This window comes from Antarctobacter sp. (genome assembly GCF_965277915.1).
Classification (GTDB): domain Bacteria; phylum Pseudomonadota; class Alphaproteobacteria; order Rhodobacterales; family Rhodobacteraceae; genus Antarctobacter.
In genome coordinates this window covers 3,485,262-3,705,922 of the sequence record NZ_OZ255849.1, presented here as the reverse complement: position 1 = coordinate 3,705,922, position 220,661 = coordinate 3,485,262, and the positions used below count along the sequence as shown (strand labels likewise).

General features: G+C 64.9%; 230 protein-coding genes, 1 tRNA gene and 1 pseudogene (2 of these 232 cut by a window edge). 128 read left to right on the top strand and 104 right to left on the bottom strand.

Annotated features, from left to right (window positions below; all coding sequences use genetic code 11):
- Together ACQY5B_RS19030 and ACQY5B_RS19025 are read right to left on the bottom strand one after the other, a co-directional pair.
- Nucleotides 1-357, bottom strand: partial view of an amino acid ABC transporter permease gene (locus ACQY5B_RS19030; RefSeq protein ID WP_420327928.1) — the start only. It extends 456 nt beyond the left edge of the window; only the first 357 of its 813 coding nucleotides appear in the window; it begins with the start codon at nt 355-357; its stop codon lies beyond the left edge, outside the window.
- A 96-nt stretch (nt 358-453) separates the two neighbouring features.
- The gene (locus ACQY5B_RS19025; RefSeq protein ID WP_420327929.1) at nt 454-1,269 is read right to left on the bottom strand and encodes an ABC transporter substrate-binding protein; all 816 of its coding nucleotides are present in this window, start codon (nt 1,267-1,269) and stop codon (nt 454-456) included.
- A gap of 193 nt (nt 1,270-1,462) precedes the next feature.
- Here ACQY5B_RS19025 and ACQY5B_RS19020 point away from each other — a divergent pair, with 193 nt between their 5' ends.
- Complete coding sequence (locus ACQY5B_RS19020) at nt 1,463-2,281, top strand: metallophosphoesterase (RefSeq protein ID WP_420327930.1); 819 nt, start codon at nt 1,463-1,465, stop codon at nt 2,279-2,281.
- Nucleotides 2,282-2,323: 42 nt separating this feature from the next.
- Here ACQY5B_RS19020 and ACQY5B_RS19015 read toward each other — a convergent pair whose 3' ends face one another.
- The gene (locus ACQY5B_RS19015) at nt 2,324-3,286 is read right to left on the bottom strand and encodes an aldo/keto reductase (protein WP_420327931.1); all 963 of its coding nucleotides are present in this window, start codon (nt 3,284-3,286) and stop codon (nt 2,324-2,326) included.
- A 149-nt stretch (nt 3,287-3,435) separates the two neighbouring features.
- On the opposite strand from ACQY5B_RS19015, the gene ACQY5B_RS19010 reads away from it, so the two are divergent.
- The gene (locus ACQY5B_RS19010; protein WP_420327932.1) at nt 3,436-4,506 is read left to right on the top strand and encodes a hypothetical protein; all 1,071 of its coding nucleotides are present in this window, start codon (nt 3,436-3,438) and stop codon (nt 4,504-4,506) included.
- Between the two features lie 231 nt (nt 4,507-4,737).
- Here ACQY5B_RS19010 and ACQY5B_RS19005 read toward each other — a convergent pair whose 3' ends face one another.
- Both ACQY5B_RS19005 and ACQY5B_RS19000 read right to left on the bottom strand, forming a co-directional pair.
- A complete protein-coding gene (locus tag ACQY5B_RS19005; RefSeq protein ID WP_420327933.1) occupies nt 4,738-5,157 on the bottom strand; it encodes a DUF411 domain-containing protein in 420 nt (139 codons plus the stop codon).
- A gap of 130 nt (nt 5,158-5,287) precedes the next feature.
- Complete coding sequence (locus tag ACQY5B_RS19000; RefSeq protein ID WP_420327934.1) at nt 5,288-7,714, bottom strand: FAD-dependent oxidoreductase; 2,427 nt, start codon at nt 7,712-7,714, stop codon at nt 5,288-5,290.
- Between the two features lie 122 nt (nt 7,715-7,836).
- On the opposite strand from ACQY5B_RS19000, the gene ACQY5B_RS18995 reads away from it, so the two are divergent.
- Nucleotides 7,837-9,420, top strand: coding sequence for a trimethylamine methyltransferase family protein (locus ACQY5B_RS18995; RefSeq protein WP_424976497.1), 1,584 nt, complete (start codon nt 7,837-7,839; stop codon nt 9,418-9,420).
- 15 nt (nt 9,421-9,435) lie between these two features.
- Here ACQY5B_RS18995 and ACQY5B_RS18990 read toward each other — a convergent pair whose 3' ends face one another.
- The 6 genes from ACQY5B_RS18990 to urtA form a co-directional block, all read right to left on the bottom strand.
- Nucleotides 9,436-10,884, bottom strand: a complete 1,449-nt coding sequence (locus ACQY5B_RS18990) for a methyl-accepting chemotaxis protein (protein ID WP_420327936.1) — start codon at nt 10,882-10,884, stop codon at nt 9,436-9,438.
- Between the two features lie 170 nt (nt 10,885-11,054).
- On the bottom strand, nt 11,055-11,753 hold the full coding sequence (urtE, locus tag ACQY5B_RS18985) for an urea ABC transporter ATP-binding subunit UrtE (RefSeq protein WP_420327937.1): 699 nt from the start codon (nt 11,751-11,753) through the stop codon (nt 11,055-11,057).
- Between the two features lie 89 nt (nt 11,754-11,842).
- Nucleotides 11,843-12,586 carry an urea ABC transporter ATP-binding protein UrtD gene (urtD, locus tag ACQY5B_RS18980; RefSeq protein WP_305972561.1) on the bottom strand — a complete coding sequence of 248 codons (744 nt, stop codon included), beginning with the start codon at nt 12,584-12,586 and terminating at the stop codon, nt 11,843-11,845.
- The gene (urtC, locus tag ACQY5B_RS18975) at nt 12,583-13,746 is read right to left on the bottom strand and encodes an urea ABC transporter permease subunit UrtC (protein ID WP_420327938.1); all 1,164 of its coding nucleotides are present in this window, start codon (nt 13,744-13,746) and stop codon (nt 12,583-12,585) included. The genes urtD and urtC overlap by 4 nt, the downstream gene beginning before the upstream one ends.
- 207 nt (nt 13,747-13,953) lie before the next feature.
- The gene (urtB, locus tag ACQY5B_RS18970) at nt 13,954-15,897 is read right to left on the bottom strand and encodes an urea ABC transporter permease subunit UrtB (RefSeq protein WP_420327939.1); all 1,944 of its coding nucleotides are present in this window, start codon (nt 15,895-15,897) and stop codon (nt 13,954-13,956) included.
- A 107-nt stretch (nt 15,898-16,004) separates the two neighbouring features.
- Nucleotides 16,005-17,285, bottom strand: a complete 1,281-nt coding sequence (urtA, locus tag ACQY5B_RS18965) for an urea ABC transporter substrate-binding protein (RefSeq protein WP_305972279.1) — start codon at nt 17,283-17,285, stop codon at nt 16,005-16,007.
- 380 nt (nt 17,286-17,665) lie between these two features.
- Between urtA and ACQY5B_RS18960 the strand changes: the two genes are divergently transcribed.
- The 12 genes and pseudogenes from ACQY5B_RS18960 (at nt 17,666) to ureG (ending at nt 25,096) form a co-directional block, all read left to right on the top strand.
- Nucleotides 17,666-18,508, top strand: coding sequence for an urease accessory protein UreD (locus ACQY5B_RS18960; protein WP_420327940.1), 843 nt, complete (start codon nt 17,666-17,668; stop codon nt 18,506-18,508).
- Between the two features lie 4 nt (nt 18,509-18,512).
- A complete protein-coding gene (locus ACQY5B_RS18955) occupies nt 18,513-18,815 on the top strand; it encodes an urease subunit gamma (protein ID WP_420327941.1) in 303 nt (100 codons plus the stop codon).
- A 41-nt stretch (nt 18,816-18,856) separates the two neighbouring features.
- Nucleotides 18,857-19,021: a hypothetical protein gene (locus tag ACQY5B_RS18950; protein WP_420327942.1), complete on the top strand. Its 165-nt coding sequence runs from the start codon at nt 18,857-18,859 to the stop codon at nt 19,019-19,021.
- Entirely contained in the window at nt 19,018-19,326 is a 309-nt protein-coding gene (locus ACQY5B_RS18945) for an urease subunit beta (protein WP_305972282.1), read from the top strand. Before ACQY5B_RS18950 ends, ACQY5B_RS18945 begins: the two co-directional genes overlap by 4 nt.
- 59 nt (nt 19,327-19,385) lie before the next feature.
- Nucleotides 19,386-20,206, top strand: a pseudogene (locus ACQY5B_RS18940) (cyclase family protein).
- Nucleotides 20,207-20,211: 5 nt separating this feature from the next.
- Nucleotides 20,212-20,517 carry an antifreeze protein gene (locus tag ACQY5B_RS18935; RefSeq protein ID WP_305972284.1) on the top strand — a complete coding sequence of 102 codons (306 nt, stop codon included), beginning with the start codon at nt 20,212-20,214 and terminating at the stop codon, nt 20,515-20,517.
- The gene (locus tag ACQY5B_RS18930; protein WP_088669529.1) at nt 20,517-20,912 is read left to right on the top strand and encodes a carboxymuconolactone decarboxylase family protein; all 396 of its coding nucleotides are present in this window, start codon (nt 20,517-20,519) and stop codon (nt 20,910-20,912) included. The genes ACQY5B_RS18935 and ACQY5B_RS18930 overlap by 1 nt, the downstream gene beginning before the upstream one ends.
- 51 nt (nt 20,913-20,963) lie before the next feature.
- Nucleotides 20,964-22,676: an urease subunit alpha gene (gene ureC / locus ACQY5B_RS18925; RefSeq protein WP_420327944.1), complete on the top strand. Its 1,713-nt coding sequence runs from the start codon at nt 20,964-20,966 to the stop codon at nt 22,674-22,676.
- A 120-nt stretch (nt 22,677-22,796) separates the two neighbouring features.
- Nucleotides 22,797-23,384 carry a hypothetical protein gene (locus ACQY5B_RS18920; RefSeq protein ID WP_420327945.1) on the top strand — a complete coding sequence of 196 codons (588 nt, stop codon included), beginning with the start codon at nt 22,797-22,799 and terminating at the stop codon, nt 23,382-23,384.
- Entirely contained in the window at nt 23,381-23,857 is a 477-nt protein-coding gene (locus tag ACQY5B_RS18915) for an urease accessory protein UreE (protein ID WP_305972288.1), read from the top strand. Before ACQY5B_RS18920 ends, ACQY5B_RS18915 begins: the two co-directional genes overlap by 4 nt.
- The gene (locus ACQY5B_RS18910) at nt 23,847-24,488 is read left to right on the top strand and encodes an urease accessory protein UreF (RefSeq protein WP_420327946.1); all 642 of its coding nucleotides are present in this window, start codon (nt 23,847-23,849) and stop codon (nt 24,486-24,488) included. The genes ACQY5B_RS18915 and ACQY5B_RS18910 overlap by 11 nt, the downstream gene beginning before the upstream one ends.
- A complete protein-coding gene (ureG, locus tag ACQY5B_RS18905; RefSeq protein WP_305972290.1) occupies nt 24,485-25,096 on the top strand; it encodes an urease accessory protein UreG in 612 nt (203 codons plus the stop codon). Before ACQY5B_RS18910 ends, ureG begins: the two co-directional genes overlap by 4 nt.
- 313 nt (nt 25,097-25,409) lie before the next feature.
- On the opposite strand, the gene ACQY5B_RS18900 is transcribed toward ureG, so the two are convergent.
- Nucleotides 25,410-25,844, bottom strand: a complete 435-nt coding sequence (locus ACQY5B_RS18900; RefSeq protein ID WP_305972291.1) for an RbsD/FucU family protein — start codon at nt 25,842-25,844, stop codon at nt 25,410-25,412.
- Between the two features lie 187 nt (nt 25,845-26,031).
- Between ACQY5B_RS18900 and ACQY5B_RS18895 the strand changes: the two genes are divergently transcribed.
- A complete protein-coding gene (locus ACQY5B_RS18895; protein ID WP_420327947.1) occupies nt 26,032-26,418 on the top strand; it encodes an acyl-CoA thioesterase in 387 nt (128 codons plus the stop codon).
- 19 nt (nt 26,419-26,437) lie between these two features.
- Here the strand turns inward: ACQY5B_RS18895 and ACQY5B_RS18890 are convergent, their stop codons facing one another.
- The 3 genes from ACQY5B_RS18890 to ACQY5B_RS18880 all read right to left on the bottom strand — a co-directional run bounded on the left by ACQY5B_RS18890 (nt 26,438) and on the right by ACQY5B_RS18880 (nt 27,822).
- A complete protein-coding gene (locus ACQY5B_RS18890; RefSeq protein ID WP_043135970.1) occupies nt 26,438-26,644 on the bottom strand; it encodes a cold-shock protein in 207 nt (68 codons plus the stop codon).
- A 239-nt stretch (nt 26,645-26,883) separates the two neighbouring features.
- Nucleotides 26,884-27,354 carry a hypothetical protein gene (locus ACQY5B_RS18885; RefSeq protein ID WP_305972293.1) on the bottom strand — a complete coding sequence of 157 codons (471 nt, stop codon included), beginning with the start codon at nt 27,352-27,354 and terminating at the stop codon, nt 26,884-26,886.
- Between the two features lie 75 nt (nt 27,355-27,429).
- Nucleotides 27,430-27,822 carry a DUF1036 domain-containing protein gene (locus ACQY5B_RS18880; protein ID WP_420327948.1) on the bottom strand — a complete coding sequence of 131 codons (393 nt, stop codon included), beginning with the start codon at nt 27,820-27,822 and terminating at the stop codon, nt 27,430-27,432.
- 172 nt (nt 27,823-27,994) lie between these two features.
- Between ACQY5B_RS18880 and ACQY5B_RS18875 the strand changes: the two genes are divergently transcribed.
- Both ACQY5B_RS18875 and ACQY5B_RS18870 read left to right on the top strand, forming a co-directional pair.
- Nucleotides 27,995-28,468: a DUF2938 family protein gene (locus ACQY5B_RS18875; protein WP_420327949.1), complete on the top strand. Its 474-nt coding sequence runs from the start codon at nt 27,995-27,997 to the stop codon at nt 28,466-28,468.
- A gap of 138 nt (nt 28,469-28,606) precedes the next feature.
- Entirely contained in the window at nt 28,607-29,032 is a 426-nt protein-coding gene (locus ACQY5B_RS18870) for a DUF4168 domain-containing protein (RefSeq protein WP_305972296.1), read from the top strand.
- A 547-nt stretch (nt 29,033-29,579) separates the two neighbouring features.
- On the opposite strand, the gene ettA is transcribed toward ACQY5B_RS18870, so the two are convergent.
- Complete coding sequence (ettA, locus tag ACQY5B_RS18865) at nt 29,580-31,235, bottom strand: energy-dependent translational throttle protein EttA (protein ID WP_305972297.1); 1,656 nt, start codon at nt 31,233-31,235, stop codon at nt 29,580-29,582.
- Nucleotides 31,236-31,748: 513 nt separating this feature from the next.
- Here ettA and ACQY5B_RS18860 point away from each other — a divergent pair.
- Both ACQY5B_RS18860 and dacB read left to right on the top strand, forming a co-directional pair.
- Complete coding sequence (locus tag ACQY5B_RS18860; protein ID WP_420328610.1) at nt 31,749-32,342, top strand: nicotinate-nucleotide adenylyltransferase; 594 nt, start codon at nt 31,749-31,751, stop codon at nt 32,340-32,342.
- A gap of 58 nt (nt 32,343-32,400) precedes the next feature.
- A complete protein-coding gene (dacB, locus tag ACQY5B_RS18855) occupies nt 32,401-33,915 on the top strand; it encodes a D-alanyl-D-alanine carboxypeptidase/D-alanyl-D-alanine endopeptidase (protein WP_420327950.1) in 1,515 nt (504 codons plus the stop codon).
- 262 nt (nt 33,916-34,177) lie between these two features.
- Here dacB and ACQY5B_RS18850 read toward each other — a convergent pair whose 3' ends face one another.
- Both ACQY5B_RS18850 and ACQY5B_RS18845 read right to left on the bottom strand, forming a co-directional pair.
- Nucleotides 34,178-34,606 carry a L,D-transpeptidase gene (locus ACQY5B_RS18850; protein ID WP_305972299.1) on the bottom strand — a complete coding sequence of 143 codons (429 nt, stop codon included), beginning with the start codon at nt 34,604-34,606 and terminating at the stop codon, nt 34,178-34,180.
- Nucleotides 34,607-34,788: 182 nt separating this feature from the next.
- Nucleotides 34,789-35,211 (bottom strand): tellurite resistance TerB family protein, encoded by a 423-nt coding sequence (locus ACQY5B_RS18845; protein WP_305972300.1) that lies wholly within the window; start codon nt 35,209-35,211, stop codon nt 34,789-34,791.
- Between the two features lie 102 nt (nt 35,212-35,313).
- On the opposite strand from ACQY5B_RS18845, the gene ACQY5B_RS18840 reads away from it, so the two are divergent.
- A complete protein-coding gene (locus ACQY5B_RS18840; RefSeq protein WP_420327951.1) occupies nt 35,314-36,891 on the top strand; it encodes a lysine--tRNA ligase in 1,578 nt (525 codons plus the stop codon).
- Between the two features lie 75 nt (nt 36,892-36,966).
- Complete coding sequence (locus ACQY5B_RS18835) at nt 36,967-37,383, top strand: DUF4864 domain-containing protein (protein ID WP_420327952.1); 417 nt, start codon at nt 36,967-36,969, stop codon at nt 37,381-37,383.
- A gap of 12 nt (nt 37,384-37,395) precedes the next feature.
- Here ACQY5B_RS18835 and ACQY5B_RS18830 read toward each other — a convergent pair whose 3' ends face one another.
- Nucleotides 37,396-38,070 carry a hypothetical protein gene (locus tag ACQY5B_RS18830; protein ID WP_420327953.1) on the bottom strand — a complete coding sequence of 225 codons (675 nt, stop codon included), beginning with the start codon at nt 38,068-38,070 and terminating at the stop codon, nt 37,396-37,398.
- A gap of 150 nt (nt 38,071-38,220) precedes the next feature.
- Between ACQY5B_RS18830 and parA the strand changes: the two genes are divergently transcribed.
- Complete coding sequence (gene parA, locus ACQY5B_RS18825; protein WP_420327954.1) at nt 38,221-38,862, top strand: ParA family partition ATPase; 642 nt, start codon at nt 38,221-38,223, stop codon at nt 38,860-38,862.
- A 25-nt stretch (nt 38,863-38,887) separates the two neighbouring features.
- Entirely contained in the window at nt 38,888-39,730 is an 843-nt protein-coding gene (locus tag ACQY5B_RS18820; protein ID WP_420327955.1) for a DUF6206 family protein, read from the top strand.
- Nucleotides 39,731-39,931: 201 nt separating this feature from the next.
- Here the strand turns inward: ACQY5B_RS18820 and fsa are convergent, their stop codons facing one another.
- Complete coding sequence (gene fsa / locus ACQY5B_RS18815; protein ID WP_088669545.1) at nt 39,932-40,585, bottom strand: fructose-6-phosphate aldolase; 654 nt, start codon at nt 40,583-40,585, stop codon at nt 39,932-39,934.
- A gap of 55 nt (nt 40,586-40,640) precedes the next feature.
- Between fsa and ACQY5B_RS18810 the strand changes: the two genes are divergently transcribed.
- The 6 genes from ACQY5B_RS18810 (at nt 40,641) to uvrC (ending at nt 48,047) form a co-directional block, all read left to right on the top strand.
- Nucleotides 40,641-42,842 (top strand): primosomal protein N', encoded by a 2,202-nt coding sequence (locus ACQY5B_RS18810; RefSeq protein WP_420327956.1) that lies wholly within the window; start codon nt 40,641-40,643, stop codon nt 42,840-42,842.
- A 283-nt stretch (nt 42,843-43,125) separates the two neighbouring features.
- Entirely contained in the window at nt 43,126-43,923 is a 798-nt protein-coding gene (locus tag ACQY5B_RS18805; protein WP_420327957.1) for a S49 family peptidase, read from the top strand.
- A complete protein-coding gene (locus ACQY5B_RS18800) occupies nt 43,920-44,114 on the top strand; it encodes a hypothetical protein (RefSeq protein ID WP_420327958.1) in 195 nt (64 codons plus the stop codon). Before ACQY5B_RS18805 ends, ACQY5B_RS18800 begins: the two co-directional genes overlap by 4 nt.
- A gap of 1 nt (nt 44,115) precedes the next feature.
- The gene (locus ACQY5B_RS18795; RefSeq protein WP_420328611.1) at nt 44,116-45,063 is read left to right on the top strand and encodes a calcium/sodium antiporter; all 948 of its coding nucleotides are present in this window, start codon (nt 44,116-44,118) and stop codon (nt 45,061-45,063) included.
- An 11-nt stretch (nt 45,064-45,074) separates the two neighbouring features.
- Nucleotides 45,075-45,866, top strand: a complete 792-nt coding sequence (locus ACQY5B_RS18790; protein ID WP_305971252.1) for an SDR family oxidoreductase — start codon at nt 45,075-45,077, stop codon at nt 45,864-45,866.
- Nucleotides 45,867-46,166: 300 nt separating this feature from the next.
- Nucleotides 46,167-48,047: an excinuclease ABC subunit UvrC gene (uvrC, locus tag ACQY5B_RS18785; protein ID WP_420327959.1), complete on the top strand. Its 1,881-nt coding sequence runs from the start codon at nt 46,167-46,169 to the stop codon at nt 48,045-48,047.
- A 198-nt stretch (nt 48,048-48,245) separates the two neighbouring features.
- Here the strand turns inward: uvrC and ACQY5B_RS18780 are convergent, their stop codons facing one another.
- The 14 genes from ACQY5B_RS18780 to ACQY5B_RS18715 form a co-directional block, all read right to left on the bottom strand.
- Nucleotides 48,246-48,677, bottom strand: a complete 432-nt coding sequence (locus ACQY5B_RS18780; RefSeq protein ID WP_305971254.1) for an acyl-CoA thioesterase — start codon at nt 48,675-48,677, stop codon at nt 48,246-48,248.
- Nucleotides 48,674-49,432: a TIGR02186 family protein gene (locus ACQY5B_RS18775; protein ID WP_305971304.1), complete on the bottom strand. Its 759-nt coding sequence runs from the start codon at nt 49,430-49,432 to the stop codon at nt 48,674-48,676. The genes ACQY5B_RS18780 and ACQY5B_RS18775 overlap by 4 nt, the downstream gene beginning before the upstream one ends.
- A complete protein-coding gene (locus tag ACQY5B_RS18770) occupies nt 49,429-50,343 on the bottom strand; it encodes a sulfite exporter TauE/SafE family protein (protein WP_420327960.1) in 915 nt (304 codons plus the stop codon). The genes ACQY5B_RS18775 and ACQY5B_RS18770 overlap by 4 nt, the downstream gene beginning before the upstream one ends.
- 70 nt (nt 50,344-50,413) lie before the next feature.
- Nucleotides 50,414-51,457: an ABC transporter permease gene (locus ACQY5B_RS18765; RefSeq protein ID WP_305971256.1), complete on the bottom strand. Its 1,044-nt coding sequence runs from the start codon at nt 51,455-51,457 to the stop codon at nt 50,414-50,416.
- The gene (locus ACQY5B_RS18760) at nt 51,426-52,139 is read right to left on the bottom strand and encodes a LysE family translocator (RefSeq protein ID WP_420327961.1); all 714 of its coding nucleotides are present in this window, start codon (nt 52,137-52,139) and stop codon (nt 51,426-51,428) included. Before ACQY5B_RS18760 ends, ACQY5B_RS18765 begins: the two co-directional genes overlap by 32 nt.
- A complete protein-coding gene (locus ACQY5B_RS18755) occupies nt 52,139-53,233 on the bottom strand; it encodes an ABC transporter permease (RefSeq protein WP_305971258.1) in 1,095 nt (364 codons plus the stop codon). Before ACQY5B_RS18755 ends, ACQY5B_RS18760 begins: the two co-directional genes overlap by 1 nt.
- Nucleotides 53,234-53,271: 38 nt before the next feature.
- Entirely contained in the window at nt 53,272-54,888 is a 1,617-nt protein-coding gene (locus ACQY5B_RS18750; protein ID WP_420327962.1) for an ABC transporter ATP-binding protein, read from the bottom strand.
- A 96-nt stretch (nt 54,889-54,984) separates the two neighbouring features.
- Nucleotides 54,985-55,989: a BMP family lipoprotein gene (locus tag ACQY5B_RS18745; protein ID WP_305971260.1), complete on the bottom strand. Its 1,005-nt coding sequence runs from the start codon at nt 55,987-55,989 to the stop codon at nt 54,985-54,987.
- 125 nt (nt 55,990-56,114) lie between these two features.
- A complete protein-coding gene (locus ACQY5B_RS18740; protein ID WP_305971261.1) occupies nt 56,115-56,528 on the bottom strand; it encodes a GNAT family N-acetyltransferase in 414 nt (137 codons plus the stop codon).
- The gene (gene tsaB, locus ACQY5B_RS18735) at nt 56,525-57,166 is read right to left on the bottom strand and encodes a tRNA (adenosine(37)-N6)-threonylcarbamoyltransferase complex dimerization subunit type 1 TsaB (protein WP_420327963.1); all 642 of its coding nucleotides are present in this window, start codon (nt 57,164-57,166) and stop codon (nt 56,525-56,527) included. Before tsaB ends, ACQY5B_RS18740 begins: the two co-directional genes overlap by 4 nt.
- Before the next feature lie 117 nt (nt 57,167-57,283).
- Nucleotides 57,284-57,847 carry a NifU family protein gene (locus ACQY5B_RS18730; protein ID WP_305971263.1) on the bottom strand — a complete coding sequence of 188 codons (564 nt, stop codon included), beginning with the start codon at nt 57,845-57,847 and terminating at the stop codon, nt 57,284-57,286.
- Nucleotides 57,848-57,941: 94 nt separating this feature from the next.
- The gene (locus ACQY5B_RS18725) at nt 57,942-58,397 is read right to left on the bottom strand and encodes a universal stress protein (RefSeq protein WP_069209279.1); all 456 of its coding nucleotides are present in this window, start codon (nt 58,395-58,397) and stop codon (nt 57,942-57,944) included.
- A 55-nt stretch (nt 58,398-58,452) separates the two neighbouring features.
- A complete protein-coding gene (locus ACQY5B_RS18720) occupies nt 58,453-59,112 on the bottom strand; it encodes a hypothetical protein (protein WP_420327964.1) in 660 nt (219 codons plus the stop codon).
- Nucleotides 59,113-59,130: 18 nt separating this feature from the next.
- Nucleotides 59,131-59,991: a branched-chain amino acid aminotransferase gene (locus ACQY5B_RS18715; RefSeq protein WP_420327966.1), complete on the bottom strand. Its 861-nt coding sequence runs from the start codon at nt 59,989-59,991 to the stop codon at nt 59,131-59,133.
- Between the two features lie 296 nt (nt 59,992-60,287).
- Here ACQY5B_RS18715 and fdhF point away from each other — a divergent pair, with 296 nt between their 5' ends.
- From fdhF to ACQY5B_RS18695, 4 genes are all read left to right on the top strand, one after another.
- Nucleotides 60,288-63,071, top strand: a complete 2,784-nt coding sequence (gene fdhF / locus ACQY5B_RS18710; RefSeq protein ID WP_305971266.1) for a formate dehydrogenase subunit alpha — start codon at nt 60,288-60,290, stop codon at nt 63,069-63,071.
- A 35-nt stretch (nt 63,072-63,106) separates the two neighbouring features.
- Nucleotides 63,107-64,063, top strand: a complete 957-nt coding sequence (locus ACQY5B_RS18705) for an HNH endonuclease (RefSeq protein ID WP_420327968.1) — start codon at nt 63,107-63,109, stop codon at nt 64,061-64,063.
- 101 nt (nt 64,064-64,164) lie between these two features.
- A complete protein-coding gene (locus tag ACQY5B_RS18700) occupies nt 64,165-65,367 on the top strand; it encodes a hydantoinase/carbamoylase family amidase (protein WP_420327970.1) in 1,203 nt (400 codons plus the stop codon).
- 67 nt (nt 65,368-65,434) lie between these two features.
- On the top strand, nt 65,435-65,623 hold the full coding sequence (locus ACQY5B_RS18695) for a hypothetical protein (protein ID WP_305971269.1): 189 nt from the start codon (nt 65,435-65,437) through the stop codon (nt 65,621-65,623).
- 45 nt (nt 65,624-65,668) lie between these two features.
- Here the strand turns inward: ACQY5B_RS18695 and ACQY5B_RS18690 are convergent, their stop codons facing one another.
- Together ACQY5B_RS18690 and ACQY5B_RS18685 are read right to left on the bottom strand one after the other, a co-directional pair.
- Nucleotides 65,669-66,364, bottom strand: a complete 696-nt coding sequence (locus ACQY5B_RS18690; RefSeq protein WP_069209274.1) for a response regulator transcription factor — start codon at nt 66,362-66,364, stop codon at nt 65,669-65,671.
- Nucleotides 66,365-66,373: 9 nt separating this feature from the next.
- Complete coding sequence (locus ACQY5B_RS18685) at nt 66,374-68,281, bottom strand: hybrid sensor histidine kinase/response regulator (RefSeq protein WP_420327972.1); 1,908 nt, start codon at nt 68,279-68,281, stop codon at nt 66,374-66,376.
- A gap of 226 nt (nt 68,282-68,507) precedes the next feature.
- Between ACQY5B_RS18685 and ACQY5B_RS18680 the strand changes: the two genes are divergently transcribed.
- The 10 genes from ACQY5B_RS18680 (at nt 68,508) to ACQY5B_RS18635 (ending at nt 77,473) form a co-directional block, all read left to right on the top strand.
- A complete protein-coding gene (locus tag ACQY5B_RS18680; RefSeq protein ID WP_424976472.1) occupies nt 68,508-70,481 on the top strand; it encodes an AMP-binding protein in 1,974 nt (657 codons plus the stop codon).
- Between the two features lie 190 nt (nt 70,482-70,671).
- Entirely contained in the window at nt 70,672-71,427 is a 756-nt protein-coding gene (locus ACQY5B_RS18675) for an ABC transporter ATP-binding protein (RefSeq protein ID WP_420328612.1), read from the top strand.
- 88 nt (nt 71,428-71,515) lie between these two features.
- On the top strand, nt 71,516-72,469 hold the full coding sequence (locus tag ACQY5B_RS18670) for a branched-chain amino acid ABC transporter permease (protein ID WP_043136078.1): 954 nt from the start codon (nt 71,516-71,518) through the stop codon (nt 72,467-72,469).
- A gap of 82 nt (nt 72,470-72,551) precedes the next feature.
- On the top strand, nt 72,552-72,800 hold the full coding sequence (locus tag ACQY5B_RS18665; protein WP_420327976.1) for a hypothetical protein: 249 nt from the start codon (nt 72,552-72,554) through the stop codon (nt 72,798-72,800).
- Between the two features lies 1 nt (nt 72,801).
- Nucleotides 72,802-73,077: a hypothetical protein gene (locus ACQY5B_RS18660; protein WP_420327978.1), complete on the top strand. Its 276-nt coding sequence runs from the start codon at nt 72,802-72,804 to the stop codon at nt 73,075-73,077.
- Nucleotides 73,078-73,080: 3 nt separating this feature from the next.
- Nucleotides 73,081-73,566, top strand: a complete 486-nt coding sequence (locus ACQY5B_RS18655) for a hypothetical protein (protein ID WP_420327980.1) — start codon at nt 73,081-73,083, stop codon at nt 73,564-73,566.
- 28 nt (nt 73,567-73,594) lie between these two features.
- A complete protein-coding gene (locus tag ACQY5B_RS18650; protein ID WP_305971275.1) occupies nt 73,595-74,671 on the top strand; it encodes a branched-chain amino acid ABC transporter permease in 1,077 nt (358 codons plus the stop codon).
- An 89-nt stretch (nt 74,672-74,760) separates the two neighbouring features.
- Complete coding sequence (locus ACQY5B_RS18645; RefSeq protein WP_420327982.1) at nt 74,761-76,056, top strand: ABC transporter substrate-binding protein; 1,296 nt, start codon at nt 74,761-74,763, stop codon at nt 76,054-76,056.
- A 113-nt stretch (nt 76,057-76,169) separates the two neighbouring features.
- Nucleotides 76,170-76,994, top strand: coding sequence for an ABC transporter ATP-binding protein (locus tag ACQY5B_RS18640; RefSeq protein WP_043136089.1), 825 nt, complete (start codon nt 76,170-76,172; stop codon nt 76,992-76,994).
- A 62-nt stretch (nt 76,995-77,056) separates the two neighbouring features.
- A complete protein-coding gene (locus ACQY5B_RS18635; protein ID WP_420327984.1) occupies nt 77,057-77,473 on the top strand; it encodes a cupin domain-containing protein in 417 nt (138 codons plus the stop codon).
- A 48-nt stretch (nt 77,474-77,521) separates the two neighbouring features.
- Here the strand turns inward: ACQY5B_RS18635 and ACQY5B_RS18630 are convergent, their stop codons facing one another.
- Nucleotides 77,522-78,391 carry a hypothetical protein gene (locus ACQY5B_RS18630; RefSeq protein WP_420327986.1) on the bottom strand — a complete coding sequence of 290 codons (870 nt, stop codon included), beginning with the start codon at nt 78,389-78,391 and terminating at the stop codon, nt 77,522-77,524.
- Between the two features lie 197 nt (nt 78,392-78,588).
- Between ACQY5B_RS18630 and ACQY5B_RS18625 the strand changes: the two genes are divergently transcribed.
- Nucleotides 78,589-79,761: a phenylacetate--CoA ligase family protein gene (locus ACQY5B_RS18625; protein WP_420327987.1), complete on the top strand. Its 1,173-nt coding sequence runs from the start codon at nt 78,589-78,591 to the stop codon at nt 79,759-79,761.
- Between the two features lie 214 nt (nt 79,762-79,975).
- Complete coding sequence (locus ACQY5B_RS18620) at nt 79,976-81,664, top strand: peptidoglycan-binding protein (protein ID WP_420327989.1); 1,689 nt, start codon at nt 79,976-79,978, stop codon at nt 81,662-81,664.
- Nucleotides 81,665-81,773: 109 nt separating this feature from the next.
- On the opposite strand, the gene ykgO is transcribed toward ACQY5B_RS18620, so the two are convergent.
- Nucleotides 81,774-81,899 carry a type B 50S ribosomal protein L36 gene (ykgO, locus tag ACQY5B_RS18615; protein ID WP_305971281.1) on the bottom strand — a complete coding sequence of 42 codons (126 nt, stop codon included), beginning with the start codon at nt 81,897-81,899 and terminating at the stop codon, nt 81,774-81,776.
- Nucleotides 81,900-81,998: 99 nt separating this feature from the next.
- Nucleotides 81,999-82,073 (bottom strand) — tRNA-Val (locus ACQY5B_RS18610).
- 151 nt (nt 82,074-82,224) lie between these two features.
- On the opposite strand from ACQY5B_RS18610, the gene ACQY5B_RS18605 reads away from it, so the two are divergent.
- Nucleotides 82,225-83,088, top strand: a complete 864-nt coding sequence (locus tag ACQY5B_RS18605) for an N-formylglutamate amidohydrolase (protein ID WP_420327990.1) — start codon at nt 82,225-82,227, stop codon at nt 83,086-83,088.
- Nucleotides 83,089-83,098: 10 nt separating this feature from the next.
- Here the strand turns inward: ACQY5B_RS18605 and lpxK are convergent, their stop codons facing one another.
- The 5 genes from lpxK to ACQY5B_RS18580 form a co-directional block, all read right to left on the bottom strand.
- The gene (gene lpxK, locus ACQY5B_RS18600) at nt 83,099-84,094 is read right to left on the bottom strand and encodes a tetraacyldisaccharide 4'-kinase (protein ID WP_420327992.1); all 996 of its coding nucleotides are present in this window, start codon (nt 84,092-84,094) and stop codon (nt 83,099-83,101) included.
- Nucleotides 84,094-85,299, bottom strand: a complete 1,206-nt coding sequence (locus ACQY5B_RS18595; protein ID WP_420327994.1) for a 3-deoxy-D-manno-octulosonic acid transferase — start codon at nt 85,297-85,299, stop codon at nt 84,094-84,096. The genes lpxK and ACQY5B_RS18595 overlap by 1 nt, the downstream gene beginning before the upstream one ends.
- Nucleotides 85,300-85,303: 4 nt before the next feature.
- On the bottom strand, nt 85,304-85,543 hold the full coding sequence (locus tag ACQY5B_RS18590) for a DUF4170 domain-containing protein (RefSeq protein WP_043136110.1): 240 nt from the start codon (nt 85,541-85,543) through the stop codon (nt 85,304-85,306).
- A 149-nt stretch (nt 85,544-85,692) separates the two neighbouring features.
- A complete protein-coding gene (locus ACQY5B_RS18585) occupies nt 85,693-86,466 on the bottom strand; it encodes a 3'(2'),5'-bisphosphate nucleotidase CysQ (protein WP_420327996.1) in 774 nt (257 codons plus the stop codon).
- Complete coding sequence (locus ACQY5B_RS18580; RefSeq protein ID WP_420327997.1) at nt 86,453-87,796, bottom strand: TldD/PmbA family protein; 1,344 nt, start codon at nt 87,794-87,796, stop codon at nt 86,453-86,455. The genes ACQY5B_RS18585 and ACQY5B_RS18580 overlap by 14 nt, the downstream gene beginning before the upstream one ends.
- A 125-nt stretch (nt 87,797-87,921) precedes the next feature.
- Between ACQY5B_RS18580 and ACQY5B_RS18575 the strand changes: the two genes are divergently transcribed.
- Nucleotides 87,922-88,386: a hypothetical protein gene (locus ACQY5B_RS18575; protein ID WP_420327999.1), complete on the top strand. Its 465-nt coding sequence runs from the start codon at nt 87,922-87,924 to the stop codon at nt 88,384-88,386.
- Between the two features lie 15 nt (nt 88,387-88,401).
- On the opposite strand, the gene ACQY5B_RS18570 is transcribed toward ACQY5B_RS18575, so the two are convergent.
- The gene (locus ACQY5B_RS18570) at nt 88,402-89,151 is read right to left on the bottom strand and encodes a phosphodiester glycosidase family protein (protein WP_420328001.1); all 750 of its coding nucleotides are present in this window, start codon (nt 89,149-89,151) and stop codon (nt 88,402-88,404) included.
- 4 nt (nt 89,152-89,155) lie between these two features.
- Nucleotides 89,156-89,551, bottom strand: coding sequence for a 30S ribosome-binding factor RbfA (rbfA, locus tag ACQY5B_RS18565; RefSeq protein WP_305971289.1), 396 nt, complete (start codon nt 89,549-89,551; stop codon nt 89,156-89,158).
- 113 nt (nt 89,552-89,664) lie between these two features.
- On the opposite strand from rbfA, the gene dapB reads away from it, so the two are divergent.
- Entirely contained in the window at nt 89,665-90,474 is an 810-nt protein-coding gene (gene dapB, locus ACQY5B_RS18560) for a 4-hydroxy-tetrahydrodipicolinate reductase (RefSeq protein ID WP_420328003.1), read from the top strand.
- Nucleotides 90,475-90,553: 79 nt separating this feature from the next.
- Here the strand turns inward: dapB and ACQY5B_RS18555 are convergent, their stop codons facing one another.
- The gene (locus ACQY5B_RS18555; protein WP_305971291.1) at nt 90,554-90,751 is read right to left on the bottom strand and encodes a DUF1674 domain-containing protein; all 198 of its coding nucleotides are present in this window, start codon (nt 90,749-90,751) and stop codon (nt 90,554-90,556) included.
- Between the two features lie 87 nt (nt 90,752-90,838).
- On the opposite strand from ACQY5B_RS18555, the gene ACQY5B_RS18550 reads away from it, so the two are divergent.
- The 7 genes from ACQY5B_RS18550 (at nt 90,839) to ACQY5B_RS18520 (ending at nt 99,573) form a co-directional block, all read left to right on the top strand.
- Complete coding sequence (locus tag ACQY5B_RS18550; RefSeq protein ID WP_420328005.1) at nt 90,839-92,086, top strand: RsmB/NOP family class I SAM-dependent RNA methyltransferase; 1,248 nt, start codon at nt 90,839-90,841, stop codon at nt 92,084-92,086.
- A gap of 91 nt (nt 92,087-92,177) precedes the next feature.
- Nucleotides 92,178-93,926, top strand: coding sequence for a heparinase II/III family protein (locus tag ACQY5B_RS18545; RefSeq protein WP_420328007.1), 1,749 nt, complete (start codon nt 92,178-92,180; stop codon nt 93,924-93,926).
- Between the two features lie 45 nt (nt 93,927-93,971).
- Entirely contained in the window at nt 93,972-95,561 is a 1,590-nt protein-coding gene (gene purH, locus ACQY5B_RS18540) for a bifunctional phosphoribosylaminoimidazolecarboxamide formyltransferase/IMP cyclohydrolase (RefSeq protein ID WP_420328009.1), read from the top strand.
- Between the two features lie 182 nt (nt 95,562-95,743).
- Complete coding sequence (lspA, locus tag ACQY5B_RS18535) at nt 95,744-96,214, top strand: signal peptidase II (RefSeq protein ID WP_420328613.1); 471 nt, start codon at nt 95,744-95,746, stop codon at nt 96,212-96,214.
- Nucleotides 96,215-96,268: 54 nt separating this feature from the next.
- A complete protein-coding gene (locus tag ACQY5B_RS18530; protein ID WP_420328011.1) occupies nt 96,269-96,790 on the top strand; it encodes a DUF3035 domain-containing protein in 522 nt (173 codons plus the stop codon).
- Between the two features lie 102 nt (nt 96,791-96,892).
- Nucleotides 96,893-98,257, top strand: coding sequence for a M16 family metallopeptidase (locus ACQY5B_RS18525; RefSeq protein ID WP_420328013.1), 1,365 nt, complete (start codon nt 96,893-96,895; stop codon nt 98,255-98,257).
- Entirely contained in the window at nt 98,254-99,573 is a 1,320-nt protein-coding gene (locus ACQY5B_RS18520) for a M16 family metallopeptidase (RefSeq protein ID WP_420328015.1), read from the top strand. The genes ACQY5B_RS18525 and ACQY5B_RS18520 overlap by 4 nt, the downstream gene beginning before the upstream one ends.
- Nucleotides 99,574-99,660: 87 nt before the next feature.
- Here the strand turns inward: ACQY5B_RS18520 and dapA are convergent, their stop codons facing one another.
- The gene (dapA, locus tag ACQY5B_RS18515) at nt 99,661-100,536 is read right to left on the bottom strand and encodes a 4-hydroxy-tetrahydrodipicolinate synthase (RefSeq protein ID WP_305971297.1); all 876 of its coding nucleotides are present in this window, start codon (nt 100,534-100,536) and stop codon (nt 99,661-99,663) included.
- A 145-nt stretch (nt 100,537-100,681) separates the two neighbouring features.
- Between dapA and ACQY5B_RS18510 the strand changes: the two genes are divergently transcribed.
- Nucleotides 100,682-102,634 carry a lytic transglycosylase domain-containing protein gene (locus tag ACQY5B_RS18510; protein ID WP_420328017.1) on the top strand — a complete coding sequence of 651 codons (1,953 nt, stop codon included), beginning with the start codon at nt 100,682-100,684 and terminating at the stop codon, nt 102,632-102,634.
- A 106-nt stretch (nt 102,635-102,740) separates the two neighbouring features.
- Here the strand turns inward: ACQY5B_RS18510 and ACQY5B_RS18505 are convergent, their stop codons facing one another.
- On the bottom strand, nt 102,741-103,610 hold the full coding sequence (locus ACQY5B_RS18505; protein WP_305971299.1) for a DMT family transporter: 870 nt from the start codon (nt 103,608-103,610) through the stop codon (nt 102,741-102,743).
- Nucleotides 103,611-103,662: 52 nt separating this feature from the next.
- A complete protein-coding gene (gene mnmC2, locus ACQY5B_RS18500; protein ID WP_420328019.1) occupies nt 103,663-104,337 on the bottom strand; it encodes a tRNA (5-methylaminomethyl-2-thiouridine)(34)-methyltransferase MnmC2 in 675 nt (224 codons plus the stop codon).
- 48 nt (nt 104,338-104,385) lie between these two features.
- Here mnmC2 and ACQY5B_RS18495 point away from each other — a divergent pair, with 48 nt between their 5' ends.
- Entirely contained in the window at nt 104,386-105,426 is a 1,041-nt protein-coding gene (locus ACQY5B_RS18495) for an NAD(P)/FAD-dependent oxidoreductase (RefSeq protein ID WP_420328021.1), read from the top strand.
- Nucleotides 105,427-105,532: 106 nt separating this feature from the next.
- On the opposite strand, the gene ACQY5B_RS18490 is transcribed toward ACQY5B_RS18495, so the two are convergent.
- The 6 genes from ACQY5B_RS18490 to ubiA all read right to left on the bottom strand — a co-directional run bounded on the left by ACQY5B_RS18490 (nt 105,533) and on the right by ubiA (nt 110,969).
- On the bottom strand, nt 105,533-106,018 hold the full coding sequence (locus ACQY5B_RS18490; RefSeq protein WP_420328023.1) for a hypothetical protein: 486 nt from the start codon (nt 106,016-106,018) through the stop codon (nt 105,533-105,535).
- A 90-nt stretch (nt 106,019-106,108) separates the two neighbouring features.
- The gene (locus tag ACQY5B_RS18485; protein WP_305968715.1) at nt 106,109-106,552 is read right to left on the bottom strand and encodes a MaoC family dehydratase; all 444 of its coding nucleotides are present in this window, start codon (nt 106,550-106,552) and stop codon (nt 106,109-106,111) included.
- Nucleotides 106,553-106,656: 104 nt separating this feature from the next.
- Nucleotides 106,657-107,529, bottom strand: coding sequence for a TIGR01459 family HAD-type hydrolase (locus ACQY5B_RS18480; protein WP_420328025.1), 873 nt, complete (start codon nt 107,527-107,529; stop codon nt 106,657-106,659).
- Nucleotides 107,530-107,615: 86 nt separating this feature from the next.
- On the bottom strand, nt 107,616-107,945 hold the full coding sequence (locus tag ACQY5B_RS18475; protein WP_305968717.1) for a hypothetical protein: 330 nt from the start codon (nt 107,943-107,945) through the stop codon (nt 107,616-107,618).
- On the bottom strand, nt 107,938-109,944 hold the full coding sequence (locus tag ACQY5B_RS18470) for an OmpA family protein (protein WP_420328026.1): 2,007 nt from the start codon (nt 109,942-109,944) through the stop codon (nt 107,938-107,940). The genes ACQY5B_RS18475 and ACQY5B_RS18470 overlap by 8 nt, the downstream gene beginning before the upstream one ends.
- A gap of 59 nt (nt 109,945-110,003) precedes the next feature.
- Nucleotides 110,004-110,969: a 4-hydroxybenzoate octaprenyltransferase gene (gene ubiA, locus ACQY5B_RS18465; RefSeq protein WP_420328028.1), complete on the bottom strand. Its 966-nt coding sequence runs from the start codon at nt 110,967-110,969 to the stop codon at nt 110,004-110,006.
- An 18-nt stretch (nt 110,970-110,987) separates the two neighbouring features.
- Between ubiA and ACQY5B_RS18460 the strand changes: the two genes are divergently transcribed.
- From ACQY5B_RS18460 to ACQY5B_RS18445, 4 genes are all read left to right on the top strand, one after another.
- Nucleotides 110,988-111,707 (top strand): 16S rRNA (uracil(1498)-N(3))-methyltransferase, encoded by a 720-nt coding sequence (locus ACQY5B_RS18460; RefSeq protein WP_420328614.1) that lies wholly within the window; start codon nt 110,988-110,990, stop codon nt 111,705-111,707.
- Nucleotides 111,704-112,555, top strand: a complete 852-nt coding sequence (locus ACQY5B_RS18455; protein ID WP_420328029.1) for a GNAT family N-acetyltransferase — start codon at nt 111,704-111,706, stop codon at nt 112,553-112,555. The genes ACQY5B_RS18460 and ACQY5B_RS18455 overlap by 4 nt, the downstream gene beginning before the upstream one ends.
- Complete coding sequence (locus ACQY5B_RS18450; RefSeq protein WP_420328031.1) at nt 112,552-113,076, top strand: hypothetical protein; 525 nt, start codon at nt 112,552-112,554, stop codon at nt 113,074-113,076. The genes ACQY5B_RS18455 and ACQY5B_RS18450 overlap by 4 nt, the downstream gene beginning before the upstream one ends.
- A 63-nt stretch (nt 113,077-113,139) precedes the next feature.
- Nucleotides 113,140-114,510, top strand: coding sequence for a glutamate--cysteine ligase (locus tag ACQY5B_RS18445; protein WP_420328033.1), 1,371 nt, complete (start codon nt 113,140-113,142; stop codon nt 114,508-114,510).
- Nucleotides 114,511-114,572: 62 nt separating this feature from the next.
- Here the strand turns inward: ACQY5B_RS18445 and ACQY5B_RS18440 are convergent, their stop codons facing one another.
- The 3 genes from ACQY5B_RS18440 to ACQY5B_RS18430 all read right to left on the bottom strand — a co-directional run bounded on the left by ACQY5B_RS18440 (nt 114,573) and on the right by ACQY5B_RS18430 (nt 117,171).
- On the bottom strand, nt 114,573-116,150 hold the full coding sequence (locus ACQY5B_RS18440; RefSeq protein ID WP_420328035.1) for a gamma-glutamyltransferase family protein: 1,578 nt from the start codon (nt 116,148-116,150) through the stop codon (nt 114,573-114,575).
- Between the two features lie 219 nt (nt 116,151-116,369).
- Entirely contained in the window at nt 116,370-116,819 is a 450-nt protein-coding gene (locus ACQY5B_RS18435; protein ID WP_420328037.1) for an ATP-binding protein, read from the bottom strand.
- A 22-nt stretch (nt 116,820-116,841) separates the two neighbouring features.
- On the bottom strand, nt 116,842-117,171 hold the full coding sequence (locus ACQY5B_RS18430; protein ID WP_305968725.1) for an STAS domain-containing protein: 330 nt from the start codon (nt 117,169-117,171) through the stop codon (nt 116,842-116,844).
- An 88-nt stretch (nt 117,172-117,259) separates the two neighbouring features.
- Between ACQY5B_RS18430 and ACQY5B_RS18425 the strand changes: the two genes are divergently transcribed.
- From ACQY5B_RS18425 to ACQY5B_RS18395, 7 genes are all read left to right on the top strand, one after another.
- Entirely contained in the window at nt 117,260-118,432 is a 1,173-nt protein-coding gene (locus ACQY5B_RS18425; protein WP_420328039.1) for an acetyl-CoA C-acyltransferase, read from the top strand.
- Between the two features lie 162 nt (nt 118,433-118,594).
- On the top strand, nt 118,595-119,164 hold the full coding sequence (locus tag ACQY5B_RS18420; RefSeq protein WP_305968727.1) for a helix-turn-helix domain-containing protein: 570 nt from the start codon (nt 118,595-118,597) through the stop codon (nt 119,162-119,164).
- A 106-nt stretch (nt 119,165-119,270) separates the two neighbouring features.
- Complete coding sequence (locus tag ACQY5B_RS18415) at nt 119,271-119,639, top strand: GFA family protein (RefSeq protein WP_305968728.1); 369 nt, start codon at nt 119,271-119,273, stop codon at nt 119,637-119,639.
- Between the two features lie 11 nt (nt 119,640-119,650).
- Nucleotides 119,651-122,092 carry a GcvT family protein gene (locus tag ACQY5B_RS18410; protein ID WP_420328040.1) on the top strand — a complete coding sequence of 814 codons (2,442 nt, stop codon included), beginning with the start codon at nt 119,651-119,653 and terminating at the stop codon, nt 122,090-122,092.
- On the top strand, nt 122,089-123,009 hold the full coding sequence (locus ACQY5B_RS18405; protein ID WP_420328041.1) for a homocysteine S-methyltransferase family protein: 921 nt from the start codon (nt 122,089-122,091) through the stop codon (nt 123,007-123,009). Before ACQY5B_RS18410 ends, ACQY5B_RS18405 begins: the two co-directional genes overlap by 4 nt.
- A gap of 89 nt (nt 123,010-123,098) precedes the next feature.
- Nucleotides 123,099-125,543 (top strand): GcvT family protein, encoded by a 2,445-nt coding sequence (locus tag ACQY5B_RS18400; protein WP_420328042.1) that lies wholly within the window; start codon nt 123,099-123,101, stop codon nt 125,541-125,543.
- A 44-nt stretch (nt 125,544-125,587) separates the two neighbouring features.
- The gene (locus tag ACQY5B_RS18395; protein ID WP_420328044.1) at nt 125,588-126,235 is read left to right on the top strand and encodes an RluA family pseudouridine synthase; all 648 of its coding nucleotides are present in this window, start codon (nt 125,588-125,590) and stop codon (nt 126,233-126,235) included.
- 79 nt (nt 126,236-126,314) lie between these two features.
- Here ACQY5B_RS18395 and ACQY5B_RS18390 read toward each other — a convergent pair whose 3' ends face one another.
- Nucleotides 126,315-127,754, bottom strand: coding sequence for an aldehyde dehydrogenase family protein (locus tag ACQY5B_RS18390; protein ID WP_420328046.1), 1,440 nt, complete (start codon nt 127,752-127,754; stop codon nt 126,315-126,317).
- A gap of 193 nt (nt 127,755-127,947) precedes the next feature.
- On the opposite strand from ACQY5B_RS18390, the gene ACQY5B_RS18385 reads away from it, so the two are divergent.
- From ACQY5B_RS18385 to ACQY5B_RS18360, 6 genes are all read left to right on the top strand, one after another.
- A complete protein-coding gene (locus tag ACQY5B_RS18385) occupies nt 127,948-128,601 on the top strand; it encodes a peroxiredoxin (RefSeq protein WP_420328047.1) in 654 nt (217 codons plus the stop codon).
- A gap of 120 nt (nt 128,602-128,721) precedes the next feature.
- Nucleotides 128,722-129,759 (top strand): succinylglutamate desuccinylase/aspartoacylase family protein, encoded by a 1,038-nt coding sequence (locus ACQY5B_RS18380; protein ID WP_305968735.1) that lies wholly within the window; start codon nt 128,722-128,724, stop codon nt 129,757-129,759.
- Nucleotides 129,760-129,863: 104 nt separating this feature from the next.
- On the top strand, nt 129,864-130,652 hold the full coding sequence (locus ACQY5B_RS18375) for an exodeoxyribonuclease III (RefSeq protein ID WP_420328049.1): 789 nt from the start codon (nt 129,864-129,866) through the stop codon (nt 130,650-130,652).
- Between the two features lie 157 nt (nt 130,653-130,809).
- Nucleotides 130,810-131,721 carry a thioredoxin gene (gene trxA, locus ACQY5B_RS18370; protein ID WP_305968737.1) on the top strand — a complete coding sequence of 304 codons (912 nt, stop codon included), beginning with the start codon at nt 130,810-130,812 and terminating at the stop codon, nt 131,719-131,721.
- Between the two features lie 27 nt (nt 131,722-131,748).
- Complete coding sequence (locus ACQY5B_RS18365) at nt 131,749-132,390, top strand: LON peptidase substrate-binding domain-containing protein (RefSeq protein ID WP_420328051.1); 642 nt, start codon at nt 131,749-131,751, stop codon at nt 132,388-132,390.
- The gene (locus ACQY5B_RS18360) at nt 132,387-132,563 is read left to right on the top strand and encodes a Trm112 family protein (RefSeq protein WP_305968739.1); all 177 of its coding nucleotides are present in this window, start codon (nt 132,387-132,389) and stop codon (nt 132,561-132,563) included. The genes ACQY5B_RS18365 and ACQY5B_RS18360 overlap by 4 nt, the downstream gene beginning before the upstream one ends.
- Nucleotides 132,564-132,569: 6 nt before the next feature.
- On the opposite strand, the gene ACQY5B_RS18355 is transcribed toward ACQY5B_RS18360, so the two are convergent.
- From ACQY5B_RS18355 to ACQY5B_RS18345, 3 genes are all read right to left on the bottom strand, one after another.
- Complete coding sequence (locus ACQY5B_RS18355) at nt 132,570-133,406, bottom strand: trypsin-like serine peptidase (RefSeq protein WP_420328053.1); 837 nt, start codon at nt 133,404-133,406, stop codon at nt 132,570-132,572.
- 80 nt (nt 133,407-133,486) lie between these two features.
- Nucleotides 133,487-135,574 carry a trypsin-like peptidase domain-containing protein gene (locus tag ACQY5B_RS18350; protein WP_420328055.1) on the bottom strand — a complete coding sequence of 696 codons (2,088 nt, stop codon included), beginning with the start codon at nt 135,572-135,574 and terminating at the stop codon, nt 133,487-133,489.
- Between the two features lie 89 nt (nt 135,575-135,663).
- Nucleotides 135,664-136,629 (bottom strand): threonine ammonia-lyase, encoded by a 966-nt coding sequence (locus tag ACQY5B_RS18345; protein WP_420328057.1) that lies wholly within the window; start codon nt 136,627-136,629, stop codon nt 135,664-135,666.
- A gap of 94 nt (nt 136,630-136,723) precedes the next feature.
- Here ACQY5B_RS18345 and ACQY5B_RS18340 point away from each other — a divergent pair, with 94 nt between their 5' ends.
- From ACQY5B_RS18340 to ACQY5B_RS18315, 6 genes are all read left to right on the top strand, one after another.
- Nucleotides 136,724-137,242, top strand: coding sequence for a DUF1643 domain-containing protein (locus ACQY5B_RS18340; protein ID WP_420328059.1), 519 nt, complete (start codon nt 136,724-136,726; stop codon nt 137,240-137,242).
- Nucleotides 137,232-137,519, top strand: coding sequence for a DUF5665 domain-containing protein (locus ACQY5B_RS18335; protein WP_305968744.1), 288 nt, complete (start codon nt 137,232-137,234; stop codon nt 137,517-137,519). Before ACQY5B_RS18340 ends, ACQY5B_RS18335 begins: the two co-directional genes overlap by 11 nt.
- 96 nt (nt 137,520-137,615) lie before the next feature.
- Nucleotides 137,616-138,239: a hypothetical protein gene (locus ACQY5B_RS18330; protein ID WP_420328060.1), complete on the top strand. Its 624-nt coding sequence runs from the start codon at nt 137,616-137,618 to the stop codon at nt 138,237-138,239.
- 129 nt (nt 138,240-138,368) lie between these two features.
- Nucleotides 138,369-138,638, top strand: coding sequence for a 30S ribosomal protein S15 (gene rpsO / locus ACQY5B_RS18325; RefSeq protein ID WP_305968746.1), 270 nt, complete (start codon nt 138,369-138,371; stop codon nt 138,636-138,638).
- Between the two features lie 145 nt (nt 138,639-138,783).
- Entirely contained in the window at nt 138,784-139,986 is a 1,203-nt protein-coding gene (locus tag ACQY5B_RS18320; RefSeq protein WP_420328062.1) for a GTP-binding protein, read from the top strand.
- Nucleotides 139,986-140,228 carry a DUF6525 family protein gene (locus ACQY5B_RS18315; protein ID WP_420328064.1) on the top strand — a complete coding sequence of 81 codons (243 nt, stop codon included), beginning with the start codon at nt 139,986-139,988 and terminating at the stop codon, nt 140,226-140,228. The genes ACQY5B_RS18320 and ACQY5B_RS18315 overlap by 1 nt, the downstream gene beginning before the upstream one ends.
- A gap of 1 nt (nt 140,229) precedes the next feature.
- Here the strand turns inward: ACQY5B_RS18315 and ACQY5B_RS18310 are convergent, their stop codons facing one another.
- A complete protein-coding gene (locus tag ACQY5B_RS18310; RefSeq protein WP_420328065.1) occupies nt 140,230-141,495 on the bottom strand; it encodes a cation:proton antiporter in 1,266 nt (421 codons plus the stop codon).
- A gap of 299 nt (nt 141,496-141,794) precedes the next feature.
- Here ACQY5B_RS18310 and pnp point away from each other — a divergent pair, with 299 nt between their 5' ends.
- From pnp to ACQY5B_RS18295, 3 genes are all read left to right on the top strand, one after another.
- Nucleotides 141,795-143,933, top strand: a complete 2,139-nt coding sequence (gene pnp / locus ACQY5B_RS18305) for a polyribonucleotide nucleotidyltransferase (RefSeq protein WP_305968750.1) — start codon at nt 141,795-141,797, stop codon at nt 143,931-143,933.
- 101 nt (nt 143,934-144,034) lie between these two features.
- On the top strand, nt 144,035-144,844 hold the full coding sequence (locus ACQY5B_RS18300) for a DUF2711 family protein (protein ID WP_420328066.1): 810 nt from the start codon (nt 144,035-144,037) through the stop codon (nt 144,842-144,844).
- 7 nt (nt 144,845-144,851) lie between these two features.
- A complete protein-coding gene (locus ACQY5B_RS18295) occupies nt 144,852-145,205 on the top strand; it encodes a YigZ family protein (RefSeq protein WP_420328068.1) in 354 nt (117 codons plus the stop codon).
- 21 nt (nt 145,206-145,226) lie between these two features.
- On the opposite strand, the gene ACQY5B_RS18290 is transcribed toward ACQY5B_RS18295, so the two are convergent.
- Nucleotides 145,227-145,655, bottom strand: a complete 429-nt coding sequence (locus ACQY5B_RS18290) for an organic hydroperoxide resistance protein (RefSeq protein ID WP_305968753.1) — start codon at nt 145,653-145,655, stop codon at nt 145,227-145,229.
- Nucleotides 145,656-145,759: 104 nt separating this feature from the next.
- Between ACQY5B_RS18290 and ACQY5B_RS18285 the strand changes: the two genes are divergently transcribed.
- Nucleotides 145,760-146,227 carry a MarR family winged helix-turn-helix transcriptional regulator gene (locus ACQY5B_RS18285; RefSeq protein WP_420328070.1) on the top strand — a complete coding sequence of 156 codons (468 nt, stop codon included), beginning with the start codon at nt 145,760-145,762 and terminating at the stop codon, nt 146,225-146,227.
- A 382-nt stretch (nt 146,228-146,609) separates the two neighbouring features.
- On the opposite strand, the gene ACQY5B_RS18280 is transcribed toward ACQY5B_RS18285, so the two are convergent.
- Nucleotides 146,610-147,296, bottom strand: coding sequence for a response regulator transcription factor (locus ACQY5B_RS18280; RefSeq protein WP_305968755.1), 687 nt, complete (start codon nt 147,294-147,296; stop codon nt 146,610-146,612).
- Nucleotides 147,297-147,442: 146 nt separating this feature from the next.
- On the opposite strand from ACQY5B_RS18280, the gene ribA reads away from it, so the two are divergent.
- From ribA to ACQY5B_RS18225, 11 genes are all read left to right on the top strand, one after another.
- Nucleotides 147,443-148,525 (top strand): GTP cyclohydrolase II, encoded by a 1,083-nt coding sequence (gene ribA / locus ACQY5B_RS18275; RefSeq protein ID WP_420328072.1) that lies wholly within the window; start codon nt 147,443-147,445, stop codon nt 148,523-148,525.
- Between the two features lie 156 nt (nt 148,526-148,681).
- Entirely contained in the window at nt 148,682-149,683 is a 1,002-nt protein-coding gene (locus ACQY5B_RS18270; RefSeq protein ID WP_420328074.1) for an LLM class flavin-dependent oxidoreductase, read from the top strand.
- A gap of 3 nt (nt 149,684-149,686) precedes the next feature.
- On the top strand, nt 149,687-150,145 hold the full coding sequence (locus tag ACQY5B_RS18265; protein WP_420328076.1) for a DUF2267 domain-containing protein: 459 nt from the start codon (nt 149,687-149,689) through the stop codon (nt 150,143-150,145).
- Nucleotides 150,142-150,624 carry a L,D-transpeptidase family protein gene (locus ACQY5B_RS18260; protein WP_428400303.1) on the top strand — a complete coding sequence of 161 codons (483 nt, stop codon included), beginning with the start codon at nt 150,142-150,144 and terminating at the stop codon, nt 150,622-150,624. Before ACQY5B_RS18265 ends, ACQY5B_RS18260 begins: the two co-directional genes overlap by 4 nt.
- Nucleotides 150,625-150,925: 301 nt before the next feature.
- A complete protein-coding gene (locus ACQY5B_RS18255) occupies nt 150,926-152,029 on the top strand; it encodes an ABC transporter ATP-binding protein (protein WP_305968760.1) in 1,104 nt (367 codons plus the stop codon).
- Between the two features lie 115 nt (nt 152,030-152,144).
- On the top strand, nt 152,145-153,260 hold the full coding sequence (locus tag ACQY5B_RS18250; protein WP_305968761.1) for an extracellular solute-binding protein: 1,116 nt from the start codon (nt 152,145-152,147) through the stop codon (nt 153,258-153,260).
- 102 nt (nt 153,261-153,362) lie between these two features.
- Nucleotides 153,363-153,968, top strand: a complete 606-nt coding sequence (locus ACQY5B_RS18245) for a DUF1330 domain-containing protein (protein ID WP_420328080.1) — start codon at nt 153,363-153,365, stop codon at nt 153,966-153,968.
- A complete protein-coding gene (locus ACQY5B_RS18240; protein WP_420328082.1) occupies nt 153,965-155,737 on the top strand; it encodes an ABC transporter permease in 1,773 nt (590 codons plus the stop codon). Before ACQY5B_RS18245 ends, ACQY5B_RS18240 begins: the two co-directional genes overlap by 4 nt.
- 3 nt (nt 155,738-155,740) lie before the next feature.
- A complete protein-coding gene (locus ACQY5B_RS18235; protein ID WP_420328083.1) occupies nt 155,741-156,925 on the top strand; it encodes an ABC transporter permease in 1,185 nt (394 codons plus the stop codon).
- Between the two features lie 112 nt (nt 156,926-157,037).
- Nucleotides 157,038-158,276 (top strand): PAS domain-containing protein, encoded by a 1,239-nt coding sequence (locus ACQY5B_RS18230; protein WP_420328085.1) that lies wholly within the window; start codon nt 157,038-157,040, stop codon nt 158,274-158,276.
- 91 nt (nt 158,277-158,367) lie between these two features.
- Nucleotides 158,368-159,615 (top strand): PAS domain-containing protein, encoded by a 1,248-nt coding sequence (locus ACQY5B_RS18225; RefSeq protein ID WP_420328087.1) that lies wholly within the window; start codon nt 158,368-158,370, stop codon nt 159,613-159,615.
- A gap of 35 nt (nt 159,616-159,650) precedes the next feature.
- Here ACQY5B_RS18225 and dxs read toward each other — a convergent pair whose 3' ends face one another.
- The 6 genes from dxs to ACQY5B_RS18195 all read right to left on the bottom strand — a co-directional run bounded on the left by dxs (nt 159,651) and on the right by ACQY5B_RS18195 (nt 164,928).
- The gene (dxs, locus tag ACQY5B_RS18220; protein ID WP_420328088.1) at nt 159,651-161,576 is read right to left on the bottom strand and encodes a 1-deoxy-D-xylulose-5-phosphate synthase; all 1,926 of its coding nucleotides are present in this window, start codon (nt 161,574-161,576) and stop codon (nt 159,651-159,653) included.
- A 16-nt stretch (nt 161,577-161,592) separates the two neighbouring features.
- Complete coding sequence (locus tag ACQY5B_RS18215) at nt 161,593-162,465, bottom strand: polyprenyl synthetase family protein (protein WP_420328090.1); 873 nt, start codon at nt 162,463-162,465, stop codon at nt 161,593-161,595.
- Nucleotides 162,465-162,707: an exodeoxyribonuclease VII small subunit gene (locus ACQY5B_RS18210; protein ID WP_420328091.1), complete on the bottom strand. Its 243-nt coding sequence runs from the start codon at nt 162,705-162,707 to the stop codon at nt 162,465-162,467. Before ACQY5B_RS18210 ends, ACQY5B_RS18215 begins: the two co-directional genes overlap by 1 nt.
- Nucleotides 162,704-163,627 carry a histone deacetylase family protein gene (locus ACQY5B_RS18205; protein WP_420328092.1) on the bottom strand — a complete coding sequence of 308 codons (924 nt, stop codon included), beginning with the start codon at nt 163,625-163,627 and terminating at the stop codon, nt 162,704-162,706. The genes ACQY5B_RS18210 and ACQY5B_RS18205 overlap by 4 nt, the downstream gene beginning before the upstream one ends.
- 99 nt (nt 163,628-163,726) lie before the next feature.
- The gene (locus tag ACQY5B_RS18200; protein ID WP_305968769.1) at nt 163,727-164,428 is read right to left on the bottom strand and encodes a response regulator; all 702 of its coding nucleotides are present in this window, start codon (nt 164,426-164,428) and stop codon (nt 163,727-163,729) included.
- Nucleotides 164,425-164,928 (bottom strand): MarR family winged helix-turn-helix transcriptional regulator, encoded by a 504-nt coding sequence (locus ACQY5B_RS18195; RefSeq protein ID WP_305968919.1) that lies wholly within the window; start codon nt 164,926-164,928, stop codon nt 164,425-164,427. Before ACQY5B_RS18195 ends, ACQY5B_RS18200 begins: the two co-directional genes overlap by 4 nt.
- 168 nt (nt 164,929-165,096) lie before the next feature.
- On the opposite strand from ACQY5B_RS18195, the gene ACQY5B_RS18190 reads away from it, so the two are divergent.
- Nucleotides 165,097-165,969: a branched-chain amino acid aminotransferase gene (locus ACQY5B_RS18190; RefSeq protein WP_305968770.1), complete on the top strand. Its 873-nt coding sequence runs from the start codon at nt 165,097-165,099 to the stop codon at nt 165,967-165,969.
- 49 nt (nt 165,970-166,018) lie between these two features.
- Here the strand turns inward: ACQY5B_RS18190 and ACQY5B_RS18185 are convergent, their stop codons facing one another.
- Both ACQY5B_RS18185 and ACQY5B_RS18180 read right to left on the bottom strand, forming a co-directional pair.
- Nucleotides 166,019-166,642 (bottom strand): exopolysaccharide biosynthesis protein, encoded by a 624-nt coding sequence (locus ACQY5B_RS18185; protein WP_420328093.1) that lies wholly within the window; start codon nt 166,640-166,642, stop codon nt 166,019-166,021.
- Nucleotides 166,639-167,505: an SDR family oxidoreductase gene (locus ACQY5B_RS18180; protein ID WP_420328095.1), complete on the bottom strand. Its 867-nt coding sequence runs from the start codon at nt 167,503-167,505 to the stop codon at nt 166,639-166,641. The genes ACQY5B_RS18185 and ACQY5B_RS18180 overlap by 4 nt, the downstream gene beginning before the upstream one ends.
- Nucleotides 167,506-167,690: 185 nt before the next feature.
- Between ACQY5B_RS18180 and ACQY5B_RS18175 the strand changes: the two genes are divergently transcribed.
- Together ACQY5B_RS18175 and ACQY5B_RS18170 are read left to right on the top strand one after the other, a co-directional pair.
- Nucleotides 167,691-168,170, top strand: coding sequence for a transglycosylase SLT domain-containing protein (locus ACQY5B_RS18175; RefSeq protein ID WP_420328097.1), 480 nt, complete (start codon nt 167,691-167,693; stop codon nt 168,168-168,170).
- Nucleotides 168,171-168,216: 46 nt separating this feature from the next.
- Nucleotides 168,217-168,843, top strand: a complete 627-nt coding sequence (locus ACQY5B_RS18170; RefSeq protein ID WP_420328099.1) for a class I SAM-dependent DNA methyltransferase — start codon at nt 168,217-168,219, stop codon at nt 168,841-168,843.
- Nucleotides 168,844-168,860: 17 nt separating this feature from the next.
- Here the strand turns inward: ACQY5B_RS18170 and ACQY5B_RS18165 are convergent, their stop codons facing one another.
- The 3 genes from ACQY5B_RS18165 to ACQY5B_RS18155 form a co-directional block, all read right to left on the bottom strand.
- Entirely contained in the window at nt 168,861-169,616 is a 756-nt protein-coding gene (locus tag ACQY5B_RS18165; RefSeq protein ID WP_305968775.1) for a class II aldolase and adducin N-terminal domain-containing protein, read from the bottom strand.
- A gap of 35 nt (nt 169,617-169,651) precedes the next feature.
- Nucleotides 169,652-170,134, bottom strand: coding sequence for a hypothetical protein (locus tag ACQY5B_RS18160; protein ID WP_420328101.1), 483 nt, complete (start codon nt 170,132-170,134; stop codon nt 169,652-169,654).
- Between the two features lie 64 nt (nt 170,135-170,198).
- Nucleotides 170,199-170,618 carry a VOC family protein gene (locus tag ACQY5B_RS18155; RefSeq protein WP_420328102.1) on the bottom strand — a complete coding sequence of 140 codons (420 nt, stop codon included), beginning with the start codon at nt 170,616-170,618 and terminating at the stop codon, nt 170,199-170,201.
- 79 nt (nt 170,619-170,697) lie between these two features.
- Here ACQY5B_RS18155 and ACQY5B_RS18150 point away from each other — a divergent pair, with 79 nt between their 5' ends.
- Entirely contained in the window at nt 170,698-172,182 is a 1,485-nt protein-coding gene (locus tag ACQY5B_RS18150; protein ID WP_420328104.1) for an AMP nucleosidase, read from the top strand.
- A gap of 134 nt (nt 172,183-172,316) precedes the next feature.
- The gene (locus tag ACQY5B_RS18145) at nt 172,317-172,604 is read left to right on the top strand and encodes an HU family DNA-binding protein (RefSeq protein WP_305968779.1); all 288 of its coding nucleotides are present in this window, start codon (nt 172,317-172,319) and stop codon (nt 172,602-172,604) included.
- 112 nt (nt 172,605-172,716) lie between these two features.
- On the opposite strand, the gene ACQY5B_RS18140 is transcribed toward ACQY5B_RS18145, so the two are convergent.
- The 3 genes from ACQY5B_RS18140 to ACQY5B_RS18130 form a co-directional block, all read right to left on the bottom strand.
- Nucleotides 172,717-173,310 carry an ImmA/IrrE family metallo-endopeptidase gene (locus tag ACQY5B_RS18140; protein WP_420328105.1) on the bottom strand — a complete coding sequence of 198 codons (594 nt, stop codon included), beginning with the start codon at nt 173,308-173,310 and terminating at the stop codon, nt 172,717-172,719.
- 123 nt (nt 173,311-173,433) lie between these two features.
- Nucleotides 173,434-174,129, bottom strand: coding sequence for a GNAT family N-acetyltransferase (locus ACQY5B_RS18135; RefSeq protein ID WP_420328106.1), 696 nt, complete (start codon nt 174,127-174,129; stop codon nt 173,434-173,436).
- On the bottom strand, nt 174,130-175,521 hold the full coding sequence (locus tag ACQY5B_RS18130) for an aminotransferase family protein (protein WP_420328108.1): 1,392 nt from the start codon (nt 175,519-175,521) through the stop codon (nt 174,130-174,132). It abuts the gene before it with no gap.
- A 369-nt stretch (nt 175,522-175,890) separates the two neighbouring features.
- Here ACQY5B_RS18130 and ACQY5B_RS18125 point away from each other — a divergent pair, with 369 nt between their 5' ends.
- The 3 genes from ACQY5B_RS18125 to ACQY5B_RS18115 all read left to right on the top strand — a co-directional run bounded on the left by ACQY5B_RS18125 (nt 175,891) and on the right by ACQY5B_RS18115 (nt 179,077).
- The gene (locus tag ACQY5B_RS18125; protein ID WP_305968783.1) at nt 175,891-176,892 is read left to right on the top strand and encodes a taurine ABC transporter substrate-binding protein; all 1,002 of its coding nucleotides are present in this window, start codon (nt 175,891-175,893) and stop codon (nt 176,890-176,892) included.
- A 116-nt stretch (nt 176,893-177,008) separates the two neighbouring features.
- Nucleotides 177,009-177,815, top strand: coding sequence for an ATP-binding cassette domain-containing protein (locus ACQY5B_RS18120; RefSeq protein ID WP_305968784.1), 807 nt, complete (start codon nt 177,009-177,011; stop codon nt 177,813-177,815).
- A complete protein-coding gene (locus ACQY5B_RS18115; RefSeq protein ID WP_420328110.1) occupies nt 177,812-179,077 on the top strand; it encodes an ABC transporter permease in 1,266 nt (421 codons plus the stop codon). Before ACQY5B_RS18120 ends, ACQY5B_RS18115 begins: the two co-directional genes overlap by 4 nt.
- 66 nt (nt 179,078-179,143) lie before the next feature.
- Here the strand turns inward: ACQY5B_RS18115 and ACQY5B_RS18110 are convergent, their stop codons facing one another.
- Nucleotides 179,144-180,085, bottom strand: coding sequence for a zinc-ribbon domain-containing protein (locus tag ACQY5B_RS18110; RefSeq protein ID WP_420328112.1), 942 nt, complete (start codon nt 180,083-180,085; stop codon nt 179,144-179,146).
- 171 nt (nt 180,086-180,256) lie between these two features.
- Here ACQY5B_RS18110 and ACQY5B_RS18105 point away from each other — a divergent pair, with 171 nt between their 5' ends.
- The 5 genes from ACQY5B_RS18105 (at nt 180,257) to ACQY5B_RS18085 (ending at nt 183,968) form a co-directional block, all read left to right on the top strand.
- Nucleotides 180,257-180,934, top strand: a complete 678-nt coding sequence (locus ACQY5B_RS18105; RefSeq protein ID WP_420328616.1) for a cell division ATP-binding protein FtsE — start codon at nt 180,257-180,259, stop codon at nt 180,932-180,934.
- On the top strand, nt 180,931-181,833 hold the full coding sequence (locus ACQY5B_RS18100; RefSeq protein ID WP_420328113.1) for a cell division protein FtsX: 903 nt from the start codon (nt 180,931-180,933) through the stop codon (nt 181,831-181,833). The genes ACQY5B_RS18105 and ACQY5B_RS18100 overlap by 4 nt, the downstream gene beginning before the upstream one ends.
- Entirely contained in the window at nt 181,833-182,564 is a 732-nt protein-coding gene (locus ACQY5B_RS18095; RefSeq protein WP_305968789.1) for a lysophospholipid acyltransferase family protein, read from the top strand. The genes ACQY5B_RS18100 and ACQY5B_RS18095 overlap by 1 nt, the downstream gene beginning before the upstream one ends.
- Entirely contained in the window at nt 182,542-183,147 is a 606-nt protein-coding gene (locus ACQY5B_RS18090; RefSeq protein ID WP_420328114.1) for a pyridoxamine 5'-phosphate oxidase family protein, read from the top strand. Before ACQY5B_RS18095 ends, ACQY5B_RS18090 begins: the two co-directional genes overlap by 23 nt.
- 110 nt (nt 183,148-183,257) lie before the next feature.
- Nucleotides 183,258-183,968, top strand: a complete 711-nt coding sequence (locus ACQY5B_RS18085; protein WP_420328116.1) for an intradiol ring-cleavage dioxygenase — start codon at nt 183,258-183,260, stop codon at nt 183,966-183,968.
- Between the two features lie 40 nt (nt 183,969-184,008).
- Here ACQY5B_RS18085 and ACQY5B_RS18080 read toward each other — a convergent pair whose 3' ends face one another.
- From ACQY5B_RS18080 to mdh, 18 genes are all read right to left on the bottom strand, one after another.
- On the bottom strand, nt 184,009-184,350 hold the full coding sequence (locus ACQY5B_RS18080; protein ID WP_420328118.1) for a hypothetical protein: 342 nt from the start codon (nt 184,348-184,350) through the stop codon (nt 184,009-184,011).
- Nucleotides 184,340-184,585, bottom strand: a complete 246-nt coding sequence (locus ACQY5B_RS18075) for a hypothetical protein (RefSeq protein WP_420328120.1) — start codon at nt 184,583-184,585, stop codon at nt 184,340-184,342. Before ACQY5B_RS18075 ends, ACQY5B_RS18080 begins: the two co-directional genes overlap by 11 nt.
- An 11-nt stretch (nt 184,586-184,596) precedes the next feature.
- Entirely contained in the window at nt 184,597-184,812 is a 216-nt protein-coding gene (locus tag ACQY5B_RS18070; protein ID WP_420328121.1) for a RebB family R body protein, read from the bottom strand.
- 2 nt (nt 184,813-184,814) lie between these two features.
- Complete coding sequence (locus ACQY5B_RS18065; RefSeq protein ID WP_305968795.1) at nt 184,815-185,111, bottom strand: RebB family R body protein; 297 nt, start codon at nt 185,109-185,111, stop codon at nt 184,815-184,817.
- A 14-nt stretch (nt 185,112-185,125) separates the two neighbouring features.
- Nucleotides 185,126-185,302 carry a hypothetical protein gene (locus tag ACQY5B_RS18060; protein ID WP_420328123.1) on the bottom strand — a complete coding sequence of 59 codons (177 nt, stop codon included), beginning with the start codon at nt 185,300-185,302 and terminating at the stop codon, nt 185,126-185,128.
- A gap of 166 nt (nt 185,303-185,468) precedes the next feature.
- Nucleotides 185,469-186,863 (bottom strand): dihydrolipoyl dehydrogenase, encoded by a 1,395-nt coding sequence (lpdA, locus tag ACQY5B_RS18055; RefSeq protein WP_420328124.1) that lies wholly within the window; start codon nt 186,861-186,863, stop codon nt 185,469-185,471.
- Between the two features lie 115 nt (nt 186,864-186,978).
- Nucleotides 186,979-187,389 carry an MAPEG family protein gene (locus ACQY5B_RS18050; protein WP_420328125.1) on the bottom strand — a complete coding sequence of 137 codons (411 nt, stop codon included), beginning with the start codon at nt 187,387-187,389 and terminating at the stop codon, nt 186,979-186,981.
- A gap of 55 nt (nt 187,390-187,444) precedes the next feature.
- Nucleotides 187,445-188,407, bottom strand: coding sequence for a glycosyltransferase family 2 protein (locus tag ACQY5B_RS18045; RefSeq protein ID WP_420328127.1), 963 nt, complete (start codon nt 188,405-188,407; stop codon nt 187,445-187,447).
- Nucleotides 188,404-188,925 (bottom strand): hypothetical protein, encoded by a 522-nt coding sequence (locus ACQY5B_RS18040; protein WP_420328128.1) that lies wholly within the window; start codon nt 188,923-188,925, stop codon nt 188,404-188,406. Before ACQY5B_RS18040 ends, ACQY5B_RS18045 begins: the two co-directional genes overlap by 4 nt.
- A gap of 64 nt (nt 188,926-188,989) precedes the next feature.
- Complete coding sequence (gene odhB / locus ACQY5B_RS18035) at nt 188,990-190,522, bottom strand: 2-oxoglutarate dehydrogenase complex dihydrolipoyllysine-residue succinyltransferase (protein ID WP_305968801.1); 1,533 nt, start codon at nt 190,520-190,522, stop codon at nt 188,990-188,992.
- A 4-nt stretch (nt 190,523-190,526) separates the two neighbouring features.
- Nucleotides 190,527-193,499, bottom strand: coding sequence for a 2-oxoglutarate dehydrogenase E1 component (locus ACQY5B_RS18030; RefSeq protein WP_420328130.1), 2,973 nt, complete (start codon nt 193,497-193,499; stop codon nt 190,527-190,529).
- Nucleotides 193,496-193,699, bottom strand: a complete 204-nt coding sequence (locus tag ACQY5B_RS18025) for a hypothetical protein (RefSeq protein WP_420328132.1) — start codon at nt 193,697-193,699, stop codon at nt 193,496-193,498. Before ACQY5B_RS18025 ends, ACQY5B_RS18030 begins: the two co-directional genes overlap by 4 nt.
- Nucleotides 193,696-194,340: a hypothetical protein gene (locus tag ACQY5B_RS18020; RefSeq protein WP_420328134.1), complete on the bottom strand. Its 645-nt coding sequence runs from the start codon at nt 194,338-194,340 to the stop codon at nt 193,696-193,698. The genes ACQY5B_RS18025 and ACQY5B_RS18020 overlap by 4 nt, the downstream gene beginning before the upstream one ends.
- Before the next feature lie 117 nt (nt 194,341-194,457).
- A complete protein-coding gene (gene sucD, locus ACQY5B_RS18015; protein WP_420328136.1) occupies nt 194,458-195,339 on the bottom strand; it encodes a succinate--CoA ligase subunit alpha in 882 nt (293 codons plus the stop codon).
- Nucleotides 195,340-195,428: 89 nt separating this feature from the next.
- Nucleotides 195,429-196,571: a hypothetical protein gene (locus ACQY5B_RS18010; RefSeq protein ID WP_420328137.1), complete on the bottom strand. Its 1,143-nt coding sequence runs from the start codon at nt 196,569-196,571 to the stop codon at nt 195,429-195,431.
- 44 nt (nt 196,572-196,615) lie between these two features.
- Nucleotides 196,616-197,488, bottom strand: a complete 873-nt coding sequence (locus ACQY5B_RS18005) for a hypothetical protein (RefSeq protein WP_420328138.1) — start codon at nt 197,486-197,488, stop codon at nt 196,616-196,618.
- 121 nt (nt 197,489-197,609) lie between these two features.
- Nucleotides 197,610-198,803, bottom strand: a complete 1,194-nt coding sequence (gene sucC, locus ACQY5B_RS18000) for an ADP-forming succinate--CoA ligase subunit beta (RefSeq protein WP_305968808.1) — start codon at nt 198,801-198,803, stop codon at nt 197,610-197,612.
- Nucleotides 198,804-199,125: 322 nt separating this feature from the next.
- Complete coding sequence (gene mdh / locus ACQY5B_RS17995) at nt 199,126-200,088, bottom strand: malate dehydrogenase (protein ID WP_305968809.1); 963 nt, start codon at nt 200,086-200,088, stop codon at nt 199,126-199,128.
- Between the two features lie 159 nt (nt 200,089-200,247).
- Between mdh and ACQY5B_RS17990 the strand changes: the two genes are divergently transcribed.
- The gene (locus tag ACQY5B_RS17990; RefSeq protein WP_420328139.1) at nt 200,248-201,003 is read left to right on the top strand and encodes a sulfite exporter TauE/SafE family protein; all 756 of its coding nucleotides are present in this window, start codon (nt 200,248-200,250) and stop codon (nt 201,001-201,003) included.
- 47 nt (nt 201,004-201,050) lie between these two features.
- Here the strand turns inward: ACQY5B_RS17990 and ACQY5B_RS17985 are convergent, their stop codons facing one another.
- Nucleotides 201,051-201,344 (bottom strand): hypothetical protein, encoded by a 294-nt coding sequence (locus ACQY5B_RS17985; RefSeq protein ID WP_305968920.1) that lies wholly within the window; start codon nt 201,342-201,344, stop codon nt 201,051-201,053.
- A 345-nt stretch (nt 201,345-201,689) separates the two neighbouring features.
- Between ACQY5B_RS17985 and ACQY5B_RS17980 the strand changes: the two genes are divergently transcribed.
- The 13 genes from ACQY5B_RS17980 (at nt 201,690) to ACQY5B_RS17920 (ending at nt 210,470) form a co-directional block, all read left to right on the top strand.
- A complete protein-coding gene (locus ACQY5B_RS17980; protein ID WP_420328140.1) occupies nt 201,690-202,538 on the top strand; it encodes an HpcH/HpaI aldolase/citrate lyase family protein in 849 nt (282 codons plus the stop codon).
- 36 nt (nt 202,539-202,574) lie between these two features.
- A complete protein-coding gene (locus ACQY5B_RS17975) occupies nt 202,575-203,120 on the top strand; it encodes an NnrU family protein (protein WP_420328141.1) in 546 nt (181 codons plus the stop codon).
- A gap of 4 nt (nt 203,121-203,124) precedes the next feature.
- A complete protein-coding gene (locus ACQY5B_RS17970; RefSeq protein WP_043136354.1) occupies nt 203,125-203,328 on the top strand; it encodes a DUF1737 domain-containing protein in 204 nt (67 codons plus the stop codon).
- A gap of 3 nt (nt 203,329-203,331) precedes the next feature.
- Entirely contained in the window at nt 203,332-204,360 is a 1,029-nt protein-coding gene (locus ACQY5B_RS17965; protein ID WP_420328142.1) for a MaoC family dehydratase, read from the top strand.
- 161 nt (nt 204,361-204,521) lie between these two features.
- On the top strand, nt 204,522-204,725 hold the full coding sequence (locus ACQY5B_RS17960; protein ID WP_305968814.1) for a hypothetical protein: 204 nt from the start codon (nt 204,522-204,524) through the stop codon (nt 204,723-204,725).
- Nucleotides 204,726-205,154: 429 nt separating this feature from the next.
- A complete protein-coding gene (sdhC, locus tag ACQY5B_RS17955) occupies nt 205,155-205,538 on the top strand; it encodes a succinate dehydrogenase, cytochrome b556 subunit (RefSeq protein ID WP_305968815.1) in 384 nt (127 codons plus the stop codon).
- A 13-nt stretch (nt 205,539-205,551) separates the two neighbouring features.
- Nucleotides 205,552-205,923, top strand: a complete 372-nt coding sequence (sdhD, locus tag ACQY5B_RS17950; RefSeq protein ID WP_420328144.1) for a succinate dehydrogenase, hydrophobic membrane anchor protein — start codon at nt 205,552-205,554, stop codon at nt 205,921-205,923.
- Nucleotides 205,924-206,002: 79 nt separating this feature from the next.
- Nucleotides 206,003-207,805 carry a succinate dehydrogenase flavoprotein subunit gene (gene sdhA / locus ACQY5B_RS17945; protein ID WP_420328146.1) on the top strand — a complete coding sequence of 601 codons (1,803 nt, stop codon included), beginning with the start codon at nt 206,003-206,005 and terminating at the stop codon, nt 207,803-207,805.
- Nucleotides 207,805-208,110: a hypothetical protein gene (locus ACQY5B_RS17940; RefSeq protein ID WP_420328147.1), complete on the top strand. Its 306-nt coding sequence runs from the start codon at nt 207,805-207,807 to the stop codon at nt 208,108-208,110. The genes sdhA and ACQY5B_RS17940 overlap by 1 nt, the downstream gene beginning before the upstream one ends.
- On the top strand, nt 208,098-208,436 hold the full coding sequence (locus tag ACQY5B_RS17935) for a hypothetical protein (RefSeq protein ID WP_420328148.1): 339 nt from the start codon (nt 208,098-208,100) through the stop codon (nt 208,434-208,436). Before ACQY5B_RS17940 ends, ACQY5B_RS17935 begins: the two co-directional genes overlap by 13 nt.
- Complete coding sequence (locus tag ACQY5B_RS17930) at nt 208,433-209,275, top strand: hypothetical protein (protein WP_420328149.1); 843 nt, start codon at nt 208,433-208,435, stop codon at nt 209,273-209,275. Before ACQY5B_RS17935 ends, ACQY5B_RS17930 begins: the two co-directional genes overlap by 4 nt.
- Before the next feature lie 101 nt (nt 209,276-209,376).
- Complete coding sequence (locus ACQY5B_RS17925) at nt 209,377-210,156, top strand: succinate dehydrogenase iron-sulfur subunit (RefSeq protein WP_305968821.1); 780 nt, start codon at nt 209,377-209,379, stop codon at nt 210,154-210,156.
- Nucleotides 210,157-210,338: 182 nt separating this feature from the next.
- The gene (locus tag ACQY5B_RS17920; RefSeq protein WP_420328150.1) at nt 210,339-210,470 is read left to right on the top strand and encodes a hypothetical protein; all 132 of its coding nucleotides are present in this window, start codon (nt 210,339-210,341) and stop codon (nt 210,468-210,470) included.
- Between the two features lie 94 nt (nt 210,471-210,564).
- Here the strand turns inward: ACQY5B_RS17920 and ACQY5B_RS17915 are convergent, their stop codons facing one another.
- Nucleotides 210,565-211,728, bottom strand: a complete 1,164-nt coding sequence (locus ACQY5B_RS17915; protein ID WP_420328151.1) for a type III PLP-dependent enzyme — start codon at nt 211,726-211,728, stop codon at nt 210,565-210,567.
- A 287-nt stretch (nt 211,729-212,015) separates the two neighbouring features.
- On the opposite strand from ACQY5B_RS17915, the gene ACQY5B_RS17910 reads away from it, so the two are divergent.
- Complete coding sequence (locus ACQY5B_RS17910) at nt 212,016-212,225, top strand: hypothetical protein (protein WP_305968824.1); 210 nt, start codon at nt 212,016-212,018, stop codon at nt 212,223-212,225.
- Nucleotides 212,226-212,316: 91 nt separating this feature from the next.
- On the top strand, nt 212,317-213,165 hold the full coding sequence (locus tag ACQY5B_RS17905) for an urea carboxylase-associated family protein (protein WP_420328153.1): 849 nt from the start codon (nt 212,317-212,319) through the stop codon (nt 213,163-213,165).
- Nucleotides 213,166-213,278: 113 nt separating this feature from the next.
- Here the strand turns inward: ACQY5B_RS17905 and deoD are convergent, their stop codons facing one another.
- The 3 genes from deoD to ACQY5B_RS17890 form a co-directional block, all read right to left on the bottom strand.
- Nucleotides 213,279-213,983 carry a purine-nucleoside phosphorylase gene (deoD, locus tag ACQY5B_RS17900; protein ID WP_420328155.1) on the bottom strand — a complete coding sequence of 235 codons (705 nt, stop codon included), beginning with the start codon at nt 213,981-213,983 and terminating at the stop codon, nt 213,279-213,281.
- A 1-nt stretch (nt 213,984) separates the two neighbouring features.
- Complete coding sequence (locus ACQY5B_RS17895; RefSeq protein ID WP_420328156.1) at nt 213,985-214,293, bottom strand: H-NS histone family protein; 309 nt, start codon at nt 214,291-214,293, stop codon at nt 213,985-213,987.
- 258 nt (nt 214,294-214,551) lie between these two features.
- Entirely contained in the window at nt 214,552-216,525 is a 1,974-nt protein-coding gene (locus ACQY5B_RS17890) for a methylmalonyl-CoA mutase family protein (RefSeq protein ID WP_420328158.1), read from the bottom strand.
- A gap of 296 nt (nt 216,526-216,821) precedes the next feature.
- Here ACQY5B_RS17890 and ACQY5B_RS17885 point away from each other — a divergent pair, with 296 nt between their 5' ends.
- The 3 genes from ACQY5B_RS17885 to ACQY5B_RS17875 form a co-directional block, all read left to right on the top strand.
- A complete protein-coding gene (locus tag ACQY5B_RS17885; protein ID WP_420328159.1) occupies nt 216,822-218,165 on the top strand; it encodes a 1-acyl-sn-glycerol-3-phosphate acyltransferase in 1,344 nt (447 codons plus the stop codon).
- 231 nt (nt 218,166-218,396) lie between these two features.
- Nucleotides 218,397-219,683: a crotonyl-CoA carboxylase/reductase gene (gene ccrA / locus ACQY5B_RS17880; protein ID WP_305968829.1), complete on the top strand. Its 1,287-nt coding sequence runs from the start codon at nt 218,397-218,399 to the stop codon at nt 219,681-219,683.
- Between the two features lie 354 nt (nt 219,684-220,037).
- Nucleotides 220,038-220,661, top strand: partial view of a helix-turn-helix transcriptional regulator gene (locus ACQY5B_RS17875; RefSeq protein ID WP_305968830.1) — the 5' portion only. The gene runs 114 nt beyond the window's last position; only the first 624 of its 738 coding nucleotides appear in the window; the start codon lies at nt 220,038-220,040; its stop codon lies off the right edge, out of view.

Genomic DNA, 220,661 nt, shown 5'->3' with positions numbered 1-220,661 from the left:
GACCAGGATCACCGGCAACCCGCGAAAGATGTCCGTGTAAAGGATTGCCGCCAGTTTCACCGGGTAGAGCGCGGGCGTACGCAGGTCACGCGCAATGGCCACCGCCAGACCGAGTGCCGCGATCAAAGGGGCGCACCAGGCAAAGATTGCGATGTCCAGCAGGAAGGCCTCGAGCAGGCCCGGAAAGGTCTTGGCAAAGACCTCACCGTTGAAAAAGCTGCGCTGGACGCGGTCCCAGCCGGGCGCGAGCGGCACCAGGAGGACGATGGCCAGGACAACCGCCAGGGTCGAACCGGCGGCGATCAGGTTTGCGCGTCTGCGCTGGCGGGTCTCGAAGATCTGTCTGCGGGTGGGCATCAATTGTCCGTCAGGCAAAGGGGAGCGGGGCAGAGGGCTCTGCCCCGCTCCCCCAAGGTACTTGGAAAGCCAAACACGCCGGGGGGCGTTCGGCGATTACTCGATGACCGGAACGCCGGTGGCGTCCTGCAGCCACTCCGCCTCGATCTCGGCCAGCTTGCCGCTGTCCTTCAGCGCGGCCAGGGCCTCGTTGACGCAGGTCTTGAGCGGGCTGCCTTCTTCCATCAACAGGCCGAACTGGTCCGGGTTGTCGCTGCGTTCCGGCGGGAACTGGCCGAGGATCGTGCCGTTTTCCACCACCACGGCAGAGAGATAAAGCGCGGTCGGCAGGTCAAAGAGCGCGGCGTCGATCTGGCCAGCCTGCATGGCGGCGGTGACGTCGACGTTGTCGTCGTAAAGCATCGGCTGCTTGTCCGGGCCGATCAGATCCATCAGCATCGGTACGGCGGTGGTGTTGGCATCAGCCCCCCAAAGCAAGGTTTTCAGGCTTGCCACGGTCGGTTGCGCCCCGCCATCGACCACGGATTGCGTGGTCAGGACCGCCATCGCGGAACTGTAGTAGGGATCAGAGAAATCGACGACCTTCTCGCGTTCATCGGTGATCGAGAACTGTTGCAGGTTGACGTCGAAATTCTTGGCGCCGGGCTGGATCGACTGGTCAAAGGACGTGCGCACCCAGGTGACCTGGTCGGCGGCAAATCCCATTTCTTCGGCCAGCGCATAGGCCACCGCCGCCTCGAAACCCTTGCCGCTTTCGGGGGCGTCATCCAACACCCAGGGGTAATAGGCGGGATTGCCGGTCGCGATGGTCAGCACGCCGTCTGTCAGGGTCTTGCCGGCGGCACAGTCGTCCTGGGCCAGCGCGGCACCCGCAAGGCCGCAGGCCAGCGCGGTGAATGTCATGAGTTTCATCGGAAATCCCCCTGTCGGTTTTGGCTGGTGGCAGAGTTGCCGCCCCCGCGCCGCTTGTCAATTTGCCGGTGTCATTGGCCTGTGTGCGGATGACATGCAAGCGGTAGATGCCTGCTGTCCGCTGACGCTGCGCCTGTCGTGATCCTGTGATCCGCCTGTCATAGGGTCGTGCCGAATCGTGCGGGGGCGTGTCATGAAATTCATCCATATGTCGGATATTCACCTGGGCGTGCCGGGCATGCTGATCGAAGGGATCGATCCGCACGAACGTCTGGCGCGCGCCTTTGGTCATATCGCCGAGCATCATTCGGATGCGGTGCGGCTGGTGATCACCGGAGACCTGACGCATTGGGCCGATCCCGAGGCCTATGCGGCGCTGAAACAGGCGCTGCGGGTGCTGCCGATCCCGGTGCGCCTGATGGTGGGGAACCACGACGACAGGGCAGTCTTCCTGGACCAGTTCCCCGATCATCCGCGCGACGAGGCTGGCTTTATCAACCATGCCGAGGACCTGCGCGAAGGGCGTTTCATCTATTGCGACACCGTCCAGCGGCAGAGCCATGCCGGCCATTTCTGCAAGGCGCGGCAGGACTGGCTTGCGGCGCGGCTGGAAGGATGCGACCGCGCGTTCCTGTTCTTTCACCACAACCCGCTGCATCTGGGCGATCCGTCCTCGGACATGCTGTCGCTGAACGATCGCGACCAGGCCGGGTTACGGACCTTGCTGAAAGCCCACCGCGACAAGATCGTGCACATTTTCTTTGGACATGTGCATGAGCCCCTGTCCGGCACCCTAGCGGGCATTCCCTTTTCCGGCGTTGCCTCGACCGTGCACCAGGTGATCCCGAACCTGTCGCCCTCGAAACTCTCTGGCATGGGGCCGTTGGAGCCTTCCTATCGCGTCGTGCTCATGCGAGGCGAGGACGTGGTCGTGCACCAGATCCCCTTTGCCTGGGACGGCGAGGTGATCTGGCACGGCAACGACTGGGAAGACTGGGCCAAGGAGGCCTGATCCAGGGCGCCGGGCAAATCCGCCCGACGGTTCTCGGCGGTCTCAGCCCGGCTTGTAGTCGCGGTTCGCTTCGGGGTCCTCGTCCGAGAAAGGCAGTTTCGACAGATCGTCCCAAAGTGCTTCTGGCAGTTTCATCGCGGCCCAGTCGATCGTCTGCTGCACGCGTTCGGGCTTTGACACGCCAACCACGGTGGAGGTGATGCGCGGATCGCGCAGCGAGAACTGTAGCGCCGCCGGCCCGGTGGGTACGCCGTGGCGGGCACAGACCTCCTCGATGGCGCGGACCGGGGCCAGGGCCGCCTCGTCGGCCATTTGGTATGTGATACGCGGCATGGCGGCACTGCCTTTGGCCAGGACGCCGCTGGCAAAGGGCGCGGCGTTCAGCACGGCGATGTCGTTGGCATAGGCATAGTCGAACATCGCATCCGCCGAGCGGTTCAGCAGCGTAAACCGGTTGTGCGAGATCAGCGCGTCGAAAGGGTAGGCCCGCAAGATCGGGTCCATCAAGTCAAGCCGGCCCGCCGCAAGGCCGACGGCCTCTGCCAGCCCCTCTTCCTTGAGCTTGAACAATTCGTCCAAAGCACCGCCCTCATCGGTGATCTCGCCCAGATCGCGGGCATGTTCCGGGTCATGCAGGTGCAAAAGCGGGATGCTGTCCAGGTTCAGGGCCGCCAAGCTTTCCTCCAGCGACTGGCGCACGCGGGCGGCGTCGAAGCGGCCGGTTTCCATGTCGCGGTCCAACTTGGTCGATAGGACAAAGCCCTCGGGCAGGCCGCCGCGCTCCTTGATGACCGTGCCGATGCGTTCCTCTGACCGACCGAACCCGTAATTGCGCGACGTGTCGAGGAAATTTACCGGCCCGTCAAAGAAGGCTTCGACCGTTGCGCGGGCGCGCTCTTCGCTCACGGAATAGCCGTAGGTGTCGGGCATGTCGCCAAGGGCGGAGGCACCGAAGCAAAGCTCTGTGACTTCGAGATCGGTCTTGCCGAGGGCGTAGCGGGCCATAGGGGCCTCCTGAGTGTCCGGGGTTTTGGCGATTTGTGACCGGATCGGGCCCGTGTGGCAAGGGGGGCGTTCGGGTGTGCACGCGTGGGCAGGTAAGGGGGAATGCGGAAGCAAGGGGGGGCAGAGGCGGTTATACCATTCGTCAGCAAATGTACGGTTTGGCGCCCACGTGCGGCTTGTGGCCAAATCTCTCGTTCATTCTGTTCCTATTTGACTCTGGTCTCCTGCCCGAAACTGGTGCATTCGTTTTTTCGGTTCATGTCGAGGGAGTCAAAGGATTGGCACGCTGTTTGAAGCAAGTCGCCGGAAACATTTTCTTAATTGCACTGATTGTGATGATCTCGGGAATAGCGCAAGCTGCTGAAATCAAGAGAATAGACGACCGGGTGTGCACGATTCTTTTCAAGGGGGAGATTGTGTACGGGGATGCTCAAAGGCTATGGAACCTTGCCCCGGATCATACCGACATACTTTGCCTGGACTCACAAGGCGGGAGCTTTTCCGAGGCAATCAGTATTGCTGAGCGTCTTGACGGCGGATGGATCGGAACCCGACTTGAAGAGGGCGCAGAATGCTTGTCCGCCTGTGCCTTGATCTTCGTGGCAGCCAGTCAATTTGAAGAAATCCATGTTCCCATTCGGTCGAAGCACCAGAAGGCGCGTTTGGGATTTCATGCGCCCTATGCGTTGCCGCCCAGAGGACAATACACTGAGCAGTCTATTGCAGAAGCTTTCAGGGTAGGCACCGAGGCCGTCGCCCTGATGATGCGGCTGGGCACTGTAGAGGGGCGCTTTGGCTACCAAGGTGTTTTCCCGAATGACATGCTGATCCAAATTCTAGAGAAAGGTCCTGGCGAGTTCTATGAAATCGACAGGCCTGAGCGCGCAAAGGCATTGGGCATCAAAGTCTTTGGATTTCAGGCCCCGGAATGGACGCAAGCCCAAGTTTGCACCGCTTGCGACCATTGGTTCGAAATGTCGCGGTATCCGAATGCCTGCGAGCGAGTCCAGACCCGTGTTCTTTCGGGTGGCGTCATAGAGTACCGGGTACAGGGTTACGAGGCCGAAGCTATGGCCCAATGCGTGGTGCGTGTTGACGCAAACAAGGGTTTGGCGGCGATAAGAACATACGGGCTTTGGCCGGGTGACTATGTCCAAAATTCGCCGTTCCAAAAACTTGATGATTGGTATGCGTATGCAAAAACCGGTAGTGGCAATTGAAATTGAATCTATACGATGCGCGCATGCTCACTGCTGAGCCAGCCAGTGCCGGGCATGCAGTTCTTTCATGTCTTACATGGTCCACTTTAGGCGATTGTGTTTTTTCGCAAGCTCGATGGGGTTCTGCCCATATTCTGCGGTGTGCGTGACACGCCACAAGACGAAACCGAGACTGCCAGTAATGTTTGGAGGCACATGCATCGCCGAGGTGACGTATCTCGCCGGAAGGGATCAAGCCCCCTCGTAGTGGGTGAAGACCTCTGTCGTGCCGTCGCGGCGGATGAGGTGGACGTCGTAGGCCTCGCGCTGTGACTCTGGGCCCATCCCGGGGGAGCCGTAGGGCATGCCGGGGACGGCAAGTCCGCGCGCGTCGGGGCGTTGGGCCAGCAGGCGGCGGATGTCGGCGGCGGGGACGTGGCCCTCGATCAGGTAGCCGTCGATGCGCGCCGTGTGGCAAGAGGTCATCGCGGGCGGGATGCCATTGTCCATCTTGTAGCGGATCAGGGCGGCGTTGTGCGTGTCCTCTGTCGTGACGGAAAACCCCTCCTGGCGCAGGATCTTGACCCAAGCGCTGCAACAACCGCAGTTGCGGTCCTTTAGCACATGAATTTCCGGTGCGGCGGCGCGCAGCGCGGCGGGAAGGGGGATCATGGCCAAAGCCCCCAAGAGGAGGCCCCGGCGGTGAACAGTATTGGTCATGGCGCGCATTCCCTGTGTGGTTCCATCCGGTTCTGGCGGTCGAGATAGAGGTTCCGGTTGGGGGAAGGTCAAGACCGGCGGCCTATCCTTGTGGCAACGTCATCGCCGGATCGTAGGGGCTGGGCGTGATGACCTCTGCGGTGAAACGCTCTCCCAGCAGGTCAAGCTCCATCTTTGTGCCGTGCGTGGCCAGGTCGGGATCGACGAAGCCGAGCGCGAGGTTCAGCCCGGTGCGAAAACCGTAGGCGCCCGAGGTCACGGTGCCGACAACCTTGTCGCCCATCATCATCGAGGCACCGGGCGCGGCGCGGCGGTCGGTGGCGGTGTGGCTGAGGGTGACAAGGCATTTGCGCGGGCCGTCGGCCTGCCGTTTCAGCAGGGCCTCCTTGCCGATGAACTTCTTGTCTAGTTTCACGAAGCGGTCCAGCCCGGTCTCGAACGGGGTGAATTCGGTCAGCAGGTCGGCCTTCCAGTGCAGGAAGCCCTTTTCCAGCCGCATGGAGTCGACCGCCTGGCTGCCAAAAAGGCGTAGGCCGTGCTTGTCGCCAGCCTCACGCAGGGCGGTGTAGGCGGCAAAGAGCGAGGCGTTGGGGACGTGGATTTCATAGGCGAGTTCGCCGGAAAAGCTGACGGACAGAACGGTCGCCGGGGCATAGCCGATGAAACATTCGCGGGCGGAGAGCCAGGGGAAACCGGCGGCCGACCAGTCGCCGCGAGAGGTGGCGGCGAGCACGTCGCGCGCCTTTGGCCCGGCGAGGACGAGGATGGTCTGATCGTTGGTCAGGCTGCGGATCTGCACGTCCTCATCGGCGCGCTTGTGTGCCATGAGCCAGTCCATGTCGTGGAATTCGGATGCGGCGGCAGAGCCGTACCAGACGCGGGCAGGCCCCCGGTCAGAGGCGGGCAGGTTGGCGAATGTCGCCTCTGCCTTGATCATGCCGTGGGTGTTCAGCAAGTAGCCAAGGCCGACGCGGCCGTCCTTGTTCGCCACCCGGCCACAGCAGAGCCGGTCAAGGAAGGCGTGGCGGTCGGTGCCGGTGATTTCCAGCCGGTTAAAGCCGTTGACCTCACACAGACCGACAGCGGTGTGGACGGTACTCACCTCGGCGGCCACGGCGTCATGCGCCTCGTCAAAGCGGAAGCTGGGGGTGATGTGGATGCCGGGGGCAAAGACCTCTGCCCGTTCCCAGCCGTTGACGGGGCCGAAATGCGCGCCTTCGGCCTGTAGGATCGGGGTCAGCGGTGTGGTCTTGGCCATTCGGCCTGCGGGGCGGTATTCGTTGGGGAAGTGGAAGCGGAATTCGTTCTGGTAGTCCTGGATCGCGTAGCGGGCACAGAGTTCGACATTGGTGTGGCCGGTAAAGCGGCGCGGGTCGATGACCCATGTGTCGTAACAAGCCTCGCCATGCACGATCTGCTGCGCCAGCAGCCAGCCGTGGCCGCCGCCCTCCCCCAGACCGGCGCGCAGCCCGATGATGCAATAGGCGTTGCGCTTGCCCGGGATCGGGCCGACCAGCGGCGCGCCGTCGATGGTATAGGTGATGGGGCCGTTGACGACCGTGGTGATGCCAACCTCTGTCAGGGCTGGCATACGGGCAAAGGCCCCTTCAAGCACGTCCATCACGCGGTCCAGATCATCGGGGCAGAGCGCGTTGACAAAGTTCGGGTCGATCCCGTCCAAGCCCCATGTCTTGCAGTCCTGTTCGTAGAAACCGACCAGCAGCCCGTTCTTTTCCTGCCGCGAATAGTAGTCCGAGATCGGGCAGCGCAGCAGTGGCATCCGGTGGCCCGCTTCCTTGATGGCGGCGATTTCCTCGGTCACGAAGTACTGGTGTTCCATTGACATGACCGGGTGGTGCACGCCCATCATGGCGCCGACCTCGTTCACGCGGTAGCCGCAGGCGTTGATGACCACCTCTGCGTGGATCTCGCCCTTTGGGGTGGTGACGACCCAGGTGTCATCGGGCAGTTGGCGCAGGGCGGTGACGGGGGTGTTGCGGTGCACCTCTGCCCCTTCCTTGCGCGCCCGGCGTGCGAGCGCCTGGCAGAGCTGGGCCGGGTCGATGTCACCGTCCAGCGGATCCCAGAGGCCGCCGATCAGGTTGTCGGTGGAAATCAGCGGGTGGCGGCGGGCGCATTCGGCGGCGTCGATTACTTCGAACTCGACCCCCATGCCCCGCGCCATGCTGGCGAAATGGCGGTAGCCGTCCATATGCGCCTCCGTGTTGGCAAGGCGGATGCCACCGTCGGCATGGTGGTAGGTGATCGGATAGTCGGGGTCCTCGGCCAGTTCCTTGTACAGCGCGATGGAATGGCTTTTGAGGCCGACCATGGTTTGCGTCATGCCAAAGTTCGTCACCTGCGCGGCGGAGTGCCATGTGGTGCCGGAGGTCAGCTCATCCCGCTCCAGCAGCATGACATCGGTCCAGCCCTCTTGGGTCAGGTGGTAGAGCGTCGAACATCCGGCAATGCCGCCGCCAATAACGACGGCGCGAGTGGTGGTCTTCATGTGCGGGCCTCCTGCTGTTGCGGCCAATCGGGGGCAAACTCCTGCTCTTGGGCAAGGCGGCTTTCGTGACTTAAGCGTCTCGAAAAAGGAGTTTTGGAAAGCCTTCAGGTGCACGCGGCGGCTTGTCATGGGACGCGGCGCAGCCCGTAGTGACCGGCATGGATGTCGACAAGGATCAGCGCGGTCCGCGCCAGGTGCGAGAGGGGAGGCGGCCCGGCGGTCGCCTTGCACGCCATGCGGCACGGGCCAAGGGACCTGCCAGTCCCGCACCGCCGGGCCAGGTGGGCGGGCAATACGCGCCGCTGGCAGAGGCCGACATGGCGGCGATCTACGATGCTGCCAAGCGGCTGCTGGCCGATCTGGGCATGGGCGAGGTGCCCGACCGGCTGCGCGCCGATCTGTTGACCGCCGGGGCAGAGGTGCGCGGCGCACGGGTGCTGTTTCCGACTGCTCTGGTCGATGAGGCGGTGGACCGGGCGACAAAGCGCTTTGTCCTTCATGGCCGCGATCCCGCCCGCGATATCGAGGTGGGCGGCGACCGGGTGTATTTTGGCACCGGCGGCGCGGCGGTGCAGGTCGTGGACCTGAACAGCGGTCTTTACAGGGCGGCCACCCTGCAGGACCTGCGAGACTTCACCCGTCTGCAGGACGCGTTGGAAAACATCAGCTGGTTCACCCGTTGCTGTATCGCCACCGATGTGCCCTCTGCGCGTGACCTCGACCTGAATACCGCCTTCGCGCTGTTGACCGGGACGACAAAGCCGGTGGCCAGCGCCTTTACCCTGGCCGAAAACGTGGCGCCCGTCGTGGCGATGATGGACATGGCGCTGGGAGGCGAAGGCGCCTTTTCCGCCCGCCCTTTCCTCAAGGCGCATATCAGTCCGGTGATCTCTCCGATGCGGTACGGGGCCGACGCGGTCGAGGTGGTCTATGCCTGCATCGCGGCCAACATGCCGCTGTCCTGCATCACCGCGGCACAGGCCGGTGCGACGGCGCCGGCAACGCTGGCCGGCTTCCTTGCGCAGTCATTGGCCGAGACTCTGGCCAGCCTGGTCATGGTCCATGCCATCCGCCCGGGGCATCCGATGGTCTTTTCCAACTGGCCGTTCGTCGTCGATCTGCGCACGGGGGCCTTTTCGGGCGGCGGCGGAGAGGTCGCCCTGCTGAACGCGGCCTCGGCGCAATTGTCGAACTGGCTGAATCTGCCGTCGGGCGTGGCCTGTTCGATGACGGATGCCAAGGCTGTGGATGCGCAGTACGGCATGGAAAAAGGGATGACGGCGCTGGCGGCAGGGCTTGCCGGGGGCAACCTTGTCTACGAGAGCGCGGGCATGACCGCCGCTTTGCTGGGTGCCAGCTTTGAAGGTTTCGTGCTGGACAACGAGATGCTGGGGGCGGTTCAAAGGGTGTTGCGCGGGATCGAGGTCAGCGAGGATACGCTGGGTGTCGAGGCGATCCGGGACGCCGTGCTTGGCCAAGGGCATTTCCTGGGGGCCGACCAGACCCGCGCAGCAATGGAACGGGACTATCTCTATCCGCGCCTGGCAGACCGCAGCGACCCTCGCAGCTGGGAAATGGGTGGGGCCGAAGATGCGCGCGCGCGGGCAAAGGCCGAGGCGCAGCGAATTCTGGCCACGCATCGGCCCGTCTATCTGGAGGCGGCGCGGGAAAGTGCGATCCGCGCCGCCTTTCCCTGCCTGCAGTAAGTTCGCGCGCGCCGGTCAGGCGGCCTGGCTCTGCGCGGTTGGCCGGTTCGGGCGTTGAAGAACCGTTTCGCCGATCCTGAGACCGGCCAGCGCGGCGGCCACTTCGCTGGCATTCTGGCGCATGATCGAGGCGGCGGCGGTTGTCTGTTCCACCATCGCCGCATTCTGCTGGGTGACCGAGTCCATCTGGCTGACCGCCGAGTTGACCTCGGACAGGGCGGTGGACTGCTCGCTGGAGGCGGTGGCGATCGCGGCAGCAAGCCCCGACACCTTTTCAAAGCTTTCGACGATGGCCTTGAGATTGCGTCCGGCATTGTCGATCAGGTCGACGCCGCTGGTCACTTCCCTGGAACTGTTCGAGACCAGCTCGGTGATCTGGCGCGCGGCGTCCGAGGCATTGCCGGCCAGCACCCGCACCTCTTCGGCCACCACGGCAAAGCCGCTGCCGGCACTGCCGGCCCGCGCCGCCTCGACGCCCGCGTTCAGGGCGAGCAGGTTGGTCTGAAAGGCGATGTCGTCGATCAGTCCGATGATCCGCGTGATCTGGTCCGAGGATGCCTGGATGCGTGTCATCGCGCCAGCGGCTTCCTCGACCGTGCGCGCGCCCTCTTGCGCAGTCTGCGAGGCCGTCGCGGCGACCTGGTTGGCCTCTTGGGTGTTCTGGGCAGAGTTGGCGACGTTTTCGGTCAGTTCATGCACCGCGGCGGCGGTTTCTTCCAGCGATGCGGCCTGGTTTGCGGTGCGCTCCGACAGGTCGTCGGCGGCGGCGGATACTTCCTCGATGATCTTGACCAGGTTCGACATCGTACCCGTGACCTGGGTCATGGTCTCCCGCAGGTTCGCGGTGGCGCCGTTCAGCTTGGTCCGCACATCGTCGAAACGGCTTGGATAGTCGCTGTGTTCGGGGCTGGGGATGACATGAGTCAGATCGCCCTGCGCCAGTTTCTCGATCGCGGTGTTGATATGGCCAAAGGCGGCGGTCTGTTCCTCTGCGAGAATGCGGAACGTGGTTTCGACTACCCGTTCGATGTCCAGCGCGAAGGCCCGGGTCAGAACGCCGACCATGACGGCCAGGCGGCTGCGTTTGCGCCGCGGAATGCGTTTGAACAGGGCCGCGACAAGGTCGGTCGTGGCCAGCGAATAAGCGGACATGTAGGTGTCCAGCGGCAGGTTGATCCGGGCGTGCGTGCGCCCGATCCGGTCGACCGAGGCGATGTATTCAGCGTCGAACTCTCCCGACAGCAGGCGGGTCCAGTGCTTTTTCTGGGCGTTGCGGGCATATTCCATCCGTTCCGGCCCGTCGAAGAAGGCCGCGGTTTGGGGATTGGCCTGCGCGCGCCTGTAGAAGGCTTCGAGAACCGCGTCGAGTTCGGGTTTGAGAAGTTCCCCGACCTCTCGCAGCATATCTGCGTTTTCGCCATCCAGCTGGAAATGCGCGAGTTTCTGTTGAAGGTCCTTGGTCATCTGCTGTTCCGTCAATGATCGGTGGTTACGGCAGATTAAAGCGCCCAGAGGTTAACAAGCCTGCCAGAACGGCGGCATCGTTTGGGCTTCCCGGCCCTTGTTTTCTTAAACTTGCGCACGTTCGCAGCTGCAGAAAAACGGTTCGCGGCTCAAGCGGGTCGATGCCCGTATCAGACCGACACTTTTTTCAGCAGGACCTCCCGCGGGGTGTCCGCCTTGGGCGCATCGTGGATCACGCGGCCGCGTTCCAGCGCCACGAAGTGATCGCCAAGATCGTAAGCGAAATCGAAGAACTGCTCGACCAGGATGATGGCCATGTCGCCCTTCTGGCGGAGGTATTTGATCACCTCTCCGATCTGCTTGATGATATTCGGCTGGATCCCTTCTGTCGGCTCGTCCAGCAGCAGCAGTTTGGGCTGCGCGATCAGCGCGCGGGCAATCGCGAGTTGCTGTTGCTGGCCACCCGAAAGATCGCCGCCGCGGCGGGCCAGGAACTGCTTCAGGATCGGGAAAAGCTCGAATGTTTCGTCCGGGATGCCCCATTCCGACTTGGGCAGGCAGGCATATCCGGTCTCGAGGTTCTCTTTCACGGTCATCAGGGGAAAGATATCGCGACCCTGCGGGACGTAGCCGACACCGGCACGCGCCAGCGCATGGGCCGGGGTGGTGCGGGCGATATCGGCCCCGTCCAGCATCATTGCGCCGCCGGACCGTGCATGTGTGCCCGAAATCGCCTTGAGCAGGGATGTCTTGCCGACGCCGTTGGTGCCCATCAGGCATGTGACGGCACCGGGCTTTGCCTCCATCGAGATGTCGTAGAGGATCTGGCTGTGGCCATAGTGCAGGGTCAGGTCGGAGAGGCTCAGCATGGGGTGGGCTTTCCTGTCGTCCCGGCGCCGCGAGGGTGGACTGGGGCGCATCTGGGTAATTTCACAAAGAAGAAATGGCCGCGCATCGTTCAGCGGCCCAGGTAGACTTCGATCACCTGCGGATTGCTGGTGACATGGTCGATAGAGCCTTCGGCCAGCACCGAACCCTCGTTCAGCACGGTGACCTTGCAGTTCAGCCGGCGGACGAATTCCATGTCATGTTCCACGACGACGACGGCACGGGTCTTGGCCGCCTCGACCAGCATTTCGGTGGTCTTTTCGCGTTCCGCCGGGGTCATGCCCGCAGCCGGTTCATCGACCAGCAAGAGCCGAGGTTCCTGTGCCAGCAGCATGCCGATCTCCAGCCACTGTTTCTGCCCGTGCGAGAGCTCTCCGGCGGGGCGGGTGAGGCTGTCGGTGAGGCCGGTTTGCTCGGCGATCTCCTCGATGCGCTCGGCGCCGTGCTTCGTCTTCTTGTAGAGCAGCACGTCGAAGGGGCCACGCGGGTTCTTCAGCGCCATGGCAAGGTTCTCTCGGACGGTCTGGGCCTCGAAGACGGTGGGTTTCTGGAACTTGCGGCCGATACCCTCGCGGGCGATGGCGGATTCGGACATGCCCAGCAGGGAAATGCCCTTGTCCCCCCAGAGGACATGGCCCTCGTCCGGCTTGGTCTTGCCGGTGATGATGTCCATGAAGGTGGTCTTGCCCGCTCCGTTCGGGCCGATAATGGCGCGCAGTTCGGGCTCTCCGATCTGGAAGGACAGCGAGTTGATCGCCTTGAAACCGTCGAAGGAGACCGAGACGCCGGACAGTTCGAGAAGGGTCTTGCTCATGATTTTCTCGCAATCTTGTCGACCAGCCCGCCCAGGCCCTGCGGCGCAAACAGTGTGACGGCGACGAAGGAGAGGCCGAGGAGCACCAGCCACCAGTCCGTCCACTGGATCGTGTAGAACCCGAGGTCGATGTCGGGGGCGCCACCGCCGGTGAACCAGCTGGACGCGAGGGTGACAAAGACGGTGCCCAGCACCGCGCCGTAAAGCCGTCCGCGCCCGCCGATGGCGACCCAGACCGCAAGGTAGATTGAGGCGATGGGCGCGATCTCGGCCGGGTTGATGATGCCCGCCTGCGGATAATAAAGCGCCCCCGCGATGCCCGCGATCACCGCCGTCAGGGTAAAGACGAAGAGCTTGTAGCTTTCGACGTGGTAGCCAAGGAATCGCACCCGGGTTTCATCGTCGCGGATGGCCCGGATCACGCTGCCCATCTTGCCCGAGACGACCCAGGCAAACAGGATGTATCCCAGCGCCAGCGCCAGGGCGGAGGCCCAGAAGAAGACCATCGAGACCATGCTTTGCGGCGTCGATTCGAAGCCGGGTATATTCTGCAGGCCCGAAAGGCCGTTGTTGCCGCGCAGCCCGCTGTCGTTCTGGAACAGGTACAGCGACAGCGCCAGCGTCATGGCCTGGGTCAGGATCGACAGGTAAACACCGGTCACGCGCGAGCGGAAGGCCAACCAGCCAAAGACCAGCGCCAGCAGGCCGGGCACCAGCACCACCATCAGCAGTTGCAGTGGCAGCGAATGGGCAAAAGCCCAGATCGGCGGAAACTCGGAGGCACCGACAACGCCGAAGATCTGGCTGGCGATGGCGTCGGAAACCTCTTGCGGACTGGGCGGGACAACCTGCGCGGCCATGCTGTCGGTGACGATGGTTTCGGTACGGGCGTACATCAGCCACATCCCGATGGCGTAGCCGCCGATCCCGAAAAACGCGAAATGCCCCAGGCTGAGGATGCCGCAATAGCCCCAGACGACGTCCATCGCGATGGCGACGAGGCAGAGGCAGAGCGTCTTGCCCAGGGTCTTGACGAAACTGGTCGAGATGAAGCCGGTCCCGGTCGCCTCGGCCATCAGGGTGACGGCCAGCGTAAAGATCCCGAGGAAGGCGAGGAACCAGAGAACCGAAGGGTTCCGGGCGATGAAGCTGCGGTTCATTTGGGCGCTCCGTTCTTGGGATTGCTCCGGTCGGGGGCAGGGGGGCGTTGTTGCGGAACAACGGGCGCTGCCCCCGGCCTGTGGCCTTGCCCGGCATGTTTCGCGCCCAGTGATGCAGGGGCGCGCGCGCTCGTGCCGGTGGCGGCGCTGGGTGTTGGCGGGATCAGGACGCCGTTGCTGTGGCTGCAGAACAGGGTGCGCATGGTCTCAGTCTCCTGCCGCGCGGCCCTTGAGGGCGACGATGCCCTTGGGACGGAACTGGATGAAGAGGATGATGAAGAGGATCATGTAGGTCTGTGCCGCCAGCGTGTTTGACGGGTTGAACCATTCGATCCCCTTTTGCAGCGTGCCGATCATGAAGGCACCGGCGAGCGTGCCCCAGACATTGCCGACGCCGCCGACCACCACGGTCATGAAGCTTTGCACGATATAGTCGGCGCCCATTTCCGACGTGACCTTCGCATAGAGCCCGATGGCCACGCCGGCGATGCCCGCGATGCCGGAGCCAAGCCCGAAGGTCATCATCTTGATGCGGTCGGGGTTGATGCCCATCGAGGCGGCCATGCGCGGGTTCTGGGTCACGGCGCGCACCTCCAGCCCGAGCCGCGTGCGTTTCAGGATGAAGAGGAGAAGGGTCAGGAAGAGCAACGCCAGTACGAAAATGGCGATGCGGATATAGCTGATCGCGATGACGTCGTTGAATACCAGCGCCCCGTCCAGCCATTCGGGCGAGGTCAGCGGACGGGCCTGCGTGCCGAAGATGTTCTTGGCCAACTGTTGCAGGGCGATCGAGACCCCGAAGGTGGCCAGCAGGGTTTCCAGCGGTCGATTGTAGAGCCAGCGGATCACCAAACGCTCCATTGCAACGCCAGCGGCGAAGGTCACGGCAAAAGCCAGCGGCAGGGCGACGATCAACGACAGCGTGTAGTCGGGAATGAAGAGCTGGACGACGTAGCCGGTATAGGCGCCCATCATGATGAATTCACCATGCGCCATGTTGATGACGCCCATGACGCCAAAGGTGATAGCGAGCCCGATGGCGGCAAGGAAATAGATCGATGCCAGCGAGATCGCATCCAGCGCAAGATCGCCCGCCTGGCTCATCCCGACGCGGGTCTGGACCGCGTCCTGAGTTCTTTCGGCGGCGTCGGTGATGGCGCTGTCCGGCTCTTCGTAGGCCTCGTAGATGGTCCAGGTGGCCAGGGTTTCGGCGATGATCTCGGGCGTGGCGCGGGGGGGCAGCGTGCCCGCCTCGGCCAGGGTGTCATAGGCACGCAGGCGCCGGTCGGGCGTGCCAAGCTGGCCGACCGCGATGCCGCCGACCTTGCCGTCCTCGACGTGGCGTTCCAGCGTCGTGCGGATCGAGGAGGCATCGACCAGCGCAGGCAGGTCGGTCTGTTCCCCGATCATGGCATAGGCTTCGGCCTCGGGCAGATCGGTGCCGGGCTCCAGCACACGCGCGACGTTGTTCCCGTCAGGGATGTCTTCGGCAATTTCGGTCCGGGTGGCGAGGATCTGGGACAGAACGGCCCGGGCGTCGACGCTGAGGTCCGAGGACAGCGCCTCGATGGCTTCGATGCGGGCCTCGGGCGTGTCGCCGAAACGGGCGACAAGATAGTTCAGCAGACGTTGCTTGCGTGTCTTCAGCGCGGCATCCGCTTCGCCGTCGATAGAGGCGGAGAGCGGCGGGATCTGGCTGGGGTCCAACCCGCGCGCGATGGCGTCGACGGCGTCACGGCGCTTGGTGATGTCGGGGTCGGACAGCTGGAACTGGACAAGCGCCTCGGCGATGGCACGGCGCACACCGCCGTTCGGTTTGACCTGGTCGAGAGTGTCCGGATCGACGCCACGTGTAACAGGATCTCCGCTGGAGAGGTCCAGCAGGGTCAGCGTGTCGCCCGTTTCCTCGATATAGAAGAACAGGCCGTCCTCTTCGCGGACATAGACGGCCTTGTCCTGCCAGCGTTCCAGAAATCGCGGGACCTCGGGCAGACCGGAGGCAGAGAGCGCCTCGAGCACAGGCGCGACGGTGCGGCGCGAGGGCTTGGCGACTTCCGCCTGGTGCTCTTGCAGGAGGGATTGCAGATCCTGGGTGAAGCCGGGCGCGGGCAGCCACGCGATCAGGAGAACCGCAAGAAGGGCACGGAGCATGTGTCAGCCTGTGTCTTGGGAAGGGGGTGGGCAGGGCGGTCGGGCCGCCCCGCCAATTGGAACCTTGGTCGCCGGGGCGGCAGGCGGCCGCTCCGGCGGGGATCAGGTCAGTAGTTCGACTTGATCTGGACGCAGGTCTCGGTCTCGGTGTTGTACATACCGCAGCCGAGGTCCTTCCAATCCGACTTCAGAACGGCCGATTCAGGCAGGAAGTCGGTCCAGGCGTCGCCCGGCACCGGATCGGTCTGGCTGATGATGTCGAACTGACCGTCCTCGGTGATCTCGCCGATCAGGACCGGCTTGGTCAGGTGATGGTTCGGCAGCATGACCGCGGTGCCGCCGGTCAGGTTCGGGAATTCCTGCCCGTACATGGCGGTGCGGACGGCGTCGACGTCGGTCGTGCCGGCCTGCTTGACGGCGTTCACCCACATGTTGAAGCCGATGTAGTGCGCTTCCATCGGGTCATTGGTCACGCGGTCGTCGCCCATGCGGTCCTTCCATGCGGCCACCCATGCCTCGTTCGCCTCGGTTTCGGCGGACTGGAAGTAGTTCCACGCGGCCAAGTGGCCGACCAGGTTCACGGTATCGAGGCCCGAGAGCTCTTCTTCACCGACCGAGAAGGCGACGACCGGGATGTCGTCGGCCGAGATGCCGGCTGCGGCCAGTTCCTTGTAGAAACCGATGTTGGCGTCGCCGTTGATGGTCGAGATCACGCCGACCTGCTTGCCGTCCTCGCCGAGGGCTACGACGTCGGCAACGATGGTGCCCCAGTCGGAATGTCCGAAGGGGGTGTAGTTGACGAAGATGTCCTCTTCGGCGATGCCCTTCGATGCCAGGTAGCTGGCCAGGATGTTGTTGGTGGTTCGGGGATAGACGTAGTCGGTGCCCAGAAGGGCGAATTTCTCGACGCCCAGTTCCTCGAGGAAGTAGTCCACGGCCGGGATCGCCTGCTGGTTCGGTGCGGCGCCGGTGTAGAAGACGTTCTTGGACGATTCCTCGCCTTCGTACTGCACCGGGTAGAAGAGCAGGCCGTTCAGCTCCTCGATCACCGGCAGAACGGATTTCCGCGATACGGAGGTCCAGTTGCCGAAGATCACGTCGACCTCGTGCACGGTCAGCAGTTCACGCGCCTTTTCGGCGAACAGCGGCCAGTCCGACGCAGGGTCGACCACGACGGCCTCCAGCTCGCAGCCCAGCAACCCACCTTGTTCGTTCTGATCGTCCACCAGCATCAACACGGTGTCTTTCAGGGTGGTTTCCGAAATCGCCATCGTGCCCGACAGCGAGTGCAGGACGCCGACCTTTATGGTGCAGTCCTGGGCGCTTGCGCCGCCCGCCATGATGGCCAGTGCGGCAGCACCGGACAGAAGTTTCGTGAAACGGTTCATTCCTGTCTCCCTGCGGGCCAGCGGCCCTTGTCGCCACGTTTCCGAGCGACTAGGTCCTCCCCCGCAACCATTTGTTGCATCCAGTGTGGCGGCCTGACCGAGGTGCGAACTTGACCGGTCGCCACACGCCCTTTCCGTCCATCTCCTGAGCAGCGCGGCCTGGGCGCCTCGAGTCATCTGGTCCAGGTGCCTTTCGGTCAATCGCGGGCGGGGAACTGGCAGGTGCGCGGCGAAGAATGCACAATTATTGACCTTAAACTGGCAATGCAGATCAATTATTGTGCGAAACTTCTGCCCGTCCGCCCGCAAAAATGCCCAAGCATGTTGCATTCGGCGATCCCCAATGGCGCTATCATGCCGAAAGAGGTCGCGGGGGGACCATGACACTGCACATGCGAAAGGACCGGGCGGGAGAGGCTGCCAAGCCGGCAACATTGCCCCGGGCGCGCGGCACGCTGGACCTGTCGAGCAAGTCCCGCGGCGACAAGTCGGCGATCGACCGGCTGCGCACCTCCGGTTGCCTGCGATCGCTGTTTCCACGCCGCGGGTCTGGGGTTGAAGCCATCGTCATCAATACATCGGGCGGGCTGACCGGTGGCGACCGTCTGGACCTTGCAGCCACAGCAGGCCAGGGATCGCACCTGACCCTGACGACCCAGGCGGCTGAACGGGCCTACAAGGCCAGTTCCGACATTGCCCGTGTCGAGACCCGGCTCGAGGCCGTGGCGGGCGCGACCCTGCACTGGCTGCCGCAGGAGATGATCCTGTTCGAAGGTGCCCGGCTGAGACGCCGCCTGCGTATCGATCTGGCGGCGGACGCGCGTCTGCTGTTGGTCGAGCCGGTCATCTTTGGCCGCAGCGCGATGGGTGAACGCCTTAAGGACGTGCACTTCGATGACCGGATCGAGGTCTGGCGCGAGGGCGCGCCGATCTACCTTGACGCTGTGCGGTTGGACGGTGACCTGGAGGCGCGGATGCAGGGGCCGGCGCTTGGTGGCGGGGCAGGCGCGATGGCCAGCCTGGTTTATGTCGCGCCGGACGCCGAGGCGCATCTGCCGGCTCTGCGGGCTTTGCTGCCCGATACCTGCGGCGCGTCCCTGATGCGCGAGGATCTGTTGATCCTGCGGATGCTGGCGCGCGATAGTCTGACTTTGCGGCGCAGCCTGCTGCCCGTGCTGGACCGGCTGAGCCGGGACACCCTGCCGACATCCTGGAGACTGTGACGACATGCAACTGACCCCGCGCGAGAAAGACAAGCTGCTGGTCGCGATGGCCGCCGAGGTGGCCCGCAAGCGCCTGAGCCGCGGCGTGAAACTGAACTTTCCCGAGGCGATCGCGCTGATCACCGATGCGGTGGTGGAGGGCGCCCGCGACGGGCGGTCCGTCGCCGACATGATGCAGGCGGGCGCCGAGGTCATCACGCGCGAACAATGCATGGAGGGCGTGCCCGAGATGATCCACGAGGTGCAGGTCGAGGCCACCTTTCCGGACGGCACCAAGCTGGTGACGGTCCACGACCCGATCCGGTGATTTCGAGTATTTTCAGAGAGAAGAAAGACGAGGGACCAAGAATGAAGAACCTGATCGCAACCGGCGTCGCACTGTTGGCCGCCGCCCCCGCCCTGGCGCATCCCGGCTCGCACATGCATCCGCATGGCGCCGAAACCTGGCTGAGCCTGCTGCCCGCCGTGGCACTGATCGTGGTTGCGGGGCTGATCACCTGGGGTCGGAGATGATCCCCGGAGAGCTGTTCCCGGCCGAGGGCACCCTAACCCTGAACGAAGGCCGTGAGGTGGTGACGCTGCAAGTGGCCAATACCGGCGACCGCCCGGTGCAGGTGGGCTCTCATTACCACTTTGCCGAGGCCAACCCGGCGCTCGATTTCGACCGGGGCGCCGCGCGCGGTTGCCGGCTGGATATCGCGGCGGGCACTGCGGTGCGCTTCGAGCCGGGGCAGGCACGCGAGGTCAACCTGATCCCGATTTCGGGGGCACGCCAGATCTACGGATTCAATCAGCAGGTGATGGGCGCGCTGGACTGACACGCCCGAGTCGGCACAGACTGGTCGGATTGCAGAAGCCAACCAGAGAAGGAAAGACCATGTGCGATGTGTGCGTGATGAACTCTGTCAAGGACCGGATGCTGTCGCGGCGCTCGTTCTTCAGGGCGGGGGCCGCTGCCGGCGCCGGGGCGGTTCTGGGGACCGGCCTGGCAAGACCGGCGATGGCGGCCAGCCACGGCGGCGGTGTCGTCGACATGACCCATACCTACGACGAGAGCTTTCCGACCTATTTCGGCGAGCCGGGATTTCCTACGACAAGGGGGCCGATTTCGCCAATGACGGGTTCAACCTGTACAGTCTGACGGTCAATGAACACACCGGCACCCATGTGGATGCGCCTTTGCACTTTTCGGCTGACGGCCACTCGGTGGATGAAATTCCGGTCGAAAGCCTGGTCTGTGCGCTGGTCAAGGTGGATATCGCGGCCCGGGCGGCGGAAGACGCTGACACGACGGTGACGCCAGATGACCTCAAGGCCTGGATCGCTGCACATGGCGATATCCCCGAGGGGGCCTGTGTCGCGATGGATTCCGGGTGGTCCGCCAAGATCGGCAGTGACGGGTTTCGCAACGCGGACGGTGACGGAGTCATGCATTTCCCGGGTTTCCACGTCGAGGCGGCCCAGATGCTGGTCGAGGAAACGGGCGCGCGGGCCATTGCGACGGACACGCTGTCGCTGGACCCCGGCAACTCTGCCAGCTTTGACGCGCATTACGCATGGTTGCCGACCAATCGCTACGGGATCGAGAACCTAGCCAACCTCGGCAATGTCCCGGCCTCCGGCGCGACGCTGATCGTCGGCGCGCCGAAACATGCACGCGGCACGGGTGGCCCGGCCCGCGTCTTTGCGATGGCGTGACGCATATGGTTCGGCTGTCCCCTCTCGATCTCTGGCTCACCGCCTCGCGCTGTGCCTGCATGGCCGCCGAAGCGCAGGCGGTGGTGACCATGCGCGTCCTGGGGATGGCCGGGCTATGGTCCGTGACCCCGTCCGAGACGACACGGATGATGCGCGAAAAGGCGATAAATTTCCCGCTGGCGATGGAGCTGGCGTCCCGCGCGGCGTGGAAAGGGGAAGATCCCCTTGGCGCCGCGCTGGCCCCGCTGCATCGCCAGACCCGGGCCAACGCGCTGCGGTTGGCCCGGCGCGGACCCAGGTGGAGGATGTAATGGCGACGGTCAAACTTTTGTCCGACGAGGAGTTGAGCGCCGAGGCAAAGGCGGTGTTCGACGATATCCGCGCGGTGCGCGGGACGGATTTCATCAACAACTTCTGGCGTGCCCTGGCGCATGACCCGGCGCTGCTGAAGGCGACATGGGACCGGCTCAAGGTGGTGATGGCGCCCGGCGCGCTGGATCCGCTGGTCAAGGAAATGATCTATGTTGCGGTTTCCGGCACCAATGGCTGTGACTACTGCGCCCACTCTCACACCGCGGCGGCCCGCGCCAAGGGCATGACGCCCGAGATGTACGGAGAGCTCTTGGCCGTGATGGGCATGGCCAACCAGACCAACGCCCTGGCAAGCGCACTGCAGGTGCCGGTGGACGAGGTTTTCAAGGAATAGGACCCGGTCCGGAGCCAACTGGCTCCCGCCGATGACAAGCACGAGGACAGGATGCCAGCCACAATCAAACGCTCCGACTATGCCGCGATGTTCGGCCCCACCACCGGCGACCGGCTGCGGCTGGCCGACACGGACCTGATCATCGAGGTCGAAAAGGACCTGACCGGCCCCTATGGCGAAGAGGTGAAGTTCGGCGGCGGCAAGGTGATCCGTGACGGCATGGGGCAGGCTCAGACCACCCGGGCCGAGGGCGCGGTGGACACGGTCATCACCAACGCGCTGATCGTCGATCACTCGGGTATCTACAAGGCTGACGTGGGGCTGAAGAACGGGCGTATCCACAAGATCGGCAAGGCGGGCAATCCGGACACCCAGCCCGGCGTCGAAATCGTTGTCGGCCCGGGCACAGAGGCCATTGCCGGAGAGGGGCGCATCCTGACCGCGGGCGGTTTTGACAGCCACATCCATTTCATCTGTCCGCAACAGATCGAGGACGCGCTGCATTCCGGCCTGACCACCATGCTTGGCGGAGGCACCGGCCCGGCGCATGGCACGCTGGCCACCACCTGCACGCCAGGACCCTGGCACATTGGGCGGATGCTGCAGGCGGCGGATGCCTTCCCGATGAACCTGGCCTTTGCGGGCAAAGGCAATGCCTCGCTGCCCGCAGCCCTGGAGGAGCAGGTCAAGGGCGGCGCCTGCGCGCTGAAGCTGCATGAGGACTGGGGCACGACGCCGGGTGCCATCGACTGCTGCCTGAGTGTGGCCGACGCGATGGACGTGCAGGTGATGATCCACACCGATACGCTCAATGAATCCGGCTTCGTCGAGAACACCGTGAAGGCCATGAAAGGCCGCACCATCCACGCCTTCCACACCGAGGGTGCGGGGGGCGGCCACGCCCCTGACATCATCAAGATCTGTGGCGAAGAGCATGTCCTGCCCTCGTCCACCAACCCGACCCGCCCCTTTACCGTGAATACGCTCGAAGAACACCTCGACATGCTCATGGTTTGCCACCACCTCGACAAGGCGATCCCCGAGGACGTGGCCTTTGCCGAAAGCCGCATCCGGCGCGAGACCATCGCCGCAGAGGATATCCTGCACGACATGGGGGCCTTTTCGATCATCGCCAGCGACAGCCAGGCCATGGGCCGTGTGGGCGAGGTGCTGATCCGCACCTGGCAGACCGCTGACAAGATGAAAAAGCAGCGCGGGCGCCTGAGCGAGGAGACCGGCGACAACGACAACTTCCGCGTTCGGCGGTATATCGCGAAATACACGATCAATCCGGCCATTGCGCATGGCATCGGCCATGAGATCGGCAGCATCGAGGAAGGCAAACGTGCAGACCTCGTGCTTTGGAACCCGGCCTTTTTCGGCGTGAAACCCGAGATGGTGCTGATCGGCGGCACCATCGCCTGCGCGCAGATGGGTGATCCCAATGCCTCCATCCCCACGCCGCAGCCGGTCTACACCCGGCCCATGTTCGGCGCTTATGGCCGCAGCGTGGAAAACTCTGCTGTCACCTTCGTCTCGGAGGCGGCGCAGGCCGAGGGGATCGGCGCCGGGCTGGGGCTGGCGAAGGAAACCGTGGCGGTCAGTAACACGCGTGGCATCGGCAAGAAGGACCTGCTTCTGAACGATGCGACACCTACGGTCGAGGTCGATCCGGAAACCTACGAGGTACGCGCCGACGGCGAGTTGCTGACCTGCGAGCCGGCCAGCGAATTGCCGATGGCACAGCGGTATTTCCTGTTTTGACCCGTCGTGGAGGGGCGTGCCCGTGCCTGCGGGCCGTCGCTTGATATCCGCCAGAGGCTCCCGCAACATGATCTTGGTCCGGGCGTCACCGGACGCGGATCAACGGATTGGAGTTTGAACATGCGCAGCTTGGTCCTGGCCGCCGGCCTCGCTTTCCTTGCCCCCGTGGCCTGGGGTTGCCCGGTGGGATCGGACATCGACAAGGGTATCCGCTTTACCGTCGATGACGTCGATACAGAGGAATACCGACGCGTGAGGCCGGGCATGATCGAGGCGATCTATACAGCCTCGGACGGGCTGGTCACGCGCAACCTGCTGGCGCAGGGGGTCTACCTCGTCGAACTGGTCGACCTGGTCGAGGGGGTGCCGGAACAAGACACGCGTGTCACCTATGCCTTTCCGGGCCGGGCAGAGGAACTGGCGGTGCCGGAACCGGGCGGGCAGGTGACTTATGATGTGGCGATCAACAACCTGGGCGATCTCGACAAGGAACGTCAGATCTACGATTTCGGACCGCTGTCCAAGATCAACTTTGGCGCCTGCGAATACGATCTGATCCCGATCGAGATCCGTTACGAACCCGACGACAGCGGCACGGTTGATCTGCTGTACTACCTGCCCGCCTTCGGTTTTTCCTACTACGCGGGCAGCGACTACACGGACGGGTCGGACCGCTACAATTATTCCAACATCGAGGTGATCGAGTGAGCGAACTCCCCCTTGCGCAAGTCCTTGAAGAGGCGGGCAACTGGCAGGCCCCGGCAGCGGACCGGGTTGTCCTGGACTACGAGGCGCGGTTCCTGCGGCGCAAGCGCCTGGTGACAGAGGCGGGTCTGGCCTTTGTTGTCGATCTGGAGCAGACCACCTCGCTGGACGCGGGGGATGCCCTGTTGCTGGCTGACGGACGTCGGATCGAGGTGGCGGCCGCCAGCGAAGAAGTCCTTGAAGTGCGCGGGCCGAGCCTGCCGCAGCTTGCCTGGCACATCGGCAATCGGCATACGCCCTGCCAGATTGCCGAGGGCATGTTGTTGATCCGGCGCGATCCGGTGATCCGGCACATGCTGGAACATCTCGGGGCCGAGGTGACGGAGGCCATGCATCCCTTCACCCCAGAGGGTGGCGCCTATGGTCACGGGCGCACCCACAGCCACGAACACGGCCACAGCGCCCATGCCCATTGATCCGCGCCTGCTGACATTGACGCAATGGCTGTCCCCTGCCTACCCGGTGGGGGCCTTCGCGTGGTCGCACGGGCTGGAAAGCGCTGTGCGGCAGGGATGGGTGACGGATGCGGACAGCTTGCAGGCATGGTTGACAGACGTGCTGCGCGATGGGTCCGGCAAGGCCGATGCGCTTTGGGTCCGGCTGGCCTGGCAGGGGGGGCGGCCCGTGGCGGACCTTGATGCGCTGGCGCGCGCCTGGCAGCCTTCACGCGAACGCCTGCGCGAGGCAGAGCGGCAGGGCGCGGCCTTTGCCCAGGTCACGGCAGAGGTCTGGCGGCTGGACCTGCCGCCGATGCTCTTGCCTGTTGCGCTTGGCGATGCGGCGCGGCAGATGGACATGGCCGTGGAGCCGGTGATCGCGCTGTACCTTCAGTCCTTTGCGGGCAACCTCGTTTCCGCGGCACAGCGTTTGATGCCACTGGGACAGACCGCGGCTCAGGGTGTGCTGTCGCGGCTGGCGCCGCTTTGTGCCGAGGTGGCCGCAGGCACCGAGGGGCAAACACTGGATGACATGGCCTCCTGTGCCTTTCTGTCCGATGTCGCTTCCATGAAACACGAAACACTTGAACCGAGGCTATTCCAGTCATGACACGGATGAACGGCCCCTTGCGTATCGGCATCGGCGGACCCGTCGGCGCCGGCAAGACCACCCTGACCGCACGGCTTGCCGAGCGCCTGAAAGACGATTTTTCCATCGGCGTGATCACCAACGACATCTACACGCAAGAGGACGCAGAGGCGCTGATGCGGATGCAGATCCTGCCTGCGGATCGGGTGATCGGAGTGGAAACCGGGGGGTGTCCGCACACGGCAATCCGCGAGGACGCTTCGATCAACCTGGCGGCGGTGGCCGAGATGCGGCAGCGACACCCGGAGGTCGAGATCGTCCTGATCGAGTCCGGGGGAGACAACCTGTCGGCCACCTTCAGCCCGGAACTGGCGGACCTGACGGTCTATGTCATTGATGTTGCTGCCGGAGAAGAGATCCCCCGCAAGGGCGGGCCGGCGATCACGCGGTCGGATCTGCTGGTCATCAACAAGACCGATCTTGCGCCCTATGTCGGCGCCTCCTTGGAAGTGATGGAGCGCGACGCGACGCGGGTCCGCGCCGGGCGGCCGTTCGTGTTCTCTGCACTCAAAGGCGGGGACGGGGTCGAGGGGATCGTGACGCAACTGCGGGACATCGCAGGGCTCTGATCGGGTAACTCGGTGGCCTCTGGCGGCGCGCTCGCCGAGGTCCGGAGGCGGGTGTTTCAATCCCGCGGGTCTTGCATCTGCCCCGGGGTGAGCCGGGAAAAACATCTTTGATCAATGGTTTGCCGTGTCCGGCTCAGAATGCGGCCCAGTCGGTGAACTGGTAGGTCTTGGGCTTTGTGCGGCCCGGGATGGGCATGGTGTGCTGTGCGGGGCGGGGCTGGTTGTGCTTGGTCATGGCGGGGCTCCTTCTTCTGTCTCTGAAGATGGGGGAAGGGCCTCTTTTCCGACAGTCACGAAAACCATACCGGCCAGTTCAGTTTGGAGGGATGACGCCTTTCTTGAGGATGATGTTGCCGTAAAGCCTTGATTCCCCAGTCTGAATAACGGCAAAGCCGGTCTTTGCCCGATCGTAGAAAGCAAAGCGTTCCAGCGTCGCGATCGGCGCCGGGTTGTCCGCGAACTCATCGATAAGCGTTTGAAATTCCTCGATGATCTCAGGGGTTGCCTCGGCGTCGCCGACCACCTGCATGGTATGTGCCGGGTCTTTCACGAAACTGTCCAGAGGCATGACCGTCAGCACCGCCTGCAACACCTGGGTGGCGGACAGGCCGTCGAGCCGGTGCACCTTGCACCCCATTGAATAGGCGGGAAAATTGCAGTCCGCGATCACGAGTTCATCGCCGTGTCCCATCGCCCGAAGGCTGTACAGGATCTCGGGCGAGAGGATGGCGGGGATGTTGCGCAGCATGGGGGACCCTCCGGAATTCCTGACCATGAAAACGCCCCCGGCGGCCCGGCGCAAGGGGGCATTTGGCCCGTGGCGGCTTGTACAAAACGTACAAAACGTAAGCGGTTTCTGACGTTTTGTACAAAACCGGCTATGGTCGGGACAGGGGCGGGGCACGGCGCCGCGCGCGACAGCAAGGAGACAGGGAATGGAGCAGGTGGCACCAAAGGGCGATCCCACCCTGCGGACGCTGGCCATGCCGGCGGATGCCAATGTCAGCGGCGATATTTTTGGTGGCTGGGTGCTCAGCCAGATGGACCTGGCCAGCGGCATCATCGCGGGGGAACGGGCGCAGGGCCGCGTGGCCACGGTGGCGGTGGACGCGATGAAATTCATCCGCCCGGTACGGATCGGCGACGTGCTGGAAATCTACGGGCGGGTCGCGCGGGTGGGCCGGACCTCGATGGGGATCGGGCTGGAGGCCTGGGTGATCCGCAACCGGATCGGCAAGCGCGAGAAGGTGACCGAGGCGGTCTTTACCTATGTTGCCCTCGACGAGGAGGGCAACAAGAGGACGGTTCCGCCCGAGGCCTGACGACCCCGGGCGGCGCCGATCAGAGCAGTTCGATATCCGACGCGCTTTCGCGGCCGTCACGGCCGGTGCGCAGTTCGAAGCTGACTTTCTGGTTGTCCTGCAGGCCGGTCAGGCCCGAACGCTCGACAGCGGAGATGTGGACGAAGATGTCCTTGCCGCCGCCTTCGGGCGCGATGAAGCCGTAGCCTTTGGTGGTGTTGAACCATTTCACGGTGCCAGTGGCCATTCCGTGGTCTCCTGTAGATTTGCCGCACGCGGAAGTGCTGCGGCCCGGCAATGTCAGAGCAGTATCGGTTGCGCTGACGCCGTATGACGGAGACAGGTAGGCGATAGTGGTAACGTAGCGGTCTTGGATATCGCAGGTTTGCTGAGTCGGAGCAAGAAAGATTGAAATGCGCTCGCCGGAAGCTTGCGGCAGATCGCGCGACGAGTCGCTCCCCGGGGCATTGCTCCGGGGAGCCCCGGTCAGTTCAGGGTCATCTCACCGCTGATCCGGTTGGTATAGGGGTCGCCGCCCGCGTCAAATTCGCCGGCTCCGGTGATCGAGGCCCATTTGCCGGTGCCGCCCATGACCATCCAGTCGCCCTGGGTGCGTCCCTCGGCATTGATGGCCTTGGCGATCCACTTGACCACGGCCACTTCGCCGTCGCCGTCGGTGTAGTGGCACAGCCCGTCCCCTGAGACATCTCCCTTGTCGATCAGGATCGCACCGAAGCAGGGGCCTTTTGCGCTGGCAAAGGGATTCATCGGGTCCTCGGTCTCGAAACTTTCATACATCGAGGTCGCGTGCACGATGACCAGGCCATCGGACACCGGCATCGGCGTGGCGGTCGACGCGCCGTGCCCCACGCCAGCGGCGGTCACGGTTTCAGAAAGGGTCGGTGTGGCAATCACAAAAATGGCCGCCGCGAGGGCAGGAAAACGGATGAAATACATGAGTTTCTCCTCCAGAATCGGTCCCGGTTGGTCCGGGACCTGTTCCGAGGATACCACGGTATGAGGCGGGCCGGCCTAGTTGCAGGTAAAGCGTTCCGTCCAGCGGCCCCAGTTGTTCATGTCCATCGTGCGCTGGCGAAATCCGTAGGTGTGCGACGACCCGCGAATATGGAAGTGGCGCACGGCGCCGCGCCAGTAGATGCGGCTGTTCACCGGGGCGATGCTTTCGCCGTACATGTAGTAGATGCGGTTGGTGGTAAAGGCGACCGTGGCGGTTTCCCCGGGGTCCAGCAGGTACCAGCCGTTGGTGATCCAGTTGCCGGACAGGTCACGATAGTTGATCGCGGTCTGGATCTGCCGGTTGCAGTCGTTCCTGAAGATGACGGTGAACTGGTTGTTCTGGGCGTGGCTTTCGCCTGCACTGAAGGCCGTCATCAAGCAGAGCGCCAGCATCAAAAGACGGTGCATGTATCAATTCCTTGAGCAATTAATCCAAGTACACGGAAAGGTTAGGCTGGCCGTGGCGCAACGGTCAAGTTTGTTGCCCAGGGCGCGGCGGGCCGCGGTCGGCAAGTGATCGGCAGCGATTGTCTATCGCGCCTGTCGCGGGCATGGTGGCGCAAAAAAGGGGAGGCGAGCGATGGGTTTGATCTGGGCAGGCGTGGTAATCGGCATCGGCGGCACGGTGGCGATGGACCTCTGGGCGCTGCTGCTGGACCGGCTGACGGGACAGGGGCGTCCGAACTGGGGCAACGTGGGCCGCTGGGTCGGCTGGCTGTTCCGGGGGCGCGTCTTTCACGATGACATCGGCGCGGCAGCCCCGGTCGACGGTGAGCGCGCGCTTGGCTGGGCATTCCACTACCTTGTCGGGGTTGTCTACGGCGTGGTCTTTGCGCTGATCGTCGGGTCCGCATGGTTCGACGCGCCGGCGTTCTGGAAGGCCTGGATCTGGGGGATCGTGACCATCGCGGGCGGATGGTTCCTGCTGCATCCGGGGATGGGGCTGGGCTGGGCCCTGTCGCGGACAGAGCGGCCCTGGAAGGGGCGCTTCATGGGGCTGGTGGCGCATTCGGTCTTTGCCCTGGGCATGTGGGCCGCGGCCTGGCTCGTCTGAGGTGATGGCATCGGCGGCGGACCGCCGCCGTCACGGCAGGAATTTTGCCCGGACGGTTGAAACATCGGCTCATAGGGATTTGGTCAGGGACAGAGTGCGGTAAGACCCGCGAAATCCACCTCTGACGGGAGACCGATCATGAGCGTAAGAAAGACCCTTCTTGGCACTGCAACCCTCGTGGCATTGGCCGCGGCACCGCTGACCCCGGCCCTGGCGCAATCCGGGCCGCAGGCGGAGCTGATCCCGGCTCAGGCCGCCGAGGCGCAATACAGCGACAGCGATCTCAACAGCTTCGTCGATGCGGCCATGAAGGTCATGGCCCTGCGCCAGACCTACCAGGCGCGGCTGCAGGCGGCCGAGAACGAAGAGGACCAGCAGGCGCTGGTTCGCCAGGCACAGGAAGAGATGAAAGAGGTCATCGTTCAGACTGATGGCATCGACGTGCCGACCTATACCGCCATCGGCGAGGCCGCCCAGGCCGACGATGCGCTGAACCAGCGGATCACCGCGTTGTTCCAAGAGCGCATGCCGGGCGACGGCGCGCAGCCGTCGGACGACGGCTGATGCTTCGGCCCGGATGTCGGGCCGCTTGAGAAGATGAACCCGCGCGGTGGTCAATGGGCTACCGCGCGGGTTTTTCTTGGAGGTGGTGGCGTGAATAGCGGGGATCACCCTGACGCTGGGTACCAAGCTCTGCGAAGGTCAGGGTGCGAACCCATGCTACAAGTGCATTGTCCAAGCGTTGTCTCGAGTTGGTTGCAGAAAAATACCCCTTCCGTTACCAAAAGTTAATAAGGCCACCGCTGTTTGGCTTCACTTGCAAGTGCTCCAAAGTCTCTTCGGCCGCTCCTCACACCCTCTGCCACGAAACAGAGGCGATGACCGTAATACTCGCTTACCGTTTTTAGCTCGCTTCCTTTTTCGGCTTGTGCAAGCCAATAGCGTTTGCCCTTCGCGTAGCGCTCTGGCGAAGACTTGTGATGGATCTCGACCAACCAAGTCTCTGGCATTCCGTGGTACTCAAGGAAAACCAAAGCCTCGTAGATATCGCGCGCTTTCATTGTAACTGCCTAAGACCTGAGATCTCGAAAGGTTGACGCGACCCGGTTGCTCACCGCGAAAACTTCTTGTGCTTCAGCCGCTTCGGCTCCAGTGCATCCGCGCCGAGGCGCCGTTTCTTGTCCTCTTCGTAGTCTTCGAAGTTGCCCTCGAACCATTCCACATGCGCCTCGCCCTCGAAAGCCAGGATGTGGGTACAGATCCGGTCGAGGAAGAAACGGTCGTGCGAGATCACGACGGCGCAACCGGCGAAATCGACAAGGGCATCTTCCAAAGCGCGCAGGGTTTCCACGTCGAGGTCGTTGGTCGGTTCGTCGAGCAGGATGACGTTGCCGCCCTCTTTCAACAGGCGCGCCATGTGCACGCGGTTGCGCTCACCACCCGACAACAGGCCGACCTTTTTCTGCTGATCGCCGCCCTTGAAGTTGAAGGCCGAGCAATAGGCGCGGCTGTTCATCTCGGCGTCGCCCAGCTTGATCTGCTCGGCGCCGCCGGAAATTGCCTCCCAGACGGTCTCATCGGCCGAAAGATCGTCGCGCGACTGGTCGACATAGGCCAGCTGCACCGTATCCCCGTATTCCAGCGTGCCGGCGTCCGGTTTTTCGTGTCCGGTCAGCATCTTGAACAGCGTTGATTTACCCGCGCCGTTGGGGCCGATCACGCCGACGATCCCACCGGGGGGCAGCGAGAAGGAGAGATCCTCGATCAGGAGCTTGTCCCCCATCGCCTTTTTCAGGCCTTCGACCTCGATCACCTTCTGGCCCAGGCGCGGGCCGTTGGGGATGATGATCTGGGCGCGGCTGAGCTTTTCGCGCTCTGACTGGTTGGCCATCTCGTTGTAGGCGCTGATCCGGGCCTTGGACTTGGCCTGACGGGCCTTGGCACCCTGACGCATCCATTCCAGCTCGCGTTCCAGGGTCTTCTGCTTGGCCTTGTCCTCGCGCGCTTCCTGTTCCAGCCGCTTGGCCTTCTGCTCCAGCCAGCTGGAATAGTTGCCCTCGTAGGGGATGCCGCGGCCGCGGTCGAGTTCGAGGATCCAGCCGGTGATGTCATCCAGGAAATAGCGGTCGTGCGTGACGCAGAGGATGGTGCCCTTGTAGTCGATCAGGTGCTGCTGCAACCAGGCGATGGTTTCCGCGTCCAGGTGGTTTGTCGGTTCGTCGAGCAGCAGCATGTCGGGCGCTTCGAGAAGCAGCTTGCACAGCGCAACCCGGCGTCGTTCCCCGCCCGAGAGATTGCCCGGCATGGCGTCATCGGGGGGACAGCGCAGGGCCTCCATCGCGACATCGACCTGGCTGTCCAGATCCCAGAGGTTCTGGCTGTCGATCTCGTCTTGCAACTGCGCCATCTCGTCGGCGGTCTCGTCGCTGTAGTTCATGGCCAGTTCGTTGAACCGGTCCAGCTTGGCCTTCTTCTCGGCCACACCCAGCATGACGTTGTCGCGCACCGTCATGTCTTCTTCCAGCGCGGGCTCCTGCGGGAGGTAGCCGACCTTGGCGCCCTCTGCGGCCCAGGCCTCGCCGGTGAAATCCTTGTCGATTCCGGCCATGATGCGCATGAGCGTCGACTTACCGGCGCCGTTGACGCCGACGACGCCGATCTTGACCCCGGGCAGAAAGCTCAGGCGGATGTTTTCAAAGCATTTCTTGCCGCCGGGATAGGTCTTGGAGACGCCATCCATGTGGTAGACATACTGATACGAGGCCATGATCCGCTCCTGCAGCTTGCGCGTTGTTCGTGACGGAGTAGCGCGTTGGCGTCGGCGGTGCAATCTGCGGCGGGAGAGGCGGAAAATTCCGCGCAGATTTGCCTTGAACCGATCTGACCACTTCGGGGTCATCTAGGAGACTGTGCCCACGGACCGGGGACCGGGAAAGGCAAGGATGATGCGGAACGCGCGGAGCGGGTAAGTGAACCGCTTCCGACCTCGCGGGACCGTGCCTTGGACGGCGTCCGGCTGGTGAGTGCCCTGGGCAAGCAGACGGAAAGCGGGGCAGGCCGTGCGGTCTATCGACCCGCAAGCCGCCCGCCTGCGACATGGCCCGCCGGGTCGGGTAAGGCCCGCGCGCGCATGGGTTTCTTGCACATGCCCGTCCAACCGCGTATCCGGTTGCTCGGTGCGCGCAGGCGTATCTTGGCGGGAGGACGCGGCGTGCCGCAGCCAGGCAGACAGGGGCAGGGCCTTTTCCTGGCCGGGGCGGGCGCCCTGGATGGCCGGGCCATGCCGCGTGGATCCCGGATCGGATTGTTGGGGGGGTCCTTTGACCCACCGCACGCCGGGCATTTGCACCTGTCGCGCGAGGCGCTCAAGCGGTTCGGCCTGGATCGCGTTGTCTGGCTGGTGAGCCCCGGCAACCCGCTGAAGCCCAATCCCCCCGCGTCGCTGGAGGACCGCATGGCGGCGGCCCGGGCGATCGTCGACCATCCGCGCATCAGCGTCAGCGATTTCGAGGCCCGCGCAGGCACGCGCTATACCGCCGAGACCCTGGCGCGGCTGCGGCAGCTGTTTCCAAGGGTGCGGTTCACATGGCTGATGGGGGCCGACAACCTGGCTCAGTTCCATCGCTGGGACAACTGGCAGGGCATCCTGCAGAGCGTGCCGGTGGGGGTGCTGGCGCGGCCCGGTCTGCGCATGGCGGCGCGCCTTTCTCCGGCGGCGCGCATCTTTGGCGCGGCGCAAATTCCGGCGCATGCCTCGCCCCGGCTGGCCGGTGCTTGCCCGCCGGCCTGGTGTTTCGTGAACATGCCGATGACCGACCTCAGCTCGACTGCAATCCGCGCGGCGGGTGACTGGGCAACAGGGCTGAAAACGTGAATGGCATGCCCCCAGTTGCCGGTTGCTCGTGGTGCCGGGATTCGCTTAGATCAGCCCCATGACGTATGGCATTTCCAGACGTGCATTCCTGGGCGGAGTGGCCGGAACGGCGCTAGGCGGGGCGGCATTGCCCGGCTGGGCGCGGGCACCCGAGACCTCCTTGCGCCCGGTTGCACGTTCCGACGAATTCCGAAAACGCATCCAGCCGCCCGCCGAGGCGCTGATCGAACGCGCGGCGCTGGATGGTGAGGTCGGCTTTGCCGTCGCGCGCCTGCACAACGGCGAGGTGCTGGAGACACATTCCCCCGACGTGAGCCTGCCCCCGGCCAGCGTGGCCAAGGCCCTGACTGCGGGCTACGCGCTGGATATGCTTGGTCCGGCGCATCATTTCGTGACCCGCGTGATCGCCACCGGCCCTGTCAAGGATGGTATTGTCCAGGGCGACCTGGTGCTGGCGGGCGGGGGTGATCCGACGCTGGATACCGACGCGCTGGCCGGGCTGGCCGCCGCGGTCAGTGCCGCCGGTGTCACCGGCCTGACCGGGGGGCTGAAGGTCTGGGGCGGGGCGCTGCCCTCGCTCACCGGCATCGACGCCAGCCAGCCGGACCACGTCGGCTATAACCCGTCGGTCTCAGGGCTGAACCTGAACTACAACCGCGTGCATTTCGAATGGCGCAAGGCGGGCAGTGACTACACGGTGACGATGCAGGCGCGGTCTGCCGCGCATCGGCCCGACGTGCGCGTGGCCCGTATGGACCTGATCGACCGACGCATGCCGGTCTACACCTACGAAGACCGCTCTGGCCGCGACAACTGGACCGTGGCGCGTGGCGCGCTGGGTGACGGCGGCGCGCGCTGGCTGCCCATCAAGAAGCCCGAGGCCTACGCGGGCGAGGTGTTCCAGACGCTGCTGGCGGCACAAGGCATCAAGACCGGCAAGCCCGAGATTGCCGCGGGTCTGCCCGGCGGCGATGAACTGGCCCGTCACGAAAGCAAGCCCTTGCGGGTGATCCTGCGCGACATGCTGAAATGGTCGACGAACTTGACCGCCGAGGTCGTCGGCCTTGCGGCCAGCGTGGCGCGCAGCGGGGCTGTCCCCGCCTCGCTGCAGGCGTCGGCGGCGGAAATGAATGACTGGGCGCGGGAAAAGCTGGGGGTCGAGGGGCTGGCGCTGGTCGATCACTCCGGCCTGGGTGACAAAAGCCGGGTCAGTGCGATGCAGATGATGGGGTGCCTGCGCGGATTGCGCATGAAGATGGGCATCAAGCCGCTGCTCAAGGACATGCCGATCCGCGATTCCCGGTACCGGGTGATCGAGAATGCGCCACTGAAGGTGCGGGCCAAGACCGGCACGCTGAATTTCGTCAGCGGGCTGGCCGGGTTTGTCGACCTGCCAGACGGTACGGAGCTTGTCTTTGCGATCTTTGCCGCGGACATGCCGCGAAGAGACGCGCTGACCAAGGCGCAACGAGAACGCCCCGAAGGCGGACGCAGCTGGAACAGCCGGGCAAAGATCCTGCAACAGGGGCTGATCGGGCGCTGGGGCGTGCTCTATGAAAGCGATCCGGTCTGACAACGCGCCGTGCGACGGGCCGACCGCCGGGTTGCCCGGAACCATCGAATCGGAAAGCGGCCTGCCTTCCTGTCCGGGATATCTGCACAGGGAACCCGCAAAGCAAATTCCCGCGCGGCGATCGCGGTCGAAACCTGGAAGTGGCCGGGCCGATCCGCCGTGCCGGGACAGCCGGTAGAGGTCAAAGAAAATGGGCCCTGCGATGCAGGGCCCTTTGCCTTGTCTGTGCGTCAATGGGGCCGGTGGCAGCCAGCCTGACGGCTCAGTTGTCGATCACGACCTTCATGTTCTTCTTGCCGACCTGTTCTGTCAGCTCGAACAGGACGGCGGCGTGTTCCGGGTGCAGGCGCACGCAGCCGGCCGAGGCGGGACGGCCAAGGCGGCTGATCTGGTCGGTGCCGTGGATCGCGTAGTCACCGTTAAAGAAGATCGAGTAGGGCATCGGCGCGTTGTTGTAGATGCTGGACCGGTGATACTTGGACAGCCAGTAGGCATTCCATTGACCACGCGGCGTGTGCTTGCCCGCGCGCGCGGTCGAGACCGGCCAGCGATAGGCAACCTTGCCGTTGTAGATCACCGTCATGGTCTGGGTCGACACATCGACCTTGGCCACCAGCGGGGCGGCGGCGGCCATGAGCGGTGAAAAACACAGAAGTGCCGCGGCCAGCGCGGCGGCAAAAAATCGTTTCATTCGTCCCTCCAGGTACAAGCTTGGCAGCTTCGGCGAAAAAATGCCTAGAGAGACGTTACTACGCGGTTACCCGCCGGTCAGTCAGGTATACCCGACCCGGCCCGGTACAGGGGACAGAGCGCCAAAACCTATGGGATTTTTGCAACAGGCCAGCCCGGGATTCGGGTGGTTTCAAGTCAAATTCACAGCGTCAGGTGTCGCGCCCGGGCACCACGTTCGATCGCGGCGGCATGCAGCCGGTCGAGGTTGAGTTCATAGCGAATCTCCTCGAGCAGGCGCAGTTCCGTTTCCTGCAGCGTGCCATCGGCGGCCGCGACATCGCAGGCCAGCGCATAGGCGGTTTCGAACAGCCGTTCGGGCAGGTTGTCGCGGATCAGGCCGAACAGCGCGTCCAGCCCGTCTTCCTGTTCGAAAAGCTCGAAGACCAGCGTCGACATGGCGCGCACCCGGTCGGTGTCATAACCCGAAAAGATCGGCAGCATCTTCACCGAGGCGTCGATCTTGACCAGTTCGACGGTCCGCACCCTTTCGTCCGAGACCGAAACGGCAATCATCAGTGCCACGAGGCAGTCCTGCGGGTTGAGCGGCTGGGTGGCGTCGGACATGCGGGGGCCTCGGTCTGCAAAGGGGTCGCCGCGCAATTTATTGACGCGGAGGCGGGGGGGCAATAGAGAAGCGCCCGCAACACCCCCCAAGGAGACCGAGAAATGTCCGATGTGCGCGACGCGGCGATGAGCGCCAAGGCCTGGCCCTTCGAAGAGGCGCGCCGGATCCTCAAACGCTATGAAAAGGCTCCGCCTGAAAAGGGTTACGTTCTTTTCGAGACGGGCTATGGCCCCTCGGGTCTGCCGCATATCGGCACCTTTGGCGAGGTTGCGCGGACGACCATGATCCGCCGCGCCTTCGAGGTGATCTCGGACATTCCGACCCGCCTGATCTGTTTCTCGGACGACATGGACGGGATGCGCAAGGTGCCGGGCAACGTCCCCAACCAGGACCGCCTGCGCGAGGACCTGCAGCGCCCGCTGACCAGTGTCTACGACCCGTTCGAGACGCATGAGAGCTTTGGCCATCACAACAACGCCATGCTGCGGCGGTTCCTGGACACCTTCGGGTTCGAGTACGAGTTCATCAGCGCGACCGAGTTCTACAAGTCCGGCCGGTTCGACGAGATCCTGCTGCGCGCCGCCGAGAAGTATGATGACCTCATGGCCATCATGCTGAAATCGCTGCGCGATGAGCGGCGTGAGACCTATTCGATCTTCCTGCCGATCCACCCGGAAACGGGCCGCGTCCTGTACGTTCCGATGAAGAACGTCGATGCGGCCAAGGGCGAGATCACCTTCGACGACGAAGATGGCAGGGAATGGACGCTGCCGGTCACGGGCGGCAACGTGAAACTTCAGTGGAAGCCGGACTTCGGCGCCCGCTGGGCCGCGCTGGGCGTCGATTTCGAGATGTACGGCAAGGACCACAGCACCAACACGCCGATCTATGACGGCATCTGCCGGACGCTGGGCGTGCGCCCGCCCGAGCATTTCACCTATGAACTGTTCCTGGACGACAAGGGCCAGAAGATCTCCAAGTCCTCGGGCAACGGCATCTCGATCGACGAGTGGCTGACCTATGCCTCGACCGAGTCGCTGTCCTATTTCATGTTCCAGAAGCCCAAGACCGCCAAGCGGCTGTTCTTTGACGTGATCCCCAAGGCGGTGGACGAATACCACCAGCAGCTGCGCGCCTATCCGGGGCAGGAACTCAAGGCGCAGGTCAACAACCCGGTCTACCACATTCACAACGGCGACGTGCCGGAATCGAAGATGGTGGTGCCTTTCTCGATGCTGCTGAACCTTGCCAGTGCCGCCGGGGCCGAGGACAAGGCCGCGATGTGGGGATTCATCCGCCGCTATGCGCCGGATGCCTCGCCCGAAACGCATCCCGACCTGGATGCGGCAGCCGGTTTCGCGGTCAAGTACTACGAGGATTTCGTCAAGCCGACCAAGGTCTTCCGCGCGCCGGACGCCAAGGAGCGCGCGGCGATGGAAGACCTTGCCGCGCAGCTCAGGGGGCATGACGGGGCAACCGATGACGAGACACTGCAAAGCCTCGTCTTTGCCGTCGGCAAGGCGCATGAGTTCGATAACCTGCGCGACTGGTTCAAGGCGCTTTACGAGGTGCTGCTGGGTCAGTCGCAGGGCCCGAGGTTCGGCGGGTTCATTGCGCTCTACGGCGTCGATGAGACCGTGGCCCTGATCGACAAGGGCCTGGCGGGCGAGCTGGGCTGACCCGTGCTGTTCCTCTGAAACTTTGACGCCCTCTCCTCGTGGCTTACCTATGGGAAAGCCACGAGGAGAGATGACATGCGCACTTTATTGATGGGACTGGCCGTTGCGGTCGGCCTGGTGGGGGCCGCTCCGGCACAGGATGCCCTGGCGCCCAACCCGGCAATCCAGGGCACGATCCAGGGCCAGATCGACGCCTTCCTGCAGGACGATTTTGGCACCGCCTTCGAATTCGCCAGCCCGGGCATCCGCAACACCTTTCGCACGCCTCGGAATTTCGGCGCGATGGTGCAAAAGGGCTATCCGATGGTCTGGCGGCCCAGCGACGTGGAGTTCGGCCCGCTGCGCGAGCTGGATGGGGCGCTTTGGCAACAGGTGCTGATCCAGGACGAGGCGGGCAAGAATTTTATCGTCGAGTACCGGATGCAGAATGTCGACGGCGATTGGCGCATTTCGGGCGTCCGGGTCATTCCGGCGCCGGGGGTGTCCGCCTGACCCGGGTGCTGGTCAGAACTCTGTCCAGAGCCCCATCTTCAGGCCCATCGAGGTGTCGCCGGTCAGCCCCCAGGTGACGCCTGTTTCCAGCTTGAGCGGGCCCTTCAACGGCACGACCAACGAGGGCGCGACCCGTGCGAAGGGGTCGTAGCCATCAGGCTGGCCGGTCTGCAACTGCAGGATCAGCTTGCGGTCCCTGGGCAGGTTATGGCCCCAGGTGACATCGATCTTGAGGTCGGTCCGGCCGCTGGCGACATAGGCCTCGGCCACGCTGTCGATGGACAGCCAGCCGTTTTTCAACCCCCAGCCGACAGCAAGCCCGGGCCGCAGGACCTGGTCTCCGGCGATCGTGCCCAATCCGAACTGGGCGGTCATCTGCGCACCCGTTTCGGCCTGCAGGATCGGCCATTGCAGGAACAGGACCGACTTCCCGCTGCCGCCGACCGAATGGCCGATGTCGAAACCCAGCGTCAGCCGGTCGGTCAGGCCGTATTCGAAGAAAAGCGTCGAATAGTCCTGCGTCGGGTCCATCGACGTCCAGGTGTTCAGGTCCTGCGGCCAGCCCAGTCGAACGGCGATGCTGCCAAAGCCGCTGCCCTGCTTGCGTGGCCAGGCACCCGCCCCGGCAGGTGGGGCGGCAAGACAGGTGGCCAGGATGGTGGCCAGGAAAAGGTCCAGAGGACGCATGGCGGGACTCTTGGCAGCGTCGGGCCGTTAACCAACCCTTCCGAACCGTAGGGATGCAATGGTTAACGGAAGGTGAAGCAATTGACGCAGGGGGCTGGATTCCCCTTTGCCGCAGGTGCACAGTCGCTGGCAGGTTTTTCGGGGGATGGAATGGCTGGACATGTGATCACCGTGGCACAGCAGAAGGGCGGCAGCGGCAAGACCACGCTGGCGGCACACCTGGCGCTGGCCTTTCACGGTCAGGGCAAGCGGGTGGCCGTGGTGGACCTGGACCCGCAAGGCAGCCTGGGGCGCTGGTTCATGACCCGGGTCGAAAGCCAGCCCGAAACCTGCGAGGGACTGGATTTCGCCACCTCTTCGGCCTGGGGGATCTCCTACGAGGTGCGCAAGCTTTCGGCGGTCAACGACATCGTCATCATCGACACCCCGCCCAAGGCCGACAGCGACTTGCGCCCGGCTCTGCGGGTGGCGGACCTTGTCGTGGTGCCGGTGGCGGTCAGCCATGTCGATCTCTGGGCCACCGAAGGTGTGCTGGACCTGGCCGCGCGCGAAAACTGCGCGACGCTGCTGGTCATGAACCGCACGCGGGCCGGCACACGGCTGAATGCCGAGGTGGCCGAGGCGGCGACCCGGCTTGGGGCGGCCGTGGCGCAGGCCAGCCTTGGCAACCGCGTGGGCTATGCCGAGGCGCTGGGACAGGGGCGCGGGGCGCATGAAGGCGCCAAGACCCCGGCCCGGGCCGAGATCGAGGCGCTTGCGCAAGAGGTGGCGAAACGGCTCGAGACGGGGTAAGGGGGCGCGCACAGGAGGCCCCTTGATGACCGATCTCGATGAACTCGCCCGCCTGATCCGGGCCGATGCCCAATCCCGGGGGCAGACGATTTCCCGGCTGGGCTATTTCTGCGCGCCGTTCCGCCCGGATACCGGACCGCTGTCCGACCGGGTGATCAAGGTTTACCGCGGCATGGGGGACGCGGCGGCGCTGGACAGGCTGCAGCGCTGCCACCATGACTACGTCCAGGCCCTGCTGGCGGGCGGCGTGCCGATGCCGACGACAGAGTTCCACTTTGTCGAACTGGGCGGTACACGCGTGCCGGTGATCGTGCAGGAGGCCCTGCCGGTCGACAGCCTGATGCGGCCTCGGATGCAGAAGGAAACGCTGACCTCGACGCTGGAGATGATGGAAGCTGCGGGCCAGGTCATCGCGCGCTTCTGGCTCTGGGCGCGCGAGCAGGAGGGGCGGATCGGCTTTCACCCCTCGATCCGCAATTTCGCGGTGATCGACGGCAAGGCGGTGTTCTTCGACACCTTTCCGCCCCTGATTCACTATTCGCGGGACGAGATGGGCAAGATGCTGCTGACCTTCTCGGACAAGCGCCTGATGCGGATCATCGGCCCGCTTATGCAGAGACGCGTGACCGGGATCCAGGACGAATGGTACTCTCCGTCTGAAACGCTGGTCGGGCTGGTGGGGTCCGCTTGCCGTTTGCGCCCCGACGATGCAGAGGCCTACCTTGACTGGGGTCGAGACTTCGTCATGCGTGCGATGGCGCCCTGGGCCGAAGAGGCGCTGGCCGGGCTGCAGGCGCCGCCCAAGCTGCCCGGGTATTGGACCGGGTTCCGCAAGCTCTTGGGCCTGCAGGGAGAGCCCAACCTCTGACGGTGCCTCGGGATAAACCACGCCCTACGCAGGGTGTGATCTCTCGATGCCCAGCCCGGCGTTGCGCCGGCGGATGGCGGTGTCATGAGTATTTTACGAGAGAAGAAGCCAAGGCGCGCGCTCTTGCGGCTTCTTCTCTCGGAAAATACCTCCGGGGGTGTGGGGGCAGCGCCCCCACTCCTGTCCGGGCCGCAGGCGCGATCAGACGATCTTGATGCCCGCGCTTTCCGCGTCTTTCAGGAACTGGGCGAGGCCCTTGTCGGTCAGCACATGCTCCGCCATCTTCTTGATGACGCCCGGAGGCGCGGTGGCCACGTCGGCGCCGATCTTGGCGGCTTCGGACATGTGGTTGGCCGAGCGGATCGAGGCGGCGAGGATCTGGGTTTCGAACCCGTAGTTGTCGTAGATCTCGCGGATGTCGGCGATCAGGTCCATGCCGTCGAGGTTGAGGTCGTCCAGCCGCCCGATGAAGGGCGAGATGAAGGTGGCGCCGGCCTTGGCCGCCAGCAGCGCCTGGTTGGCAGAGAAACAGAGCGTCACGTTGACCATGCGGCCCTCGTCGCTCAGCACCTTGCAGGCCTTGAGGCCGTCCCAGGTCAGGGGCACTTTCACCGCGATGTTCTCGGCGATCTCTGCGAGTTTGCGGCCTTCGGCGATCATGGCGTCGGCTTCGGTGGCGACCACCTCGGCCGAGACGGGGCCCGAGACCATGTCGCAGATTTCCTTGGTGACCTCGAGAATGTCACGGCCGGATTTCATGATGAGCGAAGGGTTGGTGGTGACCCCATCCACCATCCCGAGGTCGTTCAGCTCGGCGATGGCGTCGATCTCGGCGGTGTCGACAAAGAATTTCATGGCGGGCGCTCCTTGATGGCTTGGCCTTTCCTGCTCCGCGATTTACCCCTTTTGCATGCCGATCACTACCCCGGAATTCTTTGAGGCGGGCACCCTTGTCGGGGTGCTGACCACGCAACCGCTGGATCGGGTGCTGGATTACCGCGCGCCCGAGGGCGGGTGTTGGCGCGGTGCCTTTGTCGAGGTGCCGCTGGGCCCGCGCAAGGTCATGGGCGTGGTCTGGGGGCCGGGGCGGGGGGATTTCGACGCGTCTAAAATCCGCGCCGTGAACCGCGTGCTGGACGTGGCGCCCATGCGGGACGAGTTGCGGGCCTTCATCGAGAAGGCCGCCGCCTACACGCTGACGCCCCTGCCGGCCATGTTGCGGCTGGCGACGCGGGCGCCGGGTCTGGGCGACCCGCCTTCCATGCGCAAGGTCTATCGTTTGGGCGAAGGAGAGCCGCCGCGCATGACGGACGCCCGGACGCGTGTCCTGGACGCCGCGCGCGAAATGGGCGGGCTGTCCCTGACGCTCAAGGAACTCTCCGAGGCTGCGGGCGTGACCTCGTCGGTGGTCAAGGGTTTGGTCAAGAGCGGTGCCATCCGGGAAGAGGACACGCCGCGCGACACGGCCTTCCCCCGGCTCGACCCGGGGTATGGCGGCAAGGACCTGACCGAGGATCAGGCCAGCGCGGCGGATGTGCTGCGCGAGGGGCAGCGGGCCGCGGGCTACGAAACCGTGCTGTTGAAGGGGGTGACCGGCTCGGGCAAGACCGAGGTCTATCTGGAGGCGGTTGCGGAATGCCTGCGGGCGGGGCGGCAGGCGCTGGTGCTCTTGCCCGAAATCGCGCTTTCGGCGGAGTTCCTGACCCGGGTCGAAGCGCGGTTCGGCGCGCGCCCCGCAGAGTGGCATTCCGGTGTCACCATGACGGAACGCCGGCGGGTCTGGCGCATGGTGGGCGAGGGCGGCTGCCAGGTGGTCGTGGGCGCGCGCTCGGCCCTGTTCCTGCCGTTCCGGAGCCTTGGGCTGATCGTGGTCGATGAAGAGCATGACACCTCCTACAAGCAGGAGGACGGGGTTCTTTACAATGCCCGCGACATGGCGGTGCTACGGGCATCGATCCTGGGCTGCCAGGTGGTGCTGGCCTCGGCCACGCCCTCGCTGGAAAGCTGGGCCAATGCGGATGCGGGCAAGTACAAGCGGCTGGTGCTGACCTCCCGCTTTGGCCCCGCCATCCTGCCCGAGATGCGGACGCTGGACATGCGGGCAGAGAAACTGCCCGCAGGGCGGTGGATTTCCGGCACGCTGCAACGGTCGGTGAACCTGCGGCTGGAGAAGGGAGAGCAGGCGCTGTTGTTCATCAACCGGCGGGGTTATGCGCCGGTGACATTGTGCCGGGCCTGTGGTGAGCAGATCGGCTGTCCGCATTGCGATGCGCGCATGGTCGAACACCGCTTTCTGAAACGGCTGGTCTGTCACCAGTGTGGCGAGAGCATGCCCATCCCCGAGGTCTGCCCCTCCTGCGAGGTCGAGGGCAAGCTGGCCGCGGTTGGCCCGGGAGTGGAACGTCTGGCCGAGGAAGCGGCGGCACTGTTCCCCGAGGCGCGGATCGCGGTGCTGTCCTCGGATCTTTTCGGGACTGCGCGCGAGTTGAAGGAACAGGTGGCGGCGATTGCCGAGGGCGGGGCCGATATCATCATCGGCACACAACTGGTGGCCAAGGGGCACAACTTTCCGCTTCTGACGCTGGTGGGCGTGATCGACGCGGATCTGGGCCTGCAGGGATCGGATCTGCGCGCCGCCGAACGGACCTTTCAGCTGATGCGGCAGGTTGCGGGGCGCGCGGGCCGGGCGGACAAGCCGGGTGTGGCGCTCTTGCAGACCTACCAGCCCGAACACCCGGTGATCCGGGCGATCCTCGCGGGCGACGAAGAGGCCTTCTGGTCGGCGGAGGCGGACGAGCGGCGCCTGGCGGGCATGCCGCCCTTCGGCCGCCTGGCGGGGATCATCCTGTCGGGCGGCGACATGGCCAAGGTGTTCGACCTTGGCAATTTCCTGGCCCGCAACGACGGGGCGCTACGGCAGGTGGGGGCCGAAGTCTGGGGACCGGCGCCCGCGCCCATCGCTCGGGTCAAGGGGCGGCACCGGGTGCGGCTGCTGGTCAAGGCGCCCAAGAACGTGGCCCTGCAGGGGGCCTTGGCGGACTGGGTCGCGCAGGTGCGACTGACCGGTGACATGCGGCTGGCCATTGATATCGACCCGCAGAGTTTTTTCTGACGGGACGGGGGCGCTTGTCGTCGGGCTTGTGCCAGGCATGGTGAGGGACAATTCTTGGGACAGGGGCTTGTCGCCGATGCCCCGGGCCGGGACGAATTCGTCGATACGTTTTTGGCGACACGGTAGGCTACTTTGACCGCATCTTCCCGCAACTCGCCCTTGGGCGCGATCAATGCCGGCCCGTTTGCAACACCGTGCGCCGCCAGAGGCAAAAGCACCACAACGCGGCGTCTTTTCTGTGTCTGTCTTGTTTGTCCGCCGACCCGTCTCTACATGCCACGCCATGAGACGTTGGGTTCCCTTCCTGAAATCCGTCCCGCGGGTCTCCGTCGTGCGCCTGCAGGGCGCCATCGGCGTGCCTGGACGGTCGAGCATCTCGGACCGCTCGGTCGCGTCAATGTTGGAGAAGGCATTCAAGTCGAAGCCTGATGCGGTGGCGCTGGAAATCAATTCGCCCGGCGGCTCGCCGGTGCAAAGTTCCCTGATCGGGTCCCGTATCCGCAGGCTGGCCGATGAACACGATGTGCCCGTGCTGGCCTTTGTCGAGGACGTGGCGGCCTCTGGCGGTTACTGGATCGCCAGCGCGGCCGACGAGATATGGGCCGACCCCAGCTCGATCCTCGGCTCGATCGGGGTGATCTCTGCCGGGTTCGGTCTGCCGGTGTTCCTGCAGCGGCAGGGGATCGAACGGCGGGTCCACACGGCCGGCAAGTCCAAGAGCATGATGGACCCGTTCCAACCTGAAAAGGAAGAGGACGTGGCCCGTCTGAACCGCCTGCTGGAGCAGCTGCACCAGACCTTTATCGGCCATGTGAAAACCCGTCGCGGCGACAAGCTGACCGAGAACCCGGATCTGTATACCGGTGAGGTCTGGATCGGTCAGGCGGCAGTGGACGAGGGGCTGGCTGACGGCATCGGCCACCTTGTGCCGCTGATGAAGGAGCGCTTTGGCGACAAGACCCGGTTCAAGCGTTTCGAGGCGCGCAAGCCCCTGCTGCCGCGCCTTGGCGCGCAGGCGGTTCAGGGCGCGCTGGGCGAAATCGAGGAACGCGCGGACTACGCGCGGTTTGGCCTGTCTTGATCGTCAAGATCGTCGCCCTCTTCCTGGTGTTCATCGCGGTTCTGGGGTTTTTCGGAAAACTGCGGATTCCCGGCGCAAAGCAGCTGGGCCAGCTGCGCGACCGCGCCCGCCTGAACGCAACGAAATGCCCGAAATGCGGTCGCTACCGCATCGGCAAGGGGCCTTGCGACTGTCGAAAGGGTGGCAACTGAGATGGTCTACGTCTACGCGGTTCTTGGTCTGCTGATCCTGCTTCTGGCGGGGGACGCGCTGGTCAAGGGGGCGGTGAATCTCTCCTTGCGGGTTGGCATCCCGGCCCTGATCGTCAGCCTGACCATCGTCGCCTTCGGCACCTCTGCTCCAGAGCTGCTGATTTCGATCAAGGCGGCGCTGGATGATGCGCCGGGCATCGCGCTGGGCAACGTGGTGGGGTCGAACACGGCGAACGTGTTGCTGGTCTTGGGGGTGCCGGGGCTGATCACGGTCATGCACACCAGTCAGTGTGACACACGCAAAAGCTATCTGCAGATGATGGGCGGCACGCTTGTCTTCATCGCGCTGGGCTTTCGCGGTGTCTTTGACTGGATCGCCGGCCTGATCCTTCTGGCTCTGCTGGTCACCATCCTCGGGAGTCAGATGCGCACAGCGCTGCGCCACCGCGCCGAAGGCCGGGCTGATGAAGAGCTGGAAGAGCCCGAAGGCGCCGATCCCGACATGCCCTGGTGGCGGATCGGCCTGTTCCTCGCGCTGGGCCTGATCGGCTTGCCGTTGGGTGCCGATCTTCTGGTCGACAGTGCCGAGGAGATCGCCCGCATGTTCGGCGTGCCGGATGCGGTGATCGGGCTGACGTTGGTGGCGCTGGGGACGTCCTTGCCGGAACTGGCGACAACGGTCATGGCCGCGATCCGCCGTCAGGCCGACGTGGCCATCGGCAACGTGATCGGATCGAACCTTTTCAACCTTCTGGCCATCATCGGGGTCGCCTCGTTGATCGCGCCGATCCATGTCGGGCCGGGGTTCCTCCAGTTCGACTTCTGGGTGATGTTGGGGGCCTCGCTGCTGCTTCTGCCCTTTGTCTTTTTCGGGCGCGACCTTGGGCGGATCTGGGGCGTTGTCTTGTCGGCGCTTTATCTGGGCTATGTCACAGTCGTATTGCTGTGACGGAGGACCCTATGGGTGAGGTGAAAGGGCGCGCACTGGTGACAGGCGCGGGACGGAGGCTGGGCCGGGCCATGGCCGAGACATTGGCCGCGCAAGGCTATGCCGTGGCGGTGCACTACGCGGGGTCCGAGGCCGCGGCACAGGAGGTCGTTGACGGGATCTCTGCGCGGGGCGGACAGGCCGTGGCTCTCCAGGCGGATCTGCTGGACGAGACGCAGGCACAGGCGTTGCTGCCGCGCGCGGCAGAGGCCTTGGGCGGTCCGATGACGGTGCTGGTGAACAATGCCTCGATCTTTGAATATGACGACATCGACAGCGCCACGCGGCAAAGCTGGGACCGGCATTTCGAAAGCAACCTGCGCGCGCCTTTCGTGCTGATCCAGGCACTGGCATCCCAGGTTCCCGATCCTGCGCGGGATGCGCGGGGGGAACCGGTGGCGCGGGGGCTGGTGGTCAACATGATCGACCAGCGGGTGCGCAAGCTGACGCCCGAGTTCACAAGCTACACCTTGGCGAAATCCGCGCTCTGGACGCTGACGCAAACGGCGGCGCAGGCACTGGCGCCGCGCGTTCGGGTCAACGGTATCGGCCCCGGGCCAACCCTGCAGGGTGGTCGGCAGGATGCCGGGGCCTTTGCCCGCCAGAGGGCATCGACAGTGTTGGAACGTGGCGCCGACCCCGAGGATATCACCGCTGCGCTGACCTACCTTCTGGGGGCGAAAACCGTCACTGGGCAGCTGTTCTGCATCGATGGCGGCCAGCACCTGGGGTGGCGGACACCGGACGTTGTCGGCGTCGAATAGGGGGATGCGCCCCAGAGTTGTGCACGGGTCATAAAGCCTTAACAAAAGCGTTACGAAAAGGTGAATGGTCTCAATGACTTGCAACGAGGGCACTTTTTTAGTTCATGAAATCAATAGCTTGCATTGATGCCTAAAAAATGGGCATCGGGGCGAAGTGGGCGGTAGACAAGGGAAAAATCGACCTGCCCGGATTTTGCCCGCAGACTTATCCACATATTCGGTGGATGTTTAACCACTTGAATCGGCCGTCGTTGCATTGCAGCACAAGTAAGGAATCGCGCGTTTCACATGGGTGCAAGAATGCCGCCATCGAGTGAGCAGAACGGGGAGCAGGGCCGCGTGCCAAAGGGCCACGAGATCATCCACGGATACCTGAAGACGCTGGACTCCTCGCCCGGTGTCTACCGCATGCTGGATGAGCAGAGCCGGGTGCTCTACGTCGGCAAGGCGCGCAATCTCAAGGCGCGCGTGTCGAGCTATGCCCGGCCCACGGGACATTCCCGGCGCATCGCCCGCATGATCTCGGAAACCACGTCGATGATGTTCCTCACGACCCGGACCGAGACCGAGGCGCTGTTGCTGGAACAGAACCTGATCAAGCAGCTCAAGCCCAAGTTCAACGTGCTGCTGAGGGATGACAAGTCGTTTCCCAACATCCTGGTGACGGACCATCCCTATCCGATGATCAAGAAGCATCGGGGCGCCAAGAAGGAAAAAGGGGCCTATTACGGCCCCTTCGCCAGCGCCGGCGCGGTGAACAGGGTGCTGAACCAGCTGCAGAAAGCCTTCCTGCTGCGCAACTGCACGGACAGCATGTTCGAGACACGCACCCGTCCCTGCCTGCAGTACCAGATCAAGCGTTGCACCGCGCCCTGTGTCGGCAAGATCTCGGAAGAGGACTATGCCCGCAGCGTGAAGGATGCGCAGCGGTATCTTTCCGGCAAGTCGACAGAGGTGCAGGAGCGGTTGAAATCCCAGATGGCCGAGGCCTCGGAGGCGATGGAATTCGAACGCGCCGCCGCGCTGCGCGACCGCATCCGGGCCCTGACACAGGTCCAGACGGCGCAGGGGATCAACCCGCAGACCACCGCCGAGGCCGATGTGATCGCGCTTTACCTGGAGAACGGGCAGGCCTGTGTGCAGGTCTTCTTCATCCGGGCCAACCAGAACTGGGGCAACCGCGATTTCTATCCCCGCGTGGGCGAGGACGTGGGCGCCGCGGAAGTCATGGAGGCTTTCCTGGGCCAGTTCTACGACCAGAAGGAGCCGGCGCGGCTGGTTCTGTTGTCGCACGGGATCGAGGACGAGGACCTGATGCGAGAGGCGCTGACCGACAAACTGGGGCGCAAGGTCGAGATCGCGGTGCCGCAGCGGGGCGAAAAGGCCGAACTGGTCGAAGGCGCCCTGCGCAACGCCAAGGAGAGCCTGGGCCGCAAGATGGCCGAAACGGCCACGCAGGCCAAGCTGTTGCGCGGACTGGCCGAGGCCTTCAGCCTCGACGCGCCGCCGCAGCGGGTGGAGGTCTATGACAACAGCCACATCCAGGGCACGAACGCGGTGGGTGCCATGATCGTCGCTGGGCCGGACGGCTACATGAAGAACCAGTACCGCAAGTTCAACATCAAGGGGGACGAACTCGTGCCCGGCGATGACTTCGGCATGATGAAGGAGGTCCTCAGGCGGCGCCTGACACGTTTGCAGAAGGAGGATCCCGACCGGGACAAGGGGCTGTGGCCGGACCTGATGCTGATCGACGGAGGCGCCGGGCAGGTCAGCGCGGTTGCCGAGATCATGGCGGAACACGGGGTCGACGACCTGCCCTTTGTCGGTGTCGCCAAGGGGATCGACCGCGATGCCGGCAAGGAGGAGTTCCACCGCCCCGGCCAACGCCCCTTTGCGCTGCGCCACAACGATCCGGTGCTCTACTTCGTGCAGCGCCTGCGCGACGAGGCACACCGTTTTGCCATCGGCACGCACCGCGCGAAGCGGGCCAAATCCCAAATGGCCAACCCGCTGGACGAGGTGCCGGGCGTCGGCGCGGCCCGCAAACGAGCGCTGCTGGCGCATTTCGGCTCTGCCAAGGCAGTGTCGCGTGCCAACCTTGCCGACCTCAAGGCGGTGGACGGGGTAAGCGGTGCGCTTGCGGAACGCATCTACGCCCATTTCAACGAGAAGGCGTAATCCAATTGGCACGCCTCCCGGCGTGACTGGTTCAGCTTGCGTGGCCGCAAGCCGGTGAGGGGCGCTGCCCCTCTGTGCCTTGCACATTCATCCCTCGAGTATTTGTCGCCCAAAGAAGCCATGAGCCTGTGCCCGCTGTTTCTTTGGGCTGAAAATACTCCGGGGGGGGGCGGGGGGCTGGCCCGCCGTCCGGCCCTCTCAGCCGCGCAGGGTATCGAATGCGGCGCGGATCGTCTCGGGGATGGGTGTCGGGCGGCCATCGCCGCCGGTCAGGACTTGGGTAAAGAAGCCCTCGGCGCTGGCAGTGTCCGCCTCGTTGCGAAACAGGCCGACCTCGAAGCGGACCGATGAGGTGCCGAGGTGTCCGATGCGCAATCCGGCATGGACCAGGTCGGGAAAGCCGATTTCGGAATGGTAGCGACACCCGGTTTCCACAGTCAGCAGACGGAGCGCCCTGGGTCCGCGGATATTGATGCCATTGTCCATTTGCCAGAGGCTGATGCCCGTGTCGAAGAAGGACAGATAGGTGGCGTTGTTCATGTGGCCATATTCGTCGTTGTCCATCCACCGGGTGGGCAGACTGCGAAAGGCGCGGTAGTCCGCGCGGGTGCCCGGGGGCGTGCGTGTCATTGTGACCTCAGGATCCGGAAGGCGGTGGAGGCGCCCCAGCCCGCGGCGATGGCGATGAAGAGCGACATCAGCCCATAGATGAAGGGTTGTTGGCGGGACAACGAGTAGAGCCAGCGTTCGAGGCCAACCTTGCGCACCTCGATTTCCGTCTCGTAGGAGCTGATGACCCTGCCGCCGCGGGTCAGGAAGATGCGCGTGGGATAGCTGCCCTCTGTCAGGTTGGCGGGCATAGAGATGGCGGTGTCGAACAGCGTCTGTTCCCGGACCGTCACCGTGTCTTCCAGCAACTGGTAGGTGCCTTCGTCGGTGCGGATGCGGATCACCGCCTCTGTAAAGCTTTGCGCGTCGGGGACGTCCATCGGCGCGCCGACGGAGCGGATGGCGCGGGGAATGGAGACCTTGTGGCGGAGGTCTTCGGTTTCCGTGATCACCTGCGCCCAGGGGGCCGAGGTGGCGATGGCGTAGAAGCTGGGGGCGGCGTCGACCTCGACTGCGTGGGCATTGACCCAGATGCCGAAGCGGCGCGCCTTGCGCCAGACCGTGACCGGCTGCTGCGGGCCGGCAACGGCGACGATGACCTGCAGAGGTTCTTCTTGGATCGGGGCTTCGCGCTTGATCGCGCCGAAGATCAGGATGTCGGACCCGTCGAAATCGGTGGAGATCTGGACGATCTCCTTGCTGAGGCCCAGCACCACCTGTTCCGCCCGGGCAGGCAGGGCGAGAACCAGAAGAAGAAGCAGCAGCAGGCGCATCAGTGGCTCCCCGCGGGGGACAGGACGTATAGTTCGGACGGGGTCAGCAGCAGGTCGAGCGCGAGCTTGCCGCAGACAAGCAGCACCAACCCGGCCAGCAGGATGCGCAGCTGTTCAGCCTTCAGGCGCATCCCGATGGCGGTGCCGGCCTGCGCGCCGAGCACGCCACCGATCAGCAGGAGCACCGCCAGAACCACGTCCACGGTGTAGTTCGTGGTGGCATGCATCACCGTGGTAAAGCCGGTGACGAAGATGATCTGGAAAAGCGATGTGCCGATCACCACCTTGGTCGGCATGTTGAGCAGGTAGATCATGGCGGGCACCATGATGAAGCCGCCACCCACGCCCATGATCGCCGCCAGAACCCCGACCGAGAGGCCGACCATGATCGGCGGGATCACCGAGATATAAAGCCCCGAGGTGCGAAAACGCATCTTGATGGGCAGGGCATGTACCCAGTTGTGCTTTTTCCGTTTCGGCGCGACGCCCCGACGCGACTTGCGCAGCGCGTTGAGGCTTTCGACGAACATCAGGGCGCCGATGATGCCCAGGAAGACGACGTAGCAGAGGTTGATCAGCAGATCGACCTGGCCCAGAGATTTCAGATAGTTGAAGAGCACCACGCCCAAGGCGGCACCTATCAGCCCGCCTATGAGGAGGACCGTCCCCATGCGCAGGTCGACGGTTCTTCGTTTCAGATGGGCCATCAGCCCCGAGACCGAGGAGGCAACGATCTGGTTGGCGCCGGTGGCCACGGCCACGGCGGGGGGAACGCCGATGAAGAACAGCAGCGGCGTCATCAAAAAGCCGCCGCCGACGCCGAACATGCCCGACAGGATACCCACCAGCCCGCCAAGGCCGAGAAGGACGAAGACGTTGACCGAAACCTCGGCAATGGGGAGGTAGATTTGCATGCGCAAAGCTAGTCCCATGTCATGGGGTTATGCAAGTGCAGCATGGGTCCGCGCCGGGACCTTTGCGGGCCTATCTTTCCTTGACGTAGGGCTCTCCTCCGGCCCGGGGCGGGATGGCCTTGCCGACGAAGCCGGCGAGGATCACGACCGTCAGGATATAGGGCAGGGCATCCATGACCTGCACGGGCACGGTGAAGGCGCCCAGGTCGATGTTCTGAAAGCGCAGCGCAACCGCCTGCAGGAAGCCGAACAGCAGGCAGGCGCCAAGCGCGTACCAAGGGCGCCATTTCGAGAAGATCAGCGCGGCAAGCGCGATATAGCCGCGGCCCGCGGTCATTTCCTTGCCAAAGAAGGGCTGTAGCCCGGTGGCCATGTAGGCGCCGGCGATCCCGCAGAGAACCCCGCAGATGGCGACTGCGGCAAACCGCAGCCCGACGACCGAGACACCTGCGGTGTCCACGGCTTCGGGCGCCTCACCTACCGCGCGCAGGCGCAGGCCGAAACGGGTGCGGAACAGCACCCACCATGTCGCGGGCACCAGCGCGAAGGCCAGGTAGACCAGCGGTGCGTGCCCGGACAGGAGATCGGAATAGATCGGCCCCAGGACCGGCACGTCGCGCAGGCTGTCGGCAAAGGGCAGATGCCATTCCGACAGCCGTGCATCGCCGGTCAGCGTCGGTGTCTTGCCCCCCTGCCGAAACCAGCTTTGCGCGATCAGCACGGTCAGGCCGGAGGCGAGAAAATTCAGCGCCACCCCCGAGATCAACTGGTTGCCCCGGAAGGTGATCGAGGCCAGGCCGTGGATCGCCGAGAGCGCCATCGACGCGGCAATGCCGGCCAGAAGTCCCCAGCCGACCGGCGGCAGCAAGGACCGGAGCCAGGTCAGGCCAATGCTCGCGTCGGTCAATGGCAGATGCAGGGTCCATGTCTCGTTGGTCACGGCCAGGTAGGCCACCGCGGCGGAAAAGAAGGCCGCGATCAGCATCTTGCCCTCCAGCCCGATGTCAAAGATGCCCGCACGCTCCGAAAAGAGCCCGGCCAGACAGGCCAGCAGCAGCGGGGTCGACAGGCGGATGGTCGATTCAAGGACCGGGATGAGCGTGGCGAGATCCATGTGCGGTGTCAGCCTCTTGGTTCGAGGGAGGGCGGATGGGCGGGAAACCTGGGCATGGGCGTGCCAGCGCCAGGCGAAGGGCGGCAAAACAGAAGAACGCGCCAAGCGCCCCGTCGATGGCACGCCGGGCGCGCAGGTAAAGCGCGACCATCGGGCGGGTCGAGAAGGTCAGCGCGTAGAGCGCGTGGATCAATGCCGAGTTCAGGGCGGCGCCAAGGACAAAGAGCACCGCGACCGGCCAGGGGGCGGTGCCGCCCAAGGCCAGCGTGACGATGGCCAGATAGGCAAGAATGGCCTTGGGATTGCTGACCTGAAGCAAGAGGCCGCGCCGGTAGAGGCGGGCGGGACTGCCGTTCAGCCTCGTCACGGGCGGTGCTTGTCCCGGGGTGGCCGCAGAGCGCAGCGACTTGTAGCCGAGCCAGGCCAGGTAGCCCGCGCCCAGGATCTTGATCAGCGTCACGGCATGGGACCATGTCAGGATCAAAGCGCCAAGGCCGGCGATGGCGCCCGAGGCCATGAGGATCGAACCGGTCACGATCCCCGCGCTCATCGCAAGGGCCTGCCGTCTGCCTGTGCCCATCGCGGTGCCGATCACCGCCAGCACGTTTGCCCCCGGAGAGGCCAGTGCCAGTGCGTGCACACCCCAGGCGATCATGAGCGAGGGCAGGTGGTCGGTCAGCATCAGGCCTTGCCCTTGCGCAGGGCGAGAAAGAGTTTTTCCAGCGGCATCCGCACCATGTTGTCCAGCGCCCCGGTAAAGAGGATCACCAGCGCCTGGATCACCGTGATCAGCTGTTGCGGGATGCCGGTCCAGAAGGCCAGTTCCAGCCCGCCCTGGTAGAGAAAGCCGAAGAGCAGCGCCGCCATGAAGATGCCGAAGGGGTGCGAACGCCCCATGAGCGCCACGGCGATGCCGATGAAACCCGCGCCTTCGGAGGCGTTCAGGACCAGCCGTTCGGCCTCTCCCATCGTGGCGTTCAGTGCCATCATCCCGGCAAGCCCGCCCGAGATCAGCATGGCGATGACCGTGATCCGGACCGGCGAGATGCCTGCGTAGCGTGCCGCGCTCTCGGAATGGCCGAAGGCGCGGATCTGATAACCCAGCCGCGTGCGCCAGATCAGCAGCCAGACGGCAAAACAGGCCAGTACGGCCAGGAAGAAGGAGACATTGACCGGGGCCGAACGGAACAGGACCGTGTCGGCGGTCGAGAACATCTCCTGGAAGGTGGGCAGGTGGGTGGGCTCTGGGAACGGGCCGGAGGCCGGTTCCATCGCGCCGCGCGGGCGCAGCATGTTGACGAGGACGTAGTTCAGCACCGCCGCGGCGATGAAGTTGAACATGATCGTGGTGATGACGATATGGCTGCCGCGTTTCGCCTGCAGGTAGGCGGGGATCAGTGCCCAGGCCGCCCCGAAGACGCCTGCCGCCACCGTCGCCCCAACCAGTGCCAGCGTCCAGTGTGGCCAGGGCACGTAGAGACAGACCAACGCCACGCCCAGCCCACCCAGCAGCACCTGGCCTTCGCCACCGATGTTGAACATCCGCGCGTGAAAAGCGACCGCTACGGCAAGGCCGGTGAAGATGAAATTCGTGGTGTAATACAGTGTATTGCCGATCCCGCGCGATGAGGTCAGGCTTTCCTTGACCATGATCGAGAAGGCCTCGACCGGGTTGTGCCCGATGGCAAGGATCACCAGCGCCGAGATCAGCGAGGCCAGAAGAATGGAAATCAGGGGCACGAGCACCGCGTCGGCCCAGCCGGGCATCTTATCCATTCTGCGGCTCCTCCGGAAAAAACGGTTTCACGCGACGATCAGCTTTTGCCATGCCGGCTTGCCTCCCGCTTTTCCTGTGCTTCCAGTTGTTCGTCCACCACCTTGATCAGCGGCTTGTCCTTGTCGGGCATCTCGGTCACCCCGGCCATGAGAAGGCCCAGCTCGGTCTGGTTGGTCTCTGACGGCATGCGTTCGCCCATGATCTGCCCGTCGAACATCACCGCGACCCGGTCCGAGAGCGACAGGATCTCGTCCAGCTCGACCGAGACCAGCAGGATCGCCTTGCCCTGGTCGCGCAGGGCGACGATCTGCTGGTGGATGAACTCGATGGCGCCGATGTCGACACCCCGGGTTGGCTGCCCCACCAGCAGGATGTCGGGATTGCGCTCGATCTCACGCGCCAGGACGATCTTTTGCTGGTTGCCGCCGGAAAAGTTGCGGGCGGCGAGATTGGCATTCGGCGGGCGCACGTCGAAGCGTTCGATCTTGCCCTCGGCGTCGCGCTTGATGGCGGCATTGTCCATCATCAGCGCGTTCTTCTGGTATTTCGGATCGTGGTGATACCCGAAGGCGACGTTTTCCCAGGCGGTGTAGGGCATGATAAGCCCTTCGTGCTGTCGGTCCTCGGGGACATGGCTGATGCCGCGCGCCCGCCGCGACTGGCCGTCCGAATAGCGCCCGGTGAGGTCGATCTCCTCTCCGTTGACGCGCACGGTGCCGGTGGCGGTCTTCATCCCGCCCAGAACCTGCAGCAGCTCTGACTGGCCATTGCCAGACACGCCCGCGATGCCGAGGATCTCACCGGCCTGCACCTTGAGCGAGATGCCCTTGAGCCGTTCGACCCCGGCGCTATCGGTATGGCGCAGGTCTTCGACCTCCAGAACGGACTTTCCGGGCTTGGCGGGCGTCTTGTCGACCCGCAACAGCACCTTGCGGCCCACCATCAGCTCGGCCAGTTCCTCGGGCGAGGTCTCGGCGGTCTTGACGGTGGCGGTCATCTCGCCGCGTCGCATGACGCTGACGGTATCGGTGATCTCCATGATTTCGCGCAGCTTGTGCGTGATCAGGATGATCGTCTTGCCCTCACGCTTCAGCCCTTCGAGGATACGGAACAGATGGTCGGCCTCTGCCGGGGTCAGCACGCCGGTGGGTTCGTCCAGGATCAGGATTTCTGCTTCGCGGTAGAGCGCCTTGAGGATTTCCACACGTTGCTGGTGGCCGACGGAAAGATCCTGGATCATGGCGTCGGGATCGACGTTGAGTTCGTATTCCTCGGCCAAGTGCTTCAGAACCCCGCGCGCCTTGGCCAGCGAAGGTTTCAGAAGGCCGCCGTCCTCGGCCCCCAGGATGACGTTTTCGAGGACGGTGAAATTCTTTACCAGCTTGAAGTGCTGGAAGACCATGCCGATGCCGGCTCCGATCGCGGCCTGGCTGTCGGGGATCTGGGTCTGGTTGCCGTTGATCCAGATCTCGCCCGCGTCGGCCTTGTAAAACCCGTAGAGGATTGACATCAGGGTCGATTTTCCCGCGCCGTTCTCGCCGATGATGCCGTGGATCGTGCCCGGCATCACTCGGATCGAGATGTCCTTGTTGGCCTGCACGGGGCCGAAGGACTTGGAGATGCCTTTCAGCTCGATGGCGGGGGTGTCGGTCATGTCTGGACGGCTTTCGCGGACGTAAGGGAGAGGGGCCGCGCTGGCTTGCGGCCCCTCGGGTCAATCATCCGGGCGTGGCGCCCGGGGCGATGTGGATCAGAAGTCCAGCGCCGGGCAGCTGTCGTCCTCGGAGTAGTCGTGGACGGTGACTTCGCCCGCGATGATCTGCTCACGCGCTGCATCGACGGCGGCCTTCATCTCTTCCGAGACGAGGTCGGCGTTGTTGTCGTCCAATGCATAGCCGACACCGTTGCTCTCCAGGCCCAGGGCGATCACGCCGGTTTGCAGGTCGGCGCCCGCGGTCATCGCGTCAAAGACGGCCACATCGACGCGTTTCAGCATCGAGGTCAGGACCGAGCCGGGGTGCAGGTAGTTCTGGTTGCTGTCGACGCCGATCGACAGGATGCCCTCGTCTGCAGCGGTTTGCAGCACGCCCAGTCCGGTACCGCCTGCAGCGGCATAGATCACGTCCGCGCCCTGGCTGATCTGTGCCTTGGCCAGTTCGGAGCCCTTGACCGGGTCGTTCCATGCGGCGGGGGTGGTGCCTGTCATGTTGGCGATCACGGTCGCGTCGGGGTTCACCGCCAGCACACCCTGGGCATAGCCGCAGGCGAACTTGCGGATCAGCGGGATGTCCATGCCGCCGACAAAGCCGACCGTATCGGATTCGGAGGCCATCGCCGCCATCATGCCGACGAGGTAGCTGCCCTGGTGTTCTGCAAAGAGAATCGACAGGACGTTCGGATGCGCCTCGGGGTCGACGTAGCCGTCGATGGTCACGAACTTGGTGTCAGGATAGTCCGGCGCCACGGCAGCGATCTGCGAGGCGTAGGAGAAGCCGGTGGTCACGACCGGGTTGAAGCCGGCTTCGGCAAAGCGGCGCAGAGCCTGCTCACGCTGGGCTTCGGCCTGGATCTCGATGTCACGATAACTGCCGCCGGTTTCTTCTGCCCAGCGTTCCGCGCCGTTGTAGGCTGCCTCGTTGAAGGATTTGTCGAACTTGCCGCCGAGGTCGTAGATCAGCGCCGGATCGGCCAGCGCGGCGCCGGCGCTCAGCGCCAGTGCTGCGACGGTGCCGAGGGTCTTGGCAAAGAAGGTCATGAGAGGCTCCCTGGTGTGACGGGTGCAAAAGTCACCCGTTCCGTTTGTGATGGGCCAATCAAAGCCGCAGGGGGCGGGAGGGGTCAACCGGTTTTTGCCACGCCGCCACGGTGGCGCGGGTGACGTCAGGGCAGTGCGCGCGACATGACCACGGCGTCGTCCGGCGGGCCGTCCGGGCGCGGGTAATACCCCTGGCGCAGACCGGTTTCACCGTACCCGTGGCGGGCATAGAAGGCGCGCGCCGGCGCATTGGCGCTGGCGACCTCCAGGAAAATCCGCCGCGCGCCCCGTTCCACTGCCTGCGCGTGAAAGAGGCGCAGCGCGCGGCTGGCGGCGCCCCGGCGCTGGTGGTCGGGGTCGGCGGCAAGCGCCAGAATTTCGGCCTCGTCCACGATCACCGTGCCGAGGACAAATGCGTGCTCCGTGCTGGCCAGCAGGGCATGCGGACGGGCCAGTGTTTCGGCGAATTGCGCCGCTGTCCAGGGCTTCATGTGCCGGTAGGCACGCGCGGCCAAGGCCGCCAGTGCCTCGGGCGTCATTCCAGGATCACCGGGGGCGCATCGCGCGACGGTGCGGCATCGGCGGGCTTGAGGTAGAGCGGGGCAGGGCGCACCGGGTTGTCCTGCCAGCGCGTGGCAGCGATACGCGCGATCGCCTCGGCAGGCGCATGGCGGGCGGGGACGGCCTTGGTGCCCAAATGCTCGGCCACCAGCGCGGCGGCGGGGCCAACGCAGGTCAGCCCGGATTGCGCCCAGGCGTCGGGCATCCCGGAGATGGCGATCAACTGTGCGGGGATCGGCGGCACAATGCGCTGAGACTGGACATAAGCCTGGTCGCGCGGGGCACTCAGGCAGGCGAGCACCGGGCCCGGGGTGTCCAGCGCCACGGCCTCCAGCAGGCTCACGCCCACCGCCGGGATGTTCAGCGACAGGGCCAAGCCGCGCGCGGCGGCCACCGAGAGTCGCACGCCGGTGAAATTGCCGGGGCCGATACCGACGCCGATGGCGCTCAGGTCCTGCCAGTTTGCGCCGCCCTGGGCCAGGACCTCCTCCAGCAGGGGCATCAGGCGCTCGGCCTGACCGCGCGCCATGTCCTCATGCGCGGCGGCGACAATGCCGCTGCCGTCCATCAGTGCCGCGCCGACATGCGCGGAAGACGTGTCGAAACCGAGAATCATGGGAGAGGTTATTGCCGCGTGGCGCAGGGGTTGCAAACCCGCCCTGACGAGAACCTGCAAAGCAAACACCGCGCCGAGGGGCGCGGTGAACACATATCACGATCCATTGTTCGCGGGTCAGACGGCGACGGGGCGCACCTCTGTCACCTCGGGGATGTAGTGGCGCAGCAGGTTCTCGATCCCCATCTTCAGCGTCAGCGTGGACGAGGGGCACCCGGCGCAGGCGCCCTGCATGTGCAGATAGACGACGCCGCGATCGAACCCGTGGAAGGTGATGTCGCCACCATCCTGCGCCACGGCCGGTCGCACGCGGCTGTCCAGCAGTTCCTTGATCTGGCCCACGACCTCGGCATCGGCTCCGTCGTGCTCGGCGTGGCCACCGGCCTGTGTGGCACCATCCGCCATAACCGGCTGGCCGGACTGGAAATGTTCCATGATCGCGCCCAGGATCGCGGGCTTGAGATGGTCCCAGTCGGTCGCGTCGTTCTTTGTCACGGTCACGAAGTCATTGCCGAAGAACACGCCCGCCACCCCGTCGACGGCGAATAGCCGCTGCGCCAGCGGCGAGGCGCTGGCGGCCTCGGCCGAGGGGAAGTCGGCCGTCCCCATCTCCAGCACCGTATGGCCGGGCAGGAACTTGAGCGTGGCGGGGTTCGGCGTCGATTCGGTCTGAATGAACATCTGGGATCACCCTTTTCTGGTTGCTCCCTATATGCGCCTCCATGCGCCGACCGTCAAGGATTGGAACCGTTCTAAAGTATGCGCCAGCCGGGAATCAGGTGATGGCTTCCAGCCGTTCCTTGGACAGATCCCCCGGCACGATCGTGACGGGAACCGGCAAGGCGCCAGAATTGCGGGTCATGTGGCTAACCAGCGGGCCGGGGCCCTTCTTGTCCGCGGCGGCCCCCAGGACCAGCAAGCCGATTTCCGGGTCGTCGTGGACCTGTGCGATGATTTCGGTCGTCGGGTCGCCTTCGCGGATCACCAGTTCCGGATCGACGCCCTGCTTGTCGCGCATCCACTTGGCGAAGACCTCGAAGTGCGCGTGGATACGTTCGCGGGCCTCTTCGCGCATGATGTCCCCCACGCCGATCCAGTGATTGAACTCGTCCGGGGGGATGACGGACAGGATCGCGACGCCGCCTCCGGACTTGGCGGCGCGCATGGCCGCGAAACGCATGGCGTTCAGGCACTCGCGGCTGTCATCGAGGACGACGAGGAATTTGCGCATAAGGTCTCTCCTGGAGGCGGATCGTGGCAGAGGGGCGGGCCCCTGTCCAGCGCGGTCAGGGTTGGGGATCAGGGGACAACAGGTCCGGTGCGATTGCGTCGATCAGATCGAAACCGGCCGTGTCGAGGTGAAAGAGGGCGAGTTGCGGGAAGTTGTCGAGCGCATATAGCCCGCTGTCGCTGGGCATTCGGGTCATCAACTCGTGCAGGACCTTCGTCAGGACGCCCCGGTCGACCTGGCCTGTCCCGATGCTGGGCGCAAGGGTCATGGCGGTATCTTCGAACCGCAGGTGCAGGCCGTCCGAGACGGTGACCTGGCAAGGCACTTCTGCCATGCGTGACAGATCACTGATGGCCTCGGCATAGTCTTGCAGGCTGTCAAAGCCATCGGTTTGCAACAGGCAGGCACGGGGACAGAAAGGGGGATGCGGGGGGCGGTCGACCCGGATCGTGTAGGTCAGCAGAAGCAGCCGCCAAGGGTCGCCGCGATAGGTTTCTTCGGGGCCGAAGTCGATGATGTCGGCGCGGGTCACGCCCGGCGACAGATGCAGTCCAGCGCGGGCCAGAACGGCCATCTGTTCATCCAGCGACGGGCCTTCGGGCGGCGCGGACCCCGGCAGGCGCCGTGCCGTGGGGCGGTTGGCACGCTGGACCGCCACGATGGCAGCCACGAACAGCCCAAGCACCACAAGGATGACGACGAGTTTCAGTCCCATCCGCGCACGTCCGCCCGATCAGGCACTGAGTGCCCAGTCCCAGTAAAGCTCGCGCACCCGCCGGGTGACCGGGCCGATTTGATAGGACTTGTCCTCGAAGCCGGTCACCGGGGTTACCTTGTTCATGTTGCCGGACATGAAGACCTCGTCCGCCTGTTCGAAGTCCTCGAAGGTCAGCACGGCTTCCTGCACCTCGATCCCGTCGGCGCGCAGGTTGGCCATGTGGCGGGCGCGGGTGATGCCGGACAGGAAGGTGCCGTTGGGGATTGGTGTCAGCACGACGCCGTCCCGGACCATGAAGATGTTGGCCGTGGCGGTTTCGGCCACGTTCCCCATGACATCCGTCACCAGCGCATTGGCGAACCCGCGGCCGCGGACCTCTGCCAGCATCCGGGCGTTGTTCGGGTAAAGACAGCCGGCCTTGGCATTCACGACCGAGCTTTCCATTACCGGGCGGCGAAAGCGCGTGCGCCCCAGCGTGGCGGTGGCGCTGTCGGGCGCCATCGGAATTTCCTCGAGGCACAGCGCAAAGCCGGTCTCGTCCGGCTGCGGGACGATTGCGGTGGCATCACCGTTGATCCCCCAGTACATGGGACGGATGTAGACCGCGCTGTCCGGCGCATAGGCCTTCAACCCTTCTTCGACGATGGCCACCATGTCCTCGGTCGTGACTGTGGGGCGAAGCATCATCGCCTCTGCCGAGCGGTTGACCCGGGCGCAATGGGCGTCAAGGTCGGGCGTGACGCCCTGTGCATGGCGCGCGCCGTCGAAGACCGACGACCCCAGCCAGGCGCCGTGGTCCGCGGCGCGCATGACCATCGCGTCGCCTTCGTGCCAGGTGCCATTGAAATAGGTGCGGATATTCGTGCCGGTCGCCATGTCAGTCTCCTTCGAGTTGGCGAGAAGCTAGGCGGGGCGGCGAGGAAGGTCCAGAGGCGGCGGGCCGTACCGCCAGATGGCGCAGGATGTCCGCGCCGGGCGAAAATGGCCAACAGGCAGGGGATTGCGGTCCGAATGCTGCGCTGGCGTCGAAACCCGCAGCCACGGCGCCGCAGGATCACGCCCCGTCGCCCATCGGAAACGCACGAGGCGCAAAAATGCCTTCGAAGGTCGGGATTGATAGGCGCGTGTCCAAGGTGACATGCTTAAGGTGCCCCAAACGACGGGAGACGCGCATGTCCGAGACGATCCGATTCACGCTCGACGGCCAGGAGGTCGAGGCGGAAAAAGGCATGACGATCTGGGAAGTGGCCAATGGCCGCGGCCTCAAGATCCCGCACCTCTGCCACAAGCCGGCGCCGGGCTATCGCCCCGATGGCAACTGCCGCGCCTGCATGGTCGAAATCGAGGGCGAGCGCACGCTGGCCGCCTCTTGTATCCGCGAACCGCAGGACGGCATGGTGGTGCAGACCGCCACCGCCCGGGCGGAAAACGCCCGCAAGATGGTCATGGAACTGCTGTTGGCCGACCAGCCAGAGCAGGCGGCGGCCCATGACAAGTCCAGCCACCTCTGGGACATGGCGGCCGAAAGCGGCGTGTCCGAGTCGCGCTTCCCGACGCTCGAGGCCGAGCGCATCCCGCTGCTGGACGACAGCCACGTCGCGATGAAGGTCAACCTGGATGCCTGCATCCAGTGCGGACTGTGCGTGCGCGCCTGCCGCGAGGTCCAGGTCAACGACGTGATCGGCATGGCCGGCCGCGGCCACGATGCCTACCCGGTCTTCGACCTGGATGACCCGATGGGCGACTCCTCTTGCGTGGCCTGCGGCGAATGCGTGCAGGCCTGCCCGACCGGCGCGCTGATGCCGTCGAGCGTCATGGACGAGAACCAGCAGGGTGACAGCAAGGACTTCGACGAAGAGGTCAAGTCGGTCTGCCCGTTTTGCGGCGTGGGCTGCCAGGTCTCGGTCAAGGTCAAGGATGGCAAGGTCAAATATGTCGAGGGCATCAACGGCCCCGCGAACGAAGGCCGCCTTTGCGTCAAGGGCCGGTTCGGGTTTGACTATATCCACCACCCGCACCGCCTGACGAAACCGCTGATCCGCCGCGATGACGCGCCGGAGAAGGGGCTGAACGTCGATCCGAACAACCCCTGGACCCATTTCCGCGAAGCGACCTGGGAAGAGGCGCTGGACAAGGCCGCGCATGGCCTGGCGGACCTGCGCAGCTACTACGGCGGCAAGTCGGTCGCCGGTTTCGGCAGCGCCAAATGCACCAACGAAGAGGCCTATCTCTTTCAGAAGTTCATCCGGCAGGGCTTTGGTCACAACAACGTCGACCATTGCACCCGCTTGTGTCACGCGTCCTCGGTGGCCGCGTTGATGGAAAACGTCGGGTCGGGCGCCGTGACGGCGACCTTCAACGAGATCGAGAACGCCGACGTCGCCATCGTGATCGGTGCCAACCCGACCGAGAACCACCCGGTTGCCGCAACCTATTTCAAGCAGTTCACCAAGCGGGGCGGCAAGCTGATCATCATGGATCCGCGCGGCACCGCGATGGCGAGGCACGCCGATCACATGTTGCAGTTCCGCCCCGGGACGGACGTGGCCTTGCTCAACGCGATCATGAACGTGATCGTCGAGGAAAAGCTCTACGACCGGCAGTACATCGAGGGCTTCACCGAAGGGTTCTTTGAGTTCCGCGAGCACATCCGCGCCTTCACGCCAGAGCGCATGTCCGAGCTTTGCGGCATCGATCCGGAAACGATCCGTACCGTGGCGCGCACCTATGCGGATGCGCGGGCGGCGATGATCTTCTGGGGCATGGGCGTGTCGCAGCACATCCATGGCACCGACAATGCGCGCTGCCTGATCTCGCTGGCGCTGCTCTGCGGTCAGGTGGGGCGACCGGGGTCGGGCCTGCACCCGCTGCGTGGCCAGAACAACGTCCAGGGCGCCTCCGACGCGGGGCTGATCCCGCAGGTCCTGCCGGATTACCAGTCGGTGACCGACCCCGAGGTCCGCGCGCTGTTCAAGCACATCTGGCGGGGAACCGAGATCCAGGAAACGCCCGGCCTGACGGTCGTCGAGATCATGGATCGCGTCTATCGTGGCGAGATCAAGGGCATGTATATCCTGGGCGAAAACCCGGCGATGTCCGACCCGGACGTGGAACACGCCCGCAAGGCGCTGGGCCAGCTGGATCACCTGGTGGTGCAGGACATCTTCCTGACCGAAACCGCGAATTTCGCCGACGTGATCCTGCCCGCCTCGGCGCTGCCCGAGAAATCCGGCACCGTGACGAACACCAACCGCCAGGTCCAGGTGGCGCGCAAGGCTGTGAACCCGCCCGGCGAGGCGCGCGAGGACTGGGAAATCCTGGTCGAACTGGCGCGGCGCGTCGGGCTGGACTGGGATTATGACGATCCGAAATCCGTCTTCGACGAGATGAAGATGTCGATGCGGTCGCTGCACCACATCACATGGAAGCGGCTGGAGGCGGAATCGGCCGTGACCTACCCCTGCACCGGTCCCGACGACCCGGGGCAGGCGGTGGTCTTTGGCGACGGTTTCCCGCGCCGCGCGGGACGGGCCATGTTCGCCCCCGCCCGGGTGACACCGCCGGCCGAAGTGCCCGACGACAGCTTTCCGATGATCCTGACCACGGGACGGCAGCTGGAACATTGGCACACCGGCTCGATGACCCGCCGGGCCAGCGTCCTGGACGCGGTCGAGCCCGAGGCGAACTGCTCCTTGCACCCGTCGACCCTGCGTAAGCTGGGGGTCGAGCCGGGCGGCTTCGTGCGGCTGACCACGCGGCGCGGCTCGGTCGAGGTCATGGCGCGGTCGGACCGCAACGTGGCGCCGGACATGGTTTTCCTGCCCTTCGCCTTTGTCGAGGCGGCGGCCAATATCCTGACCAACCCGGCCCTGGATCCCTTCGGCAAGATCCCCGAGTTCAAGTACTCGGCGGTGCGGGTCGAGGCCGTGGGAGCCGAGGGGGTGGCGGCGGAGTGACGAAATGAACGATGCCTGGCTTGCGTTTTCCGCGCATGCCAGGCTTTCTACCCAACATGGGCAAGGCTGTTTTTTTGCACAGGGCGGATTCGATCTACGATGACGCGCCGGATGTGCGTTACGAGTTTCCAAAGGCGTACCTGAAGGCCGTGAGAGAGGCCGTTGGCGACTGGATTGTTTACTATGAGCCGGTGAAAGCAGGGCCTCGCGGTTACTTTGCTGTCGCGCAAGTGCACGAGGTGATCGAAAGCCCGAGTGGCAACGGTATGTGGTGGGCGATGATCTCGCCCGGTTCTTATCTTGAGTTCGACAGTTTCGTGCCTCGGCTTTTGCATGGCAGCCCGCTGGAAGCGGCCCTGCGCGAGCCGGACGGTTCGCCGAAAAAAGGCGGGGCTCAGCAACTCGCGGTTCGTCGCTTGCCGGATGCAGATTTTGCGCGGATCGTGAATATGGGACTTCCGCAGGACTTGGAGGCTATCGAGGCCAGCCGCTATGATCGGAAACCAGAGGCCGCCGATCCCGCTGCTCTCTTCGAAAGGCCAGTGCATGAGCGCCTGACACGGCGCGCCTATCGTGACGTGGCATTTCGGCGCAAGGTGCGGGCCGCTTATGACGAACGGTGCGCCATCTCAGGGCTGGGATTGCGAAACGGGGGCGGGCGGCCCGAAGTGCAGGCGGCGCATATCCGTCCGGTCGAGGAGAACGGCAGTGACTCGGTTCGCAATGGTCTTGCGCTCTCGGCGACGCTGCACTGGATGTTCGATCGGGGTTTGATTGCTCTGGATATTCCCGATCCGGCAACACCCTGGGATGTCAGGGTCCTCGTGTCTGACAACAAGGTGCCGCGGGATGTGGCGGATCGATTGATACGGCCCGAAAGGCAATTGACCTTGCCCAAGGATCGGCGTGACTGGCCGCATCCTGCTAACATCCAGTGGCACCGGGAAAACCGTTTCGGCATGGGGGATCCCTCCGATCTGTTTTCCAGGTGAGCGGACCTTGTGGGTGGGGGGCCTACAGCCTGACCGGCCAATTGCAGAGCCGGGATCCCGCGGGTTAGGGTCGCGGCGAACTGGAACCTGGAGGGGCGGAAATGGTCGCGGTCGATGAAAAGCGTTTTCTGGAGGATCTTCACACCCTGCGCTCCTTCGGGGCGGCGGGTGTCGGCAAGGGGGTGCGGCGGCCCGCCTATACAGAGGCGGACATTGCCGCGCGGGACTGGCTGGCGGACCAGATGCGCGACGCGGGGCTGGAGCCGCACTTCGACCCGATGGGCTCGCTCTTCGGCCTTGTCGAGGGGCGGTCTCTGCTGATCGGGTCGCATTCCGACAGCCAGCCCGAGGGCGGCTGGCTGGACGGCGCTTTGGGAGTCATTGCCGGTCTCGAGGTGGCGCGCGCCGCGAAAGAGGCGGGTGGGCCGCCGATTTCCTGCGTCTCCTTCCAGGACGAGGAAGGGCGGTTCGGTGTCACCACCGGCAGCGCGGCCTGGTCAGGGGCTCTGGCGCGCGAAAAGGTGGACGGGTTGGTCGACCCCCAGGGCGTGACTTTGCCAGAGGCGCGGGCCGCGATGGGGGACCGGCTGGGGGACTGGATCGACCCGGGCCGTTTCACGGGCTTCCTGGAGATGCACATCGAACAGGGGCCGGTGCTGGACACAAGCGGTGAGGCCGCGGGTGTGGTCGAGGCCATCGTCGGTATCCGCGACATGGTGATCAGCTTCGAGGGACAGCAGAACCACGCGGGCACCACGCCGATGGCCCTGCGCAAGGATGCATTTCAGGCGCTGGGCGCTTTCAATAGCCTTCTGAACGACCGGCTGCGGAACGTGGTGACCCCGGCGACGGTCTGGACCATCGGACATGTCAGCTTGCACCCAAACGCGCATTCCATCGTGCCGGGACGGGTTAAATTCTCGATGCAATGGCGGGATGGAGATCCGGACAGGCTGGACCGGATGGAGGCGATCGTGCGCGAGACGGCGCAGGAGATCGCGGACGACAGGGGGCTGGCGCTGGAGTTCGGGCCGATGCTGGGCGTGGCGCCGGTGTCTATGGATGCGGACTTTCGCGCGGCGCTGCGCGAGGCGGCGGAAGAAACCGTGCCGGGCCGTTGGCGCGAGATGCCGTCGGGGGCGCTGCACGATGCTTCGAACATGTCGCTCATGATGCCAGCGGCGATGCTCTTCGTGCCCTCGATCGGGGGCATCAGCCATGACTTTGCCGAGGACACGGACGAGGCCGACCTGGTGCGCGGCCTGCAGGTGCTGGCGGGGGCGGCGGCACGGATCGCGGGGTAAGACGCGGGAATTCCGGAGTTTCGCGACGCCCCGGCCTGCTCTAGGCTGATCCGCAGGAGGTGCGGACATGGACCCAGTGTCGATTGGATTTTATGCCTCGGTCTGCGGATTGTTGGGCCTTGCGGGACCGAAACTGGGCGCGGCGCCGATCCGGCTGGGCGTCGGGGCGATCGTCGGTGTGATCGCGGTCAGCGTGCTGCCGCACGTGAAAACCCTGTTGGGGGTGGCAGAGGCCTATACGACGATACAGCCCTGAGGCGCGTCGGACAGAGGCCGCTGGTCAGGCCCGGGGCGGGGTCGCTCAGCTCCAGCTGACGTCCCCCAGAAAGATATAGCCCGCGCCGTAGATGGTCTTGATCAGGCGGGGGTTCTTGGGGTCCTCGCGCAGCTTGGTGCGCAGGCGCGAGATACGCACATCCATCGCCCGGTCAAAACTCTCGCCCGCCGCGCCGCCTAGGGATTCCTGCATATGAGCGCGGGTGATGAGGCGCTTGGGGCTTTCCAGGAACAGCCGCAGTACCTCGCCCTCGGCATGGCTGAAGGTGGTTTCCTCGCCGGTCTCGTCCTCGAGCGCGTAGCGGTCGAAATGCGCGGTCCAGCCGTTGAACCGTGCGGTGTCCGATGGAGCGGACCGGGTGCGGGTGCGCAGGCGGGCACGGATGCGGGCCACGACCTCGGCCGGGTCGAAGGGTTTGATGATGTAGTCATCCGCCCCCAGTTCCAGCCCGGTCACCCGGTCCTGCACCTGTGCGCGACCGGAAATGATGATGACCGTTGCCCCCTGTTCCAGCGCCAGCCGGTGCACCAGGGTCAGCCCGTCACGGTCCGGCAAGCCCAGGTCGACGAGGCAGACATCGGGCGTGGTGCGGCGCAGGGCGGCCTCGAATTCCGTCGCGCGGCCAAAGGACATGGTGCGGAACCCTGCCTCTGCCAACGCGTCGGACAGCATCTGGCGGATGGCCGGTTCGTCGTCGAGAATGGTGACAAGGGCGCTCATGGAGGCGGGTTAGCCCATCTGCGCGGGCGCCGGAAGAGGCACCAGCCCGAGGAAGCCGGCAAGGTCGGCGGCGGAGAAGGGTTTGGGCAGGACGGGGCCAAGCCTATGCGCGCGACGGTGCAGGGTGTGATCCGGCGGCAAGGAGGTCATGAAGCGGACGGGCAAATGCGGCAGGCGCTGCGCCAGGTCGAGGCCCGGACGGTCGCCTTCCAGCGAGATATCCGACAGGACCAGCGCGATATCGGGCAGGCCTTCGGCCAGGGCGCAGGCCTCGTCCACCGAGGCGGCCTCGACCACCGAAAACCCCAACCCGGTCAGCATCTCGCGGATGGCCTCGCGCAGGTCGGGGCTGTCCTCGGCCAGAAGGACAAGGCCGGTGTCCGGCACGGGCGCTTGTGCCGCCCGGCGCAGGGGCAGACGCAGCGAGACCCGTGCGCCATGCCCGGTGTTGGCCAACCGTACCGAGCCGCCCGCAAGTTTTGTCATGTCATAGACCATCGCAAGGCCCAGCCCCGACCCTTCGCCGCCCTTGGTGGTGAAGAAAGGTTCAAGCCCGTGGCGCAGCGCGGTGTCGGAAAAGCCCGGCCCGCTGTCCTCGACCGACAGTTCCAGCCAGGTGTCCTGGACCTCTTGCGCCATCAGGGTGATGACCCCAGCCTCGCCGCAGGCATCGCGGGCATTCAGCACCAGGTTCAGCAGCGCATCCTGCAAGAGGCCGGGATCGGCCATGTAGGCGCCGCTGGTGTCGTCCCGCGTCCGCAATTCCATCCCTTCGGGCAGCGAAGGCGTGGCCAGCGTGCACAATTCGCCAAGAAAATCGGGCAGGGACAGCGGGCGGGGCTGCCATCCCCGCTGACTGGTCATGTCGGCGATCCGGTCCAGCAGCCGCCCGCCACGCCGCGCGGCCGAAAGCGTGGCAGAAATCAGCGGTTCCGCCTGCGGTCCAAGCCCCATCCGTGCCAGCCGTGATTGCATGCCCAGGATGATGGTCAAAAGGTTCGAGAAATCATGCGCAAGACCCGAGGTCAGCTGCGCCGCGATCTCTCGGCGCCGGGTCTGTTGCAGGGCGGCGCGGGCCTGGGTTTCCTCGGTCACGTCCTGCGACAGGATGTAGACGCCCGGTTCCAGCGGATCGGGGGTGAAAACGCCCCGGATCCGGCGTGAGGACATCTCGTCGTGGAACTCAAAGGTGCTTTGCCGTCCGTCCTGCGCGGCCTCGAGGTGCGGGCGCACCTTGGAATAGGCCTGCGGCCCCAGCGTTTCCGAAATATGCAGGCCGAGGATATTGGCCGGACGACCGGGCATCACATCGCCCAGCCGGTTGTTGGAAAAGGTATAGTGCCCGCCGGCATCGACCCGGGCGATGTGGGCGGGCATCATCTGGGTCGTCGTGCGGGTGCGGGCCTCGGTCTCGACCAGTTCGCGGCGCGCCTCTTCCAGAGCCTTGTTGGTGGCCGCGAGATTGCGGTTGGTGCGGGCCAGTTCCTCGGACCGTTTCAGGACCTCCTCGGACAGGAGTTCCGAACGCGTGCGCAGCAACTGTTCCTGCGCCCTGGTCTGGGTGATGTCCGTGTAGACCGTGACCCAGCCGCCCTGCGGCAGCGGCGCCCCTTCGACGCTGATGGTGCGGCCGTTGGCGCGCGTGCGCTCCATGTAGTGCGGCTCAAACGCGCGGGCGGTCTCGACGCGGTCCTGGATGAAGGTTTCCGGGTCGTCGACGGGGCCGTATTCGCCGCGTTCGACAAGGTGGCGGATGGTGTCCTCGAACCGGGCGCCGGGCGTGGTGAGCGCATCGGGCAGATCGAACATCTGCGCAAAGGGCGCATTGCAGACCGCAAGCCGCAGGTCGCTGTCATAGATCGTCAGGGCCTGCTGGATGAGGTTCAGCCCGGCCTGCGTGAGCGCGAGGTTTTTCATGGCCCAAGCCTAGGGCGGTCTAGGCGGCGGCGCCAGAGGGCTGCGCATCGGTCCGGGCCGTTCGCCGCCCTGTAGGAATTCGTTACATTTGGGAAATCTTGCGGAAAAAGTTGACCGCAAGCTTGGGACTTGCCCAAATGAAGGCCAGAATCGCGACCAACAGCGAGCGGCCCGGACACCTGGGCATCACGAGGGATGTCGGGGAACCGGCATGGGAGGAAAAGACTTGGCACATTTGGCTGAGGGCGCGGAAGGTCTGCGCTCTGTCCCGGCACTGTTGCATCGCAATGCCACCGAGTTCGGCAATGCGCCCGCCTACCGTGAGAAGGAATACGGGATCTGGCAAAGCTGGACCTGGGCGGAGACGGAAAAGGAAATCGAGGCGCTGGCCTTGGGCCTGCTGAACCTGGGTGTCAACGAGGGCGATTACGTCGCCATCATCGGGCGCAACCGGCCCACGTTGTACTGGTCGATGGTTGCGGCGCAAAGCGTCGGCGCGATCCCGGTGCCGTTGTACCAGGATGCGGTGGCCGAAGAGATGGAATACGTTCTGGGTCATTGCGGCGCGCGCTTTGCCATCGTCGCGGACCAGGAACAGGCCGACAAGGTGATCGAGGTGCAGGACGACCTGCACCAATTCGAGCATCTGATCTATGTCGATCCGCGCGGCATGCGGAAGTACGACCATTCCCACCTGCATGAATTCAGCCACATCCAGGAGCAGGGGCGCGCGGCGCGAGAAGAATTCCTGCCCGAGTTGAAGCGGCGGCGGGAAAAGCTGACCTACGACGACACCTGCGTGATGCTTTATACCTCGGGCACCACGGGCAAGCCCAAGGGCGTGGTCCTGTCCAACCGGAATATCATCGAGGCGGCCAAGTCCTCGTCCCAATTCGACCATTTGCGGCGCAGCGACAGCGTGCTGGCCTATCTGCCGATGGCCTGGGTAGGGGATTTCATCTTTTCCATCGGCCAGGCCTACTGGTGCGGTTTCTGCGTGAACTGCCCCGAGGCGCCGCAGACCATGTACGAGAACCTGCACGAAATCGGGCCGACCTATTTCTTTGCGCCGCCACGCTATTTCGAGGAGCGCATCACCGCGCTGACGATCCGGATGGAGGATGCGGGCCGGTTCAAGAAATGGCTGTTCGACACCTTCATGGCCCATGCGCGCAAGGTCGGGCCGAAGATCCTCGACGGCAAGCCGGTGGGGATGATGGACCGGCTGAAATACGCGCTGGGCCAGGTCCTGGTCTATGGCCCGGTGCGCAACCGCGCAGGCATGACCAAGGTGCGCGTGGCCTATACCGCGGGTGAGGCGATCGGGCCGGAAATCTTTGATTTCTGGCGCTCGCTGGGGATCAACCTCAAACAGCTCTATGGTCAGACAGAGGCCAGCGTCTTCATCACCGTGCAGCCCGATGGCGAAGTGCGGTCTGACACGGTTGGCGTGCCGGCGCCGGGGGTGGAAATCCGCATCGCCGAAAATGGCGAGGTCTTCTATCGGTCGCCCGGCGCCTTCGTGGAGTACTACAAGAACCCCGAAAGCACGCGCGACACCAAGGACCCCGAGGGCTGGGTGGCCACGGGCGATGCAGGGTTCATCGAGGAAGACACCGGGCACCTGCGCATCATCGACCGGGCCAAGGACGTGGGCCAGATGGCGGATGGATCGCTCTTCGCGCCGAAATACGTCGAGAACAAGCTGAAGTTCTTTCCCAATATCCTGGAGGCAGTGGTCTTCGGCGCGGGCAAGGATCGCTGTACGGCCTTCATCAACATCGACCTCACGGCGGTGGGCAACTGGGCAGAGCGCAACAACATCGCCTATGCCTCTTACCAGGAACTGGCCGGGCATCCGCAGGTGCTGGAGACGGTGCAGAAACACGTCGAGGAAGTGAACGAGAGCGTCGCGCAGGACGACATGCTGTCGGGCTGCCAGGTGCACCGCTTTCTGATCCTGCACAAGGAGTTGGACGCTGACGACGGCGAGTTGACCCGGACCCGCAAGGTGCGCCGCAAGATCATCGGCGAGAAGTTCGATGACCTGGTGACCGCTTTGTACGACGGATCGGACAGCGTCTACACCGAGACCGAGGTCACCTACGAGGACGGGCGCAAGGGCAAGATCAAGGCGACGCTGGAAATCCGTGACGCCAAGGTCTGGCCGGTCAAGCCCAAGGCCATGGCGGCGGAATGATGGTCGGACGCTCCCGCGCCTGCGGCGCGTATCGCCCCGCCCACCATCCCTTTGGGCGCCCTTGCCCGGTAGACGTGCCCGGTGCCGGCGTATTCCGGGGTATTTTCACCAAGAGCAAACAGGGGGCAGTCGCGTGAAGGATACCGAAGGCTATGTCACCGCGGACGGGCGCCAGATCGGCGGCGTGCTGATGGAGATGAAGAACATCACGCTGAAATTCGGCGGGGTGACGGCGATTTCCGATATCTCCTTTGACGTGCACGAGGGCGAGATCCGGGCGATCATCGGGCCGAACGGGGCGGGCAAGTCCTCGATGCTCAACATCATCTCCGGCTTTTACACGCCAACCGTTGGCGAGGTCTGGTACAAGGGCCAAAAGCGCCCGCAGATGAAACCCTACGAGGTCGCCCGCATGGGGGTGGCGCGCACCTTCCAGAACATTGCGCTGTTCGAGGGGATGACGGTGCTGGACAACGTGATGACCGGCCGACTGACGCATATGAAGGCCTCGATTGCAAGCCAGGCGCTGTGGTGGGGCCGGGCGCGCAACGAGGAGATGGAGAACCGCGAGATCGTCGAGAAGGTCATCGACTTTCTCGAGATTCAGGCGATCCGCAAGACGCCGGTGGGGCGGTTGCCCTACGGGTTGAAAAAGCGGGTCGAACTGGCCCGCGCGCTGGCCGCCGAGCCGTCCATCCTGCTGCTGGACGAACCGATGGCAGGCATGAACGTCGAGGAGAAAGAGGACATGAGCCGCTTTATCTTGGATGTGAACGACGAGTTCGGCACCACGATCTGCCTGATCGAACACGACATGGGGGTGGTCATGGACCTCAGCGACCGGGTTGTCGTGATGGATTACGGCAAGAAGATCGGCGACGGCACGCCCGACGAGGTGCGCAACAACCAGGACGTGATCGACGCCTACCTGGGGGTGCCGCATTGAGACCGTTTTCGAATCCCGTCCCGGGCTTGTCCCTGGACCTCCACCTTAACCATGAGGCCCCGGATCAAGACCGGGGCGGGGAGAGCTCATGCTGAGAGACATCTTCATCAATCCCTTCGTGGACATGTACGAAGCGCCGGACCTGTTCCTGCAGACGCTCTGGGAGGGGCTGGTGTCCGGCGTGCTCTATGCGCTGATCGCCCTGGGCTTCGTGTTGATCTTCCGGTCGAGCCGCATCTTCAACTTTGCGCAGGGCATCATGGTGGTCTTTGCGGCGCTGACGCTGGTGGGGCTTTATGCCTACGGCATCCCCGCCTGGATCGCGGTGCTTCTGACGCTGGGCGTGATGTTCGTGCTGGCGGTCAGCATCGAACGGGTGGTTCTGCGGCCGCTGGTGGGGCAGCCTGACATCATACTTTTCATGGCCACCATCGGGGTCAGCCTGTTCCTGATCGGCTTGGGCGAGATCATCTTTGGCGGCGAAAACAAGCAGATGATCACCAGCGAGCTGGGCATTCCGACCGGCGAAACCTTGCTGGAACCCTGGGGGGGGCTGCTGATCCTGCCGCATCTCGACATCACGGTGGTCGTGGTCGGCGGGGTGCTGGTGGCGGCGCTGCTGGCCTTTCTCAACTACACCAAGATGGGCCGGGCGATCCGCGCGCTGGGGGACGATCACCAGGCGGCACTGTCGGTGGGCATCTCGCTGCAGACGATCTGGGTGCTGGTCTGGTTCATCGCGGGGATCATCGCGCTGGTCACGGGCATTGCCTGGGGTGCGCGCGCGGGGGTCAGCTTTGCGCTAGAGGTCATCGCCTACAAGGCGCTGCCGGTGCTCATGCTGGGCGGGCTGGAAAGCATCACCGGCGCCATCGTCGGCGGGCTGATGATCGGCATCCTGGAAAAGCTGTTCGACGGCTACTGGGGCTACCCGATCCTTGGCGGCAACACCGAGACATGGTTCGCTTTCGTCCTGGCGCTGATCGTGCTGCTGTTCCGTCCGCAGGGGCTGTTCGGGGAACGCATCATCGAAAGGGTCTAGGGCGGTCCGGGTCTGCCCGGATCGGACAAGGTCGGAGGAACGGGTGGCACAGGTCCACCCGACGCCCGGAGGAGGGGCGGAAATGTCGAAGCTGATAGCCATTCTGAACGTGATCGCCTGGGCCGGGTTCTGGTCCTTCGGCTACCTTGCCCTGACCGGCGATCCGGAGGCGGGCGGACGCATTACCATTGCCCTGCTGCTTGCGGCGGCGGGCGCGGCGGTGGGGCTCTGGGCCTATTTCTGGCTGGTGCGCCATTCCGAGTCGACCGGCTACGCGAAACCGGCGGCTAGCCGCGCGCGCTACGAAGCGGATGAAGGGCTGGAGGGCTAAGATGAACACGCCTGGGGAAAAACGGTCCGCGACACGCCCCGTGCAGCGCCCTGATCCGAGGATTGCCGATCTGGCACGCGGCGCCAACGGGCTGGGTGAAAGCGATGACATGGTCAAGATGACCCATGCCATGACGGGCATGGTCTCGGCCGGGATGCACGGCGCGCTGGCGGTGGGCCTGTCCGGCGCCGCACTGACGCTGAACATGATGGCGCGCCTGGCCGGGCTCGGGACCGATCCGCGACGCGGCCCGCAGGACGACCGGGAGGATGGCTGACCGATGACCGAAGGGGCCGCAGATAAGGACGGTTTGCTGACGGCGGGGCTTGTCTCGGCCGGGGTGACCGGCGTGGCTGCCGTGGTGCTGGGGTTCTTTCTCTTCGTGATGCTTGGCGGGGGGCCGGAGTTCCTGATCGGTCTTGTGATCATTGTCGTGACCGTGCCTGTGCCTTGGATCTGCCTTTCGGTTCTGAGCCAGGTGCGTGCGGCCGAACAGAACATCGGCGAGACGGCACCGCCGCACTGGCAGGGCTGGGGCACGCTTCTGCTGGCCTCATCGTTCTGGGTGGCGGTGAACTGGGCAGTGATCGCGCTGGTGCGGATGCAGCAGGCGGATCACCCCGGGCAGGACCTGAGCTGGATCCAGATCGGATCGGTGGCCGGCTTCCTGTTCGTGCCGCTGCCGGCGCTGATCGCGCTGTTGAATTTCTGCCTGCGGGGACGGCCTGTCCGTCCCGGCGGCTACATCGGAGAAGCCGCGGGCTGAACCGCGACGAGACAAGGGGAGGACGGCGATGCTGTATCGCACCGCTGGGCAGTTCAAGACGAGTTACGAGGCCGACCAGGCGCTGTTCCCGGTCAAGCAGGATGCCTTCCTGCTGGGCTTTATCCTGGTTCTGGCATGGGTGATCTTCCCGCTGACGGCCAGCGAGTTCACCTTCCAGACCCTTCTGATCCCGATCCTCATCTATTCGCTTGCCGCGCTGGGGCTGAACATCCTCACGGGCTATGCCGGGCAGCTGTCGCTGGGCACGGCGGCCTTCATGGGGGTGGGGGCCTATGCCTGCTACAAGATGATCACGATCATGCCGTGGATGAACCCGATCATCGCGATCCTCCTGTCGGGCGTGTTCAGCGCGGGCGTCGGCGTCGCCTTCGGCATCCCCAGTTTGCGGATCAAGGGTTTCTACCTGGCGATCGCGACTCTGGCGGCGCAGTTCTTCCTGGTCTGGCTGTTCGAGAAATGGGCCTGGCTCTACAACTACAACGCCTCGGGCGCGATCCAGGTGCCGAACCTCGACATTTTCGGGCTGTATGTCTCCGGCCCGCAGGCGGATTCGATCGTCCAGTACTACCTGGTGTTGTTCATCGTATGCCTGCTGACCTGGGTCTGCATCAACCTGACGCGCGGCAACCTTGGCCGGACGTGGAAAGCCACGCGCGACATGGATATCGCCGCCGAGCTGATTGGCATCAACCTGATGAAATCCAAGCTGACGGCCTTTGCGATCTCGTCCTACATCGTGGGCGTGGCGGGCGCGCTTTTCGTCTTCATGTGGCGCGGTGCGGCAGAACCAAACCTGTTCGATATTCCACTGTCGTTCCGGATCCTGTTCATCGCGATCATCGGCGGGCTGGGTTCGATCCTGGGCAACTACCTGGGGGCGATCCTGATCGTGGGCTTGCCGGTGGTTCTGAACCTGGTCCCCGAGGCGCTCGGCATCCCGCTGTCGTCCTCGATGGTGGAACACCTGAACTTCATGATCGTGGGCGGGCTGATCGTGTTCTTCCTGATCGTCGAACCGCACGGCCTGGCGCAGCTGTGGCGGCTGCTGCGGGAGAAACTGATCCTCTGGCCCTTCCCCTATTGAGATGGGGGCAGGCTCCCATCCCATGGCCGCCACCTGCGGCCCAAAAACAAGACGCAATACCTAGTGAGACATTCCAAGGGAGGAAAGACATGAAACACTTTACCAGACTGGCCCTTGCCGGCGCGCTTGCGGCGGCGACCGCCGGGGCCTCGATGGCGCAGGAGCTATATGCCCCGAACCTCGCCTACCGGACCGGCCCCTTTGCCGCGACGGGCATCCCGCTGATGAACGGGCAGGCCGATTACCTGGCGATGCTGAACGCGCGTGACGGCGGCATCGGTGGCGTGATGATCAACGGCGAGGAATGCGAAACCGGCTATTCCACCGAGAAGGGCGTTGAATGCTATGAAAAGACCAAGGGCAAGGCGATCGTGACGCAGCCCTGGTCAACCGGCATCACCCTGCAGGTGCTGCCCAAGACCAACGTCGACAACATCCCGATCCTGGCGCCGGGCTACGGGTTCAGCCCGATGATGGATGGCAAGACCTTCCAGTGGGCCTTCAACACCCCGTCCGGATACTGGGATGCAGCGGACATGATCATCCAGTATCTCGAAGGGCAGGGCAGCCTGGACGGCAAGACCATCGCCTTCCTGCACCTTGACCACCCCTACGGCAAGGAGCCGATCCCGGTTCTGGAACAGCTGGCCGAGCAAAAGGGCTTTGAGCTGAACCCGATCCCGGTGGGCCTGAAGGAAATGCAGAACCAGTCGGCGCAATGGTTGCAGATCCGCCGGATGCGTCCCGACTATGTCGTGATGTGGGGCTGGGGCGCGATGAACGCGGGCGCCATCACCGAAGCGGTCAAGACCAAGTTCCCGATGGAGAATTTCCTGGGTGTCTGGTGGGCCGGGCATGACGCGGATCTGCGGATCGTGGGCGAGGACGGCAAGGGCTACAAGTCGATCAGCTGGTCGTACCCGAACATGGATGCGCCTGTCATGAAGGATGTGCAGCAATACGTCATCGACGCGGGCAAGTCCAAGACCGACGAGACCGAGATGACAGGCGTCTTCTACTCGCGCGGGATCGTGATCTCGGCCATCCTCGCCGAAGGCATCCGCGCGGCGCAGGCTGAATTCGGCACCCCCGAGATCAATGCCGAGCAACTGCGCTGGGGCCTGGAAAACATCAACATGACCGAGGCGCGGATCGAGGAACTGGGCCTGACCGGCATGGTGCCGCCGTTCCAGACTTCCTGTGCCAACCACACCGGCCATTCGGGCGGCTGGATGCTGGAATGGGATGGCGAGAAGTTCGTCAAGGTCTCCGACCTTCTGACGCCGAACGTGGAAGGTTATCAGGCGCTGGCAGAGGAAAAGGCGAAGGAATACGCCGAGGCCAATGCCCCCTGGCCGGTGAACGAGGACTGCGACGCGATGTGATCGCGCAAGGCCCCGGCGGTGCATCCGCCTCGCCGGGGCCGACTTTCGAGTATTTTCAGAGAGAAGAAGCAGCAGGGGCGGCTCAGGGCCGACCCGGAGCGCGAGGTGAGACGATGCTGGATGCAGGACGGACGGACGAGGCCCTGCTCGAGGTGAACAACATCGAGGTGATCTACAACCACGTGATCCTCGTGCTGAAGGGCGTCAGCCTGACCGTGAACAAGGGCGGGATCACCGCGCTGCTGGGGGGCAATGGTGCTGGCAAGACGACAACGCTGAAGGCGATTTCCAACCTGTTGCACTCCGAGCGAGGCGAAGTGACCAAGGGCTCCATCGTCTACAAGGGCGAGCGGGTCCAGGACCTCGATCCGGCGGCGCTGGTGAAACGCGGCGTGATCCAGGTGATGGAAGGCCGCCACTGTTTCGAGCACCTGACCGTCGAGGAAAACCTGATGACCGGTGCCTACACACGCAAGGACGGCAAGGCGGCAGTCGAGGCGGACCTGGAGATGGTCTATTCCTATTTTCCGCGCCTCAAGGAGCGCCGCCGCAGCCAGGCGGGCTATACTTCGGGCGGGGAGCAGCAGATGACCGCGATCGGGCGGGCACTGATGTCGCGGCCCGAAACGATCCTTCTGGACGAACCCAGCATGGGGCTGGCGCCGCAACTGGTGGAACAGATCTTCGAAATCGTGAAATCGGTGAACGAGAACGAGGGCGTGAGTTTCCTGCTGGCAGAGCAGAACACCAACGTGGCGCTGAAATACGCCCATTCCGGCTATATCCTGGAAAACGGGCGCGTCGTGATGGATGGGCCCGCCGCCGAGCTTCGGGAAAACCCGGACGTCAAGGAATTCTACCTGGGGATGTCGGACGAAGGGCGCAAATCCTTCCGCGATGTGCGGTCCTACCGGCGCCGCAAGCGGTGGCTGGCCTGAGCCGCCGCCGTCACGGCCCCGATTACCGACGCGAAGGCCGCTTCATCCAGAGGAATGATGTCATGATCCGTTTTGCCCCGACCTGTCTTGCGCTTGCCGGCGCCGCCATCCTGGCCTCTGCGTCGCTTCTGGGGGCGACGCCCGTGCAGGCCAGTGACCTGGTAGTGCACGAGGTGCTGTCAGAGCAGCCGCTCTCGGATGCAGCAGAGATGAAGGTGGTCATCAGCCGCGTGACGATCAAGCCGGACGGCATGATCAAGCGACATGCCCATCCCGGCGACATGCATGCGGTCGTTCTGCGCGGCGGGCGCATCGAGGGGCCGGACGGCACGGAACAGGTGCTGGACGCGGGGAGGGTGATCTTTGTGTCCGCCGGGGATGCGCATGGCCCGCTGCGCAACCTCGGCGACAGCGATATCGAGTTGATGGTGACCTATGTCGTCAACATCCTGGAACCCTTTTCCTGGCCGGTCGAGTGACGTGATGGCGCAGAATGAAGCTTACCGGAGCGACTGGCGGGGGAGGTCCTACCCGCGCCCCTGTGGCGCCAAGGTGTCCTGCGTCGTGGGCCGGGCGGACCGATAGCCATGGTCCGCGCGCATTTCCTCGATCCGGGCCAACGCCTCGGCGCGCGTGTTGCGGATGTTGGGGCGGAAGTCCTGGCTTTCGGCGCGCAGGCGGATGTCGGCCTCTGTCTCGGATCCCGGCGCGTAGCGCACCGTGCCCAGCGAATGTTCCAAGTTCAGCGTCTTGCCCCGATGAGCGTATTGCACCCAGGCAGCCGGCAGGATCTGCGTACCCTCGTAGTTGATCAGGAAAAACCACCTGTCACGCCCGCTGTCGGCGATGCGGCTTTCGATGTGGTCGTAGAAATCGTTGACGTCTCGGGAATGGTTGAAGGTGAACCAGGAAAAATCAACCTCCATGATCTCTGCCCTGTCGTCGAAGGCGATGCGGTGAAAGAAATCCTGGGGCGTGTAGTTCGGGTCGTGCTGCACATGGGCGCGTCTGCGCGAGGGCATCTGGCCGAGACGGACCAGTGCATCGGCCCGGTTGGTGAACAGGTTGGGGTCAAATGCCTCTGTCCGCGCGGCGCGTTCGATCTGGGCCGCGGTTTCCGGCGAGGCGTCGAAGCGCACGGATCCCATCGAGTGCGCCATGTTCAACGCCCGTCCGCGCCGCGCGTAGGCCACCCAGGCCGAGTTGTCGATGCGCGTGCCGTTCAGGTTGATCAGGAAGAACCACAGTTCCTCGCCCGTGTCCGCGATGCGCGTCTCGATCCGGTCATAGAACCGGTTGACGGTGGTCGAGCTGTCGAAAACGAAGCCGGAGAAGTCGACCTCCATGATCTGGCGGACATCGTCGAACCGGATGCGGGCATCAATATCGTCGTGCATCTCTGGGCCTCCTCTCCCTTTGACTTGGCAGACCCTAGGGGTTGGGACGGCGGGGCACCTTGTTCCAAATCAATATGCCTGCCGGCGCAACGGGGCGGTGGCGTTGACACCGGACGGCTCCGGCGCGTCCGGCCTGGACCGGGGAGGCCTGGCAGGACCGCCTGCGCCCGGACGACGGAATTTCGAAGGAGAGCGTGATGAGCACCTATTTCGACGAGCTGGAGACGCGCAGTCGCGATGCGCGCGAGGCGGCACAGCTGGAGGCGTTGAACGTACAGCTGGCCAGACAGGGGATCGACCCGCTGGAAGACCTGTCGGGTCTGTCCGATCTGCCGGTGCTTCGCAAGGCCGACCTGGTGGCGATGCAGGCTGCGGAACCGCCGTTTGGCGGTCTGCCGGTGTCGAACCTGGCACATGTCTTTCAAAGCCCGGGACCGATCTACGAGCCCGGCGGCATCAGCCATGACTGGTGGCGTATGGGCCGTTTCCTGAACGCCTGCGGCATCGGGCGGGGCGACATCGTGCAGAACTGTTTCGGCTATCACCTGACCCCGGCGGGAATGATATTTGAATCCGGTGCGCGGGCGGTGGGCGCTGCGGTTCTTCCTGCTGGAACCGGCCAGACCGAGCTGCAGGCCCGGGCGGCCCGAGACGTCGGGGTGACGGCCTACGCGGGCACGCCGGATTACCTCAAGATGATCCTGGAAAAGGCCGACGAGATGGGGCTGGAACTGGGCATCACGCGGGCGGCGGTCGGGGGCGGCGCGCTCTTCCCCTCGCTGCGCCAGTATTATGCGGACCGCGGCATACAGTGCCTGCAATGTTACGCGACCGCGGACCTGGGCAATGTCGCCTACGAGAGCCCCGAAATGGAGGGCATGATTCTCGACGAACATGTGATCGTCGAACTTGTCACACCGGGCACCGGCGAACCCGTCCCGGAGGGCGAGGTGGGGGAGATCGTCGTGACGACGCTGAACCCCGATTACCCGCTGATCCGCTTTGCCACCGGCGACCTGAGCGCCGTGCTCCCGGGCGAAAGCCCCTGCGGACGGACCAACACCCGGATCAAGGGCTGGATGGGCCGCGCCGATCAGACGACCAAGATCAAGGGCATGTTCGTGCGCCCCGAACAGGTGGCGCAACTGGTGGCCAAGCACACCGAGATCGCACGCGCCCGCGTGGTCGCCAGCCGTGAAGGCGAGATGGACGTGATGACGGTGCGGATCGAGGCGGATGGTGGCGATGCTTCGACCTACGAGGGGACCGTGGCCGAGGTGCTGAAGTTGAAGGGACGGGTCGAACTGGTGGCGCCCGGGGCGCTGCCGCGCGACGGTTTGGTGATCGAGGACCAGCGCAGCTACGATTGACGGGGCAGGGGGCTCTGCCCCCGTCCCTGCAGGACTCCCCCGGAGTATTTTCAGGCCCAAAGAAGCAGGGCCGCGCCGGCCCTTTTTCGCATGTGTTGAGGCGGGGCAAGGGTGAATTGGGCGAAAGGTCGCCCATTTTCCCCGTCGGCGACGCTTGTCCTGTGGCAGTCAGGCGGTAGGCTTGGGTGATATCAGACGACCGGGAGGACCTCTCATGCGGATATTCGCCCTTGCCCTGGCGGGCGCGATCCTGGGCGCGACGGGCGCCCAGGCAACCGGCGACGCGCTGGTGATCGGCAACAGCCGCTATACCGCCGTCCAGACGCTGTTCGGTGCCCAACGCGTGACCGTGGCGGCCGATGCCCTGCGCGACAAGGGGTTCGACGTATCGCTGACGCAGGACGCGGATGCCGCCGGCATGCGCCGCGCCTTTGCCGAATTCGCCGCGAAGTTGGACGATGACGGCGGGCCGGTGGTGATCCTGCTCTCGGGGGCTTTCGTGCACGGGGTCGGGGGCAGTTATCTTGTTCCCGTCACCGGGTCGGGGCGGATCGACGAGGCCGACGTGCTGGTTCAGGGGTTCCCGCTGGACGCGGCGCTGTCGATCCTGTCGGCCTACCAGGGGCGCGCTTTCCTGGTCCTGGGAGAGACCCCGACCGATCCCGAACTGGGCCTGTTCCTGTCAGAAGGTCTGGGCGACCTGGACATTCCGCAGGGCGTGACGGTGATCCGCGGACCGTCGGTGGACGTCGCGCGCTATGCGGCGCGGGACCTGGCCCGGACCGGGCGTTTCGTGTTGCGCGCGGCGCTGGACTACGAACTTGAGGTCGAGGGCTTCGCGCCCCATACGCAGGTGATCGTGCGGGCCGAGGACGTGACCGGGGCCCGCGATCCGTCGGATCCCGCGCGCCCCGATCCATCGGCCTTTACGCGGGCGGCGGATGACGCGGCCTGGCGGCTTGCGCAAGAGGCGGATTCGCCGGACGGCTACCACGCTTACCTGGACGGCTTTCCGGACGGGCAGCACGCCAATGCCGCGCGGCAGCGACTGAACGCGCTGAATTCCGAGCCCTTCTACCGCGAGCGCCGCGCCGAAGAGGCGCTGGAACTGACACGCGAGCAAAGGCGCAGCATCCAGCGGGCGCTGTCGATTCTGGGGTATGATACGCGCGGCATCGACGGGATCTTTGGCGACGGAACCCGCGGCGCGATCCGGCGCTGGCAGGAGGATTCGGGCCTGCGCGTGACAAGCTATCTCAGCCGCGACCAGATCGCGCGGCTGGAGGATCAATCGGCCCGGCGGGCCGCGGAATTGGAACGCCAGGCAGAGCAACGGCGGCTGGAGCGTGAACGCGAAGAGCGGGCCTATTGGCGGCAGGTCGAACGGCGGGGCGAGGAAGCCGGTTTCCGCGACTACCTGCAGAAATATCCCGAAGGTCAGTTCGCCGATCAGGCCCGCCGGGTCCTGCAGGAGATAGACGACCGCCGTGCCGAACAGGCCGCCGGCCAGGATCGGCGGGACTGGGCCAAGGCCGCACAGGCCAACACGACAAGCGCCTACCGGGCCTATTTGCAGGACTGGCCCAACGGCGCCTTCCGCGCCGAGGCGCAGCAGCGAATCGCCCTTTTGGAACATGATGCCGCCAAGGTGCGCGACGCGGTGGCGGCACGGCAGGAAGAGCAGGGGATGAACCTGAACTTCGTGGCGCGCCAACTGGCCGAGCGACGGCTGAAACAGCTTGGGCTGAAACCGGGCAAGGTGGATGGCCGATTCGACGATAACACCCGGGCGGCCATACGCCGATACCAGGATTCGCGGGGATTGCGCGTATCCGGTTATCTCGACGAACAAACCGTGGTTCGGCTCTTGGCGGATGGTGTTATCGGGCTGGATCGGGATTGATCCGGTCCGCCCTTCGAACCGGTGACCTAAGCAAAGAAAAACCCCCGCGGCATATGCCAGCGGGGGTTATTCGCATCGGGCCAGAGGCCCTCAGGCAAAAAGCCGGGGTTCAGCCCTGGCGTGCCTTGAACTTGCGCTGCGTCTTGTTGATGACGTAGACGCGGCCCTTACGGCGCACAACGCGGCAGTCGCGGTGGCGCTTCTTGAGCGAGCGGAGCGAGTTTGCGACCTTCATGGTCTTCTCCTGTCGTCGCGGCGCGCGAGCGCCATTGGTTGCGGCCAATACCCGACGCACCGAGAGGCATGCCTCCCGGGGTGCCGGGCGATGAATTCATGGTGGGCGATACTGGGATTGAACCAGTGACCCCTTCGATGTCAACGAAGTGCTCTACCGCTGAGCTAACCGCCCTATATGACCCTTGCGCATTCCCGCCCGCCTCTTTCGAAGCACCCGGTGATGCGCGCCGGTGGAGGGGTCTATAAATGGCTTCTTTGCGGGGATCAAGGGCTTTTGGAGGGTGGAATTTTTGGTCTATCCTCTTCTCTGAAAAGGAGAGCGGATGCCTGAAACTTCGTACCACCTGCACATGCCCGAGACACCCGCGTCGCGCGTGGTTTTCGCCTCTCCGCATTCGGGCCAGGACTATCCCGACAGCTTTCTGCGAACCACGATTCTGGACAATCACAGCATCCGGACCTCCGAAGACGCCTATGTTGACCGTCTTTTTGACTGTGCGCCGGAATTCGGGGCCCCTTTGCTGCGGGCCGGGGCACCGCGTGCCTACGTCGATCTGAACCGTGCCGCCGACGAACTGGACCCGGCGCTGATCGAGGGTTTGCGCCGCGGCGGGCACAATCCGCGGGTGGCCAGCGGGCTTGGCGTCGTGCCGCGCGTGGTGGCCAATGGACGCGCAATCTATCGCGGCAAGCTGACGCGGGCAGAGGTGGATCGGCGAATCGCGCGAATCTGGCAACCCTACCATGACCAGCTGCACGCCTTGCTGGACGACGCCCGCGAGCGCTTTGGCGAGGCGGTGCTGATCGACTGCCACTCGATGCCGCACGAAGCGCTGGACGGTTCCACCCGTCACGGCGGACGGCGGCCCGAAGTCGTGATCGGTGACCGGTTCGGCGCCTCGGCCCGTCCCGAGATCGTCGAACGCGTCGAAGCGGCCTTCGCCGCCGCGGGGTTCGTCGTGGCGCGCAACGCGCCGTTTGCCGGGGCTTACACGACGCAGAATTACGGCCGGCCGTCGCGCGGTCAACACGCGGTGCAGGTGGAAATCGACCGGGCGGTCTACATGGACGAGGCCAGGATCCTGCCGAACGCGGAGTTCGATTCTGTCCGGCGCCGGTTGCGCGACGTGGTGGCGGAACTGGCGGCACTTGGCACCGAAGGTCAGCAGCAATTGGCAGCTGAATAAGCTTTTGCGTCTATTGCAGGAACAGGCGGTCCAACGCCGCATCCAGCGGCGCGGGATCGTGAACTTCCAGCCGGACGGGCAGGGTCAGCACCTCGCGCCGCATCTCGGGCGGCAGACGCACCGCGTCCTTTTCCGTTGTGACCAGTTGCGCGCCCAGCAACTGGGCCTCGCGCATCAGCCGGGTCACAAGCGCCTTTGTGAACGGCTGGTGGTCCTCCAGCGCCTCGGCGCGGCGGATATCGGCGCCAAGGCTGCGCAAAGTGGCAAAGAATTTTTCCGGGTGACCGATTCCGGCAAAGGCCAGCGTTGGCAGGCCTTCCCAGTCCATTCCGGTCTGGAGGGGCGCAAGGTGCCCGGTCAGATGCGGCAAAGGGATGAGCGACTTCCAGTCGGCGGTAAACCGTTTCTGCGCCGCGTCGGGTCCGATCGACAGCAACAAATCTCCTCGCGACAGACCGGCCGCCAAGGGTTCGCGCAGCGGCCCGGCGGGCAGGCAGCGGGCATTGCCGAACCCGGCGACCGCGTCGACACAGATGATGGTCAAGTCCTTGGCCACATCCGGGTTCTGCAGCCCGTCATCGAGGACGATTACGTCGGCTCCGGCGGCTTGGGCCTGGCGCGCGCCTGCCGCCCGATCACGCGACACCCAGGTTGGGCAGAAGGCGGCGATCAACAGCGGTTCGTCCCCGGTCATCTCGGCGGTGTGGCGGCCAGGATCGACCTGCTCGGGGCCGGTGATGCGTCCGCCGTAGCCGCGTGACACCACATGCGGGACAAGCCCGCGCCCGATCAGGCGCTGAACAAGGGCGATGACGGTCGGGGTCTTGCCGGTACCACCCGCATTGACGTTGCCGACACAGACCACCGGGATGGTGGGACGTACCTTTGGCGGGTGGGCCACCCGGCGGGCCGTAGCCCGCGCTGTCAGTGCCGCAAGGGGCGCCAGCAGGCGCGCCTGCCACGCCGGGGTATCGGGCGGTGTCTGCCAGAAGCGTGGCGGGCGCATCAGTCCTCAGCTCTCTCGTCCAGCGTGTCGCAGATCTCGGACAGGACCCGGTCGACCAGTCGCGCACTGGACGAGATCACGTCCCAGCCCGCGTGGGCCATGACCGCGGCCTGGTCCGGCGCCACGAGGTGTGAAACCGCGGCGCCAAGGGAGTCGCCGTCGCGCACGATTCGCGCGGCCCCGGCGCTGACCAACCGCGAGTAGGCGCCGAGATGCGCGCCCACGTTGGGGCCGTAAAGCACCGCCGCTCCAAGCGCCGCCGCCTCGAACGGGTCCTCTCCCGTGCCGCCGGCGGTCAGGGATCCGCCCAGAAAGGCCAATGGTGCCAGCCGATACCAAAGGCCCAGCTCATCCGGTCCACCGGCCAGCAGGACCTGGGTATTCTCGTCCGGCATTTCGCCGTTTTCCCAGTCGCAGACGCGCATCTGGTCGCGGCGCAGCATGGCAGCGAACCTGTCCCCGTCCGCGGGATCCGCCGGGGCCAGGATCAGCAACAGCCGGTGGGCCAGCCTGCTAGCCTGTCGATGCGCCATCAGCACGTCGCGCGCCTCGTCCGGACGAATGCGGGCGGCGAGCCAGATGGGACGACCGGCAATCAGGCTGGCAATCTCTTCGTGCAATCCGTCAGAGCAGTCCAGCGGCGCCTCGGTATCGAGGAAAGGCGTGGCGTCATGCACGCGGCCGGATTCGATGCCCATGCGGCGCAGACGACGGCTCGCTTCCGGGCCGGTGGTGTAGAGGCTGTCGAACAGCCCCAGAACAGCAGGTGCGGGATCGGGCAACCAGCGCGGTGCCTCTGCCGGAAAGGGCGCGTCGGCAAGGTCCAGCGCGATCATGTGGCTGCCGCTCTCCGCAAGGGCCGACAGCAGGCCGGGGCGCAGGGACTGCCCGGTCCAGAGCGTTACATCCGGGCGCAACTGGCGCAGGCACCGCAGATCCTCGGCGGCCATGTCGCGAGGCATCGGCACTGTGATCACCCCCGGACGCGACGGCACCCGCCCACTGAGCCAGACCGTGACCTCGGGGCGCTGTGACGTCAGCCGCGCGGCAAGACTGGCCAGGGCGCGCCCGGTTTCGCGGTCTTCGGCGAAGCCCCACACGAGCGGGCCGGAGGGGCGCACGGGCCAATCCGGAGCCTCGCCCGCGGCAGAGGCGCTGCGCGCATAGGCCAGATAGGCCGAGAGGCTCAGCGCGCGGCGCGTCATGGGATCAGCCCAGTTCCTCGGTCGAGGAAGCCTCTTGCGCTTCTTCGCGCAGTCGATGGAGGTGGGCGATGAAATAGCGCATGTGGGCATTGTCCACGGTGCGCTGCGCCTCGGCTTTCCAGGCGTTGTAGGCCTCTTCGTAATTGGGAAAGATGCCGACGATGTGCAGGTCGTTCACGTCCTTGAAGACGGTCTTCGACGGATCGACGAGTTCGCCGCCGAAAACGAGGTGAAGGCGTTGCATGAGGCGCGCTCCCTTTGGGTTGCGGGGTCAGCGCGACCCTAGCGAACGCGCACCGTTGGTCAAGGCGCGGTGAAGGGCCAAGGCGCCGGTGGGTCGGGCATTGCCCCCGCCTTGGGCGGTTTGCAGCCGGGGCTGCCCGTGCGACGGCGCTATCGCCTGCGCTGCATCAGTGCCGAGTGCAGCTCGGGATTTGCGGCGATGATGCCTTCGGCCTTTGGTACCTTGGCGTTGAACTGCAGCGGCGCGCCCGTGCCATCGGTGATGCGGGCCCCGGCCTCGGACAGGATCAGGGCGCCGGGGGCGATGTCCCATTCCCATGTCGGGCGAAACGTGAACATCGCGTCGTAACGGCCCTCGGCCACGAGGCTTTGCCGATAGGCCAGCGACGGGCGGTAGCTGCGCCTGAGCTTTGGCAGGCCACCGGGCCAGTGTCCGGAATCCATGCTGGGGCGGGTGGCCAAGACCTGCGCCTCGTCCGGACGGACGGTGGTGCTGGCGGTGACCGGATCGCCGTTCAGATGCGCGCCGCCGCCAAGGCGGGCGGAATAGAGCTTGTCCATCATCGGCAGGTAGACGACCGAAGCGATGGCCTGTCCATCCTCGACCACCGCAAGCGCATGCGCCCAGGTGTCTTCCCCCTCGATGAAAGAGCGGGTGCCGTCGATCGGATCGATGATGAAGACGCGTTTTGCGCCCAGCCGGTCGGTGCCGTCCGGGGTCTCCTCGCTCAGCCAGCCGTAGTCGGGTCGTGCCTCGCGCAGGAATTGCGTCAGCAGCGTGTTCACCGCGAGGTCGGCCTGGGTGACGGGGCTGTCGTCGACGGCCTTGTACTGCACACCAAGGTCGCCGCCGACGAAGGCGGTGGCCACCTCGGCAGAGCGGCGGGCCGCTTCGATCAGAAGAACGAGATCATTCGCCGGCAAGGGTCAATCCTTCGACCAGCAGGGAGGGGACAACGCGGCTGAGATATGTGCGCGCGTCATTGGCCGGCACGATGGTCCGCAGCATGTCCCGCAGATTGCCCGCGATGGTCACGCCGGACACCGGGTAGGCGGGTTCGCCGTTCTCGATCCAGATGCCGGCCGCGCCGCGCGAATAATCGCCCGTATTGGGATTGATGGTAGAGCCGATCATCGAGGTCACCAGCAGGCCTGTGCCCATTTCGCGCATCAGGTCCTCGCGGCTCTGCGTGCCCTGTGTCAGGGTCAGGTTCCACGATGCCGGGGAAACAGAGGCCCCGCCGCGCGCGGCATTCGCGGTGCTCTGCATACCCAGCTTGCGCGCATTTGCCAGGTCCAGCGTCCAGCCGGTCAGAACGCCCTTGTCGATCACGGCGCGTTTGCGTGTCGGCAGGCCCTCGGCGTCGAACGGACGCGAGGCGCTGGCACGGGGACGGTGAGGGTCTTCGATCAGGCTGAGGTGTTCGGGCAGGATCTGTTCGCCCAGGGCCTCGCGCAGCCAGGACTGGCCGCGCGCCACCTGCGCGCCGTTCGCTGCGGCAACCATGTGACCGATCAGCGAGGCCGCGACCCGTTCATCGAACAGCACAGGGTAGGCGCCGGTCTTGGGCTTGCGCGGGTTCAACCGTTCAAGGGCGCGGGCGGCGGCACTGTCCCCGATATCCTGCGCGCTGCGGAGATCGGACTGAAAGGTGCGGCTGTCGCCGTCGCTGTCGCGTTCCATGCCCAGGCCTTCGCCCGCGATGGCGACGCAATAAAGGGCGCGCGACGTCCGCTGGTAGCTGCCGGAAAACCCGTTGGTCGCTGCAAGGGCGATGGTCTGCGCGGTATATTGCGCTGCGGCGCTGTCGATCCGGGTGATGCCATCATGCGCAAGGGCTGCGGCCTCTGCTTGCCGCGCATCTTCCTCCAAGGCTGCGGGGGCCGGTTCCGGCGCGGGATCGGCCAGTTCCAGCGGCGCCACGTCCCAGTCCGTGACGATCTGATCGGGATCGGCCAGCCCGGCGTAGGGGTCCTCGGGCGCCTCTCGCGCCATTGCCACGGCGCGGGAGGCCATTTCGGCAAGGGCCTCTGGCCGGATGTCCGACCCGGAGATCGAAGCGCTGCGCTGGCCCAAAAAGACCCGCAGGCTGAGATCGCGGTATTCTGCCCGCTCCGCCTGTTCCAGGACACCGGCGCGCACGTCCAGCGACTGTGCCGCGCCATCGACCGCCAGGGCATCCGCCGCATCGGCACCTGCCTTGCGGGCGGCGTCAAGCAGGGCATTTGCAAGCGATTGGCAGGTGTCGGTCATGGGAGCCTCTGAATTGATGTGCCTCCGAGGTAAGCCGGACCGGGAAGAGAGGCAAGGCCAAGGCTGTTTCCGTGTTTCCGGATTCGGGTAAAGCCTGTTATTATTGGCCTATCTGGGGGGCGGCGATGTTCGGAGCCAAGGCGATTTGTGATGGGCGCATTGCCTTGCTGAGCGCCGTAAAGCCCTTTTCCATGATCGATGTCAACGTCCGCCTGGGCAGCATCGCGGCGGGGAATGAGCCGGGGCTGAGCGTGGATATGCCGATGCTCACGGATGCGCGGGGCGTGTCTCTGGCTCGCCTGCCCACCGAACAGTTCATGGAGTACTTTCGCCGCCGGTCGCGTGAAGGCATCCCACACACAGGTAACCTGTTGGCTTGCGTTTGTGGCGACACCGGGTCTTTCGGGATGCTGCGCATGTTCGGCATCCTGGCCGAACTGGAGGGTATCCGCCCCGAGAAACGGTATTTCGTGAGCCAGGACCTGTCGGAGGTTTCCGCATGGATGGCCGAACAGGTCGGATTGGAAGACGGAGCGGCCGACCGGATCGCGGCAGAGGTGGATCTCTTTCGGGAAGAGCTGCGGGTCTGAGCCCGCAGAGCTGGCCTACTGAACGGTCTCGGTGACGGCCACGATCGGCCCCATGCGGCGACCAAGGTCGGCGCGGTTGATCTGGGGCGCGTAAAGCCGCGAGATGTTTCCGTCCAGGAACAGCGCGTTGGGCAGCATCAGCACGTCCCGGAACAGGCGGGCGAATTCGTGGAAGGTGACCGTGTTCTGCGAGATCGCAAAAACGGCCCGGTCGCCGTCGGCCGAGGTGCCGACGCCATTGCGGATGTAGCGCGACGAACTGTCCGGCAGGAACCGCGGGTGAAGGGCGCCCTCGATCACCAGCATCGGGCCGGACTGGGTGGCATGGCGGCAAGCCGGGCGGCGGGCCAGGAAATCGCGCGTCTCGATGACCCGCGCCCAGCCGTCGCCAATGCAGAAGATGCCATTCGGCAGAAGGCCGAAATTGCCCTGTGACGGGCCCGAGATCACGCGCATCTCTTCGCGACCGTCCTCTAGGTAGAAGCCAACCGGTGAACGGTCCTCATGGTACATCCCGGCGTTCATGGCAAAGACCAGCTCTTCACCCTCACTGGCCAGTTCGGCCTTGAGCATGCTGAAATGGCCGTACGCATCGCCGCTTTCGTCGGAACGAAAGAGGCGCAGCTTCTCGCGCGTGGGATCGACCTCGCAGACGACATATGCATTGCCTTCGTGGTCGACGTCGCGACATGTCACCGCCTGCGCCGCCGGGGCAATGGCCAGCGTGGCGGTCAGCAAGGCGAGGCAGGCGGCAATCCGGCGCATCTGTTCAGTCGTCGAGATCGCGCCGCACGGCGTCATCTGCAAACAGACGCCGGGTGTCGTCGAGGTGGTCGAAAGTCTCGTCGAGACGAAAGCGCAGCTCTGGCGCGAATTTCAGGGTCAGACCGCGTGACACGGCGCGGCGCAGCTCTCCCTTGTTGCGTTCCAGGAGTTCGAACATGTCGTCCTGATGCTCGCCGCCGAGGGGCACGACATAGGCGGTCGCCACCTTGAGGTCGGGCGACACCCGGACCTCGCCCACGGTGATCGAGAGCCGGTTGAGATCGGGATCGTGAATATCCCCGCGCTGCAGCACCTCGGACAAGGTGCGGCGGATCAGCTCGGCGACCCGAAGCTGGCGTTGGCTGGGCCCGGGGCCATCGTGGAATCTGTTTCGTGCCATGGGTCCAGACTTAAGCTTGCTGTCTTCGTTTGCCAAGCGCCCCGAGCGGGGCGTGCATTTACCGGACAGGAGCGGTAACAGGGGCGGAACAGTTGCGTCAAGGAGCGGGAACGATGGAGGATTACGGCGTTGTGGTGACCGGCGTTTCGGGCCGGATGGGCCAGATGCTGGTACAACAGGTTGCGGCGCACGAACGGTTGCACCTTTGCGGGGCCCTCGAACGGCCCGGACATCCCTGGATCGGGCAGGACCTTGGGCTGGCCTCGGGCGGGGCCGCGATCGGGGTTATGGTTTCGGACGACCCGCTGGAGGCCTTCGCCCGCGCCCATGCGGTGATCGATTTCACCTCGCCGGCGGCAACGGTGGGCTTCGCCGAATTGGCCGCCCAGGCGCGCCTGGTGCATGTGATCGGTACGACGGGGTTGGCCGAAAGCGACCTGGAAAAGATCGCCCTGGCGGCCCGTCACGCGGTGGTCGTGCGGGCAGGGAACATGAGCCTCGGCGTGAACCTGCTGACGACGGTGACGCGACAGGTTGCGGCGGCGCTGGACATGGACTGGGACATCGAGATCGTCGAATCGCATCACAACCAGAAGGTGGATGCCCCCTCGGGTACGGCGCTGATGCTGGGCGAGGCCGCGGCCGAGGGACGCGGTGTCGCGTTGTCCGACGTGTCGGATCGTGGTCGCGACGGGATCACCGGCGCGCGCAAGAAGGGTGACATCGGGTTCCATGCGATACGGGGCGGCGACATCGTGGGCGAACACGAGGTCATCTTTGCCGCTGCCGGAGAAAGGATCGTGCTGAAACACATTGCCTCCGATCGGGCGCTCTTTGCCCGCGGCGCGCTGAAGGCCGCGCTCTGGGGGCAGGGCATGGGACCGGGCGAATACGACATGTTGGACGTGCTGGGGCTGAAGTAAGTCCCGCGCCCGCGCATCGCCCGGAGCGACGCCCACCCGCCCACCCGCGCGCTCCGTACGGCACGCGGGTGCGCCCGGATCAGAAATCGATCGCGAGGCCCTTCTTCTCCCAATCGCCGTAGCGCACGGGTTCCGGACCATCGCGGCCGCCCAGTTCGGGCGGCGCCGCCTTTGCTTCGGCCTCGGCCTTGGCGCGGCGTTCGGCGGCTTCGGCAAGCGCGCGCTGCGCAGCGGGGGGAAGATCGGGCCTGTCGGCCTTGTGGTCGCTCTCGGACATGGGCTTTCCTCGTCTGATGCCGCTTGATATACGCCCGCCGGTCTGTCGGGCAACCCCGCCCCCCAACCGCCCTTCCGGAGATCGCCCATGTCCAAAGCCCCCAGCCCGGCCCGCCTTGCCGCCGTCGACCTGCTGGACCAGGTCCTTGGCCAGGGGCGGCCGCTGTCCGAAAGTGAACGGCTGGACGCGCTGGCGCCGTCGGATCGCGCGGCGGCGCAGCGGCTGGCCACGGAAACGCTGCGCGGGATGGAGCGGGCCGACCGGCTGCTCAAGCCGCACCTGCGCAAGGCACCGGCGCCAAGGGTCATGAACATCCTGCGACTGGGCACGGTCGAGCTGTGCCTTGGCGGGGCCGCGCATGGGGTGGTCAGCGATTGTGTCGAGATCGCCGCCGCAGGCAAGCGCACGCAAGGCGCGCGCGGGCTGATCAACGCGGTCTTGCGCAAGCTGGGAGACGAAGGGCCGACTGCCTGGGGCAAGCTGCGCATCCCGCGGCTGCCGAAATGGCTGCGCGCCCCGCTGGTCGAGGCCTGGGGCCCGCAGGCCGTGGCCAACATGGAGCGCGTGCATTTCGAGGGCGCCCCGCTGGACCTGACACCGAAACCGGGCGCGGATCTTTCGGCGCTGGGGGGCGAGCTGTTGCCCACCGGGTCCGTGCGGTTGCGTGATGCGGGGCAGGTCAGCGCCTTGCCCGGTTTTGCCGAAGGCGACTGGTGGGTGCAGGATGCGGCCGCCGCGCTGCCGGCGAAACTGCTGGGGAACGTGGCGGGGCAACAAGTGCTGGACATGTGCGCGGCCCCCGGTGGCAAGACGTTGCAACTGGCCGCGGCAGGGGCCGAGGTCACGGCGCTGGATCTGTCAGAGGCGCGGTTGAAGCGCGTGCAGGAGAACCTCGACCGTACAGGGTTGACGGCGACGCTGGTTGCCGGGGATGCGCTGGAGCACGAGGGGCAGTACGACGCGATCCTGTTGGACGCGCCCTGTTCCGCCACCGGCACCATCCGGCGGCACCCGGACCTGCCCCATGCGCATGAAGGCGAGCGCATCAGCGAGTTGATCGGCCTGCAGGAAGCCATGCTGGACCATGCGCTGCGCCTGCTCAGGCCCGGTGGGAAACTGGTCTATGCCACCTGTTCGCTGATCCCGGACGAGGGCGAATGCCAGGTGGACGAGGCGCTGGCCCGCCATCCGGACTTGAAGGTGATCCCGCCCGACGCACCCTGGATCGAGGACCGCTGGCGGTCCGAAGAAGGGGGATTGCGGCTGCGGCCCGATTATTGGGCGCCCAAGGGGGGCATGGACGGGTTCTTCATGGCGCTCCTCACGCACGATTAACTCTGTGGTGACTTCCGCCGGGGAGCGATGTATCCTGCGATCAACAAGCCCGAAACGGGCGACCCGAGGCAGATCGCAGAGCAACCGGCCCATGTCCACGGCGCGAAACTGGCGAACCGCGCATGCGCGGATGATGAACCGCATGCAAGCGCGCATGTCGGCCAGCGCCCGACCGGCCGAAGGCTTCGTCTCGCAACCGGAACCGCGCACCGTGGGTTTCTTTGCCCGGGGGCGGCAGATGTTGGCCGGAAACCTGATGTTCGCGGGCCACCTGGTGCAGGCCGAGGGTCGGTCGATCTGGGCCATAGATCCGCCCGATCCTGCCTTCGATGAGGAAGTCCACGGCTTCGGCTGGCTCGATGACCTGGCGGCGGTGGGCGACGCCAAGGCACGGGCGCTGGCACAGGACTGGCTGTGGGATTGGATCCGCCGCTATGGCAAGGGCCGGGGGCCCGGTTGGACGCCGGAACTGACCGGGCGGCGGGTGATCCGCTGGATCCACCATGCGCTGTTCCTGTTGCGCGGACGCAAGGCCGACGACAGCGAGGCCTTTTACACCGCGCTGGCCGCGCAGACCCGCTTTCTCGCCAAGCGTGCCCATGTGGCCGCTCCGGGTCTGCCACGTTTCGAGGCCATGACCGGGCTGCTCTACGCGGGCCTGTCCCTGCAGGGAATGGAGGCGCATGTGGCCCCCGCGCGCGAGGCGCTGGGCAGCGATTGCGCCAAACAGGTCGATGCGCAGGGCGGTATTCCCACCCGCAACCCCGAGGAATTGCTGGAGGTCTTTACCCTGCTGACCTGGGCGCAACAGGCCTTGCAGGAAGCTGAACTGGACCTCGATCCGCGCCATGTAGAGGCGATCGGGCGGATTGCGCCGACGCTGCGGACCCTGCGCCACGCCGATGGCGGGCTGGCGCGGTTCCATGGTGGGGGGCGGGGGCTGGAAGGGCGGTTGGACCGCGCGCTGGCCGCCTCTGGCAACAAGAAACGACAGGCAGACGGGTTGGCGATGGGGTTCGCCCGGCTCTCGGCCATGCGCACCTCGATCATCGTCGACGCGGCGCCGCCACCTGCCGGTGCCGCCTCTGCTCGCGCCCATGCCTCGACCCTGGCGTTCGAACTGACCTCGGGGCGGCGGCCCGTCATCGTCAACTGCGGTTCGGGCGGCGGGTTCGGAGAGGAATGGCGCCGGGCGGGCCGCGCCACGCCCTCGCATTCCACGCTTTGCCTGCAGGGATATTCCTCGGCCCGACTGGGCGCGCCGCGCTGGATCGGCGAGGCCCGGCGGGAATTGCTGGAGGACGCGCCGCGTCACGTCCCGGTACAGATGAGCCACCTTCCTGACAGCCTGCGGTTCGAGGGCGGGCACGATGGTTACGTCACGGTGCAGGGGCTGACCCATGCCCGCAGCCTGGAGTTGTCGCTGGACGGGCGCAGCCTGCAGGGAGAGGATTACCTTGTCGCCCTGGACGCGCCATCGAAGAAACGGTTTGACCGGGCGATGGATTCGATGAAGCTGGCGGGCCTGCCTTTCGAGATCCGCTTTCACCTGCATCCGGAGGTGGACGTGGCTCTGGACATGGGCGGCACCGCCGTCTCCATGGCGCTGCGGTCCGGCGAAATCTGGGTGTTCCGCTTTGACGGGTCGTTGGATATGGCACTGGAACCCTCGGTTTACCTGGAAAAGGGACGATTGCAGCCGCGTGCGACGAAGCAGGTCGTTTTATCCGGGCGCGCAATGCAGTATGCGACGCGCGTCCGCTGGTCGCTGGCCAAGGCGCAGGAGACGGCCCTTGCCGTTCGTGACCTTGTCCGCGACGAGATGGACGAGACCGCCTGAAACGGTCATTTGCCGCAATTGAACGACCTTCCGAGGGGATCCTCCATGTCCGACCTTCAGCCCGTGCGCCGCGCGCTTCTTTCCGTATCCGACAAGACCGGCCTGACCGATCTGGGCCGTGCGCTGGCCGCCAGGGGGGTAGAGCTGCTCTCGACCGGCGGGTCCGCCAAGGCGTTGCGCGACGCGGGACTCGAGGTGCGTGACGTCGCCGACCTGACCGGTTTCCCGGAAATGATGGACGGGCGGGTCAAGACGCTGCATCCCAAGGTGCATGGCGGGTTGCTGGCACTTCGTGACAACGGGATGCACACGGCGGCGATGGCCGAACACGGTATCGTGCCCATCGACCTCTTGGTGGTGAACCTCTACCCCTTCGAGGAAACAGTGGCCAAGGGTGCCGACTATGACACCTGCATCGAGAATATCGACATCGGCGGCCCGGCGATGATCCGCGCGGCGGCCAAGAACCATGCCTTCGTCACCACCATCGTCGATGTCGAGGACTATGACGCCCTGCTGGCCGAGTTGGAGACGAACGACGGACAGACCTCGATCGAGTTCCGCAAGCGGCAGGCGCAGATCGCCTATGCCCGCACCGGTGCCTATGACGCCGCCGTCAGCACCTGGATGGCCGCCGCCATTGGCGAGGCGACCCCGCGCCGCCGCGTGTTTGCCGGAACGCTGGCGCAAAGTCTGCGCTATGGCGAGAACCCGCACCAGAACGCGGCCTTTTACACCGACGGGTCGAACCGGCCCGGCGTGGCGACCGCCGAGCAACTGCAGGGCAAGGAACTGAGCTACAACAACATCAACGACACCGACGCGGCCTTTGAACTGGTGTCGGAATTCCTGCCCGGCGACGGCCCCGCCTGCGCGATCATCAAGCACGCCAACCCGTCGGGCGTGGCGCGCGGGGGCAGCATGCTGGAGGCTTACCAGAAGGCATTCGACTGCGACCGGACATCGGCCTTTGGTGGCATCGTGGCGCTGAACGGCGCGCTGGACGGCGAGACCGCCGCGGCAATCTCCGAGATCTTCACCGAGGTCGTGATCGCCCCCGCCATCCACCAGGAGGCAAAGGATATCTTTGCCAAGAAGAAGAACCTGCGCCTGATTCTGGCCCCCGGCCTTGCCAACCCGGCATCCGCAGGTCTGGCCTGGCGGCAGGTCGCGGGGGGCCTGCTGGTGCAGGACCGCGACAATGGCGCCCGTGCTCTGGACGACCTGAAGGTCGTGACCAAGGTCGCCCCGACCGAGGCGCAGATGCAGGACCTTCTGTTTGCCTGGAAGGTGGCAAAGCACGTCAAGTCCAACGCCATCGTCTACGTCAAGGACCTCGCCACGGTCGGCGTTGGCGCGGGCCAGATGAGCCGGGTCGATTCAGCGCTTATCGCGGCCAAGAAATCCGAGCGTATGGCCGAGGCGCTGGGCCTGCCCGAACCGCTGACCAAGGGCTCTGCCGTGGCCTCGGACGCCTTCTTTCCCTTCCCCGACGGTCTGATGGAGGCGGCTGCCGCCGGGGCCAGCTGCGTGATCCAGCCGGGCGGCTCGATGCGCGACGACGAGGTGATCGCCGCCGCCGACGAGGCCGGCCTGGCCATGGTCTTTACCGGAATGCGTCACTTCCGCCACTGAGGGCGGTCGGGGATCTGCCCTTGTCTCCCTTCGCTCGGCCCAAGCGGATTTGGGCCGGGAAGAAACACGGCGCGGGGCGCGAGACGGCAAAGCCGCTTGCGCGCCCCGTTGCGGCTCACTAGGTCTGCGACCGAAAATTGCGGGAGGCGGTTCTGGCACAGGCGGCGAAACGATCGGGCGGGTTGAGGCTGGTGTTCTGGGTGACCCTGGTCATCTTCCTGCTGGACCAGGTGACGAAATACCTCGTCGTTCATGTCATGGGGCTTGGCAACAAGCTGGCCATCGAGGTCCTGCCACCTTTCCTCAATTTCCGCATGGCCTGGAACTACGGTGTCAATTTCGGTCTCTTCTCGGGCGATGCGGCGGCGACCCGTTGGATCCTGATCTCCGTCGCGCTGGGAATCGTCCTGTTTGTCGTTGTCTGGATGCGCCGCGATCCGCCGGGCGTGATGGGGCTGATCTCGGCCGGTTTCCTGATCGGTGGGGCGCTGGGCAACGTGGTCGACAGGCTGATCTACGGGGCGGTGGCGGATTTTCTGAACATGTCCTGCTGCGGCATCGACAATCCCTATGCCTTCAACGTCGCGGACATCGCGATCTTTGTCGGCGCTTTCGGGCTGGTCGTTTTTCCGTCGGGCAAAAAGGCCCCGTGACGCCGGTCCCGAGATGGGGTAAGGCTGGCGAAACTCGGAGACCGGAGGTAGGCGATGCGGCGCGCGCATCTTGTTGCAATCATTGGCCTGGCGGGTATCGCCTCCTGTTCGGCGATCGACCGTGACAAACCCTTGCACGATCTGCGCACCAACAGTGCGCAGCCCGAAGAATTCGCCATTGTCCCGAACAAGCCGCTGGTTCAGCCCGAAAGCTATGCGCAATTGCCGCCGCCGACGCCCGGCGGTCCCAACCGGACCGACCAGACGCCCAAGGCCGACGCGGTGACCGCGCTGGGGGGCAACCCTTCGCGTCTCGTGGCCAGCGGTCCGGGCGTCCCGGCGGGTGACAGCGCGCTGATCCAGCGCGCCAGCCGTTACGGCCGCGATCCGGGCGTGCGCCAGGAACTGGCCGATAAGGATGCGGACTTCCGCCGGTCCAAGTCGATCTTCAACTGGTCGATCGTGCCGCGGGACGACTACTACCGCGCCTACAGGCGCGAAACGCTTGACCCCTATCGCTGGTTGCGGGTCTACCGGCGCGCCGGGGCAACGACGCCGGCGGCACCGCCTGAATGACGGCCCGCGCCGTGCGCGCCGGTCACGAGACCGTAACTCCGGCTTGAAGTTGCCGCTGCCGCGCGTACCTAATGCGACATCCGGAAAACCAGAGGATGCCGCATGCGCCGACTGACCCTGTTATTCGCTTTCGCCCTATCCATGACCGCGCCTGTCGCCGTCTCCGCCCAGGAGACCGGCAAGGTATCGACCTTCGCGCTGGACAACGGCATGGACGTTGTCGTGATCGAGGATCACCGCGCGCCGGTCGTGGTGCACATGGTCTGGTATCGCGCAGGCTCTGCAGATGAACGTCCCGGGTCCTCGGGGGTGGCGCATTTCCTCGAACACCTTCTGTTCAAGGGAACCGATACGCTGGACCCCGGCGAGTTCAGCGCAACGGTGGCGCTCAATGGTGGCACCGACAATGCCTTTACCAGCTACGACACCACGGCCTATCACCAGCGCGTCGCCGCCGACCGTCTGGGCCTGATGATGAAGATGGAAGCCGACCGGATGGTCAACCTGCGCCTGACGGAAGCCGACATCCTGACCGAGCGCGAGGTGATCATCGAAGAGCGGAACTCGCGCGTGGAAAACAGCCCCGGCGCGCTTTTCCGCGAACAGAAGGATGCGGCGCTCTACCTCAACCACCCCTACGGCACGCCGGTGATCGGCTGGCGGCACGAGATGGAGCAGCTGGATCTGGACGATGCGCTGGACTACTACCGTCAGTTCTACGCGCCCAACAATGCCATCCTGGTGGTGGCCGGTGACGTGACGCCGGAAGAGGTGCGCACCCTGGCAGAGGAGCATTACGGCCCGCTGCCCGCCAACCCCGACCTGGTCGAGCGTGCCCGCCCGACCGAACCGCGGCACCTGTCCGAACGGCGCATGACCTACACCGATCCACGCGTGTCGCAACCATACATCACCCGCAGCTACCTAGCGCCCGCCCGAACCAGCGGTGCCCAGCAGGAAGCGGCGGCGCTGGCCATCCTGTCCGAGGTTCTGGCCGGCGGGCAGACCTCTGTCCTGACACAGCAACTGCAGTTCGAAAGCCAGGTCGCGGTTTACACCGACGCCTACTATGACGACACAACGCTGGATGCCTCCAGCTTTACGCTGGTCGTCGTGCCGGCGGCCGGCGTCAGCCTGCAAAAGGCCGAAGCCGCTCTGGACGACGTTTTGGCCGAGGTGATTGCAGAGGGGATCGACTCGGACCAGCTGGACCGGATCAAGTTCCAGATCAAGGCGTCCCGCATCTATGCGCTGGACAATCCCGCCAGCATGGCCCGCCGCTATGGCAACGCGCTGACCACCGGACTGACGGTCGAGGATGTGCAGGAGTGGCCAGAAGTCCTGCAGTCGGTGACGGGCGAGGATATCGTGGCCGCCGCGCAAAAGGTGTTCGATCGCCGCCAATCCGTGACCGGCTACCTGATGGCGCCGGACGCACAGACCCCGCAGCAGGAGGTGACCCAATGATCCGCCGCTTTGTCCTTGCCTTCGGGCTGATCTGCGCCGGTTTTGCCGCCCATGCCGAAATCGACATTCGGGAAGTCACCAGTCCCGGGGGCTTCAAGGCCTGGCTGGTCGAAGAGCCGTCTATTCCCTTTGTCGCGTTGGAAATCAGATTCCTGGGCGGGGCCTCGCTGGACGCGCCGGGCAAACGCGGGGCGACCAACCTGATGGTCGGCCTGCTGGAAGAGGGCGCCGACGACCTGGACGCGCGCGGCTTTGCCGAGGCGCGCGACGGCATCGCGGCGCAGTTCCGCTACGATGTCGGCGACGACACGGTCAGCGTTTCCGCGAAGTTCCTGACCGAAACGCGGGACGAGGCAGTGGATCTGCTTCGGTCATCTCTGGTCTCGCCCCGTTTCGACGAGGTGGCCATTGATCGTGTCCGCGCGCAGGTGCTGTCCGGCATCCGGTCCGATGCCACCGATCCGGACGAGATCGTGGGCGATGCCTTTTACGGGCTGGTCTTTGGCGACCACCCCTATGGAACCAACCAGAGCGGCACCATTGAAAGCGTCACCGCGTTGACCCGTGCGGATATCGTCGATGCGCATCGCGCTGCCTTGGCGCAGGATCGCGTCTTTGTGGGCGCCGCCGGTGACATCAGCGCCGAGGAACTGGGCGTGCTGCTGGACAAGCTGTTCTCGGACCTGCCAGAAACCGGCGCGCCGCAGCCCGCCGACGTGGAGGTGCAGACCGAGGCCGGCGTGACCGTGGTGCCCTTTGACACCCCGCAATCGGTGGCGATCTTTGGCCACAAGGGGATGAAGCGGGACGATCCCGATTTCTTTGCCGCCTATGTGCTGAACACGATCTTTGGTGGCGGCGGTTTCGAGGCGCGGCTGATGAACGAGGTGCGCGAGAAGCGGGGCCTGACCTACGGCGTCTATTCCTATCTTTCGCCGCGAGAGCATGCGGAACTGATGCTGGGTCGCGTGGCCTCTGCCAATGACCGCATCGCCGAGACGGTGCAGGTGATCCGCGACGAATGGACCAGGATGGCCACCGAGGGTGCGACGCCCGAGGAGTTGGAGCGCGCCAAGACCTACCTGACTGGCGCTTACCCGCTGCGCTTCGATGGCAACGCGCCGATTGCCCGGATCCTGGTGGGCATGCAGATGGACGATCTGTCGCCCGACTATATCAAGACGCGCAACGCCAAGATCGAGGCGGTCACGCTGGAAGACGTCAAGCGCGTGGCGGGTGAGTTGATGAAACCGGACGAACTGCGCTTTGTCGTGGTCGGCCAGCCCGAGGGGCTGGAGGCGACGGTGGGGCAGTAACTCCGCCGCCGACAAAAACGAAAAATGGCTGGAAACCGCGAGGTTTCCAGCCATTTCCTATTCTGTTCCCGAATGACCGAAGTCGCTTTAGTTCATCAGGCCCGCGTGGCGCAGGGCGCTGTCCACCTTGGCGCGTGTCCCTTCGGTCAGCGGCACCAGCGGCAGGCGGACCTCGTCGGAACAGAGCCCCAGCCGCGACATGGCGTATTTCGCGCCGCAGAGGCCCGGCTCTGTAAAGATTGCCTGGTGCAGGGGCATCAGCCTGTCCTGGATCGCCAGCGCCTTGCCATAGTCACCGGCCAGGCAGGCCTCTTGCAATTCGGCGCAAAGGCGCGGCGCCGCATTCGCGGTTACGGAAATGCAGCCGATTCCGCCTTGGGCGTTGAACCCGTGCGCAGTTGCATCCTCGCCCGAGATCTGCAGAAAGTCCGGCCCGCAGGTGATGCGCTGCTGGCAGACGCGGGCGAGGTCGCCGGTGGCATCCTTGACGCCGACGATGCGCGGCAGTTTCGCCAGTTCGCCCATCGTGTCCGGCGACATGTCCACGACCGACCGTCCGGGGATGTTATAGATGATGATCGGGATGTCGGCGCAGTCGTGCACCGCCTTGAAATGCGCGATCAGGCCGGCCTGCGTCGGCTTGTTGTAGTAGGGCGTCACGACCAGCGCGCCGTCGGCGCCGACCTTGGCGGCATATTCGGTAAAGCGGATCGCCTCGTCGGTGTTGTTCGATCCCGCCCCGGCGATCACCGGGATGCGGCCCGCGACGGCCTCGACAACGCAGGCGATCACCTCTTCGTGTTCGCGGTGCGTCAGCGTCGGGCTTTCGCCGGTCGTGCCCACGGGAACCAGCCCGTGCGACCCTTCCTCGATGTGCCATTCGACCAGCTTCTTGAGCATGTCGAAATCCACGGCGCCGTCCTTGAACGGCGTGACCAGGGCAGGCATTGAACCTTTAAACATGACACGCTCCTTTCATTTTTCCGGCCCGGTGTGGCTTGAGGTGGAAACCTGCCGACCCCGCGACTATGTGAGTTGCACGAGCCGTTCCCGGACCTATCCTTTGCAAGAAGCGTCTATTCCTTTTCATTGCGGAAAAAGCAAGTCGATGTCACGTCTCCTTGCCTTGTTGTTGCTGTTCGTCACCGCCCTGCCGGCATTTGCGCAGGAGCGAGGGGCCTCGTTGGCCAAGGCCATGCAGTCCATGCGCGAAGGCAACTGGGCGGCGGCCCGAATCGCCGCGCGGGGCGACGGGCAGGCCGCGGTGGACGTGATCCTCTGGCACGCGCTGCGGGCGGGGCGGGGCGATGCGCGCGAGGTGCAGGATTTCCTGTCGCGTCACCCGGACTGGCCGGGGCTTCCCTACCTGCGCGAGAAATCCGAACCCGCCATGTCCGAGGCCTCGCTGGACGAGATTCGGGCTTTCTTTGCCGATGCGCTGCCGCAAACCGGCAGTGGCGCGCTGTCCCTGGCCCGGGCGCATATGGCCGAAGGCAACGAAGGCGCGGCACAGGCCGATATCGTCCTGGCGTGGCGCACCCTGTCGATGACTTCGGATGAACGCCGCGCCTTCCTGACCACCTGGGGAGAAATCCTGCGCGACCATCACGAGGCCCGGCTGGACATGGCGCTGTGGCAGGGGTGGAGCCGGGACGCCGGCCAGATGATGGGGCTGGTCGATGAGGGCTGGCAAGCGCTGGCGCAGGCGCGTCTGGCACTGCGGTCATCTGCACCGGGCGTGGATACCCTGATTGCCAAGGTGCCGGACCAACTGGCCGATCACCCCGGACTGGCCTACGAGCGGTTTCTGTGGCGCGTGCGCAAGCGGCGCACCGAGGACGCCATCGCGCTGTTGCGTGCGCAATCGGCCAGCCCGACGGGGCTGGGCGAACCCTGGGCCTGGGCGCCCGAACGGATCGACCTGGCCCGCGAGCGGATGCGTTCAGGCGCCTATGCCGAGGCCTATGAGATCGCCGCCCGGCACTGGCTGGTCGACGGCAGCGAATTTGCCGAGCTGGAATGGATCGCCGGGTTCATCGCCTTGCGCTTCCTCGACCGGGCCGACCTGGCCGTGATGCATTTCGAGAACTTCAGCGATGCGGTCTGGACCCCGATCTCGGTGGGGCGCGGCGGATACTGGCTGGGCCGTGCCTACGATGCGGTGGGCGAGGCCGAGAAGGCGAAAGCTGCCTATGCGATCGGGGCCGAGTACCAGACCTCGTTCTATGGCCTTTTGGCCGCGGAACGCGCCGGACTGCCGCCGGACCCGACCCTGGCCGGCAACGAGGCGTTTCCGGACTGGCGCCAAGCCGACTTCACCAAGTCCAGCGTCTTCGAGGCGGCTGTGCTTTTGCTGGCCGCGGGAGAGACCAACCTTGGCGAGCGTTTCCTGACCCACCTGGCAGAGTCACTGGACCGCGAGGACATGGGCCGCATGGGCATGATGCTGATGGAGATGAACCGTCCGCATATTCAGGTCATGCTGGGCAAGCGTGCGGCACAGTTCGGCATCCAGTTGCCCGGTCCCTACTACGCGCTGGATCCGCAGGTGACCGAAGGCGAATATCCCGTGCCCAAGGAACTGGTCCTTTCGATTGCGCGGCGCGAGTCCGAATTCGATCCGGGGGTGATTTCCGGGGCCGGCGCACGCGGTTACATGCAGCTTATGCCCGGAACGGCCAAGCTGGTCTCTGGCCAGCTGGGGCTGGAGTATGATCTTGACCGCCTGCTGACCGATCCGGGCTACAATGCCAAGCTGGGCTCGCGCTACCTTGCCGGGCTGTCGAAGCGGTTCGATGGCAATGCCGTGATGATGGCGGCAGGCTACAACGCAGGGCCGGGGCGGCCGATCGGCTGGATGGAACGCTTTGGCGACCCGCGCAAAGGCGACATCGACATCATCGACTGGATCGAGCTGATCCCCTTCGACGAGACCCGCAACTATGTCATGCGCGTTACCGAGAGCCTGCCGGTCTACCGCGCGCGGCTGGGCAAACCGCCGCACCCGGTGCCTTTCAGCCAGGAACTGGTGGGCGGCACGCTCAAGGCTGTGCTGGATTGACATGTGTCAGCCGGGGCAGGGGGCGCTGTCCCCTCTGGACCTGCCGTCCATTCACCCCCGGGAGGTATTTGGGGCCCAAAGAAACACCGCGGCTGTCTGCGGGTCGTCAGCCCTCTTTCTGACGCGCGCGCCAGAGGGTGAACAGCCCGGCCGCCACGATCATCGCGGCCCCGAAGACCACGTTCCAGCGCAGCGTCTCGTCAAAGACGACCAGCCCAAGGGTGCTGGCAAAGACCAGTTGCAGGTAGGCAAAGGGTTGTACCGCGCTGGCCTCGGCCACCTCGTAGACGCGGATCATCAGGTAGTGACCCGCCGCTCCGGTCAGGCAGAGGAGGCCCATCCAGGCCCAGTCGGGGCCGGTCATCGGCACCCAGAACCAGGCCCCGATCGCCGTGGCCACACCGACGCCGGACACCCCGGTGTAAAAGAACGAGGTGGCGGAGCTGTCGCCACGGGCGACATAGCGCGTCAGCAGCGCGTATAGCGCGAACATCAGTGCCGCCAGAAGCGGGATTGCTGCGTAGGGTGAGAAGACCCCGCCCGAGGGTTGCAGGATGATGATGACCCCGACAAAGCCCACGGCGATGGCCGTCCACCGGCGCCAGCCGACGTGTTCGCCCAGCACTGGGCCGGACAAGGCGGCCACCAGCAGGGGATAGGCCGCAAAAACCGCGTGGCTTTCGACGAGGCCCAGAAAGACGAAGGCCAGAACCATCACGTTGATCTCGACCACCAGCAGCGCGCCGCGAAAGACCTGCAGCCAGGGAAAGGCGCTTTGCGCCGCGGCGCGCAGGCCGCCTGCCTTGCGCCCCGCGATCGTCAGCACGAAGGCGGCGAAGAACCAGTAGCGGATCATCACCACCATCATGACGTTGTATTCCGCCGCCAGGTGGCGTGAAATGCCATCCTGCAGGGCAAAGACGAATGTGGTGGCCACCATGAGCCAGATGCCGAGGCGCGTGTTCTGCTGAGCCATTGCGATATGTCCGGGGTCTCGCCGTCGCGTGGCATGGCCCCGTCGCGCAGGGTCAGCCGGGGATCGGCGGTTTTAGAGCTGTCGTCATGTGACGTTTTCGGCCATATCCCGGCATGCGTGTGACCTCAAGCCCCGCCGCCGCCAGGGCGCGGCGCACATGGCCTGCCGCTGTGTAGGTCGCCGCGGTGGCGCCGGGGACCATGTGGCGGGCGACCTCTTCCATCAGCGCCGCGTCCCAGAGTTCGGGGTTCTTGGCCGGAGAAAACCCGTCGAGGAACCAGGTATCAGCCATCCCTTCCCAAAGCGGCAGGGTTTCGCGCGCGTCGCCTTCCACCATCTCGAACCGCAGGTCGGGCAGGTCGATACGCCTGTTGCCCCAGTGGGGGGCGAGTTCGCTGGCAAGATCCGCGATCTCGGGAAACCTTGCCTGCGCGCGGGTCATGTCTGCGGGCGTCAGGGGGAAGGCCTCGAAAGTGGTGAAGTGCAGGGTGCCGGTCTGACCAGAGACCCGCCAGAGCCGTAGCGCGGCGAGCAGGTTCAACCCGGTGCCGAACCCCAGTTCGGCGATAAGGAACCCGTCCCGGAACCGGTCCGGCAGGCCGTTGCCCGACAGAAAGACATGCGCGGTTTCGGCCAGCCCGTTTTCGAGACTGTAATAGGGGTCGTCAAAACGGGTCGAGACCGGGATCTCGTCCCGCCAGTCCAGATCGCTGCTCTGGTCGGGCATGGCATTCTTCCTTATCAACGGGCCGAGTTCTGACGAGGAGGGCAGGCAATGGCAAGCGTCGAGGTGACGGTGCGCGGGGCGGGCATTTTCGGCCTGTCGGTGGCCTGGGCGTGTGCACTGCGCGGTGCAAAGGTGCGTGTGGTCGATCCCTATGGTCCCGGCGCCGGGTCGTCGGGCGGGATCGTCGGCGCGCTGGCGCCCCATGTGCCCGAGAACTGGAACGAGAAGAAGGCCTTTCAACTCGACAGCCTGCTGATGGCAGAGGGGTACTGGGCGCGGGTCGAGGCAACCGGTGGCGTCAGTCCGGGCTACGCCCGTACGGGGCGGTTGCAACCGCTGCCGGACGAAGCCGCCATTGCCCTTGCGCGAACCCGTGCCCGAGGGGCCGAGGCGCTCTGGCAGGGCAGGGCGATCTGGGAGGTGATCCCCGCCGAAGGATTGTCCGGCCTGTCACCGCTTACCCCATCTGGCATGCTGATCCGTGACACTCTGACCGCCCGCATGTACCCGCGCCGGGCCTGCACCGCACTGGTGGCGGCGCTGGAGGTGTCCGGCGTAGAGATCGTGACCGAGGCGCCGGACGCGGGCGCCGTGGTCTGGGCGACGGGCTGGACGGGCCTTCGCGATCTGTCCGATGCTCTGGGGCGCAAGGTCGGCGACGGGGTGAAAGGGCAGGCCGTCCTCCTGCGCTACGCGGCGCAGGACGATCCGCAGCTGTTCATCGACGGGCTGCATATCGTCCCCCATGCAGATGGGACCGTGGCTGTCGGCTCGACCTCGGAGCGTGAGTTCGACGATCCGGTGTTGGTGGACGATCAGTGCCAGACACTGGTCGACCGCGCCTATGCGGCGGTGCCTGCCTTGCATGGCGCGACCGTGCTGGAGCGTTGGGCCGGCGTGCGTCCGCGCGCCCGCTCTCGGGCGCCGCTGCTGGGGGCCTGGCCAGGGCGTGCCGGGCATTTCGTGGCCAATGGCGGGTTCAAGATCGGCTTCGGCATGGCCCCCAAGGTGGGCGAGGTCATGGCCGATCTGGTGCTGGAAGGCCGCGACGGCATCCCAGCGGGATTCGGTTTCGACGCCCTGCGCTGAGGATGTCGGGCGTTTGCCCGTCAGGGACGCGACTGTTGCAGGGAGACGCGTGACCGCTGGATGACGCGCGTCCCCTCACCGGCTGCAATCGGCGGGGCCTTCTGGGTCAGCGCACCCAGCCCTCGCCCGGTATCCAGCTGTAGCCGGCCCGCGACTTGCCGTCCGACAAACCCGTACCAAAGCCGAATGTCACCGTGTCCGGATCGCAGTCCAGCCGGGCGAGCTCTTCTCCGTCTTTCGAGACGATCACGCCGCCGAAGAGCTGTGTCGTTTCGGCGGTACCGACCTGCCGTTCGGCCCCGGCGAAGGCGGTATAGCGGTATTCCTCGTTGTAAAAACTCGCCTCTTCCCAGATGTCCCGTCCGACACCCGGCCAAGGTTGGTAGTCGAGCATTGCGTAGGGTTCGAAAAGCTCCATTTCGGGGCGCCCCGGCGGGCCAAAGCGGTAGACGGCGGCATCCTGTTCCGCGCAGACCTCAAGGATCTTCGTGGATGCCTCTATGCGGCACTGGACAAAGGTGGCGTCAGGCGTGGAACAGTCGGCGACAACCGGGCCGGCGGCGAGGAGAAACAGGGAAAGACAGCGGAACATGAAAGCCCTCGGGAAAATGAATCGTGCCGGACCATAGGTCCGGCACGCAGGGGGCTCAAGGCGCGTTCTGTTGGTTCGCAGTCCGCTTGATCAGTCGAATTTGCGCGAGGGCGCCAGAACCTTGGCCTCGCCGATCAAAACTTTCTTGCCATCGACCGAGCAATGGGTTTCCAGCGTCACGCGGCGCTTGGCGTGGTCGATGTCGACCACCTTGACCTCCGCATAGACCATGTCGCCGGGGCGGACGGGACCAAGGAATTTCAGCGTCTGCCCCATGTAGACCGTGCCGTGACCGGGGAGCTGCTCACCGATGACGGCAGAGATCAGGCCAGCCGTCAGCATCCCGTGGGCGATCCGCCCCTCGAAGATCGTGTCCTGGGCATAGTCATCATCCAGGTGCACCGGGTTCCGGTCGGTCGAGACCTCGGCGAACATCTCGATGTCCTGGTCCGTCACCTGTTTGCGCAGGTAGCGGGTCATCCCCATTTCGATGTCTTCGATGCAGATCGTGCCGCGGGGCATATTGTCCAACATCCGGCCCTCCATGTGCAAACCGTGCGGTAATAAATGCGCGACACGTGCGCGCTTTCGGTAATTTTATTACTTTGCGGTTGCAGCAAAGGCAAGCAAAATCTGCCTCAGCGGAGGGTGCCAATGGTAAAGCTGGGATTGATCATTTCCTTTTCGGTATAGGCTTTTAGCGCGTCAGGGTCGGGTTGTTGCGTCGTTTTGGTCTCTGCCCGCGCCAATCCGCCGCTGATGAAGAGGGAATCGATATCCTCGCCCATCGCACCGTCGATGTCGGTATGCGCACCGTCTCCGATGGCCAGGATGCCCGCGTCTTGCACCCCCTTGCGGTGTTCGGCAAGACGGCGGCGGGCCAGGTCATAGATCGGCGGATGCGGCTTGCCGAAATACAGGCTCTCTCCGCCCATCTCGGTATAAAGTTTCGCCAGCGCGCCTGCACACCATTCCCGCCGCTCGCCCCGGTCGACGACGATGTCGGGATTGGCGCAGAGCAGCTTGATGCCGTTCTGCTTGGCATAGAGGAATTCCGGGCGGTTCACCTCGGGGTCGGCGTGGGGGTCGAAGGGACCGCAGCAGATGATGCCCTCGGCCTCCTCCAGTTCGACCCGCTCGATCTCCACCGGGTTCTCGATGATCTTGAGCGGTTCGAAAAAGGAATGGTCAAAGGCCTGTCCCATGAACCAGACCTTGCGCCCCACTGCGCCGCGGAACATCGCGGCGCGGGCGCTGTCACCCGAGGTGGCGATATCGTCCCAGGCGTCCTGCGGCACGCCGAAGCGGTCCAGCTGCTTGGCAACCTCGTGGCGAGAACGGGGCGCGTTGGTCACGAGGATCACGCAACCACCGCGCTGGCGATAGCCCTGCAGCGCCTCGACGGCCGATGGGATCGCCTGCACGCCGTTGTGCACGCAGCCCCAGAGGTCGACGAAGAGCGCGTCGTAACGATCGGAGATTTCGGAAAGGGCGGTGATGATCTGGGTCATGTCGGCGGGTCCTCGTCGCGCGATTGTCGACCCGCTCATCCCATATACCGACCGCTCTGGAAAGGGCCGGGGCGCTCAGGTCCGTGTCAGGCCTGCTGGTTCATCCGCTCGACATGGGCGCGCATTTCTTCGGCGTCCGAGCGCGCCTCGCGCAGCCCTTCCATTGCAGCCGAAAGTTCGGCCTCCGCCTGCGCCAGCTGGTTGGTCAGCTCGGCCTCGCGCTGTTGCAGGTAGGTGATGGCCTGGTCACGGGTTTCCTCGGCCTCGTGCAATTCCTGGCTCATCTTTTCCAGCTGGTCCATGTCGGCCTGACTGACGCGCTTGAACCGATGCACCAGCCAATGGGCGAACCAGCCCAGCAGGAAGGCAACGAAGAGGATCGCTGCGGTCGTCACGATGAATTCGGTCCTATTCATCACCAGTTCCTCTGCCCTTTGGCGGCCTGATCCTGCCCAGTTCCGGATCCGGTTGCGCCTCTGCCGGTGCACCGGGTTCGATTACGGGGGCGGCGTCCACCGTTTCCGGATCGGCGTCTGCCACCACAGGATCTGCATTTGCTGCCGGGTCCGAATCGCCCAGTTCCGCACCTTCTTCGCCCTCTTCCGGTTCGGGTTTCAAGAGCTTGAATTCGATCCGGCGGTTCGCCTCGCGGCCCTCTTCGGTGCCGTTGTCGGCAATCGGAACGGTCTCGCCATAGCCCTTGGCGGTGTAGGATCGCGTCGGGACCCGCCGCGCGCGCAGGGCATCCAGAACCGCCTGGGCGCGGTCGCGGCTCAGTTCCTGGTTCATGATCTCGCGCCCCTGGCTGTCGGTGTGACCACCGATTTCCAGCGCGATGTCGCCACATTGCTTCAGCAGGTCTGCCAGTTCGTCCATGATGTCCTCGGCCGAGGCATCCAGCCGGGCAGAGCCGGGTTCGAAGGTGATCTTCCGGTCGCCGATGATCTCGACGATCATCGCCTCGCATTCCTCGGGCGTGGGCAGGCCGGCAACCGGATCCAGCGCCTCGACGTATTCCACGTCGATCTCGAAGGCTGCGGCCTCGCCCAGCTTGGCCACCAGCAGGTCGGCGATCTGGGCGCTGGCCTCGGTGTTGCCGGTCTTGCCGGTGACGGTCACAAGGTCGGGCGTCACCGTGACCGCGCCATGCGACAACAGCGCCAGCGCGTCCAGACCGGCCAGAACCCGCACCGTCCAGTCGCCGGGCACGCCCTCTGTGACACGGGCCGCCGTGTAGACCGCCTCGGAGCTGAAAAGTGCCCGGGCAAAGCTGTCCGCCGTGGCGCGGGCCTGCTCCGTGCCCAACCTTCCGCGCAGTTGCACCGCGCCTTCGGGGCTGAGCGTGGCGACGAAATCCGGGGTTCCCTCGGGTTCCGCCTCGGGCGGTTTGGGCAGGTCGGCGGTCAGGGCAAAGAGATCGGGCAGGGCCGCATCCAGTTCGCCGACAACCCGGTCGAACAGCGCCTGGTTGGTGCCTTCGCGCGCCACAAGGGACACGTCCGCATTGGAAAAGGTCAGCGTGCCGCTACCCAGTTCCGCCAGCTTGGCAATGCCGATTTCCACCGCGTCGGCCCAGCGGCGCGAGGGCACACCCAGGCCCAGTCGGCAGGTTGCCTTGCCTTCCAGTCCTGCCTTGGCCGCTGCCTGCAGGATCCGGTCGCGCCCGGCCTCCGTGTCGGCGGAACAGGCGTCGAAGCGCGCTCCGTCCTCGTCGATGGCAAAGCGCAAAGTAAAGGGAGAGATGACCGGCCGCGGAGCCGAGAAATCCATCGCCAGGCCCAGATCCTCGGGCTTGCGACGGGTCAGCGCGGTTTCCAGTCGACTGCGCGCCTCGTGGCTTTCGGTCATGGCCTTGATCGCCACCTGGTCGGCGGCAACGGATATCTTGGACCGGGGCAGGTCCGTGAGCGCGTCGGAGGCAAATCCCAGCGCGTCGGCCCAGCCCTCGGGGGCCGGGAAATCGGCGGTTTCCAGCAGGTCCATCACCTGACCGTCACCCGCAAGCCTGCGAAATCCTTCGATCAGCGCGTCGCGGTCCGTTGATGCCGGGACAAGCCCGATGACGGAAATTCCGGCATCGTTGCGCAGGATCTCGACCGAGAAACTGGGCGGGGCGAGGTCCTCGGGTTCTTCGACCAGCATCTGGTCGATCACCCGGCTGGCGTCCACCACGCGGCCTGCGGCGCTCAGAGCCTGGAAACGGGCGGCCTCATCAGGGGCCGTCCCGAAAAGGAAGACCTGCAAGCCGTCGGTGTCGACCTCGGCCCAGGTCAAACCATCCGAGTCCAGTTCGTTCAGGACGCCGGTGAGCGAGGCACGTTCCACTGCGTTTCCGGCAAAATTTGCAGTCACGAGGCTGAGCAAGCCCGCCGCAGCGAAAATGCCACCAGTGATGAAATACGAGGAGAGGCGCATGGGCGCTGGGTTTTCCTTGTTTTTTCAGAACTGATACGCAAGCGCGGAGGGTGGTGCAATCAGGCGATCAGGGCGATGGCGAAAAACAGCACAGGCAGCAACCCGGCGTCGCGGTTGGACCGGAACAGGCTCAGCAACCGGTCGTGATCGTCCATCTTCAGGCGCCGCAATTGCCAGACCATGTGCCAACCCATCGCCCAGGGACCGCCGATCATGAGGATCAGGGCCAGCAAGTTGCCGTCCGGGGCCGCGGCCACGATGGCCAGGCCCATCAGCACGACACTGGCAACCAGGAACCGGCGTAGCCATTTCGGGGTCTCATCGCCAAACAGGCGGGCTGTGGATTTCACCCCGATTAGCGCGTCGTCTTCCTTGTCCTGGTGGGCGTAGATCGTGTCATAGAACAGCGTCCAGGCCATCCCGGCAAGATACAGCAGCACCGCCGGCAGTTCCAACCGTCCGCTATGGGCGGTCCAGGCCAGCAGGGCGCCCCAGTTGAAGGCGATGCCGAGGAAGATCTGCGGCCACCAGGTGAACCGCTTGGCAAAGGGATAGACCGCGACGGGCAGCAGGCTCAGCACTCCCAGCGCGATGGCCGCGGGCGGAAAAGTGATGAGGATACAGAAGGCCACCAGCGACTGGATGACCGCCCAGGCCAGGGCCTGTTTCGTGGTCACCTGGCCCGAGGGAATCGGGCGCGAGGCCGTCCGCGCCACTGATCCGTCGATGCCGCGGTCGGTGATGTCATTCCAGGTGCAGCCTGCCCCGCGCATCAGCACCGCGCCGATCCCGCAGCCCGCGAAGATCCACAGGTCGAACCAGTAGGCCTGCCCGTTGTTGACCATCGACAGCAGCAGCCCCCACCAGCAGGGCAGCAACAGCAGCCAGGTGCCGATGGGCCGGTCCGCGCGACTTAGTCGCAGGTAGGGCCGCGTCCATTGCGGCGCCCAGGTGTCGACCCAATTGCCGCGCACGGCGTCGCGCACCTGTCCTTCGGCCTCTGGTCTCTGATGCGTCCCGGACATATGGTCCCCTCCATGACGGTGACACCGAAAATCCGGCTCTTTGTAGAGCACCCTTTGGCCGAGGAACAACAGGTGACCCTGTCGCGGGAGCAGGCGCATTATCTATTCGGCGTGATGCGGCTGACGACCAGTGCGCAGGTGGCCCTGTTCAACGGGCAGGACGGCGAATACCGCGCCGAGGTCGTCGAGGCCGGCAAGCGTGGCGGCACGCTGGTCTGTCGCGCCCGGACTGGGCCGCAGTCGATGCCGCCCGATCTCTGGCTGATGTTCGCGCCGATCAAGAAGGCGCGCACAGATTTCATCGTCGAGAAATCGGTCGAGATGGGGGCGCGTCGCATCGTGCCTGTCCAGACGGAATTCACGAATTCCGAACGCATCCGGCAGGACCGGCTGCAGGCACATGCCACCGAGGCGGCCGAGCAGTGCGGCGCCACCTTCGTCCCGCAAGTGACCGAACTGCACCGGCTGGACCGGCTTCTGGCCGACTGGCCCGAGGACCGACAGCTGATGTTCTGCGACGAGGCGCAGGCCGGGGCACATGCGCGCTTACCGGGCACCGGTGCCTCATGGGCAATACTCATCGGTCCCGAGGGTGGGTTCTCCGATGCCGAACGTGCCCGATTGCACGCGCTGCCCTTTGCGCATGCAGTGGCGCTCGGCCCGCGGATCCTGCGTGCGGACACCGCCGCCGTGGCGGCGTTAACCCTCTGGCAGACCACCCTGGGAGACTGGCGATGATCCGCAAGGCCACGCCCGCCGACACTGTCCCGATGGCGGCCTTTCTCGAAGCGCATGTCGAGACGTCGATGTTCCTTCTTGGCAATCTCGAGGCGCACGGCACCGAGGACACCGCCCATCCGCATGGCACCGCGTTTTTCCTGCGTGAGACCGGAGATGGCATCACCGGGGTCTTCGGGTGTACCAATGCCGGCTTCCTGATGTGCCAGTTGCCCGACCTGACCGCGACAGAGGCGCAGACCTATGCTCACCTCCTGAAGGGGTACACGCTGCAGGGCATGACCGGCGAGGCGGATCAGGTACAGGTGATCGTGGATGCGCTGCCTGTCGCACCAGAGGCGTGGCGGTTGAACCGGGTCGAACCGCTCTACCGAATGGACATCCGCGGGCTGAGCTCTGGCAGCGCGATCCGTCCGCCTGCCAAGTCGGATGTGCCGGTGCTGACCGACTGGTTCGCACGGTACATGACGGAAACGCAGACAGCCCCGCCGGGTGACCTGCACGCGGCCGCCGCACGCCGTGCCGAACTGGCCGTGGGCGCCCCTCGTATCCGTGTCCTAGAGCGGTATGGCATTCCCGTGGCGATGGCGGCAATCAACGCCAAGGCCGGGCAGACGGTACAGGTCGGCGGTGTCTTCGTGCCCACGGACCTGCGCGGCCAGGGGCTTGGCGGGCAGGTGGTGCGGGCGTTGCTGGCCGAAATGGCGGGACAAGGCGCCACAACCGCCATTCTGTTTGCCGCATCGCCGGAGGCGGCGAAGACCTATGAGCGCATCGGCTTTGCCCGTGTCGGCGGTTATCGCATCGCCATGCTGGAACAGGCCACCCTGCTGGGAGAGTCCCGATGATCCGCCCGGAGGCGATGAACGCCATCCGCCAGTGGCAAGAGGCTCTGATCGGCCTCGCGACGATGGCGCTGGGCGGCTACTGGGGGTTTTTCACCGGTGGCGGGTTGCTGCACTGGATCGGCTATCTTGTCATAATTCTTGGCGTGGCCCTGACCGTGACCGGCGTGCAGCGCGCGCGTTTTCGCCGGGGCGGTGGCGGTCCCGGCGTGGTGCAGGTGGTCGAACGTCGCGTCAGCTATTTCGGTCCGCTCTCGGGCGGGATCGTCGATCTCGACGCACTCGAGGCGCTCAGTCTCGACCCGACCTCGGAACCGCCGGTCTGGCTGCTGATGGCGCCGGGCCAGCCGCGTCTTGAAATTCCGCTGGCCGCCAAGGGCGCCGACCAGCTTTTCGATGCCTTCGCCACCCTTCCGGGCATCCGGACAGAGCACATGTTGCGCCAGATGCAAGAGGGCGCGGCACACCAGGTTGTCATCTGGCGCGCGTCTTCTGTGCGCGATGCCGCCAGAAGGCTGCATTGACACTCTGGCCGATTGGCGACAACAGGATAAGTTCAGAACCGCGAGCAGACCGGGAGCCCCCACATGTCCATTCCCCAATCCGGCGGCGGGCCGATCACGTCTCATGCACAATTGGCAGAGTACCTGGCCTCGGGCTGCAAGCCAAAGGACCAATGGCGCATCGGCACCGAGCATGAAAAGTTCGGCTATTGCAAGGACACGCTCAAACCCTTGCCCTATGACGGCGAGCGTTCGATCCGCGCGGTGCTGGAAGGGCTGCGCGACCGCCACGGCTGGGACCCGGTTAGCGAGGGCGGGCATATCATCGGCCTGACCAAGGACGGGGCCAATGTCAGCCTGGAACCCGGGGGCGCGCTGGAGTTGTCGGGCGCACCGCTGGAGACCATCCACCAGACCTGTGACGAGGTGAACGAGCACCTGGCCCAGGTCAAGGACATCGCCGACGAGATCGGCGTGGGCTTCATCGGGCTGGGTGCCGCCCCGATCTGGACGCATGAGGAAATGCCGCTCATGCCCAAGGGCCGCTACAAGCTCATGGATGCCTACATGGACAAGGTGGGCACCACCGGCAAACAGATGATGCGCCGCACCTGCACCGTGCAGGTGAACCTCGACTTCGCGTCAGAGGCGGACATGGTGCAAAAAATGCGGGTGGCGCTGGCGCTGTCACCCGTGGCCACCGCGCTTTTTGCCAATTCGCCCTTCTTCGAGGGCAAGCCGGTGGGCGTGAAATCCAAGCGGATGCAGATCTGGGAGACGCTGGACGATTCCCGCACCGGTATGTTGCCGTTCGTCTTCGATGAGGGCTTCGGGTTCGAACGCTGGGTGGAATACGCTTTGGACGTGCCGATGTATTTCGTCTATCGCGACGGCGTCTATGTCGATGCGCTGGGCATGTCCTTCCGCGACTTCCTCGAGGGCAAGCTGCCGGCTTTGCCGGGCGAGGTGCCGACGCTGTCCGATTGGGCCGACCACCTGACCACCGCCTTCCCGGACGCGCGGATGAAGAAGTACATCGAGATGCGCGGCGCCGATGGCGGCCCGTGGCGGCGGCTTTGCGCGCTGCCCGCCTTCTGGGTCGGGCTGATGTATGAGCAGACCGCGCTGGATGCGGCCTGGGACCTCGCCAAGGGCTGGGACGCGGAAACGCGCGAGGCGCTGCGGCTGGCGGCGACCCGCGACGGGTTGCAGGCCCAGGTCGGCGATATCAGGATGCATGACCTCGCGCGCGAGGTGTTGAACATCGCCGAGGCAGGCCTCGTGGCGCGGGCGCGCCCCGGTGCCGGCGGTCTTGTCCCGAACGAAACGCATTTCCTGAATGCGCTCAAGGACAGCGTCGAATCGGGCAGCGTGCCGTCCGACGAACTTCTGGCGCGGTACAATGGCGACTGGAACGGCGACCTCAGCCGCATATACGCCGAATACTCCTATTGAGCCGTTTCATGGTCTAGGCGGCACGGGACCCCGGACTTGATCCCGGGTCCCGTGCGATAACGTCAATAGCCGATCGCGCAACCGTCCTTGCGCGGGTCGGATGCCCCTTGCAGCACTCCGTTCTGATGGATGCGGATCGCCTGCGCACCGCCGATCGGGGCGCTGGGCACTTCGATGTCGTGTCCCATCTCGGCCAGCTTGGCAAAGACCGCTTCGTCGTGGCCCCGTTCAAGCTGCAGCTTGTTGCCCACGGCAAAGCTGCGGGGTGCGTCCAGGGCGGCCTGCGGGTCCATGCCGAAATCGATCATGTTGGTCAGCACGCGCGCATGGCCATTGGGTTGGTACTGTCCGCCCATGACGCCAAAGGGCATGGCCACGCGCCCCTCCTCGACCAGCATCCCGGGGATGATCGTGTGCATCGGCCGCTTGCCGCCTGCCATTTCGTTCGGGTGCCCCTCGGCCAGGGTAAAGCCCGCGCCGCGGTTCTGGAACAGGATGCCGTATTTCTCCGAGGCGATACCGGAGCCGAAGCTGTTGAAGATCGAGTAGATCAGCGACACGGCCATGCGGTCGCGGTCGACCACGGTGATATAGATCGTCTCGCGGTGCACCTCTTCGGCCAGGGTCGTGGCAGAGGCCATCGCCCGCCCGGGGTCGATCAATTCTGCCAGCCTGGCTGCCGTTTCAGGGCTTTGCAGGTGGTCCAGACGCGTCATGTGGTCCGCATCGGCCAAGAAACGGTTGCGCGCATCATAGGCCAGTTTGGCGGCCTCGGCTTCGATGTGGATGCGCTGGGCGCCGAACGGGTCCATCGAGGCCAGGTCGAAATGCGACAGGATGTTCAGCAGCAGATGCGCGGTCACGCCCTGGCCATTCGGCGGGTGTTCCAGGAGTTCTCGGCCCTTGTACATCCCCGAGATCGGGTCACCGATTGTGCAGGCGGTTGCCGCGAAATCGTCCAGGGTGTGAACACCACCGGCGGCGTTCAGCGCGGCGCACATGTCCTCGGCCACCTCTCCGGCGTAGAAGGCGTCGCGCCCCTGTGTCGCGATTCGGCGCAGCACCTCGGCATTGCCGGGCAGGCGAAAGATGTCGCCGGTCACGGGCACCGCGCCGCCATCAAGGTAGTGCGTCCGGCCGGCGCCCTGCAGTCGGTCGTTTGCCTCGTCCCAGTCGAATGCGACGCGCGGCGCCACCGGCACACCGTCGTCCATTGCCCGGATCGCGGGCGCCAGGCTGTCCGCCAGGCCCAGGCGTCCCCAGCGGTCGGACATGGTGCAGAAGGCATCGACAGCGCCCGGGATCGTGACGGCGTGGGCGCTGGCCACGGGCACCGCCTGGTGCCCCTCGGCGCGCAGGGCTGCGGCATTTGCCGCTGCAGGCGCGCGGCCGGATCCGTTGACCGCGATCACCTCGTCCCCGCCTGCAGGAGAGACCAGCGCGAAACAGTCGCCGCCCAGTCCGGTCATCGCTGGTTCCGCGACGCCCAGCAGGACCGCGCCGGCAATGGCCGCATCCATCGCGTTGCCGCCACGCTGAAGGATGTCGACCGCAGCCTGTGCGGCCAGCGGGTGCGACGTCGCGCAGAGCCCGTTCAGGGCCAGCACGGGGGATCGTCCGGGTCTGTGGAAATCGCGCATGTGCCTCTCTGCTCCCTTGTTGCCGGGCAGAGCATACGGTGGCGTCTTACGGCGTCAATCGGGAGGACTGAACCTCGGCGCCGCGCACTGGGTGGGGGCTGAAAACGCGCGACGCCGAGGGAAGCCTTGTGCAGCTTACTTGGAACAGGATGGTTGCGAATCCGGGCCGTATTTGGGCACGCGCTGGGCAATTCGGCGACAATTGGGCCGCAGGGCGGTTCAGCGCAGCGGTATGGACAGGCGGAGCCGGTTGCTATCCCCGTCGTGGCGGTAATCCAGGTTCTCGGACAGTGAGCGGATCAGGAACCACCCAAAGCCTCCTTCCGGCAGATCCTCGACCGGGACATCCAGATCTGCCGGCGCTCCCGATGGCGGCGTGCCGCTGGGCATGGGAAGGCCGAAATCGGTAGATTCGACCGACAACCTGTCGGGTGTGAACACCAGCCGCAGCAGGATGTCACCCCCGGCCCGATCCTCGTAGGCATGTTCGACGATGTTGTTGAGGACTTCGGCGACCACCAGTTCCCAGTTGCTGTCCGGCGGCGGGGCCATTTCCTGGCCCTGCAACAGCGCGTTTATGCCTGTCAGGGTCGCGCGCACATCCTCTGCCGTGCTGTCCATTCGGCAGCAAACCAGGAATGCGCCGTCCTCGAGCCGCTCCGCCTGCATGGTCTGTCGCTCCGGCCCGGGATCAAGCGCCTGCGGCGGAGTCGGCGGAAGGATGGATGGCAAAGATCGAATCCATCCGGGTCATGCGGAACACCTTGTCCACTGCGGGACGCAAACCGGCCAGTTCCAGCTTGCCGCCTTTCGGCATCAGTTTCATCGCGGCGACGATTGCGCCGAGGCCGCTGGAATCGATGAAATCGACCTGGCTCAGGTCCAGTACATAGCGCGGTTTTTCGGTTCCCAGGATCTCGCGCATGCGGTCCTTGAACTGGATCGCCACGGCGGCATCGATTCGGGCTGCGTCGACCGTGATGATGTCCACGCAGTCGCGGTGATCTGTGGTAAGTCTCATGCGGTACCCCAAAGTCATGGATCGGGAGGACCCTAGACGGCAATCCTTACCTTTCTGTATGCACATCAGGGGAAAGGGAGGCATTCGCATGGAAACTGTCGTGATCACCGGGGCGTCGCGGACGCCGATGGGCGGCTTTCAGGGGGTTTTCGCCGAACAGGCGGCCAGCACGCTGGGCGGTGCGGCGATCCGCGCGGCGCTGTCGCAGGCAGGGCGGCCTGCTGTCGACGAACTGCTGATGGGCTGCGTCCTGCCGGCGGGTCAGGGGCAGGCGCCCGCGCGCCAGGCGGGATTTGCCGCCGGTCTTGGCGAAGAGGTGCCGGCCACCACGCTGAACAAAATGTGCGGGTCCGGCATGAAGGCCGCGATGATGGCCTGGGATCGGCTTGCGCTGGGCCATGCGGCAACCATCGTCGCCGGCGGGATGGAGTCGATGACGCAGGCGCCCTACATGCTGCCCAAGATGCGCGCCGGGGCCCGCATCGGTCATGGGCAGGTGGTCGATCACATGTTCCTCGACGGGTTGGAAGACGCCTATGACAAGGGGCGCCTCATGGGCACCTTTGCCGAGGAATGCGCCGAGGCCTTCCAGTTCACCCGCGAGGCACAGGACCAGTATGCGCTGGCCTCACTGTCCAATGCTCTGGATGCGGAACGCTCTGGCGCCTTCGACGATGAGATCACGCCGGTCACCCTGCACATGCGGCACGGCGAGGAAATCATCACCCGCGACGAACAGCCCGGCAAGGCCCGGCCCGAAAAGATCCCGATGCTGAAACCTGCTTTCCGCAAGGACGGCACGGTGACCCCGGCCAATTCCTCCTCGATTTCGGATGGGGCGGCGGCGTTGGTGCTGTCGACCCTGGATGCCGCGGTGGCAGCCGGGGTGACGCCGCGGGCCAGGATCCTCGGTCATGCCTCGCATGCCCAGGCGCCCTCTCTGTTCCCGACGGCTCCCGTTCCGGCCGCGCGCAAGCTGTTGGAACGGATCGGCTGGAAGACCGGCGATGTCGACCTCTGGGAGGTCAACGAGGCCTTCGCCGTGGTTCCGATGGCCTTCATGCATGAAATGGGCCTGCCGCGCGACGTTGTGAACGTGAATGGAGGCGCCTGCGCACTGGGCCACCCCATCGGGGCCTCGGGTGCGCGCATCATCGTCACGCTGCTGAACGCGCTGGAAAAGCGCGGGGCGAAACGCGGCGTGGCGGCAATCTGCATCGGTGGCGGCGAGGGCACGGCCATCGCCATAGAACGGATCTGATCCGGAGAGGTGCCGGGAGACCGGCGCCGCTCGCGGGCATTCCACGGACCATTCCGGACGCGCACTTTCCCGAGGCACCTTAAGTCTCGTGAAAAAGTGCTTTGAGATTTCACGCGACTCGGGCATCGTGAAATTCGAGGCCATTTTTTCACGGGAAACACGATGTCGCATCCCTCTCCACTGCCCAAGTCGCTTGGCGCTGATCTGCGCGCGCTGCGGCGCACGCGTGGGTTGACCCTACAGCAGTTGGCCGATCGGCTTGGCCGCTCCGTCGGCTGGTTGAGCCAGGTGGAACGCGATCTTTCCGACCCCTCGATCACCGACCTGCGCCATCTTGCCGGCGCGTTGGAGGTCTCTGTGTCCACGCTGGCCCGGCACGAGGCGGCGGCTGGGCCCGAGACCGGCCGGATCGTTCGGAACGGCACGCGCCGCCCGATCGGATCCCGCATGACGGGGCTTGTGGAGGAACTGCTTTCGCCCGACCTGACCGATGATTTCGAGATGGTGCATTCCACTTTCGAACCGCGTTCCGAGATCGGCGAGACGGTGACCCGGCCCACGCAGGAACTGGGTTACCTGGTGTCCGGAAAGCTGGTGCTGACGATCGGGGGCGCGCGTTTCACGATCCATCCCGGCGACAGCTTTCGCATCCGTGGTGAACCGTTCCGCTGGGAAAACCCCTTTGACGAGGCTGCGGTGGCGATCTGGGTGATCGCGCCGCCGGTCTACTGATGCCGGGGCTGGGCGCCGGTGGCGCGGTCGGATGCCTCCGGCGGGAGTATTTTTGCAAAGGAGAAGCGGCACAGCGCGCCTCTTCTCCGGGATCGGAGTCGAGATCATGACAAGGGGGCAATGCCTCTGTGGCGCCATCACCTTTGAAACCGACGCCGTGCCGAAGGGCGTCAGCGTCTGCCACTGCGGCCAGTGCCGGCGCCAGTCGGGGCATCTCTGGGCCTCCGCCTATGTCCCGCGTGCGGCGCTGCGGATCTCGGGAAACGTGCGCTGGTACGACAGTTCGGCAGGTGCACAGCGCGGGTTCTGCCCAACCTGCGGCAGCTTCCTGTTCTGGCATGCCCATGACGAGGACACGATGAGCTTTGCCCTCGGTGCCCTGGATCGGCCGACCGGGCTGCGCCTGGAAAAACACATCTTCACCGCCGACAAAGGCGACTACTACGAGATCGCGGACGGCGTTCCGCAGAAATGAACGAGGGGACCATGTCCGATTTTCCGTCACAGGCCCGCGTGGTCATCATCGGCGGCGGGGCCGTCGGCGCCTCTTGCGCCTATCACATTGCCAAGGCCGGAAGGGACTGCGTCCTGCTGGAAAAGAACGAGCTGACAGCCGGATCGACCTGGCACGCGGCGGGCAATTGCCCTTCGTTCAGCACGTCCTGGGCGGTGATGAACATGCAGCGCTATTCGCTGGACCTTTACCGTCGGCTTGCGGAAGAAGTCGATTATCCGATGAACTACCACGTCACCGGGTCAATCCGCCTTGGCCATTCGCGCGAACGCATGATGGAGTTCGAGCGGGCGCGCTCGATGGGGCAATACCAGGGCATGAACCTGGAAATGTTGGCGGTGTCGGATCTGAAAGCGCGCTACCCGTTCCTCGAGACACATGACCTTGCCGGCGGACTTTTTGATCCCGATGACGGCGACATCGACCCGGCGCAGCTGACCCAGGCCCTTGCCAAGGGCGCGCGGATGGCCGGCGCGCGGATCGAGCGGTTCTGCCCGGCGACCGGTGTCAGCCGCGAAAACGGCGAGTGGATCGTTCACACCGACAAGGGCGACATCCGCTGCGAAAAGGTGGTGAATGCCGCCGGCTACTACGCGCAGCGCGTCGGTGAGTGGTTCAAGCCCTTCGGTGGCCGGACTGTTCCGATGGCCGTCATGAGCCACCAGTATTTCCTGACCGAGGAGATCCCGGCAATCAAGGAATGGTCGCAGGAAAACGGCAAGCTGCCCCTGCTGCGCGATGTCGACAGCAGCTACTACCTGCGGCAGGAGAAATTCGGCCTGAACCTTGGCCCCTACGAGCGGAACTGCAAGGCGCACTGGATCACGCCCGACGATCCCATGCCCCAGGACTTCTCCTTCCAGCTGTATCCCGACGACCTGGAACGGTTGGAATGGTACATTGAAGATGCAATGGCCCGCATGCCCTTGTTGGGTGAGGGGGGCGTGGGGCGCAATATCAACGGCCCCATCCCCTATTCGCCCGACGGATTGCCCTTGCTGGGTCCGATGCCCGGCGTGCCCGATGCCTTCGAAGCCTGCGTCTTTACCTTTGGCATCACGCAGGCGGGCGGTGCCGGCAAGGTGCTGGCCGAATGGGTCACCGAAGGTCAGACCGAATGGGACATGTGGGCCACGGACCCGCGCCGGTTTACCGACTATACGGACCCGCAGTATTGCGTGGACAAGGCGATGGAGGTCTACGGACACGAATATGCCATGCACTTCCCGCACCACTCCTGGCCTGCCGCGCGGGATCGCAAGATCTCGCCGGTGCATGAACGGGTCAAGGCGCTGGGGGGGGTCATGGGGGTCTACAACGGCTGGGAACGGGCCAACTGGTTTGCCCGGCCGGACGACGATACCTCCGAGGCCGGGACCCAGACCTGGGATCGTGCCGGCCCCTGGGAGCCGCGCGTGCGCGAAGAATGCGAGGCGGTGCGCGATGGCGTGGGTGTACTGGACCTGCCCGGCTTTTCGCGGTTCGACGTGCAGGGGCCGGGCGCGGCAGAGTGGTTGCTGTCGCGGATTGCCGGAACGCTGCCGTCGCCGGGGCGGATGAACCTGGCCTATTTCCCCGATGCGCGGGGCCGTATCCTGACGGAGATGAGCGTCATGGCACATGGCGCCGATCACTTCATGCTGATCACCGCCGCCGCCGCGCAGTGGCACGACCGTGATCTCTTGCTGGCGGACAAACCGGCGGAGGTCACCGTGACCGACCGCACGCGCGACGTCTCGACCCTGATCGTCACAGGGCCAAAGGCGCGCGCCCTGTTCGAGGCTTTGGGCACTGACGCGGACCTCGCGCTGCCCTGGCTGTCGGTGCAGGAGGCGGTCGTCGCCGGTGTCACCTGCGGGCTGGCGCGCGTGTCCTTTGCCGGTGAGCTTGGGTGGGAGATCCATGCGGCAACGGCAGAGATCCCGCCTCTGTACGAGGCCGTGCTGGCGGCCGGGGCAAGGCCATTCGGCATGTTCGCCCTCAACAGTTTGCGGCTGGAGAAGGGGTATCGTGCCTGGAAGGGCGATCTTTCCACCGACTACTCCCTTGTCGAGGCCGGGCTGGACCGATTTGTCAGGTTCGACAAGCCGCAGGACTTCCCCGGCAAGGACGCGCTGGCCGCCGAGGCGGCCGCCGGGCCGAAGAAACGCTTTGTCACGCTGAAGGTCGAGGCGGGTGAGGCGGATGCCCCTTACATGTCGACCCTTTGGCATGACGGTGAAATCGTCGGAGAGACCACCTCCGGCGGTTGGGGGTACCGTGTCGGCGCCTCCATTGCACTGGGCATGGTACGGGCCGACCTGGCTGTGCCGGGCACGGAGCTGACCGTGGACATCTTCGGACAGAAGTGCCGTGCCACGGTCCAGCCGGACGGGCCGCTCTGGGATCCACAAAACCAGAGGATAAAGGCATGAGCCGCGTAACATTGCTGGATGGTGGCATGGGGCAGGAACTGCTCCGTCGCCACGGCGCTCCGGTCAGCCCGCTCTGGGCCACGCAGGTCATGCTGGATCGTCCCGGGCTGGTCGCGGAGGTGCACCGCGACTATGCCGACGCCGGCGCCACCGTGGCCACGACGAACACCTATGCCATCCACCGCGACAGGCTGCGGGGCGGGGCGTCCAACCACTATGCCGCCGACGGCTCCGAACTGCCCGACCTCGAAGCAAAGTTCGCGGATCTGCATCGTGCCGCCTTGGACGAGGCCGGTGCGGTCCGCGATCGTGGCCGCATTGCGGGCTCCATCGGGCCGCTGGGCGCCAGCTACCGTGCCGACCTGCACCCGGACGAGGCAGATGCCATCCCGCTTTATGCCGAGGTGGCCAAGATCCTCGCGCCTTCCGTCGACCTGCTGCTGTTCGAAACCATCCCTTCGCTCTCCGCCGCCCGCGCCTGCCTTGCCGCGGGCCGGCAGACCGATCGACCGGTTTGGCTGGCCTTCACCGTCGACGACGAGGACGGCACAAGTCTGCGCTCGGGCGAGCCCTTGGCCGAGGCGGCGTCGATCGCGGGCGAGGCCGACGCGGTGCTCGCCAATTGCTCTGCGCCAGAGGCGATGCCGGCGGCACTCGACGCGATGTCCGTCGCAGGGGTGCCCTTTGGGGCCTATGCCAATGCCTTCACCACCCTGACCAAGGAATACGTTGCCGGGGGAAGTACCGCCGCCGCCCTCTCTGCGCGCCGCGACATGGGTCCAGAGGCCTACGCGGATCATGTCATGGCCTGGGTCGAACGCGGCGCCACCATCGTGGGCGGCTGTTGCGAAACGCGCCCCGCCCATATCGCGGAGATTGCCCGCCGCCTGCGCGCTGCAGGGCATGAGATCGTCTGATGTTTCTTCTCTCCAAAAATACTCCAAACCGCGCCCGAAGGGCGCGCCGGTCGGACGCGCGAGCGTCCGAAACCCCATGAGGTTCTGACATGCCCCTTCCCACCAAGGCCCGCGTCGTCATCATTGGCGGCGGTGTCATCGGCTGTTCTGTCGCCTATCACCTGGCGAAACTTGGCTGGACCGATGTGGTCCTTCTGGAACGCAAGCAGCTGACGTCGGGCACCACCTGGCACGCCGCCGGGCTCATTGCGCAGCTGCGTGCCAGCGCCAACATGACCCGGCTCGCGAAATACAGCCAGGAACTCTATGGCCGGCTTGAAGAGGAAACGGGAATTGCCACCGGGTTCCGGCGCGTGGGATCGATCACGGCTGCCCTGACCGCCGAACGGCATGAGGAACTGCGCCGCTCCGCCGCGATGGCCCGTGCCTTCGGGGTCGAGATCGACGAGATCGACACGCAGGAGATCGCCGGCAAGTATCCTCATCTCAACACGGATGGAGTGTTGGGCGGGGTCTACCTGCCCAAGGACGGCCAGGGCGATCCTGCCAATATCGCGCTTGCGCTTGCCAAGGGCGCCCGCCAGCGCGGCGCCACGGTCGCCGAGAGAACCAGGGCCACCGGCGTCACTGCCGAAGGCGACCGTATCACGCAGGTTCACTGGCAGGCAGGGGATGGCACCTCGGGCAGCATCGCGGCGGAACACGTCGTCAACTGCGCCGGCATGTGGGCGCGCGAGGTGGGGGCCATGCTGGGCACAGATGTCCCCCTGCAGGCCTGCGAACACTTCTACATCGTGTCCGAACCGATCCCGGGCCTGACCCAGCTTCCGGTCCTGCGCGTCCCCGACGAATGCGCCTATTACAAGGAGGACGCGGGCAAGCTGATGCTGGGCGCGTTCGAGCCGGGCGCCAAACCCTGGGCGCTGCAAGGCATACCTCAGGACTTCGAATTCGACCAGTTGCCCGAGGATTTCGACCACTTCGAGCCGATCCTCGAAAATGCGGTCCACCGGATGCCCATGCTGGGCGAGGCGGGCATTCACACCTTCTTCAACGGGCCGGAAAGCTTTACCCCCGACAACGCCTATTACATGGGGCTCTGCCCGGGGCGGGAAAACGTCTGGGTCGCGGCGGGCTTCAACTCCATCGGGATCCAGTCAGCGGGTGGCGCGGGCATGGCGCTGGCGCAATGGATGAACGATGGCGAAAAACCGTTCGATCTTGGCGACGTGGACATCGCCCGCGCGCAGGGTTTCCAGACCAACACCAGCTACCTTGCATCGCGGGTCTCGGAGACGCTGGGGCTGCTGTATGCCGACCACTATCCCTATCGGCAAAAGGAAACCGCGCGCGGCATCCGCCGTTCGCCCTTCCATGACCGGCTGGCAGAGCGTGGCGCCGTCTTTGGCGAACTGGCGGGCTGGGAGCGCGCCAACTGGTACGCGCGTCCCGGACAGGAGGCGGACTACCGCTATTCCTGGCAGCGCCAGAACTGGTTCGACAACGCTGCCGAGGAACACCGTGCCATCCGCGAAAATGTCGCCATGTATGACATGACCTCCTTCGGCAAGCTGCGGGTCGAGGGGCGCGACGCCGAGAGCTTGCTGAACCTTGTCTGCGGGGCCGATCTGTCGACCCCGGTGGGCAAGATCACCTACACCCAGTTTCTCAACACCAGGGGCGGGATCGAGGCGGATGTCACCGTCACCCGCCTGTCGGAAACCGCGTACCTGGTGGTCACGCCCGCCGCCACGCGCCGGGCCGACGAGACCTGGCTGCGCCGCCACGTCGGCGACCGAAACGTCGTCATCACCGATGTGACCGCAGCGGAAGGGGTGCTGGCCGTCATGGGGCCGAGGGCCCGAGACCTGATGCAGGCCGTTTCTCCCGGCGATTTCTCGAACGCGGCGAACCCGTTCGGCACCGCGCAGCGGATAGAGCTCGGCATGGGCGAAGCGCGGGTTCACCGGGTTTCATACGTCGGTGAACTGGGCTGGGAGGTCTATGTCAGCGGCGACATGGCCACCCATGTCTTCGACACGCTCTGGCAGGCGGGGCAGGACCTTGGCCTGACCCTCGCCGGAATGCATGTCATGGACACATGCCGGGCCGAAAAGGCGTTTCGCCACTTTGGTCATGACATCACCTGCGAGGATCACGTCCTGGAGGCGGGGCTGGGATTCGCGGTCAAGACAACCAAGCCCGAATTCATTGGCCGTGATGCTGTGCTGGCAAAGCGCGAGGCCGGGCTGGACAGGCGACTGGTGCAATTCCTGCTGACCGATCCCGAACCGCTGCTCTACCACAACGAACCCGTCCTAAGGGACGGTCAGATCGTCGGCCACCTGAGTTCGGGTGCCTATGGTCACACGCTCGGGGGCGCGGTTGGGTTGGGCTATGTCCCCTGCAAGGGGGAAACCGCCGATCAGCTTTTGTCATCGACCTATGAAATCGACGTGGCGGGCACGCGGGTGCCTGCGCGGGCCTCGCTCAAACCGATCTACGATCCGAAATCCGAACGGGTGAAGGTCTAGACCGTCGGGGTTGCGCCCGGGCGCAGCGCTTGTCAAAGGGGGACATGGCATCAGACTATGACCCCCCCACAGGCGAAATTCCCGTCCTTTACGAGGACGCCGACCTGCTTGTCGTCGACAAGCCCGCAGGATTGCTGTCGGTTCCCGGCAAGGGCGAGGACTTGCAGGATTGCCTGTTGAGCCGGCTGGAAAAGGCATTTCCGACCGTCCGCCTCGTTCATCGGCTGGACCGGGACACCTCGGGTGTCATGGTCTTTGGCCTGACGCCCCATGCACAGCGCCACCTTGGCAACCAGTTCGAAACGCGCAAGACCAGAAAGACCTATCTGGCCCGCCTGCACGGCGAATTGGAGCCCGCGACCGGCGAAATCGATCTGCCGCTGATCGTCGACTGGCCCAACCGGCCCCGGCAAAAGGTCTGTCACGAAACGGGCAAACCCGCGCTGACCGGCTGGAAGGTGCTCAAGATCGGTGAGGGTGAGACCCGCGTGCGCCTCTTTCCGCACACGGGGCGCAGCCACCAGCTACGGGTGCACACCCTGGCGCTGGGCCATCCAATCCTGGGCGACACGCTGTATGCACCGGAGACGGCGGATCATTACCCGCGCATGATGCTGCACGCAGAAGAACTGCGCGTGAATCATCCCGAAAGCGGCAAGGGTATGAAATTCCGGGCACCGGCGCCGTTCTGACGTCGCCGCGTTCTTGATCGGAAAGAAAGCCTAGTCGAAGGCGTGAAGCGCCGGGGGCAGAGCCCCCGGCCTGCGAAGATCACTCAGCCGCCCAGCCGGACACGGCCTTGATCTCGACGAAGTCATGGATGCCCCAGATGCCGCCCTCGCGGCCATTGCCGGACATCTTCATGCCGCCAAAGGGGGCGCCTGCGCCGCGGCTTTCGCCGTTCATCTCGACCATGCCAGAGCGCAGGGCGCGGGCCATTCGCGCCCGCCGCGCGCCGTCCTGGCTCTGTACGTAGTTGGTCAACCCGTAGTCGGTGTCGTTGGCGATCTTCACCGCCTCCGCCTCGTCCTCGAATTTCAGGATCGACAGCACCGGGCCAAAGATCTCTTCCTGCGCGATGGTCATGTCGTTGGTCACGTCGGCAAAGACCGTGGGACGGACGTAATAGCCCTTGTTGAACCCCTCGGGGCGGCCTGGACCGCCTGCGACCAGCCGGGCGCCTTCCTCGATGCCCTTCTCGATCAGGCCCTGGATCTTTTCCCATTGGGTGGCGTTCACGACCGGCCCGATGTGACGCCCTTCCTCGGACGCCGGACCCACGGTGATCTTCGAGGCGACGGCGGCGGCCTCTTCGACCACGCGATCATAGACCGACGCCTCGACCAGCATCCGGCTGGGGGCGTTACAACTTTGGCCGGTGTTGTTCATCATGTGCAGCACGCCGCGCTTGACCGCCTTTTCGTCCGCGTCGGCAAAGATCAGGTTCGCGCCCTTGCCGCCAAGCTCGAGGTGCACGCGTTTCAGGGTCTCTGCCGCGGCGATCGAGATCAACCGCCCGGCACGGGCCGAACCGGTAAAGCTGACCATGTCGATGTCCGGATGGCTGGACAGTTGCGAACCGACGCCGGCGCCGTCACCGTTGACCAGGTTGAACACGCCCGGCGGCAGGTCGGCGGCATCCATGATCTCGGCAAAGATCATCGCGTCCAGCGGGCTTTCCTCGGAGGGTTTCAGAACCATCGTGTTGCCCGCCACCAGCGCCGCACCCACCTTGAGCGTGATCTGGTTCATCGGCCAGTTCCACGGCGTGATCAGCGCGCAGACGCCCACCGCCTCATGGATGATGCGGTCGTTCGGGGCGTGGTCGCCCAGCGGACGTTCCCAGGGGAACTCCTTGGCGGCCTGGATGAAGGTCTTGAGGTGGCGGATACCTGCGCCGGCCTGCTGTGTCTTGGCCATGTCGATGGGGGCCCCCATTTCCATGCTGATCGCCGTGCCAAGGTCCTCTGTCCGCGCCTTGTAGGCGGCGTAGACCCGTTCCAGCGCCGCAATGCGCTCTTCGACGGGCGTGGCCATCCAGCCGGGCAGGGCGGCCTTTGCGGCCGCGACGGCGGCATTGGTGTCCGCTTCGCCGCCCAGCGAGATCACCGCGCAGGGGTCTTCGGTCGACGGGTCAATCACGTCGTGAGCGGTGCCCGCCAGTGGTTCGACCCAGGCGCCGTTGATGTAGAACTGACGTTTCTCGATCATGTCTTAACTCCTGCGTAGACAGACAGACGCCCGCCGTTCCGGAAGGGGTCCGAAGCGGTCGGGCGCCAGTTTTGCGGCACTCTGTCACCCCCTCCGCAGAGGCGCAAGACGGGGCTTTACATCCGGATTTTAGAATGTATCTAAACAGGCATAGTCAAACCCGAGCATTTCGGACAGGAAAGGACATCTGATTATGGCCCTGCGTATCAACGACGAGCTTCCCAACCTCACCGTGAACACGGACCTCGGCGAGGTGACCCTGCACGACTGGATCGGCGACAGCTGGGCAATCCTGTTTTCGCACCCCAAGGATTTCACCCCCGTCTGCACCACCGAATTCGGCGCCGTGGCACAGCTTGCGGCCGAGTGGGAAAAGCGCGGAACCAAGGTGATGGGTATCTCCGTCGATGGTGTCGAAGAGCACAAGCAGTGGAAAGGTGACATCGAGAAGACCTCTGGCGCGTCCGCCGGTTTCCCGATCATCGCCGACGAGGATCTGGCCGTGTCCAAGGCGCTGGACATGCTGCCCGCCGACGCCTACCTGCCCGACGGCCGCACCGCTGCTGACAGCGCCTCGGTGCGCTCGGTCTTCATCATTGCGCCGAACAAGAAAGTGCAGCTGATGATGACCTACCCGATGTCGGTGGGCCGCAACTTTGCCGAAGTGCTGCGCGCGCTGGACGCCCTGCAGGCGACCTATGAGACCCCGATTGCCACCCCGGCCAACTGGACCGTCGGTCAGGACGTGATCGTGGCTCTGTCGCTGAACGACGAGCAGGCCAAGGAAAAGTTCGGCGAGGTCAACGCCGTGCTGCCTTACCTGCGCACGACCAAGATGCCGGCGTAAACCGCATCCGGAATCGACAGTCTGGCGGGCGTCCCACACGGGGCGCCCGTTTTCATTGAAAGCCCGCGCTTGCGCGCCGCGCTGCCGCGGCCTAATCGGAGTGGAACAGGAGGCCTGACCATGCGGGACCCGTTCATACTTGGCGACCAGAGGGTTGCACCCGGCACGCGGCGGACGGTGGATCTGCCTGTGTCCGTCTTGTCCGATCATACGCCGGTGACGCTGTCGGCCCATGTGGTGCATGGCAAACGGCCTGGTCCGGTCATGTTCGTTTCGGCGGCCATCCACGGCGATGAGGTCATCGGGGTCGAGATCGTGCGGCGCCTTTTGCGTGCCGCGCCGGTTGCGAGGCTCTCGGGGACGCTGGTGGCGGTGCCGATCGTCAACTCCTTCGGGTTCATCAACCGCTCAAGGTACTTGCCTGACAGGCGCGACCTGAACCGCAGCTTTCCCGGCTCTCCGCAAGGGTCGCTGGCGGCGCGTCTTGCGCATCTTTTCCTGACCGAGATCGTGAGCCGCTGTGACGTGGGCATCGACCTGCATTCCGCTGCCGTGGGCCGCACCAACCTGCCCCAGATCCGTTTGACCGCTGGGAATGCGCGTCTGCGCGAACTGGGGGCGGCCTTTGCGGCGCCGGTGACGATGATGTCCAGGACCCGCGAGGGATCGCTGCGGCTGGTGGCGCAGAACGCCGGTGTCGATGTGCTGCTGTACGAGGCGGGCGAGGGGCTGCGGTTCGACGAACACGCGGCCCGCGCCGGGGTTTCCGGAATCCTGCGGGTGATGGCGCGGCTGGGCATGATCGCGGGGCGCGGTGTGCCGCGTGCGCGGGTCGGCTCGGTGATCTGCGAGCGGTCGTCCTGGGTGCGGGCCTCGTCCGGGGGACTGCTGCGCACGCTGAAACGGCGCGGGGATTTCGTCGAGGCCGGGCAGGTGCTGGGGGTCGTGTCCGACCCGTTCGGAGAGCGCGAGGCCGAGGTGGTCGCGGATGTGACCGGCATCCTTGTTGGGCGGTCCGACCTGCCCGTGGTGAACGAAGGCGATGCCCTGTTCCATATCGCCGAACCTCTGGAGCCGGAAAAGGCCGAAGCCGCGGCGGAACGGTTCGACGCCGATCTCGAGGCGCCGCCTTTGTTCGACGAGGATGAGATCATCTGATTGATATTAAATAGTTTATTCCTGAGATCCCCACCCGGTGAAACGTGGTTGCGCAGGCCGCCCCGGCTTGGCAGTCTCGCCGGGCCTGAAACCCGGAGTCGCCCATGTCCTTTACCCTTGCCACCTGGAACATCAACTCGGTCCGGCTGCGGGCGGGACTGGTCGAGAAGCTCTTGACCGAGGAGGCGCCGGACGTGCTGTGCCTGCAGGAATGCAAGTCTCCCGTCGCCAAAATCCCGCACGAGAGCTTTGCCGCGCTGGGGTATACATACATGGTTGCGCGGGGTGAGAAGGGCTACAACGGTGTGGCGATCCTGTCGAAACTGCCCATCGAGGATGCGGGCGACAGGGATTTCGCGAACCTCGGGCATGCGCGCCACGTCGCAGCCCGCATGGATAACGGTCTGACGATCCACAATTTTTACGTTCCGGCTGGCGGTGATGTGCCGGACCGCGAAAAGAACGTGAAGTTCGGGCAGAAACTGGATTACGTCGCGGAGATGCGCGACTGGTTCGCCGCCGAGAAACCGCAGAAGGCGATCCTCGTGGGCGATCTGAACATCGCCCCGCTGGAGGATGACGTCTGGGATCACAAGAAGATGCTCAAGGTGATCTCGCACACGCCGGTCGAGGTCGAGGCGCTGGGCGAGGCACAAGATGTAGGGGGCTGGGTGGATGTGACCCGCAAGGACTTGCCCGTGGGCAAGCTCTACAGCTGGTGGTCCTACCGCGCGAAGGACTGGGATGCCGCCGACAAGGGGCGCCGGCTGGACCATGTCTGGGCAACGCCGGACATCGTCAATGCAGCGCACGGCAGCCGCATCCTGCGCGATGCGCGCGGTTGGGAAAAGCCGTCCGACCACGCGCCGGTCTTTGCCAGTTTCGACCTGTAGTTTTTGTACAAAACGTACGATTTGTACATCGAAATCAGCAAAACGTACAAAACGCGCTGGAGGCGGCCAAACCGGATGAACCGGGCCGCCGCCCTTGCATCCCGGGCCACGCTACGCCATCTACGCCACTGAACATATTAAACCGCGTGAGGGCGACATGCTGGAACTGGGCGGCGGCCAACCGGCTGCGGACAACCTGATCAAAGACATCTCCGAAGCGGAGTTCATGGCGGAAGTCGTGGACGGCTCTGCAGAGGTTCCCGTCATCGTCGATTTCTGGGCGCCCTGGTGCGGACCCTGCAAGACGCTTGGCCCGATGCTCGAGGACGCGGTCAAGGCGGCCAAGGGCGCCGTCAAGATGGTCAAGGTCAACGTCGACGAGGCCCAGCAGATCGCCGGGCAGTTGCGCATCCAGTCGATCCCGACGGTCTATGCCTTCTTCAAGGGTCAGCCGCTGGACGGGTTCCAGGGCGCGTTGCCGCAATCCGAGCTCAAGGCCTTTGTCGACCGGGTCGTGCAGGCGGCGGGCGGCGATGCGTCGGGTGGTCTGGATGACGCCGTGGCCGCAGCCGAAGAGATGCTGGACCAAGGCGCCGCGGTGGACGCGGCCCAGACCTTTGCCGCCATCCTCGAAGAGGACCCGGCCAACGCGGCGGCCTATGCCGGCATGGTGCGGGCGCATATCGCGATGGATGATCTGGATCAGGCCGAGGCGATCCTGAACGGCGCCCCGGTGGAGATTTCCAAGGCGCCGGAACTGGAAGCGGCCCATGCCGCGCTGGAACTGGCGAAACAGGCGGCGGATGCGGGCCCGGTGGCCGAGCTGACCGCCAAGGTCGAGGCCGACCCCGAGGACAAGCAGGCGCGTTTTGACCTGGCGCAGGCGATGTATGCCAACGGCGATGCCGCCGGTGCGGTGGACCAGCTGCTGGAGATCTTCCGCCGCGACCGCGAGTGGAACGATGGCGCTGCCAAGGCTCAGCTTTTCACCATTTTCGAGGCGCTGAAGCCCAACGATCCGGTGGCGCTGAACGGGCGTCGCAAATTGAGTTCGATGATATTTGCCTGACCGGTCGCGCAGTCTACCTTGTCGAGCATGACACGGCTCAAAGACCTGCCGGGGAAGATCCCGGTTTTTCCCCTGCCGGGCGCGCTCCTGCTACCGCGGGCGCGCCTGCCGCTTCACATCTTCGAGCCGCGCTATCTCGCGATGCTTGACGACTGCCTGAAGACGGAAACCCGGCTGATCGGCATGATCCAACCGCACCAGGTTCCTGGCCGCGAGGAGCGGGGCCTGCACCGCATCGGCTGTGCCGGACGCGTGACGCAGTTCTCGGAAACCGAGGACGGGCGTTACATGATCACGCTGACCGGTATCTCGCGCTTTCGCATCACGCATGAGGTCCAGGGGTTCACGCCCTACCGCTGTTGCGAGGTCAACTGGGACGGGTTCGAGCGCGACCAACAGGGCACCGAGACCGACCAGCGCTTCGAACGGGTGGGTTTCCTGGACCTGCTGGACCGCTACTTTGCGGCCAAGGATCTGTCGGCCGACTGGGACACGCTGCAGCAGGCGGATGACGAATTGCTGGTGAACTCGCTGTCGATGCTGCTGGACTTCAACCCCGAGGACAAGCAGGCGCTCCTGGAGGCGCCCTCGCTGAGCACGCGGCGCGAGACGCTGGTGACATTGATCGAATATGCGCTGCGCGGCGGCGAGGAGGATCTGATCCAATGAGCGTTGAATTCGACCGGCGAATGCTGGAGGCGCTGATCTGCCCGGTGACGCAGACGGGCCTGCGCTATGACGTGGACCGGCAGGAACTGGTCAGCACGGCTGCCGGGCTGGCCTATCCGATCCGCGACGGCATCCCGGTGATGTTGCAGGACGAGGCGCGGCGGCTGGACTGACCGGTATCAGTCCTGATCCGCAGGCTTGAGAACGCTGGAACTTTCGAGGATGCGGCCTATCGGGATCGCGTGTTCGATGCTCCTACTGAACCCGCTGAGCTGCAGGCCGATCACCCGGTTTTCGAAAGCGCCAACAAGCGGCGAGCCCTGGTTTCCCGGCAGGGTGTCGCAGGTGTGCCGCAGATTGCCGTCCAGAAGCGCAGGGGTGGCCGTCCAGCAGTCCGTGTGGGCGACATGCTGGGAATACCCGAAAGGATGCCCGAAGAGCCGGAGAAACTGTTGCTCACCCGGGGCTGTGGGGTCAAGCGCAAGGGTCCCATAGCGCTCTCCGGGCTGGCCCGACGTGACCCTGAGAACCGCATAATTCAGGGCCTCTTCGATTTCGACCGGGGCTGTATCGACTTCGAAGGCGTCGGCGCTATCGGGGTCTGATGCGTCCAGGTAGCCAAGGGTGAAACGGATGGCCTCGACCTCTGTGTTCTTGTCGGTCCGGCGAGGGGTGCCTTGGGCGCAGCTCGCGGTGGTCAGCAGCAGATCCGCGGTGACGAGAAACCCCGTGCAGGACAGGACGCCGTTACCGGTGCTGACATCCAGTCGACCGACCGGGCGCCCGGCCTGCGCGAGCGTTGAGGTCTTGCCGTAACTCGCGACCCGGTCGACTTCGGACATTCCGAAAGGCTGGTACCCTTCGCCATGATCGCCCTGATCGCGCTGCGCCCAGAGCGGAAGGGGCAGGACGATGTTCCCGAAGCTTTCGGTTGGAAAGATGTTTTCGTATTGGGACGCGGCGGGGCCGGCCAGAAGACAGGTTGCCGCCAGAGCGGTGAGCAAGGATCGGATCATCGGATTTGGGTCCTGTTTCGCGTTCTCGCACCTTCGTACGCCGGGGAAGGACAGGTGGGCAAGGCGGGCTGTGCCGGGCGTCAGGGCAGGAGCGAGCGCATCGCCTCGCGTGAGCGCGGGCCGATGCGGCCGTCGGTGACGCCCTCGTAGACCCCCGCGCGGGCCAGCGCCGCTTGCAGGGCGCGGGCGGTGTCGCGCGGCCAGTCGGCGCTGTCACGGGTCACGGGCCAGTCGTTGCCTGCGCGCAGGGCCTCTATGTAGAGCCGCGCCGCCTCTGCCGGGTCGGCAGGGACGCCGCGCCCCTGCTCGGTGATCCAGGCAAGGCTGGCGAGCGAAAGCGCATTGCCCTGCGCCGCCGCCTTGCGATGCCATTCGACCGCCTTGGCATCGGATGCCGGGACGCCGGTACCGCTGAGGTAGAGCGTGCCGAGGGCCTGCTGTGCCTCGGCGTGACCCTGTTCGGCGGCGGCGGTGTGCCAGCGGGCCGCGGTTGTCATGGACTTGTCGACGCCACGACCTTTTTCGTACAGGAGCGCGAGGTTGAACTGCGCCGCGGCATTGCCCTGGTCCGCGGCCTTGGCGAACCAGTAGGCGGCGGTTTGGTCTGACTGCGCGACGATGGTTCCGGCCAGGTAGAGGTCTCCCAACTGGTCCTGCGCGCCGTGATACCCGGCCTCTGCCCCCTCGCGATAGAGCGTCAGGGCGCGGGCGGGATCGGCGGGGACGCCCTGGCCGTGCTGATAGATCACGCCCAGCCCGGTCTTGGCGATGGGGTGGCCCTGGTCTGCGGATTTCTCGAACATCTCTCGGGCCTTGGAAACGTCCTTATCGGTGCCAAGCCCCCAGAGATAGGCAACGCCAAGGCCGGCCTGACCGATGGCATCGCCGGTCCGGGCGGCATCCTCGTAGGCGGCAAAGGCCTCGTCATAGCGTTCCGCCGCGCTGAAGGCCTCGGCCAGGAAGGCGGTCATGCGGGGGTGGCCGGGAAAGCTGTCCAGTGCCGCCTGGCAGGCCGCGATGGCGGCGTTGGCGTCGATGGCCTCGAAGACCGTGCCGTCGCTGCGCATCAGCCCGGCCGCGCGGTCGGGGTGGAAGCGGTCACCGGCGAGCCGGTCGCAGGCCTGCACATCGGCGTTTTCGGCCATGCGTTCCTCCAGCGTCGGCGCGGGCGGCGGGGCCGGTTGCAGCGCCGCCAACAAACGGGCGGCGGTGCGGGCGGCGGAGGTGCCAGGCGCCTCGGAGACCAGCGTTTCCAGCGCGATGCGGCGGGTGTCGTCGTCGTCGATCATCAGCGCGTCGGACAGGCGGGCCAGGGCGCGGCCCTCGGCATTGTCGGGTTCGGCTGACCGCTTGGCGGGGGACAGCAGGTTCGAGGCGGCAAGGATCGCCGCCATCGGGATGGCGTAGTTGACGCTGTTGTTGGCCGACCCGGCGTGGTGCAGTCCGACCACCTGCCGGCTGCCTGCGTCGATCACCGGAGAGCCGGAGTTGCCCGGCATGGTATCGCAGGTGTGCAGCAGCTTGTTGTCGGACAGCGCGGGCGCATTGGCGCGGCATTTCTCGCGGCTGATGCGCTGCGCCTCTCCCATCGGGTGGCCGATGATCCAGTAGGGATCGTTGTCCTGTGGCGTGACGGCGGCCAGTTCCAGCGTGCCGAAATCGCGCCCCGGCGTGTCGCCCAGGATGCGCAGCAGGGTATAGTCCAGCGGTTTCGAGGTCTCGACCGGAACCGGATCGACGAGGAAGGAACTTGTGCCCTCGGTCACACCCTCCTGCGTGTAGCCCATGACGAAGCGCACGCCGACGATCGATTTCGCCTCGGCCCGGCTGTCGTCGAGGATGCCGGGCACGCAGTGGTGGTTGGTCATCAGGATGTCGTCACCGACAAGAAAGGCGGTGCAGGGAAAGACGCCCTTGTCCGTCGCCACGTCCAGCCGCCCGACGGAGCGCCCGATGCGGGCAAAGACCGACTGGCTGGAATAAGTGGAGATGAACTCGTTGTTGTAGGCGCCGTAGGCGGCCTCGGGGATGACGTCGCTGCCGAACTGGTTGCGCGACAGGACGGTCTTGCCAAAGCTGTCGAGGTCGAAGCCAAGCAGGCGATCCTGCTGCGCGGCCAGCGGCGTGGCAAGCAGGAGAGCGGCGGCAGGGATCAGGCGGCGGAACATGGGTCTCTCCCAGGAGGGCGTGTCTGGCCTGCAGTATATCAGGTTGACGCAGCGTCGGGAGCGGGGGATTTCCGGACCCCCCGGCGTGCCTAGACCGCAAGCGCGCGGGCCAGCGTGGCCGGGTCCAGGTTGCCGCCGGAAATCGTGCAGATCACCGCGTCGCCCGCCAGTTCGTCGCCGTGAAAGAGCGCCGCCGCCAGGGCCACGGCGCCGCCCGGTTCGGCAACCAGCTTCAGGTGGCGCAGGGCCAGGGACATGGCGCGCAGCACCTCCTGATCCGTCACCACCACGCCGGGGCCGCAAAGGCGGGCGTTGATCGGAAAGGTCAGCTCTCCGGGCATCGGGGTCAGGATCGCGTCGCAAAGCCCGCCGGCCTCTTGCGCGTTGCGCTGGCGACTGCCGGAGTGCAGCGAGCGGGCGGTGTCATCGTAGCCCTCGGGTTCGGCGGGGCGCGCGCGCAGGCCGGGCGCGCGGCCCTCCAGCGCGAGGGCGATCCCGGCGGTCAGGCCGCCACCGCCGCAACAGACCAGCACGTCCGCCTCTGTCACGCCCGCCTCGGCGGCCTGTTCCGCGATCTCCAGCCCGCAGGTGCCCTGGCCGGCGATGACTTGCGGTTCGTCGTAGGGCCTGACCAGCGTCAGACCGCGGTCGGCGGCAATCGTGGCGCCGATCTCTTCGCGGCTTTCGGTTGAGCGGTCGTAAAGCACGACTTCGGCGCCGTAGCTGCGGGTGCCCTCGATCTTGGCGGCGGGCGCGTCCGAGGGCATCAGGATCACCGCGGGCACCCCCAGCTTTTGCGCGGCCAGCGCCACCCCCTGCGCATGGTTGCCCGAGGAAAAGGCGATGACTCCCTTGGCGCGCTGGTCCTCCGGCAGGGCGGTCAGGGCCGACCAGGCGCCGCGGAACTTGAAACTGCCGGTGTGTTGCAGGCACTCGGGCTTGACCAGAACGCGACGCCCGGCGATGGCGTCCAGCGCCGGCGAGGACAACAGCGGCGTGCGGCGGGTGATGCCGCGGGCGCGGGTGGCGGCGGCCTCGATCATCTGGATGTTCATGGGGTGCTCCGTGACTGTGGCGGCAGGGGGCCGCAGGGCGGGCGGAATGTCAATCGCCCTTGAACCCCCGGCGTGGGCGGGGCAGCTTGCGCCCATGATCGAAAGGCACGCGGAAAAGGATGGAGAGCACAGCACGGCGTGGTATTCGCCTTGCGAGCGCTATCGTTACGGGCTGCGCCGGGTCTGGGATGCGGGCGCGGGCGAGGTGCTGTTCGTGATGCTCAACCCCTCGACCGCCAGCGAACTGGCCAACGACCCGACCATCGAGCGCTGCCAGCGGCGGACGAAGGCGCTGGGCTACGGGGCGATGCGGATAGCCAATCTCTTTGCGTTTCGCGCAACCCGGCCTCAGGACCTGCGCCGCGCCGAGGATCCGGAAGGGCCGGAGAATGCCGCGTTGTTGCGGGAGTGGTCGGGCGCGGCAGACCTGACGCTGGCCGCCTGGGGCGTTCACGGGGCCCTGCAGGGGGCCGGGCAACGGGCGGCGCCGATGCTGCGGGGCGACGTTCGGCACCTGGGCCTGACAAAGGCGGGCCACCCGCGCCACCCGCTTTATGTGTCCTACGCGGTCCACCCCGAACCCTGGCCGATGGAGATGCGCTATGCCGCCTGAAACAGAGACCGACGCCCTGCGGCAGGAAGTGGCGCGCCTGGCCGACGAGGTCACGCGCCTCAACCAGCACCGCTTTGTCCGTGTCCACAACAATCTGGCGCGGCTGATGGCCTTTCAGTTCCTGAGGGGCATGATGCTGGGCCTGGGCACGGCGCTGGGGGCGACGGCGCTGGTGTCCGTCGTGGTCCTGTTGCTGAGCCAGATCGAGTTCATTCCGATCCTTGGCGATCTTGCCTCTGCACTGATCGAGGAAATCCGGATCGAAGAGACCGAGTAAGCCTTGTTTTACCCCGTGGTGCCATAGTCGCTGCCTGAACCGGGGCGGCATGAAGGGCCTGTTTGCGCCGGAAAAGCGGAAAACGGGGCTGCAGCGATGTATCTACTGGCGGGGCTCATGGGGCTGATGGCGCTTGGATCGGTGGCGATCGTCAGTATCGGCGACGATCCGGACGAGGCGCTTGCCGACGGGGGGGAGGGCGGTGACGATGATATGCCGACCTCGCCTCTGTCCCCGGTCTCTCTGGGGGTGTTCCAGTTCTTTCCGCAGGGGATCGGGACCGAGGAGGGCGCGCCTGGGGAGGCTTCGCTTGAGGACGGGCGATCGCTGTTTGCGCGCATGGGGCTGATCAACCTGCCCGGGCTGGACGCGGTCGAGGAGGCCGGGCCGGGGGCGGGTGCGTTGCGGCTGGATGCCTTCCGGGTTGAGGCAGCGGAGGTTCTGACCGGGACGCCGGGGGACGAAACGGCAGATCTTGCCGTGGCAGACCGGCTGGACTACGACGACGCGGAAGATCAACTGGTGATCGTCTATGACGACAGCGCCGGCGGACCGGAACCCGAGCTGGAGCTGTCCGCCCGCGAGGACGACCCGGACACGACAGACATTCGCCTGGGCGGGACGGTGCTGGCCAGCCTGCCCACCGCCGAGGCGCCGCCGCTGTCCTCGATCGTGCTGGTGGGCGAAAGCGACGCCGCCGCGCTGAACCTTGGGATGTAGGCGTGCGGGCTTGCCAAGCTGACGGGAATCGCGTAACTGCGCGCATCCGCTTTGGCGGACCTCTCCACGGGCCTTGCTGGACGACATCCCGGCTTGTGCCATAACCCTTTAATCCGAAAGGAGACCCCGATGTCGATCACCGCGGAAGAAAAGACCCGCCTGATGAAGGAATACGCCACCAAGGAAGGCGACACCGGTTCGCCCGAAGTGCAGGTGGCCATCCTGACCAAGCGTATCTCGACCCTGACCGAACACTTCAAGACCCACAAGAAGGACAACCACTCGCGTCGTGGCCTTCTGATGATGGTTGCTCAGCGCCGCAAGCTGCTGGACTACCTCAAGGGCAAGGACGAAGAGCGGTATCGCTCGCTGATCGGCCGCCTGGGCATCCGCCGCTAAGGCATTGCCCCGTCGCTGAACGGATTGACCGCGTTTCCCCCTGGGAAGCGCGGTTTTTCTTTGCGCGGTCGGGATTGGGGCTGGTGGTGGCTGTTATGTTATACTATAACAGTCACCTGTTTCTTGCCGAATAGGGAGCTTGACCATGCCCGACACCGATCCCCGCATTCCCGTCACCGTGCTTTCCGGATTCCTGGGGGCGGGCAAGACGACGCTGCTCAACCGGGTGCTGAACAATCGCGAGGGGCGGCGCGTTGCCGTGATCGTCAATGACATGTCCGAGGTGAACATCGACGCCGACCTGGTGCGCGCGGGGGGCGCGAACCTCAGCCAGACCGACGAGACGCTGGTGGAAATGTCCAACGGATGTATCTGCTGCACCCTGCGCGAGGACCTTCTGGTCGAGGTGCGGCGACTGGCGGAGGAGGGGCGTTTTGACACGCTGCTGATAGAATCCACCGGCGTCGCCGAGCCGCTGCCGGTGGCGGCGAGCTTTGCCTTCCGCGACGAAGAGGGCCAGAGCCTGTCGGATGTTGCGCGTCTGGACACGATGGTGACCGTGGTCGATGCCTGCAACCTGCTGGAAGACTTTTCCAGCCACGATTTCCTGGTGGACCGCGGCGAAAGCCTGGGCGAGGAAGACGAGCGCACCCTGGTCGACCTGTTGACCGACCAGATCGAGTTTGCCGATGTGATCGTGCTGAACAAGGTCAGCGATGCTGGCGCGGTCAAGGTGGACGCGGCGCAAAAGATCATCCGCAGCCTGAACGCGGACGCGCGCATCCTGTGCACGGATCACGGCGAGGTGGCGACCGCGGAGATCCTGGAAACCGGGCTGTTCGATTTCGACAAGGCGCATGAACATGCCGCCTGGGCAAAGGAGTTGTACGGCTTTGCCGATCACGTTCCCGAGACCGAGGAATACGGCATCACCAGCCATGTTTTCCGGGCGCGCGAGCCGTTCGATCCCGAGCGCATCCACGCGCTGCTGAACGGGAACCTGCCCGGCGTGATCCGCGCCAAGGGGCATTTCTGGCTGTCGACGCGCCCCGACTGGGTGGCCGAGTTCTCGCTGGCCGGGGCCTTGTCGAGCGTCAAGCCGCTGGGCAAGTGGTGGGCGACGGTCCCGAAGGAGAACTGGCCCAAGGATGCGCGGGCGCAGGAATATTTCCTTGCCCATTGGGCCGAGCCCTTTGGCGACCGGCGGCAGGAACTGGTCTTTATCGGCGCGGGCATCGACTGGGCCGACCTGAAGGCGCGGCTGGAGGCCTGTCTTGTGCCCGAGATGACAGGCGCCGAGCGGCCGGACCCGTTCCCCCGCTGGCGGGACGCGCGAGAGGTGGCCTGATGGCAGGCCGCCGCAACGGAAACCGCGGCGCCGTGGAGATCACGCCGCGCCGCCGCAAGCGCGACCCGATGCGCGTCTACGATGGCCTGCCGGCACCGCTGCGGCGCTGGATGGCCGGGGCCGTCCTGCCCTGGTCGCCCGAGTCCTGCCTTGCCATATGGCGGCGCGCCGATTGTCCGGACGAGGCGCTGGAGCGGCTGAACCGGGCAGAGCGCGCCACGCTGGAAAGGGCCGGATTGTGAGTCAGACGAGGTCGGGTTCGCGCCCGACCCGGCTGGCCAGCTTGCCGATGGTCAGCCCCTGCACGATGATCGAGAAGACGACGATCACATAGGTGACGGTCAGAATCAGCGGCTTCCACTCGCTGTCGGGCAGCGACAGGGCAAGGGCGACAGAGATGCCGCCCTTGAGCCCGCCCCAGGTCATGATCGGCATGACGCCGGGTGCAAATGTGCGGAAGGGGCGCAGCATCAGGATCGGCACCACCACCGCGCAGAGCCGCCCCAACAGCGCCAGCGCGATGGCGATCACGCCGGTCACCAGCATGTCGGTTTCCAGTTGCACGGCAAAGATCTCGACCCCGATCAGCATGAAGAGCACGGCGTTCAGAATCTCGTCCACCAGAACCCAGAACTTCTCGACGTATTCTCGGGTTTCCTCGGACATGCCGTGCTTGGCGCCGATGTCGCCGATCAGAAGGCCGGCGCAAACCGCCGCGATGGGGGCCGAGACATGCAGCGCGATCGCCAGTTCGTAGCCGCCGAAGGCCAGTGCGAGGGTCATCAGCACCTCGAGCGAGTAATCGTCGATATGACGCATGACCCGGAAGGTCAGCCAGCCCAGCACGAGGCCCAGAGCCGCGCCGCCAAGCGCCTCTTGCGCAAAGAGCCTGGCGGCGTCCAGAGCGGGGCTGGCATGGGCGGCATCGCCGTGCCCGTGCGAGAGCGCCGGAAAGGCCAGTCCGACCAGCACCAGGAAGACGACGTAGCCGACGCCGTCGTTGAACAGGCTTTCGCCCGCAACCTGCGTTTCCAATGACTTGCGCAGCTTGGCCTGTTTCAGGACACCCATGACGGCCACGGGATCGGTGGGTGAGATCAGCGCGCCAAAGACCAGTGCGATCAGCAGCGGCGCCCCGGTCAGCCATTGGAACCCCAGCCCGATGACAACCGTCGAGAGCGCCACGCCGATGGTGGCCATCAGCAGGACCGTCGGCCAGACCGCGCGCAGGTCCGACAGCTTGACGTGCAGCGCGCCCGCAAACAGCAACAGGCCCAGCATCCCCTCCAGCAGCGCGTCGGAAAAGTCGATGCCGGTGACGATGGCGCGCAGATCCTCGGCCAGCGTCAGCGAAGGCACCATCGTGTCCAGCCCCAGCGCCGCCATCGAAGTCAGCAGGGCGACGACGAGAATGCCGATGGCCGAGGGCAGGCGCAGGACGAAATAGTTGATCGCGCCAAAGACGGCGGCAAGGACGATGAGAAGGGAAGCAATCTGAAGAATGTTCATGGGTCTGGCCTGATGAAATCACGTTCCGCGCTGTAGCACGGCCCCCGGTGCCGGCAAATGGCAATGATCCGGGGCCGCCGTCCGCCCGGAACCTGCCGGGCCGAAAAAAATGGGATGTCGGAACGTGTGGCATGGAACGCAACGGCTTCACAAAAGGCGCTTGCTGCTGTATGGCGCCAGACATCTGAGACGTGACGCTTTGACCCCGGCGCATGGGATGATGAAGGGGTCGGCGGCAATGGGGCCGCCAGTCAAACGGAGGACCGGCAGGGGCCGGAGCGCCTCCTAGAGGATAACTGATGTTCAAAGAAGTCAAAAAGTCGATGCAGTGGGGCGAGGAAACGCTCACACTGGAAACCGGCAAGGTTGCCCGTCAGGCCGACGGCAGCGTCATCGCCACCCTGGGCGAGACCAGCGTCATGGCCAACGTGACCTTTGCCAAGCAGCAGAAGGAAGGCCAGGACTTCTTCCCGCTGACCGTCCATTACCAGGAAAAATACTACGCCGCCGGCAAGGTGCCCGGTGGCTTCTTCAAGCGCGAGGCACGTCCGACCGAGAAGGAGACGCTGACCGCGCGCCTGATCGACCGTCCGATCCGCCCGCTTTTCGTCCCCGGCTTCAAGAACGAAGTGCTGGTGATGTGCACCGTTCTGTCGCACGATCTGGTCAATGATCCGGACATCGTGGCGATGATCGCGGCCAGCGCGGCGCTGACCATTTCCGGCGCGCCCTTCATGGGCCCGATCGCCGGTGCGCGCGTGGGCTTCGAGGATGGCGAATACGTCCTGAACCCGACCGTCGAGGACATGGACCAGCTGCGCAACAACCCCGAGCAGCGGCTCGACCTGGTTGTCGCGGGCACCAAGGACGCGGTCATGATGGTCGAGTCCGAAGCCTATGAACTGACCGAGGACGAGATGCTGGGCGCGGTCATGTTCGCGCATGAAAGCATCCAGCCGGTCATCGACCTGATCATCTCGCTGGCCGAGGAATCCGCCAAGGAACCCTTCGACTTCCAGCCGCCGGATTACTCGGCCCTGTTCGACGCGGTCAAGGCTGCTGGCGAAGACAAGATGCGCGCTGCCTACGCGATCTCTGACAAGCAGGAGCGCGTGACCACGGTTGCCGCCGTCAAGGAAGAGATCAAGGCCGGCCTCAGCGAGGAACAGCTTGAAGATCCCAACCTGGGGTCCGCGATCAAAAAGCTGGAATCGATGGTGCTGCGCGGTGACGTGGTCAAGAACGGCCGCCGCATCGACGGCCGCGCCCTTGACGAGGTGCGCCCGATCGTCTGCGAAACCGGCCTGCTGCCGCGCACCCACGGGTCGGCGCTGTTCACCCGCGGTGAAACGCAGGGTCTGGTCGTGACCACGCTGGGCACCGGCGACGACGAACAGATCATCGACGCGCTGCACGGCAACTACCGTTCGAACTTCCTGCTGCACTACAACTTCCCGCCCTATTCGGTGGGCGAGGTTGGCCGCGTGGGGTCGCCCGGTCGTCGCGAGATCGGCCACGGCAAGCTGGCATGGCGCGCGCTGCAGGCGGTGCTGCCCGCCGCGACCGATTTCCCCTACACGATCCGCGTCGTGTCCGAGATCACCGAATCCAACGGTTCGTCCTCGATGGCCTCCGTCTGTGGCGGGTCGCTGGCGATGATGGATGCGGGTGTTCCGCTCAAGGCCCCGGTGGCCGGTGTGGCGATGGGCCTGGTGCTGGAAGAGGATGGCTCCTACGGCATCCTGACCGACATCCTGGGCGACGAGGATCACCTCGGCGACATGGACTTCAAGGTTGCGGGGACCGAAAACGGCATCACCTCGCTGCAGATGGACATCAAGGTCGCGGGCATCACGCCCGAGATCATGAAGGCAGCCCTGGCACAGGCCAAGGATGGCCGGATGCACATCCTGGGCGAGATGTCCAAGGCCCTGTCCTCGGCCGGTGAGTTCAGCGTGCACGCACCGCGCATCGAGACCATGCAGATCCCGACCGACAAGATCCGTGAAGTGATCGGGTCGGGCGGCAAGGTGATCCGCGAGATCGTGGAAACCTCGGGCGCCAAGGTCGACATCAACGACGAGGGCATCATCAAGATCGCCTCGCCCGACGGTGAATCCATCAAGAAGGCCTACGACATGATCTATTCGATCGTGGCAGAGCCGGAAGAGGGCAAGATCTACAAGGGCAAGGTCGTGAAGATCGTCGATTTCGGCGCCTTCGTGAACTTCTTTGGCAAGCGTGACGGCCTGGTGCACGTCAGCCAGATCGAGAACCGCCGCCTGAACCATCCTTCGGACGTTCTGAAGGAAGGCCAGGAAGTCTTCGTCAAGCTGCTGGGCTTTGACGACCGCGGCAAGGTGCGTCTGGCGATGAAGATGGTCGACCAGGAGTCCGGTGAAGAGATCACCAAGCAAAAGGAAGAAGCGGAGGAGTGATCCCCGCTGTCCGCCGGCGGCAGGCGCCGTCGGCAGTTTCCCGGACGGGCGGCCTTTGGGCCGCCCGTTTGCACTTTGATCCGAGACGACGACAGGACCCCATGCATCACATTGGCCGGGCCATTCAGCACCCCCCGACAGAGCTTCCCGTCCTGGAATGGTGGGCGCGCGACTACGACCATGTCTTTGCGGTCTACAATCCGTTTTTCACCGTTCCGGGGCATCATCCTGACACGACCCAATACGGACCCGCGCGCATCAACGTAACCTCCGCCGACGAGCTGAGCGCACTGGCCGAGGCCCCGCCCGTGCCGGAGAACCCGGCGCCGGATGAATTTCCGGACGTCATCAAGCAAAGCGGCAGCCCGCTGCGTTGGGAGGCGGTGCGCCAGGCGATCGGGGCCGAGGACCGGGCGCTCTTCGAGCGGACTGTCTGGCTCTGGGCGTTGAACATCGAGCGCGACGATACCGACGACGGGATGCGCTCGGCGCTGACCCGCCATTGCAAGGCACATGGCATCTATCCGCCCGAGGAAGACTGCTTGCCGGCGATCATGGAGCCGATGCTGGCCGGCTACCTGCAGGCGCTGGGAATCGACGAGATCATGTTGTGGGACGAATACCGCGAAAACGCCCTGCCGGCCCCGCGCGACGCGCTGGACCGGGACGAGGTCGCCGTCTGGCTGGACGGGGCGACGGGCAACTCGGTGCGCGCGATCAGCGCGCCGGGGTTCCTCATCAGCTGGGCCTTTGACGATGTGCACGGCGTGTTGGCCCTGACCGACGACCTGTACCGCCGCTGCGCGCCGGACCGCTTTCTGGAATGCCGGGCCTACGGGGTAGGGGGTTACGTCGATCTCTTCAACCCGACAGAGTTCCTCGACCGGCTGCCGCGCACTGGGACCCATTGAGGCGCCCGTGCTGGTCCTCGAGAACATCATCAGTGACCGGGGGTCGCGCTACGCGGTCTCCGGCGGGCCGTGCCGCAATGCGGATGAGGCCGCGGGTTTCCTCAAAGAGCTGAAACGGCGCAAGAAATTCGCCAAGGCCACGCATAACACCTGGGCCTGCCTGACCGGGGACGGCCCGCTGAAGAACGACGACGGCGAAAGCGGCGCGGGCATGGTCATCCTGCGGATGCTGGAGCGCAAGGACCTGCGCGACACCATCGTCGTGGTGACACGCTGGTACGGTGGCAAGCACCTGGGTGGCGACCGCTTCCGCCATGTGCAGGACGCGGTGCGCCAGTTTATCGAGGCGCGGGGCGGCTGAACCGGCCCCGCGCCAAAGGCCTCAGACGACTTCGGTCTCCACCTCGATGTTGCCCTTGGTCGCGTGCGAGTAGGGGCAGATGAAGTGACCGCGCTCGGCGATCTTTTCGGCGACTTCGCGTTCGACGCCGGGCATCGACACCGACAGTTTCACCTTGAGACCGAAACCACCTTCGTCGCGCGGCCCGATGCCGACATGGGCCGTGACCTTGGCGTCTTCCGGCACGGTGCCCAGCTTTTCGTTCTGTGCGGCAAAGCGCATGGCGCCGAGATAGCAGGCGGCATAGCCGGTGGCGAAGAGCTCTTCGGGATTGTGGCCCTTGCCGGAACCGCCCAGCTCTGTCGGGCTGGTCATCGTGACCGTCAGCATCCCCGAAGCGAGGCCGGCAGATCCGTTGCGGCCGCCGCCGGTGGCCCATGCCTCGGTCCAGTATTTCGTGTCGACACTCATGACATTCTCCTTTCGCGCGGGAATTGATCGTGTGCGAAACATCTGTGTCGCGCGTGGATTTGTCAATGCTTGCGATTTCATCCTGCACGATCTATTCCTGTGTCATGTCCAGTTCCCTTTCTCCCTCGGAAATGCTCTGCTTCGCGCTGTATTCGGCGGGCCATGCCATGCAGCAGGCCTACAAGCCTTTGCTGGATCCTCTTGGGCTGACCTACCCGCAATACCTGGTGCTGACGGCACTGTGGTCGGCGGATGACCGGCCGCTGGGTTCGCTGGCGGTGCAGATGCAACTGGCCTCGAACACGCTGACGCCGCTGGTCAAGCGGTTGGAGACAAAGGGCCTGGTGACCCGCCGCCGCGACCCGGAGGATGAACGCCAGGTGCGCATTCGCCTGACCGAGGAGGGGCGCGCGTTGCAGGTCCAGAGCGCGGATATCGCGCGCTGTTTCCTGGAGCGGTCGGGCCTGACCTTGAGTGATGCGGCAAGACTGCGCGACGAGGTCATGACCCTGCGCGACAACCTGCGCGACGAGGCGGAACTGGATCCCTTGCCAAACGACCCCGCCTCATAGGCGATCACGGGGTCCGGTCAGGGGGAACGATGGCCGCTGGTTTACCCTTATGCCCGGTCGCGTAAACGTGGATACGACAGGAACGGGAACGACCCCTTCGTCACTCACGGTACGCACCCGGGGTCCCGGTGCCGGCGCCGGGACCCGACCCTTTGCGGGTCTTCATTGAAACCCTTTGATGAACCAGAAAAAAAGGCCGGGCAAAGTGCCCGGCCAGGTCCAACAGGGAGGTGCATGCGATAACCCGCACATGCAACGGGAACTCATCGGCCCAGATTAAAACATGACCGAGTCATGAAAAAATGATCTGGGTCAAACCTGTCCGAAACAAGACTTACATGTGCACCTTTGTTCCGTGCAATGCGACCTAAGTGTGTGCTCGTCAGCTTACAAGGCGGTATCCGCCAGATTCCGTCACCAGCAGGCGCGCATTCGACGGATCGGGTTCGATCTTTTGTCGCAGGCGATAGATATGCGTCTCGAGCGTATGCGTCGTCACCCCGGCATTGTAGCCCCAGACCTCGTGCAGCAGCGTGTCGCGCGGCACCACGCCCTCTGTCGAACGGTAGAGGAACTTTAGGATGTTGGTCTCTTTCTCGGTCAGGCGGATCTTCTTTTCGTCTTCCGTGACCAGCATCTTCATCGAGGGCTTGAAGGTGTAGGGGCCGACGGTGAACACCGCGTCCTCTGACTGTTCGTGCTGGCGCAATTGGGCGCGAATACGGGCCAGCAGGACCGGGAACTTGAACGGTTTGGTCACATAGTCGTTGGCGCCCGCATCAAGGCCGAGGATCGTGTCGGCGTCGCTGTCATGGCCGGTCAGCATGATGATCGGCGATTTGACGCCCTGCTTGCGCATCAGGCGGCACAATTCGCGCCCGTCGGTGTCGGGCAGGCCGACGTCCAGGATGATCAGGTCATAGATCTGCTCCTTGACCCGGGCCATCGCGCTGGCGCCTGCATCCGCCTCGAAGACCTCGAAGTCCTCGGTCATGACCAATTGCTCGGCCAGCGCCTCGCGCAGGTCCTCTTCGTCGTCGACCAGCAGGATGTTTCGCAGTTGCGCCATTGTGCGGCCCTCCGTGTTGCCTTTTCTCGCAGATGTGGACAGAGTGCGCCTCCGGCAAGCTTTGCTGCAATACTTTCACGTCCTCGTGTGCTGAGGGCGGAAATGTTACAGGATGCCGGGGAGTTGGCCAGCCGGAGGATGTAGAGTTGGGACTGGGGCCGGACCTGAATGAAACATTGGCGCGGGCCCGTGCAGACCTGCGCATGGGCGTGCCCGTTGGCCTGCGCGCGGAGGGGGCACATGTGCTTGTCGCGGCGGCAGAGACCCTGTCCGAAGCGCGGCTTTGCGCGATGCGGGCGCTGGGTCCGCTGGACCTGGCCCTGACCGACCGGCGCGCGGCCACGTTGAAGGCGCGGGCCTATGACGGGGACGTAGCGCGGGTGATCGTTCCCGAGGATGCGCGCCTGTCCTGGGTGCAGGACCTGGCCGACCCCGCCGATGACCTGGCCAATCCGATGAAGGGGCCGTTGCAGACCCGGCGCGACGGATCGGTCATGCTGCACCGGCTGGGACTGCAACTGTGCAAGGGCGCGCGGTTGCTGCCGGCGGCCCTGGTCGTGCCGGTGGCGCCGGGAACCGCCGCGGCGCAGGGTCTGCTGGAGATCGACGGTGCAGAGGCCGCCCCCCTGCTGGAGGCCCTGCCGGAGCTGGATCATGTGGTGTCCGCCCGCGTGCCCCTGCGCGCGGCCGAGAACGCGCGGCTGCATATCTATCGCCCGGCAGACGGGTCCGAAGAACATTACGCCATCGAGATCGGCCGCCCCGACCGGGCGGAACCGGTGCTGGCGCGCCTGCATTCGGCCTGTTTCACCGGCGACCTGCTGGGGTCACTGAAATGCGACTGTGGTCCGCAGTTGAACGCGGCGCTGATGCAGATGGGGCAGGAAGGCGCGGGCGTTTTGCTGTACCTGCAACAGGAGGGCCGGGGCATTGGACTGGCCAACAAGATGCGCGCCTATGCCTTGCAGGACCAAGGGTTCGACACGGTCGAGGCGAACCACCGGCTGGGGTTCGAGGATGATGAGCGCGATTTCCGACTGGGTGCGCAGATCCTTGAAAAGATGGGCTTCTCTGCGGTCCGGTTGATGACCAACAACCCGGCCAAGATGCGGATGATGGAAAGCTGCGGCATCGGCGTGGCCGAGCGCGTGCCGTTGAAGGTGGGGGAGACCGTGCACAACACCCGTTACCTTGCGGTGAAGGCGGCGAAGTCGGGCCACCTGCTGTAACCGAGCGCATTTGGCTATCGCCGGGGGCTTTGCCCCCGGACCCCCAGAGGTATTTTCAGCCCAAAGAAACCGGGGCGGACCCAAGGCGGAGACGCGGGGCAGGGGGCGTTGTCAGCGCGACCGCGCATGCCTAGCTTTGGTCCAAAGGAGACGCACATGCATTATTCCCTGCTCGATCTGTCGCCCGTTCCCGAGGGGTTCGCGGCCGCCGACGCATTGCGCAACACCGGCGATCTTGCCCGGAAAGCCGAGGCCTGGGGCTATCACCGCTACTGGATGGCGGAGCATCACAACATGCCGGGCATCGCTTCGGCTGCGACGGCGGTCCTGGTAGGCCATGTCGCCGGGCTGACCAGCCGGATGCGCGTCGGGGCAGGGGGCATCATGCTGCCAAACCACGCGCCTCTGGCCGTGGCAGAGGCCTTTGGCACGCTGGCGACGCTGTACCCCGACCGGATCGACCTTGGCCTTGGCCGCGCGCCGGGGGGCGACGCGATGGTGATGCGGGCGCTGGGGGTGCATCCGGAACGTGCCGAGCAGTTCCACGCCGAAGTCGGAGAGCTGCGCGAGTTGCTCGGGCCGCCAGAGGAGGGGCGCCCGGTGCGCGCGCTGCCCGGCGAGGGGACCGAGGTTCCGCTTTGGGTCCTGGGGTCTTCGCTGCACGGGGCGCAGGTGGCGGCGCTCCTGGGGCTGCCCTATGCCTTTGCCTCGCATTTCGCGCCGCAGGCGCTGGAAAAGGCGCTGGAGGTCTACCGGCGGCATTTCCGGCCTTCCGCGACACTGGACCGGCCCCATGCGATGGTGGCGATCAACGTCTTTGCCGCCGATACCGAGGCGCGGGCGCATTGGCTGCGGACAAGCATGCAACAGGCCTTTTACCGACTCCGGACCGGCCAGCGCGGCAAGCTGCCCGCGCCCGTCGAGGACCTGTCCACGGTGGTACCGGCGGGCGCCATGCCGGCGCTGGACGAGGCCCTGCGGATCAGTGCCGTGGGCGATGCCGGGCAGGTCGAAACGCAGCTGCGGGGTTTCATCGACCAATTCGCCCCGGACGAGGTGATCCTGACCGGGCAGATCCACGATCACGCATCGCGCCTGCGGTCCTTCGAGATCGGGGCGCAGGTGATGCAGCGCATCACCCGTGCCGAAGCGGCCTGACCCGTGCCGCAGCCCTGGACATACCGCCACGCCAGCCGCGAGTACCGCGCCTTTCTGGACGATGTGAAAGCGCGGATGGACCTCGACTCGGACAACATGGCCTACACGGCGCTGGACGGCGTGTTCCAGGTGTTCCGGCGACGGGTGACGGCGGAAGAGGGCCTGCGCTTTGCCAGCGCGCTGCCCAGCGTGCCGCGGGCGATTTTCGTTGCCGGCTGGTGCCCCGAGGTGCCGCCAGCCCCTTGGGGGCCGCGCGATGACCTGATCCGCGAGGCACAGGCGCTGCGACCCAACCACAACCTGACCCCGGACAATTGCATCGCGGCGGTGGCCTGGGCCCTGCGCCGCGCTGTCCGGGGGCCGGACTGGGAGCGCGCGCTGGCCGCCTTGCCGCCCGAGGCGCGCGACTTCTGGCGCGTCGAGGTCGACGACCCCGGCGAACTGGAGCCCGGAATTCGATGAGCGCCGGTGACATGATCCTGACGCCACGCGGGCTGCGGTTCGCGGGTCGGCTCTGGCCCTGTTCGGTGGGTCGGGGCGGCGTGACCACGGACAAGCGCGAGGGCGACGGCGCCACTCCGGCGGGGATGCACCGGATCACGGGCATGTTCTATCGTCCCGACCGGATTGCGCGCCCGACCGATTGGGCGGTGCCGATCGGCCCGCGCGATCTGTGGTCGGATGACCCCACGCACGAGGACTACAACCTGATGGTGCGCGCGCCCTACGCGGGCAGTCACGAGCGTCTGCGCCGCGCCGACCGCCTGTATGACCTCGTCTTGCTGACCGACTGGAACTGGCCCCGGGCCGAGCGGGGCAGGGGCTCGGCGATCTTCCTGCACCGCTGGCGCCGACCGGGCTTCCCGACCGAAGGCTGCATCGCTTTCCGGCCGGACCACTTGCTGAAGCTCGCAGCCGGATCACGCCCCGGACCCGGTTGATCGTTCCCGAAACCCTGGCCCGCCCCCTGTCCGGAGGCCGCCGCTGATCCGCCGTTCCGGGCGCGCGCGCTGCCCCCGTGTGTTCAGGGCCGCTGTCAAGATCGCAGGCAAATTGCCCGAATCGGGTTGTTTCGCCTTCCGTTCGGCCGGTTGCGCGCCGCTTTAATGACCGGAAAAGCCGTATTTGCCTGCCGCATACGCAGATTTCAGTGATTTGCTTGCAAGTCCAAACGTCACGCGCTTTAGTCTGTTCACAATACAGCGGAGAAACATCCGCGAAATAACAGACAGGGAGTCTGACGTGGCTGATGGAGCTAGTGGCGACGCATTCGTCGCCTTTGAGCGCGTGCAAAAGAGCTATGATGGCGAAACGCTCGTCGTCAAAGACCTGAACCTCAGCATGCCGAAAGGCGAGTTTCTGACGATGCTCGGGCCGTCCGGCTCCGGCAAGACCACTTGCCTGATGATGCTGGCCGGGTTCGAGACCGCCACACATGGTGAAATCAAGCTGGACGGCATCAGCATCAACAACATCCCTCCGCACAAGCGGGGCATCGGAATGGTGTTCCAGAACTACGCGCTGTTCCCGCACATGACCGTGGCCGAAAACCTCAGCTTTCCGCTGGAAGTGCGCAAGATCGCCAAGTCTGAGCGTGAAAAGAAGGTCAAACATGCGCTGGACATGGTCCAGATGGGGGCCTTTGGCGGTCGCCGCCCGGCGCAGCTTTCGGGTGGTCAGCAGCAGCGGATCGCGCTGGCCCGCGCCTTGGTCTTCGAGCCGGAACTGGTGCTCATGGACGAACCGCTGGGCGCGCTGGACAAGCAGCTGCGCGAACACATGCAGTTCGAGATCACCAATCTGGCGCACCAGCTGGGCATCACCGTGGTCTACGTCACCCACGACCAGACCGAGGCGCTGACCATGTCGGACCGCGTCGCCGTCTTCAATGACGGGCGCATCCAGCAGCTTGCACCGCCGGACGAGCTGTACGAAAAGCCGCAGAACAGCTTTGTCGCCCAGTTCATCGGCGAGAACAACACGCTTGAAGGCGTGGTGACCGCGATGAAAGGCGATATCTGCGAGGTCAAGCTGGACAGCGGCGAAGTGCTGGACGCTACACCCGTCAACGTCAGCAAGGAAGGCGAGCGGACGCGGGTGTCGATCCGGCCCGAGCGCGTGGAATTCAACAAGGAACGCCTGCAGGAAGGCGCGCACACGTTGAAGGCCGAAGTTCTGGAATTCATCTACATGGGCGATATCTTCCGTACGAGGCTCCGTGTCGCGGGCAATGACGACTTCGTCATCAAGACCCGTAACGCACCGGACCAGGTGCGGCTGGAGCCCGGCAGCCAGATCGAGATCGGTTGGCTGCCCGAAGATTGCCGGGCGCTGGACGCCGGGTGATCCGAATGCCGTCTCCTGCGCCGTCGACACGCGCGCGGGGACGCGACCTTGGGGCGTGGTTCGTACCCGTAACATCGCCTCAACCAAGATAACGGGTGAACTAGGGAGTTATTTGATGAAACTCACAAAGACACTGCTGGCCTCCACGGCCCTGACCGTGGCAGCCGCGGGCGTTTCGGCTCAGGACATGGCGAAAGACATGACCATCGTGAGCTGGGGCGGTGCCTACCAGAACTCGCAGCTGAAAGCCTATGTCGAACCCTATCTGGAAATGCATCCGGATGTCTCGGTGGCGTGGGACGAAAGCTCTGCCGAGGCCGTGGCCAAGCTGCGTGCGATGAACGAAGCCGGCAACATCACCTGGGACCTCGTGGACGTGACCGCCGCATCGGCGATCCGCCTCTGCGACGAAGGCCTGGCGATGGAAATCGACTTTGACGACGCGCTGGCCGAGGCGCCCGACGGCACCGGTGCCGAAGATGACTTCGGCGACCTGATCGTCTCCGACTGCTTCATCCCGCAGATCGTCTACTCGACCACCTTCGGCTATCGTTCCGACATGGTGCCGGAAGGTGTCGAGCCGCCGTCCGACGTCTGCGCCGTCTTCGACCTGGAAACCTATCCGGGCAAGCGCGCGCTGGAAAAGCGCCCGCTGAACAACATGGAATGGGCGCTGTACTGTGACGGCGTGGCCAAGGACGAGATCTACGACGTCCTGGAAACCGACGAAGGCCAGGACCGCGCGCTTGCGAAGCTGGACACCATCAAGGACCAGGTCGTCTGGTGGTCGGCCGGCGCGGACACGCCGCAGCTGCTGGCCGATGGCGAGGTCTTCATGGGTTCGACCTACAACGGTCGTCTCTTCTCGGTCATCGAGGAGCAGGACCAGCCGGTGGCGATGCTGTGGGACATGCAGGTGTTCGACCTTGACGGTTGGATTGTCCCCGAGGGCCTGTCCGACGACGCCCTGGCGCGCGTGATGGACTTCCTGTACTTCGCGACCGACACCCAGCGTCTGGCCGACCAGGCCAAGTACATCTCCTACGGTCCGGCACGCGAAAGCTCGGCCCCGATGGTGTCGCAGCACGCGGAACTGGGCATCGACATGGCACCGCACATGCCGACCGATCCGGCGAACGCGGGCAACACCCTGCTCTACAACTACGAGTTCTGGGCTGACTATCGCGACGACATCGACGCGAAATTCCAGTCCTGGCTCGCCCAGAACTGATCTCGCGCCGTGGCGGGGGTGATCCCCGCCCCGTGAGGACAAGATCGTTCGTGGCGGGCGGAATCGCCCGCCACGGACCAAGAGAAACGACGGGGACACCACATGCCGAAGGGCTATATCATCGGCCACATAACGGTGACCGATCCCGAACCGTACAAGGAGTACGTTGCCCGGGATACTCCGATCCTGCTGAGCTACGGCGCCAGGCCCCTGGTGCGCGGCGGGCAGGCCGAAGTTGTCGAGGGAACGGCCAACGAACGGCACGTCGTTTTTGAATTCGACAGCTACGATACGGCGCTGAAGGCCTATCACGACCCCGACTACCAGGAGGTTGCCAAGATCCGCCGGGCCAATGCGACCAGTGCGATCATGGTCGCCGAAGGCAACGACGAGGATCTGCCCGAACCGGCCGGCGAGGCGCCGCTGGGCTACCTGATCGCCCATGTCACGGTGAACGATCCCGAGGCTTACAAGCCCTATGTCGACGGCAATACCCCGATCATGCGCGGCCACGGCGCCCGGTACATCGTGCGCGGCGGACGGGCTGAAGTGCTTGAGGGGGAACTGGGCGCGCGTCACGTGGTGATCGCCTATCCCAGCTACGACGCGGCCAAGGCCGCATATCACGATCCGGCCTACCAGGATCTCGTGAAAATCAGACAGGCCCATTCCGAGGGCACAATCATTCTTGTGGAGGGCGCGGCATGAGCACGCTGAAGGGATCCGGACCGCAGACGTCCGACGCACCGACGCCAGAGGATGCCTTTCACGAGGCGGCCGCACTGGACGCCCGGGAAGGCGAACCGCCGCACGGTTCCGGCAATGGCGGCCCGGTGCTGGCTGCCGATGGCACACCCCTGAAACGCAGCCTGGCCCGGGCCCTGCGCGCGCAGAAGATGCGCGCCCTTGCCCTGATCGCGCCGCTGCTGATCTTCGTGCTGCTGACCTTCATCGCGCCGATCGCGGACATGCTGTTTCGCTCGGTGGAGAACCAGATCGTGCGTGACACGCTGCCTCGCACGGTCGAGGCGCTGGCCGACTGGGATGACACCAGCGGCGAACTGCCCGACGATGCGGTGTTCGACGCGGCCTACACGGATATTTTCCTGGCCGCCGAATACAAGCTGCACACGCGGCTCGGCTCGCGTCTCAACTACGAGCTGACCGGGGTCTCTTCGCTGTTCCGCAAGTCGGGCCGCGGCCTGGACGACATCGGCGAGGTCTACCTGGACCAGTTCGAGGATCTTGACGAAAACTGGGACGAGGCGCTGCCCTGGGCAGAGCTCATGGGCACCGCCGACAGCGTGGCGGCCTACAAGGCCTGGGTCGCCGCCGAGGAAAAAGCCAAGGAGAACGACGAGGATTTCAACGATCCCATCCCGGCTTTCGAGATGCGCGACGATATCGCCGATGTGTTGCCGCGCACGGCAGAGGCCTACAGCCGCTTTGCCACGTTTGTGCGTGACGAGGACGAGGACAGCCCGTTCGAGGAGGAGCCTTGGACGCTGGTCGTGACCCGGCTCTACGAGGATCTCCGCGATGGCGATGTCTCGTCCTATGACGGGCCGCGCGCCGAGATGCTCAAGGCGGCGGATGCGCTGGTGGACAGCCCGGATTTCGAGACTGCCGACCTCAAGACCGCCTTTGGCGAGATCGACGAGGACTGGCTGGACTTGCGGGTCTGGGAAACCATCAAGATGTACAGCCCGGCCTACACCAACGGCTATTTCCTGAACGCGGTCGATATGCAGAAGACGACCGATGGCCCGGCGCTGCGGGATGAGGACGAACGGATCTATGGCCTGCTGTTCAAGCGGACGATGTTCATGAGCCTCGTGATCACGTTCAGCTGTATCGCGCTGGCCTACCCGGTGGCCTACCTGCTGTCGACGCTGCCGATGCGGACCGCCAACCTGCTGATGATCCTGGTCCTCCTGCCTTTCTGGACCTCGCTGCTGGTGCGGACCTCGGCCTGGAAGGTCATGCTGCAGCAACAGGGGGTCATCAACGACGTTCTGGTATGGCTGGGGCTGGTGGCCGATGACGGGCGATTGGTGATGATCAACAACCAGTTGGGCACGATCATCGCGATGACGCATATCCTGCTGCCCTTCATGATCCTGCCGATGTATTCGGTGATGTCGACGATCCCGCCGTCTTATGTCCGCGCGGCCAAATCGCTGGGCGCGACCAACTGGACGGCATTCTGGCGGGTCTACTTCCCGCAGTCGGTGCCGGGCATCGGCGCCGGGTCGATCCTCGTGTTCATCCTGTCGATCGGCTACTACATCACGCCCGAGATCGTCGGCGGCACAACCGGTACCTTCATCTCGAACCGGATCGCCTATCACATCTCGTCCTCGCTGAACTGGGGTCTGGCCGCGGCATTGGGGACGATCCTGCTGGCGGTGGTGCTGATCCTCTACTGGGCCTACGACAAGATCGTCGGCATCGACAACGTGAAGCTGGGGGGCTGATCCATGGCCGTTGAAACCAAAGCCGTCAAACAACCGCTCCAGTTTTCCGCCCCGATGGTCGGCCTTGCGGGGGCCTTTGCGGGCATCTTCGTGGGGGCCGCCAACGGATCGGTTCTGCTGGGCATCATCCTTGGGTTCGCGATCCTGGCGCTGCTGGCCTTCATCGCGCTCGGGGTCTTGGATCCGAAGCTGGAAAAGCCTTTCAAATGGGGCCTGATCGGTGTCATGGCGCTTGCAGGCCTCTTGCTGGGAAGCCTGCCCGGCCTGGTGGTCGGCGCGATCTTTGGCTCGTTCTTCGGCTGGTTCATCTACTGGATCGGCATGGGGCGTCACCGTGTTCCGCTGCAACCCTACCTGACGTCCGGCCAGGTGCTGTGGGAATACAGTTTCCGGGTCATCGCCGGGGCCATCTTCGTCTTCCTGATCACGCCGATCCTCGTGGTCATGCCGCTGTCCTTCAACGCCGAGGATTTCTTTACCTTCACGCCCGAAATGCTGCGGTTTGACCCTGAAGGCTACAGCCTGAAGCACTACCGGGATTTCTTTACTTCGTCGGAATGGCAGCAGGCGCTGCGCAATTCGCTGATCATCGCGCCCCTGGCGACTCTTCTGTCGGTCAGCTTTGGCACGCTGGCGGCGATCGGCCTCAGCTCGGAACATGTTCCGTTCCGTCGTGCGATCATGGCGATCCTGATCTCGCCGATGATCGTGCCGCTGATCATCTCGGCCGCGGGCATGTACTTCTTCTACTCGCGGATCGGCCTGCAGGGCACGCTGATGGGGGTGGTGCTTGCACACGCAGCGCTTGGCATTCCCTTTGTCATCATCACCGTGACTGCGACGCTCGTCGGTTTCGACCGTTCTCTGACGCGGGCTGCGGCGAACATGGGGGCGGATCCGGTCACGACCTTCTTCCGCGTGCAGATGCCGCTGATCCTGCCGGGGGTGATTTCCGGTGGCCTGTTCGCCTTCATCACCTCTTTTGACGAAGTTGTCGTAGTGATCTTTGTCGGTTCCGCCCAGCAGCAGACACTGCCCTGGCAGATGTTCACCGGCCTTCGCGAGCAGATCAGCCCGACGATCCTGGCGGTAGCGACGATCCTTGTCGCGATCTCGATCATGCTTTTGACAACGGTCGAAATCCTGCGCCGCCGGTCGGAGAAAATGCGCGGCATGAGCCCGGGCTAAGGTTCAAATCCAATGGAAAATCAGACGCGCGGCACCCAGGTGCCGCGCGTCTGCGTTCAGGATTCGAAAAGGGTTTGCGTTTTAGGGTCGCCCGCAAGCAGGAGGCGCGCCCATGTCAGAACTCGACCCCGCATTTCCATCCGGGTTGTCCAAATCAGAGGCCACGTTCCAGGTGAACGAGGCTTTCTATTCCCGCACCGACAAGCGGGCGATCATCAAGGCGGGGAACGAGGTGTTCCAGCGTGTCGCGGGGCATGAATGGGAACAGCTGCTTGGCGCCCCGCACAAGCTGATCCGCCATTCGGATATGCCAAAAGGCGTTTTTCACATGTTGTGGGAGCGGTTGAAGGCGGGCAAGCCTACCGGGACCTATGTCAAGAACCGGCGGATCTGCGGGCGGTTCTACTGGGTCTACGCCTTGGTGGCGCCGACGGCAGATGGCTACATCTCGACCCGGATCAAGCCGATCTCTTCCCTCCGGGCCGAGGTGGAGGCGCTCTATGCCGAAATGCTGAAGCAGGAGCAGGACGGCATGAGCGCCGCGGACAGCGCAGAGACCCTGCAGAAGTGGATCCGCGACCGGGGCTTTGCCACCTATGACAATTTCCAGAGCCTCGCGCTGGCGACGGAGTTCGAGGCCCGCTCGCGCCAGATGGGGCGTTCGCTGGACCCGATGCTGCAGCGTTTCGTCGACATGTCGCGCGCCATTGCCGAGGTCTGGGACGAGGCGGACAAGATGACAGAGGCCTTCAAGGCGATCCGAACCGTGCCGATGAACATGAGGATCATCGCCTCGCGGCTGGAAAACGTCGGCGGACCGATCAGCGCGATTTCCGTCAATTACAGCCAGATGCTCGAAGAGATGTCGACCTGGGTCCAGACCTTCGTCGAAGGGGAAGATTGCGTCTTTGCCAATATCCGCGGCGCCATTTTCATGGGGCAGTTCCTCTGTTTCGCCTCGGCCGTCGAGCGCGAGATGATCACCGGCTTCGGGACCAGCCAGGACGCCTACCCGGACGGGATCGACGTCGACCGCGAGATTGCCGAACTGACGGAACATGAACGGCGATTCATGCAGCAGACCATCGACAGGCTGTCTTCCGTGGAACGCGAGGCGCGGCGCTTTGCCCACAGCGTCCTCGACATGAAACGCTATGTCACCGGGCTGAGTTCGACCAGGATGATGTGCAAGATCGAAAGCGCGAGCCTGTCGGAATCAGGCAGTTCCCTGGCCGGGATCGTCGAACAACTGGACAGTTGCCAGCAGGAAATCGAGGATCGCCTTGCGCGGGTGATGGACCTCAACGCGGTGATCCAGAACAACACTGCCCTGCTACGGTCGATGATCTAGACATGACGTATCCGGAAGGCCCTGTCTTTCTCTCCTTCAATGGCGTCGCGCCGACGTTCGGGCGCACTCCCCGTTGTCCCAGGTTTGCACCATGACAGAACACGACCCGCGCTTTGCTGCAGAATCGAGGTTTTCGGCCACCGAGGCCCAGTTTCACCTGACGGAACTGTTCTATTCCCGCACCGATCGGCGCGGGGTCATCAAGGCTGGCAACGACGTGTTCCAGCGCGTTGCCGCCTACCCCTGGGAAGAGATGCTTGGCGCGCCGCACAAGCTGATCCGGCACCCGGACATGCCCAAGGGGGTCTTTTACCTGCTCTGGGACCGGATCAAGGCGGGCAACCCCACCGGCGCCTACGTCAAGAACCGCAGCAGGACCGGGCGCTACTACTGGGTCTTCGCGCTCGTCTCTCCGGCGGACGGCGGGTTCATCTCGACCCGGATCAAGCCCAGTTCCGACCTCTTTGGCACCGTGTCCAGCCTGTACGCCGATCTACTGCGCCGCGAAAGGGAAGAGGGTCTGAGCCCGAGAGAAAGCGCCGAGGCGCTATTGGCCGCTGTCAAGGCGCAGGGGTTTTCCAGCTACGACACTTTCCAGAGCCACGCCCTGGCGACCGAGTTCGAGGCGCGTGCCACCGCGACCGGGCAGGGCATCGACCCGCTGCAGCGGCGGTTTCTGGAAATGTCGCGGGCGATTTCGCAGGTCGGGGTGGAAACCGCCGACCTGACGGAGTCGTTCAAGGTGATCCGCACCGTGCCGATGAACATGCGGATCATCGCCTCGCGGCTGGAAAATGCGGGAGGTGCGATCAGCGCCATTTCCGTGAACTACAGCCAGATGCTCGAAGAGATGTCGGCGTGGGTAAAGACCTTTGTCGAGGGCGACACATGCGTCTTTGCGCGGATGCGCGACGCGATCCTGTGTGGCCAGTTTCTGAGTTTCGCGGCGGCGGTCGAACACGAGATGATCACCTGTTTCGATACCAATGCGGAGCTCTATCCCGATTGCATGGATGCAACGGCGGAGATGGCGGAGGTTGCCGCCCATCGCCAGAAGTTCCTGGACGAAACCGTGGCCTCGCTGGTGCGGGCAGAGGCCGAGGCCAAGCGCTTTGCCCGCAGCGTGCTGGACATGAAACGATACGTCACGGGCCTCAGCTCGACCCGAATGATGTGCAAGATCGAAAGTGCCAGCCTTACGGAGTCGCGCAAGGAACTGGAAGGGATCGTCGAGCAGCTGGATGCCTGCCAGAAGGGTATCGAACAGCGCCTGGCCCGCATGACGGAACTGAACGCGGTGATCCAGACCAACACCGCGATGTTGCGCGCGATGCTGTAGCATCACGGTTCAGGTTCGGTTCCCGGGTTTGATCGTCAGGCGCGTTTGTTCAGCACCGCGGCGCCGAGCGTGTCCAGCACCTTGGCCTCGATATCCTCGGCGTTGAGCTTGGCGACGGCGTACATGTCGCGCGGGCTGGCCTGGTCGATGAAGATGTCGGGCAGCACCATCGAGCGATATTTCAACCCGGTGTCAAAGACGCCTTCCTCGGCCAACAGCTGTGCGACATGGCTGCCAAAGCCACCCACGGCGCCTTCCTCGATGGTGATCAGCGCGTCGTGGTCCCGCGCCAGGCCCAGGATCATCTCCCTGTCCAGCGGCTTGGCAAAGCGCGCGTCGGCAACGGTGGGGGAAACGCCGCGCGCCTCCAGTGCCTCACAAGCCTCCAGCACTTCTTTCAACCGCGTGCCGAAGGACAGGATCGCCACGCCCTTGCCCTGGCGGATCATCCGACCCTTGCCGATTTCCAGCACCTCGCCACGCTCCGGCATCTCGACGCCCATGCCCTCACCGCGCGGATAGCGAAAGGCGATGGGGCCGCTGTCATGCGCCGCGGCGGTGGCGACCATGTGTTTCAATTCGGCCTCGTCGGCTGCTGCCATGACGGTGAACCCGGGCAGGTTCGCCAGGTAGGCCACGTCGAAGGAACCGGCGTGCGTTGCGCCGTCGGCCCCGACCAGCCCGGCGCGGTCGATCGCAAAGCGCACCGGCAACCGCTGGATCGCAACATCATGCACCACCTGGTCGTAACCGCGCTGCAAGAAGGTCGAATAGATCGCGCAGAAGGGCCGCATGCCGCCCGCCGCCAGCCCGGCGGAAAAGGTCACGCCATGCTGTTCCGCGATGCCCACGTCGAAACAGCGCGAGGGGTAGCGTTCAGCGAAAAGGTCCAGCCCGGTGCCATCGGGCATCGCCGCGGTTACGGCGCAAATGCGGGGGTCATCGGCGGCCTCCTGCAATAGCGCCTCGGCAAAGACCTTGGTATAGGACGGCGCATTCGACGGCGCCTTTTTCTGCTTGCCGGTGACCACGTCGAACTTGGCCCGCGCGTGGCCCTTGTCCGGGGCGTGTTCGGCATGGGAATATCCCTTGCCCTTTTTCGTCAACACATGCAGCAGGATCGGCCCGGTCGCGCGCTGGCGCACGGTGCGCAAGACCGGCAGCAGCTGGTGCAGGTCATGCCCGTCCAGCGGACCGAGGTAGGAGAACCCCAGTTCCTCGAACATCGTGCCGCCGACGGTCATGCCCTTGAGCATTTCCTTCGCGCGTTTGGCGCCTTCGCGGAAGGGCTCCGGCAGCATCGACACGGCGCCCTTGGCGGCGGCCTTGAGGTCCTGGAATGGCGCCTCGGCATACAACCGGCTGAGGTAGGAGGAGAGCGCGCCGGTGGGCGGCGCGATGCTCATCTCGTTGTCGTTCAGGATCACGATCATCCGCTTGCCCAGGTGGCCCGCGTTGTTCATCGCCTCAAAGGCCATGCCGGCGCTCATGGCGCCATCGCCGATCACCGCGATCGCATCGCCGTGACCCGTGTCGCAAACGCCGCCCAGATCGCGCGCCACGGCAAAGCCGAGGGCCGCGGAAATCGAGGTCGAGCTATGGGCCGCGCCGAAGGGATCGTAAGGCGACTCGGACCGCTTGGTGAACCCCGAAAGCCCGTCCTTCTGGCGCAGGGTATTCATGCGTCCGCGCCGTCCGGTCAGGATCTTGTGCGGGTAACACTGGTGGCTGACGTCCCAGATGATCTTGTCCCGGGGCGTGTCGAATATCGCGTGCAGGGCCACCGTCAGTTCGATCACGCCCAGGCCCGCGCCAAGGTGGCCGCCAGTCTCCGACACGGCCGCAATCGTCTCGGCGCGCAGTTCCTCTGCCAGCTGTTCCAGCTCGGCATCGGAGAAGTGCTTGAGGTCGGCCGGGCCTTGGACGCGGTCGAGCAATGGGGTGTGGGGCCGGTCGCTCATGGCGCCCTCCGTCTGGTCAGGTCCGGCGCGAAATAACGAAGCGCGCGGCGTCCTGCAAGTTTCCAGCTTCGCTGCCATACACAGATAGGCAGTCGCAGGCCTCTGTCACAAGGGATTCGGCGCGGCGTTTCGCCCCGTCCATCCCCAGCAAGCTGACGAATGTGGCCTTGCCCCGGGTCGCGTCCTTGCCCACGGCCTTGCCCATCTGGGCGGCGTCGCCCTCGACATCCAGGATGTCGTCGGCGATCTGGAAGGCAAGCCCAAGTGCGCGCGCATATCCCGTCAGCGGGGCGATGTCGGCCTGTGCCATGCGCGCACCGGCCTCGGCCGACCAGCCAAAGAGCGCGCCGGTCTTGCCTGCCTGCAACGCGGTGATCTGGTCCAATTCGAGGGGCGTTGCCGCCTGTTCCGCCGCCATATCCAGCGCCTGGCCCAGCACCATACCGCGCGCACCCGACGCCCGGGCAAGGCTGTGCGCGAGATCCGCGCGCACACCTGCGTCCGGATGGCACTCTGTGCGGGTCACCAGTTCGAACCCGAGAGCCTGCAGCGCATCACCCGCCAGGACGGCGGTTGCCTCGTCCCACTTGCGGTGCACCGTCGGCAACCCGCGGCGCATGTCGTCGTCATCCATGCAGGGCAGGTCGTCATGCACAAGGCTGTAGGCATGGATGGCCTCGATGGCACAGGCGGGCCAGATCGCTTGCGCGGGTGCCATTCCATGAATGCGCGCGCCTTCCAGCACCAGATAGCCGCGCAGGCGCTTGCCGCCTGTGGCCGCATAGTCCATCGCCCGGATCACCGGCAGGTCGCCCAGGTCCGACAGGACGTGCCGAAGATGGTCCTCTATCGCGCGGGCCGCCTCTGCCAGCCCGTCCTGAAAGCCCATCAGAGCCCCTCGACCGGCTTCGTCCCCACCGGGTTGCCATCGCCGTCCAGCGTGATGGCGGCCACCTTTTCCTCGGCTTCCTTCAGCTTGTCCTCGCAGCGCTTCTTCAGCTTGGCACCGCGTTCATACAGTGAAATCGAATCTTCCAGCGCCACGTCGCCGCGTTCCAGCAGGCCTACAACCTTTTCCAGCTCGGCCATCGCCTGCTCGAAACTCATTTCCTCGACCGGGGTCTCGCTCATCTGCCCGCCTCCATCAGTAGTTCCACATGCGCCTTGCCGCTGTCGCTGAGCGCGCCAAGGTCATAGCCGCCTTCGAGGCAGGACACCACGCGTCCGCCGCATTCATCTGCCGCCAGGGCGCACAATTCACGCGTGATCCAGCGGAAGTCCTCGACCGACCATTCCAGTTGCGCCAGAGGATCGTCCTGGTGGGCGTCGAACCCGGCCGAGATGATCAGCAGTTCCGGCCGGAAGGCGCGTAGCCGCGACAGGGCAGGGGTCCAGGCCGCGCGCATCTCGGCGCCCCCCGATCCCGGCGGCAAAGGCAGGTTCTGCACGTTGTCATGGGCGCCGCGTTCCTCCGCGCTGCCCGTCCCGGGCCAGAGCGGCATCTGGTGAGAGCCGATGAACAGCGTGCGCGCCTCGTCCCACAGGAGGTCCTGTGTACCGTTGCCGTGATGCACGTCGAAATCGACAACGGCGACCCGGCTCAGACCGTGCGCCTCCAGCGCGTGTTTCGCGGCAATGGCCACGTTGCCGAAGAGACAGAAGCCCATCGGCGTCTCGCGCTCGGCGTGGTGGCCCGGCGGGCGCAATGCACAAAAGGCATTGTCTACCTCGCCGCCCAGCACCGCGTCCACTGCCGCAACAGCGGCCCCTGCGCCCCGCGAGGCGGCGCGGAAGGACCCGGGCGACATCCATGTGTCGGCGTCCAGCTGGGTATTCCCGCTGTCCGGCACGCCGCCACGGATCCGGTCGATATACCGCTGCGGGTGGCACAGCCGCAACTGCGCCTCCTCCACCTCAGGCGCGGTGCGGCGATCCAGATCCAGCCCGGCAAGCGCATGCAACAGGTGCTCGATCCGGGCCACGCGTTCCGGGTGCCCCTCGGGCGTCACATGATCCAGCGCATCCGCATGGGTGAAAAGTGCTGTTGTCATCGCGCCGCCTGCTTCTTCTCTGTCGAAATACTCAAGAACGCACCCGAAGGGCGCGACTCCGCCCCGACAAAACCGTGAAACGTCGGCCTTCGCAACCCGTCAGTCAGGCGCCAGCATGTAGCCCGCCCCGCGCACGGTCTGCAGGTAGCGCGGCTGTTTCGGGTCGGCCTCCAGCTTGCGCCGCAACCTCGTGATCTGCACGTCCACGGCGCGTTCTTGGGCCTGACCCTTGTCCCGGCCCAGTTCCTCGACCAGTTTCGCGCGGCTGAGCGCTTCTCCCGGGCGGGCGGAAAAGATCCGCATCAACTGGCTTTCGGTGGCGGTGAGGCGGACCATCTCCTCGCCCTGCCACATCTCGCCGCGCTCGATGTCATAGCGGAAATTTCCCAGGGTCATCAGCTTGGGCGCGCTGTCCTCGGCGCTGGGTTCGGGCAACCGGCGCAGGATCGCGTTGATCCGCAGCAACAGCTCCTTGGGCTCGAAGGGCTTGGCGAGATAGTCGTCGGCCCCGGCCTCCAACCCCTTGATGCGGTCCTCGGTTTCCGACCGCGCCGTCAACAGCAGGATCGGGGTCTGAGAGGTGTCCCGGATGCTCTGGGTCAGGCTGATGCCGTCCTCGCCGGGCATCATGACGTCGAGGATGATCATGTCGAAATCCAGCCCCGACAACAGCCGCCTGGCGTGCGCCGCGTCGCGGGCGGCGGTCACCAGGAAACCGTTGCGCACAAGGAACTTCTGCAGCAGCCCCCGGATGCGTTCGTCATCGTCCACGATCAGCAGATGGGCGTCGTTCTCGGTCATCCCCGGCCTCCCCTGAGCTTGTGGTACTGCCGACGCAGCTCCGGGTCCATCATGGCTTCCAACACCCGGCGAAACCCGGCGACGGCCTCGGGGCCGGCATCGCGAAAGGCGGCGCGCATTCGCGTCCGCTGCGCATCCGACAGTTCCCGTTCCAGCGCCTCGCCGGCCTCTGTCAGGTACAGATGCCGTTCCCTCTTGTCCGTGCGACCGACCTGGCTTTGGACAAGCCCATCCTCGATCAGGGTGCGCAGCACGCGGTTGAGCGATTGTTTCGTCACGCCCAGGATGGTCAGCAGGTTGTTCACCGTGGTGCCGGGCGCGGTCTGGATGAAATGCAGCGCGCGGTGATGTGCCCGACCATAGCTGAGCCCGTCCAGGATCCTGTCGGGATCGGCGGTAAAGCCCCGGTAGGCAAAGAACATTGCCTCTGCGCCCTGTCGCAACTGCTCGTCGGTAAGGAAAAGCAGGGTCTCGCCCTGCGGGCTGCGCCCCTCTGACATGGTTCCCTCTGCCCCTTGCTGGTTTTGGTCCATTTTAAGTCAGCCTTGTTGACATTCCAAGAGTCAACTGGTAGCGAGTCGCAGATTTAGCGCAACTTTATGCCCGCTCCGGACGCATTTCGCGCAATAATCGAAAAATTTGGCCCGCTGCACATGAGGAGAGAGAAGATGGCAGATGGAGCATATGACGATCGCGACGGCAAGATCTGGCTGGATGGTCAGATGGTGGACTGGCGGGCGGCAAATGTGCACGTACTGACCCACGGGCTGCACTACGCCAGCTCTGTCTTCGAGGGCGAGCGGTGCTACAACGGCAAGATCTTCCTGTCCCGTGAACATTCGGAGCGCCTGCATTTCTCGGCCCGCGAGCTGGATTTCGAAATCCCCTATACCGTGGATGAGATCGAGGCCGCCAAGGTGGCCGTCCTCGCGGCCAACGGGTTGACCGATGCCTATGTCCGTGCCGTGGCGTGGCGCGGTGCCGGGCCTGACATGGGGGTCGCCTCGGCGCGCAACCCCGTCCGGGTTGCCATCGCGGCCTGGTCCTGGGGCAACTACTATGGCGATGCCAAGATGAAGGGCGCCAAGCTGGACATTTCCAGGTGGAAGCGCCCCTCGCCCGAGACGATCCCGGTCCACGCCAAGGCCGCCGGCCTGTACATGATCTGCACCACGTCGAAACACGCGGCAGAGGCCAAGGGCTGTTCCGACGCGCTGTTCATGGATTATCGCGGCTACGTTGCCGAGGCGACCGGCGCCAACATCTTCTTCGTCAAGGACGGAGAGGTGCACACGCCCAAGCCGGACTGCTTTCTCAACGGCCTCACCCGTCAGACGGTCATCGGGATGCTGCAGGACAAGCAGATCAAGGTGCATGAACGCCATATCATGCCCGAAGAGATGGAAGGCTTTGAACAGTGCTGGCTGACCGGCACCGCCGCCGAGGTCACGCCCGTGGGCCAGATCGGCGATTTCAACTTCGAGGTTGGCGCGATGACGCGCGAGATCTCGGAAGACTACGAGAAGCTGGTCCGCAGCTGAGCCTGCCAATCCGGACACGCACATGCGGCGCCCCATCGGGGCGCCGTTTTCATATCAGGCCCGACCAGATCGAGCCGAGGATCAGCACCAGAATACCGGCCTGCACATAGCCCGCCAGCAGGTAGATGCCGTCACGGGTCATCACTCCGAACATCAACATGGATACGGCGCCGGCAAAGAACGAGGTCACGAAGGGCAGCAGTTCAAGGATCGGCCAGGAAATCGCGATCAGCGTCACGGCGGCAAAGGCAACGGGCCGCAGGGCGCGCGAACTGAGCAATCGCAGGCGCCCGCTGCTGTGCCGATCCATCCAGCCTGCGGGTTTGCTGAGCCAGTTGATGGCGCGGTTCATCTTGCGCGCGCTGATGCTGCGCCGGCACAGGAATTGCGGCAGCCAGAGGTGCCGCCGCCCCAGCAGCGCCTGTATCGACACAAGGATGGTGATCAGCGCACCGATGGTCGGTGTGCCGGGGATCCCCGACACGGGCGAGACCAGAACGATGGCCACGACAAGGATCACCGCAACGAAGGATTGATCTCCGACGCGGCTGAGAACCGTCTCGACAGAGATCCTCTCGGCCCCGTCTTCGGGGCGCATCGCCTCGAGCAGTTCACCCAGGCTTTGCGGATTGCGCACAGTTTCGGAGTCCGGCGCCTCTCGGGCGTCCTTCATTCTCCGGACGCCTGTTCGGCGGCCAGAATGGCTGCCAGAGCGCTCTGGTAATCGGGGTAGCGCAGGGTCACGCCCAGTTCCTCCTTGATGCGTGCGTTAGAAACGCGCTTGCTTTCGCCGTAGAAACTGCGTGCCATCGGGCTGAGTTCCGCCTCTTCGAAAGGGACCTCGGGCGGGATCGGCATGCCCAGCATCTCGGCGGCGCAGGCGATCACGTCCTGCGGCGGGGCAGGGGCATCGTCGCACAGGTTGTAGGCCGCGCCGGGATTGGGCCGCGCGATGGAGGCGCGCAGAACCTGTGCGATATCCTCGACATGGATGCGCGAAAAGACCTGGTTCGGCTTGATGATGCGGCGCGCGGTGCCTTTGCGCAGCTTTGCGAAGGGGCCGCGTCCCGGACCATAGATGCCGGCAAGGCGGAAGATGTGCAGGGGCAGGCCGGGCACGGCTGACCAGGCGTTTTCGGCCTCGACCCTCAGTTGCCCGCGCCGCGTGGCCGGGGCGAGGGGCGTTTCTTCTGTCACCCATCCGCCCTGGTGGTCGCCGTAGACCCCGGTCGTCGACAGGTAGCCCGCCCATTCGATGCCGGGCGCGCGCTCTTCGATGGCGGGGCCGACCAGTCTCAGTGCCGGATCGCCCTCGGCGTCGGGGGCGGCGGACATCAACAGGTGAGTTGCGCGGCCAAGCGCCTCTGTCACCGCCTCCGCCTGCCAGAGGATTGCGGAAATGCCGGTGGCGCGCATGGCCTCCAGCTTGGCGGGATCGCGTGTCGTGCCGATCACCTCCCACCCCTCGGACAGGAGTAGCGGCGCCAGTGCCCGCGCGGAAAATCCGTGGCCAAGAGAGAGCAGGGTCTTTGTCATGCGCCCTAGGTGGCGCCGCGCGCGTCAAGATGCAAGTCTTGACGCGATGTCGCGGCATGGTTGATGGTTCGCGCTGTGTCGCCGATCCTCGGTTGCGTGGCGGGCTTTTGCCGACGCGCCGTCAGCGGACTCGCGCCGGGCAAGTCCGCGCGCTACGAGGTTTCGAACCTTTCGGAGAAACCTGCATGCTGGCCCGTCGCCTGTTCCTTTTGTCAGCTCTTGCCACCGTCGCCGCCTGTTCGACCGGGCGGCGTGATCCTGTCGTGGCCGATCCCGCGCCACGCGCCATCCCGCTGCATCCGAACGAAACGCCGGAACTGCGCGCCAAGATCAACCGCTGGGCCGATCACTACGAGCTGCCCCGGGGGCTGGTGCATCGGTTGGCCATCCGCGAAAGCACCCATAACCCCGCCGCGCGGGCCGGACCTTATTGGGGCCTGTTGCAGATCCTGCCGCAGACCGCCCGCACGATGGGGTTTCGGGGCAAGAACAGCGACCTTCTGGATGCGGACACCAACCTGAAATACGGACTGAAATACCTCAAGGGCGCCTATATCGTGGCGGATGGCGACTGGGACGCCTCGATCAAGTGGTACGCGCGGGGCTATTACTACGAGGCCAAGCGCAAGGGCCTGCTGTACGAAACCGGGCTGCGGACGCGCTGAGCCGGGGGGTGGACACTGCGGGGCAGGCGCGACTAGGTTCTGGCCCATGCAGAATAATCCCGATCTGGAGGCGGCCTTCGCGCTGCAAACCCCCGACGAAAACCGCAGGCTCTACGCCGAGTGGGCGGCGACCTACGACGACGAATTCGCCATGGACATGGACTACATGCTGCCGCTGCACGTTGCAGAGGCCTATGCCGCTGCGGGCGGGCAGGCGCCGGTGCTCGACCTTGGTGCCGGAACCGGCCTCCTGGGCGCGGCGCTGAAGTCGTCCGGCATTGGCCCGGTGCACGCCACCGACCTTTCGCAGGAGATGCTGGACGTGGCCGGCGCAAAGGGCCTTTATGCGCATCTGTTTACCGGCAACCTGCTGGACCGCCTGCCGGTCGAGGACGGCGCCTATGCGGGCGCGGTCAGCTCCGGCACCTTCACGCACGGTCATGTCGGCCCCGAGGCGCTGGACGAGGTGCTGCGCGTCGTGCGGCCCGGCGGGGTGGTGGCGCTGTCGATCAATGCGGAACATTGGGAGGCCAAGGGCTATGACGCCCACCTTGCGAAACTGGGGCCGCGGATTGCCGATTTGGCGGTGCGCGACGTCCGCATCTACGGGCCGGAAGCCACCGGCCCGCATGCGCAGGATCTGAGCCGGGTGGTGACATTCACCCGGGCCTGATGTTCCGGCCCTGATGATCAGCTGGCGTAGTCCGAGCCTTCCTCGTCGAGGATGGCCTTGAGTTCGTCCAGGTGGTGATGATCGCCTCCGGGGTAGTCCTCGATCTCGCGGGCGGTCTTTTCGGCCACCTCGTCGCTGAGGATATCCAGCGGCTGCCCGGTCTGCAGCGCGGTGACATAGATCTGCGCCGCGCGTTCGAACATGTACATCCGGTTGAAGGTCTCGGCCACGGTGTCACCGATCACCATGATGCCGTGGTTGCCCATCACCAGCGTCTTGACCTTCGGGTCGGCCATCAGTTCGGCGCAGCGCTTGCCCTCTTCCTCGAAGGCCAGACCACCGTACTGGTCGTCCACCGCCTGCCGGTTGAAGAACATCGCCGCGTTTTGATCCAGCGGCGGCAGGCGCTTGTCTTTGAGGCAGGCCAGCACCGTGGCGTGGATCGAATGGACGTGCATCGCGCAGCGCGCATGCGGGCAGGCGCGGTGCAGCCCACCATGCAGTCCCCAGGCGGTCGGGTCGGGTGCGCCGGGGCGGTTCAGTGTCTCGGGATCGTTGGCATCCACCACCAGCATGTCCGAGGCCTTGATGCGCGAGAAATGCTTGCGGTCCGGGTTCATGAGGAACTTGGTGCCATCCTCGTTGATGGACAGGCTGAAGTGATTGGCCACAGCCTCGTGCATGTTCAGACGGACGGTCCAGCGAAAGGCGGCGGCCAGATCCACGCGTTCCTGCCAATGGTCGATATTGGCGATGTTCTGCGGTGCGTTCATAAGGGTCCCCCGGTTAGCGTTACCGCGCGACCCTATCAGCGCCCGCAGCGTGCGCGCAACGTGTCGTAGGCCCGCTGTGCGTCCCGGGTCTCCCACTGGCCCTTCAGCACGTTCATGTCGCCCGCATCGGCGAGGTGGACCTCGAACCCGACCTCGGTGCTGTCAAGGATGGTTTCGACAAGGCGCTCGGGGGAATCGCGATACGTCCAGGCCCATTCCCCGCGCGAGCGGAACAGCACCTTGCGTGGGCCAAGGAGCAGCGCGTGATCGGCGGTGTCGTCGAAAACGGACCCATCGGCAAAGTCGATGAACATCGACACGCTTTCGTCCAGATCAACGGTCAGCATCAGGCGGTCGTTTCCGGGCAGGCGGGTGTTCGTGGCCATCCAGCAGTATCCGCGGTCTTCGAAAAGCGCCCAATTCGCGATCCGGTCATGGCGCGTGATCTCGTCCTGGGCAGATGCTGGCAGGGCAGTGCAGGCAAGGCCCGTCAGGACAAGCAGAACGCGGCGAAACATCTTTCGATTCCCCTTGGGCTATGCGCAGGTAGATCCTAGCGACAGGAGCGGCCCGGGCAAAGCCTCAGAGCGGACGCGACGGCACCCATGCGTAGCCGTCGGGGCAGATGAGATAGGTTTCGCGCAGGCCGTGCGGCTTGTCCGTTGGCGGCTGCATGATCAGCATGCCGTTGGTTTCTGCCCGGGCGGCGGCCTCGTCGGGATCGCTGTCGTACAGGCGCAGTTCCGCCCCGGCGCCGCGCGGCCCGGCCTCGGGCAGGAAGGACAGGTAAGGATTCGCAGAATAGGTGCCGTCCGCATGCAACTGGAACACCGCCGAGCCGTAGCGGACTATGGCGAAATCCGCGCTGACCCGATGTGCGGTCATGCCAAAGACCGCTTCCAGCATGGCGCATTGCTGGCGCACGTCGCGCACCAGCAGGTTCAGGCCCATGCCGCGCAGCGAGCCGCCGAATTCCTCGGCCGAAACGGTCTCGTAATCCATGTCAGCACCTCTGACCTTTTCCCCAACTTGAACCCGGCGGGCTTACCTGTCAACCTCCGGCCAAAATCAGGGGGTGGTGATGCAGGACACGGCGCAGAATCTAGAGATCGTCACGCCCGATGTGCCGGGTCAGGAAAGCTTTGACGACGCAGACCGGGCGGTTGAACGGCTGTGCGAACTCTACGACGCGGCGGCGGTTTTCCTGCGCGACGGTTTCCTGAAGGCGATGACGGACGGGCACCCGGGCGTGCGCCTGCGAGCCTATTACCCCGAGATCCGGCTGACCACGACGCGCTTTGACAAGATCGACAGCCGTCTCAGCTTTGGTCATGTGACACAGCCGGGCACCTATGCAACCACGGTCACGCGCCCGCATCTGTTCCGCAATTACCTGTCGCAGCAGATCAGCCTCTTGCTGAGCAACCACGGGGTCAAGATCCGCATCGGGCTGTCGGCCACGCCCATGCCAGTGCATTTCGCCGTGGCCAATTTCCCCGACGTGACGGTCCCGCAAGAGGGCGCGGCGAATTTCGCGCTGCGTGACGTTTTTGACGTGCCGGACCTGACTACTACCAACGATGACATCGTTAACGGCCAGGCGCAGCCCGCCGCCGATGGGACACTGCCCTTGGCGCCCTTTACCGCGCAACGGGTGGATTACTCTCTGGCGCGGCTGGCGCATTATACCGCGACCAGCCCCGAGCATTTCCAGAACCACGTCCTGTTCACCAACTACCAGTTTTACGTCGACGAGTTCGAGGCCTACGCCCGCGCCATGCTGGCCGATCCCGACAGTGGCTACACCAGCTTTGTCAGCACCGGCAACGCCGAGATTACCGACCCGGACGCGCCCCTGCTGTCGCCCGAGCGGATGCCCCAGATGCCCACCTATCATCTGAAACGGGGCAAGCAGGCAGGGATTTCCCTGGTCAACATCGGGGTGGGGCCGTCCAACGCCAAGACTGCGACGGACCATATCGCCGTGTTGCGCCCGCACGCATGGCTGATGGTGGGGCATTGCGCCGGGCTGCGGAATTCGCAGTCGCTAGGCGACTACGTTCTGGCCCATGCCTACCTGCGCGAGGACAAGGTGCTGGACGACGATCTGCCCGTCTGGGTGCCGATCCCGGCGTTGGCCGAAATCCAGATCGCGCTGGAAGACGCGGTCGAGGCCGAGACCGAACTGAGCGGGTTCGACCTCAAGCGCGTGATGCGGACGGGCACCGTTGCCTCGTTGGACAACCGCAACTGGGAGTTGCGCGAGAACGCGGGCCCGGTGAAACGGCTCAGCCAGTCGCGGGCCATCGCGTTGGACATGGAAAGCGCCACGATCGCGGCCAACGGGTTCCGGTTTCGTGTGCCCTACGGCACCCTGCTCTGCGTCTCTGACAGGCCCCTGCATGGAGAGCTGAAATTGCCCGGCATGGCCTCGGATTTCTACAGAACACAGGTCAGTCGGCACCTTCGGATCGGGATTCGTGCAATGGAAGCCTTGCGCGACATGCCGCTGGAACGTATCCACAGCCGGAAACTGCGCAGTTTCGAAGAGACTGCTTTCTTGTGACGTAGCGGAAACGGGCACAAAATGCATAATATAAGGGCCTGACCTGCCCCTAATCGTTGTGTTTTACCCCCATATCCGGTTTTATGTCGGATCAGAGGCCCAAGTAAGAGACGGGCGGTGAAGGAGACCATGAAATGGCGAAACCGATGACCAAGACCCAGCTGGTGGCAGCACTGGCTGAAAAGATGGAAGCGGACAAGAAAACGGCCGGCGCGGCGCTCGACGCGATCGGCGAAATCATCACGGCCGAAGTGGCCGGCGGCGGTGCCGTGACCCTGCCCGGCGTGGGCAAGATCTATTGCCGTGAGCGCCCCGAGCGCATGGTGCGGAATCCCGCCACGGGCGAGCAGTTCAAGAAAGAGGCTGACAAGCAGGTCAAGGTGACCATCGCCAAGGCTCTCAAGGACAGCGTGAACGCCTGATCCCGGTGCGGCCCTTGCGGGGCGCCTCCGGGGCCATGGTTCCGGCAGGAATCCACCGGCAGAAATCCACAAAGGGTCGCCTCGGCGGCCCTTTGTCTTTTTTGGGCTGCTTCTATCTGGTCGGCGTGTCGGGCGGCGGCGTCCAGTCGTACTTGTGGGTGCCTGGCTCCTCCATCGGGATGTCCAGCATGGTGGCCCGTTCATAGACGACCTGCGTCGGCACGTTCAGCGTGTCGGCGACCAGGTTTGCCCGCCCCTCGTACCAGAGGCTGCAGAACTCCTCGCGCGGCATCAGCAGCATCCGGGCAAAGCGCATCGCCTCTTTCTGGGCGCTGCGGTCGGAAGGGCGGTGCAGGGCCTGTATCCCGCAATGCGGATGCGCCTCACGCGTGGTGGGAACATGCATGAGCCAGTGTCCGACCCCCATCGCGGCGATGAACCTGTCCTGACGCGGCTTGCTTTTCCTGGGCAACCAGATGCAGGCCTTACGGTCCTGGGGGACGTCCAGCAGGATCTCGTGCGGGGGACCGGAATATTCCAGATCGACGTTCAAGGCCCGGCACAAGGGATCCAGCGGCCCGCCGTCGCGCAGGGTCAGGCCGGGTGTCTGGGACATCATGTCGTCTATGAGGTCCTCGATCTCGACATCGGTGAGGCCGGTCGCCATCGGCTCGACATAGGCATAGGATGGATATCTGGACGGCATGGCAGCCTCCGCTTGGGCAAATCGTCGGGTTCATCGGCCAGTTTGCGGATTTCTGTCACGCAAAGGGTTTCCAAACCCTCAAGAGGGGCCCGGTCCCATAAGATTGCAGGTTCTTTCCCGCTGTCAGCCCTTGGCGCCGGCGTTCAGCGATTGTCGCTGGCGCCCGTCGGCGTCGAAATTCGCCGGGGCCAGCCATGCCTCGAAGGCGTCACGCCGCGCGGGCCATTCGCGGTCGATCACCGAATACCAGGCGGTGTCGCGGTTGCGGCCCTTGTAGACCAGTGCTTGCCGGAAAATGCCCTCGAAGGTAAAGCCCAGCCGCAGCGCGGCCCGGCGCGACGGCGCGTTCAAGGCGTCGCATTTCCACTCGTAACGGCGATAGCCGAGGTCCTCGAAGACATGGCGCATCAGCAGGTATTGTACCTCTGTTGCCGCGCGGGTGCCCTGCAACGCAGGCGAAAAGTGGATGAAGCCGACCTCGATGGAGGCGGCCTGCGGGTTGATCCGCAAGAGAGACAGGAAGCCGACGGGCCGGTCATCGACCAGCACCGTGTAAAACAGCGGATCGCGGCTGCTGGCCTTGGTCGCCGTCCAGGCGCGGGCCGCGTCACGGTCGGCAAAGGGTGTTTCCTCGCCCAGGTAGGTCCAACCGGCTGGATCGGTGAAAACCTCGAAGAAACCGTCGGCATGATCCACCGACAGCGGCACCAGCGTCGCAAGTTCGCCGCGCAGCGAGGTGTGCGGGGGCAGCGGGCGGGGCAGGTCCAACTCGACGGGCAGCCCGATGGGCTGCCCGTATTCGTTCAGGCGATGGTCCATTCAGCCAAAGACGCGGCCAATCGCGCCGTCCACCGCCGAGACAATCTGGTCGATGTCGTCCTTGGTGGCGATCAGAGCAGGCGAGAAACACAGCGTGTTGTTGCGGCCCGGCACGGACCGGTTGGTGGCCCCGATGATGACGCCCTGACCCATGCAGTCGCCCACGACCGCCTGAACCTGTGCCTCGGGCACCGGTTCCTTGCTGCTGCGGTCGGTGACCAGTTCGGCCCCCAGGAACAGGCCCTTGCCGCGCACGTTCCCGATCACCGCGTGGCGGTCGGCCAGCGCGTTCAACTGATCGGTCATGTAGTCGCCCATCGCGGTGGTGTTCTCCAACAGGCCCTCGTCCTCGATGATTGCCATGTTCTCGATCGCGGCGGCAGGCCCGGCGGTGCAGCCGCCAAAGGTGGAAATGTCGCGGAAATAGTTCAACGGATCGTCGGCATCGTCCTTGAACATCTGGAAGACTCGTTCCGAGGTCACGCAGCAGGCGATGGCGGCATAGCCCGAGGCCACGCCCTTGGCCATCGTCACGAAATCCGGTTCGATCCCGTAGTGTTGATAGCCGAACCATGTGCCGGTGCGACCGACACCGCAGACCACCTCGTCGATGTGCAGGAGGATGTCGTACTTGCGGCAGATCTCCTGCACCTTCTGCCAGTACCCCTCGGGCGCGGGGATCACGCCGCCACCCGCCGTCACCGGCTCGAGGCAGAGACCGCCGATCGTGTCGGGCCCCTCGGCCAGTATCACCTGCTCGATCTGGTCGGCGGCCCATTCGCCGTAGTTCTCGGCGGGCGCGCCGTCCTGCTCGTGCTTGCGGTATTCCAGACAATGCGGCACGCGCACGAAACCCGGGGTGAAGGGGCCGTATTGCGCGTTGCGCTCATCCTGGCCGCCGGCTGACAGGCAGGCGATGGTGGTGCCGTGATAGTCACGGTCCCGGTACAGGATCTTGTGTTTCTTGCCGCCATGCCGCTTGTGCGCGATCTGGCGGATCATCTTGAAGGCCTTCTCGTTCGCCTCGGAGCCGGAATTGGTGTAGTAGACGCGGGTCAGGCCCGGCATCTTTTCGATCAGCTTCTCGGCAAACAGCGCGCCGGGCACCGAACCGGCGGCCCCGGCAAAGTAGTTGACCCGCATCAGCTGGTCATAGACGGCCTTGGCGATGCGTTCCCGCCCGTAACCCACGTTGACGGTCCAGACACCGCCGGACACGGCGTCGAGATGTTCCTTGCCCGCCTGGTTCCAGACGCGCATGCCCTTGCCCTCGACGATGATGTTCGGGTCCTTGCTGTCGAATGCCTTGTGTTGCACGAGGTGATGCCAGACATGCGCCTTGTCGGCCTCGACAACATGGCTGAGGTCGTTCTGGGAATAGGTTCCATCCATGCTCTTGCCCTCCTTGGGTCATCTTGCCGGTCTTGCGCGGAATGCTAGCACATGAGCCAGATTAATGGGCAGCCGTTAGGGCCAGATGCGAGGCGCATATAGGGCCAGTTGCGGTGCAAAACGGATGTCCCGGGCCTGCGTGTACAGGGTTTTGCGCGACTTTCCAGTGAGTTGAATTGATTTACCTTTCCGAAATGAGCAGGCTGTTGCTGCCAAATCGGCCAGGCATCCGGGAAAAACCGTTGATCCGTTGCCCATTTTCCGTTCCGAATTGACCAGAGCGCCCGGCACGAGGCGCCGCCGAGCGCACATTTGCGTGCGTGAAGACGCGCCGCACCAGCGGCGGCAAGACAACACGGGAGAAGCGAAATGACATTGAAGAACACCCTCAAGGGCGCCGCTGCGGCGTTGGCCGTGATGGCAGGCACCACGGCCGTTTCCGCGCAGGAGATCACCGTGGGCTATTTCCTGGAATGGCCGATGCCCTTCCAGTACGCCAAGGCGACCGGCATGTACGACGAGGCGATGGACGTCACCATCAACTGGGTCAGCTTCGACACCGGCACCGCCATGTCTGCTGCGATGGCCTCGGGCGACGTGCAAATGTCGGTCAGCCAGGGCGTGCCGCCCTTCGTTGTGGCAACCTCGGCCGGGCAGGATCTGCAGATCCTCGACGTGGCGGTCAGCTATTCGGACAACGACAACTGCGTCGTGCTGGAAGCGCTGGAAATCGACAAGGATTCGGCGATCGAACTGGAAGGCAAGAAGGTCGCCGTGCCGCTGGGCACCGCCGCGCATTACGGTTTCCTCAAGCAGATGAGCCACTTCGGCGTCGATATCACCACGATGGAAGTGGTCGACATGGCGCCGCCGGACGGGGCCGCTGCGCTGGCACAAGGTTCGGTCGACATGGCCTGCGGCTGGGGTGGCAGCCTGCGCCGCATGATGGAACACGGCAACATCCTTCTGACCGGTGCCGAAAAGGAAGACCTGGGCATTCTCGTCTTCGATGTGACGTCCGGCCCCGCAAGCTGGGTGGCCGAGAACTCGGACCTGGTTTCGGATTTCCTGGCGGTGACCGCAGAAGCCAACGCCATGTGGGCGGACCCGGCGAACCACGCCAAGATGCTGCCCGTCATCGCAAAGGACGCCGGCATGGACGTGGATGCGACCGAGGCGACGATCTCGACCTTCGTCTTCCCCTCGGTGGATGATCAGCTGACGGCCAAGTGGCTGGGCGGCGGCGCGCAGGAGTTCATGAAGGGCGTGGCTGACGTCTTTGTCGAGGCCGGCTCCATCGACGCCGCTCTGGACAGCTATGACGCCAACGTCAACACCGGTCCGCTGAGCTCGGCTGCGGGCGGCATGTAAGACCCGGGCCCCGGGGTCGCACCTGCCACCCCGGGGCCACGCGCTCACCCCAGAGATCTTGCACGGCGGGCAAACCCTGGCGGACCCGCAGCCGGATCCAACCGGAAGGCCCCACCATGAGCGGACTCTCCATCGACAACCTGTCCATGCGCTTTGACCTGCCCAACGGGACATCGGTCCAGGCGCTCAAGGACGTTTCACTGCAACTGGCCGAAGGCGAACTGATGAGTGTGCTGGGGCCATCCGGCTGCGGCAAGACCACGCTCTTGAACATCGTCGCGGGGTTCCTTGCCCCGACCGAGGGGGCGATCACCCTGAACGGTCACCTGGTCAAGGGGCCGGATGCGGAACGCGGCATGGTGTTCCAGCAAGGCGCGCTGTTCGAATGGATGAACGTGCGCGACAACGTCAGTTTCGGCCCCCGCATGGCGGGCAAGCGGGAAAAGGACTGGGGCCAGCATGTGGATCACCTGCTGGACGTGGTCGGCCTGCGCGACTTCAAGGAAAAGGCGGTCTACGAATTGTCGGGCGGCATGCAGCAGCGCGTGGCTCTGGCCCGTTGCCTGGCCAATGACCCGGACGTGATCCTGATGGACGAACCGCTGGGCGCGCTTGACGCGCTGACCCGGGAAAAGATGCAGGGGCTGGTGCTGAAGCTCTGGAAGGAGACCGGCAAGACCATCATCCTCATCACCCATTCGGTCGAAGAGGCGTTGCTGCTGGGTGAACGCCTGCTGGTCATGGCGCCGCGCCCGGGCCGCATCCACCGCGAATACCGGCTGCCCTTTGCCGACATGGGGGTGAATGCCGACCTGCGCGAGGTCAAGAAACACCCCGATTTCGGGCAACGACGCGAAGAGATCCTGGGCATGATCTGGGACATGGAAGAAGAAATCATGGGGCGGGCGGAGGAAAGCGCATGATCGTCTTTGCCATCTACATCGCGATCTTCGTCGCGTCTTTCCTGATCGTGAAATTCGTCGTCCACAAGACGGTGACGGATTACACCTCGCTCAAGACAGTGACCTTCGGCGACGAAAGCGCCGTGACCCCCAACCGCATTGCCAGCGTCATCTCGGTGCTGTCGATCTTCCTGCTCTGGGGGGCATTTACCGGATCATCTTATGTGCCGCGCTTCCTGCACGCGCCGGGGCCCTTCATAGGCGACGCGGTCTTCACCTATACCGCAGAGGCGGAAGGGCAGGCGCCGGACGATGCCACCGTGACCGTGCGCGTTTTCGAGGTCGGAACGGACGTCGACGATCCAGAGGTCGCGCCGGGAGACGGCTGGGCCAAGAACGACGTCGACACGGTGGGTGCCTGGCGGTCGGGCCTGATCCGCGTGGACCGCAATGACGAGTTCGGTCGCGACGAGGGGCACACGGTTGTCGCCGTCAACGGTGAACCCATCGCCCCGGGTCAGTCCGTTCAGACGGAATTCGGCCGGGTCGGCATGTCACCCAAGGGCACGCTGAACTTCGAACCCGCCAAGGGCTGGCAGATGGAACCGATCTGGCTGCCCCCACCCGAGGCCGTTCTGGCCCGCCTTGGCGAGATTGCCGGCGACGGTTACCGCGACTCGACGCTTTGGGAGCATCTCGGCTATTCGCTGTTCCGGGTTGTTGTCGGGTTCTTCTTTGGCGCGCTGGTGGGCATCCCGCTGGGCTACGCCATGGGCCTCAGCAACTGGTTCCGTGGCTGGTTCGATCCGATCGTGGAATTCATGCGCCCGGTGCCGCCGCTGGCGCTGATCCCGCTGGTCATCATATGGGCGGGCATCGGAGAGGTCGGCAAGATCATCCTGCTGTTCCTTGCGGCGCTCTGGATCATGGCCATCGCGGCGCGGGCCGGCGTCTCTGGTGTGGCGATTTCCAAGGTGCACGCGGCCTATTCGCTGGGCGCGTCGAAATTCCAGATCATGCGGCATGTCATCGTGCCCAACTCGCTCCCCGAGATCTTTACCGGCGCGCGGGTGGCAATGGGGGTCTGCTGGGGAACGGTCGTCGCCGCCGAACTGGTGGCGGCGGAAAAGGGCGCGGGCATGATGATCATGGTGGCGTCGAAATTCCAGCTGACCGACATCGTCATCATGGGAATCATCCTGATCGGCGTGATCGGGTTCGGTATCGATATCCTGATGCGCATGGCCGAAAAAGCGCTGGTTCCCTGGAAAGGGCGCGTGTGAGGTATGCAGCGACGGCGCCAACGGCGCCGTCGGACCCGTCACTGTTCAGGCTTACAGGGATCTGAGTCAGTTGCCCGCGGGGGGATCGGCGGGGGCGGCTGCCTCGGAACTCATCTGGTCAAGCTGCCGCATCAGGGCTGTGACCCGGTTATCCAGCCAGGTCCGGCCTGCGTTGACCGTTTCGACGTAGCTTTGCAGGAAGGGGGCGATCTGCGGGAACTGCGCCGAGAGGCGCGGGGTGGCAACGTAAAGCCCCAGGCCAAGCGCGGCCACCATCACCACGACCATGAACCCACGTGCAAACGGGCTGCCGGTCTCGCGCGGCGAGGTCTGTGACGGGCGACCAGCGTCGCGGTCGACCACGCGCGGTTCCGAGGCCGAGCGCAGGGTCTGGTTGATCTCTTCGACATCCGGCAGCATGTCGCGCCGCGACGCGGCCGCCGCAGCCGCTGCAGCGGCGTGCAATTCGGTATCGTCCTTTTCCGGTTCCGGCTCTGGTTCCGGATCGGGATGTCTTGGCGGCTCTGCAACGTCTTCGCCCTTGAGCCGGGCCATGCGCTCGCGGCTTTCGCGGGTGCGCCGGGACTGTTCGGATTCCGCCGGCGGTTCCAATCCGAGGTCGGGCTGGGTTTCCAACCCGTCCGCGGCGCGCTGTCGCGCCTCGAATTCGCGTTCCTCGCGGAACAGCTCGGCCATTTCCGGGTCGATGCTGCTGCGCGGCGGGATCTCTGCCGGAATCGGTCCGCCGTCCGTGTCCTCGTCCGTGCCTTCGTCGGGGTCTGGGTCCGGCTCGAGGTCCGGGGCAAGTTCGGCCTGAGGCGTCGGCTCCGGCACCGGTTCCGGCGTGGGCCTGGGCGCTGGCTCGGGCCGCGCGGCGGCAGCCTGTGTCACCCGCTTCTGGAACCAGGTGTGCCCGCAGTTCGAACACTGCACGTCGCGGCCCGCCTCTGGGATGACCTCGAGGGGTACGTCGTATTGAGCGCCGCAATTTGGGCAAACCAGCCGCATTCCGCCTTGTCCCTGTCTTTTCCGTCCCTTGCGGGGCATTAACGCCCCGCGTGAACCTTAAGCTGCCCGTATCGGCGGGAAAAGTCCAATTCTGCGCAGCTTGCGTTGCAACGGCCCGATGGCTCGGGCAAAACTGCCGGCGAAACTGACAAGGCAGAGGCAGAACCGCCCGTGATCGAGCTGGACAACGTGGCCTATTCCTACAGCGGCGCGGCGATCCTCTCCGGGGTCAGCCTGCAGCTTGCTCCGGGATCGTTCCATTTTCTGACCGGGCCGTCCGGCTCGGGCAAGACCACCTTCCTGAAACTCTGCTACGGTGCCCTGCGCCCGACAGAGGGGCAGGTCTCGATCTTTGGCGAGGACCTGGCCGCGATGGACCGGGACGCGGTGGCGATGGCCCGCCGCCGGATCGGCGTCGTGCATCAGGATTGCCAGTTCCTGGACCATCTGCCGGTGGCCGAGAACGTGGCCCTGCCGCTGACGGTCTCGGGGCAGGCCTCGCCCGATCAGGCCGACAACCTGCGCGAGCTGATGACATGGGTCGGCCTGACCGAGAAATTCGAGGCCCTGCCGCCGGAATTGTCGGGGGGGGAACGCCAGCGCGCTGCCCTGGCGAGGGCACTGATCCTGTCGCCGGATGTGATCCTGGCCGATGAACCCACCGGCAACGTCGACTGGGAAATGTCCCAGCGCCTGCTGCGCCTGCTGGTCGAACTCAACCGGATGGGCAAGACCGTGATGATCGCCACCCATGACCTGATGTTGATCCGCGCGGCCAAGAGCGTTGTGAACGCGCGCAATCTGCGCATCGCTGGCGGCACCCTGCAGGCCGCGGGGGCGGACCTATGACCGTGCTGGACCGGATCAAGACCCTGGTCGCCCGGGACGCGGGCGCCGACCGGGTGGTGCCCCCCGCGGGCTTTACCGTGCGGCTGACCCTGTTCACCGCCGCGGCGATGGCCTTTCTGACGGTGTTTGCGCTGGCGCTGTCGCTGGCGGCGGGACGTCTTGCCACCAGTTGGGGCGAGGATTTGGCCCGTGCCTCGACCATTCGCATCTCGGCGCCCGAAGGGCAGCTTGCAGCGCAGACCGCCGCCGTGTTGCGCGTGTTGGACCAAACGCCCGGTGTCGCCTCGGCCCGCGCCATGACTGCCGAAGAACAGCGCGCCCTGCTGGAACCCTGGTTCGGTCCCGACCTCCCGATCGAGAGCCTGCCCATGCCGCAACTTGTCGAACTGCAGGAAACGGGTGACGGCTACGATGCCGATGGCCTGCGCCTTCGTCTGCAGGCCGAGGCGCCGGGTGCGGTGCTGGACGAACACAGCCGCTGGAGGCGCCCGCTGGTCGCGGCCGCCGGACGGCTGCGCCTGCTGGGCTGGACGGCGATCCTGCTGATCGGGGCGGCCACCGGGGCCATGGTGACCCTCGCCGCCCATGCCGCGTTGGCGGCAAATGCGCAGGTCATCGCGGTTCTGCGGCTGGTCGGGGCCACCGACGGCTACATCGCGGGGGCCTTCGTGCGTCGCTTTGCCCTGCGCACGCTTGTCGGGGCGGCGGCGGGCACCGCGATCGGCTTGTTGGCGCTGCTGGTCGTGCCGGCGGGCGGGGACACGGGCGGCATCCTGACGGGGCTGCGTTTTGCCGGGCTGCAATGGCTCTGGCCGCTGCTTGTCCCGCCTTTGGCCGCCGTGGTGGCCTTTTTTGCAACCGAACTGGCCGCGCGCCGTGTTCTGGGAGAGCTGGCCTGATGCGCTGGGTGATGTCGTTCCTTTTCGTGATCCAGATGTACGCCATGATGGCGATCATGGGGATCGTCTTTCTGCCGCTCGCCTTGGCTTCGCGCGGTGGCGCGCGCTTTGCCTGCCGGACCTACTGTCGGTGGGTCCGCCTGACGGCAAGGATCATGGTGGGGCTGCGCACCGAGGTGCGCGGCGAGGTTCCGCAGGGCGAGGTGCTGATCGCCTCCAAGCACCAGAGCTTCCTGGACATCATCCTGATCTTCGGCGCTGTGCCCGCGGGCAAGTTCATCATGAAGCGCGAGCTGATGTGGGCGCCGGTGATCGGCCAGTACGCCCTGCGCATCGGCTGTGTCCCGGTCGAGCGCGGCAAGCGCGGACAGGCCATCGCGCGCATGGTCAAGGATGTGGCGCGCGGTGCCGCCGTTCCCGGCCAACTCATCATCTACCCGCAGGGAACCCGCATCGCGCCGGGCGTCAAGGCGCCCTACAAGGTCGGCACGGCGATCCTCTACGAACAGACAGGCCAGCCCTGCGTGCCTGCGGCAACGAATGTCGGCCTGTTCTGGCCGCGCAAGGGCATCTATCGCAAGCCGGGGCTGGCGGTGGTGGAATTCCTGCCGGTGATCCAGCCGGGACTGGAAAAATACGCCTTCCTGGAAAGGTTGGAGAAAGAGGTGGAAACCGCCTCCAACGCGCTGATGAAGGAGGCGGGCTTCGATGCGGAAAATCACGACGCTTGAGGATCTGCACGCCCGGTATGGCGCGCCCGTGCCCGCCGCGCTGTCCAAGGTGGTGCCGCGCCTGACCCCGCTCTATCGCCGCTGGATCGAGGGCGCGCGCTTTGCCATCCTGTCGACCGCCGGGCCGGAGGGTGTTCATGGCTCGCCGCGCGGCGACGACGGCCCCGTCGTGCGGGTCGCAGACGAGACCACCCTGATGATGCCGGACTGGTGGGGGAACAACCGGCTCGATTGCCTGCGCGACATCGTGCAGGACGGGCGCGCGGCGCTGCTGTTCCTGGTGCCGGGGACGAATACCACCGTGCGGGTCAACGGGCGGGCGTATCTGACCGATGACGAGGACCTGCGCCGCAGCTTTGCCAAGGGCGACCGCCTGCCCGCCACGGTGATCGTGATGGAGGTGGCAGAAGTCTATACCCAATGCGCCAAGGCTCTGATGCGCTCTGGCCTCTGGACCAGCGGCGATATGACGGCGGGCCTGCCGACCACCGGAGAGATCCTGGCCGACATGTCGGACGGCGAGCATGGCGGCAGCGACTATGACCGGACCTACCCGGACTACGCCAAGCCGCGGATGTGGTGACGCCGCGCGCCGCTTGGTGCGCCGTTGCACAGGCGGTGTTCACCAGCACTATGAGCGAAACCGTGTCCTGATCCGTTTCACCCTGTGAACGGGATCGAAAGGACATCCGCATGAGCACACCTTCAACGACGCGCCGCGCCCTTCTGGCCGGATTTGCCGCCTCACCCATCGCCGTGGCCGGGGTGGGCGCCTTTCCCCGCGCGGCGCGTGCCCAGGCCCAGGCGGCGGGGCTGATCACGCCCAATGTCTGCATGGTGCTTCCGGAGACGACCGAGGGCCCCTACTACTTTGATCCCGAGCTTGTACGTCGCGACATAACCGAGGGGCGCCAAGGCGAAGCGATGCGCCTGCAGTTGCAGGTGGTTGATGCGGATTGCCAGCCGATCGAGGGCGCGCGCGTCGACATCTGGCATTGCGATGCGCGGGGCATCTACTCGGGCTATCGGAACAGGGGCACCGATGTCGATGCACGGGGAGAGACGTTCCTGCGCGGCACCCAATCCACCGACCCGCGTGGCGTGGCGACATTCGATACGATCTATCCCGGCTGGTACCCGGGCCGCACGACGCATATCCACTACAAGGTCTTCCTGGACGAACGCAGCGTTCTGACCAGCCAGATCTTCTTTCCCGATGCGCTGAGCGAATACCTGTTCCAGGCGGTTCCCCCCTACAACGAGCGCGAGGACCCGCGCGACACCAAGAACCGGGACGACTGGATCGCGCGACGCGCGGGCGAGGGCGCCTTTGCCGCGATCCGCGAACAGGTGTCGGGATATGACGCGGCGCTGGTTGTCGGGATCGACCCGGGCAAGGCGTGACCGGATCAACCCTCACAGGGGGGCAGTATCGTGCATGGGTTCAGGCCAGGGCCTTTTCGGCCTCGGCCAGCATCGAGCGCGCGCGGTCCACGGCCGAACTGGCCGCGTCCATAATGGCCTGGCCCGCTTCCACGTTGCCCTCTGCCTGTTTCGATACCGCCAGCGAGAAGGCCGCCTCGCTCAGGACCTGCATCCGGCGCAGGTGCGCGACGGCGTCCTGCAGCGCCATGTTGAGCGCCAGGGCGCGGGCCTCTTCCTCGGCGCTCTTGGCCAGGGCCGTCGCCTCGGCCGGGGCCAACTGGCGCAACTTGGAAACGGTGTCTGCTATCTGGCTGTTGACCTCGGTCCCGCCGGGGGCAGCCGCGCCGGACTCAGACCCCATGAGAAACCTCCGATCCCGAATGCTGCCCCATGCGTTTCAGCGCAGCGGCCAGAGCCGCGTCGGCAAGGACTTGCGTCGCCTCCTGCTGCGCGGCGGCGGCCTGCGTGCTGCTGGCCAGGGCGGCCACGAACCCCTGCGCCATGAGCGCCTGCGCCACGGAGCCTGCCGTGCCCAGCGTCATCAGCGCGGTCTGGCTGACAGTATCGGTGACCTGGCTGTTTGCCATGTTCGCCATGGTGATCCCCCCTACGGTGTCAGTCCGGCAGTGGCCCGTACGACGACGGCCTGCCGCAAGAGCGTCATGTTGGACGATCCGCTCTGGAGCGCCATCGCTCGCAGTCCCGCCGCGTTGGACGATGCCTGGAAACTGGCGGCGACGGCCTGTGCCGCTGCCTGTCCCAGGACCGACAGGTTGCTCTGACTGACGGCATCCGTGATCTGGGGATTCGCGGTTTCGGTCATGGTCATGCGCCTCCCGTGGCTGGTGTGGCACTCGGCGGTTCCGCCGTTTCGACGCTGTTCCGCAGGCTGTTGGTATTGTCCTTCAGGCTGTAAATCTGCATCACGCCCTGGTTCGTGGCGGCTTGGGCCAGGATCTGGGCCTGTTGCTGTGCGTTCACGGCGTTCTCGAACAGGATGCCCGTGCTGTGCGACATCGCCTGGTACAGCGACCCGAGGGCCATCGCAGGCGCTTCGCTGACAACCTTGACATTGGATTGCGTCACCGCGTCGGTCACTTGCGGATTGACGGTTTCGACCATGATGGCATTCCTTTTCAATCTTGTCCTGGGGCCAGGATCTTCGCGATGGCCGCTGCGGTTTCCTGCAGTTGCGCCTGTTGATGCACCTGTTGGGCCTCGACCGCCTCGAACATCATCCGAGAGATGTTTTCGGCGGTACGCAAACCGGCAAGGGCCACGGCCTCTGCAGAGTTGTGATCGTTTTCGGACATTTGCTTCCCCTGCGTCAGTTGACGTTAAGGGGGAGTAGAGTTTCTGAAAAGGATTATCTGGGTTGTATACCGCAGAGATACGGTCGGAACAAAAAAGACCCGCGGCCAGAGGGGGCACGGGTCCGAAGCAGGGACGCCGCCGGGGCGTCCCTTGGTGTTGAGACGTTCACATGTGGATCGGACCGTCGCCACAGGCCAGCGCCGCTTCGCGCACCGCCTCCGAGAAGGTCGGGTGCGCATGGCAGGTCAGCGCGACGTCCTCGGCCGAGGCGCCGAACTCCATCGCCACGCAGATCTCGTGGATCAGGTCACCCGCGCTCGGTCCGATGATGTGGCAGCCCAGCACGCGGTCGGTTTCCTTGTCCGCCAACAGCTTCACGAACCCGTCGCCCTGGAACACGGCCTTGGCCCGTCCATTGCCCATGAAGGAGAACTTGCCGACCTTGTAGGCGCGGCCCTCGTCCTTCAGCTCCTGCTCGGTCTTGCCGACCGAGGCCACCTCGGGTGCGGTATAGATCACGCCCGGGATCACGCCATAATTGACGTGGCCGTGCTTGCCCGCGATCACCTCGGCGCAGGCCATGCCTTCGTCCTCGGCCTTGTGTGCCAGCATCGGGCCGTCGATCACGTCGCCGATGGCATAGACGCCCGCCACGTTTGTGCGCCACTGCTTGTCGGTCTTGATCTGGCCGCGCTCGCTCATCTCGACGCCCAGCTTGTCCAGTCCCAGCCCTTCGGTGAAGGGGCGCCGCCCGGTTGCGCACAGCACCACGTCGGCGTCCACGGTTTCCTCGCTGTCGTCCTTGCGCAGCTTGTAGGTCACCTTGGCCTTGGTCTTGGTCGCCTCGACCTTTTGCACCGCAGCGCCCATGACAAAGCTCATCCCCTGCTTTTCGAGGATCTTCTTGAACTGGCGCTGGACCTCGGTATCCATGCCGGGCGTGATGGCGTCGAGGAACTCGATCACCTGCACCTCGGTGCCCAGACGGGCATAGACCGAGCCCATCTCCAGCCCAATGACACCGGCCCCGATGACGATCATCTTTTTCGGCACCTTGCCCAGCTCCAGCCCGCCGGTCGAGGTCACGACAATCTTTTCGTCGACGGTCACATCGGCGCCCGGCACGGGCGAGGCCTCGGAGCCGGAGGCGATGATGATGTTTTTGGCCTCGTGAACTTCGTCACCGACCTTGACCTTGCCCGCCTCGGGGATCGAGCCCCAGCCCTTGAGCCAGTCGATCTTGTTCTTCTTGAACAGGAATTCGATGCCCTTGGTGTTCTGGCCGATGACGTCGTCCTTGTAGGCCAGCATCTGTTTCCAGTCGACCGAGGGCGCCTTGCCCTTGAGGCCCATCTTGGCAAAGTTGTGCTCTGCTTCGTGCAGCTGGTGGCTGGCGTGCAAGAGCGCCTTGGAGGGGATGCAGCCCACGTTCAGGCAGGTGCCGCCCAGGGTCTCGCGCCCCTCGACGCAGGCGGTCTTCAACCCCAGTTGCGCGCAGCGGATCGCGGCGACGTAGCCGCCGGGGCCCGCGCCGATCACGATGACGTCGTATTGTGCCATGTCTTTTTCCTTTCGTTGTCTACCGGGGAAAGGGGGGCTGCCCCACCTGCTTGCGGCAGGTTCCCCGGGGGTATTTGCTGCCCGAAGCCGGGCAGGGGTGTGCGGGTTGGATCGGTCATATCAGGGCGTTCAGCAACATCAGGACCGTGGCGCCGAAGCCTGCCAGCCAGATCAGCGATCGCCAGGGCGCCCAGCCGTAGTAGTAGGCCGGGACATAGAGAATGCGTGCGAGCAGGTAGATACCGGAAAGCGCCGCCGTGATCCCGTTGCCCTGATCCGACCAGGTCGTGACGAAGACCGCGATGGAGAACAGGATCAGCCCCTCGAAATGGTTGTCGAGCGCGCGTTTCAGCCGGGCGGTCTTGACCGACAGCTGGTCCTCCAGAGATCCGCCCAGCCGGTCGCGATCACGAGGACTCGTGGTCTTGCCCATGCCCAGTTCGCGGTTGGCGGGCACGGACATCAGTACATACTGCACCACTTGCAACAGCGCGGCGAGGGTGAGAGCGGTGAGTTCGGGGGTCATCGCCTCCCCCCGTCCCGGCCGTGTCCCGGGACCTCTGACAGGCGGGGCGTTTCGATCATGCCGATGCCTTTCTGCGCGTCCAGGCCACGCGGTTCTCCGGGGTCAGCAACCGGGCGCGGGTGTCCCGGAACCACGCGTGGCAGGCGGCCTCGGCCTTTGCAATGGCCGGATCACGTCGCCAATCGGCCAGGGTTGCGCGCAGGGCCGGAGCGCGGTCGGCAAGGCGTCGTTCCTCGACCTCGTTTCGGTTGGCGGCACGATGCCACGCGCTGTTCAGGTGGTATTTGCCGGCACCTTGCTTGCCCTGGCCGTCGCCGCGATCGTTCTTCATCAGGAAACAGTCCTCGGACCGGATTGCGTAGTGAAACAATTGCGCGCTCCTTGCGCGAGCGGCGATGTAATGCGGGCGGAACCGGGCGCTTTTCGCATTGTAGAGCGTGCGATTGTCCAGCAATTCCCCATCGGGCGTCATCACCACGGGATCCGGCACCTGCGGGTCCAGCGGGTTGTGATCAGTGGCGCGGGCAAAGCTGGCCAGTTTGAACAGGCACTTTGTCTTGGTCTCGCGCGGGACGGGGCGCGGCTCGGCCATCGTGTTGCTCTCGGTCACCAGATCACCGGGCGTCCAGTCCGTCACGCCGCTGTCGCCAAAGGCGCGCCAGGGGATTGCGACGCAATCCGCCCGTGCGGTGCGGGCCAGCAGATCGGCCAGCGTGCCATCCAGCAGGGCGAGGAATTCGTCGCTGTCGATGTGCAAAACATGGGTGATGCCGTGATCGCGCGCACGCGCCAGGACCAGGTCCATGCCGCTGTCCTGCGGCGAGGCCCCTGCGGGCACCTCTTGCGCGATATGCATGACAAGCCCCTTGGCCGCCAGCGCATCCAGCAGCGCGTCCGAACCATCGGTGCAATTGTTCGTCACCACGATCACCCGGTCAAAGCCAAGCGCCCGGTGATGCGCCAGCCATTCCAGCACGAAGATGCCTTCGTTGCGCATGCAGACGGCGAGGGCGATCATTGCTCAGCCTCGAATTCGTCCATGAGCCGCGTGATTTCGGCCATATCGGCGGCCTCCAGAACTGTCTGGTCGGTGTCGTCGCGCAGCTCCTTCAGCAGGTGCCATTCCTCTTCGGTTCTCAGATGGCCGCGCGCAATCGCTTGGGTCGCCAGATCGCGCAGCAGCCCACTCTCGGCCATCAGGTCAAAGCCGAGCGTCGTCCGAAAATGCGCCAGAAACCCCTGTACGGCCTCGGTGAGGTCGGCGTTTCCTTGTTGCAAGTGCCTGCGCAACTCGCTGGCCGTGACAGAATACCAGGATTGAATATCGCGCAGGATAGAGCGGGCTCCGCGCGCATCGCGCGTCTGATCGAAGATAGTGATGAATTCGCTGCCCGGCACCACGATTTCATTCAAGTCCGGCTCTGTGCCGAACGCCTCTCTGTGAATCCGGATGCGCCATTCGCGGTACAGGTCGACACCGCGCGCAAGGCGTATGACGGCCGGGCGCAAGTCCGCTTTGGTGCTGTTCTGAGCCATGGGAATAGGCACTTTGCGACAGGGCGACGCGGTCCCGCAGGGCAGTGCGGGACCGCGGAAAGGATCACAGATCCATCAGCAACCGGCGCGGATCTTCCAACGCCTCTTTCACGCGGACAAGGAAGGTCACCGCGCCCTTGCCGTCGACGATGCGGTGATCGTAGCTCAACGCCAGGTACATCATCGGGCGGATCTTGATCTCGCCGTTGATGACCATCGGGCGATCCTGGATCTTGTGCATGCCGAGAATGCCCGACTGCGGGGGGTTCAGGATCGGCGAGGACATGAGCGAGCCATAGACACCACCGTTCGAGATGGTGAAGGTGCCGCCCTGCATTTCCGCCATCGACAGCTTGCCGTCGCGGGCGCGGCGGCCTTTCTCGCCGATCGCTTTCTCGATCTCGGCAAAGCTCATCTGGTCGGCATCGCGGATGACCGGAACCACGAGGCCCTGCGGCGTGCCCGCGGCGATGCCCATGTGCACGAAGTTCTTGTAGACGATCTCGTTGCCGTCGATCTCTGCGTTGACTTCGGGCACCTCCTTCAGCGCGTGGCAGCAGGCCTTGGTGAAGAACGACATGAAGCCCAGGCGCACGCCGTGCTTTTTCTCGAAGAGGTCCTTGTATTCCTTCCGCAGTGCCATCGTTTCCGTCATGTCCACCTCGTTGTAGGTGGTGAGGATCGCGGCGGTGTTCTGCGCGTCCTTGAGACGGCGGGCGATGGTCTGGCGCAGCCGGGTCATCTTGACCCGTTCCTCGCGGCCCGCGTCCTCGGCCGGAACAGGCGCGCGCGGCGCGGCGGCGGGGGCCGATGCGGCGGGCGCGGCCGAAGCGGCGGCCACGGCGGCGGCAACGTCGGCTTTGGTGGCGCGACCGTCACGGCCGGTGCCCTGCACCTGCTCGCGCTTGATCCCGGCCTCGGCCATGGCCTTTTCGGCGGCGGGGCCGTCCTTGATGTCCTTGCCCGGCCCCGCGTCGCCGGCGGGCGGGGTCTGGTACTGCTTGCCCTGCGCGGCCTCGTCCGGCGCCGGGGCGGCGGCCACGGCAGCCCCGCCCGAGGACAGGACCGCCAGCTTGGCGTCCGCCTGCACGGTGGTGCCTTCCTCGGCGACGATCTCTGTCAGCGTGCCTGCGGCGGGGGCGGGCACCTCGACCGAGACCTTGTCGGTTTCCAACTCGCACAGCATCTCGTCCTGCGCGACCGTGTCGCCGACCTTCTTGAACCAGGTCGAAACGGTCGCCTCGGACACGGATTCGCCCAGCGTCGGCACCATGACGTCGACATTCTCTCCGCCGCCGGTGCTTTCCTTGGCCTCGGCTGCCGGCTCGGGCTTGGCCGCGGGTGCGCTTTCGGCACCTCCAGCCCCTTCCGAGATATTGGCCAGGAGGGCATCGACGCCAACTGTCTCGCCTTCGGCGGCGACAATGTCGCTCAGCGTCCCGGCGACGGGCGAGGGCACCTCGACCGTGACCTTGTCTGTTTCAAGCTCGCAGAGCATTTCGTCCACCGCCACGGCATCGCCGGGCTTCTTGAACCAGGTTGCGACCGTTGCTTCGGTCACCGATTCCCCAAGCGTGGGAACACGCACTTCGGTCATGGTCTTACTTTCCTTCCACTGTCAGCGCTTCGTCAACAAGCGCCTCTTGCTGTGCTTTGTGCTGGCTGGCCAGGCCCGTGGCGGGGCTGGCCGACGTGGCGCGGCCCACGTAGCGCGGGCGCGGATGCGTGGCGCCGATGCGGCCCAGCACCCATTCGATATTGGGTTCGATGAAACTCCAGGCGCCCTGGTTCTTGGGCTCTTCCTGGCACCAGAGTATCTCGGCCCCCTTGAACCGTTCCAGTTCCTTGACCAGCGAAATCGCCGGGAAGGGATAGAACTGTTCGATCCTGAGCAGGTAGATGTCGTCGATGCCGCGCGCGTCGCGTTCCTCGAGCAGGTCGTAGTAGACTTTGCCGGAACACAAAACCACGCGCTTGATCTTGTCGTCCGCCACCAGCTTGGTTTCGCTCTCACCGGATTCCGCACTGTCCCAGAGAACCCGGTGGAACGAGGAATTGGTGGTGAACATGTCGGCGTTCGAAACGCAGAGCTTGTGCCGCAGCAGCGATTTCGGTGTCATCAGGATCAGCGGCTTGCGGAATGTCCGGTGCAGCTGACGGCGCAGGATGTGGAAATAGTTCGCGGGTGTCGAACAGTTCGCCACGATCCAGTTGTCCTGTCCGCACATCTGCAGGAAACGTTCCAGGCGCGCCGAGGAGTGTTCCGGGCCCTGGCCTTCGAAGCCGTGCGGCAGCAGGCAGACAAGGCCCGACATCCGCAGCCATTTCGATTCACCGGAACTGATGAACTGGTCGAACATGATTTGCGCGCCGTTGGCAAAGTCACCGAACTGCGCTTCCCACAGGGTCAGCGCGTTGGGTTCGGCCAGCGAATAGCCGTATTCGAACCCAAGCACCGCGTATTCCGACAGCGCACTGTCGATCACCTCGAACCGGGCCTGCCCTTCGCGGATGTTGTTCAGCGGGTAGTAACGTTCTTCCGTTTCCTGGTTCACGATGCCCGAATGACGCTGCGAGAAGGTACCGCGGGTCGAGTCCTGGCCCGCCAGGCGCACCGGGTAGCCCTCGAGCTGCAGCGAGCCGAAGGCCAGCGCCTCTGCGGTGGCCCAGTCGAACCCTTTGCCGGTCTCGAACATCTTGGCGCGGCTTTCCAGCAGGCGGCCCACCGTGCGGTGCACCGGGAAACCGTCGGGCAGATGGGTCAGGGCCTTGCCGACGTCGGCCAGGTCCTTCTCGGAGATCGAGGTCTGGCCGCGCTGGTACTTGCCCTCTTTCTGCTTGTCGAGGTGGCTCCACCGGCCATCCAGCCAGTCCGCCTTGTTCGGGCGATAGACCTTGCCGGCCTCGAATTCCTCGTTCAGCAGCGCCTGAAAGGCGGCCTTCATGTCCTCGATCTCGCCCTCGGGGATCAGCCCGTCCTTGACCAGCCGTTCGGTATACAGCGTCAGCGTGGTCTTCTGCTTCTTGATCTTGTTGTACATGATCGGGTTGGTGAACATGGGCTCGTCGCCCTCGTTGTGACCGAACCGGCGATAGCAAAAGATGTCGATGACCACGTCCTTGCCGAACTTCTGACGGAACTCGGTCGCGACCTTGGCGGCATGCACCACGGCCTCGGGGTCGTCGCCGTTGACGTGGAAGATCGGCGCCTCGACCACCAGCGCGTTGTCGGTGGGATAGGGCGACGAGCGCGAAAAGTGCGGCGCCGTGGTAAAGCCGATCTGGTTGTTCACGACGATATGGATCGTGCCGCCGGTGCGGTGCCCGCGCAGACCGGACAGCGCGAAACATTCCGCGACGACGCCCTGGCCGGCAAAGGCCGCGTCGCCGTGCAGCAGGATCGGCATGACCTGGATGCGGTCATGGTCGTGGTACTGGTCCTGCTTGGCGCGGACCTTGCCCAGGACAACCGGGTTCACCGCCTCGAGGTGCGAGGGGTTGGCGGTCAGAGACAGGTGGACGGGGTGGCCGTCAAAGGTGCGGTCAGAGGAGGCACCGAGGTGGTATTTCACGTCACCCGATCCATCCACGTCCTCGGGCTTGAAGCTGCCGCCCTGGAATTCGTTGAAGATCGCCTTGTAGGGCTTGTTCATCACGTTGGCGAGCACCGACAGGCGGCCGCGGTGCGGCATCCCGATGACGATTTCCTTGACGCCCAGGTTACCGCCGCGCTTGATGATCTGCTCCATCGCGGGGATCAGGCTTTCGCCACCATCGAGGCCGAACCGCTTGGTGCCCATGTACTTGACGTGCAGGAACTTCTCGAAACCCTCGGCCTCGACCATCTTGTTCAGGATCGCCTTGCGCCCCTCGCGGGTGAACTTGACCTCCTTGCCAAAGCCCTCGATCCGCTCCTTGAGCCAGCTGGCCTGCTCGGGGTCCGAGATGTGCATGTACTGCAGGGCGAAGGTGCCGCAATAGGTGCGCTTGATGATCGACAGGATCTCGCGCAGCGACGCGATCTGCAGGCCCAGAACATTGTCGATGAAGATCGGGCGATCCATGTCGCCCTCGGTGAAGCCATAGGACTTCGGGTCCAGCTCGGGGTGGTTCGAGGTGTCGCGCAGGCCCAGCGGGTCAAGGTCGGCGGCCAGGTGGCCCCGGATCCGGTAGGCGCGGATGATCATCAGGGCGCGAATGCTGTCCAGCACGGCGCGCTGGACCTGGTCGTCGGTGACCTTGACGCCCTGTTCCTCGGCCTTGTCCTTGATCTTCTTGCCGGCGCCCTTGGCCTCGGCGGGAACGGCGGGCATGGGCCATTCGCCGGTCAGTGCCCCGGTCAGATCGTCCTCGGGCGCGGGCGGCCAGTCCGTGCGGGCCCAGCTGGGACCGCTGGCCTCCTTGCGCACGTCCACCTCTGCATCGCCCAACTGGCGAAAGAACTCGGCCCAGGCGTCGTCGACCGCGTTCGGATCGGCGGCATAGCGGGCGTACATCTGTTCGAGGTACTCCGCGTTGTGCCCCTGCATGAAGCTGGAGGCATGGAAGAGGTCATTGGGGCTTTGGTCGGTCATTGAGGCACCTCGTTGGGGTTGGGACCGTATTCGTTGGGACCGGGGTGAATGGACAAGTCTGTAGATCTGGCGGGATCATCCGGGGTCAGGGCGGCGGAGGCCCAACCGGCAAGGCAGAGCGTCAGAAGGGCGGCGCCGGTCAGCAGGTTCACCAGACGCCACATGCGGCCCTGTCCGTCTTGCGGGGGTGTTCCTGTCATCGCAACGTCTCCGCGCGCCAGTCCAGACCCCAGTATGCCACGCCATCGGTCGCCGTGAAGACAAATGCGGCGCGGTGGTAACTCTCGCGGCTTTCGCCAGAGCCGTACCCCGCATCGAACCGCCACACGGTTGTGTCGTCCATCTGCCCTTTCGCAACGAATGGCAGCGCGGCCGCGATCCCTTCGGCGGCGCTGTTGTCATCGGGCAGGACGGCAAGGCAAGTCCGGTCCTTGAACTCGGGGTGCAGCCCGTCAGCGATGAACATCCAACCGCCCGCGCCATCGGTCATCGTGAAAATGCCGTCGCGGGCGATCCTGCCGGCCATGATGTCGCGCTGGAACGCAAGTTCCTCCTGCGTTTCCTCGGGCGGCAGCTGGCCATCGGCCAGGCGACGGGCCACATGCCATTCCGCCAGAATGCGCAGGCCTTCGGCGTCGGTGGTTTCGGTCCAGCCGTCGGGCAGGCCCGTGAAGGGGTTGGCATTTTCTGCACTGGGGGCACCGCAGTAGCGATCGAAAAAGCCCAGCGCCTCGGCGGGTGTCATGGCCGAGACCGGCTCTGCCAACGCGATCAGGGCAAAGGCCACCAGCGCGCTCTGGCAACCTGCCTTTGCCGGCCTTGTTGTGACACTGCGTGCCATCTCGCTCTCCACCGCCCCTGGGCTGATCCGGGGCCTTCTGTTGTGGTGCCCGGTCCGGATTTCTCCGGGCCGGGGCGTTTGTTCAGGTCATTCCGGGCAGGGCGCCCGGCGCCGCGATCAGCCGATTGCTTTCAGCACGGCCTCGCCAAGGGTCGCGGGGCTGTCGGCCACCACGATGCCGGCGGCGTTCATCGCCTCGATCTTGTCGTCGGCCCCGCCCTTGCCGCCGGCGACGATCGCGCCCGCGTGGCCCATGCGGCGTCCCGGAGGCGCCGTGCGGCCGGCGATGAAACCGGCGGTCGGCTTGGAACGGCCCTTCTTGGCCTCGTCCTTGAGGAACTGCGCCGCTTCTTCCTCGGCGGAGCCGCCGATCTCGCCGATCATGATGATAGCCTCGGTCTCGTCATCGGCCAGGAACCACTCCAGCACGTCGATATGCTCGGTGCCCTTGATCGGGTCGCCGCCGATGCCGACGCAGGTCGACTGGCCCAGGCCCACGTCGGTGGTCTGCTTGACCGCCTCGTAGGTCAGCGTGCCCGAGCGCGAGACCACGCCCACCTTGCCGCGCTTGTGGATGTGGCCGGGCATGATGCCGATCTTGCAGGCATCCGGCGTGATGACACCGGGGCAGTTCGGGCCGATCAGCACCGAGTTCGAGGTTTCCAGCGCACGCTTGACCCGCATCATGTCCAGAACCGGGATGCCCTCGGTGATGCAGACGATCAGCTCCATCTCGGCGTCGATCGCCTCGAGGATCGAATCCGCGGCGAAGGGCGGCGGGACATAGATCACCGAGGCATTGGCCTCGGTCACATGCTTGGCCTCGTGGACCGAGTTGAAGACCGGCAGGTCCAGGTGGGTCTGGCCGCCTTTGCCCGGGGTCACGCCGCCGACCATCTTGGTGCCGTAGGCAATCGCCTGCTCGGTGTGGAAGGTGCCTTGCGAGCCAGTAAGGCCCTGGCAGATCACTTTGGTGTTTTCATCGATGAGGACGGCCATGTGCTTTCCTGTCTTTGGGTGATGATCAAGCAGCGCAGCTGCGCGGCGTCGGGTTGGGCCTGCAAGCAGGCGATGAAAGGGGCCACTGGTCAGAAAGTCTCAATGTGATCGACCTCCTGTCTTGCGGCGTCTTCGGTGCGTTTCGCCACCGTCATCTCGTCCCACCAGTCCAGCAGGACCTCGATGGCGACACGGGCGACGGCATCGGCCTCGTCGTCCGCGTCCTGCGCCTGGGGCGCGGGCAATGCACGCTCGGGGAACAGCGTCTCCCGCTCGGGGAAATAGGTTTCCAGGATCGCCTTCTCGTGCGGGGCGTTGCGGCGGCGGATCTCCTGCGCCTGTTCCGGCGTCAGGCGCAGTTTCTCGCGGCCCGCGGCGGCCCCGTCCAGGGCCTGGACCAGGCGCGCGCGAAAGCCGGCGGGCAGGCGATCCTCGAGTTCCGGCAGCAGTCTGTTCATCCGGACAAGAAAGGGCACGGCCTCGGGCCAGTAGGCCTCGTTGCTGCGTTCCGAGATCGACAGGTCGGCCGGGTTCACCCCGAAGAGGCCGAAGAAATCCTGCATCAGGTCGCCGCCCACCAGGGTGCTGCGGTCGAACAGGCGCACATGCAGGCGGTCGCGCCCCACATGGGCCGCCCAGCGGTCCAGCACCGCGCGTGTGTCATAGAGGGCCGGGCTTTGCATGAACTCGTCCAACGTGTGCGACACGCCCCCGCGCAGGGTCTGGGAGTAGCGGCTGAGGATGCGGTCTTCCTGGCGGCGGATGTAGACGAGATAGGTCACCTCGTCGAACCGCGGTTCGATCAGGTCGCGCAGGATGCGGAACTGTTCATCCGTGCGCACGCTCAGCGACAGGTCCTCGCAGGACAACAACACCGTGCCGGGGCCTTGCAGGTTGGCGACCTCGTTGATCGCGTTGTGCAGTCGGGCCGGGAAGCCCTGCACGAAGGCCGCGCGTTTCTCTGGCGTGTCCAGCGGCAGGCGGCGCGCGATATACTGTGGCAGCGTCTCCCCAGAAGCGAGCTGGACGTAGGCCGACAAAGAAATCTGCGCGTAGCGCTCGCCGTAGAGATTGGGAAAGAACAGCCCGCGCGACTTGAGCAGGCCCCAGTTGGCATGCAGCACCGACTGGATCGCGGTCGTGCCCGTCTTGGACAGGCCGATATGCACCACACAGCGCCGCGTCCCGTTGGAACGGGGGGCGAAGGGGCTCTGTGCGGCGGTTTCGGTCATCTTGCTGGCGGGCTCTCGTTCTGTGTCGTGTCTGTGTTGCGTGTCTACTGTGCGGCCCAGGTCCGGAACTCGGCGCGTCGGTCTGCAAAGCAGTGACCTTCGATCCAGGCCATCGTCTCAGCGTTGCGGGCGGCAATGGCGCTGCGGGTCTCCGCGGAAAGGCTGGGCCGTTTGGGAGCACGCGCCAGTGGCATCAGCCCGCGCAGCCCGTCCCGGAAAGAGGTGTTGAGCCGCTTTGCGCGCGTCTCGACCGCGCCTGCCGGGAGGCCCAGAACACGCGCGAAATCCTCGATCAGGCCGTTTCCGCGCAGCCAGTCTTCGCGGAATAGCCGCACGTCCAGCGCCTCGGGGCCCACGGCCTGCTGCCACATGCCCAGAAGCCGGGCAAAGGGCGCCTGGCCGATGCGTTGCGCGAAGTCCGCGAGGGATTCGCCCTGACCGCTTCTGCGCTTGTGGTGGCCGTACAGGCTCACAAGCCAGGGTTCGGGATGGCGGATATAGGCCACGTAGCGGACACGGCTGAAAAGCGAGGACAGCCAGCCGGCCAGGGCCTGCATGGCGGCGGGCGTCATGTTCCGCCCCACCAGCGCCTCGCTCGATCCGACCCAGGTGTCGAAACCGCCGCTGGCCACCCGTGCCTCGAAGTCGCGGCGGAAGGTCTCTGCCACGCGATCTTGGCTTGCACGATCGGTGATGCCCAGAACGTCGTTCATCGGGCGCGCGGGCACGTCTTCGCCGGCCAGCGTACAGGCCAGGACCTGCAACTGCGGATTGGTGCAGACTACGTCGGCGCGCGGGTCCATCCGGCGATACCAGATGCCCTGGTCGGCCAATGCCGAGGCCTGTTCGGCCAGCCATTGCTGCAGGGCGGTCGAGCCGCATTTGTTGAAGCCGATATGAAGGATGGCGTCGGGCATGACGATGTCTGGATAGGCTCTCAGTTCTGGATCGGGCGGGGGCAGCGGGGATCGCGGCGGGCGTCCCGCCACTCTCGCGCAAGGATCCCCCGGTGCCCCGAAAGGCACCGGGGGACGTTGATCAGCCCTTGACCGCTTTTACGATCTTCTCGGCGCCGTCCTTGAGGTCGTCCGCGGCGATCACGTCGAGGCCGGAGTTCGAGATGATCTCCTTGCCCTTCTCGACGTTGGTGCCTTCAAGGCGCACGACCAGCGGAACCTGCAGGCCCACCTCTTTCACTGCGGCGATCACGCCCTCGGCGATGACGTCGCAGCGCATGATGCCGCCGAAGATGTTGACCAGGATGCCCTTCACGTTCGGGTCGCTGGTGATGATCTTGAAGGCCTCGGTCACTTTCTCTTTGGTGGCGCCGCCACCCACGTCGAGGAAGTTGGCCGGTTCCGCACCGTAGAGCTTGATGATGTCCATCGTGGCCATCGCAAGGCCGGCACCGTTGACCATGCAGCCGATCTCGCCGTCCAGCGCGATGTAGTTCAGGTCGTACTTGGAGGCCTCCAGTTCCTTTGGGTCCTCCTCGGTGGTGTCGCGCAGCTCGGCGATGTCGGCGTGGCGGTAGACCGCGTTGCCGTCAAAGCCCATCTTGGCGTCGAGGCATTTCAGATCGCCCGCGTCGGTCACGATCAGCGGGTTGATCTCCAGCATCTCCATGTCCTTCTCGAGAAAAAGCTTGTAGAGCGTGCCCATGAGCGCGACGCACTGCTTCACCTGCTTGCCGGTCAGGCCAAGGTTGAAGGCGATGCGGCGACCGTGAAAGGCTTGGTAGCCGGTGGCCGGGTCGACGCTGAACGACAGGATCTTTTCCGGGGTGCTTTCGGCCACTTCCTCGATGTCCATGCCGCCCTCGGTCGAGGCGACAAAGGACACGCGGCTGGTCTGACGATCGACGAGCAGCGCCAGGTACATCTCGGTCTCGATGCCCGAGCCGTCCTCGATGTAGATGCGGTTGACCTGCTTGCCGGCATCGCCGGTCTGCTTGGTCACCAGGGTACGGCCCAGCATCCGCTTGGCCTCCATCTCGGCCTCTTCCACGGATTTGGCCAGGCGCACGCCGCCTTTCTCGCCGGCGTCGGCTTCCTTGAAGGAGCCCTTGCCGCGGCCGCCCGCGTGGATCTGTGCCTTGACGACCCAGAGCGGACCGTCCAGCGCGCCGGCGGCGGTCTTGGCTTCTTCGGCTTTCAGAACAACGCGGCCGTCCGAGACAGGCGCCCCGTAGCTGCGCAGGAGGGCCTTGGCCTGGTATTCGTGGATGTTCATGGGTCGTCTGTCCCCGTGTTGCTGCGGATTTTCCCTACCTAGGCAGTCTACGGGGGCGGTTAGAACCGAAATTTTCCCACATCGGCGAGATAAGGCCGGTTTTTCCGCATTTGTGATCACAGCCCCGAAAGCTGTGATCACATATTCGCAACCCCTTATCGGACAGGTGATTCGCAGCGAGCGCTACCATGTCGCGTGATGCGGGAAACAATCCATCCGGATAGTTGGCCCCCTGTTGTCCTTGCGTCATCCGGGGGCCTGAACGCAGGAACGCCCGGGCGCGGGCGCCCGGGCGTTCCGAAAGTTCGGTCTTCTGTGCGGGTTACGCCAGCGAGCTGTCGATGCCCTTGCAGGCCTCGACCAGGCCCTGAACCGCCTTGACCGAGGTGTCGAACATTTCCTGCTCTTCCTTGGTCAGCTTGATGTTCACGATCCGCTCGATGCCGCTGGCGCCGATTACCGTGGGCACGCCGACATACATGCCGTTCAGGCCGAATTCGCCATCGCAGTATGCGGCGCAGGGCAGGACGCGCTTCTGGTCCTTGAGATAGGCCTCTGCCATCTCGATGGCCGAAGTGGCCGGCGCGTAAAAGGCCGAGCCGGTTTTCAGCAGGCCGACGATCTCGGCGCCGCCATCACGGGTGCGCTGCACGATGGCGTCGATCTTGTCCTTGGTGGTCCAACCCATGTCGATCAGGTCGGGCAGGGGGATGCCGGCAACGGTCGAGTAGCGGACCGAGGGCACCATCGTGTCGCCGTGACCGCCCAGGACAAAGGCGGTGACATCCTTCATCGAAACGCCGAATTCGAGGCTCAGGAAGTGGCGGAAGCGGGCCGAATCCAGCACGCCGGCCATGCCGCAGACCTTGTTCGCGGGCAGGCCCGAGAACTGCTGCAGGGCCCAGACCATCGCGTCCAGCGGGTTGGTGATGCAGATGACGAAGGCGTTGGGCGCGTGCTCGGCGATGCCCTCGCCGACCGACTTCATGACCTTGAGGTTGATGCCCAGCAGGTCGTCGCGGCTCATGCCCGGCTTGCGCGGCACACCGGCGGTCACGATGCAGACGTCCGCACCGGCAATGTCGGCGTAGTCCTGCGTACCTTTCAGCGCGGCGTCGAAGCCTTCCGAGGGGCCGGACTCGGCGATGTCGAGCGCCTTGCCCTCGGGCGTGCCCTCGGCGATGTCGAACAGGACGACGTCGCCCAGTTCCTTCATTGCTGCGAGGTGGGCAAGCGTGCCACCGATCTGTCCCGCGCCGATCAGGGCAATCTTGGGTCTGGCCATGAATTCATCTCCGCCTTGCGTGAATTTGGCGCTTTGCGTACGCGCAGACGCGCCGCTTCGCAAGGGTGCTGCGTTGCGGCGCTTGGTCCGGAGGCCTTGTAGGTAGCGCTAAAGGCACGATAAGAACCTGTCACCGGGGAAAATTTCGCCGAGGCAAGCATGGAACTCTTCACGCCTTCCGTCTTCGCGGTGGCGATCCCGGCAGTGATCTTCGCAGGCATTTCCAAGGGTGGTTTCGGCTCAGGCGTGGCCTTTGCCAGCGCCTCGATTCTGGCGATCGTGCTGGATCCGGGCGTTGCGCTGGGGCTGATGTTGCCGCTCTTGATGCTGATCGACGTGGCCAGCCTGCCTGCCTACTGGCGCAAGTGGGACTGGGCGTCGGTGCGGGTGCTGCTGATCGGTTCGCTCCCGGGCACGATTCTCGGCGCGCTCTTCTATGCATGGACCGACCCAGATGCGATCCGGTTGCTGATCGGATCGATCGCGCTGCTTTTCGTGGCCTGGCGGATGGCGCAGGCCACGCGTCTGATCCGGTTGGGCGAGACCGAATTCTCTCCCGGGGTGGGACTGGCGTTGGGGGGCTTGCTGGGCTTCACCAGTTTCGTCAGTCACGCGGGCGGGCCGGCGGCCTCGGTCTATCTGCTGGGCCGGAAACTGGGCAAGACGACCTTCCAATCAACGACCGTGCTGATCTTCTGGGCGGTGAACCTGTCGAAATCCGGCATCTATGCCGGCATGGGGATCTTCACCTGGGACATGCTGAAGCTGGACCTGTTCCTGATCCCCTTTGCGCTGCTTGGCACATGGCTGGGGGTCAAGGCGCATCACATGCTGCCCGAACGGCTGTTTTTCGGCATTGCCTACGTCGCATTGACCCTGACGGGCGCAAAACTGGTCTTCGATGCGCTGACCTGAACGGTCATGGAACCGGAACGCCCCGCGGGCCCCCGGTTCCCTTGGCTTCACGCATCGTCCCCCTTGGGCGGCAGGGCCTCGGCCAGTTCCTCGAAGGATTGCCCGCTGGCGACAAGGCAGGTTATTCCGTTGGCCATCGTCACCGTGATCGTCCACGAGCCGGATTCGAGAGAGGCAAAGACCTCCATCACCGCGTTGTTGGCGCCCAACCCCATGCTCTGTCGGGTTTCACCGTATTTCGTGGACAGGCGATCGATCACCTGGTCGCGCGGGGCGCAATGGCGCGGGTTCTGTGCCTCGACATAAGTGGCCGCGCCCAGCACAAGACCTGCCGAGAGCATCGCGAGCTTGATGTATTTCTCAGTCATAATGTCACCTTTCGGCTGCGCGCCGGGCGGATGATGACGCGGCTTTGCCGCGCGCCCGGCACAGGGTAGGTCCCCTCGGTTTCGGCGTGCCGCCCCTGTGGCCCGACCCGCCTTGCCGCTTTGACGGCATGGGATCATCGTCCACCCGGTCGCGCTACAATCAGGTTAACGCACCGTGCGTTGCGTCGAGTCCGCCCCGCTTTCGGCACCATTGTGCACCAAAATATGCCGAATTGCTGCAATGCGGCGAATTCGGCCTTGAATTATCCCTCCAAAAATGCGCATTACCGCGCAACATTATTTCACGAGGAGGCTCTGATGGACCTGCGCGCGCGCCCTTACCGTTCCGTTCTGTACATCCCCGGCTCCAAGGAGCGGGCGTTGGAAAAGGCCCGTGCCATGCCCATCGACGCCATCATCTTCGACCTCGAGGATGCTGTCGCCCCCACCGAGAAACCTGCGGCCCGCGCGACCCTGGCAGAGGCATTGACCCGCCCCTATGGCAACCGGACGCGCATCGTGCGCATCAACGGGTTCGACACGGAATGGGGCGAGGCCGATGCCAAGGCCGCCGCCGCGATGGACTGTGACGCCATCCTGCTGCCCAAGGTCGAATCCACCGCCCAGCTTGACGCCCTGGCAGAGCTGACGGACAAGCCGCTCTGGGCGATGATGGAAACGCCCGCCGGCATGTTGGCCGCGAACCAGATTGCCGCCCATCCGCGCCTGCAGGGCATGGTCATGGGCACCAACGATCTCGCAAAGGAACTCAATTCCCGCTTTCGCACCGACCGGCTGCCGATGCTGACCGGGCTCGGGCTTTGCGTGCTGGCCGCCAAGGCGCATGGCAAGGTCATCGTCGATGGCGTCTACAATGCCTTCAAGGACGACGCTGGCCTGCAAGAGGAATGCGCCCAGGGCCGCGACATGGGCATGGACGGCAAGACGCTGATCCATCCCTCCCAGGTCGACATCGCCAATGCCGCGTTTGCCCCCGGCGCCGAGGAAATCGACCTGGCCCGGCGCCAGATCGATGCCTTCGAGGAGGCCGAGAAGGCAGGGCAGGGGGTTGCCGTGGTCGATGGCAAGATCGTCGAGAACCTGCATGTCGAAACCGCCCGCAAGACCCTCGCCAAGGCCGAGGCCATTGCGGCCCTGGCCGATTAACAGCAGGGTCCCGGCGAACAGCTAGGGAGACCAGCCATGCTTCTATTGATTCTCGGTGTCGCGCTCTGGTGGGCGGCGCATCTCTTCAAGCGGATGGCCCCCGGCCTCCGCGAACCGATGGGCGACAAGGGCAAGGGCCTGGTCGCACTGGCGCTGCTTGTCAGCGTGGTGATGATGATCTTCGGCTACCGGATGGCCGACGGTGCCTTTTTCTGGGGCCGTCATCCGGCGAGTGTCGGCATCAACAACCTGCTGATCCTCGTGGCCATCTTCATGATGAGCCCCGCACCGAAAAAGGGGCGCCTGCTGGCGGGGATGCGTCACCCGATGCTGACCGGCTTTTTTCTCTGGGCCGTGGCGCACATCCTGGTGAATGGCGACGTGCCCAGCCTTGTCCTTTTCGGCGGTCTGGCCACCTGGGCCGTCGTCGAGATGATCGTCATCAACCGTGCCGTGCCAAACTGGACGCCTCCCGCACCGGGCCCGATCAAGAAAGACGTGATCTTCCTTGTCGCCTCGATCGTTCTCCTGATGGTGATCGGCTACATCCACAAATGGCTTGGCTACAACCCCTTCGGATAAGCTCATGAAACTCTATCGCTTTCTCTCCGAGGACGACACCTCGGCCTTTTGCCACAAGGTCACCGCCGCCCTGAACAAGGGCTGGGAACTGCACGGTGCGCCCACCTATGCCTTTGACGCCGCCAATGGCGTCATGCGCTGTGGTCAGGCGGTCGTGAAGGAGGTGGACGGCACCTACACCCCTGACACCAAGCTGGGAGATCACTGAGACATGGCCAAGACCAATCCGGGCCGCTTCTTCGAAGACTACACCGTGGGCGAGGTCATCGACCACGCCGTGCCGCGCACCGTGTCCGGGGGAGAGCGCGCGCTGTACCACGCGCTCTATCCGATGCGCCACGCGCTCTATTCCTCGGATGAATTCGCGCGGTCCTGCGGTCTGGCGGCGGCGCCGATCGACGATCTGGCCGCCTTTCACATCGTCTTCGGCAAGACGGTCCCGGATGTCTCTCTGAACGCCGTCGCGAACCTCGGCTATGCCGAGGGCCGCTGGCTGAAACCGGTCTGGCCGGGCGACACCCTTCGTTCGCAGTCCGAGGTCATCGGCCTCAAGCAGAACTCGAACGGGCGTACCGGCGTGGTCTACGTCCGTTCGCGTGGGCTGAACCAGCGCAACGAGACGGTCATGGAATATGCCCGTTGGGTCATGCTGCGCAAACGCGACCTGGATGCGCCTGCGCCCGAGACAGTGATCCCGGACCTCAAGAAAAGTCTGGCGGCAGAGGATCTCGTGGTGCCCGAGGGGCTGGATTTCACCAACTACGACTTCACCCTTGCGGGCGAAAAGCACCGTCTGTCCGACTACGAGATCGGCGAGACCATCGACCATGTCGATGGCGTCACCATCGAGGAAGCCGAACACATGATGGCCACGCGCCTGTGGCAGAACACCTCCAAGGTGCATTTCGACGTCACCGCGCGCCCCGACCAGCGGCTGATCTACGGCGGGCACGTCATCTCGATGGCCCGCGCGCTGTCGTTCAACGGTCTGGCCAATGCGCAGGTCATCGCCGGTCTGAACGGCGGCGCCCATGCCAACCCCTGTCTTGCCGGCAATACCGTCAAGGCCTGGTCCGAGGTGTTGGACAAGGCGGAAACTTTGGCCCCCGGTGTGGGCGCCATTCGCCTGCGGCTGGTGGCGACCAAGGGCGGCGCGCCGTTCGAACTCAAGGGACCGGATGGCAAGTATCTGCCCGACGTGCTGCTTGACCTCGATTACTGGGCGCTGATGCCGGTCTGACCCGGCCGTATGCGGCGCATCACGCCCTGATCGAGTACAAAGACAGCAAAGGACCCCGCGGCCAGGCGGCTGCGGGGTCTTTTTCTTGGGAGGAATGTTACAATTCGTTTACAGGTTTCTTCGGACGAATGTGAATCGGGGCGCAGAGTGGAGGTCGGACCATGCACCTGAACGGATTGCCGAAGTCGTCGCAGGACATGTTGAAGGTGCCTCAACGGGATGTGCCCAGGGTTATTCGTGGCATGCTCAGCACACGATCCTTTTCCTCACTCCTGCGGGATATCCACGGAGACCTGGCAGCGCCGGATCCAAAGCTGCGCGAACAGGCCCGGCTTGCGCTGCGCCACCTGGGGTTCCCGGACTGACGTATTCGCGCGGTCCGATCACCGGGATCGTTGCCGCCTCGTTCTGACTGCGCGGGCAAAAATCCTCCTCCCTGCCGGGATGCGTCCTTACGTTGACATCTTTCCGCTGTATTGCGGGGCATGCGTCCCGTGACATCGCGTGATCCGGGCATTGGTTCGGACCGGGCATTTTTCATGACAGCGGCCATGAATTGATGCTTATCCCGACCGAATCCGTCATAATCTTCCGCGCGAACTTGCCAAACAGGGCGCGCGGGATCGGGGATCGCGTTAGCGCAAAAATGTGATCACGCACTCCAAAAGTGTGATCACAAAGTCAAGAAATCCCGCCGATTGCGCCAAAAAACCGCAGAAATACGACAGCGGGCCTCGTGACACGGCCCTTGAAAGCATTAAACAGAAGGCGACGGAACCGAAAGGACATCATTCATGGCCGACGTGAACCGGGGCAACCGCCCGCTCTCACCGCACCTGCAGGTCTACCGCCCCCAGCTGACATCGATCAGTTCGATCCTCACGCGCATCACCGGGAATGCCCTTCTGGTCGGCGCGCTGCTGGTGGTCTGGTGGTTCCTGGCCGCCGCCACTTCCGAAGCCTACTTTGCCACCGCCGATGCGGTCCTGACCTCGTGGTTCGGCGACCTTGTCATGTTGGGATCGGTCTGGGCACTCTGGTATCACCTGCTCGCCGGCGTGCGCCACATCATCTGGGACGAGGCGAAGATGCTCGAACTGGACAAGGCCGAAATGCTGGGCTGGGCCGTGATCATCGGCTCTGTTGTCCTGACCCTTTTCACCATCATCGTCGTCTGAGGAGGCCCGCACAATGGCATTTCTGACCGACCGCAAGCGCGCCATTGGCTGGGGCGCGGCCAAGACAGGCACCGAACATCATTGGGCGATGAAGAAAAGCTCGGTGGCGCTGCTGATCCTCGTCCCGCTCTTCATCTTTACCTTCGGCGGCGCGCTTGGGGGCACCTATGAAGAGGTGACCGCCTATTTCGCGCGTCCCTTCCCGGCGATCGTCGCGGCACTGACCATCCTCGTGGGCTTTCATCACTTCAACATGGGTGTGCAGGTGCTGATCGAGGACTACGTTCATGGCGCGATGGAAAAGATCCTGATCCTCGCCATGACCTGCCTCAGCTACGGCGCCGCCGCCGTCGGCCTCTTCGCCATCGCGCGACTCGCGCTCTGAGGCGCCCGCAGACCCCTACCGCCAGAGACGGCGCTCTCACGGATCGCCGTCCCCCGCACAGATGAACAGGTAAACACCAATGGCAGCATACGAATACGAGACGCATGATTATGACGTCGTGGTTGTCGGGGCTGGCGGCGCGGGTTTGCGCGCCACGCTCGGCATGGCCGAACAGGGCCTGCGCACCGCCTGCGTGACCAAAGTTTTCCCGACCCGCTCGCACACCGTAGCAGCCCAAGGCGGTATCGCCGCCTCGCTGTCGAACATGGGGCCCGACAACTGGCAGTGGCACATGTACGACACCGTCAAGGGGTCGGACTGGCTGGGCGACACCGACGCGATGGAATACCTCGCCCGCGAGGCGCCCAAGGCGGTCTACGAACTGGAACACTACGGCGTGCCCTTCAGCCGGACCGAAGAGGGCAAGATCTATCAGCGTCCCTTCGGCGGCCACACCACCGAATTCGGCGAAGGCCCGCCCGTGCAGCGCACCTGCGCCGCGGCCGACCGCACCGGCCACGCCATCCTGCACACGCTCTATGGCCAGAGCCTCAAGAACAACGCCGAGTTCTACATCGAGTATTTCGCCATCGACCTGCTGATGGAAAATGGCGAGTGCAAGGGCGTCCTCTGCTGGAAGCTGGACGACGGCACCTTCCACGTCTTCAACGCCAAGATGGTCGTTCTGGCCACCGGCGGCTATGGCCGTGCCTACTTCTCGGCCACCTCGGCCCATACCTGCACCGGTGACGGCGGCGGAATGGTGGCCCGCGCGGGCCTGCCGCTGCAGGACATGGAATTCGTCCAGTTCCACCCCACCGGTATTTACGGCTCGGGTTGCCTCATCACCGAAGGCGCACGGGGCGAGGGCGGCTACCTGACCAACTCCGAGGGCGAGCGCTTCATGGAACGCTACGCGCCGACCTACAAGGATCTCGCGCCGCGCGACTATGTCAGCCGTTCGATGACGATGGAGATCCGCGAAGGCCGGGGCGTGGGTGCCGAAGGCGATCACATCCACCTCAACCTCAGCCACCTGCCCGCAGAGGCGCTGGCCGAACGTCTGCCGGGCATCTCGGAATCGGCCAAGATCTTTGCCGGTGTCGACGTGACCAAGGAACCGATCCCGGTCCTGCCCACCGTGCACTACAACATGGGCGGCATCCCGACGAACTACTGGGGCGAGGTCCTGAACCCGACCGAGGAGGATCCGACCGCCGTCGTGCCGGGCCTCATGGCCGTGGGCGAGGCGGGTTGTGCCAGTGTGCACGGCGCCAACCGTCTCGGCTCCAACTCGCTCATCGACCTCGTGGTCTTTGGCCGCGCCGCCGCGATCCGCGCCGGCAAGGTCGTGAACCCCGAAACCGCCGTCCCCGCGGCGCCGGTCTCCGAAATCGACAAGGCCTTTGACCGTTTCGACGGCATCCGCAACGCCAGCGGCACCGTGCCCACCGCCGAACTGCGGCTGGAAATGCAGAAGACCATGCAGCGCGACGCCGCCGTCTTCCGTACCGCCAAGACGATGGCCGAAGGCGTCGAAGCCATGACCGGCATCGCCGCCAAGATGGACGATCTCAAGGTCACCGACCGCAGCCTCGTCTGGAACTCGGACCTGATGGAAACGCTGGAGTTGACCAACCTGATGCCCAATGCGCTGGCCACCATCGTCGGCGCGGAGGCACGCAAGGAAAGCCGCGGCGCCCATGCGCACGAGGACTTCTCCGAGCGCGACGACGAGAACTGGCGCGTCCACAGCGTTGCCCGCGTCGAAGGGAACAAGGTGGACCTCAGCTATCGCCCGGTCATCGTCGATCCGCTGACCAACGAGGACGAAGGCGGCATCAGCCTGAAAAAGATCGCGCCCAAGGCCCGGACGTTCTGATGCGGGGGGTGCTGCCAATTCTCCCCTTCATCGCCGGCCTTGGCCTGGGGTCGGCCGCTGCGGCCAACCAGGCAGCGGCTTACCGGCTCTGCAAGCCGGAGGCCGAGCAGATCGCCGCGCAGGGCGGGCACTACGGGTACAACAGGCGCTACGACATGGCGCTGGATGCCTGCATGACCCGCTACCGGCCCAGCCACCAACAGGCGCAGCTGCCGGGGATCGGCACGCTGGCGCCGGTTGCACCCGTGGGATGTTACCCGGGGGCGCCAACCATGTACCGGGGCACGCTTTATTGTATCGACTGAACGGGCATATCGCCGTCCTGGCCCTGGCCGGGACGCTGTCCGCCTGCTCGCCGCAGGCCCAGGACGAGATCGCTCGCAGTGCCGCGCGTTCGGCCCTGACGCCCGTGGTGGCCGATACTTTCCCCGGCGTGCCGCTGGAACCCACGCTGGACTGCCTCATCGACAACGCCAACGCGCAACAGATCCGCGCGCTGGCGGCGGACGCGGTGATCGGCCCGACCGAAAGCACCGTCCAAATCGCACGGGACATCGCGTCAAAGCCCGAAACTCTCCGCTGCCTGGCGGCCGAGGGCCTGCCAGCCCTGATGCGGCGGGGCGGATCTTGACCGCGCTGCCGCAAGAGCGCCGCGCACAGCGGGTATCCGGCTGGTCGGGGCCGGACCGACTGGTGTTGCATTGTGGTTTCCGGAAAACCGGAACGACCTTCATTCAGGATGTCCTGCGCGAGAATACCGGGAAACTGCCCGGCGGATTTGTCGTCAGCCCGCGTGACACGCTGACCCGTGGCTGGCGTCGTGCGGTGGCCGATGACATCCGCCGTCGCAAACGCGGCACTGCGCGCGCCGTCCTCCGCGAGGCGCAAGCCCTGGGTGCTGCCATCGAAGCGATGAAGGCACAGACCGTCCTCATCTCCGACGAAAATCTTTTCGGCGCAGATGTGGTCGCCCCCGATGGCACCGCGACGATCTTCGACCTGGCGGGGCATTATCTTCCGATGCTGGAAGAGGCGCTGGCGGGCGCACCGCTGGATCTGGTCTTCTACACCCGCGATATGGACAAGTGGTTGCGCAGCGCCTGGGGACAGGCGGTCAAGCGCAAGGGCGTAACACAGGATTACCGCGAGTGGGCCGCATCCTTGCCGCCGCTTGACTGGGACAAGGGGATCGCCACGATCCGCGCGGCCGTCCGCGCGCCGGTCACGGTCTTCCCAATGGAAGCGGATCTTGAGGGCGAGAACCCGCTGCTAGGCCGGGCACTCTACCGCCATGCCGGCCTTGATGATGCGGAGATCGCCGCGCTCGACTTGCCTAGGGCGTCAAACACCGCGTTGCCCTCGGGCGCCATGGACCTGATGCGCAAAATCAACGGCCTTGGCCTGACGCCGCAGGACCGCCGCGCGGTATCGCAACTGGTCGAAGAAAATCCACAGGTGTTCCGCTCATGATCCCTGCGCCGCGCATTTGCAAATTCACCTGGTCCGGCGCTACGGCGGCCGCTGACCGCGTCACCCGATAGACTCACCCGAAAGGAAAGCAGAGGCTCGTCATGGTCCAATTCACGCTCCCCAAGAATTCGCAGATCAAGACCGGCAAGACCTGGCCCAAGCCCGAGGGCGCCAAGAACGTCCGCAAGTTCCAGATCTACCGCTGGAACCCCGATGACGGAAAGAACCCGCAGGTCGACACCTATTTCATCGACATGGACAGCTGCGGCCCGATGGTCCTGGACGCGCTGATCAAGATCAAGAACGAGATCGACCCCACGCTGACCTTCCGCCGCTCCTGCCGCGAGGGGATCTGCGGCTCCTGCGCGATGAACATCGACGGGATCAACACGCTGGCCTGCATCTACGGGCTGGACGAGATCGAAGGCGACGTGAAGATCTATCCGCTGCCGCACATGCCGGTGGTCAAGGACCTGATCCCCGACCTGACCCATTTCTACGCACAGCACGCCAGCATCATGCCCTGGCTGGAAACCAAGACGAACCGCCCGGCGAAAGAGTGGAAGCAGTCAATCGAGGACCGCAAGAAGCTCGACGGGCTCTATGAATGCGTGATGTGCGCGTCGTGCTCGACGGCCTGCCCCTCCTACTGGTGGAACGGTGATCGCTACCTCGGACCGGCCGCGCTGCTGCACGCCTACCGCTGGATCATCGACAGCCGCGACGAGGCCACGGGCGAGCGTCTGGATCAGCTCGAAGACCCCTTCAAGCTGTACCGCTGCCACACCATCATGAACTGCGCCAAGACCTGCCCCAAGGGCCTGAACCCGGCGCTGGCCATTGCCGAGATCAAGAAGATGATGGTCGACCGCGCGGTCTGATCCGTCTCCAACTGCAAGTGTTTGCCCCGGTTGCCCGTGCAGCCGGGGCTTTCCTTTGGATGACGCGACTTCCCTTGCACGCTGTGCAAGCCGTCCATGCGACCTTGGCGGAGGTCATCGTGTCCGATCAGGATTATCTAGCCGCTCAGGGAGGGGACTTGTCGTAATGGAAAGGCAACCCCATGCAAGAGCAGCAGAAAACCGACGCCCAACGCGCCCTCGAAGCCCTCGATCAGGCCTGGGCCTATTTCACCCCCGAAAAACGTGTCGAGAGCGAGGCCCCGGTCTACGAGGACCTGCCGCTGGCCGCCTGACCCCGCGTGACAGGGGCTCGCCCCATCACCCTTGGACCCAAACGCCCGACCGTCAGGCCGGGCGTTTCGCGTTTGGCCAAGGGCCAAGGTCGTGTCAGATCACGACCACGTCCAGTGGCGGGAAACCGTTGAAACCGACCGAGGCATAGGTCGAGGTATAGGCCCCGCAGCAGCGGATCACGATGCGGTCGCCCGCGGCGAGACCAACGGGCAACTGCACCGGCTGCTTTTCATACAGAACGTCCGCGCTGTCACAGCTCGGCCCGGCAAGGATGCACGACCCCATCGGCTCGAAATCCTTGTCGGTCACGAACTGGTAGCGGATCGCCTCGTCCATCGTCTCGGCCAGGCCCGAGAACTTGCCGATGTCCAGGTAGACCCAGCGGTGCAGGTCGTTCTCGGTCTTGCGCGAGACCAACAGCACCTCGGCGGAAATCGCGCCGCATTCCGCCACCAGGCCACGGCCCGGCTCTGCCATGATCCGCGGCACGTCGCCGAAACGCGCGCGCACCAGGTGCATGACCTCTGCGGCATAGGCCTCGGGGCCCTGCACCGACTGGCCATAGTAGGCCGGAAAGCCGCCACCGATGTTCAAGAGGTCCAGGTCGAAACCGGCGTCCTGTGCCGCGTGCCAGACCTTTGCGACCTCGTCCAGAACCGGCGCCCACATCGCGGCGCGGCGGGTCTGGCTGCCGACGTGAAAGGAGACGCCCACCGGGCGCAGGCCCAGCATGCGGGCACGGCCCATCAGCTCCAGCGCCATTTCCGGTGCGCAGCCGAACTTCCGCGAAAGCGGCCAGTCGGCCTCGGTCGAGAGAACGAGCAGGCGGATATAGACCTGCGCGCCGGGGGCATTGCGCGCGATCTTTTCCAGCTCTTCCTCGGCATCCGCGGCGAAGAGATCGACACCGGCCTCAAAGGCCCAGGCGATATCCGCCGGGCGCTTCACGGTATTGCCAAAGCTGATCTCATGCGGCTGCGCACCGGCGGCGAGGCACATCTCGATCTCGGGCCGCGAGGCCGCATCGAAATGCGAGCCTGCGGCGACGAGCGTCGACAGGATCTCCGGCGCCGGGTTGGCCTTGACAGCATAGTGGATGCGCGCGCGGCCAAGTCCCTGTGCCAGGGCGGCGTACTGGCGGGCCACCACATCGGTGTCAAGAACCAGCGTCGGACGGTCGAAACGATGTGCGAGGATATAGCGCTCGGCACGGGACAGGGTATCGCGGGCAGACAGCCCGGCGGCAAAAGCGTTCATGGTCATCTCCAATCAGACCCGGCCATTCCGGTTTCCCGGCACAGACCGCTCAGTTCCAAGGGAGACGTTACCGTCGCTACTTAACCGCGTGGGTGCTATTGCCCACCTCGACAGAGGTGCGTGCGTTGGCGTCTATGGCGGCGCATATGGGGCAGCGCATCGAGTCGATCAAGGAAAAATTCGCGCCAGTCGCAGATTTTTCCAAGCAGCGCGCGTATGGGGCAAAACCGGCTTGGCACAGGGGGCACCGGCTTTCCCATCCGGCATGAGGCGGCTACATGAGGCCCATGTTCGTCGTCATAGGTCTCATCGTCGCCTTCATCCTGATCGCGGTCTTTTCCAACCGCGCCACGCGCTATTGCCGCTGGCGCGAGCGGCGCGGGCAAAGCGGGAGCACATGGACCTGCATCCATTGTGGCGCGCAGGTGCAGGGCACGCAGGGCCAACCGCCAACAGATTGCCACCGGGGGCAGGGGGCAACGCCGCCACGGGCCTGATCCGGGGCCTCTCCCGCCGCCGGATCCGCCTCCGACGCCCTTGCCAACGGGACCATGCGGCGCTTCACTCACCGCAGAAAGGAACCGCCAGATGACCAAACCCCCGGCCGATGCCGATACCCGCCGCGCCGTCCCGCCGGTGATCTGCTATCCCGTCGAGACCCTGCCGAAACCGGACCTGCCGCTCTACGGCGCGGCCCTCGCCGGGGCCGAGGTCACCAGGACCACCTACGCCCCGCCGCGTGACGCCTGCACCTTTACCGTGCCCGCGGGGCATTTCTTTCGCATCACCTCGGTCGAGGGACCGCAGGTCGGGGATCTGAACCTCTGGAACGCGCACGACCTGGGGGAGCGGTTCTATTCCGGCAAGACCCGCGCCCTGCACGGAACCCATGTCACCACGGGCGATCGGCTCTGGTCCGGTTTTCCGACCCTCCGCCCCATGGCAACCGTGGTCGAGGACAGCCTCGACTGGTACGGTATCGACGTCTTCGGGGGCTCCGTCCACGATGTGATCGGCACGCGCTGCGACCCCTACACGGGCAACCTGCTGTCAGGCACGCAGTACCACCATTGCTGTCACTCCAATCTGATCCGTGCCCTTGCCGAGGCCCGCGACCTGCCCCTGCACGAGGCGGAGCGCCACGTTCACGACGTGCTCAACGTTTTCATGTGCACCGGGTTCACCCGCGACACCGGGCAATATTTCATGAAGGCCAGCCCGGTCCGTCCCGGCGATCACCTGACGTTTTTCGCCGAGATCGACCTCTTGGGGGCGCTCAGCGCCTGCCCGGGCGGCGACTGCTCGTCAGAGCACAGCTCCGACACGGCCGCCTGTTTCCCGCTCATGGTCGAGGTTCTGGCCCCGGCCGCCGGGGCATTGGACGGCTGGCAAAGCCCGCCGGTCAACGGCTATGACCGCACACATGGCACCGGCTGACCGGCTCACCGCGTCTTTGGGCTGAGGCCACCGTGGAAAGCGCGAGGGGCTGGCCCCTCGCATTTCCTGCTGTTCATCTGCGGCACGCATGGCGGGGGCGTCCCGCCCCGCCGTCATGCAAAGGCGGCTTCCAGCGCGATTTCCACCATCTCGCCAAACGAGCTTTCGCGTTCGTCCGAGGACAGGGCCGCGCCGGTCGGCAGGTGGTCGGACACCGTCAGCACCGCCAGCGCCCGCGCGCCAAAGCGTGCGGCCACGGTGTAAAGTTCCGCCGCCTCCATTTCGACCGCCAGGACGCCGTGACGGACCATCTGCTCGTTCAGGTCCGGGCGCTCGTCGTAAAACACGTCCGAGGAATAGATCCCGCCCACATGCGTCGTGACACCATGCCCACGCGCCGCCGCCACCGCCTTTTCCAGCAATCCGAAATCCGCGCAGGGCGCGTAATTCAATTCCCGGAAAAAACCGCTGGACGGAGTCGAAAGCGTTGTCGCCGTCATGGCGATCACGATATCACGCAGCCCGACATGATCCTGCATCCCGCCACATGATCCGATGCGGATCAGCGTTTTCGCGCTGTAGTCGCGGAGGAGTTCATTGGCGTAGATCGAAAGGCTGGGCATTCCCATGCCCGACCCCTGTATCGTGACCCGGTGTCCTTGCCATGCTCCGGTGAATCCCGACATGCCGCGGACATCATTGATGCAGGTGGCGTTTTCCAGGAAGTTTTCCGCCGCCCATTTCGCGCGGCGGGGGTCTCCTGGCATCAGCACCGTTTCCGCGATGTCGCCGGGCGCGGCCCCGATATGGATCGTCATCTCAGAGTGCGAGATCGTCGAGCGTCTTGCCTTCCTCGAGTGCCGCAATCACCCAGTTGGGTTTGCGGCCACGGCCCGTCCAGGTTTGCGCGGGGTCGGCCGGGTTCGCATATTTCGGCGCGCCCTTGCTGCCTTTCGGGCCGGCGTCAAGAACCTCGTCCAGCGAGAATCCGAATTCCTTTGCGGCTTTTTCGGCCGCGCGTTTCGCTTCTGCGCGGCGGCGCGCATCGACGGATTTCAGGGCTTTTTGAGCGTCGGAAATCAATTGCTGAAGTTCGTCACGCGAAAGCGCTTCCAGATCGATATCCATGTCATTTCTCCATTTTTTGATTGATGGCTTCTCTCCCCGATTTTGACAGCGTTCAACTGCTTTTTTGTGTCAAAATATAGTGAACACAGCCTCTGCCGCAGCGTAACGATATCTCGAAAGGGTAGCGGATGCCTTTTCTGTCCATCGCGAAAGTATAGAAAAGCCTGACGCGATATAGCGACAGGTGCAAATGGAAAAGGCCCCGCGAGTTGCGCGGGGCCGATGGAAATGAAGACTTCGGTTGTCTGGTCTGCTTGCCTATTCGGCGGCGACCGAGGCCGGATCGACCAGGCTCACAATATCGTGCATGATGGTGTTCAACTCGAAATCCTTGGGCGTATAGACCTGCGCCACGCCCATGCTTTTCAGGCGCCGCGCATCTTCGTCCGGAATGATTCCGCCGACGATCACCGGCACATTGCCCAGCCCCTCGGCGCGCATCCGGTTCATCAGATCCTCGACCAGCGGAATATGGCTGCCTGACAGGATCGACAGGCCGACCACATGCGCGCCGTCCTTGGCCGCCTCGACAATCTGTTCCGGCGTCAGGCGGATGCCCTCGTAATCGATCTCCATGCCGCAGTCGCGGGCGCGGAAGGCGATCTGCTCGGCGCCGTTGGAATGGCCGTCCAGCCCGGGCTTGCCCACCAGGAACCGCAGACGCTTGCCCAGCTTGTCGCTGACCGCGTCCACGGCCGCGCGCAGGTCGTCCAGCCCCTCGGTCTTGTTCGATACCGACCGCGAGACGCCGGTGGGGCCGCGGTATTCGCCAAAGACGCTGCGCATCTGCGCCGCCCATTCGCCCGTCGTCACGCCCGCCTTGGCGCAGGCGATCGAGGCCGGCATGACATTCTCGCCCGCGGCCGCCGCGGCGCGCAGGTCGGCCAGTGCGGCCTTGACCGCCGTGTCGTCGCGTTCAGCCCGCCAGGCGTTCAACCGGCCGATCTGGTCCTGTTCCACGGCCGGGTCGACCGTCATGATGCCGCCGTCCTCGTCCATCAGGGGGCTGGGTTCGCCCTGTTGGAACTTGTTGACGCCCACGACAGTGGTCTCGCCGCGTTCGATCCGGTTCAGGCGCTCGGCGTTGCTGTCGACCAGGCGCCCCTTCATGTACTCGATCGCCTCGACAGCGCCGCCCATGCTGTCGATGGTCGCCAGTTCGTGCCGCGCGCCCTCTTTCAGCGCATCGACCTTGGCATCCACCGCCGGGTTGCCGTCAAAGAGATCGTCGAATTCCAGCAGGTCGGTCTCGTAGGCCATGATCTGCTGCATCCGCATCGACCATTGCTGGTCCCAGGGGCGGGGCAGGCCAAGCGCCTCGTTCCAGGCGGGCAACTGCACGGCGCGGGCGCGGGCCTTTTTCGACAGGGTCACGGCCAGCATCTCGATCAGGATGCGGTAGACGTTGTTTTCCGGCTGCTGCTCGGTCAGGCCCAGGCTGTTGACCTGCACGCCATAGCGGAAGCGGCGGTATTTTGGATCTTCGACGCCATAACGCGTGGCGCAGATCTCGTCCCAGAGATCGACGAAGGCCCGCATCTTGCACATCTCGGTCACGAACCGGATGCCCGCGTTTACGAAAAAGCTGATCCGCCCCACCAGCCGCGGGAAATCCTCTGCCGGCACGCGTGTCTTGAGTTCATCCAGCACTGCCGTCGCTGTCGCCAGCGCAAAGGCCAGTTCCTGCTCCGGCGTCGCCCCCGCCTCCTGCAGGTGGTAGGAGCAGACGTTCATCGGGTTCCACTTGGGCACGTTGGTATAGCAGTATTCCGCCACGTCCCCGATCAGTTTCAGGCTGGGCTTCGGCGGGCAGATATAGGTGCCCCGGCTGAGATACTCCTTGATCAGGTCGTTCTGCACCGTGCCCTGCAGCTTCGAGACATCCGCGCCCTGTTCCTCTGCCACCGCGATGTAAAGCGACAAGAGCCAGGGCGCCGTCGCGTTGATCGTCATCGAGGTGTTCATCTGTTCCAGCGGGATCTCGTCAAAGAGCGTGCGCATGTCGCCCAGGTGGCAGACCGGCACGCCCACCTTGCCCACTTCGCCCTTGGCCAGGATATGGTCGCTGTCATAGCCCGTCTGCGTCGGCAGGTCGAAAGCCACGGAAAGCCCGGTCTGCCCCTTGGCAAGATTGTTGCGGTATAGCGCGTTCGAGGCCTGTGCCGTGGAGTGGCCCGCATAGGTGCGGATCAGCCAGGGCTTGTCGCGGGGCGGCATCTGGGTCTCGGTCATCGGGGCCTCCGTGGCGTGAATCGTTGTTCGCAATCTTGTTGCGTCTCGATTGGGATACGCGAAAGATTATGTCGCTGTCAATTCGCCGCGTCGCAGCGCGAGCAGATGCAGCATAGGCGAGGTGCCTAGGCACGGGGAAGCGCGTTGCGCGCGCAGGGCCGGCCTTGCCGACACCCGGAAGGGGCGGGCTGACGGGTTTTGTACATAATGCTGGAATCGGCGTACGTTTTGTACAAAACGTACAAAGCCTCGACCGGGCTTGTCGCGGACCTCACGGCCTGCAAAAGTCCCTCGGAATGACTGCACCTGTCACCCTTCCGCTCTGGCTGTTCGCCCTGATCTTCGCCTTTGCCGCGGTGAGTTTCGCAACCCATTTCCTGTTCCCCTCCGTCCGCTGGTTCCTGCGCAGACGGCTGGAAAAGGCCGTGGCGCGGCTGAACGAGCGGCTGGAACGGCCCATCGAACCCTTCCGCCTGTTGCGGCGCTATGACCTGATCCAGCGCCTGCTCTATCATCCGGAGGTGACGCAGGCGATTGTCGAGCACGCCGCCGAGAACGGGCTGCGCGAAGACGTGGCCTTTGAAAAGGCGCGCCGCTATGCCCGTGAAATCGTGCCGTCTTTCTCGGCCTTCACCTATTTCGGGCTGGGTCTGCGCGGCGCGCGCTGGCTGTCGAACACGCTGTACCGCGTTCGATTGGGCCACCACGAGGCCGACGCCCTGAGCACCATCGACCCGGAGGCGACAGTGGTTTTCGTCATGAACCACCGGTCGAACATGGACTACGTCCTCGTCACCCACCTGGCGGCCAACCGGTCGGCCTTGTCTTATGCCGTCGGAGAGTGGGCACAGGTCTGGCCACTGTCACAATTGATCCGCGCGATGGGGGCCTATTTCATCCGGCGCAGGTCTCGTGACGCGCTGTATCGCAAGGTCTTGCGGCGTTATGTGCAGATGGCCACAAGTGGTGGTGTCACCCAGGCCATCTTCCCCGAGGGCGGGTTGAGCCTGGATGGCGCCCTGGCAGAGCCGAAGGTCGGCTTGCTGTCTTATATGCTCGACGATCTGGACCTGTCCGCGCGTGATGTCGTCTTTGTTCCGGTCGGCCTGAACTACGATCGCGTGCTCGAGGACAAGGTTCTGACGAAGGCCGGACAAAGCGGGACACGTCGCTTCGACGCCTCTGTCACCCGTGTGATCCGGGGCTTGTTTCGCCAGGTCTGGTTGCGGATGACGGGGCGCTTCCATCGCTTCGGATATGCAGCGGTCAGTTTCGGCGCTCCCGTCTCGCTGAAAGCAAACGCCTCGCTGGCCGGGGATGCGACGGGGCTGGCGCAGGAACTGATGTCCCGGATCGCCGGTATTGTTCCGGTTCTGCCTGTGCCGCTTGTCGCCAACCTTCTGATGCGCGGCCCGCAAAGCCGCGCCGAACTTGAAGCCGCTTGTTCCTCCGCGCTCGACAGCATCCCGCAGGCGCATGTCCATCTGCCCCGCAACAGCAGAGACTATGTGGTCGAGGTTGGCCTGCGCGCGCTGATCGAACGCGGCATCGTCAAGGAGGTGGATGGCATCTTTGCCATCGTGCCAGACGAGGCCGCCCTGGCCAGCTACTACGCGCGCTCCATCGAACACTTGCTCTGATCCGGCTCCGTTCCGCATTCGCGTGCCTTGCAGGGTTTGGCCTGCGGGTTTCGCAGGCGTGTCATGCTGCACCCGCACAGGAATTTCTGCGCTTGCTGGGTCATAAAATTACAAAAACGGCGCAAATGATGTTGCAATGTTGCGTGACGGCGAATATTCCATAGGTCAGCCCCGCGATTCTGCGCCGCAGAACCGGTCCGAACATCAACACTGGCTTAACAGGAGGCCGTCATGGCTCTGGACACGCAAACAGGCATCGCCCAGTACGATGCACCGGAAAAAGACCTCTACGAAGTCGGCGAAATGCCCCCGATGGGTTACGTCCCCAAGAAGATGTACGCTTGGGCGATCCGCCGCGACCGTCATGGCGATCCGGAGCAGAGCTTTCAGCAGGAAGTGGTCGACGTCTGGGACATCGACAGCCACGAAGTGCTGGTTCTCGTGATGGCGGCCGGCGTCAACTACAACGGCGTCTGGGCCGGCAAGGGCGTTCCGATCTCACCGTTTGATGTGCATGGCCAGGACTTTCACGTCGCGGGCTCTGACGCATCGGGCATCGTCTGGAAAGTCGGGGACAAGGTGAAGAATTGGAAAGTGGGCGACGAAGTTGTCATCCACTGCAACCAGGACGACGGTAACGACGAGGAATGCAACGGCGGCGATCCGATGTTCTCGCCCACGCAGCGGATCTGGGGTTACGAGACCGGCGATGGCTCTTTTGCCCAGTTCACCAAGGTCCAGGCCCAGCAGCTCATGCCGCGCCCCAAGCACCTCACCTGGGAAGAGAGCGCCTGCTACACGCTGACGCTGGCCACCGCGTACCGGATGCTCTTCGGTCATCATCCGCATGAGCTGAAGCCCGGCCAGAACGTGCTGGTCTGGGGCGCCTCGGGCGGTCTTGGCTCTTACGCGATCCAGCTGGCCAACACCGCGGGCGCGAACGCCATCGGCGTGATCTCGGACGAGAGCAAGCGCCAGTTCGTGATGGACCAGGGGGCCAAGGGCGTCATCAACCGCAAGGACTTCGACTGCTGGGGTCAACTGCCCACGGTCAACACGCCGGAATACAACACCTGGCTGAAAGAGGCGCGCAAGTTCGGCAAGGCGATCTGGGACATCACCGGCAAGGGCGTGAGCGTGGACATGGTCTTTGAGCACCCAGGCGAGGCGACCTTCCCGGTCTCCACCCTGGTGGTCAAGAAGGGCGGGATCGTGGTCATCTGCGCGGGCACCTCGGGCTACAACTGCACCTTCGACGTGCGTTACATGTGGATGCACCAGAAGCGCCTGCAGGGGTCGCACTTTGCCAACCTCAAACAGGCCGCCTCGGCCAACCGCCTGATGATCGAGCGCCGCCTTGATCCCTGCATGTCCGAGGTCTTCCCCTGGAACGAGATCCCGGCTGCGCACACCAAGATGATGAACAATGAGCATAAGCCCGGCAACATGTCGGTCCTGGTGCAGGCGCCTAAGACCGGGCTGCGCACGCTCGAGGATTGCCTGGACGCGCGCAGTTAAGAAACTCACCGGTCAGAAAGACCTTCCGACGCCCGCGAATCGCCATCGGCATCGCGGGCGTTTTGCGTTCAAAATCGGCCCTCAACGCTTTCAGTGACTTGGCGCGATGCCCCCTCGCTATTTCTGGGGAGTTAGATTCCGTGAATTTTGCGCCCTGCCGGGGCATGCTAAAGTTGTCTTAATGAAGCGTTAACCATCTATGCACGAGGCTGATCATGGGACATGACTGGATTTTGGACGTTCTCACCGACCTGAAAACATTCGCTCGGGCCAACGGCATGCCGTCGCTGGCCGCGCAACTGGATGATGCCGCATTCGTGGCACAGGCGGAGATCGCGTCCCAGGCCGAGGGTAATGGCATTGGGCTTTTTGTCGGGAAACGCACCGCGACTGGACGGGCTGATCGAGCGGCTCGAATCCGCTGAGGGACTCGAGGATCTGCAGATCCTCATCGAGGAACTGCGCGACAGGTATGGGGTCGATCACATTGTCTATCATTGGGTCAACAGCAATGGCGAACAATACGGATGCGGGACATATGACCTGGAATGGGTCAACCGCTATCTTGAAAAGGGCTATCTGCGTGTCGATCCGGTGGTCGCAGGGTGTTACCAGAGGTTCCATCCGGTCGACTGGAAGCGGCTGGACTGGTCCAGCAAGGCTGCGCGCGCGCTCATGCAGGATGCCATCGCCTATGGAATCGGCAACCAGGGCTATTCGATTCCTCTGCGCGGGCCGAATGGCCAGTTCGCCCTGTTCACTCTCACCCACAATTGCAGCGACGGGGAATGGGAGGATTTCACGATAAGCAACCGGCGCGACCTGATCCTGGTGGCGCATTACTTCAACCAAAAGGCACTGGAATTCGAACCGGGGCGCACGCCTGAGCCCGCTCAGCCTTTGTCCCCGCGCGAGATCGAAGCCATGACCCTCCTCGCCGTGGGCTATAGTCGGGCGCAAGCCGCTGATACCCTTTCG

Coding starts and splice junctions, on each gene's coding strand:
- ACQY5B_RS19025 (WP_420327929.1), bottom strand. CDS start 1,269: ATGAAACTCATGACATTCACCGCGCTGGCCTGCGGCCTTGCGGGTGCC.
- ACQY5B_RS19020 (WP_420327930.1), top strand. CDS start 1,463: ATGAAATTCATCCATATGTCGGATATTCACCTGGGCGTGCCGGGCATG.
- ACQY5B_RS19015 (WP_420327931.1), bottom strand. CDS start 3,286: ATGGCCCGCTACGCCCTCGGCAAGACCGATCTCGAAGTCACAGAGCTT.
- ACQY5B_RS19010 (WP_420327932.1), top strand. CDS start 3,436: ATGTACGGTTTGGCGCCCACGTGCGGCTTGTGGCCAAATCTCTCGTTC.
- ACQY5B_RS19005 (WP_420327933.1), bottom strand. CDS start 5,157: ATGATCCCCCTTCCCGCCGCGCTGCGCGCCGCCGCACCGGAAATTCAT.
- ACQY5B_RS19000 (WP_420327934.1), bottom strand. CDS start 7,714: ATGAAGACCACCACTCGCGCCGTCGTTATTGGCGGCGGCATTGCCGGA.
- ACQY5B_RS18990 (WP_420327936.1), bottom strand. CDS start 10,884: ATGACCAAGGACCTTCAACAGAAACTCGCGCATTTCCAGCTGGATGGC.
- urtE (WP_420327937.1), bottom strand. CDS start 11,753: ATGCTGAGCCTCTCCGACCTGACCCTGCACTATGGCCACAGCCAGATC.
- urtD (WP_305972561.1), bottom strand. CDS start 12,586: ATGAGCAAGACCCTTCTCGAACTGTCCGGCGTCTCGGTCTCCTTCGAC.
- urtC (WP_420327938.1), bottom strand. CDS start 13,746: ATGAACCGCAGCTTCATCGCCCGGAACCCTTCGGTTCTCTGGTTCCTC.
- urtB (WP_420327939.1), bottom strand. CDS start 15,897: ATGCTCCGTGCCCTTCTTGCGGTTCTCCTGATCGCGTGGCTGCCCGCG.
- urtA (WP_305972279.1), bottom strand. CDS start 17,285: ATGAACCGTTTCACGAAACTTCTGTCCGGTGCTGCCGCACTGGCCATC.
- ACQY5B_RS18960 (WP_420327940.1), top strand. CDS start 17,666: ATGACACTGCACATGCGAAAGGACCGGGCGGGAGAGGCTGCCAAGCCG.
- ACQY5B_RS18955 (WP_420327941.1), top strand. CDS start 18,513: ATGCAACTGACCCCGCGCGAGAAAGACAAGCTGCTGGTCGCGATGGCC.
- ACQY5B_RS18950 (WP_420327942.1), top strand. CDS start 18,857: ATGAAGAACCTGATCGCAACCGGCGTCGCACTGTTGGCCGCCGCCCCC.
- ACQY5B_RS18945 (WP_305972282.1), top strand. CDS start 19,018: ATGATCCCCGGAGAGCTGTTCCCGGCCGAGGGCACCCTAACCCTGAAC.
- ACQY5B_RS18935 (WP_305972284.1), top strand. CDS start 20,212: ATGGTTCGGCTGTCCCCTCTCGATCTCTGGCTCACCGCCTCGCGCTGT.
- ACQY5B_RS18930 (WP_088669529.1), top strand. CDS start 20,517: ATGGCGACGGTCAAACTTTTGTCCGACGAGGAGTTGAGCGCCGAGGCA.
- ureC (WP_420327944.1), top strand. CDS start 20,964: ATGCCAGCCACAATCAAACGCTCCGACTATGCCGCGATGTTCGGCCCC.
- ACQY5B_RS18920 (WP_420327945.1), top strand. CDS start 22,797: ATGCGCAGCTTGGTCCTGGCCGCCGGCCTCGCTTTCCTTGCCCCCGTG.
- ACQY5B_RS18910 (WP_420327946.1), top strand. CDS start 23,847: ATGCCCATTGATCCGCGCCTGCTGACATTGACGCAATGGCTGTCCCCT.
- ureG (WP_305972290.1), top strand. CDS start 24,485: ATGACACGGATGAACGGCCCCTTGCGTATCGGCATCGGCGGACCCGTC.
- ACQY5B_RS18900 (WP_305972291.1), bottom strand. CDS start 25,844: ATGCTGCGCAACATCCCCGCCATCCTCTCGCCCGAGATCCTGTACAGC.
- ACQY5B_RS18895 (WP_420327947.1), top strand. CDS start 26,032: ATGGAGCAGGTGGCACCAAAGGGCGATCCCACCCTGCGGACGCTGGCC.
- ACQY5B_RS18890 (WP_043135970.1), bottom strand. CDS start 26,644: ATGGCCACTGGCACCGTGAAATGGTTCAACACCACCAAAGGCTACGGC.
- ACQY5B_RS18885 (WP_305972293.1), bottom strand. CDS start 27,354: ATGTATTTCATCCGTTTTCCTGCCCTCGCGGCGGCCATTTTTGTGATT.
- ACQY5B_RS18880 (WP_420327948.1), bottom strand. CDS start 27,822: ATGCACCGTCTTTTGATGCTGGCGCTCTGCTTGATGACGGCCTTCAGT.
- ACQY5B_RS18875 (WP_420327949.1), top strand. CDS start 27,995: ATGGGTTTGATCTGGGCAGGCGTGGTAATCGGCATCGGCGGCACGGTG.
- ACQY5B_RS18870 (WP_305972296.1), top strand. CDS start 28,607: ATGAGCGTAAGAAAGACCCTTCTTGGCACTGCAACCCTCGTGGCATTG.
- ettA (WP_305972297.1), bottom strand. CDS start 31,235: ATGGCCTCGTATCAGTATGTCTACCACATGGATGGCGTCTCCAAGACC.
- ACQY5B_RS18860 (WP_420328610.1), top strand. CDS start 31,749: ATGCCGCGTGGATCCCGGATCGGATTGTTGGGGGGGTCCTTTGACCCA.
- dacB (WP_420327950.1), top strand. CDS start 32,401: ATGACGTATGGCATTTCCAGACGTGCATTCCTGGGCGGAGTGGCCGGA.
- ACQY5B_RS18850 (WP_305972299.1), bottom strand. CDS start 34,606: ATGAAACGATTTTTTGCCGCCGCGCTGGCCGCGGCACTTCTGTGTTTT.
- ACQY5B_RS18845 (WP_305972300.1), bottom strand. CDS start 35,211: ATGTCCGACGCCACCCAGCCGCTCAACCCGCAGGACTGCCTCGTGGCA.
- ACQY5B_RS18840 (WP_420327951.1), top strand. CDS start 35,314: ATGTCCGATGTGCGCGACGCGGCGATGAGCGCCAAGGCCTGGCCCTTC.
- ACQY5B_RS18835 (WP_420327952.1), top strand. CDS start 36,967: ATGCGCACTTTATTGATGGGACTGGCCGTTGCGGTCGGCCTGGTGGGG.
- ACQY5B_RS18830 (WP_420327953.1), bottom strand. CDS start 38,070: ATGCGTCCTCTGGACCTTTTCCTGGCCACCATCCTGGCCACCTGTCTT.
- parA (WP_420327954.1), top strand. CDS start 38,221: ATGGCTGGACATGTGATCACCGTGGCACAGCAGAAGGGCGGCAGCGGC.
- ACQY5B_RS18820 (WP_420327955.1), top strand. CDS start 38,888: ATGACCGATCTCGATGAACTCGCCCGCCTGATCCGGGCCGATGCCCAA.
- fsa (WP_088669545.1), bottom strand. CDS start 40,585: ATGAAATTCTTTGTCGACACCGCCGAGATCGACGCCATCGCCGAGCTG.
- ACQY5B_RS18810 (WP_420327956.1), top strand. CDS start 40,641: ATGCCGATCACTACCCCGGAATTCTTTGAGGCGGGCACCCTTGTCGGG.
- ACQY5B_RS18805 (WP_420327957.1), top strand. CDS start 43,126: ATGAGACGTTGGGTTCCCTTCCTGAAATCCGTCCCGCGGGTCTCCGTC.
- ACQY5B_RS18795 (WP_420328611.1), top strand. CDS start 44,116: ATGGTCTACGTCTACGCGGTTCTTGGTCTGCTGATCCTGCTTCTGGCG.
- ACQY5B_RS18790 (WP_305971252.1), top strand. CDS start 45,075: ATGGGTGAGGTGAAAGGGCGCGCACTGGTGACAGGCGCGGGACGGAGG.
- uvrC (WP_420327959.1), top strand. CDS start 46,167: ATGCCGCCATCGAGTGAGCAGAACGGGGAGCAGGGCCGCGTGCCAAAG.
- ACQY5B_RS18780 (WP_305971254.1), bottom strand. CDS start 48,677: ATGACACGCACGCCCCCGGGCACCCGCGCGGACTACCGCGCCTTTCGC.
- ACQY5B_RS18770 (WP_420327960.1), bottom strand. CDS start 50,343: ATGCAAATCTACCTCCCCATTGCCGAGGTTTCGGTCAACGTCTTCGTC.
- ACQY5B_RS18765 (WP_305971256.1), bottom strand. CDS start 51,457: ATGGATCTCGCCACGCTCATCCCGGTCCTTGAATCGACCATCCGCCTG.
- ACQY5B_RS18760 (WP_420327961.1), bottom strand. CDS start 52,139: ATGCTGACCGACCACCTGCCCTCGCTCATGATCGCCTGGGGTGTGCAC.
- ACQY5B_RS18755 (WP_305971258.1), bottom strand. CDS start 53,233: ATGGATAAGATGCCCGGCTGGGCCGACGCGGTGCTCGTGCCCCTGATT.
- ACQY5B_RS18750 (WP_420327962.1), bottom strand. CDS start 54,888: ATGACCGACACCCCCGCCATCGAGCTGAAAGGCATCTCCAAGTCCTTC.
- ACQY5B_RS18745 (WP_305971260.1), bottom strand. CDS start 55,989: ATGACCTTCTTTGCCAAGACCCTCGGCACCGTCGCAGCACTGGCGCTG.
- ACQY5B_RS18740 (WP_305971261.1), bottom strand. CDS start 56,528: ATGACGCCCGAGGCACTGGCGGCCTTGGCCGCGCGTGCCTACCGGCAC.
- tsaB (WP_420327963.1), bottom strand. CDS start 57,166: ATGATTCTCGGTTTCGACACGTCTTCCGCGCATGTCGGCGCGGCACTG.
- ACQY5B_RS18730 (WP_305971263.1), bottom strand. CDS start 57,847: ATGTTCATTCAGACCGAATCGACGCCGAACCCCGCCACGCTCAAGTTC.
- ACQY5B_RS18725 (WP_069209279.1), bottom strand. CDS start 58,397: ATGCGCAAATTCCTCGTCGTCCTCGATGACAGCCGCGAGTGCCTGAAC.
- ACQY5B_RS18720 (WP_420327964.1), bottom strand. CDS start 59,112: ATGGGACTGAAACTCGTCGTCATCCTTGTGGTGCTTGGGCTGTTCGTG.
- ACQY5B_RS18715 (WP_420327966.1), bottom strand. CDS start 59,991: ATGGCGACCGGCACGAATATCCGCACCTATTTCAATGGCACCTGGCAC.
- fdhF (WP_305971266.1), top strand. CDS start 60,288: ATGTCCGAGACGATCCGATTCACGCTCGACGGCCAGGAGGTCGAGGCG.
- ACQY5B_RS18705 (WP_420327968.1), top strand. CDS start 63,107: ATGCCAGGCTTTCTACCCAACATGGGCAAGGCTGTTTTTTTGCACAGG.
- ACQY5B_RS18700 (WP_420327970.1), top strand. CDS start 64,165: ATGGTCGCGGTCGATGAAAAGCGTTTTCTGGAGGATCTTCACACCCTG.
- ACQY5B_RS18695 (WP_305971269.1), top strand. CDS start 65,435: ATGGACCCAGTGTCGATTGGATTTTATGCCTCGGTCTGCGGATTGTTG.
- ACQY5B_RS18690 (WP_069209274.1), bottom strand. CDS start 66,364: ATGAGCGCCCTTGTCACCATTCTCGACGACGAACCGGCCATCCGCCAG.
- ACQY5B_RS18685 (WP_420327972.1), bottom strand. CDS start 68,281: ATGAAAAACCTCGCGCTCACGCAGGCCGGGCTGAACCTCATCCAGCAG.
- ACQY5B_RS18675 (WP_420328612.1), top strand. CDS start 70,672: ATGGAGATGAAGAACATCACGCTGAAATTCGGCGGGGTGACGGCGATT.
- ACQY5B_RS18670 (WP_043136078.1), top strand. CDS start 71,516: ATGCTGAGAGACATCTTCATCAATCCCTTCGTGGACATGTACGAAGCG.
- ACQY5B_RS18665 (WP_420327976.1), top strand. CDS start 72,552: ATGTCGAAGCTGATAGCCATTCTGAACGTGATCGCCTGGGCCGGGTTC.
- ACQY5B_RS18660 (WP_420327978.1), top strand. CDS start 72,802: ATGAACACGCCTGGGGAAAAACGGTCCGCGACACGCCCCGTGCAGCGC.
- ACQY5B_RS18655 (WP_420327980.1), top strand. CDS start 73,081: ATGACCGAAGGGGCCGCAGATAAGGACGGTTTGCTGACGGCGGGGCTT.
- ACQY5B_RS18650 (WP_305971275.1), top strand. CDS start 73,595: ATGCTGTATCGCACCGCTGGGCAGTTCAAGACGAGTTACGAGGCCGAC.
- ACQY5B_RS18645 (WP_420327982.1), top strand. CDS start 74,761: ATGAAACACTTTACCAGACTGGCCCTTGCCGGCGCGCTTGCGGCGGCG.
- ACQY5B_RS18640 (WP_043136089.1), top strand. CDS start 76,170: ATGCTGGATGCAGGACGGACGGACGAGGCCCTGCTCGAGGTGAACAAC.
- ACQY5B_RS18635 (WP_420327984.1), top strand. CDS start 77,057: ATGATCCGTTTTGCCCCGACCTGTCTTGCGCTTGCCGGCGCCGCCATC.
- ACQY5B_RS18630 (WP_420327986.1), bottom strand. CDS start 78,391: ATGCACGACGATATTGATGCCCGCATCCGGTTCGACGATGTCCGCCAG.
- ACQY5B_RS18625 (WP_420327987.1), top strand. CDS start 78,589: ATGAGCACCTATTTCGACGAGCTGGAGACGCGCAGTCGCGATGCGCGC.
- ACQY5B_RS18620 (WP_420327989.1), top strand. CDS start 79,976: ATGCGGATATTCGCCCTTGCCCTGGCGGGCGCGATCCTGGGCGCGACG.
- ykgO (WP_305971281.1), bottom strand. CDS start 81,899: ATGAAGGTCGCAAACTCGCTCCGCTCGCTCAAGAAGCGCCACCGCGAC.
- ACQY5B_RS18605 (WP_420327990.1), top strand. CDS start 82,225: ATGCCTGAAACTTCGTACCACCTGCACATGCCCGAGACACCCGCGTCG.
- lpxK (WP_420327992.1), bottom strand. CDS start 84,094: ATGCGCCCGCCACGCTTCTGGCAGACACCGCCCGATACCCCGGCGTGG.
- ACQY5B_RS18595 (WP_420327994.1), bottom strand. CDS start 85,299: ATGACGCGCCGCGCGCTGAGCCTCTCGGCCTATCTGGCCTATGCGCGC.
- ACQY5B_RS18590 (WP_043136110.1), bottom strand. CDS start 85,543: ATGCAACGCCTTCACCTCGTTTTCGGCGGCGAACTCGTCGATCCGTCG.
- ACQY5B_RS18580 (WP_420327997.1), bottom strand. CDS start 87,796: ATGACCGACACCTGCCAATCGCTTGCAAATGCCCTGCTTGACGCCGCC.
- ACQY5B_RS18575 (WP_420327999.1), top strand. CDS start 87,922: ATGTTCGGAGCCAAGGCGATTTGTGATGGGCGCATTGCCTTGCTGAGC.
- ACQY5B_RS18570 (WP_420328001.1), bottom strand. CDS start 89,151: ATGCGCCGGATTGCCGCCTGCCTCGCCTTGCTGACCGCCACGCTGGCC.
- rbfA (WP_305971289.1), bottom strand. CDS start 89,551: ATGGCACGAAACAGATTCCACGATGGCCCCGGGCCCAGCCAACGCCAG.
- dapB (WP_420328003.1), top strand. CDS start 89,665: ATGGAGGATTACGGCGTTGTGGTGACCGGCGTTTCGGGCCGGATGGGC.
- ACQY5B_RS18555 (WP_305971291.1), bottom strand. CDS start 90,751: ATGTCCGAGAGCGACCACAAGGCCGACAGGCCCGATCTTCCCCCCGCT.
- ACQY5B_RS18550 (WP_420328005.1), top strand. CDS start 90,839: ATGTCCAAAGCCCCCAGCCCGGCCCGCCTTGCCGCCGTCGACCTGCTG.
- ACQY5B_RS18545 (WP_420328007.1), top strand. CDS start 92,178: ATGTCCACGGCGCGAAACTGGCGAACCGCGCATGCGCGGATGATGAAC.
- purH (WP_420328009.1), top strand. CDS start 93,972: ATGTCCGACCTTCAGCCCGTGCGCCGCGCGCTTCTTTCCGTATCCGAC.
- ACQY5B_RS18530 (WP_420328011.1), top strand. CDS start 96,269: ATGCGGCGCGCGCATCTTGTTGCAATCATTGGCCTGGCGGGTATCGCC.
- ACQY5B_RS18525 (WP_420328013.1), top strand. CDS start 96,893: ATGCGCCGACTGACCCTGTTATTCGCTTTCGCCCTATCCATGACCGCG.
- ACQY5B_RS18520 (WP_420328015.1), top strand. CDS start 98,254: ATGATCCGCCGCTTTGTCCTTGCCTTCGGGCTGATCTGCGCCGGTTTT.
- dapA (WP_305971297.1), bottom strand. CDS start 100,536: ATGTTTAAAGGTTCAATGCCTGCCCTGGTCACGCCGTTCAAGGACGGC.
- ACQY5B_RS18510 (WP_420328017.1), top strand. CDS start 100,682: ATGTCACGTCTCCTTGCCTTGTTGTTGCTGTTCGTCACCGCCCTGCCG.
- ACQY5B_RS18505 (WP_305971299.1), bottom strand. CDS start 103,610: ATGGCTCAGCAGAACACGCGCCTCGGCATCTGGCTCATGGTGGCCACC.
- mnmC2 (WP_420328019.1), bottom strand. CDS start 104,337: ATGCCCGACCAGAGCAGCGATCTGGACTGGCGGGACGAGATCCCGGTC.
- ACQY5B_RS18495 (WP_420328021.1), top strand. CDS start 104,386: ATGGCAAGCGTCGAGGTGACGGTGCGCGGGGCGGGCATTTTCGGCCTG.
- ACQY5B_RS18490 (WP_420328023.1), bottom strand. CDS start 106,018: ATGTTCCGCTGTCTTTCCCTGTTTCTCCTCGCCGCCGGCCCGGTTGTC.
- ACQY5B_RS18485 (WP_305968715.1), bottom strand. CDS start 106,552: ATGTTGGACAATATGCCCCGCGGCACGATCTGCATCGAAGACATCGAA.
- ACQY5B_RS18480 (WP_420328025.1), bottom strand. CDS start 107,529: ATGACCCAGATCATCACCGCCCTTTCCGAAATCTCCGATCGTTACGAC.
- ACQY5B_RS18475 (WP_305968717.1), bottom strand. CDS start 107,945: ATGAATAGGACCGAATTCATCGTGACGACCGCAGCGATCCTCTTCGTT.
- ACQY5B_RS18470 (WP_420328026.1), bottom strand. CDS start 109,944: ATGCGCCTCTCCTCGTATTTCATCACTGGTGGCATTTTCGCTGCGGCG.
- ubiA (WP_420328028.1), bottom strand. CDS start 110,969: ATGTCCGGGACGCATCAGAGACCAGAGGCCGAAGGACAGGTGCGCGAC.
- ACQY5B_RS18455 (WP_420328029.1), top strand. CDS start 111,704: ATGATCCGCAAGGCCACGCCCGCCGACACTGTCCCGATGGCGGCCTTT.
- ACQY5B_RS18450 (WP_420328031.1), top strand. CDS start 112,552: ATGATCCGCCCGGAGGCGATGAACGCCATCCGCCAGTGGCAAGAGGCT.
- ACQY5B_RS18445 (WP_420328033.1), top strand. CDS start 113,140: ATGTCCATTCCCCAATCCGGCGGCGGGCCGATCACGTCTCATGCACAA.
- ACQY5B_RS18440 (WP_420328035.1), bottom strand. CDS start 116,150: ATGCGCGATTTCCACAGACCCGGACGATCCCCCGTGCTGGCCCTGAAC.
- ACQY5B_RS18435 (WP_420328037.1), bottom strand. CDS start 116,819: ATGCAGGCGGAGCGGCTCGAGGACGGCGCATTCCTGGTTTGCTGCCGA.
- ACQY5B_RS18430 (WP_305968725.1), bottom strand. CDS start 117,171: ATGAGACTTACCACAGATCACCGCGACTGCGTGGACATCATCACGGTC.
- ACQY5B_RS18425 (WP_420328039.1), top strand. CDS start 117,260: ATGGAAACTGTCGTGATCACCGGGGCGTCGCGGACGCCGATGGGCGGC.
- ACQY5B_RS18420 (WP_305968727.1), top strand. CDS start 118,595: ATGTCGCATCCCTCTCCACTGCCCAAGTCGCTTGGCGCTGATCTGCGC.
- ACQY5B_RS18415 (WP_305968728.1), top strand. CDS start 119,271: ATGACAAGGGGGCAATGCCTCTGTGGCGCCATCACCTTTGAAACCGAC.
- ACQY5B_RS18410 (WP_420328040.1), top strand. CDS start 119,651: ATGTCCGATTTTCCGTCACAGGCCCGCGTGGTCATCATCGGCGGCGGG.
- ACQY5B_RS18405 (WP_420328041.1), top strand. CDS start 122,089: ATGAGCCGCGTAACATTGCTGGATGGTGGCATGGGGCAGGAACTGCTC.
- ACQY5B_RS18400 (WP_420328042.1), top strand. CDS start 123,099: ATGCCCCTTCCCACCAAGGCCCGCGTCGTCATCATTGGCGGCGGTGTC.
- ACQY5B_RS18395 (WP_420328044.1), top strand. CDS start 125,588: ATGGCATCAGACTATGACCCCCCCACAGGCGAAATTCCCGTCCTTTAC.
- ACQY5B_RS18390 (WP_420328046.1), bottom strand. CDS start 127,754: ATGATCGAGAAACGTCAGTTCTACATCAACGGCGCCTGGGTCGAACCA.
- ACQY5B_RS18385 (WP_420328047.1), top strand. CDS start 127,948: ATGGCCCTGCGTATCAACGACGAGCTTCCCAACCTCACCGTGAACACG.
- ACQY5B_RS18380 (WP_305968735.1), top strand. CDS start 128,722: ATGCGGGACCCGTTCATACTTGGCGACCAGAGGGTTGCACCCGGCACG.
- ACQY5B_RS18375 (WP_420328049.1), top strand. CDS start 129,864: ATGTCCTTTACCCTTGCCACCTGGAACATCAACTCGGTCCGGCTGCGG.
- trxA (WP_305968737.1), top strand. CDS start 130,810: ATGCTGGAACTGGGCGGCGGCCAACCGGCTGCGGACAACCTGATCAAA.
- ACQY5B_RS18365 (WP_420328051.1), top strand. CDS start 131,749: ATGACACGGCTCAAAGACCTGCCGGGGAAGATCCCGGTTTTTCCCCTG.
- ACQY5B_RS18360 (WP_305968739.1), top strand. CDS start 132,387: ATGAGCGTTGAATTCGACCGGCGAATGCTGGAGGCGCTGATCTGCCCG.
- ACQY5B_RS18355 (WP_420328053.1), bottom strand. CDS start 133,406: ATGATCCGATCCTTGCTCACCGCTCTGGCGGCAACCTGTCTTCTGGCC.
- ACQY5B_RS18350 (WP_420328055.1), bottom strand. CDS start 135,574: ATGTTCCGCCGCCTGATCCCTGCCGCCGCTCTCCTGCTTGCCACGCCG.
- ACQY5B_RS18345 (WP_420328057.1), bottom strand. CDS start 136,629: ATGAACATCCAGATGATCGAGGCCGCCGCCACCCGCGCCCGCGGCATC.
- ACQY5B_RS18340 (WP_420328059.1), top strand. CDS start 136,724: ATGATCGAAAGGCACGCGGAAAAGGATGGAGAGCACAGCACGGCGTGG.
- ACQY5B_RS18335 (WP_305968744.1), top strand. CDS start 137,232: ATGCCGCCTGAAACAGAGACCGACGCCCTGCGGCAGGAAGTGGCGCGC.
- ACQY5B_RS18330 (WP_420328060.1), top strand. CDS start 137,616: ATGTATCTACTGGCGGGGCTCATGGGGCTGATGGCGCTTGGATCGGTG.
- rpsO (WP_305968746.1), top strand. CDS start 138,369: ATGTCGATCACCGCGGAAGAAAAGACCCGCCTGATGAAGGAATACGCC.
- ACQY5B_RS18320 (WP_420328062.1), top strand. CDS start 138,784: ATGCCCGACACCGATCCCCGCATTCCCGTCACCGTGCTTTCCGGATTC.
- ACQY5B_RS18315 (WP_420328064.1), top strand. CDS start 139,986: ATGGCAGGCCGCCGCAACGGAAACCGCGGCGCCGTGGAGATCACGCCG.
- ACQY5B_RS18310 (WP_420328065.1), bottom strand. CDS start 141,495: ATGAACATTCTTCAGATTGCTTCCCTTCTCATCGTCCTTGCCGCCGTC.
- pnp (WP_305968750.1), top strand. CDS start 141,795: ATGTTCAAAGAAGTCAAAAAGTCGATGCAGTGGGGCGAGGAAACGCTC.
- ACQY5B_RS18300 (WP_420328066.1), top strand. CDS start 144,035: ATGCATCACATTGGCCGGGCCATTCAGCACCCCCCGACAGAGCTTCCC.
- ACQY5B_RS18290 (WP_305968753.1), bottom strand. CDS start 145,655: ATGAGTGTCGACACGAAATACTGGACCGAGGCATGGGCCACCGGCGGC.
- ACQY5B_RS18285 (WP_420328070.1), top strand. CDS start 145,760: ATGTCCAGTTCCCTTTCTCCCTCGGAAATGCTCTGCTTCGCGCTGTAT.
- ACQY5B_RS18280 (WP_305968755.1), bottom strand. CDS start 147,296: ATGGCGCAACTGCGAAACATCCTGCTGGTCGACGACGAAGAGGACCTG.
- ACQY5B_RS18270 (WP_420328074.1), top strand. CDS start 148,682: ATGCATTATTCCCTGCTCGATCTGTCGCCCGTTCCCGAGGGGTTCGCG.
- ACQY5B_RS18260 (WP_428400303.1), top strand. CDS start 150,142: ATGAGCGCCGGTGACATGATCCTGACGCCACGCGGGCTGCGGTTCGCG.
- ACQY5B_RS18250 (WP_305968761.1), top strand. CDS start 152,145: ATGAAACTCACAAAGACACTGCTGGCCTCCACGGCCCTGACCGTGGCA.
- ACQY5B_RS18245 (WP_420328080.1), top strand. CDS start 153,363: ATGCCGAAGGGCTATATCATCGGCCACATAACGGTGACCGATCCCGAA.
- ACQY5B_RS18240 (WP_420328082.1), top strand. CDS start 153,965: ATGAGCACGCTGAAGGGATCCGGACCGCAGACGTCCGACGCACCGACG.
- ACQY5B_RS18235 (WP_420328083.1), top strand. CDS start 155,741: ATGGCCGTTGAAACCAAAGCCGTCAAACAACCGCTCCAGTTTTCCGCC.
- ACQY5B_RS18230 (WP_420328085.1), top strand. CDS start 157,038: ATGTCAGAACTCGACCCCGCATTTCCATCCGGGTTGTCCAAATCAGAG.
- ACQY5B_RS18225 (WP_420328087.1), top strand. CDS start 158,368: ATGACAGAACACGACCCGCGCTTTGCTGCAGAATCGAGGTTTTCGGCC.
- dxs (WP_420328088.1), bottom strand. CDS start 161,576: ATGAGCGACCGGCCCCACACCCCATTGCTCGACCGCGTCCAAGGCCCG.
- ACQY5B_RS18215 (WP_420328090.1), bottom strand. CDS start 162,465: ATGGGCTTTCAGGACGGGCTGGCAGAGGCGGCCCGCGCGATAGAGGAC.
- ACQY5B_RS18210 (WP_420328091.1), bottom strand. CDS start 162,707: ATGAGCGAGACCCCGGTCGAGGAAATGAGTTTCGAGCAGGCGATGGCC.
- ACQY5B_RS18205 (WP_420328092.1), bottom strand. CDS start 163,627: ATGACAACAGCACTTTTCACCCATGCGGATGCGCTGGATCATGTGACG.
- ACQY5B_RS18200 (WP_305968769.1), bottom strand. CDS start 164,428: ATGACCGAGAACGACGCCCATCTGCTGATCGTGGACGATGACGAACGC.
- ACQY5B_RS18195 (WP_305968919.1), bottom strand. CDS start 164,928: ATGTCAGAGGGGCGCAGCCCGCAGGGCGAGACCCTGCTTTTCCTTACC.
- ACQY5B_RS18190 (WP_305968770.1), top strand. CDS start 165,097: ATGGCAGATGGAGCATATGACGATCGCGACGGCAAGATCTGGCTGGAT.
- ACQY5B_RS18185 (WP_420328093.1), bottom strand. CDS start 166,642: ATGAAGGACGCCCGAGAGGCGCCGGACTCCGAAACTGTGCGCAATCCG.
- ACQY5B_RS18180 (WP_420328095.1), bottom strand. CDS start 167,505: ATGACAAAGACCCTGCTCTCTCTTGGCCACGGATTTTCCGCGCGGGCA.
- ACQY5B_RS18175 (WP_420328097.1), top strand. CDS start 167,691: ATGCTGGCCCGTCGCCTGTTCCTTTTGTCAGCTCTTGCCACCGTCGCC.
- ACQY5B_RS18170 (WP_420328099.1), top strand. CDS start 168,217: ATGCAGAATAATCCCGATCTGGAGGCGGCCTTCGCGCTGCAAACCCCC.
- ACQY5B_RS18165 (WP_305968775.1), bottom strand. CDS start 169,616: ATGAACGCACCGCAGAACATCGCCAATATCGACCATTGGCAGGAACGC.
- ACQY5B_RS18160 (WP_420328101.1), bottom strand. CDS start 170,134: ATGTTTCGCCGCGTTCTGCTTGTCCTGACGGGCCTTGCCTGCACTGCC.
- ACQY5B_RS18155 (WP_420328102.1), bottom strand. CDS start 170,618: ATGGATTACGAGACCGTTTCGGCCGAGGAATTCGGCGGCTCGCTGCGC.
- ACQY5B_RS18150 (WP_420328104.1), top strand. CDS start 170,698: ATGCAGGACACGGCGCAGAATCTAGAGATCGTCACGCCCGATGTGCCG.
- ACQY5B_RS18145 (WP_305968779.1), top strand. CDS start 172,317: ATGGCGAAACCGATGACCAAGACCCAGCTGGTGGCAGCACTGGCTGAA.
- ACQY5B_RS18140 (WP_420328105.1), bottom strand. CDS start 173,310: ATGCCGTCCAGATATCCATCCTATGCCTATGTCGAGCCGATGGCGACC.
- ACQY5B_RS18135 (WP_420328106.1), bottom strand. CDS start 174,129: ATGGACCATCGCCTGAACGAATACGGGCAGCCCATCGGGCTGCCCGTC.
- ACQY5B_RS18130 (WP_420328108.1), bottom strand. CDS start 175,521: ATGGATGGAACCTATTCCCAGAACGACCTCAGCCATGTTGTCGAGGCC.
- ACQY5B_RS18125 (WP_305968783.1), top strand. CDS start 175,891: ATGACATTGAAGAACACCCTCAAGGGCGCCGCTGCGGCGTTGGCCGTG.
- ACQY5B_RS18120 (WP_305968784.1), top strand. CDS start 177,009: ATGAGCGGACTCTCCATCGACAACCTGTCCATGCGCTTTGACCTGCCC.
- ACQY5B_RS18115 (WP_420328110.1), top strand. CDS start 177,812: ATGATCGTCTTTGCCATCTACATCGCGATCTTCGTCGCGTCTTTCCTG.
- ACQY5B_RS18110 (WP_420328112.1), bottom strand. CDS start 180,085: ATGCGGCTGGTTTGCCCAAATTGCGGCGCTCAATACGACGTACCCCTC.
- ACQY5B_RS18100 (WP_420328113.1), top strand. CDS start 180,931: ATGACCGTGCTGGACCGGATCAAGACCCTGGTCGCCCGGGACGCGGGC.
- ACQY5B_RS18095 (WP_305968789.1), top strand. CDS start 181,833: ATGCGCTGGGTGATGTCGTTCCTTTTCGTGATCCAGATGTACGCCATG.
- ACQY5B_RS18090 (WP_420328114.1), top strand. CDS start 182,542: ATGCGGAAAATCACGACGCTTGAGGATCTGCACGCCCGGTATGGCGCG.
- ACQY5B_RS18085 (WP_420328116.1), top strand. CDS start 183,258: ATGAGCACACCTTCAACGACGCGCCGCGCCCTTCTGGCCGGATTTGCC.
- ACQY5B_RS18080 (WP_420328118.1), bottom strand. CDS start 184,350: ATGGGGTCTGAGTCCGGCGCGGCTGCCCCCGGCGGGACCGAGGTCAAC.
- ACQY5B_RS18075 (WP_420328120.1), bottom strand. CDS start 184,585: ATGGCGAACATGGCAAACAGCCAGGTCACCGATACTGTCAGCCAGACC.
- ACQY5B_RS18070 (WP_420328121.1), bottom strand. CDS start 184,812: ATGACCGAAACCGCGAATCCCCAGATCACGGATGCCGTCAGTCAGAGC.
- ACQY5B_RS18065 (WP_305968795.1), bottom strand. CDS start 185,111: ATGGTCGAAACCGTCAATCCGCAAGTGACCGACGCGGTGACGCAATCC.
- ACQY5B_RS18060 (WP_420328123.1), bottom strand. CDS start 185,302: ATGTCCGAAAACGATCACAACTCTGCAGAGGCCGTGGCCCTTGCCGGT.
- lpdA (WP_420328124.1), bottom strand. CDS start 186,863: ATGGCACAATACGACGTCATCGTGATCGGCGCGGGCCCCGGCGGCTAC.
- ACQY5B_RS18050 (WP_420328125.1), bottom strand. CDS start 187,389: ATGACCCCCGAACTCACCGCTCTCACCCTCGCCGCGCTGTTGCAAGTG.
- ACQY5B_RS18045 (WP_420328127.1), bottom strand. CDS start 188,407: ATGATCGCCCTCGCCGTCTGCATGCGCAACGAAGGCATCTTCGTGCTG.
- ACQY5B_RS18040 (WP_420328128.1), bottom strand. CDS start 188,925: ATGGCTCAGAACAGCACCAAAGCGGACTTGCGCCCGGCCGTCATACGC.
- odhB (WP_305968801.1), bottom strand. CDS start 190,522: ATGACCGAAGTGCGTGTTCCCACGCTTGGGGAATCGGTGACCGAAGCA.
- ACQY5B_RS18030 (WP_420328130.1), bottom strand. CDS start 193,499: ATGACCGACCAAAGCCCCAATGACCTCTTCCATGCCTCCAGCTTCATG.
- ACQY5B_RS18025 (WP_420328132.1), bottom strand. CDS start 193,699: ATGACAGGAACACCCCCGCAAGACGGACAGGGCCGCATGTGGCGTCTG.
- ACQY5B_RS18020 (WP_420328134.1), bottom strand. CDS start 194,340: ATGGCACGCAGTGTCACAACAAGGCCGGCAAAGGCAGGTTGCCAGAGC.
- sucD (WP_420328136.1), bottom strand. CDS start 195,339: ATGGCCGTCCTCATCGATGAAAACACCAAAGTGATCTGCCAGGGCCTT.
- ACQY5B_RS18010 (WP_420328137.1), bottom strand. CDS start 196,571: ATGACCGAAACCGCCGCACAGAGCCCCTTCGCCCCCCGTTCCAACGGG.
- ACQY5B_RS18005 (WP_420328138.1), bottom strand. CDS start 197,488: ATGCCCGACGCCATCCTTCATATCGGCTTCAACAAATGCGGCTCGACC.
- sucC (WP_305968808.1), bottom strand. CDS start 198,803: ATGAACATCCACGAATACCAGGCCAAGGCCCTCCTGCGCAGCTACGGG.
- mdh (WP_305968809.1), bottom strand. CDS start 200,088: ATGGCCAGACCCAAGATTGCCCTGATCGGCGCGGGACAGATCGGTGGC.
- ACQY5B_RS17990 (WP_420328139.1), top strand. CDS start 200,248: ATGGAACTCTTCACGCCTTCCGTCTTCGCGGTGGCGATCCCGGCAGTG.
- ACQY5B_RS17985 (WP_305968920.1), bottom strand. CDS start 201,344: ATGCTCTCGGCAGGTCTTGTGCTGGGCGCGGCCACTTATGTCGAGGCA.
- ACQY5B_RS17980 (WP_420328140.1), top strand. CDS start 201,690: ATGGACCTGCGCGCGCGCCCTTACCGTTCCGTTCTGTACATCCCCGGC.
- ACQY5B_RS17975 (WP_420328141.1), top strand. CDS start 202,575: ATGCTTCTATTGATTCTCGGTGTCGCGCTCTGGTGGGCGGCGCATCTC.
- ACQY5B_RS17970 (WP_043136354.1), top strand. CDS start 203,125: ATGAAACTCTATCGCTTTCTCTCCGAGGACGACACCTCGGCCTTTTGC.
- ACQY5B_RS17965 (WP_420328142.1), top strand. CDS start 203,332: ATGGCCAAGACCAATCCGGGCCGCTTCTTCGAAGACTACACCGTGGGC.
- ACQY5B_RS17960 (WP_305968814.1), top strand. CDS start 204,522: ATGCACCTGAACGGATTGCCGAAGTCGTCGCAGGACATGTTGAAGGTG.
- sdhC (WP_305968815.1), top strand. CDS start 205,155: ATGGCCGACGTGAACCGGGGCAACCGCCCGCTCTCACCGCACCTGCAG.
- sdhD (WP_420328144.1), top strand. CDS start 205,552: ATGGCATTTCTGACCGACCGCAAGCGCGCCATTGGCTGGGGCGCGGCC.
- sdhA (WP_420328146.1), top strand. CDS start 206,003: ATGGCAGCATACGAATACGAGACGCATGATTATGACGTCGTGGTTGTC.
- ACQY5B_RS17940 (WP_420328147.1), top strand. CDS start 207,805: ATGCGGGGGGTGCTGCCAATTCTCCCCTTCATCGCCGGCCTTGGCCTG.
- ACQY5B_RS17925 (WP_305968821.1), top strand. CDS start 209,377: ATGGTCCAATTCACGCTCCCCAAGAATTCGCAGATCAAGACCGGCAAG.
- ACQY5B_RS17920 (WP_420328150.1), top strand. CDS start 210,339: ATGCAAGAGCAGCAGAAAACCGACGCCCAACGCGCCCTCGAAGCCCTC.
- ACQY5B_RS17915 (WP_420328151.1), bottom strand. CDS start 211,728: ATGAACGCTTTTGCCGCCGGGCTGTCTGCCCGCGATACCCTGTCCCGT.
- ACQY5B_RS17910 (WP_305968824.1), top strand. CDS start 212,016: ATGTTCGTCGTCATAGGTCTCATCGTCGCCTTCATCCTGATCGCGGTC.
- ACQY5B_RS17905 (WP_420328153.1), top strand. CDS start 212,317: ATGACCAAACCCCCGGCCGATGCCGATACCCGCCGCGCCGTCCCGCCG.
- deoD (WP_420328155.1), bottom strand. CDS start 213,983: ATGACGATCCATATCGGGGCCGCGCCCGGCGACATCGCGGAAACGGTG.
- ACQY5B_RS17895 (WP_420328156.1), bottom strand. CDS start 214,293: ATGGATATCGATCTGGAAGCGCTTTCGCGTGACGAACTTCAGCAATTG.
- ACQY5B_RS17890 (WP_420328158.1), bottom strand. CDS start 216,525: ATGACCGAGACCCAGATGCCGCCCCGCGACAAGCCCTGGCTGATCCGC.
- ACQY5B_RS17885 (WP_420328159.1), top strand. CDS start 216,822: ATGACTGCACCTGTCACCCTTCCGCTCTGGCTGTTCGCCCTGATCTTC.
- ccrA (WP_305968829.1), top strand. CDS start 218,397: ATGGCTCTGGACACGCAAACAGGCATCGCCCAGTACGATGCACCGGAA.